The following is a 229,457-nucleotide window of genomic DNA, read 5'->3' as shown; positions in this document are numbered from 1 at the left end:
CTCTTCGATGGCCACGCCGAGCAGATCCAAGTGCTGTGGGGTGTGCAGGTCGGGAAGATTTTCACCGTGGGCCACCAACAGGCTGGGCTCGTGGATCGGGTGCCCCGAGCAATACACCGGGCCGTTGGCACTCAAGGGAATACTGAAGGTAATTGCACCTTTCCAGGCCACGCCACGTTTGACCATGGCCTGATTAGAGCGGTCGCGCACCAGTTGCATCCAGTCCGAACGGAACGCCACCAACTCACCGGTAAAGGGGCCGGGGGATAACTGATCGTAGCGAACCTGCCAGCCGTCCATATTGCGCGCGTGTTCGTCGATGTCACTGGTCAGAAAACGCTGGAGGGGTAGCGTCGGTGCAAGCACCACCGAGGCCACAGGCGTCAGCACATTATTATTGTTCATTGACCCAACCTTTTTCAGTTGCAAGGCTTACAGGTCATATCGCACGCAAGTTCCATTCCGAACCCAGGGCAACTCGTGCAGGTGTGCCGAAAATGGATAGTAAGGATTCGCGACCGCGATGCCATCCACGGACAAAGACGTTCACCTATTAATGAAATTTTTGCCTGTTCAAGGCTTGATGTTTTTCAACTCATTGAGCAAGCCCAGCAACTGCTCCATTTTCTCGGCGCCAAACTGCTCTTCGATTTTCTGGTAGTTGCTTTCCATGCCCTCGCTCATGGAGACGAAGCATTGCTGGCCGCGCTCGGTGAGGCCCACAAATACCCGGCGTTGGTCCTGGCTGGACTTCTGCCGACGCACCAGGCCGTCGCGCTCCAGGCGGGTCAGCACACCGGTCATGCTCGGCTTGAGGATGCAGGCCTGCTGGGCGAGCTGATGGCTTTCGAGTTCGCCCTGCTGGCGCAGGATGCGAATGACCCGCCACTGTTGCTCAGTCAGTTCATGCTTGTTCAGGGCCGGGCGGAAGAAAGCCATTGCGGCTTCACGGGCTTGCAGCAGGGTCAGTGTCAGCGAAGGTCTGGGGTTGGCCATGACGGCACCACTTGAATGGGCGAGTCGGCAGCTTAGTGTCGCCGGCCAGCGGCTGCAAGCGGCGTTGGCGCTGTGAAAAGTACAATCGGTTCCGCGTAAAAGCCATTCTGTCGCGGCGCGCCGATGCGCATGATGATCCCTACAAGATCAACAAGACCAAGGCGCGAAGCCCCTATGCCTGGCTCAACGCAAACCCGATTGGCGCTGGCGGTACTCCCCCGGCGTGAGCTGTGCGTAACGCTGGAAAAAACGACTGAAATAGGCCGGATCCTTGAACCCCAACTGATAGCAGATCTCGTTGGCCGAGCTCCCGGTAAACAGCAGCAGGCGCTTGGCTTCCTGCATCAGGCGCTCCAGGATCAGGCGCTTGGACGGCAAGTCGGCAATACGTCGGCATACATCGTTGAGCCGTGCTTCTGTCACCCCAATGCCCTGGGCATACCGCGACAACGGCCAGTGTTGCTGATAGTGCACTTCGATCAGCTCATTGAAGCGGTGGAAGATTTTCAAGTCTTCGTGCCTGGCGGGCGTGGCTTTCAACGAGTGGGAGCACAGCCGCAACAGGCTGATCATGATCAACCGCGTCAGGCTGTCCAGGGCCGCGCTGCGCCCGGAACGCTGGGCTTTCACTTCCTCGCTCAGTTCCTCGAACAAATAATCCAAGCGGCGGATATCCCCCGCGTATTGCGGCTCCAACTGCGCCAGGGCGACACACGCGGCCGGCAATTGCGCACCGGCCGGTGCCAGGCTGGCGTCGGCTTCGATCAGTTGCCACACCAGCTGCTGACGCACCGTCAGCACGTGCCCGTCACTGTCGGCCTCGGTCACAAACGAGTGCGGGACCGTGGGTGGCGTGAGGAAGAACATCGGCCCGGATTCGACGTATTGCTGGTCGTCCAGGTACACGCGCACGGTGCCGCTTTTTACGTAGTGAACCTGGAAAAACCGGTCATGCCGGTGAACGGGCATGTTGCGCCCGAAGAAATCCGCCAGGTTCGCCAGTTTGTCGTAGTGGACTTCAGCGTCGCTGTAGCGCTGGTCGTACACCTGGCCAATGTTGATGTTCGGGATGGGTTGACGGTCGCTCATCGCACGCTACTCGTTTTTATTGTGATTGCTGCAGTGCAGCAGCGCTCATCCTGCACCGATTTGGGCGGCACAACCACCGCACAAACAGTCTGCCACCCTTGACGATAGTTAACATATTAATTATAACTGTTAACACATTAACTAAATACAGGGCCCCCACGGCTCTGCCAGGAGAAAGCATGAGCCGCGCCTTGCATGACGTCGCGACTGGCACCCTTTTTGGTGTCGCGCTGAACTACCAGGGGCTGCTCAAGCAGCGCCTCGCCGAGTTCGAACAGCCGCCGTATCAGAAACCGCCGGTCAAACCGGTGCTGTTCATCAAGACGCCCAACACCCGCAACCAGCACGGCGCCGAGGTGGTGCATCCAGGCCAGGGCGAACGCTTGCAGCCTGGGCCGGCATTGGGGGTGGTGATGGGCAAGAGCGCCAGCCGCGTCAGCCCGGCCGAAGCCCTCGATTACGTGGCTGGCTACACCCTCGTCAATGAGTTCAGCCTGCCGGAAGACAGCTACTACCGCCCCGCCGTCAAAGCCAAATGCCGCGATGGTTTCTGCGCCATCGGGCCCGAGCTGATACCCACGGCGCAGGTCTCGAACCCGCACAATCTCGCGATCACCCTGTACGTCAACGGCGAGATTCGCCAGCAAAACACCACGGCCAACTTCGTGCGCAACATTCCATTGCTGATCGCCGAGATCAGCGAATTCATGACCCTGCACGCGGGCGATGTGCTGATAACCGGCACTCCCGAAGGCCGGGTGGATGTGCAGCCTGGCGACACCGTGGAGGTCGAGATCAGTGGCCTGGGCCGCCTGGTCAATCACATCAAGGCGGAGGAGCTCTCATGAAACACGCCCGTATTCGCTTTGAAGGTGAAGTCCATTCGGTACAGGTCGAAGCTGAAAACGCCGTACGCCTGGCTGACGGCCGCCTGCTGGCCGAAGACCAGGTGCAATGGCTGCCACCGGCGACCGGCAGCATGTTCGCCCTGGGCCTGAACTATGCCGACCACGCCGCTGAACTGGCTTTCAAGCCGCCGACCGAACCGCTGGCCTTCATCAAGTCCGTGGGCACGTACACCGGCCACAACCAGGTGACCTGGCGCCCGGATAACGTCGCCTACATGCACTACGAGTGCGAACTGGTGGCCGTCATCGGCAAGCCGGCGCGCAACGTCAAGCGCGAAGACGCCCTGGATTACCTGGCGGGCTACACGGTGTGCAACGACTACGCCATTCGCGACTACCTGGAAAATTACTACCGGCCCAACCTGCGCGTGAAAAACCGCGACGCCACCACGCCTGTCGGCCCGTGGATCGTCGATGTAGCCGATGTGCCGGACCCAGGCAACCTGAAACTGCGCACCTGGATCAACGGCGAGCTGCGCCAGGAAGGCAGCACCCAGGACATGATTTTCGACATTCCCTACCTGATCGAATACCTGTCCAGCTTCATGACCTTGCAACCCGGCGACATGATCGCCACCGGCACGCCCGAAGGCCTGGCGGACGTCGTGCCTGGCGATGAAGTGATTGTGGAAGTCGAAGGCGTAGGCCGCCTGGTGAACCGAATTGTCAGCGAAGCGGCGTTCTTCAGCGCCCGTAAAGAGGCTTGAGCAGCATGATCAAACATTGGATCAACGGCCGTGAGGTCGAAAGCAAAGACGTGTTCGTCAACTACAACCCGGCCACCGGCGAAGCCATCGGCGAAGTGGCCAGCGGCGGTGCCGAGGAAGTCGCGCAAGCCGTGGCCGCTGCCAAGGAAGCCTTCCCGAAATGGGCCGGCACCCCGGCCAAGGAACGTGCGCGCTTGATGCGCAAGCTAGGTGAACTGATCGAACAGAACGTGCCGCACCTGGCCGAACTGGAAACCCTCGACACCGGCCTGCCGATCCACCAGACCAAAAACGTATTGATTCCCCGCGCCTCGCACAACTTCGACTTTTTCGCCGAAGTCTGCACGCGCATGGACGGCCACAGCTACCCGGTCGATAACCAGATGCTCAACTACACCCTGTACCAGCCGGTGGGTGTCTGCGCGCTGGTCTCGCCATGGAACGTGCCGTTCATGACGGCCACCTGGAAGACCGCGCCATGCCTGGCCCTGGGCAATACCGCCGTGCTGAAAATGTCCGAGCTGTCGCCGCTGACCGCCAATGAACTGGGGCGCCTGGCGGTGGAGGCCGGCATTCCAAAAGGCGTGCTCAACGTCATCCAGGGTTACGGCGCGACCGCCGGTGACGCCCTGGTGCGCCACCCCGATGTACGCGCGATTTCATTCACCGGCGGCACCGCCACCGGCAAGAAGATCATGCAGACCGCCGGGCTGAAAAAGTACTCCATGGAACTGGGCGGCAAGTCGCCGGTGCTGATCTTCGAAGATGCCGATCTGGAACGTGCCCTCGACGCCGCGCTGTTCACCATCTTCTCGCTCAACGGCGAACGCTGCACCGCCGGCAGCCGGATCTTTATCCAGGAAAGTGTGTACCCGCAGTTCGTCGCCGAGTTCGCCGCGCGCGCCAAACGCCTGATCGTCGGTGACCCGCAAGACCCGAAAACCCAGGTCGGCTCGATGATCACCCAGGCCCATTACGACAAGGTCACCGGCTACATCAAGATCGGTCTCGAAGAAGGCGCCACCCTCCTCGCCGGTGGCCTGGAGCGCCCGGCCAACCTGGCGGCGCACCTGAGCAAAGGCCAGTTCATCCAGCCCACGGTGTTCGCTGACGTGAACAACAATATGCGTATCGCCCAGGAAGAAATCTTCGGCCCGGTGGTGTGCCTGATTCCGTTCAAGGACGAAGCCGAAGCGCTGCAGCTGGCCAACGCCACCGAGTACGGCCTGGCGTCTTACATCTGGACCCAGGACATCGGCAAAGCGCATCGTCTGGCCTATGGCATCGAAGCGGGCATGGTATTCATCAATAGCCAGAACGTGCGCGACCTGCGCCAGCCGTTCGGCGGTGTGAAGGGCTCCGGCACCGGCCGTGAAGGCGGCCAGTACAGCTTTGAGGTGTTCGCTGAGATCAAGAACGTGTGTATCTCGATGGGCAGCCATCACATTCCACGCTGGGGCCTCTGAGCAACACCCGAAGCCCCTAAGAAAACAACAACAATTTCAGGAGAATCATCATGGGCGAAGTCGTCCTGGCGGCGAAAATCTGTCACGTACCCTCGATGTATTTGTCGGAGCTGCCTGGCAAGCACCACGGCTGCCGCGAAGCGGCGATTGCCGGGCACAAGGAAATCGGTCGGCGCGCCCGCGAGCTGGGCGCCGATACCGCCGTGGTGTTCGACGTGCACTGGCTGGTCAACAGCGCCTATCACGTCAACAGCGGCGAGCACTTCAAAGGCATCTACACCAGTAACGAACTGCCGCACTTCATCAAGAACATGGCGTACGAATACCCCGGCTGCCCGGAGCTGGGCGAGCTGATCGCCGCCGAGGCCAACGCCGCCGACGTGCGCACCCTGGCCCACAACATCCCGAGCCTGGAACTGGAATACGGCACCCTGGTACCGATGCGCTACATGCACATGGGCGTACCGGACGAGCAGACATTCAACGTCGTTTCGATTGCCGCCTGGTGTGCCTGGCATCGCCTGCAAGACAGCTTCACCTTCGGCGCCGCCGTGCGCCGGGCCATCGAGAAGAGCGACCGCAAAGTCGTGGTGCTGGCCTCGGGGTCGCTGTCGCACCGTTTCTCCGACGACCGCAATGCCGAAGCCAATATCCATAACTGGACGCGCGAGTTCGACAAACAGGTCGACCTGCATGTGGTGGAACTGTGGCGCCAGGGCCGCTGGAAAGAGTTCTGCGCCATGCTCCCGGACTACGCCGAGCATTGCTTTGGCGAAGGCAAGATGCACGACACCGCCATGCTCCTGGGTTTGCTCGGCGGGCCGGACTACGACAAGCCGGCCGAGATCATCACCGCGCCTTTCGGTAGCTCGGGCACCGGGCAGATCAACGCCATTTTCCCTGTTTGACCGCATGGCCGCGCGGCATCCCCGCGCGGCCTGAAGGAGCCGTTCATGCCCCACTTCATCGCTGAATACACCGACAACATCGAACAGCAGGCAGACCTGCCGGGCCTGTTCGAAAAAGTCCACGCCAGCCTGGGCGACAGCGGCGTGTTTCCCCTGGGCGGCATCCGCAGCCGTGGCGTGCGACTGGACACCTGGCGCATGGCCGACGGCAAGCATGACTACGCCTTCGTGCACATGACGCTGAAGGTCGGCCATGGCCGCGACCTGGCCACCCGGCAGCACGTCGCCGAGCGCCTGTTCGAGGTCATCACCCAGCACTTCGCCGATCTTCAGGCCCAGCGCCTGCTGGCCTTGTCGTTTGAAATGATCGAACTGCACGAGCAGCTCAACTTCAAGCAGAACAACGTGCATGCGTTCCTCAAGGCGCAGGTCGGTTAAGGCGCCCTGCCCGTTCACACCCTCGGCCTCTCAGATAAAAAGTATAAAACCATGAGCACAGCCCATACCGCCGACAACCTCGGCCAGGTCGCACGCGACCGTACTCACAGCACCATCACCTGGCGGCTGATGCCGTTGTTGCTGATCTGCTACCTCTTCGCCCATCTCGATCGCATCAACATCGGCTTCGCCAAGATGCAGATGAGCGCGGACTTGAACTTCAGCGACACCGTCTATGGCTTCGGCGCCGGCCTGTTCTTCGTGGCCTACGCGCTGTTCGGCGTGCCCAGCAACATGGCCCTGGACCGAGTGGGCCCCAGGCGTTGGATTGCCACGCTGATGGTGGTGTGGGGGGTGCTGTCGACCTGCATGTTCCTGATCGACAGCGCCATGGGTTTCTATGTGCTGCGCTTTTTGCTGGGCGTGGCCGAGGCCGGTTTCTTCCCGGGCATCCTGGTGTTTCTAAACCGCTGGTACCCGGCCGGCCGTCGCGCTCAGGTTACCGCCCTGTTTGCCATCGCGGTGCCGATGGCCGGGGTAATCGGTGGTCCGCTTTCCGGCGGCATCCTTGAACACTTTCACGACCTGGGCGGCCTGCGCGGCTGGCAATGGATGTTCGTCATCGAAGGCGCCCCCGTGATTCTTCTCGGGCTGGTGGTGTTCAAGTGCTTGCCGGACAGCTTCGAGACGGTCAAGTGGCTGGCGCCGGAACAGAAGCAACAACTGCGCGAGCAACTGCACCGGGAAGAACACCGCAAATCGATCACCTCGTTTTCGGCGATTCTCAGCAACCCGCAGGTGTGGCTGCTGGTGGCGGTGTACTTCGCGGTGATGCTGGCGGTCAACACCCTGGCGTTCTGGATGCCGACGCTGATCCATGGCGCCGGCATCGGCAGCGACGGCAAGGTCGGCCTGCTCAGTGCGGTGCCGTACCTGGCCGGGTGTTTCTTCATGATTGGCTGTGGGCGCTCGTCCGACCGCCAGCGTGAACGCCGCTGGCACCTGTGCGTGCCCTTGCTGATGTCGGCCGCCGGTATTGCCATCGCCGGGCTCGCCCCCGCCAACCCGGCCGTGGTGCTGGGCGGCTTGATTCTCGCCGGCATGGGCGCCAGCGCGGCGTTGCCGATGTTCTGGCAATTGCCCCCGGCGTTCCTGTCCAACAGCACCCAAGCCGCCGGGATCGCCCTGATCAGTTCGTTCGGCAGCATCGCGTCATTCTTCGCGCCCTACCTGATCGGCTGGATGCGCGACACCACCCAGAGCGCCAGCCTGGCCCTGTACGTCCTGGCGCTGCTCATTGCTCTCGGTGGCTTGCTGGTGCTGCGCACCCGAGCGGCCATCGTCAACCCTCAATAAGAGACTCTTGCCATGCTTGATCAATCACTCATTTTGCAAGCCGCCGCGCGCCTCGACCAGGCCGAACGTTCACGCGAGCAGGTGCGCCAGTTTTCCCTCGATCACCCGGCGATCACCCTCGACGACGCCTATGCCATCCAGCGCGCCTGGGTCGCGCAAAAAATCAAGGACGGGCGCAAGCTGGTCGGCCACAAGATCGGCCTGACCTCCCGGGCCATGCAGGTCTCGTCCAACATCACCGAGCCGGATTACGGCGCGTTGCTCGATGATATGTTCTTCGATGAAGGCACCGACATCCCCTTCGAGCGCTTTATCGTGCCGCGCGTCGAGGTGGAGCTGGCATTTATCCTGGGCAAACCGCTCAAGGGGCCGAACGTGACGGTGTTCGATGTGCTCGACGCCACCGAATGGGTAATCCCGGCGCTGGAGATCATCGATGCACGCATCCAGCAGGTCGACCCGCACACCAAGGCGACCCGCAAGGTGTTCGACACCATCTCCGACAACGCCGCCAACGCCGGCGTGGTCATGGGCGGGCGGGCCGTGCGCCCCACCGAGATCGACTTGCGCAAGGTGCCGGCGGTGCTCTACCGCAATGGCGTGATCGAAGAGTCCGGCGTCTCCGCCGCCGTGCTCAATCACCCGGCCAAGGGCGTGGCCTGGCTCGCAAATAAACTGGCCGCCTATGACGTCACCCTGCAGCCCGGGCAAATCATCCTGGGTGGCTCCTTCACCCGCCCGGTGGCGGCCAACCCTGGCGATACCTTCCATGTCGACTACGACATGCTCGGGTCGATTGCCTGCCGATTCGTTTAACGGGAGAGTGCCCATGGACATGCCTATCAACACCTTCAAACATCGCCTGCACAGCGGTGAAGCCCAGATCGGCCTATGGCTGGGCCTGGCCGATGCCTATTGCGCGGAACTGGCCGCCAACGCCGGATTCGATTGGCTGCTGATCGACGGCGAACATGCGCCCAACGACCTGCGCGGCATGCTCGGCCAGCTCCAGGCCGTGGCGCCCTACCCCAGCCATCCGGTGATTCGCCCGGTGATCGGCGACACCGCGTTGATCAAGCAAGTGCTCGACATTGGCGTACAGACGTTGCTGGTGCCCATGGTGGAGAGCGCAGAACAGGCGCGGGAACTGGTGAGAGCCATCCACTATCCACCCCACGGCGTACGTGGTGTCGGCAGTGCTCTGGCCAGGGCTTCACGCTGGAACAGCATTGCCGGCTACCTCGACAAAGCCGACGAGCAGATGTGCCTACTGGTGCAGATCGAAAACCGCAAAGGCCTGGCCAACCTGGATGCGATTGCGGCGGTGGAAGGCGTCGACGGTGTGTTTATCGGGCCGGCAGACCTGAGCGCCTCGATGGGCCATCGCGGCAACCCCGGCCACCCTGAGGTGCAGGCGGCAATCGAAGACGCCATCGCGCGCATCCGCAGCGCCGGCAAAGCCGCCGGCATTCTCAGCGCCGACCAGGCACTGGCCCGACGCTACATCGACCTGGGCGCGGCGTTCGTGGCGGTGGGCGTGGACACCACCGTGCTGATGCGCGGGCTGCAAAGCCTGGCGGCGGCCTTCAAGGATTCACCGGCGCCTGCCAGCGCGGCCGGCGCTATCTATTAGGGAGTGCGAACGAAAAGTGACCTGTGGCGAGGGAGGCCCGCTCGCCACAGGCTTATCTGACCGACATGCCGGCCTCGGCTCAGCGCTTGAGGGTTTTCAGCTCGTTGAGCAAGGTCAGCAACGTCTGCAACTTCTCCTCGCCAAACCCCGCCTGCAAGCGCTGGTAATTGGCTTCCATGCTCTGGCTCATCGAGTCGAAACAGGCTTGGCCCTTCTCGGCCAGCCGCACCAGCACGCGGCGTTGATCCTGTTGCGCCTTGCGCCGCTCCACCATGCCCGCCGCTTCCATACGCACCAGCACCCCGGTCATGCTCGGCTTGAGGATGCACGCCAGCTCGGCCAACCGGTTGATCTCAAGCTCATCGTGCTGGTTCAAGATCCGAATGACCCGCCATTGCTGCTCGGTCAACCCGTGTTGATTGAGCGAAGGACGAAAAAACCCCATGGCGGCTTCACGCGCATGGAGCAAAGTGAGGGTCAGGGATTGGCGCGGTTTGGACATGGGGGGTGGCGTCGCAATTAGTTAACAGATTAACAACATTCTAGCATTGGCAATTGTTCCCCGTGTGCGGCTTTACCGCGCGACCGGATTCAGGGTTGATTATTGGCAGCCACGGTCAAGAGCGGCGGCACACAGAATCAAGACACCTACCGCTCGGAAGGCACTTAATACACCCCAACAGGTACAGAGCTTCTTGTCGGCTCTGCAGTGAGTTTCCCTTCACTTTTCCAGGCTGCGCCATGATCAATATCGAAACGCCGACCTACTACTCGGCAACCAAGAAATACAACCTCAGCTTCCCCTCCCTCGAACAGGACGTGGAAGCCGATGTGGTGGTGATTGGCGGCGGTTTCTCCGGCATCAACACCGCACTGGAACTCGCCGAAAAAGGCATCACCAATATTGTGGTGCTCGAAGCGCGCTACCTGGGCTTCGGCGGTACGGGCCGCAATGGCGGGCAGATCATGGCAGGGATCGGCCATGACCTGGAGAAGATCAAGCAACAAGTCGGCGACGAAGGCCTGCGCCAGATCTTTGAAATCAGCGAGCTGGGCGCCGGCATCATCAAGGATCGCATCGCCAAGTACGCGATCGACGCCGACTTCTGCCACGGCTACGGCTACATGGGCTTCAACGCCCGCCAGGAAAAAACCCTGCGCGCCTGGGAGAAGGACTTCAAGTCGATCAACACCCAGGACGAAATCCGCTTTATGGCGGGGTCCGAGGTCAAGCAGATCATTGGTTCAGACGCCTATACCAGCGCGCTGCTGCACATGGGCGGCGGGCACGTGCACTCGCTGAACCTGCTGCTGGGCGAAGCCAAGGCCCTGGCCGGCCACGGTGTGCGCATCTTTGAGCACAGCCCGGCGCTGGAAGTCAGTTATGGCGAACGCATCACCGTGCGCACCGGCCGAGGCTCGGTCAAAGCCTCCAAGTTGCTGTGGGCCTGCGACAGTTTTCTCAACAAGCTGGAACCGGAACTGCACAAGACCACCGTCAATACCTATGCCTTCCAGTTGATGACCGAGCCGTTGTCGGACGAGATGATCAACCGCATCAGCCCGATACGCGGCGCCTACAGCGATATTCGCCCGGTGATCGACTACTACCGGGTCACCAACGAAAACCGCTTGCTGTTCGGTGCCGCCACGCCTTTCGTCGAGCACATCCCGCTGGACCTCAAAGCCTGGAACCGCAACCTGATGCTGAAGATTTTCCCCTACCTCAAGGACGTGAAGATCGACCTGGCGTGGGGCGGGCCGATGGCGACCGGGGCCAACCTGTTCCCGCAGATCGGCACGCTCAGCGGGCGCCCGAATGCCTTTTATGTGCAGGGCTACGCCGGCTTCGGGGTCACGCCCAGCCACATCATCTGCAAGGTCCTGGCCGAGGGCATGAGCGAAGGCTCGTCGCGCTACGACCTGATCAGCGCGGTCAAGCATGCGCAGATCCTGGGCAAGGACCATATCCGCCCGCTGCTGCTCACGGCCGGCAAAAGCCTTCATCAACTTTCGGGCTACTTCAACGGTCGCCGTTGAGCCCCGCTGTTTCATTCACAGGAGAACTGCCATGCCCGTTACCACCCTGAAGAAAGACATCCAATTATCGGACCTCGATGCCTGGGGCACCGTTGCCGATCTCGGTTCCGAGATCCTCGAAGGTGAAGTCAAAGCCTTTGGCAAAATGACCTTCGGCGCACCGACCGACGCCGTCAGCAGCGCCTATTTCGGCACTACCCAAGGCAAGTTCCGGATGGTCTACCCGTTCGCCGAACAAGCCACGGTGGTCACCGGTGAAGTGGTACTGACCGACGAAAGCACTGGCCAGAGCGCCCGCTACAAGGCCGGCGACAGCTGGTTCGTAACCAAGGGCACGCCGGTGCTGTGGGAGGTGGTGAGCGAGAGTTTTGTGAAGCACTATTTCGCGGTAGTCTGATCGCTCCCCTCTGCCGGCTTCGGCCGGCAGCGTTTGTTCCGGCGCAGGTGACTGACCATGCATGCCATCCCCGCTCAGGAAGTCGCCGGCCATTGCCTGCAGGCTTTCACTCAACTGGTGCCCGCCAGCCAGGCAGCGTTCTATTGTGTCGACCGCCAGCTGCAAGCCCGCGATTTCAGGCTGCAAGGCATGAGCGGTGAGATGCACCGCGACTACCTGGACAACTACCGCCAATTCGACCCGTTGCAACCGCGCAATTGCCTGTCCAGCGGGCTGGCGGTGGTGCCGCTGGGTTTTGCCATGGCCCGCCAGCCGCTGCGTGACAGTCGCCGCTATCAAGACTTCCTGCAGCGCTACGGTGTGGTCGATGTGGTGGAGATCGTCGCCCATCGCGCCGACCAGCCCCAGGCGGCCATCTCCTTGCTGCGCACGGCGGAGCAAGGGGTGTTCACCATCGACCAGTTGGCTCAGCTCAATGCCTTGCAGGCGTTGCTGCAAATGGCCGTAGCCAATATGCAGACCTGCGACGATGCGCTGGCCGGTCTCACGCCCAAAGAGCGGCAGATTGCCTGGTTATTACGTCAGGGCGCGAGCAACAAGCAACTGGCCCTGGAGCTGGACGTCGGCCTGCCGACCATCAAGACGCACTTGATCCACCTGTTTCGCAAAACCGGTGTGAGCAGCCGTACCGAACTGGTCGCCGCGCTGTTTCTTTAAGCCGCCTCAACCCTTTGGTTGATAGGCGAGCCAGGTTGCCAACCGCATGATCCGGGGTGTCCATTCCCTCAAACGGAGCCATGCAATGACCACTTCATCCGACTGGATCACCGTAGGCGCCCTCGCCGACGGTTTTGCCCCCGACGCATTTATCCTGCCCAACCTTGCCGACCTCAACGGCAAGGCCTTCACCCTGCACTTCGCCAACGGCTGGCAGATCGAGCATCGATTCGACACCGAGCAGTTGCACTGGCACGCCGCCGACGGTCACTCCAGCGGTTCGGCAGCCTACCGCGCCACCTCGGTACGCCCGGGCCTGTACCTGGTCGACTTCATCAAGCATGAAGCCGGCCAGGCCTGGTCGATCAGCCTGGTGCTGGACACCACCACGTCGTCGTTCACCGCCGTGATCGGGCGCATGCCGGACCGCGAACAAACCGAGCAAGGCCTCTATAGCCGCGCCCTGGCCGGCAAGGCCCTGACTTCGGTTGACGTGGACTTCCTGCACGGCAGCCTGGATCAAGCCTGGCAGCCGGGCCAATGCCCGCACGCGCCCACCCAGGAACTGACCGGCCTGCGCAACCTGTATCGCTACAGCCCCAGCGAAGTCTACGAGCACATCTACCTGAACGATCAGTTCTATGCCTGGCAATGCCTCAAGGGCGTGGAGCAAGGCCTGTGCGATACCGATCGCTGCCACTACTACAAGATCGCCGATCAGTTGTACCTGTTCGTCTGGCGCGAAAAGATCATACCGACCCTCGGCTTGGTGCTGATCGACCTGCAACAGCACCGCAGCGATGGCAAGATCTTCGGCTATGCCGGTGCGTCGTTCGATGAGCTGTCGAACTTTCCGGTCAGCTCCTACTGCCAAGTGCTCAACCGCACGGAGTATCCCGATGCCTGATCCACGCACCGTTGTCATCACCGGTGCCGGCACGGGCATCGGTGCCGCCTGCGCGCGCTTGTACGCCGCCGAAGGGGCCAACCTGGTGCTCATCGGCCGTCGCCGCGAGCCGCTGGAGCAGGTTGCGCAGGACACCGGCGGCCTGGTGCTGGTCGGCGATGCAGCCTGCCCGACCACCTGGGAGGGTTTAGTCGCGCAGATTGGTGAGCGCTACGGTCGCCTCGATGTGCTGCTGGCCTGCGCCGGCGGGCATGGCGTGGGCAGCGCCACCCAGACCAGCCCACACACCTGGGAGGCGGCCTTGCGCAGCAACCTGGACAGCGCGTTCTACAGCGCCCGCGCCTGCCTGCCGCTACTGATCGAAAGCGCTGGCAATATCGTGCTGCTCGGCTCCATCGCCTCGCTGGCCGCAGGCCCCGACGTGTGCGGCTACACCACCGCCAAGCATGCGTTGCTCGGGCTCAACCGTTCGCTGGCGCGGGATTACGGCCCACGCGGCGTGCGGGTGAACGCGGTGTGCCCGGGGTGGGTTACCACGCCGATGGCCGACGAGGAAATGCAGCCGCTGATGAGCTTCCATGGTGACACCCTGCAGCAGGCCTATGCCCGCGTGTGCGCCGACGTGCCGTTGCGGCGTCCCGCCAGCGCCGAGGAAATCGCCAAGGTGTGCCGCTTCCTGGCCAGCCCGGATGCCGCGATCATCACCGGCGCCAGCGTGGTCGCCGATGGCGGTTCGAGCATCGTCGATGTGCCCACACTGGCTTACGTCCATATGGAGCGTGCACATGCCTGAAGACTTGGATTTCAGCGGCAAAACCGTGCTGGTCACCGGCGGCGCCCAGGGTATCGGCCAGGCCATCGTCGAGGCGTTCGCCTGGCGTGGCGCCCGCGTAATGATCGCAGACCTGCGCCAGGCAAAAGCCCAGGCATTGGCCGAAGGCCTGCGTGCGCGAGGCTGCCAGGTCGAGGCCATCGCGCTCGACCTGGCCGACGCGACTGCGGTGTTCGAAGGCATCAAGGCCATAGAACAGGACTGGGGCCGCCTGGATATCCTGGTGCACAACGCCGGCTACTTTCCGTTGACAGCGTTCGCGCAGATCACCCCGGCCGTTCTTGAACGCACGCTGGCGGTGAACCTCTCGGCCCTGTTCTGGCTGACCCAGGCCGCCTTGCCGATGTTTCAACGCCAGGGCGGTGGCTGCGTGCTGGTCACCTCATCGGTCACCGGGCCACGGGTCGCCTATGCCGGGCTCAGTCACTACGCGGCGTCCAAGGCCGGGGTCAACGGTTTTATCCGCAATGCTGCGCTGGAGCTGGCGACTTACCAGGTGCGCGTCAACGGCGTCGAGCCAGGGATGATTGCCACGCCGGCCATGGACAACCTGGGCGACAGCCAGGTCAATGCCGACATCGCCAGCCGCGTGCCGCTGGGACGGCTGGGTGCCGCTCAGGATATTGCCGGGGCGATGCTGTTCCTGGCCTCCGACCTGGCAACCTACATCACCGGGCAGACCATCGTGGTGGACGGCGGGTCGACGCTACCTGAGGTGAAATGACCTCCATCAGGTTGTAAACCGGATCAAATGTGGGAGGGTCGGTGTATCCGTTGAATAGCGCTCGGCCCCTTCAAGCAGCGACAGTGAATCACTGAACACCCGCGACAACGCCGCAAGCCGTTTGACGTAACCCTGGGGCGTCCAAGCTGTCGACGATACCCAGGTAAGCGTCACAAAACACCTCAAGCGCCTCGGGTCGTACCATCCTGTACCGCCCTTGCGCGGCACGCTGAAAATCCTCGCGAATGCTGGCCAGGTACCCCTCAAATCCTGCCGTAATGACGCTGCGAATTTCCGCCGGCGGAAAGTACGCCGTGCGCAACAGGAAGCGCAGGTGCGCCGACCCTTCATAGCGCCCGCTCAACCGCTCAAGGTGCAATTGCCCCGGCACGCCGGTGTGGGCGGCTTCTTCCTTGAAGCACTGTGCGATGTACTGGTGTTCATGGGCCAGGGCAATCTCGAATACCGTCTGAAACAGCGCGTTCTTGCTGACAAAATGCGCATACAGAGACGCCTTGCGCATGCCCGCCCCGACCGCGATTTCGTTCAGCGATGAAGCGTCGTAACCGTGGGCGGCAAAGTGTTCGACCGCGACTGCGCAAATGTTATGGGCCGACAGCGTGAGCGGTTTCATTGATCGATGGATACCTTACGCCGCACCGACCGCTAGCTGCAGATGAGTGGAACGAAAATCCTTGGGCGACAGCTCGAATTGCTTCTTGAACGAGCGGCTGAAGTGTGCGGAATCGGTGAAGCCCCACTTGTAGGCAATCGACGTAATCGACTCGCTCTTGAGGAAGGGGTTGGTCAGATCGTCCGCGCTGCGCTTGAGCCGCGCACGCTGGATGTAGCGGCAGACGCTGTCGTCCTGCTCTTCAAACAAGCGGTACAAATGCCGCACCGAGATGTTCAAGCGGCTGGCCAGGCCCACCGGGCTCAGGCCGGGTTGGGTCAGGGACTCGTCGATGACTTTCTGCACATAACTGCGCAGGTTGCTGCCCTGCAAGGACACGGTGCTGTCGCCTGGGGCGTCATGCAGTTCAAAGGCTGAACCGAGCAGGGAGACAAACGCCGCTTGCAGGGCCTCGGCCTCTTCAATCGAATCCTGACCCTCCAGGCCCTCGCGGCACAGCTGGTCCATCAACACGTGGAGCATGCGCCCGCAGGCCTTGCTCGAAGAGATCTTGCCGAAGGTTTTCGAGGCGCTGCCCAGTTGCTTGCACACTTCATTGCGCGAGAGTGACAGCGAGGCATGTTCGATAAGGCCAAACGGGCTGATCTCGATCGAACCCGTGGAGTCCATCAGCAACATATCGCCGGGGGCCAATTGAATGACCTGGCCGTTCTGGGTGATCTGGCAATAGCCGCTGCGCTGGCTGACGAGGAAGCAATGCTGGTCCATATCGTGATCGGCATTGGGCCGCTCGCGTTTGATCAGGCCGGCATTGGTGCGCAGGTTGGCCAGTGACAGGCCGCCCCGGGAGTGCTTGGAAACCTCACCGATGAACAGTGAACGGTTGAAGGCCAGTTCCGTGTCGAAATGGCCGCAGGCCGCTCGCAGATCCCGAGTCCAGGTTTCCAACCCATAGTGCGCAGACTGATAGGTGCTCATGGCATCTCCACAATGGTTTCTTGTTTTTGTTGGCTAATAGTTAACATGTTATCTATATAGGCGCAACAAGTCCGTGATACCGACTGTAGAAGCACTAATGATGCCAATTCCTCAACTCAGATCGCGCCCAATACCCGCTGCAAACCCGCCAGTACCGTGAGCAGCCCGGCCCGCTGCGCGCCGCTCAAGGGGATGTAGCGCCGGAACGCCGGCATACGGTTGACCACCTCGCTGCCGCCCATGTGTTCAAGCCGTACGTGCCATTGCTGCCCATTCAAATCGAGGTGCAGACGCTTGAAGTCCAGCCCCATCAACGCTTGATGCAGGCCGGGGTCGTCGTTCAAGGCTGCCTGGAGCCTGGCCAGCAAAACCGGCGCTCCAGCCCGTTGCCGACAGGCCAGTCCCGTGCGCCGGATCGACCCGCTGTGGTGCAGTTCAAAGCACGCATTGCCCTGCTCTGAGGCGGGCACCGTGAACATGAATTCGGTCATGACCAGGTGCATCAGCAATTGCGCTTCGGTGCGCTCGGCAACGTCGACCTGAAGGCCGATGTCGTCCAGGCAAAACCTTGCCTGGGCTGGCCCCGTCGAGGTGAAACTCGCCAGCCCGAGGTTGCGCCGCACGTACTCAAGCGTGACCCCAGGCCGGTAACCGGACGGGGCCCGTTGGGCGCTGAACAGCTCAGACAGCTTTTGCAGCCTGCTCGATATAACGGTTGTGAGGGTTGCCAGGCTCATGGGAAAACTCCTTGGCCAGCACTTCTTCTACCGAAGCCGGCTTGAATGGATTGACCTTCTGTACCACCAGTGTCCAGAACAGCGCGTATGAAGCCGTGATCCCGAGCATCACCCCGAACGGCACATAAATGTCCGCAGGGTTCATACCCGGCGGGGTAATGAACCACATGCCCAGCAAGATGCCGACGCTGGAAAGAATCTGTGGCAACGGGAAGAACGGCGAGCGATAGGCCCGTGGCAGATCCGGACGACGAATGCGCAGGATCACCACCGACAGCGTCACCAGCAGGTAAGAGAAACTCCATGCACACACCGCCGCCAGCACCAGGTGCATGATGTTGTCGGTGTTGCCACCCAACCACAGGGCATACAGGCACGGAATCAGCATCGCCACCAGGATGCACAGCAGCGGCGTCTTGAAGCGCGGGTGCAAATAAGTGAAGACTTTGGGCAACGCGCCGTCCACCGCCATGCCGTAGAGAATCCTCGGCACGCCCGCCATCAGCGTATTGATGGTGGCGGCACCGGCGAACAGGAAACCGATCCCCAGCCACAGCGGGCCGACATGCCCCATGACCTGCTCGGCAAACCTTGGGATCGCCATGGGCGTGTCGAGCAGGTGCACGCCGGCGGCGGCATCCAGCACCACGTTTTCCACCTGGCGCTTCATCGCAGCGCCGTAGATGAACATGCAGGTCGCCACGCTCAATAAACCGAAAATCATGGCCTTGGGCATGACCTTGGCCGAATTGCGAAGGTCCGGGGCCAACGGGGTGACGAACTCGCAACCGACGAACATGAACATGGCCATGCCCACCAGCGACAGAATGGTGATCAGGTCGGTACCCACCAGCGACACGCCGAACCAGCCCTCCAGTTGCACCGCCGGTGCCGCGATCAGGCCGAGCACGCCGAACACCATCAGCGTGGTCCACATGCCGAAGGTCAGGATGATCTCGGCCCTGCCGAAGGCGCTGACGCCAAAGGCATTGAGAATGCCGAACACCACGACAAACCCCACCCCCAGCAACCAGGAACCGCCGGCAGACTCCGCCAGGGTATTGAGGTGTTCGAAGTTCACCAGGGCCATGACCCCGGACAGAATCGTCTCGGCGGTGCCGGCGAACACATGCACGATCAGGTACGCCGACAACGTGCCGGTGATCGCAAAGAAACGACCCATGCCGCAATTGATGTAGTCGTAGACCGAGCCGGTGGTCGGCAGGATCGAGGCGGCCTCGGCGAATGTGGTCGCCTGGGCCAGCATCATCACCACCGCAATCAGCATGGCCACCGCGAAGGCGCTGCCGCCGATACCGAAGCCCATGGTTGCGGTGAGAATCACCGGGCTGGCCATGATCAGGCCAATGGTGCTGGCCAGCGCGGTCGGAAACCCGACGCTGCCGCGTTTCAAATGCTGTGTGAGCCGGTCATTGATCGACATGGTACGGATCCTCGAAAGCGGATTTCTGAGTGGATGCATCGAGCCGTACAAGGAGCTGGCGATAAAGCCCTCCCCAGCCAGTCCCTGATCGAAACGGCATCGTGCGCAAAATCACTGTGCGCCTCCCGAGCGCTGATCGTCTTGCCCATGTCTGCCGTGGCTTTTGTTGCTGCCTGCCAAGGCATACGACTTGGCGGGCAGGATCAATTCCATGGCACGCAGGTGAAAGACTTCCCACGCCTGCGGTCATCTTAATGCGCCCTCGACCTAACCATGCTGGGGAATATAAAAATGGAGCACACACTGAAACCACGCACGCTGTCCTTGGCCGTCGGCCTGGGTATCGCGCTGTTGATCGGCCATTCATCGGCCCAGGCCTATGAGCTGTACGCCGACGAGGACACCCATTTGAATGCGGACTTCCTGGCGGTCTACGGCCTGTTCAACAGCCGTCACAACTACGACGGCACAGCGGGCGGCTCGACCTGGCGCGAGGGTTTCATGAAGTACGGGGTGAGCGGCGACCAGGGCCTGGCCGGGCACGGCACCGCGTATGGCGCGCTCAATTGGGTCAGCTCCGGCACCTGGGGCGATGGCGACGCGGCGGGCAACACCGATGGCAGCGAACGCACCACCAAAATCGAAGACGCCTACCTGGGATGGCGCTCGGCCGACCTGTTCCCGGCGCTGGGCAAGGACGGTGTGGATTTTTCCGTCGGGCGCCAGGTGGTCAAGATCGGCCGGGGTTTCCTGATCAACGACGACGGCCCCAACCTGGGCAAAGGCCCGGCTGACGGTGCGCTGAACCGTGGCGGCGCCTATTACCTGGCGGCACGCCACGCGTTCGACCGCACTGCGGTGCTGCGCCTGGGCGGGCAAGAGGGCCTGCACGGTTCGGTGCTGTGGCTCAAGTCGGACAACCGCGCCCAGGCTGAAACCGAACTGGCGGCGGGCACCCTCGACTACACGGCCGCCGCCGGCACGCTGGGCTTGACCTGGGCCCACGGCATGAACGTCACCGACCAGTGGGCCAGCGACTTCCAGAAACAGCGTGAGGGCCTGGACACTTACAGCGTGCGCGGCGAAGGCAGCGCCGGTATCGACAATGCCAGCTTCGCCTTCGAATACGCCTGGCAAGACAAAGACGCGGGGCCGGAAAAAGCCTGGTACGCCGAGGCCGGCTACACCTTCGCCGATGTCGGTTGGTCGCCAAAAGTGACCTACCGCTACACGCGCTACTCGCAAAAATGGGACCCGCTGTTCACCGGGCTCAGCACCGGCTACGGCACCTGGTTCCAAGGTGAAGTCGCCTCCAACTATGCCGGCCCGTTCAACAGCAATACCGGCATCCATCACGTCGGTCTCAAGGCGACACCCCTGGAGAACCTGACGGTCGGCGCGCTGTACTTCGACTTCAATACCCTGCGCAAACACGACGCGCTGAACCTCGACGCCCGGGAGCTTGACCTGTACGCCGAATGGGCGGTCAACAGCCACCTGATCATCAGCCCGCTGGTGGGCATCTACCAACCCAAGAAGGCTGCCGACACCGGCGGCAACCAGGTGGGTGGCAACGGCACCAACCTCTACAGCCAGCTGACCGTGGCCGTGCCCTTCTGACCGGCCTCAGGAGCTGCGTAACGCAGCTCCCTCCCAGCGTTCGTGCTGATGCAGCATCGTCTGGATCTGATGGGTTGCCTGACGGATGTTTTCCGCCAGCTTGCGCACCTCATCGGCCACCACCGGCATGGTGTTCATCCTTGATTCAGGCAATCAGCAGTGGCTGATCAGTCGCTTCAACACCGTCTTGAAGGTTTCGATCTGGTCCTGGCTGAACTCGGCGAACACCTTGTCCTGCTGTTCCCGTGCAATGGCCCAGAGGTCTTCGGTCTGTTCGATACCCGCAGCGGTCAGGCGTACGCCGTGTTCATCGTCGTCGACCAGCCCCTTGCGCTTGAGGTTGGCCACCGCGTCGTCGATTTCCCGCACCGGCATCGCCACCTCCCGCAGCAGGTCGCTGGCGCTCAGGCGGGCGTCGTTCTCCAGCACCATCAGCATCCGTGCCTCGTTGGTGCGCAGGCCGGTAGACAGTTGCCGGGGCTGGTAGCTGGACTGGTAGGCGCGTACCGCCTGGGTCATCAGGTAATACAGGTTATGGCTCAGGCGCCCCTGGAAGTGGCTGCTCGGCGGTTGGCTTTCGTCACGCTTGGTCATCCGCGTATGGGGCAGGACCATGGAGTAGGCGCCCTGATGGTACAGCAGCGGCGAGCGACCGAAATCGTCGAAGGCCACCACCTTGCCGATCATGATCCAGTGATCACCGCCGTCCACCTGCTGGTATTTTTCACAGTGAAAACGTGCCGAACAATCGGCGAACACCGGCGCCCCGCCCTCCCCCGGTTCATAGGCGATCTCGGCGAAGCGGTCGTCCCTGGGCCGGGCAAAATTGTTCGAGAGGTCGATCTGGTCCGCCGCCAGCACGTTGACCGCGAAGTGGCTGGCCTCCTCGAATACCCCGTGGCTGCTGGAGCGTTTGTCGATGCTCCACAGCACCAGCGGTGGGTCCAGGGACACCGAGTTGAAGCTGTTGGCGGTAACGCCCACCTTGCGGCCGGAGGCGTCGGCGGCGGTGACCACGGTCACGCCTGTGGCAAAGTTGCCCAGGGCCCGGCGAAAGGCGCGTGGGTCGAAGGTCGATTCAGACATGCAAGACTCCCGGGCTGCGTCAGGCGCAGCCCTGATTGTTGTTTTCAAAAGCGCGTTCAGATCATGCTCGGATCGGGTTCCAGGCCCATCAACTCGCGGCCGAGGATCTGTGCACAGACGTCGTAGTCGGTGTAGGCATGGGCGCCGGTCATGTGCGAGTCGCGGAACAAGCGCTGCATCTCGTTGTGCTCGAACCAGGCGTTGCCGCCGGCGGCCTCGAACAGACGGTCCACCGCCTGGATGCACATCTTGGTCGCGTAGGCCTGGTTGGTGCGCCAGAACGCCAGGGTCTCGCGGCTTGGGTAGCGCTGCTGCTCACTGTGTTCGGCGTGTTCGCTCCAGGTTTTTTCGAGGAAGGCGCGCGCGGCGGCCACCTGGTGAGTCGACTCGGCCAGGCGCATCAACGCCGGGGTCGCGGCACCGACCGCCGCCCCGGTATAGGCGCGCACGCGGGTCTTGGTCTTTTCGCGGAACACCTCGAGCATCCGCTCGGCGACGCCCAGGCTGACGGTGGAAAAGCCACTGGCAAAGTAAGGCCGGTACGGTGAATAGAAAATCTTGCTGTCGGGGTACAGCCCAAAGCCGGCGGACTTGCCTTCCATCATGTCCTTGGCTTTCTGGATGCGGTGCTCCGGCACCCAGGCCTTGTCGATGATCAAGGTCTTGGTGCCGCTGCCTTTCATGCCGGCGGCAAACCAGTCATCGCGGATCTGGTAGTCACTGCGCGGCAGCACCGCGAAGCAGTAATCCTGGGCGCCCTGGGGGTTGTTGCGGCGGAAACCCACGATAGCCCACTCGGCGTGATCACAGCCGCTGCTCCAGCCCATTTCCCCGCTGAACAACACGCCGCCCTCGACTTCCTCGGTGCGCCCGAACGGCGCGATGCTGCTGCTCGCAGTGGCATCAGGGTCAGCGCCCCAGACCTCCTGCTGCAGTTGGGCCGAGAACAGTGCCAATTGATGGCTGTGGGTACACAACAGGCTCATGGCCCAGGCCGTGCTGGCGCAGGCCCCGGCGAGCAAGGCGATGCAGTCGGCAAACTGCGGCAGCGACAACTCCATGCCGCCGAACACTTTCGGCTGAAACACACGGTGCATGCCGATGCTCTTGAGCAGCGCAATATTCTCGGCGGGCACCTGGCGGTCCTGCTCGGCCACGAAGGCATTGGCGGCGATGGTCGGCAGGATGGACTTGAGGTCTTCAAGGAGCGGGTTTGGCTTTTTCATGGATGGCCCTGCTTATTATTGGATGTCCGGGCAGCGCCAGAAATCAAGGCGTGGCGCCGGATGCAGGGCCAGTATGGAGCGTGCCTTCCTGGCAGGACATGCACCTTCCAGAGTCAAGATTGTACTTTTCAAAGGCTCAGGCTGGTCCGTCGCGCACAGGCGCTGGCAGCCACAGACATGCCACTGGGCAGCCACAGTCAAGCCCGTTCCAGCCACTGGGATTAACCTCGGGCTTTTCAATGTCTGCCACCAGGAAAAACCCCATGAGCGATATTCCACTGCTGCCCCAGGTTGAAGCCTTCCTCCGTCGAACCCATGCGTTGTTCATTGACGGTGGCTACGTCGAGAGCCATTCCAGCCAGCGGTTGGAGGTGATCAACCCGGCCACCGGCCAGGTCATTGCCGACGTCGCCGCCGCCGACCCGGTCGACATTGACGCGGCTGTGGCGTCGGCGAGCCGAGGCTTCAAGCAGTGGTCGCAGGTCGCACCGGCGGTGCGCGGCAATGTACTGCTCAAGCTGGCCGATCTGCTGGAGCAACACCGCGAAGAACTGGCACAGCTCGAAACCTGCCAGTCGGGCAAGATCATCCAGATTTCCCGTGCTTTCGAAGTCGACCAGGCCGCACATTTCCTGCGTTACTACGCGGGCTGGGCCACCAAGATCAGCGGCCAGACCATCACTCCGTCGCTGCCCTCCTTCGCCGGCGAGCGCTACACCGCGTTCACCCTGCGCGAGCCGGTCGGGGTGGTGGTCGGCATCGTGCCGTGGAATTTCTCGACCATGATCGCCATCTGGAAACTCGCCTCGGCCCTGGTGACCGGTTGCAGCATCATCATCAAGCCCAGCGAGTTCACCCCGCTGACCATCCTGCGCATCGCCGAGCTGGCGATTGACGCCGGCCTTCCCGCCGGCGCGCTGAACGTCTTGACCGGCGGCGGCAGCGTCGGCAAAGGCCTGATCGAACACCCCGGCACCGACAAGGTGTCGTTCACCGGCTCCGTGCCAACCGGGATTGCGGTGGGCCAGAGTGCCATGGGCGCCGGGCTGACCCGGGCTACCCTTGAACTGGGCGGAAAAAACTCGGCAGGGTTCCTGCGCGATGTGGACCTGGACAAGGCCGTCAACGGCATCCTCGAAGCGGGCTTTTTGCACTCCGGGCAAATCTGCGCCGCCGCCGAACGGTTCTTTGTGCACCGTTCGCAGATCGAAGCGGTCATGGGCAAACTGGCCCAGCGCCTGGGCGCGCTGAACATCGGCTCGCCCCTGGATGAGCGCACCGAATTCGGCCCGGTCACCAACCGCCAGCACCAACTCAAACTCGGCGAGTTCTTCGCCAAGGCCCGCGCCGAAAACAACCGAATCATTCACGGTGGCAACCTGATCGACCGTCCGGGCTGTTACGTCGAGCCGACGATCATCCTCGCCAACAGCGTCGACGACACCCTGCTCAACGAGGAGACCTTCGGCCCCATTGCCACATTCTTACCGTACGACAGCGAAGAGGAACTGCTGGCCTTGATGAACAACACCCCCTACGGCTTGAGCGCCAGCCTGTGGACCAACGACCTCAGCAAAGCCTTGCGCATGGTGCCCGCCATCGAGGCCGGCACGGTGTGGGTGAACATGCACACGATGCTGGACCCGGCGGTGCCGTTTGGCGGCAACAAATCCTCGGGGATAGGCCGGGAGTTCGGCAGCGCCTTCATCGAGGATTACACCGAGTTGAAGTCAGTGATGATTCGCTACTAAATCCAACCAGTGGATCCATTGATATGTAAGTGTCCGATAATCGCCCAATAAAGCAACCACAACAGATTGACTCTCCATCAGGCCAGCCATTTAATGGATCCATTAAATAAAAACAATCCGCCGCCTGGAGAGTCATCATGTACCCAAAGAACACGTGGTATGTCGCCTGCACCCCCGATGAAATCGCGCACAAGCCCCTGGGTCGACAGATCTGCGGCGAGAAGATGGTGTTTTATCGTGGCCAGGAAGGCGCCGTGGTGGCGGTCGAGGACTTCTGCCCCCATCGCGGTGCGCCACTCTCGCTGGGTTATGTCGAGAACGGCAACCTGGTCTGCGGCTACCACGGCCTGGTCATGGGCGGCGATGGCAAGACCGTGGAAATGCCCGGCCAGCGGGTGCGTGGCTTTCCGTGCAACAAGACCTTTGCCGCGGTTGAACGCTACGGCTTCATCTGGGTGTGGCCCGGCGATCAGGCCCAGGCCGACCCGGCGCTGATCCACCATCTGGAATGGGCTGAGAGTGACCAGTGGGCCTATGGCGGCGGGCTGTTTGATATCCAGTGCGACTACCGCCTGATGATCGACAACCTGATGGACCTGACCCACGAAACCTACGTGCACGCCTCCAGTATCGGCCAGAAGGAAATCGACGAAGCGCCGCCCGTGACCACGGTGGACGGCGATGAAGTCGTCACTGCCCGGCACATGGAAAACATCATGGCCCCGCCGTTCTGGCGCATGGCCCTGCGCGGTAATAACCTCGCCGATGACGTGCCGGTGGACCGCTGGCAGATCTGCCGCTTCACCCCGCCCAGCCATGTATTGATCGAAGTCGGCGTGGCCCACGCCGGCAAAGGTGGCTATAACGCCGCCCCCGAACACAAGGCCTCAAGCATCGTGGTCGACTTCATCACCCCGCAAACCGAGACCTCGATCTGGTACTTCTGGGGCATGGCGCGCAACTTCAACCCCCACGATGAGGCGCTCACCGCGAGCATTCGCGAGGGCCAAGGCAAGATTTTCAGCGAAGACCTGGAGATGCTCGAACGCCAGCAACAGAACCTGCTGGCCCACCCGCAGCGCAACCTGCTCAAGTTGAATATCGACGCGGGCGGCGTGCAGTCGCGCAAGATCCTGGAGCGACTGATTGCCAGGGAACGCGCCGCCGAATCGCAACTGATCGCCACCACCACCGCCTGAACAGCGCGACAACTTTGCGAGGACTGAACATGATCGATGTGGTGGTGGTATCCCGTAACAACGAAGCCCAGGATATTTGCAGCTATGAACTGGCCAGTGTCGATGGCCAGCCGCTGCCGGCCTTCAGTGCCGGTGCGCACATTGACGTGCACCTGCCCGATGGGGTGATCCGGCAATATTCCCTGTGCAATCACCCCGAAGAACGTCATCGCTACCTGATCGGCGTGCTCAAGGACCCGGCCTCACGGGGTGGTTCGCGCAGCTTGCACGAGCAGGTTCACGAGGGCACGCGCCTGACGATCAGTGAGCCGCGCAACCTGTTTCCCCTGGCCCACGACGCGCGCCGCAGCCTGCTGTTTGCCGGTGGCATCGGCATCACCCCGATCCTGTGCATGGCCGAACGCCTGGCCCACGCAGGGGCCGACTTCGAACTGCATTACTGCGCCCGTGCCAGCGAGCGTGCGGCATTTGTGCAACGGCTTAAGGCGTCGCCGTTTGCCGAGCGGGTGTTCCTGCATTTCGATGAGCAGCCGCACACAGCCTTGAATGCTGCCGAGGTACTGGCGGCGCCCGCAGACGACGTGCACCTGTATGTCTGCGGCCCTGGAGGGTTCATGCAGCATGTGCTCGACAGCGCACGCGCACAGGGCTGGCAGGAAGACTGCCTGCACCGCGAATACTTCAGCGCGGCACCGGTGGACAGCAGCCTCGACGGCGGCTTTTCGGTGAAGCTCGGCAGCAGCGGCCAGGTCTTCGAAATCCCCGCCGACAAGACCGTGGTCCAGGTCCTGGAAAGCCATGGCATCGAGATTGCCGTGTCCTGCGAACAGGGGATTTGCGGCACCTGCCTGACCCGTGTGCTGGAGGGCATACCGGAGCACCGCGACCTGTTCCTCACCGAGCAGGAACAGGCGCTGAATGATCAGTTCACGCCCTGCTGCTCACGCTCGAAGACCCCGTTGCTGGTGCTCGATATCTGAAGCGTGTCACGACGCGGGCAAAATCACCTTCATGCGCGCGGCGGCGGTGGCCGAGCTGAAGATCTCGGCATAGCGCAAGGTCGCATTGGCGTGCTCACGCATGATGGCTTCGGCCCGCGCGCCCTGGCGATTGACCAGGGCGTCGAAGACCGAGTGATGCTGCATGTGGGCATAGTTGAAGCGTCGGTACTCGCGGGCCATGTCCTCGCGATCCACCGCCAGCGCGGTCACCGAGGCGAACGGCAAATGATCATTGCGGGCCAGGGCGTCGGCGATTGCCGGGTTGTGGCTGCCTTCGACGATGACCTGGTGAAAGCGCATGTTCAGGTCGTGATAGACCTCAAGGTCATCCTCGGTCACGTAGCCCTTTTCGAACAGTTGATCGCCTTCCACCAGGCAGCGCTCCAGCGCCGCACGTGCCGCATCGGATAAACCAAGCTCGGCGGTCTGACGCGCTGCCAGACCCTCAAGCACGCCGCGCACTTCGACGGCGCCGGCAATGTCGCTGGGGCTGACCGAACGCACCTGATAACCGCGCCCGCCAAACGGCACCAGCAGTCCTTCCTGTTCGAGGGTGCGAAAGGCCATGCGCACGGGCATGCGCGACACGCCGAACAGCTGCGCCGTGGGAATCTCCATCAGCCGCTCGCCCGCCGCCAACTCCCCGCTGGCAATCATCTTGCGCAGTGCAACCAGCACCAATTGACCGGGTTTACTCATCCAGGCGACTTCCAGAAAACGTGAGCCGCCATAGTATCGCAAGCACCTGGCCGCGTCAGATGAACGCCAGCGCTGCCCGTGCCCCATCTATGGCGCCCAGGTGCTGCGCCAGCCGCGACGGCAGGTAATCGAAAAAGAACCCGGCGCTTTGCAGCTTGGCGGCACGCAAGGGGTGATCGTCGGGCAGTGCCCTGGAGACGCGCGCGGCCCGCGCCCAGGCAAAGGCCAGCAACGCCACGCCACAGAGTTGGAGAAAGTCCGGCGCTGCCCGATAGGGATATTCACTGTCTTCGTGCGCGCGTTCACGTATGGCGTTCACCACACGGGCCAACGCGTCGCACAGGCTGCCCAACGCACCGGAGAAGCCTGCGCATTCGACATACTGTCTGCCCTGCGCGGCCTCGGCGCGTAACTCGGCCAGCAGCAGGCCAAAGGCTCGGCCCTCATCCCCCAGCACCTTGCGCAGCAACAGGTCATTGGCCTGGATCTCGTTACTGCCCTCGTAGATCATCGCGATGCGGCTGTCGCGCAGGGTTTGCTCGATGGCGAACTCGGTGACGTAGCCGTAACCGCCGAATACCTGCAGCGCATGGCTGGCCTGGCGAAAGCCCTGTTCGGTGAAAAACGCCTTGATGATGGGCGTCAGCAACGGCGCCAACTGGGCGGCCGACGAGTCCTGGTCATGTTCGGCCTGATCAAGCAGGTGCGCCGCCCAATAGCCGATGGCACGCATGCCCTCGCTGGTGGTGCGCAGCTCCAGCAACACGCGGCGCATGGCCGGGTGATAACGGATCGGGTCAGCCGCCTGGGCCACCACCTCTTCAGGCCTTGACGGTGCGCGCATTTGCAAGCGTTCTGCGGCGTATTGGCGGGCGTTCTGCCAAGCCGCCTCGACATGCCCCAGGCCTTGCAGGCCCACATGCAGGCGCGCGGAATTCATCATCACGAACATCGCCGCCAGGCCACGATTGGCATCGCCGATCAGCCAGCCCTGGGCGGCGTCGAACACCAGGGAACAGGTGGCGCTGCCCTTGATGCCCATCTTGTGTTCGATGCCGTCGCAGTGCACGCCATTGGCCTGGCCATCGTCCAATTGCTTGGGCACCAGGAACAGTGAAATGCCACGGCTGCCCGGCGGCGCATCGGGCAGGCGCGCCAGCACCAGGTGCAGGATATTGGCCGTGAGGTCGTGCTCACCGCCGGAGATAAACAGCTTGCTGCCGCTGAGGCGATAACTGCCATCCGCCTGGGGCTGCGCGCGACAGCGCAGTAAGCCGACATCGCTGCCGGCCTGCGACTCGCTGAGGCACATGGTGGGCAAGACCTGGCCACTGACAATGTCGGGCAGGTAGCGCGCCTGCAACCACGGAGCGGCGTGGGTCTTAAGGCACAGGTAGGCGCCGTGGGCGATCCCGGTGTACATGGCCCAGGCGTGGTTGCTGGCGTAGAGCATCTCTTGCAGCGCCGCATCGAGCAGTTGCGGCAAGCCCTGCCCGCCCTGCTCCTCGGCACACGCCAGCGCCGGCCAACCGCCGTCGACATAGGCGCGATAGGCCTCGGCAAAGCCGTCCGGGGTGCTGACCCGGCCCGCCTGCCAGCGGCAGCCCTGGCGATCACCGCTGCTATTCAACGGCGCCAATACGCCCTGACTGAAGCGTGCCGCCTCCTCCAGCACCTGTAGCGCCAGCGGCAGGTCCAGGGCCGCGAACGCCGGGTGGCGCTGCCAGGTGTCGGGCGCCTGCAACCAGTGTTCCAGGACAAATTGCATATCGCCCAGGGGCGCCTCATAGCTCCACATCGGGACACCTCATCGACTAAAAAAACCATCAAGCGCGGTAGACAGGGTTCTCGATCAGCAACGCCATGCCCTGCCCGCCGCCCACACACGCTGCGGCAATCCCGTAGCGCAGGTTGTGCTGGCGCAGTTGTCGGGCCAGGGTCATCACCAGGCGCAGGCCGGTGGCGGCCAGGGGATGCCCCAGGGCAAGCGAGCCGCCCTGGACGTTGAGGCGGGTGCTGTTCAGCTCCAGTTCATGGGCCACCGCCAGTACCTGGGCGGCCTGGGCTTCGTTGATCTCGAAGCGGCCGATGTCATCCAGATTCAACCCGCTGCGTTGCAGCAGCAGGCGGATCGCCGGTGCCGGGCCGATGCCCATGAACTCGGGGGCCACACCGACCACCGCGCTGGCCAGCAGCCGCGCCAGGGCCGGCCGCGTGCAGGCCGAGGCGCGCCCCACCAAAGCCGCCGCCGCACCATCGACCACCGCGCAACTGTTGCCGGCGGTTTGCACGCCACCTGGATGCACGGCGCGCAAGCGCGTCAAGGCTTCAAGGTCGGTGGGACGTGGGTGGCTGTCGGCGCTGACGGCACTCGCCCGACGCGCCAGGCTGATGCCCCTGGGCTGATACCCCTCAAGCTCGAACACCTGGTTATCGACCGTGACGATTTCTTCCGCCCACGCGCCGTCACGTTGCGCCTGCAAGGCACGCTGATGGCTGTCGCAGGCGTAGCGGTCCACGGCCTTGCGGCTCAGGCCATAACGGCGCGCCAGGTTGTCGGCGGTAGCAATCATGTCCAGACCAGGGGCCGGGTCGTACAGGGCCTCCCAGAGAAAATCCTTGAATTGCACCTCGCCGCCGAGGCGAAACCCATCCCGATGGGTGTAGGCCGCAATCGGGTTGCGCGACATGGACTCGCTGGCCACGCACAGGGCCAGTTGCACCTCGTCGCGTAACTGTTCAGCGGCCTGGCGCAGCAGCTCGAAGCCGGTGGCGCAGATGCGCTGCACCCCCAGCGCCGGGACCGCTTGCGCCACCCCGCTGTACAAGCCGATATGCCGTGGCAGCAAGTAGGCATCGAAGCTGGCCTGGGCCATGGAACCGGCCAAGACGCTGTCCACCGCCTGGGGGTCGATGCCGGCACGGGCCAATACTTCCCGGCCGACCTTGATGCCCAGGTCGATGGGCGACACCTGGGACAGTGCGCCCCCGAGGTCGACCCACGGCGTGCGCACCGCCTCGAAAATCGCCGCATCGGCAAACGCCGAGTACTGCCCGGCGCAGCTCAAGGCTTGGGCCCGGCGCGCAGGATCGTGGCCTCTTCACCGCGATACAACGCCTCGACCTTAGCCGCGCGCCATTGCAGCACGGCACGCTGGTTGATCGAGCCTTTGTCGGTGATTTCCCCACGGTCGATGGACGCCGGCTCGTCGAGCAGGGCAATCCATTCCAGGCGACTGGCATTGCCGGTGGCCTCGCGGTTGAGGCGCTGCAACCAGTCGCCGAACCACTGGCGTACCGGCGCGCTGGCCAACACCTCGGCGTCGCTGGCGTCGGCGCTCAAGCCGGCCAGCCGCCGGCACTCGTAGAGCCGGGGGAACACCAGGGCTCCCAGGCATTCGCGGTCCGGCGCGGCAATCACCAGGTCCTGCACATAGGGCGCGCCGTCGAGCACGGCGCGATTGCGTAACGGGCCGACACTGACGAACACCCCGGAAGACAACTTGAAATCCTCGGCAATCCGCCCGTCGAACATCAGCCCCAATTGCGGCTGGTGCGGGTCGGCGAGCTTGATCGCGTCACCGGAACAGTAGAAACCCTGTTCGTCGAACACCTCGGCGGTTTGCTCGGGCGCCCGCCAGTACCCCGGCATGATGTGCGGCCCGCGAAAGCGCCCTTCGAACTTGCCGTCCAACGGCACCAGGCGCACCTCGCAGCCCGGCGCAGGCAATCCGATATAGCCGGCCATGGACAACGGCCCGGTGGTGAAGGTGCAGGACGGCGCGGCTTCGGTCATGCCCAGCCCGGCCATCATGCGGATACGTTCACCGCAGTGCTGTTCGGCCACGCGGTCGAGGCGATCCCAGACACTTTGCGACAGGCCGGCGGCGGCGAAGAAGAACAGTTTCATGCGCGCAAAAAACCGTTCGCGCAACTCGGCGTCCTGTTCCAGGGCGTTGACCAATTCTTCCCAGCCCTTGGGCACCGTCAAATAGGCCGTGGGCGAAACCTCCTTGAGGTTGCGCAGGGTCTCGGCAAAGCCTTGAACCGTGGGCTTGCCGTCGTCGAGGTAAAAGGTGCCGCCGTTGTAGAGCACGATGCCGACGTTATGGCTACCGCCGAAGGTGTGGTTCCACGGCAGCCAGTCCACCAGTACCGGCGGTTCCTCACCGAACACCGGGAATGTCTGCAACAGCATTTGCTGGTTGGCACAGAGCATGCGCTGCGTAGTGATCACCGCCTTGGGCAACTTGGTCGAGCCCGAGGTGAATAGAAACTTGGCGATGCTGTCGGGGCCGGTGGCCTGGAATGCCGCGTCGGCCTCGGCGCCGCCCGGCGTTTGCAGCAGGCTGGCGAAGCTGACCTGAGTGCGCCCAGGCACGTGGCCGCGCACGCTGATCAGCGGAGTCTCGGCCGGCAAGACAGCATCGATGGCGCGCTGGTAAGCGGCCGCATCGCTGACGAACACCAGCCCCGGTTGCAGCAGGTCGCACACATGCCGCAGCTTGGCGAAATCCTGGGACAACAACGAATACGCCGGCGATACCGGGCAATAAGGAATACCGGCGTACATCGCGCCGAGGGCGACCTGCAAATGCTCGATGTCGTTGCCCGACAGCAAGGCCAGCGGCTTGTGCGCCGAGAGCCCATAACTCAACAGGCCCTGGGCAATCGCACGCACGCTGTCGAGCATCTCGCGGTAGCTGACCCGGCGCCAATCACCACCGGCCTGGCGTGCCGCGATAAACGTCTGCTCGGGCCGCACCTGGGCCCAATGCACCAGGCGATCAAGCAAGCGCGTCGGCAACTCGGCCAGGGGCTCCAGGGAGCGCATATGCAGCACGCCGTGTTCTTCAGTGACCGCCACCGGTGCGTGGCCGATGGAGACCTCGCGGTATCGCGGTGCGGGCTGGGGTTGCGGTCTGAATTCGGAACTCACAAGGGTGTCCTCCAGCAAGGCGGTCAACGCCGCCTTGTTATTGTTATGTCGCGACGCCTGCTCAGATCGGGTAATGCCGTGGCCCGTTCTGCAAGGTCACCCAGCGCAATTGCGTGAAGTGCTCGATCGAGGCCTTGCCGCCAAAGCTGCCGTAGCCGCTGGACTTGACCCCGCCGAACGGCATCTGCGCCTCGTCATGCACGGTCGGGCCGTTGATATGACAAATGCCCGACTCGACACGCTGGGCCAGGGCCAGTGCACGCCCGGTGTCACGGCTGAAGATCGCCGCCGAAAGGCCGAACTCGGAGTCGTTGGCCAGGCGCAGTAACGCCTCATCGCCGTCACCGCGCAGCAGTACCGCCACCGGACCGAAGGACTCTTCGCGGTACAAGCGCATGTGTTCGGTGACGCCATCGATCAGGGTCGGCTGCAGGATGCTGCCGTCCAGTTGGCCACCTACCACCAGCCGCGCGCCCTTGGCGAGGGCATCGTCGATCAGGGCCTTGATGCGTGTGCCGGCGCCGGCGTCCACCAGGGAACCCAGGACCGAATCCGCTGCAATGGGATCGCCCGCGCGCAGGGTCGCGACCTTGGCCGCCAGCTTGGCGGTGAAGGCATCGGCGACCTTGGCATCGACAATCAGGCGCTCGGTGGACATGCAAATCTGGCCCTGGTTGAAATAGGCGCCAAAGGCCGCCGCCGCGACCGCAGCGTCGAGGTCGGCGTCATCGAGCACCAGCAACGGCGCCTTGCCGCCCAGTTCCAGCAAGGCCGGCTTGAGGTGACGCGCCGAGAGCTCGCCGACAATCCGCCCCACATGGGTCGAGCCGGTGAAGTTGACCCGGCGCACGGCCGGGTTGGCGATCAGCCGCTCGACAATCGCAGCGGCATCCGCCGGGGCATTGCTGATGACGTTGACCACGCCATCGCCCAGGCCGGCGTCCTGCAACACCTGGCCAATCAGGCGGTGCACCGCCGGGCTCAGCTCCGAGGCCTTGAGCACCACGGTATTACCGCAGGCCAACGGCATGGCGATGGCACGTGTGGCGAGGATCACCGGGGCATTCCACGGCGCGATGCCCAGTACCACGCCGCACGGCTGCCGCAAGGCCATGGCGAAACTGCCGGGAACATCGGAGGGGATCACTTCACCAGTGATCTGGGTGGTCATCGACGCCGCTTCGCGCAGCATATTGGCCGCCAGGCGCACGTTGAAGCCATACCAGTTGGCCATGGCGCCGGTCTCGCCGGCGGCGGCAATGAATTCGGCGCTGCGCGCCTGCAATTGCTCGGCAGCGTTGAGCAAGCGGGTGCGGCGTTCGTTGGGCGCCAGCGCAGCCCACGCGGGGAACGCGGCGTGGGCGGCCGCTACGGCGGCGTCGGCATCTTCCAGGGTCGCGGCGGCCACCCGCGAGACCACTTCACCGGTCACCGGGTTGCGACGTTCGAAGGTTCGACCGTCACGGGCGGGGCACGACTGGCCGCCGATCAACAGGGGCACGTCCAGCATGGTGATTCCTCTTTATTATCTTTATCGGGAATACGTTCAAGCAGGGTACAACGGCGCGGCCAGGCGGCCGCGCCCCTCAGCGTTTATACGCCTGCAGGCCAGGCTTGATGCTCTTGTCGTCGAGGAACTGTTTCATGCCCTGCTCGCGACCGCCTTCGGTGTCGAGCAGGCGCGACTGATCGAGCTTGGCGTAGAGGTAATCCTCGTTCTGCTCCCAGGTCAATTCGCGGCAGCGTTTGAAGCCATGCTTGGCGGCACGCAGCACCACCGGGTTCTTCTCCAGCAGGTTGCGCGCCAGTTCGATGGTCACTTCGCGCAGTTGAGCCAGCGGCACGCTTTCGTTGACCAGGCCCATTTCGGCGGCTTTCTGCCCGCCAAAGGTCTTGCCGGTCATGATGTAGTACAGCGATTGGCGATGGCCCACGGTGTCGGCCATGGCCTTGCTCACCAGGTTGCCCGGCGGGATGCCCCAGTTGATTTCCGAGAGGCCGAAGGTCGCTTCGTCGGCGCAGATCGCCAGGTCACAGGCCACCAGCGGGCTGAAGCCACCGCCGAAGCACCAGCCATTGACCATGGCGATGGTCGGCTTGGCGTACATGCGCAGCAGTTTCCATTGCCATTGCGAGGCTTCGCGGCGGATTTTTTCCTGGAGGATTTCCGGGCCGGCATCCACCTCGCGAAAGTATTCCTTGAGGTCCATGCCGGCGGTCCAGGCTTCGCCTGCGCCGGTCAGCACCAGCACGCCGGCGGCAGGGTCCTGCTCAAGGGTTTCCAGGACATCGATCATTTCCCGGTTCAGGGTCGGGCTCATGGCGTTGCGTTTTTCCGGACGATTGAGAATGACCCAGGCGATGCCTTCTTCGATCTCAACCTTGACGGTGGTCCAACGGCCTTCGTAATTGCTCATGGCGGTACGCTCTTGTTCTGGGGTTTGAAGATGATTCGAAATTAAACCGCAAATATAGTTATGTCAATTAACTATTAACACGGATAACCAATATTTTTACGCGGTGAAACCTGCGTTTTCCAGGCGTTGTGAAAAGCCGGCATAGCCATGGCTCGCCAACCTCGGCAAACTAGATAGCCTTCTTAACCTCCATCTTCTGAGGATTGCACTGCCAATGGCCAAGCCTTCCAACATCGCCGCCGCCAGCCAGGCCCTACCCGATAACGACGAGGTACGGCCGCCGCTGGATTCAGCCCTGGACGATCTGATCGGCTACGCCATGCGTCGCGCCCAGCTCAAGCTGTTCCAGAACCTGATCGGCCGACTGTCGGACCACGACCTGCGCCCTGCGCAGTTCTCGGCCCTGGCGATCATCGAGCAGAACCCCGGGCTGATGCAGGCCGACCTGGCTCGCGCACTGGCGATCGAGCCGCCCCAGGTGGTGCCGTTGCTGAACAAGCTGGAAAGCCGCGCCCTCGCCGTGCGGGTGCGCTGCAAGCCAGACAAGCGCTCCTACGGGATCTTCCTCAGCAAGAGCGGCGAAACCCTGCTCAAGGAGCTCAAGGCGATCGCCGCCCAGAGTGACCTGGACGCCACGGCCGCCCTCGACGGCCAGGAGCGTGAAGAGCTGCTGCGCCTGCTGAAGAAGGTCTACCAGGACTGATCGGCTTACCAGAGCGCCACGGTGTACAGCACCAGGAAACGGGTCTGGTTTTCATCGCGAAACGCCGCGCCGCTGGGGAAGTCATTGCGGTAGATCGACTTGCGCGCCATGAACCCGACGTTCTTCAGCGGGCCGTCCTGGATCACATAGCCCAACTCCATCTGGAACTCGCGCTCCTTGCGATCCTCGGCGTTGAAAGCGGCCAGTTCGATGTTGTCGCCACGCACATAGCGCAGCCGAGTCTTCAACCCCGGCACACCCGCTGCGGCGAAGTCGTAGTCGTAGATGGCCTGCCAGGTGCGCTCCTTGGCGTTGAGAAAGTCCGAGCTCATGGTCAGTTCGCTCATGCCCATCAACTCCGTTCCAGAGATATAGGGCGTGGCCGTCTCCCCGCTTGAGTGCATGTAGCCAAGGCTGACGCGATGTCCGCCGAGGCGGTAGCCGAACAGCGCCGAGAGGTTGCGGTTATCCACGTTGCCCGCCTTGGCACTGCCGTCCTCGCGACTGAAAAAGCTGCGCAGGTCGCTGGTGAGCACGCCATCTCCCAACGGCAGGTTGTGCAGCAGCGCCAGGGTGTCCTGCTGGTAGAGGTCCGCCACCTGCGAGTGATAGACACGCAGGCTGAGGTCTTTGTTGACCTGGTAATCACCGCCCACATACGCCAGATGCGACGTGGTGGCGGTGGCGTTGAAACGCCGGTTGGGCGAGGCGATGGTCATGGCCTGGTAGTCGGTGGAGTCGCGTTTGTTGATGCGGTCGATGTAGCCGGTGTTGAGGGTCAGGCCATCGATGTCCTTGGAGCTCAAGGTGGTGCCGCGAAAAGTTTGCGGCAGCAGGCGCGACGGGCTGGCAAAGGCGAATGGCAGGAAGATCGACACATCACCGGCCTTCACCGTGGTTTGCGCAAACCGCAGCTTGGCGGTTGGCGCCAGGCGCGAGTACTCATCGGCGGCGCGTTTGTCGCTCGCCGACACCGGCAACAACTCGGTGCCGCTGCGGTCTGGCGAGGAGTCGAGCTTGACCCCCATCAGCCCGCGCACATCCAGGCCAAAGCCCACCGGGCCTGGGGTGTACCCCGATTCCAGGTTGAGGATGAACGCCTGGGCCCATTCCCGCGCGGCGGTCTTCGCACCGTCGTCCTTGTAGTCGCGGTCCAGGTAGTAATTGCGCAAGGTCAAGGTGCCGTGGCTGTCGTCGATAAAGCCTGCGGCCCACAGCGGAGCGGGCAGCACGCTCAAGGCCAGGCATGCCATGAGCAGGCGTGGAGTGGTGTTCGACACACAGGCGACGGGCGCCGCTGCAACGGCGTGCTCCATAGGAAGTTCTGGCATGTTCGATGTCCATTTTTTGTTGTTGTTTTTGGGGTGGCACACGCTCGGCCCGGTCGGCTTCGCGAGCCAAGAATGGAAACAGCCGACGGTGCCCGTCAACCGCAACTGAGCGATAATCGAACATTAATAAAACTATCTATTTTTTAGGTTCATATGGATCTATATGCCAAGCTTTTGAATTTTATGGATTTATTCATGATTTATGAGCAGATTAATCCACGATTCATTTTTTAGTTATCTTTGTTATCTTAATCACCAGCAGCCACTCGCGCTCGCCACCACAACAAAAACAACAATGAGGTTTGCCCATGGACAGTCCATCGCGTCGTTCGACGCTGACTATTGCGTTGTGTTTTATCGTTGCGCTGATCGAGGGGTTCGATCTGCAGGCCGCCGGCACTGCCGCCGCCGGGTTACGTCAAACGTTCGCCCTGGATCCGAAGATGCTCGGCTGGGTGTTCAGCGTCGGCATCATTGGCCTGCTGCCGGGGGCATTCTTCGGCGGTTGGGTCGCCGACCGCATCGGGCGCAAGAAAATCCTGGTGAGCGCCGTGCTGCTGTTCGGGCTGTTTTCCCTGAGCACCGCGTTTGTCGAAAGCTACTCAAGCCTGTTGCTGGTGCGCTTCCTCACCGGCCTGGGCCTGGGTGCCGCGCTGCCCAACCTGATCGCGCTGTGCGCCGAAGCGGTAAGCGAACGCAACCGTGGCACGGCCATCAGCGTGATGTACTGCGGGGTGCCGCTGGGTGGTGCATTGGCCGCAGTGGTGGCGATGTTTTCCAGTGAGCACTGGCAGACCACGTTTATCATCGGCGGCCTGGCACCCTTGCTGGCCGTACCGTTGATGATCCTGCTGCTGCCGGAATCCACTGCCTTTCGCCAACAGCGCGACAACACGCCTGGCGCCCGTCTCTCCAGCGGCCAGGCGCTGTTCGGCGAAGGTCGCGCCCGCACCACACTGGCCTTGTGGCTCAGTTACTTCTTCACCCTGACCGTGATGTACATGTTGCTTAATTGGCTGCCGTCGCTGTTGCTGGAACAAGGCTTCAGCAAACCCCAGGCGGGCATGGTGCAGATGCTCTTCAATATCGGCGGCGCCCTCGGTTCGCTGCTCGGTGGCGTGCTGCTGGACCGGTGCAATGCCGTCAAAGTGGTGCTGTCCGTGTATGCCGGGTTGCTGGCGGCATTGGCAGGGGTCGGGTTGTCGGTGGGCATCGTGCCCATGGCCATTGCCGGTTTTGCCGCCGGCCTGTTCGTCATGGCCGCGCAGTTGGTGCTGTATGCGTCGGCACCGCCCTCCTACCCAACCTCGGTGCGCGCCACCGGTGTCGGTGCAGCAGTGGCCGTCGGCCGCTTGGGTTCGGTCGCCGGGCCGCTGGCGGCCGGGCAACTGCTCGCCGCCGGCGCCGGCACCGCGGGGGTACTGCTGGCGACGTCCCCCGGGGTGGTGATTGCCGCACTGACCATCATCAGCGTGATGGTGCGTACGGCGCCCACTAGAACTTATGCAGCCAATTGAGCACCATTTTGTTGCCCTCGGTGCGGTTCTCCGCCTGCTGTTCAAAGTAGGCGTTTACCGATAGCACATCTTCCTTGCTGAACGCATAGACCAGGCCTGGGCCCATGGCCCAGACCTTCTCCCGACGCCCGCTCACGGCGTGCCCATCGACCTTGGTGTCGGTGATCTGCTTCAACCAATAGCCGTTAACCCCCACGCTCAGTTGCTGGCTCAAGGCATATTGCAAGGTCAGGTTGGCATGCAACGCCTGCCCGGCCTGGGTATCGGAAACATCGCCAAAGCCTGCCTGCGGATCATCATTCTTGCCATTCCACAGGTACATGAAACGCCCGCTCGCCGACCACTTCGGGCTGAACCAGTACGTCGCCGCGTAATACGGGTTGAATGACCAGAAGTTGCTGCCTGGGTTGATCGAGCGCTTGCGGTCATAGGCACCCACCGGCACCGAGATATCGGCTTCGACACGTTGGGTCAGCAGTGGGCTGCCATCGGCGCGGCTCAGGGTCGGCAGTTGCAGGAAAGGCCCCACAATCACATCACCAAAGCCAGCGCGAGAACTCAGCGCCGCATTGTTCAACCCATCGTCGACATCCACATGGGCCAGGGAGGTGTTGATCAGGGTGATTCCAGGCATCGCGCCATTGGCCAGGGGTTGGCCGACGTAGATGATCTGCGTGGTAGGCGCCACCACTTCCAGGTCCTGCTTGGGCAACGCCAGCTTGTTGCCGTTGGCATCATTGAAGCGGCTAGCCCGGGAGTACGTCAGGTATTCCTCCAGGTACCAGCCCGGGCCGGCCGGGGCCGGTGAGCCGTCGTAGAAACTGGTGCTGCCCAGGTTGAGTCCGGGCAAATCATAAGCGTAAGCAGTCGATGTCAGTGCGACAAACGTCGTGGCCGCAACCGTCCGCAAGATAGGCTTGAGCATCTTGTATGTCCTGTATTTTTGTTGTTGTTCAAGACGCCCGGCACGGTGGATCCGCGCCGGGGTTTACCGCTGTTGCAACCCTTACACGTAGGTCGCCGCCAACCCACCGTCCACCGGCAGATTGACGCCGTTGACCCAGCGCGCGGCGTCCGAGCAGAGGAAGGCAATCACCGCCGCCACCTCATCGGCCAGGGCTGGACGGGTCATGCGCTGGCTGTCCGCAGCCACCCGCTCCGGCCCGAGCATGCTGACGAAATCGCCGAGAATCGGGGTAAACACCGGCCCCGGCGCGACGCAGTTGATGCGCACCGAATGATCGCGAAACCAGCCTTGGGATTGCTGGAAGCTCCACACGATCAGCGCTTCCTTGAAGTATTGATAACAGCTGGCTTGCTCCACCGGATTGGACGCCAGCCACTGCTGCCCGGCGTCGAAGCTTTGCGTCGCGGCCAGGGCCTTGTGCAGCTCCAGGCGTTGCGGCCATTGCGCGCCGAGCACCGAGGCGACATTGACGATGCTGCCGCCCGCCGGCATGCGTGGCAGCAGCGATTGGGTCAGGTGCCGCAACCCCAGGTAATTGACCGTGGCCACCGCTTGCACGGGCGCCGTACCGGGCACGCCGGCAATGTTGCACAGCCCGTCGACCCGCGCCGGCAGGCGTGCCACCAGGGCATCGATGCTGGCCGGATCGCCCAGGTCAGCCTGGAAGAAGCCATCCAGGGTCAGTTGCGGTTCATGGCGATCAACGCCGATCACCGTGGCGCCCTGGAAACGCGCGAGGCGCGCCAGCTCGGCACCAATGCCGGAAGCGACACCGGTGACGATCAGGGTTTTGTTGTGCAGGTTCATGTTCAAGCCCTCTTATTTTTGTATAGGCATGGGTGGATCAAAACGATGAGCCAGGACTCAGAACGGATAGGCAGGCGGAGTGTTTTTCACCGTGACCCACTGCCACTGGCTGTACTCGTCCCAGTCGGCCGGCCCGCCTACGCTGCCGCCATTGCCGGAAGCGCCGCGCCCACCAAAGGGGTTGATGCATTCGTCGGCCACGGTCTGGTCGTTGATGTGCAGCAGGCCGCAGTCAAGCCGCTCGCCGATGGCCATGGCACGCCCGACCGAAGGCGAGATGATCGCGGCCGAGAGGCCGTACTCGGTACGGTTGGCCAGCTCGATGGCCTCCTCGTCCGTGGCAAAACTGACCACCGTGGCCACCGGGCCGAAGATTTCTTCCTCAAACGCGCGCATGCCCGGACGCACGCCACTGAGCACAGTGGGCTGATAGAACAAGCGGTCATAGTCGCCGCCCGCCTCCAACCGCGCGCCCGCTTGCAGGCTGTCGCTGACGATCTCGTGCACGCGCTGCAATTGCCGCTGGTTGATCAATGGGCCGAGTGCGGCTTCACCGCGGGCGGCATTGCCCACGGTGAGCGCCCGGGCCTTGTCCACCAGCTTGCGCGTGAGGCGTTCGGCGATGGACTCATGGGCGAGGATCAAGCCGGTCGCCATACAGATTTGCCCCTGGTGCAGCCAGGCGCCCCAGGCGGCATTGCTCGCGGCCAGGTCGAGGTCGGCGTCTTCGAGAATGATCAGCGGGTTTTTGCCGCCCAGTTCCAGCGCGACTTTTTTCAGGTGTCGTCCGGCCACTTCGGCGACTTTGCGCCCCGCCGCCGTCGACCCGGTGAACGCAATCATCTGCACATTCGGATCGCGGCACAGCGCCTCCCCCGCCGGCGCGGCACCGGGCAATACCTGCAGCAGGCCCTTGGGCAAGCCCGCCTCTTCGAACAGCCGGGCGATCAGAAAACCACCGCTGACCGGCGTCTGCGGGTCGGGCTTGAGCACCACCGCATTGCCCGCCGCCAGGGCCGGTGCCACCGAGCGCAGCGACAGCACCAGCGGAAAATTGAACGGTGAAATCACCCCGACCACGCCGTGGGGCTGACGCCGGGCATAGGACAGGCGACCGGCCGCACTGGGCAGTACCAGCCCGTGAGGTTGGGACAACAGCCCCGCCGCTTGATGCAGCAGCACAATCGCCTCGCGCACTTCGTGTTCGCCTTTGAACAACGCGCCGCCGGTTTCCCGCGCGACGTACAGCGCCAGTTCGGCAAAGGACTGCTGGGCCAGGTCCGCCGCCTTGCGAAACACCTCGGCACGCTCCCGTGGGCCGAGTGCAGCCCAGGCCGGCTGGGCCAGGGCCGCGCTGCGGCAGGCGATGGCGATGTCGGCCGGGTTGGCCATGGCGCAGCGCATCAGGGGTTCGCCGGTGGCGGGTTCGATCACCGGGATCACGGATCCCGAAGCGGGTATCCAATCGCCGTTGAACAGGCATTCGGACCCAATGGCCCGCTGTAGAAAGTGGGTGGTTTCAGACACTGACATGGCAACTCCCGGTTCTTGTAATTGTCATCGCCTGCACAGGGTGCAAACGCCGCATCAAGCCTTGAGCAAAGGCTGTGCCGCTTGCACGCAACGTCGCTGACATAAAGCGTCGAGGGCTCTGGGACGGGGCCTCACACACACCGCCCATACCTCACCCGCCGATCGACTGCAAAAACCGGCGCGCTGCCACTTGTTCAATTGATAAGGTTATGTTTAATAACTATCTGAGCAGTTACTCATATCGATCACTCGCTTTGCAGGGGCATAACAATGACTAATCCCCCCAGCGCGCTGCCCGACGACCGGGTGGCCATCGCGCCCTACCATCCGCGCGGCGACAGCCGCCAACTCAGTGAGAGCAGTTCGCCCACCCCGGCGGAACTGACCGACTGCCTATTCTTCTCGCCCGAAGACGGACGTATCTGGCTCAACGATCAACGCATGGTGTTGCTGCACAGTTCGTCGTTCGGCGCCCTGCGCAGGGAGGTCATCGAGCGCCTGGGGCTGGAACAGGCGCGTGGCCTGTTTACCCGCACCGGTTATGCCTCCGGCGCGCGGGATGCGCGGTTGATCCGCGAGCGCTGGCCACAGGCCGATGCCGCCGCGGTGTTTCGCGCCGGGACCCATTTGCACACCCTGGAAGGCATGACCAAGGTCGAACCGCTGCACTTCAAGTTCGATGCCGATTCGGGGTTCTATGAAGGCGAGTTCCTCTGGCACCACTCGTGCGAGGCCGATGAACATGTGGGCGCCTACGGCATCGGCCAGGACCCGGTGTGCTGGACTGAAACCGGCTATGCCATTGGTTTCGTCAGTGGCCTGTTCGGGCAAATGGTGATTTTCCGCGAAGTGGAATGCCGTGGCATGGGCCACCGCAGCTGCCGGGTAATCGGCAAGACGGCCGAGCAATGGGGTGACGTCGAGCAGGACCTGCGCTACCTGAATGTGTCCCAGGCCGTCACCAACGCCACGGTCGCGCCCACACCCGATCACCCGGTGAGCCACAGTGCCAGGGCCAACCCGCCACAAACACTGGTGGGGGCGAGTGCGGCCTTCAACGCCGCGACACAAGCCCTGCAACGCGTTGCACTGACCCCGGCAACGGTGTTGATCAGCGGTGAGTCGGGGGTGGGCAAGGAGATGTTTGCGCGCCAGTTGCACCAGCTCAGCCGCCGCCAGGACAGCCCGTTCGTGGCACTCAATTGCGCTGCCATTCCGGACAACCTGATCGAGGCCGAACTGTTCGGTGTCGAACGCGGCGCCTATACCGGCGCGACGCACTCGCGGCCTGGACGTTTCGAACGGGCCCAGGGCGGCACGCTGTTTCTGGATGAAATCACCAGCCTCAGCCTGGCCGGGCAAAGCAAGTTGCTGAGGGCCTTGCAGGAACGGGAAATCGAACGGGTCGGCGGGGTGCGCGGGATCAAGGTGGATGTGCGCGTGGTGGCCGCCACCAATATCGATCTGCGTAAAGCCGTGGCCGACGGCACCTTTCGTGAAGACCTGTTCTACCGCCTGAATGTCTACCCCATCGCCCTGCCAGCGCTGCGCGAACGCCGGGACGACATCCCACTGTTGATCAATGCGTTCCTCACACGCTTCTGCCAGGAATACGCCCGAACCCCGATGGGCCTGACCATGCGCGCCCTGAAAGCGCTGCTGCGCTATGACTTCGCGGGCAATGTGCGCGAACTGCAAAACCTGATCGAACGCGGCCTGATCGCCAGTGACGAAGGCCAACCCATTGACCTCGTGCACCTGTTTCGCAACGAGCCTATGCCCGCCGATCCCTATGGCCTGGACGACCATGGCAGCCTGTCCAACAGCGCACCACCGCCGTGCCTGGCCCTGTTCGACACCCTTGGCCAACTGGAACCGGGGTTTTCCATCGAAGGTCTTGAATCGCGCCTGCTCAATGAAGCCCTGCAACGCAACGCCGGCAACCTGGCCGCCGCCGCCAGGCTTGTGGGGCTCAGCCGTGCACAATTTGCCTATCGGCTGAAGAAGCACCAGCGGCAAAGCCCTTGATGGGCAATTAGTGCCTTAAAAGCTTTGTTCAATTAAGTATTTTGCATGGGCATCCGGGTGACCAATGCCCGCTTATTTAACCGTGACAAGGATCTCCTGTGAGCGGACTGCGTGAACGTCAGAAAGCCGAACGCCGGCAAGCTATTGAAGAAACTCCCACTGGCTGAAGGGTGCGCGCATCCAGTTCTGCCACGTTACCCGGTGTTTCGGCTCGGCCGGGAAGCCCTGCATCAGCGCAGGTGCCACGCGGGTTGCACAGGACGACTCGTTGGCCTCGACGTAAAGAGTCGCCCCGCAGCCCTTCCCGAAAACGGCCTGCAACGGGTGCGCTGGTGGCTGGAGGGTGACACGCTGTACCGCGCCACATCAGCGGCCAGTGATCGATACCCGTTGCCGGCCCCCCAAAAAGCGGTGGCCGTCTTGTCCGGCATCAGTGAACTGCAGGTACGCATCTGGGAAGCGGGCCAGGGCTGGCGTCAGCTGGCCGGCAACTGCAAAGCCGATCCCGTCGGCCTGGAAATCAGCCTGACCCGCCAGACACCACAGGGGGAAGAACGTTATCGGCAAGTGCTGGGGCCGCTGCAACAAGCGAGTCAGCGACGATCAAGGTACCCCCACGCCCTGGAGCGGGCAAAGCACTGAGCTCTCCGATTAAAGCGAGTGAAAGATGTATTCAGTCTGTGCACGAAGATCCAGTTCAACACCTGCCCCCTGCAGACGAGTGTGAAGGTCTGCATCATCGACGCGTACTTTCCAGGACACATTGGCCGGTACGTCGCCTCCCGCGCGAACGAGACTGATGGCCTGCTGCAATTGCGCACGGTCGGTTAAGTAAACAGCCAGCGCGTTGCCTTTCCAGGCGGCAACACTCATCCCCAGCGCCGCGCATACTGAAACTTTTGCCTTGGCATCGTCGCGGTCAGCCTGTCGGGAGCGTTGAATCTGATCCTCCAAGACAGGATCAACTACACGGTCAGACCATAACACCTCTCCCGACTCCCAGACTTCCGGTGGGCAGACCTTTTCTTCGGGGCGCAGGGTCAGAAATGGATTGATTTCCATCGGATAGATTCGACAGACCAGCGGTCGATCTTCATAGATCGTGCAGCGGTTATCCTCCCCGAGACTTGGGCACTGTGTCAGGGCGTTACCCGCAAAAATGGCTATTACCTGAATACGTGCCTCTCCACTGGCCACATCGACCGCGCGTTGCACGCTGTGGTTGTAGTGCTCTGGCAATGGGAAGGCTGACGTGTCGAAAGCTTCGAGTATGACTGCGACGTTACCGCCACGATTTAACCACTGCTCGGCCTCTTGAAGCGTCAGAGGGATAAGACGTCCTTTACAGCAAATTCCGCACCCGTTGCAGGTAAACCGCGTGACGTGGTTTTTTATGGGCGTCACGGATTGGCTTATAGGTGTCATGATCAATCCTGTTTCTCGCCTCCAAACTTCCAGTAGAGGCGATGGCGAAAGAAACCCATGATATCGGCTGTATACCTGGTTTCAAATAGGCACTAAATCCCTACCAGGTATACTTGAATACACCTTCCCATGACCGGTCACCACCGCTTGCCAGATCGCTCGGCATCATCCGTGGCGACGCCGTATCACCCGGATTCCGGGCATCTACGACTCGCACGTAGATGCCCGGGATCCGGTGTAAGGCTTAAACCAATTCGGCTAAAGATGCCGGATTGAAGCCCTTCAGTTCTGCGTAATCACCTTTTTCCACTTTGGCGACCCAATCCTTGTCACTCAGCAGAACACGCCCTACCGCGATCAGATCAAACTCTTCGCGCTCCATACGCTCGACGAGCCGATCCAGGCTCGCAGGGGTTGATCCCTTGCCGGCGAATGCGTGAGTAACATCATTATCCAGTCCGACCGAACCGACGCTGATGGTTGTGGCTCCAGTGACTTTCTTCGCCCAGCCCGCGCAGTTCAGCCCGTTCTCACCATCAATTTCGGGAAACTCAGCGTCCCAGAAGCGTCGCTGCGAGCAATGCAGAACATCCACACCCGCCTCAACCAACGGCAGCAGCCAGTCTTCCATCAGTGCAGGGGTCTCGGCGAGGCGTACCCCAAAATCCTGCTGCTTCCATTGACTGACGCGCATGATGATAGGGAATTCGGGCCCGACCGCGTGACGCACAGCAGACACGATCTCAGCGGCAAAACGGGAGCGCTCTTTGATCGTCGGTCCGCCATAACGATCGGTGCGCTGATTGGTGCCGGCCCAGAAGAACTGATCGATCAAATAACCATGAGCCCCATGGATCTCAACCGTGTCGAAACCCAGGCGTTTGGCATCCGCCGCCGCCTGGGCGAACGCAGCAACTGCGTCTGCAATATCCTCTTCGCTCATCGCCACACCGCGAGGCTCGTTTGGCGAATCGAGGCCAGATGGGCTTTCAACCGGCGCATCAGGGGCCCAGCCGCTGACGTCACGCACCGCGCCGGTGTGCCAGAGTTGCGGCCCCATACGGCCCCCGGCAGTGTGAACAGCATCGATCACGTTCTTCCATCCGGCCAGCGCTGCTTCACCGTGAAAAAAAGGGATGCCGGGACCGTTACGTGAAGCAGGACGATTGATGACGGTCCCTTCTGACAAAACCAATCCGACCCGCCCCTCAGCCCGCCGCCGATAGTATGCAGCGCTGCCTTCACCGGGGATGCCCTCTGGCGAAAATTGCCTGGTCATCGGCGCCATGACAATCCGGTTTTTCAGTTCAAGCGAGCGGATGGAAAGAGGACGAAATAAAACGCTGGTATCAGGGTTTGACATTGGAGGGTCTCCATTTGCTTTTGGAGACCATATAAGTATATTTTGTAAACTAAATGTCAATTAGGCACCTAGAATCGCCTAGGTATACATGAGGAAACTTCGATGCTGGAATTAAAGCCGCAATGTTTTTCGTCGGAGTGCCCAAGCCGGGCGCTGTTCGACCAAATCGCAGACAAGTGGTCGATGATGGTTCTGGCGGTACTTGATGACGGGCCGCATCGTTTTAACGCCATCAGGCGTCGCCTGGAGGGCGTCACTCAGAAGGCCCTGACACAGTGCCTGCGGCGACTGGAACGAAATGGTCTTGTCTCGCGCCAGGTCATCTCGTTCTCGCCCGTAGCAGTCCAGTATGAGATCACCCCACTGGGTCGAACACTGCAGCAGCCATTTCGCGAATTGCATAAATGGACGCTCGACAAATTGCCTGAGGTTGAAACGGCCCGGTTGAAGTTTGACGAGGCCGCGCAGGTAAGCCTGACGGAGTGAATGACTTCGCAGGTTTGCCCGCGGTATCCATGAACCTACCAACGCTACTTTAAGTGCCTAATTGACTCTAGGTTTATCACGCATACCTTGTAAAGGTCGCCAACGATGGCCTCATTTTGATGCCTTCTTGTGACCTTTGACCAGCGCCTCTCTGCGACTCTCGACGATTGGCCAAGCGCCTTCGATATCGACGCGGCAACGCTGATCCCAGCGGCCTGACCTTTTTTGGGAAGCCCAATATGACGAGGACTAAAATGCGCGAAAATCTTCAGTTTTACATCGATGGTTCGTGGGTGGAGCCCGCTGGCAATATCGTAATAGATGTCATTAATCCGGCTGACGAAACGGTTGCCGGCCAGCTAGCGCTCGGCGGCACCCTCGACGTCAATAAAGCGGTCGCAGCCGCGAGAGCCGCCTTCCAGTCTTTCTCGCAAATATCGGTTGAGGAGCGTCTTGCACTCTTCGATCGAATCATCGCTGCCTACCAGTTGCGCGCACAGGATCTTGCGATAGCAGTGTCAGAGGAAATGGGCGCACCGCTATGGCTCGCCGAGAAATTACAAGTCACGGCCGGCCTGGCCCACATTCAAATCGCTCGCGCCGCGTTAGCCAAATACAGTTTCGAACACGAGATGGGCACCACTGAGATCGTACGCGAGCCGATTGGCGTTTGTGCGTTAATCACGCCATGGAATTGGCCGCTCAACCAGTTGACCTGCAAGGTGGCCGCAGCGTTGGCGACAGGCTGCACGATGGTGGTGAAGCCTTCTGAAGTGTCGCCCTTCTCGGCGACGATCTTTACCGAGATCATGCATGATGCCGGTGTACCAGCCGGTGTTTTTAATCTGGTACACGGAGACGGCAAAGGTGTTGGCGACGCACTGACGGGTCATCCTGAAGTCGATCTCGTCTCGTTTACTGGATCCACCCCCGCAGGCATCCAGGTCGCACGCAATGCTGCACTGACGGTGAAACGCGTACACCAGGAACTGGGCGGAAAGTCGCCGAACATCCTTTTGCCGAGTGCCGATTTTCCGTCAGCCGTGGCGGCGGGTGTGGCTCAAATTATGCTCAACAGCGGTCAATCATGTAATGCGCCGTCACGGATGCTTGTTCCATTTACACGAATGGCGGAGGTAGCCGATCTCGCGCGCACTGCGGCAGCGCAGTGGGTTGTCGGACACCCGGCAAGTAACGCAAAAATGGGGCCGGTCGCCTCCGAGGCACAATGGCGCAAGATCCAGAACCTGATCCAGGTCGGCATCGAAGAAGGTGCAACGCTGATAACAGGTGGTCTCGGCCGACCCGAAGGGCTCGACACCGGTTTCTATGTGCAACCGACCGTCTTCTCCAACGTGACGAATGACATGACTATCGCCCGCGAGGAGATCTTCGGTCCGGTGCTTGTCATCATCGGTTATGCCGATGAAGCCGATGCAGTGGCGATCGCCAATGACACCGTATTCGGTCTTGCCGCTTATGTTCAGGGCGAACATACAGCCGCCGAGGCAGTGGCGCGTAAACTTCGGGCCGGACAAGTCACGCTCAATTATGCCGACATGGATTTGGCGGCCCCGTTCGGGGGATACAAACAGTCGGGTAACGGTCGTGAATGGGGAGAAGTTGCGTTCGGCGATTTTCTCGAAACCAAAGCGATCGTTGGCTTTCGGCGGGCCGTGTGAAGGGCTTGCTGCTGGAATGAGTAGCGCCCTTTCCCTATGAAAAGTAGCGGCGTCCCAGAACGCCGGCTACTTATTCAGTAAGTGCGATCGTAAGGGGTTTTATAGCAGCGAAATGGGGTAATTAATGAAAATCCGGTTTTCATCAAACTCATTGGTGCTGAAATCCCTGCGAACACTCGAATTGCGCCATCTAACGCTGAGATTTTTCAGTGCACCGGACTGCACCACGTAGGCCAGTTCCGACTCTCGGCCCCACTCTTTGCCATCGGTGATCGAACCTGTGTGGACGTTATCACCGCTGATATATCGGTTCATTAATGTCAGGCCCGGGACACCGAGCACTGCGAAGTTAAAGTCATGGCGTAGCTGCCATGAGCGCTCCTGAGCGTTATCAAAACTGGCGTTATAGCTGTCGTTGGCCAATGTTCCACCACTGGTGCCGTTGACCCGCATCCAGGCGCTGTCGCCGGTGAGTTTTTGCAGGCCGACGTAGAAGGTGTTGCCGCCGTATCTGGCAGAGAGCAAGGCGAAGGTGGTCTTGTTGTCAAGGTCGCCGGCCAGGGCGCGGCCGTCTTCCTTGCCGTTGAAGAAGCCCAGGTTGGCGCCCAGGGTCCAGTCGCCCGCGGGTTGGCTGTGGCTGAGATTGACGTACTGTTGCTGGTAGATGTCGGTGAGCTCGGCGTACCACACGCCAACCTGAGTGCGCTTGTCGTTAAAGGTGTATTCGCCGCCGCCGAAGTTGAAGCGGTCGGAGGTGAACGCGGCTTTGCCGTTCATGAACATGTCTTCCATGCTCGCGTCGTTGCGCGGGCTGTTGCCGCGAAACTGGCCGCCGTAGAGAGTCAGGCCGGCGATTTCGTTGGACGTCACCTGGCCGCCACGAAAGGTCTGGGGCAGAGAACGACCATCGTCAGAGCGCAGGATCGGCAACACAGGCATCCATTCACCCACTTTCAATTCAGTCTTCGACAGCTTGGCTTTCAGCGCCACGCCCAGACGCCCAAAGTTATCGGCGGGGCGGCCGTCGTCGTGGATCGGCAGCAGTTGGGTACCGCCGGTGCCTTTGCCACCATCAAGCTTTTGGGAATAAAGACCTAATACATCGACACCGAATCCTATCGGCCCAGCGGTATAACCGGAACGAGCATCAAGGATGAAGCTCTGTGTCCACTCTTCGGCTTTATTCTGTGGAGCGGCGCTGTTGGGATAGGCCGGATTGATGAAGTTGCGATTGATGTAAGCGTTGCGCAAGTTGAGGGTGGCGGTAGCGCCATCGACAAAGCCGCTATTTTGATCGGCCTGAACAGCGGCTGACGTACCCGCGCAGAACGCAAGCGTCACAGTAATCAGGGATTGATGTGCAGGCACGCTGCGGAAAATAACAGGGTAGCGCATGATGTTTTCTCACAATGAGTTATTATTTTTGTTGTTGCGATTTTTGGCGTGTCATTCAACTTGTGCACAGGCAGCTCGAATAACTAACTACCAGTGACTGCGCAGCTCCCTTATGTGTCTTGTGATAATCCTTTATTGAGTAACTTGATAATTGGTTAACAGCACCTTAAGCAAAACCCGAGCGTGCGCAGACGCGAGCCTGAATCAATGCCTGTCATGGCACGCTCGTGGGGAATTGCTTGAGAACAACGACTGAGAGTTAAAACAGACTCGAACGCTCGGCGATCAACCCGCACTCCCTGGCGTTTTGCAACGTGTGTATTCCAATTGATAAAGCGTGGTTTCTGGTGCCATCGATTGCCCCTCCAACAGCCGTTGCAGCTCAGCGACAAAAGACTCGCCGGCGACGCGAACGTAGTCAGGCGCACACCCTTCGATCATGACGATCCAGGCCGGTATCTGGGTCCCTTCGGCGCGGGCTTTTTTCTCTGCGGTTTCAACCTTGCTCACGGCCTCATCAGCCACACACAAATGCACACCCGTAATACCTTGGGTATCAACGAGAGGCGGAAGCACGCGTTGGCGCAATGCGTCTGACACCGAGTTATGCCCCCCCTCGACAACGTCGAAACGGACCGTCAGCAAATACGCGCCCTGCCCCACACCGCTGGTATAAGTAACCTCGCATATGGATCGCGCGACGTTGCGATATGACTGCACCGACTGCTTTGTCCAAGCCGTCGGACTGTTGAGACGCGATAAATAATCCTGCCCTCCCAACACCTGCACAGTGTCAGCCTCATAGAGGTTGAAATAGGTCGGTCCGGCATCCAAAGCGATGTATCGACGTCCCCGCAAAAACCCCGGAATGCCAGCCCGCTCAGGCATGTGTTCCCGGTTATGCCACTCATAGAACTCGTCCCGCGCTTCGGGCAAAAGATCATGCCAGATCGCGACTACACCTGTTCCTGCAAAGCTCATAGCGTTTTCCTCCAGCGATAGTCAGTCAACATTGGGATGGCGACCGGCGACCCATGCAGCACCCATTTCAGCAACGTAAGGAACCACGGTCTGAAATTGTTCACCCAGCCCTTGGCCACCAACACGCATGGTGTCACCCGCCTTGAGGAATACCGGTGGCTTCTGCCCAAGCCCCACACCCGGTGGCGTACCGGTAATGATGACGTCACCCGGCAGTAGCGGCATGAAGCGACTGAGGTACGCGACAATGTGTGCAACGCTGAAAATCATTGTGCGGGTATTGCCGGTCTGGAGACGTTTGCCGTTCACGTCGAGCCAGAGATCAATGGCATGCGGGTCGGCAATTTCGTCGCGGGTGACCAGCCAAGGTCCCAGTGGAGCGAAGGAAAAACCGCTTTTCCCCTTGGCCCACTGCCCTTCGTACTCAAGCTGATAAGCCCGCTCGGAGACATCATTGGCCAGGCAATAACCGGCGATGTGATTCAACGCCTGCGACTCATCAATCTGCCAGGCAGGCGTACCGATAACGATGGCCAACTCGACTTCCCAATCAAGCTTCTGAGCCCCCGTTGGTAGAATCACCGGGTCATTGGGGCCGCTGATGGACGCGGTGTGTTTGTTGAAGACCACCGGCTGGCTCGGGATAGGTGTATTTGTTTCAGCCGCGTGATCGGAGTAGTTCAGGCCGATGCAAATCAGGTTCGGTACGCTGCCTACGCATGGACCAAGGCGTGTGCCCGGCGCCACCACCGGAAGCTTTTCAACGTCAACAGCACGTAGTTTTTCGAGCACCGACGGGCTCAGGGCAGACGCATCAATGTCGTCGACAATGCCCGAAAGGTCTCGCACGATCCCTTGCGAATCCAGGATTCCCGGCTGTTCCTGCCCCGGCAAACCAAAACGAACTAAGCGCATTTGTTACTCCTCCAGCGTTGAGAAATGGACAGACAACGAGCCTGCTTCGCCGAACTGAACATGCAGTGGCTGATTGACGGGCACATCGAGAACACCTGCATAGGACCCGGTGATAATCACCTGCCCTGCTTGCAGCCCTATCCCTTGTGTAGACAGAAAATTGGCCAGCCATACGATAGGCAACAACGGATCCCCGTCCGGATGGCGACCCTTGATATTCAAAAGCTCTGCCGTTGCATCGCTCAGGGTGATATCCAGTTCAGAGGGCATGCTGGCAGAGTTCGACAGCGTGATTGGCGCCCCAAGTACCAGGCCCTGATTGAATAGACCGTCCGCAAGCAATTGCTCGAACGGCAGAGTGTGTGGCTCGGTGTAACGGCAATCGATGACTTCCAATGCCACGTGCACGTCGCTGATCGCAGCAACGATCTGTTCAGCGGTATAAGGCTCGATACGTGCCGGCAAATCATGGGCCAGGACGCATGCCAATTCAGGCTCGATGCGCGCCTTATCGGCGTCGGCGGCCAGTCGGTAACGTTCGCCTTTTACAATGCTGTCGCTGTAGATCGGCGCAACGATCCACTTGCCTGCCGGGGGTAAGGCACACTTCCACCCCCCCACGGTTTTTCCAGCCAATGGCCCTACGTGCTGCTGAATGGCAAAACCTTGTGCGAGGCTGCTTGGCAGGTTCGGGCCTGGCAAGGCTGCCAGTCGAACACCCTCCAGCCGTGCACGGACCAGGGCAGCGGCGGCGATTTCCAGCCCTGCCCCCGCCTCGGTCCATGCAGGCGCAGGCGGGCTCATGTGTTCTCCGAATGAACGCTGTTCTGGCGCGGCCAAACCGTACCCAGCTTATTGGCTGCATCTTCGAGCAGCGCGTGCAATTCGTCATAACGTTCAGGCTGCATGCGCAAGACCGGGCCGGCGATACTCATCGTGCCGACCACAGTACCAGTCGGAATCAGCTTGACCGGTACGGCAATCGCCCAAACACCCGCCTCGGCTTCCTCAATGACCAAGCCATACCCGCGCTTGCGTGTCAGCGCCAGCTCGGCCAACAAACCTTCGATGCTGTTGATCGCTTTCGGCCCCTGCCCCATCCCGGCGTCAGCTTTCCCCAATCCACTACGCAGCGCATGCTCAATGGCCAGTTCATCAGGCATTGAGGCCAGCCAGGCTTTGCCATTCGCGGTGGCATAGAGATTGATGGGTTTATCCATGGCCGGCGAATACATGAGCCCCGGCGCGGCACCTTGGGCCGAAGACAGCCAGGACAAGGTGCCCTCGTTGACCACCGTCAGTCGCACCAACTCATGGCACTTAGCAGCCACTTGCTCAAGGATCGGCTGGACCAATTCCGGCAAGCCAATCCCATGTAAATAGCGCTGCCCCAACAGTGCCAGCTTGAGAGTCAGGCGGTATTGCGAGGTGGCTTCATCCTGCTCTGCCCACCCTTGTTCGACCAACTGAGCAAGCACGCGATGAGCAGGCCCCTTTTCCAAGCCCAACTCAGCTGCGATATCGGACATCCGCATCCAGCGAGCTTCGCGTGCCAGCAGCTCAATGGCCTCCAGGCAGCGGTCGACAGCACCTTTGACGACTCTCATATTTTTCTCGACTTATCTTTGACAATGAGGTGAATGTGAGCAACATTGTTCGTAATGGAACGACGTTCCAATAGTATGCAGGCACCTCTTGATAAGTCAAACCCGCTTGTACCCGGTTGACCTTATCGAGACAGAGCTACCACCGCAGACGGGGTCCAGGACGTGGTGAACGCCTGACAGATATTGAAAACCGCCCCTTCTGGTTCGGCTTTTTTATCAATAGACGTACACCTGTGTATGTTCAATCTTCCCGGAAGAACGCCCAATGCATCTCACCACCCCGCCTTACCTACAGAAGTCCGCGGGCAGCAAGATTGCGCATCATCGCTCGCAAGCCGAAAGTCCAGGGCGCAGCCGCATGACTGTAGGTGACGGTGTTACGCAGCGTGCCCAGCAGCGGGCTACCTATGCTGACCTCATCCCCTTGCTTATGCGTAAAGCCGCTTCCGGGCTCTTCACGATCTTGGGTAGGCGCAAACAATGTCCCGAGAAAAAGCATGAAGCCATCAGGGTATTGGTGATCGCCGCCGACAGTCTGGGCCACGAGATCCAACGGGTCACGGCTGATGAATGCCATGGAACTGCTGCCTTCAAGGATAAAGCCGTCTTCGCCCTGAACTTGCAAATCCACGACGCAATTGCGCACGTCATCGAGCGTAAACGCTTCATCGAACAGACGAATAAAGGGGCCGATCGCACAAGACGCATTGTTGTCCTTGGCCTTGCTCAACAGCAGTGCGCTGCGGCCTTCGAAATCACGCAAGTTGACGTCATTGCCCAAGGTGACGCCATGCACTTGGCCTCGACTGTTCACCGCCAGCACAATTTCCGGCTCGGGGTTGTTCCATTCAGACTTGTGATGGATTCCGATTTCGCTGCCGCTGCCCACTGCGGCCAGAACCGGTGCCTTGGTGAAAATTTCCGCGTCCGGGCCGATACCGACCTCCAGATATTGCGACCACATGCCCTGCTTGATCAGTACAGCTTTAAGGCGCATCGCGTCTGGCGAGCCCGGTTTGATTGCCCGCAAGTTATCGCCTATCGCTTCCTGCACCAAGCGGCGAACACTTTCGGCGTTGGCAGCGTCACCTCGGGCCTGCTCCTCGATTACCCGCTCAATCATGCTGGACGCGAACGTTACCCCGGCCGCCTTGATGACCTGCAAATCCGCTGGGGGCAACAGAGATGCCTTGCCGGGATCGGCATGGCTGCCGGTGTTCTCAAGCAACTCCTCGACGGTCCCGATGTACCTCCCAGGCGCCTGGCGAACAGCCAGCAACGGCGAGGTATGTTCCAGCAGTTCGCTTATCGTCGAAAAAGTTTCAGAAAGATCAAACACACCTTCATCGCGCAACACCACTGGCGAGGGTCCTGCAATCGCACCCGGGATCCAGGCGCGGCCGATCAGCGTTCCGGCCAAGCCATCCAGCGGCAGGGTGTTTTCGCGCGTCAGTTTCAAATTCGCCATAGAGCTTCCAGAGCAGTCAGCCATCAGAGCCGTAAAAGTAATGGACCGCTCCGGTAAATCCCAATGAAAGAAACTCACCAATCAATGCTGTTTCGTTATCGACAGACAAGGCCTTATCCGATGGAAAACGATCAAATTACGTTTGCCAGTGTCACCCGATGGCTGAAGATCAAACACCTGGTACTGGTCAATAGCCTGGCCAAGACCCGCAATATGCACACAACCGCAGAACACATGAATGTTACGCAACCGGCCATCAGTAAATTGCTTCGCGATCTGGAAGTACTCCTGGGCTTTCCATTGTTTGAACGTCAAACGCGCAACCTGGTCCTTACTGAACTAGGAGAGTTCGTGGCCCGTTATGCGCGTATTACCTTGGAAGACACGGAATCGTTCGTCGACCAAGTCAACAAGCTGCGAAAAGGCGGGCATGGTCATTTAAAAATCGGCACCATTTTCGCCGCAACATCAGTGGTGCTGCCTGAAGCTATCGCCAGCATAAAACGTGAGCGCCCCCTCCTTTCTATCGAGGTGATCGAACAAACCAGCAATCACTTGCTGGAAATGCTCGAACAAAAAAAACTCGATTTAATCATCGCACGCTTCACGGATGAGGATTGCCAGCCCTTCGAATTTACGTCGCTGGGACCTGAACCCTTCTGCCTTGTCGCGAACAGCACACATCCTCTGTGCCAACTTGAGGAGGTCCCCACTGACGCACTCAGCGAATGGCCATGGGTCATGTATCCCTTTAACACGCCGATCCGACAACGCATGGAGCGTGCGTTCAGGACGTTCCGGATAGTCCCGCCGACCAATACAGTGGAGACCATTTCGATGCAGACCTTCCTGCAGTTGCTGCAGTCTGGGCCAATGCTTGCCATGCTCCCCGAGTCAATGGTCCAGTCGCAACTGCAAAATGGGCAGCTACAAATCCTCAATACCCCCTTCAAGGTTGAATCTCAGGATTACGGGGTTATCACCCGCAAGGATGAGCCCCTGTCAGAGCCCATGCGGATGTTTGTTGCGACCTTATTAGCGTTCGCCAAACTGCGGCAAACGACTACAGAGAAGAGGCCCTGCACCGATCCCGGTAAAAGTCGATGAGGCAAAGTTATCGAGCAATCGAAAGCTCTCATTAGGCAGCCATTTCTATGAATCCTATAGTGCCGCCACAAAACTGCGGCGCTATTGGCGACCGCGCACCACCCAGCAGCCCGTGAGGATGCGATGGAACTGATCATGAAAACCGGCGCAGCAGCTGTGCTGCGTTTGAACCCGCTGGACGATGTGCTTATCGCACGCCGGCCGCTAATCGCGGGCGAAATCCTTGAGCAGGAAGGCGTGACGGTCCTTCAAGCGATTGTGCCGGGCCATAAAGTGGCCTCCCGGCGTATCGAAGCCGGTCAACCGGTAAGACGCTATGGGCAAATCATTGGTTTTGCCGTTGTCGACATAGAAGCAGGCGAGCATATCCATGTGCATAACCTCGCCATGGGGGAATTCACTCGAGATTATGCGTTCAGCGTCGATGCGAAGCCCCACGTCAAGCTGAGTGAAGCCCCATCGTTCATGGGTATCGTACGCCCGGATGGACGCGTCGCGACGCGCAACTACATCGGCATTCTTACCTCAGTGAATTGCTCTGCCACAGTCGCCCGGGCCATCGCAGACCATTTTCGTCGGGACATCAATCCCGCTGCACTGCAAGCGTATCCAAACGTCGACGGTGTTGTTGCGCTCACGCATTCTGCCGGCTGCGCCGTTGACCCTGCGGGCGACGGTCTGAGCCTGTTGCGTCGGACATTGGCGGGGTATGCGACCCACGCCAACTTTGCCGCCGTGCTGGTCATCGGGTTGGGCTGCGAGACGAACCAAATCGACTCATTACTCGCGACGCAAGGACTCACCCGTAGCAATACGCTGCGAACGTTCAATATTCAGGACAGTGGCGGTACGTCCAAAGCCATCGCCAGTGGCATTGACCACGTGAAGGAATTGCTTGGCGAGGCCAATCGGATCCAACGTGAGTCGGTCAGCGCTCGTCATCTGATCGTTGGGCTTCAGTGTGGTGGCTCGGATGGCTACTCCGGTATTACGGCCAACCCTGCGTTGGGCAATGCAGTGGATCGCCTGGTCGCCTGTGGCGGTACCGCGATTCTTTCTGAAACCCCTGAAATATACGGTGCCGAACACTTGCTGACACGACGGGCAGTCAGCCGTGAAGTCGGCGAAAAACTTATCGCTCGAATTCATTGGTGGGAACGCTACTGCGAGCGTATGGGGGCCGAATTAAACAATAACCCCTCCGCCGGCAACAAGGCAGGTGGCTTGACCACCATCCTGGAAAAGTCGCTGGGCGCTGTGGCAAAGGCTGGCTCGAGCAACCTGATGGATGTCTACGAATATGCCCAGTCCGTCACTGCCAACGGGCTGGTTTTCATGGACACCCCTGGCTATGACCCCGTCTCCGCAACCGGCCAGGTCGCTGGCGGTGCCAACCTGATTGCGTTTACCACCGGGCGCGGATCGGCCTATGGCTGTGCCCCTGCGCCATCAATCAAGCTGGCAACCAATAGCGCCTTGTGGGCGCGTCAGCGAGAAGACATGGACATCAACTGCGGCGAAATAGCCGAAGACACATTGACCATCGAAGCGTGCGGTGCAGCGATCTTTGAAACCATGCTACGCATCGCCTCGGGCGAGCGCAGCATGAGCGAACAACACGGATACGGACAAAATGAGTTCGTGCCTTGGCAGATCGGCGCCGTCACCTGATTTTCAGTGCTGGGAACGCCTTGCCCAGCTATCGCTTGCACATTCAACCTGGAGACCACCATGTCCCTCATCACCGGCCAGAATTTTATCGGCGGTCAGCGCAGCGCTGCCGGCAGTATGATCGTCAAGAGTGTGGATGCCAGCACAGGGGAGACCTTGCCCTATGCCTTCCACCAGGCGACGCCGCAAGAAATCGAGGATGCGGCTCGCGCAGCCAACAACGCCTTTTCCAGCTACCGCAGCCTGAGCGCGAGCAAACGGGCTGAATTCCTCGATGCCATCGCTGAAGAACTGGAGGCTTTGGACGATGAGTTTATTGCCCTGGTTTGCCGTGAAACAGCATTGCCTGCAGCTCGTATCCAAGGCGAACGCGCACGTACCAGTGGCCAAATGCGCCTGTTTGCAAATGTACTGCGCCGCGGTGACTTCTACGGAGCTCGCATCGACCAAGCTTTACCCCTCCGCAAGCCATTGCCACGCCCTGACCTTCGCCAGTACCGCACTGCGATCGGTCCGGTTGCTGTGTTCGGTGCCAGTAACTTTCCGTTGGCCTTCTCCACGGCCGGCGGCGATACCGCCTCGGCCCTCGCGGCGGGTTGTCCGGTGGTATTCAAAGCCCACAGCGGCCACATGGCTACTGCAGAACAGGTTGCCAACGCAATTATCCGCGCGGCCGAGCGCAGCGGCATGCCCGCCGGTGTCTTCAACATGATTTATGGCAGCGGCGTAGGCGAAGCCTTGGTCAAACACCCGCTCATCAAGGGCGTTGGTTTTACCGGTTCGCTCAAAGGTGGTAGAGCATTGTGTGACATGGCCGCCGCTCGCCCCGAGCCCATTCCAGTCTTCGCCGAGATGTCGAGCATCAACCCGGTAGTGATCCTGCCTCAGGCACTCTCGCGTCGAGCCGACAGTATCGCTCACGATCTTGCCGCCTCGGTGGTTCAAGGTTGTGGGCAGTTCTGCACCAATCCCGGAGTGGTGGTTGGCATTCGCTCGGATGCATTCAGTGCCTTTCAGAATAGAGTCGCAGCGCTGATAAACGACCAACCGGCGCAGACAATGCTCAACGCAGGCACCCTGCGCAGCTATGCGGCTGGCCTGCAGAACCTGCACGCGCACCCCGGCATCGTGCACCTGGCTGGCAGCAACCAACAGGGACACCAGGCCCAGCCACAATTGTTCAAGGCCGATGTAAAGTTACTGCTGAACGGCGACAAGGTCCTTCAAGAAGAAATCTTTGGCCCCACCTCTATCTTCATCGAGGTCAATGACCAATCGCAGCTCAACGCCGCCATAAATGCCCTTCACGGACAGTTGACCGCAACCTTGATCGGTGAGCCAGAAGACCTGACGCAATTCGCAGAGTTGACTGCTTTGTTGGAGGTGAAGGTCGGCCGCATCCTCATCAATGGCTACCCAACGGGTGTCGAGGTCTGCGATTCAATGGTGCACGGCGGCCCTTATCCTGCGACGTCCGACAGTCGCGGCACCTCGGTCGGCACGTTGGCTATCGACCGTTTCCTGAGACCCGTCTGCTTCCAAAACTACCCTGATGCATTGCTGCCAGACGCTCTCAAGAACGCGAATCCGCTGAACATTTTCAGACTGGTCGACGGGCATCTTTCCCAAGACAGCTTGTAAGCCCACAGGCGTCCCAATAGAGCTGTAGACAACTTCAAAAGCACTTGACGGGCGGACGAGCGTTGTCCTCCCGTCAAGTCGCTGTGCAAGCCCTACAGACACTGCGTTCGCACCGTCGCGAAGCCCACATTGAGCGTTTCGTCGCATAAGTCATGGCCGAATTCTATTACTGGTTTCATCCAGTCAACTGCACCTTGACAACCGCCTTTCCAAAGTAACAACATTACTAATGGAACACGGTTACAATAATAAAAATCTAAAAGACGGAGACACGTCATGAATCAAAGCACATTGGTTGAGCCTCATTCCAAACGACAGTCAAGGAAAGCCGCTGCCAGCGGCTGGATCGGTTCGGCTCTGGAGTATTACGACTTTTTCATCTACGCCACTGCAGCAGCCTTGCTTTTCCCGCAGCTGTTTTTCCCAACAGACAATCCGACCGTAGGCATCATCGTCTCGCTGGCAAGCTTCGGCGTTGGGTACATCGCTCGTCCAATCGGAGCCGTGGTATTAGGGCACCTGGGCGATCGCCATGGACGCAAGACCGTACTGGTCTACTGCATGTTCTTGATGGGCTTTTCGACCGTAAGCATCGGACTGCTTCCTACTTATCAGCAGATCGGTGTCTGGGCTCCTGCCCTGTTGATTTTTTTGCGTTTGATTCAGGGATTTGCAGTCGCTGGCGAGGTGTCGTGTGCCAGCTCCATGACCCTGGAACACGCCCCCGATGGACGCCGAGGTTATTTCGCAAGCTTTACGCTTCAAGGCGTACAAGCCGGACAACTACTCGCGGCTGGGGTTTTCCTGCCTCTGGCCCAGTTCATGCCAGCTGATCAATTTGCTGCATGGGGCTGGCGAATTCCATTCCTGCTCAGTGCCCTGGTGCTGGTCGCCGGATGGATCATTCGCCGTGAAGTTCATGAAGCGCCGGTATTCACCGAGGCGCAGACCAAAGGCGAGACACGCAAATTACCTGTGGTCGAAGTGTTCACCCAGAGCTGGCGAGATGTGTTGCGAGTGATTTGCATGGCCCTGTCTGCAGTCCTTGCAATCGTTGCCTCCGTATTCGGTGCAACTTATGCAGTCCAGCCTGCCTACGGCATTGGCTTTCCTTCCGGCGTATTCATGTGGATACCGGTGTTAGGCAATCTGTGTGCCGTGATACTTATCCCCTTCGTAGGCAAGCTCTCTGACAGGATTGGTCGCCGGCCTCCGGTAATTGTGGGTGTTCTTAGCGGCGGACTGCTGTCATTTGCGTATCTCTATGCGATCAGCATTCACAACCTATGGCTTTCGTTGATACTGTCGCTCCTCATGTGGGGCGTGGCTTACCAGGGCTTCAATGGCGTCTTCCCAAGCCTGTTCCCAGAACTGTTCCGTACACGCGTCCGTGTTACCGGCATGGCCATTGGTCAGAATATCGGCGTAGCGTGCACAGCATTTCTGCCAGCCCTTTTCGTATCGATTGCGCCTCCCGGAACCGAGAATATCCCGCTGAAAATCGGAGCGTTGACCTTCGGTATCTGCGTAATCTCTGCGATTGCTGCATTTACTACCCGCGAAACATACCGGATTCGCCTGAAGGACCTCGGTGACCCTAATGCGGTCCCGATGTCTAAAGAGGAATACGAATGGGTGCAGGAACAGTCCAATTCCAAATCGCAAGCCAATGCAGTCCAATCAGTGCCAGCGACACGCTCCTGACAGTCTGGCCTGATACCACCACCGCGCTGTTCAATTCCTCTGCACAGCGCTTAGAGTAATACGGCAGTAACAATGCACATGTTGTCAGTAGCGGGTTCCGATATCCCCTACTGACAATTGGCGTGCCACTGCCAACGCCCGTAGGTTGACATGCATCCACGTATTACTGGCAGCACTCGTATATATGGATTAGTTGGTGCCCCCCTCAAGAGCGCCAAGTCCCCAATGCTGTTGAACAGGTTATTTGCCGAAGCGCAGTCTGACGCCATCTGCATTCCACTGGAGGTCGGTCCCGAAGGCCTGGCTGACTTTGTGAGAGGCATACGAGCCGTGAGCAACCTTGCCGGGCTACTGGTCACCATGCCGCACAAGCAGAGCATGCTTGACGTTGTGGACGTTCTTCACCCTACTGCGCGTCAGATCGGCGCAATCAATGTCATTCGCTGTGATAGCGACGGACGCTGGGTGGGTGCCGTGTTCGACGGGCTTGGCTGCGTGCTGGGCATGCAGCGCCAAGGCGTCAGCCTGTTGGGGAAATCCGTTCTGCTTATTGGTGCGGGCGGCTCGGGAAGGGCAATCGCGTTTGCCGTTGCCGCTGCTGGCGCCCGATCGTTGATCATTTCTGACCTGGATGCGCACCGCGCCCTGGACCTGGCGCAATGTGTCGCCAAAGAGGGTCCTTGCGCTGTGCATGTAGGCCCAGCAGATGCTGCAGGCCATGACATTGTGATCAATGCTACCCCGCTCGGCATGAACCCTGATGACCCGATGCCGATAGACGCAAAGCAGCTGGCCTCAACTACGGTGGTGGTCGACATCATCACCAGGTCCGAGCCGACCGCCCTGCTGCTGGAAGCGCAATCGCGTGGCTGCCGAACGCTTGATGGCCACCCTATGCACTTGGGCCAAGCCCTGTTGGCATTAAGCTTTCTTGGTTTCGAAGATATAGAACGTCGCTACTCGAGCGGATTGTAAGGATCGCGTATACCCCACCCCGATCGTCACCCTGCCCCGCCTCTTAATACCCTCTATCGAACCAGTCAACGATGTGCACATGCCCCGCATGTGCACATTTTTGCGTGCCCGTTGAAATTGCATCTCAGCTTAGTTGCCCACACCACTCCGCAGCAAAACGAAACTGACTTCCGTTCGTAATCGACTCGTGCTAGCCTGCGGACAACCTCGCAATAGCGGCTCGCACGTTGTTATTTTTGTACTTGACCCGCAATCCCGAGGGCACCGGCAAGCTAGTCAAACTCTCTTGTTTATAAGGAATGAATGTTGAAAGTCGTTCTTCTGGAAGTCAGCCACTGGCACACCCCGCTCTACCTTGACGCCCTTGAGCGTTTGCCTGATGTGACCGTCACGGCGGTATCTGACGCCACGGGATCGCGTGGTCCAGCCCTTGCTCAACGCTTCGGGGCGCAGCCGTACGATCACTGGAAAAACCTGCTGGATAACGAAGAAGCTGATTTTGCGTTCGCCTTTGGTCCGCACGATGAGCTGTATGCCATGGGCAAAGAATTGATCGAACGCAACATTCCGTTCGCGATGGAGAAGCCTTGCGGGCTCAACCGGGACGAAGTGCTGGATCTGTATCGACGTGCTGAAGCCGCAGATCTGTTCGTAGCGGTCCCATTGGTTTGGAGACACAGTGAATTACTGAACCGTCTCAAACAAGCGGCGCTTGAGAGCGGTGCAAAGTGGAGAACCCAGTCGTTTCGATTCAACGCCGGGCCACCCGAACGCTACCTGATGAACAGCTGCTCCTGGATGCTTGACCCGAAACGCTCGGGGGGCGGTTGCACGATCAACCTGGCCGTTCATTTCATCGATCTGGTTCAGGAGATTTCCGGAGAGCGCATCCGCAGCGTGTCCGCAATGATGTATCGCGACCCGCAGCTGACAGCGGTAGAGATCGGCTCAATGATGACGCTGGTGACCGAGAGCGGCTGCATCTGCACCATCGAGACTGGCTACAACTACCCGGGGAATACTCCCGAGCAACGGGAGTACTCCTTTTCATTGTCAACCGATCAGTTCTACGCGCGCTCGACCCCGGATGGCATGCGCCTGACCGACGCTGCTGGCCAGGCAAGTGACCTTCATATGAGCCTGAACTCAGACGTGTATTACGACAACTTCGTAACCGACGTCCTGGCCCCTGGCCGTGAGACTGCATATACAGGCGCAGGACTTGCAACGATGCACAGCGTCATGAGTATCATCGAGGCTGCCTATGAGTCAGATCGCCTCGGTGGCGCTCCCATCACGCTCTAGCACCCACGACGCAAGGTTGCTGGCCATGGCCAGCAACAAAGAGGATTGAAAAATTGTCACATATTGGCCGCTACTTCAACACCCTGGAACTGCTGCTTTCCCATCCAGGCGGTCTCGCCCTGTCCGAAATCAGCGAGCAGACCCAAGTCGCCATGGCCACGGCTCACCGCATATTGAGCGCGCTTCGAGAACGAGGCTACGTCTATCAGGACGAACAGGATCACTACCGCCTGACACTGAAGATCCCCAGCATGGGTGTGAGCTACATTGCTGAAACGGGCTTCGCCAAGATCATGCAACCTTTACTGAACGATCTGGCCAGCGAAACCGGCGAGCACGTTCGGTTGGCGGAGGTTGCTGAGGATCATCTGACCTGGGTACTGCAGGCCACGAAAAATACCAAAGGCCTTCAGTACCGCCGCGCCCTGGATGAAAAAATCATTCCTCACACCACCGCGGCAGGCAAAGTGTGGCTTTCCACCATGCGCGATGAGCGCGCAATGCGAATTCTTGCCGCCTGGGACATCGAGAACACTCGAGACTACGCGGGGCCAAATGCGCGCGTTTCGATTCGCGACATCTTTGATGACATCGCCTTGATCCGTAAAGAAGGGTACGCAGTAGTTCGCGAAGAAGGTGAAGTGGGCGTGTGTGTGGTGGCGGCAGCTGTGTTCGACAGCTCACGACCAGACAGCTCGCTCCCGGTGGGCACCCTGAGCATCGCCGGCCCAATTGCACGTATGCGAGAAGACACCCTGGGCGCTCATATAGAAAGCTTGAAGCGCGCAGCCATCAAGGTGGGCGAGCACTGGGCACTATGGACCTCGGTCAGTGGAAAGGATTCACTGCCTACGCGGTAGCACCGAGCTTACCGTTGCGACCATGAACAGCTCCAGCAGGCCTTGGCCCGCAGAACGCTTATGATTGCGCGCGGGCCTATTGCGGGTGACAACGCTGTCGCTTGGACCTGGGGATAGTGCAAGCCTCAGGGCCACTGGAGCAATCAGGTCGCAAGCCGCAACGACACGCGACCCAAAGGTGATTACGGAATTTTCCAACCCTTGGCACGAAGATCCTGCACCCCCTTGTTCAGCTCATACAAAGCGTTTTCTTCACGGATGATTTCAAGTACGCAGTTTTCAATACCGCAGGTCGCGTGAACGGCCTCGCCCAATCCGACAAAGTCCACGACACCGGTGCCGACCGGATCATGACCCCACACATCCATACCGGTGTCGGACACATGCACAAAGTCGATCGCGGCGTGGTAAGCCAGCAGACTCGCTACAGGGTCTTCACCTATGTAAGCGGCATTGGCGATGTCGTAGACGACCTTGACCACATCATCATTGAGGGTGCCTACAACCTCTGCCAGTTCCGGCATGGTGGGGGTAAAGCAATACGGGGTATTTTCCAGCAGCAAGCGTACGCCAGCCTGCTTCGCCATCGGAATCAGAACCGCCAGACTCTCGTACATCCAGTCGTAGGTCTTTTCGAGCGGCGGGGAAATCATGGGACGCCTGGTACCGGGAGATATCACCACTTCCTGAGTATCCCAGGCCGCAGCCAGGTCAATCACCGACTTGATGTGCTCGATGCTCTTCTGACGCATGTTTGCGGCGGGACTGGCAAGGTTCACGTCATAGCCGCCGGCGTTGAGGGACCTGATCTTTGTGTCGTACTCACGAAGACGCCTGCTTACGGTAGAACGTTCTGCCGTCGAGAGTTCTACCGGCCAGCAATGTGGCGAGCTGACGGGTACCTCAAACACGCGATGCCCGTGCTCGGCCAACTGCGCAATCGCGTCAATTGCCGTGGAGGACCATAGATAGGAGAACGTGCTGATGATCATGTCGAAACATCCTTTCAGGTGAGTATTCGCTGGAGGAAACGGCCATTCGTATTATGGATTTTGTACCTGGACCACTATCGCTAGAGGGAAGACGCAACGATGAATGGATCTGGGCAGCGGTGGCCTGCACTGACAGGGTAACCGACTACGAAAAAACGATATCGGAATCAAATTCCATTGTCAATTTGATTGCAAAGTTGAATCCATTTTCGTATTTTGCAGTTCTCTTTTACCTCAATGTCTAACTATAAGAAGGAGTGTCCAATGAGAGTTTTGGTCAGTGGCGGTAGTAGCGGTATCGGTGCGTCTGCCTGCTTGAGGATCGCGGAGGCGGCCCTTGCCCGGGGCTTGCAGCCGAAAATTGCGGTATGCGGACACACACTCACGACTACGCAGGAAGAAGTCGTTCAATCCATCAAGGTCATGGGCGGTATCGCCATCGCATTGTCCGGAGATCTCGGCAACCCTGAGGTGCCGAGCCAGCTGGTGGCGGCTGCAGTGGCGGAGTTCGGCGGACTCGACGCACTGGTTGCGAATGCCGGCGTCGCCAACCCTGGCGCAATCTGTGATTTGTCCGTCGAGGACTGGGACGATATGTTCTCGGTCAATCTTCGCGGCGCCTGGCTGCTTGCCAAAGCCAGCTACCCGTACCTACGCGAGAGCCGAGGCTCGGCGTGTTTTACCTCGTCGATGTCTGGCCAGACTCCACATGCCGGTTCAGGCGCGTACAGCCCCACCAAGGCTGCATTGACAATGCTGGCCCAGACGCTCGCGCTGGAGTGGGCTCCTGACGGAATCCGCGTCAACGTGGTGTCCCCAGGCATGACCCATACACCGATGTCGGAAAAAATGTATGCCGACCCCCAGATCAAGAAAGCACGGGAAGCAATCATTCCGCTGGCGAGAATCGGCGAGCCCGTGGATATCGCGAACGTGATCGAATTTCTCGTTAGCCCCTTATCGGCCTATGTCACGGGACAGGATATATGTGTCGATGGTGGCTTCTCCAAATCGATACTGAGCCATATCCCGGGGCGACCGAGCTCCAAACCCTAAGCACAATTGCTCAAGAGTGAGTTCACCACTCAGTTCAGACGGTGCGTGAACCCAGCAAAGCGAGTTGAGTGTAAGCGACGCCGTACGGGCTTAAGTGTTACGTGCGGCTTCGACCGGCCGCACCGCTCTGGTTGAACCTTGGAAAATCCATGGTGAGCACCCTTGCTAGCAAAACAAATTTGCTCATACTCTGCGTAGGCAGGCGCATCAGCTCGGCCGCTCGCTTACCGCAGAACGATCCTGCAAATACTCACTCATATCGTCTCAGTACCCGAACTATCTTTGCTTTTAGGCCATGCCGACATCGCGACATCAATGAGGGCGCCAAGTGTCTCATTAGTCGCTCCGACTGAAGGCAGGTTTACCACAGCCTGCAGTATTCCGAAGTAATACCAAGCCAGTAGTTCCAAATCGACATGCTGCCCTATCTCACCCTCCAACTGACCATGAGTCAAAATGTCCACAAAAATCTGTCGCTGCTGACAAGCCGCAAAATTCGCGGTTTTCTTTCCTGTGGCAGTGAGGTCTTCTTGCTCAGCGTTACTGCGAGATATCAGGCAACCAGGCGGACGCTCCACGCCAATTGCCTTCGGAAGAAACTCTCGTAGCAGTGCTTCTACGCTTGCCTTGGAGGTCTGTGCTCGGGTCGATCTCATTCGCGTTAATACACGGCCGGTATATAGCTGAAGAGACTCGTTAAAGAGCCCATCCTTATCATGAAACCGCTGGTACAGACTTGATCGAGACAACCCCGTTGCTTCGGTCAGATCGCTGACCGATGCATTGGCGTACCCATGCCGCCAGAAAACAGCCGTCGCCGCCTTCAGGACAGCACTTTCGTCATATTGCGGTTTGCCGCTCATAAATCCTCCGTTGACAACATGGAACGATCAGACCAGGATACTTGGACTGATCGTTCCACCATATAGGAAGATTTTATCATGCTCAATCAATCGACCAATCGGACGCAACCACTGAGCATCGCCGTTGCCGGCGCGACGGGCCGCGTAGGCAGGCGATTGATCAGTCAGTTAGCGCAAGACCCGGTCACCCTGCTGGCGCTCACACGGCACACATCATCCACGACCTTTCCACAAGGGGTGGTCTCTGCCGAATTGGAGTTTGATCAGCCGTCAACGCTCAGAAAAGCACTTGTCGGAGTCGAGAAACTGTTCATTGCTCACGGCACTTCACCCCAACAAGTCGCCAACGAGATAGCCCTCATTGACGCTGCCGTAGAAATGGGCGTGCAGCACATCGTAAAGCTTTCGGTTATGGGGCCATCGACCCCTCTCAATCCATTTGCTTGGCATTCATTGATAGAAGCACACCTGGGTCAACAACCTATCGCGTCTACCGTATTGAGACCTACAACGTTCATGGACGTGCTCAAGCGTGCTGGCAACGCTGTTGCCACGGGCACTTGGGCAGGCGCCGCAGGCAATGGGCGTGTGAACCTGATAGACACTCGAGATGTAGCGGACTCGGCGCGCATAGCATTACTGGAGGAAGTAGCAGAAGGCTCACAACGTGCGTATCACCTGACAGGGCCGCGAAACTGGACAATGCCGCAAGTTGCCGAGGAATTGTCCAGCCTGTTAGGCCACACAGTCACCTATACCCATCGGTCTCCAGTCGCACAGCATTCAGCGTTAGTTGCCGATGGACTCTCCCCGTTTGTAGCCGAGATTCTCGTGGGGCTTGATCGCATCTTCCATGATTCCGTACTGACAGAACGAACCTTTACTGTTGAAGACCTCACGGGTACCCCACCGCGTTCGCTGTCCGTCTGGCTCCGTGAAAATCTTGAGGCCTTCAAGAAATAGGCATTACCGACCATTAGAACTCGAGCATTGCTCCATCTCGCAAGCCCCCTATTATTTAATAGGGCAACCGTAGTTGAAGTGCTGATGAAGCAGAGGCACACCTTTTAAATCTTAAGCTATAGGTTGCTGTTCATGAGAGCATTCAAACATCCGGAAGCCAAGGAGTTCATTCTTGAGCGTGTTCTCTATGCGTTAAGCGACCCTGTGCGCATGGAAATTATTCGCCACCTTGCTGGCGTGAGTGAAGCGACCTGTGGAGAGTTGGATGGAGGCCGACCTAAATCAAGCGCTTCTCACCACTTCAGAGTTCTACGTGATGCGGGGTTGATGCGCACGCGCAGCGTCGGTGCAACCCACATGAACGCTCTTCGTAAGGATGAGCTTGAAATACGCTTTCCAGGGTTGCTTGACTCCATACTCAGTCATTTCACTTCGCCAGGCTGCACGTGAGCTGCAAAGGTGACGGAACAGATTTTCAACGACGCTTCGCCTTCGTCAGCTCAGCGATCAGAAAATCCCTGAACGCAGAAACCGCCGCCGGTAGATTGCGCCCAGCCATGCTTTGCAGCTCGATGCGCCTTGCCTGCATGCCTTCATCAAGGATCGGCAAGCATTGCAACTGCTTGTCCGCCACCTGTTGGTGCAAGGTCATTTCGCTGGCCAGGCTGATGCCTCCCTCTTCACGGACGAAACTGTAGAGCGCGGCAACGTAATTGGTGGTCAATACCGGATCGAACAACAACCCCTGTACGCCGCAACAGATGTCGAACAGTTGCCGTATCGTAGTGTCAGCCTTGGGTAACGCAATGGGCCAGGGTTGCAACTCAGCGAGATTGACAGATTCACGCCCGGCCAAGGGATGGGCATTGGAGACCACGGCAAAAATCGCCCCGCTCAGGATATGTTCGACCTTGATTTCCTTTTGCGGCGTCAGGCTGAACGTCATCGCCAGATCGGCTTCACCGGAGCGAACCTTCTCGGTCGCTTCAGCGGGCGCACAGACCTCCAGCGTGAAATGAATACCCTGGTACTCACGCCGGAACGCGCTGATGCTCCTGGGCATGTATTCCAGGGCAAATCCTTCCGAGCAGGCAACATGCACATGGCCGCGTTGCAAGCCATGCAACTCGGTAATTTCCAGCACCACCTGCTCGGCCTCAAGTTGCGACTTACGCGCATAAGCCGCCAGTCGTGCCCCTGCCTCGCTGAGCACCATGCCGCGGGCACGACGCTCAAACAGGCTGGCATCCAGGGCCAGCTCAAGCTTGGAAATTTGTCGACTCACCGCTGATGCCGCCACATTCAGCCGCATTGAGGCCTCACTGATCGATCCGCATCGCGCGACTTCAAGAAAATAGCGCAGTGCCGTGGACTGCACGCCATACAGCTGCATCGGAGCCCCCATGGATTGCCTTTTCGGCAAAGGAAGTATCGAAATATTGTGCTTGTGGCATTGATAGCCCTTCCCTACATTCGTGTCCAGACCAAAAAAAACAGTGCCCGACCTTTTCCTCCTCCTTTACGCATTTGCGATTCGCTGCCCTTTGATTCAACCACTCTCGCCAACGGAGACGACGGCATGGGCATCAAAGGTTTCGCCTGCAGTATTGCGCTGATGGGCCTTATCAGCAGCTTTCCGGCGCATGCCGGCAAAGCCAACGACACCCTGGTTTACGCTTCCGACAGCGAGCCTGAAAACATCAGCCCCTATCACAACGATTTACGCGAAGGCGTGATTCTCGGCCGGCTGATCTGGGACAACCTGATCTACCGCGACCCCAAAAGCGGCGAATACAAACCCATGCTGGCCACCAGCTGGAAGCAGGTCGACGACACCACCATCGACTTTGAGCTGCGCAAAGGCGTCAAATTTCACAACGGCGACGCCTTCACCGCCGACGACGTGGTGTTCACCCTCAACTACGTGGTGTCGCCCGAAGCGAAAGTCGTTACCGTGCAAAACGTAGACTGGATCAAGAGCGCCGAAAAAACCGGTGACTACAGCGTCCGCCTGTATTTGAAGAAGCCTTTCCCGCCGGCACTGGAATACCTGTCCAACGCCGTTCCGATGTTCCCCAAGCAGTACTTCGAGAAGGTCGGCCTGGCCGAATTCAGCCGCAAGCCAATTGGCACCGGGCCGTATAAAGCCGTGTCCGTGGTGGCGGGCGAAGGCGTGAGCATGGAGATCAACAAGGACTACTTCCCGGACAGCCCACAAGGCAAGCCCCATATCAGCCACCTCAAGTTCCGCGTGATCCCGGATGCAGAAACCCGCCTGGCCGAGTTGATGACCGAGGGTGTCGACTGGACCTGGCGTGTGACCTCGGATCAGGCGGTCGACCTCAAGGGTATGCCGAACCTGACCGTGACCAGTGGCGAAACCATGCGCATCGGTTTCCTGATTCTTGATGCACGCGGCACCTCCACTGAAAACTCACCGATGAAGAACCTCAAGGTGCGCCAGGCCATCAACCATGCGATCAACCGCAATGCGCTGGCCACGCAATTGGTGGGTGGCGAAGCCAAGCCTTTGCAGGTTGCCTGTTATCCAGGCCAGTTCGGTTGCGATACCACTGCGGCTACGGTCTACAACTATGACCCCGCCAAGGCCAAGGCGCTGCTCGCCGAAGCCGGTTACCCAAATGGCTTCGAGACAGAAATCTTCGCTTATCGCGACCGTGATTACGTCGAAGCCATCATCGGCAACCTGCGCGCAGTGGGCATCAACGCCAAGCTGCGCTACTTGAAGTACGCCGCCCTGCGCGATCAGCAACGTGGCGGCAAGGTGCCCATGTCGTTTCAGGCATGGGGCTCGTTCTCGATCCTCGACACCTCGGCGTCGGCCGGTACCTGGTTCAAGGGCAATCCGGACGACAACATCAAGGACCCACAAGTCCAGGGCTGGTTGCAGACCGCCGACAATGCCCTCGACCCGCAAGTGCGCAAGGACAACTACCGCAAGGCCTTGCAGCGCATCAGCGAACAGGCCTACTGGGCGCCGCTGTTCAACTACTCGATGAACTACGCCTACACCTCCGAACTTGCGTTCACGCCGTACCCGGATGAGCTGCCGCGTTTCGTCGAGTCCACGTGGAAGTAATACGTAACCGGGCGCACGGACTCTCGTGCGCCACGGATACATCCTCACACTTGTCATCCATTGGATATGAGGAAACTTGCCATGCTTGGATTCCTTCTGCGCCGCCTGGGCATCGCTGTTTGCGTTGCCATTACCGTGTCGGTGATCAGCTTTTCTCTTTTGCATCTGTCCGGCGATCTCGCCACTGCCATTGGCGGGCCGGAAGCCACCAGCGAACAGATCGAACAGATTCGCGTGCAGTACGGGTTGAACAAACCGCTGCCGACCCAGTACTTCAACTGGCTGGGCGATCTGCTGCGGCTGGACCTGGGCAACTCGTTTTTCTTTCAGGAATCGGTCTACAACCTCGTCGCCAGCCGCTTGCCGATTACCCTGGGGCTGGGTGCCATGGCGCTGGGGATCGCCTTGCTGGTGGCCATTCCGCTGGGCGTGTTGGCTGCGGTCAAACGCGACACCTGGATTGACCGGCTGGCCTTGAGCATCGCGGTGCTGGGTCAGGCGATGCCTAGTTTCTGGTTTGCGCTGATGCTGATCGTGGTGTTCGCGGTGACGCTCAAGTGGCTGCCGGTGTCCGGCAACTCGACCCTGCTGCACTTCGTCATGCCGGCCATTGCCCTGGGCTACTACGCGACGCCGGCAATCATGCGCCTGACCCGCGCCGGCATGCTTGATGTGCTCAGTTCCGATTACATCCGCACCGCCCGCGCCAAGGGCCTGCGCCCTGCCCGCGTGCTGTTCAAGCATGCACTGCGCAACGCCCTGATTCCGGTCGTCGCACTGGCGGCGGTGGAGTTCGGCTTCATGCTCGGCGGCTCGGTGGTGATCGAAACCGTGTTCTCCCTGCAGGGCATCGGGCAACTTGCCTGGGACGCTATCGCCCGTGACGACTTTCCGGTGGTACAGGCTGTGGTCCTGCTGATTGCAGTGATCTACATCATCCTCACGTTGCTGGCCGATGTGCTCAACGCACTGCTCGACCCGCGCATTCGTGTGCGCTAGGAGGACTACATGAGCATCCCCACTACCCTCGCGATCAATGACTACCTGCCACCACCGAGCAGCCTGAGCCGAGTACTTGGCAAGAGCTTGCGTCATCGTGGTTTCGCCATCGGCGCGGTGTTGTTGCTGATCATCTTCGCGGGTGCACTGTTCGCGCCGTGGCTGGCACCTTACGACCCTTATGCGCAAGACGTGATGCTGCGCATGAAACCACCGGTATGGATGGCCAACGGCACCTGGGAATACGTGCTCGGCACCGACAAGCTGGGCCGTGACTACCTGTCGAGGCTGCTCTACGGCGCACGTATTTCGCTGTTCATCGGCATTGCAGCGGCGCTGATTTCCGGCTTTATCGGCACGGTCATGGGGCTGTTGGCAGGTTACTACGGCGGCAAGGTCGATGGGTTTATCAGCTACCTGATAACTACCCGGCTGGCGATGCCGGTGGTGATGGTCGCGCTGGCCTCGGCCTCGCTGATGGGCGGCTCATTGAAGGTGGTGATCGTGCTGCTCGGCTGCCTGTTATGGGATCGCTTCGCGGTGGTGGTCAGGGCCTCGGTGCAACAGATTCGCGATGCTGAATATGTCGCGTCGGCCCAGGCGCTCGGCTGCTCGACCCTGCGCATCCTGGTGAGTGAAATCCTGCCCAATCTGGTCGGCGCACTGATCGTCGTCGCGACGCTGGAGATGGCCCACGCGATCCTGCTGGAGTCGGCCCTCTCATTCCTCGGGGTGGGCGTACAACCGCCAACGCCGTCCTGGGGTTTGATGATCGCGGAAGGCAAGCCCTACATGTTCTTTTCCCCGTGGGTCATCGCCATTCCCGGCGTCGCCCTGATGATTCTGGTGTTGGGCATCAACCTCGTCGGCGATGGCCTGCGCGACCTGATCCTGCCCGACGGCCGTAACTGATAGACCGCCGTAACTGATAGAGGGCACCGAACATGGCACTACTCCATGTGGAAAACCTGCGCGTGGACATCCCCATGGGCAACAGCCCGACGCCGGATGACATGCTGCATGCCGTACGCGGTCTGAATTTTGAAGTCGAGCGCGGTGAAATGCTGTGCATCGTCGGGGAGTCCGGCTGCGGCAAATCCCTGACTTCGTTGGCGTTGATGGACCTGTTGCCACGCAAGGCCAAACGCACCGCGTCCCGGCTGACGCTGGACGGCATCGACATGCTCGGCCAGAGCGAGCGGCGCATGTGCGACCTGCGCGGCAACCGCCTGGCGATGATCTTCCAGGAGCCGATGACCTCGCTGAACCCGGCCTACAGCATTGGCGATCAACTCAGCGAAGTACTGACTCAGCATCGCAAGGTCTCACGCAAGGAGGCCCTGGCGCGCGCCGCGCAGATGCTGGAGAAGGTCGGGATCAGCAACGCCACCGAGCGCTTGCGTCAGTATCCGCATCAGCTTTCCGGCGGGCTGCGCCAGCGGGTGATCATCGCCATGGCGTTGATGTGCGAACCGGACCTGATCATCGCTGATGAGCCCACCACGGCGCTGGACGTGACCATTCAAGCGCAGATCCTGCGCTTGATCCGCGACATTCAGAAAGAACTCGGCCTGGCGGTGATTTTCATCACCCACGACCTTGGACTGGTGGCACGGATCGCCGACCGGGTCGCCGTGATGTATGCCGGGGAAATCGTCGAAACCGCCCCTGCCCTGCAACTGTTCGAGAACCCGCAGCATCCGTACACCCGGGGTCTGCTGGCGAGTATTCCAATCCCTGGCCGGACCAAACCGGGTGAGGCGCTGGGTTCGATTCCAGGCCTGGTGCCGAGTCTGGTCGGCGAACAGCAAGGGTGTGCATTCCGCAATCGTTGCGGCCAGGCGATGCCGGCCTGCGCGCAAAACATCCCCGAAGTCGAACAGGACGGGCACATGGCGCGCTGCCTGCTCGCCGCCCCGGCCCCGGCACCGATTCGCCTTCAGGAGCGTGCAAGGTCATGAAAAAAGACATCGCTTTGGAGCTGTGTGACATCCGCCGCGAGTTTCGGATCAACACGGGCTTTTTCAAACCCGCCGCCACCCTGAAGGCCGTGGATGGTGTTTCCCTGCGCCTGATGCGTGGCGAGACCCTCGGTCTGGTGGGCGAGTCCGGTTGCGGCAAAAGTACCCTGGCCAAGATGCTGCTCGGTCTATTGCCGCCCACCAGCGGCGATGTGCTGGTCAATGGCAAACACCTCGCGGCGACTGATCGCAAGGAAATGTCCCGGCGTATTCAGCCGATTTTCCAGGACCCGTATTCCTCGCTGAATCCACGCAAGACCCTGCGCGAAATCGTTACCCTGCCGCTGATCGTGCATGGCATCGGCAGCACCGCCGAGCGCCGCAGGAAGACCGAGGCGATGCTTGATGTGGTCGGCCTGCCCAAGCGGGTGATCGACAGCTACCCGAGCCAGCTGTCCGGCGGGCAACGCCAGCGGGTCGCGATTGCTCGAGCGCTGATCATGCGCCCTGACGTGTTGATCTGCGACGAGCCCACCTCAGCGCTGGATGTGTCGGTGCAGGCGCAGATCCTCAATCTGCTGCAGGACCTCAAGCGCGAATTCGGCCTGACCTATCTGCTGATCAGCCATAACCTGGCGGTCATCGAACACCTCGCCGACCGGGTCGCCGTGATGTACCTGGGGCGCATCGTCGAAGAACGCACGCGCGAATCGTTGTTCGCTCAACCCGGCCACCCTTATACCCGCGCCTTGCTGGATTCGGTGCTCACGCCCGATCCGCGCCTGGGCATTCCCGACATCGGTCTGCATGGCACCTTCCCCAACCCTATGTCACCGCCGTCCGGTTGCGCCTTCCATCCGCGCTGCCCGAGCTGCTTCGCTCCCTGCAAAACGGCCTACCCGGCCAACGGTCCGCTTATCGGCGGCAACGTGCGTTGCCACCTTCACGACACTTCTGCCCAAACACTGGAGCTTGTCCACTCATGAGTCGTTCACTGGCTATCAGCAACACCACAGCGCAATTCGACAACGGCGAATTCTTCAATCTGCTCCAACGCAGCGTCGCCTTGCACACCGAAAGCCAGGCAGCGGACAGCCAGCCCGAGCTGTATCGCTACCTCAATGAGTTCATCACCCCGCATGTCGAGGCGATGGGTTTCAGCGTCAAGATCCATGACAACCCGGTGGCAGAACGCGGCCCCTTCATGATCGCCACGCGCATTGAACACCCGGACCTGCCGACCGTGCTCAGCTACGGCCACGGTGATGTGGTGCGCGGCTATGAGGCGCAATGGCGCGAAGGACTGTCGCCGTGGCAAGTCATTGCCGAAGGCGATCGCTGGTACGGCCGCGGCACGGCGGATAACAAAGGCCAGCACCTGATCAACCTGACCGCCCTGGAACAAACGCTCAAGGCGCGCGATGGCAAGCTGGGTTTCAACGTCAAGCTGCTGCTGGAAATGGGCGAAGAAGAAGGCTCGCCGGGCTTGAATGCATTCTGTGCCGCGCACAGCAAAGAGCTTGCAGCGGATATTTTCATCGCTTCGGACGGCCCGCGCCTGGCGGCATCACGCCCGACGATTTTTCTCGGCTCACGCGGGGTGTTCAACTTCGAGCTGGTGGTCAATTTGCGTGAAGGCGCTCATCACTCCGGTAACTGGGGCGGGTTGCTGGCCAATCCCGGCATCATCCTGGCCAATGCCATCGCGAGCATGGTCGATGAACATGGTCGGGTGAAAGTTGCAGGCCTGATGCCTGAGACACTGCCGGAGCCGGTTCGACAGGCACTGGCCGATATTGCCGTTGGTGGCGGACCGGGCGATCCGGACATCGACGCCAACTGGGGTAACCCGACGCTTTCGCTGAGCGAAAAGGTGTTCGGCTGGAACACCCTCGACGTCATCGCCTTCAAGACCGGCAACCCAGACGCCCCGGTGCATGCGATTCCCGGCAAGGCTAACGCCCACTGCCATATCCGCTTCGTGGTCGACAGCGACTACACGACCTTTATCCCGGCGGTACGTACCCACCTGGATGCGCATGGCTTCAACAATGTTGAGGTCAAGCAAAGCCGCATTGATGTGATGCATGCCACTCGGCTGGATCCGCAGAGCCCTTGGGTCGATTGGGCGCTCAGTTCCCTGGCACAGACCACCGGCAAAAAACCTGCGCTGCTGCCAAACCTCGGTGGCTCGCTGCCCAACGACGTGTTCGCGGACGTGCTCGGTTTGCCAACCTTGTGGGTGCCGCACTCGTACCCGGCGTGCTCGCAACATGCGCCGGACGAGCACTTGCTGGCACCGGTGGTCAAGGAAAGCCTGCAAATCATGGCCGGGCTGTTCTGGGACCTGGGCAACGACGCGGCACGCCTGACGCGGGAACATCAGTTACGGGAGCAGGCGCAATGAGCGCCACGCCACAACAGGCCCTGGACTGGCTTGCTGACCAGCGCGAAGCCATGGAGGCGCTGCTGCAGCGTATCGTCGACACCGACTCCAACAGCTATGACAAGGCGGGCGTCGACGCTGTGGGCGCGCTGCTCGCGGCTGAACTGCAAGCCGACGGCATCCTGCTCAAGCACATGCCGGTCGAGGGTTTTGGTGACGTGCTGCTCGCCGAAGTGCCAGGCGATTCTGGAAAACCGGTGCTGTTGCTGGGCCATCGCGACACGGTGTTCCCCAAAGGCACCACCACGACTCGCGGCTACAGCCGCGACGCCAACCTCGCCTATGGCCCTGGTGTCGCCGACATGAAAGGCGGCCTGGTGCTCAATTGCTTCGCCCTCATGGCCCTCAAGCGCGCCGGCCGGTTGCCCTATCCGGTGCAGGTCCTGTACACCGGCGACGAAGAAATCGGCTCCGGCAGCGCCAGGCCCCATATCGAAAAAGCCGCCCGTGCCGCCCGCGCCGTGCTCAATACCGAACCCGGCCGGGCCAGCGGCAACGTGGTCAGCGCACGCAAAGGCGGCGCTACGCTGATCATCGAAGTCAGCGGCCGCGCGGCGCATGCCGGGGTCAACCATGCCGACGGGGCCAGCGCCATCGAGGCCCTGGCCCGCAAGATCGTCAAGCTGCATGCCTTGACCGATTACCCGGCAGGCATCACCACTAACGTTGGGCTGATATCCGGCGGTACGTCGAGCAATACCGTCGCGCCCAGCGCCTGCGCGCGGCTGGACGTGCGCTTCATCGAACTCAAGCACTGGGATCGGATCTTCAGCGAAATCCAGGCCATCGTCGCCGAAGAAGAAGTGATCGGCACCCGCGCCGTCCTCAAGGAAGCGACGACCTTTCTACCGATGGAAGCACGCCACAGCGAACGACTGCTGCACCTCTACCAACAAAAAGCACTGGCGCTGGGCTTCAGCGTCGAAGGCGAATTCACCGGTGGTTGCGCCGACTCCGGCTTCACCGCCAGCTTGGGCGTTCCAACCCTGTGCGGGCTCGGTCCAGTGGGCGGCAAGGTCCACACTGAGCGTGAATACCTGGAACTGGACACCCTGGTGCCTCGCGCCCTGGCCCTGGTGGCGACCATTCTGGCGGTCGGCGACAGCGTTTGAGGTCATGGGTTTCTACGCGTCGCCGAGGTCAGGGGATCCGACAGGCTCACAGGCAGCTCCTGCCGCTGTCGGGTATCGCTTCAAGGTGGCGCGAATGGCTCACTCTGGCAAAGTTTTTGACCTGTTCTACTGCTGCAATGACCGAACATTCGGCCGTCCCGTCTGGCGCTATGGAGTAGATGCATCGTTTGCCCATGGAAAGGCCATGCAATAAATGTTCATCAAGTTCACCGAGCACTACAAAAGAACAGTCATTCTTGACCACTTGCACATCAACGCGCTTGCCAGGCACGGTGTCCACCGTATCGACATGGAGCAGCGCAACATTGTCAAAACAGCTGAACCCTTGATGAATCAAGTCAATATGAACGCTATCAAGTCCGCACACGATGACCACGATGCGTGTGCAACTTGACGGCTCGCGCATCCACTTCATTGCGTTGGGACGACAATCGGCAGTTTGGCTCATAAGCGATGCCTTTATTGTTTCAACAGGCAAATTGACCAGGACATCAGTTAAATGACGCCGCGTGCCTGCAACACGCTTTTCGCCAGGCTTCGGGTCGCCGCTAACACCGCCTCCACCTGTTGATCCATGTGCGCAGTGGAGGAAGCTATTGTTCCAAGTTCGACCACGCGCAAAGGATGACCAAAGACGGATCCCAGCCAGGTCATGCCGGCATCCGTGCCAGTTTCGACATCCAGTAAAAAGCTGCCGTGGGAGACGCCGCGCAGCAGTTGGCTGGCATGGCACGCGTAGCCCCCGGCAGACGGCTCCGGGCTGGACCCTGCCCGCAACCAGTCGAGCCTCAACGCCTCGGATTGTTTGACGGCTAGATAGGCCACCTGGTCCCACTCATCTATCGCTACGTGCAGCTTGTCGATCATGTACGGGGGCAACGCGGCGCTGGTAACGATCACCACTCCGGCATCCGCCGAAGGCTCCTTGATCCAGACTGCGGATTGCGTTATCGCATGCATGGCGGTACTCCCGGCGGTTGGATAGGAGCAACGTGCTCCGGGTGGCGATTCGACGATGGGGTCGTGACATTCAATATTGATGCCGACTCACCCATCGCTTCGTGAGCTCCCTGGTTATTGGCGTTAATCAGCCGTTGCGAAACAGGAAGCTGTAGGCATTCAGCGCAGGCGCCCCACCCAAGTGCGCATACAGCACTTTCGAGCCTTCGGGGAACTCACCACGGCGGACCATTTCAATCATCCCGTGCATGGATTTTCCCTCGTACACCGGATCGGTCAGCACACCTTCCAGGCTCCCGCACAAACGAATGGCTTCCAGCGTGCCTTCGTTGGGCAAGCCGTATTCCGGGTAGGCAAAACGTGTATCGAGCACGACGTCGTCTTCGGTGATTTCACGGCCCAGTTCCACCAACTCTGCGGTGTGCCGGGCGATACGCAGGATCTGTGCCTTGGTTTGCTCCGGCTTGGCCGAGGCATCAATGCCGATAACGTTCTTCGAACGGCCGTCCGCGGCGAAACCGACGACCATGCCGGCCTGGGTACTGCCGGTCACAGAGCAGACCACGATGTAGTCGAACGTGAACCCCAGTTGTTTTTCCTGCTCTCGCACTTCCTCGGCAAAACCGACGAACCCAAGGCCGCCGTAGGGGTGTTCGGAACAACCCGCCGGTATCGGAAACGGCTTGCCGCCCCGCTCCACCACATCGTCCATGGCCTTCTCCCAGCTGGGCCGAATGCCGATATCGAACCCGGCGGCGTCCAGTCGTACCTCGGCGCCCATGATGCGAGACATTTCGATATTGCCAACGCGGTCATACACCGCATCGGAGTAGTTCACCCAGTTTTCCTGCACCAGCACGCACTTCATGCCCAGGTGAGCGGCAACGGCGGCCACCTGGCGGGTCTGGTTCGACTGGATACCGCCGATGGAAACCAAGGTATCGCAGCCCTGCTCGATGGCTTCGGGAATCAAATATTCCAGCTTGCGCGTTTTGTTCCCGCCGAAGGCCAGGCCACTGTTGCAGTCCTCACGTTTGGCATACAACTCGACCTTGCCACCCAGGTGTTCACTGAGGCGCTTCAAGGGCGTGATGGGAGAAGGACCGAAGGTCAACGGATAACGTTTAAAACGATTCAGGTTCATGACGCTGCTCCTTGATTACTGGACATCAAAGCGCCAGACCGAAAGGCAAAGGTTGCCTTCCAGGTTCTTTCAGACGGGCTTCGATGAGTTCAATATTAAGAAGATTTCCAAAAAGATGTGTTGCAAACTTCTAGCACTTAAAGAACTATAATTTCTCGCTATAAATATCGAACATACTTTAATTGCGAATAAACAGTTATGAACGCAATAAATACTCGCAGGAAGCCAAGCGTATCAACCCCGATGCCGCAGCCGCTGGATCGAACCGACCGCGCCATTCTCAAGGCCCTGCAGCGAGATGCCTCCATCTCCAATGTGGCGCTGGCAGAGAAGGTGAAATTGAGTGCACCGGCGTGTCTCAGGCGCGTCGAGCGGCTCAAGCAAGTTGGCCTGATCAAAGGCATCGTTGCACTGCTGGACACTGTGGCGCTGGATGCGGGGATGGTGGTGTTGATCGGCGTGGTGCTGGACCGCTCCACACCGGAATCCTTCGCCGCATTCGAGGCAGCCGCACAAAAAGTGTCCGGCTGCATGGAGTGCCATGTGGTGACGGGGGAGTTCGACTACTTCATGTTGATACGAACCAAGGACAGCAACAGTTTCAACCGGCTCCACGCGGAGCAGTTGCTTTACCTGCCTGGGGTTCGCCAGATTCGATCGTTCATGGGGTTGCGTCAGGTCTTGTCGACCACCCACATTCCCCTTTGAAGCGTCGCTAGTCGAGCATTAATCATCGACCAACCCGGCACCGGCGAAGCATTGCGCCTACACAACCTGACCGCGCGCTTCGACAGCGAACATTGGGCCAGCCGCGTGGTGGATTGGCTGGAAACCCGCGACGATGTCGACGCCAAACGCATTGGCCTGGAAGGTGTGTCGCTCGGCGGATACTACTGCCCGCGCGCGGTAGCCTTCGAGCCGCGCTTCGCTTGCGGCGTGGTGTGGGGCGCCAACCATGACTGGCGTGATGTACAGAAACGTCGCCTGGAAAAGGAAGGCAGCTTCCCGGTGCCGCATTACTGGTCGCATGTGTCTTGGGTCTGGGGGGCCAAGGACACGGACGAGTTCATGACCATCGCCGAGAACGTTCATCTGGACGGCATCCTGGACCGCATCAATGTCCCCTTCCTGGTCACCCACGGTGAAAAGGATTCGCAGATTCCATTGAAGTGGGCCCACCGCACCTACGAACAGTTGGTCAACAGCCCAAAACGCGAGCTGAAAATTTTCACCGAACGTGAGGGGGGCGTGCAGCATTCGAGCTTCGACAACAGTATCAATGCCGGACAATATATCGCCGATTGGGTGGCTGAAGTGCTCGGCGGTCGAACGGAATGACAGATGCTTAACTTGTTAGACTCTCGGCTGGTGTTGGCCCGGCGCGACTCGCGAGGTTGCTTCTCCATTAGTGGGATCTTGTGAGCTCCGATCGCTGGGCTTAAACCTCAACTCGACCGGCAACATGGCAAGTGAACCTTTTCCAGATAATATTTCCCTGGCTGACCCTGCCCCCAAAGATCCAGACCATTCGCCCAGTCCTGCATCATCGTCCGGCGCTGCTCGACATATTCCGCATGGTTGTAAGCCGCACTTACCTTATCCGGATCAGCATGAGAAAGCTGTGCATCCACCCATATCTTTGGATATCCGATCTCGTTCAGCGCCGTCGAGATCGTCGCCCGCGTCCCATGGCCCGTGAATTGATCGGCGTACCCCATCCGGCGTAACGCACCATTCAGCGTGTTCTCACTGATACGCTTGCTCAGGTCGCTTCGATGCGCAAACAAGTAGCGCTGCGCGGGAACAACCTGGTCCAGCAAGTGACGCACAATCTCCAGCGCCTGAACCGACAGCGGGACAATGTAGGGCGGTACATTTTGAATCTGCTTACCTGGCTTCCGCATCGCTAACTGGAGCTGCTTTACCACTTCCGCCGGTATGACCCACAAGCGCTTCTCCAGATCGAACTGGTCGGGTGTCGCCAACCGTAACTCACCCGTGCGGACACTGGTCAGCAACAACAACCGAAGGCCAAGCCGTGTTTGGTTGGCACCGCCGTAATTCGAAGAGCAACCATCAATCCCGGAAGCTTGTCCATACGAAGAAATGGGTTGTGCGTAACAGGCGGTTTGGGGAGTGCGACAACGTCGAGGCCTGAAGCTGGGTTGTGTTCCAGCCCCTCAATATTCACCAGCGCATAGCAGAACAATTGGTTGAACCAGGTCCGGCATTTTTCGGCTGTCGTTAAGGCCTTGCGCTGTTCGATCCTGCTCAGTAAATCCAGCAGATCGTGGCGACTGATATCGTAGATGGACCGTCCACCCAGTACGGGCAAGACGTCTTTGTTGAAGATTCGCAAGATCTGCGAGAGCGTGCTCTGGCGCCCTTCCTTCAGGCTCAGCCTGCGGAACTCTACCCACTGATTGAACACGGCCTCAAAGGTGTGCTCTGCCGCAAAACGAACAGCACGACGCTGCTGTTTACGGTGCTCATAGGGATTGATGCCTTGGGCGACCAAGGCGCGAGCCTCATCACGTCGGGCACGGGCTTCTTTAAGGCTGATTTGCGGATAACTACCGAGAGACATGCGCTTCTGCACGCCCGCCCAGTAATATCGGAAACGCCAGATTTTCCCACCGCGGGCCGTCACGTTGAGCGCAAGCCCATCCGTGTCGCCTATCGTGTAGTCATTGCCGGTGATTCGGGCTTGCCGAACGGTCGTATCCGAGAGTGCCATAGCAGGCTGCTGAACAGAGTCAGGACCGGATGCTCGTCTCGCTATCCAAGCTTCTCCAGCAAAAAACCGATTCAGTGCACATCCAAACCCAAGATCCTCATTTGGGACTTAAATCGGGACTTAAAAGCACTGGATGGAGCTGGATTGCAGTGGTTCCCGCAGGAACGAAAAAAGGACCCGAAGGTCCTTATTTCAATCACTTACAGAATTCAATGGAACTCTGCAGCGCAATATTTGGAGCGGGAAACGAGACTCGAACTCGCGACCCCGACCTTGGCAAGGTCGTGCTCTACCAACTGAGCTATTCCCGCTTGGTGATGCGCATTCTATAGAATCCTCAGCACCCGTCAACCCCTTGATTCAAAAAAGTTTTATTTCTTTTCAACGGTAGTGCGCAGATGCGGCCAGGCGGCGCGCAGATATTGGAGCATCGACCACAGGGTCAGGCCCGCTGCGATCAGCAGCAAGGCATAGCCAGTCAGTACCCAGAACGAGAAATCCGATGGGTTGGCCAGCAGGATGACCAGCGCGAGCATTTGCGCGGCGGTTTTCCATTTGCCCATGTTGGACACGGCCACGTGGGCACGGGCGCCGATTTCGGCCATCCATTCGCGCAGGGCCGACACGACGATCTCGCGGCCGATGATCACGGCGGCCGGCAGGGTCAGCCACAGGTTCCCGTGCTCCTGCACCAGCAGGACCAGGGCGACGGCCACCATCAGCTTGTCAGCCACAGGGTCGAGGAACGCGCCGAAGGGCGTGCTCTGCTCCAGGCGGCGCGCCAAGTAACCGTCGAGCCAGTCGGTGGCGGCCGCAAAGGCAAACACTGAACTGGAGGCCAGATAACTCCATTCGTACGGTAAATAGAACAACAAAATGAAAATCGGGATGAGCAGGACACGTAGAACGGTAATCAGATTAGGGATATTCATCGGCACAACTGGCTACGAGGTGGAAAGGCATTCTATTCGCTATGCAGATTCGCATAAATCAGCTCAGCGAGCTTTTTACTGATACCGGGTGTTTTGGCTATCTCGTCAATGCTGGCACGGGACAGCTCCTGCAAGCCACCAAAATGTTTAAGCAAGTCGCGACGCCGCGTCGGCCCTACCCCTGCCACCCCTTCCAGGGTTGAGGTTCGCCGGGTTTTGCCACGACGGGCGCGGTGGCCGGTAATGGCGAAACGGTGGGCTTCGTCGCGAATCTGTTGAATCAAATGCAACGCGGGTGAGTCGCCCTTCAAAGTGAACTCATGGGCGGCATCATTCAAGTACAACGTCTCGAAACCCGCCTTGCGCGTCGCGCCCTTGGCCACGCCCAGCAGGATCAGGTCCGGCACCGCCAGCTCGTTGAGCACATCACGGGCCATCGACAACTGGCCCTTGCCGCCGTCGACCAGGAGGATATCCGGCAACTTGCCCTCCCCGTCCTTCAACTTACTGAAGCGGCGCGTGAGGGCCTGGTGCATGGCGGCGTAGTCATCGCCAGCGGTGACGCCTTCGATGTTGTAGCGCCGGTAATCGGACTTGATCGGCCCTTCCGGTCCGAACACCACGCAGGACGCCACCGTGGCCTCGCCACTGGAGTGGCTGATGTCGTAGCACTCCAGGCGCTGGGGCGGCTCTTCCAGGTTAAGGACTTCAGCCAGGGCGTCAAAGCGGGCGGCGACGTGCTGCCGGTTAGCCAGGCGCGCGCTCAGGGCTTGCTCGGCGTTGGTCACCGCCAGTTGCTGCCAGCGCGCGCGGGTCCCGCGTACACGGTGGCTGATGTCCAGCTCGCGGCCGCGCAGTTCGTGGATCGCTTCGATCAACGCGGGGAAGTCTTCGTGGACCACATTGACGATCAACTCCGACGGCAGGTCGCGCTCGGGGCTGCTCACGTAATACTGGCCCAGGAAAGCAGCCATGACTTCGGCGACCTCCTCGTCAATACCGGTCTGCGGAAAGAAGTTCTTGCTGCCCAGCACCCGCCCGCCGCGCACGCTGATCAGGTGCACACAGGCACCGCCCGGGTTGACGAAGGCCGCGATCACATCGACGTCGCCGGTGCCGCCTTCCATGCTTTGCTGGTCCTGAACACGGCGCAGCAGCGAAATCTGGTCGCGCAGCTCGGCGGCCCGTTCAAAATCCAGGGTACTGGCCGCCTGCTCCATGGCTGTGGAAAGCTCATCGGTGAGCGCATTGCTGCGTCCCTCGAGAAACATCACCGAATGGCGCACATCCTCGGCGTACTCCGCCGGCTCAACCAACCCCACACAGGGCGCCTTGCAGCGCTTGATCTGGTATTGGAGGCAGGGCCGGGTACGGTTCTTATAGAAACTGTCTTCGCACTGGCGCACAAAAAAGGTTTTTTGCAGCAGGCTCAGGCTTTCACGAATGGCCCCGGCGCTGGGATAAGGCCCAAAGTACTTGCCCTTCGCCTTCTTCGCCCCACGGTGAATGCTCAGGCGTGGGAAGTTACCGTCGGATAAAAACACATAGGGATAGGATTTATCGTCACGCAGCAGAATGTTGTAGGGCGGCCGCCATTCCTTGATCAGCGTCTGCTCAAGCAGCAGCGCTTCGGTTTCGTTGGCGGTGATGGTGGTTTCGACCTGGGCGATACGCGCCACCAGGGCGGCGGTTTTCGGCGCGAGACCGGTCTTGCGAAAGTAACTCGCCAGACGACTCTTGAGGTTTTTGGCTTTACCGACGTAAAGCAGGCGCGCCTCGCTGTCGAACATGCGGTACACGCCAGGGCGGCCACTGCAGGTTGAAAGGAAGGCACTCGGATCAAACGGTGTGGTCATGTCAGGCGCTGGCGTCCACCATGCCGTGGCGCACCGCGAGCAAGGTCAATTCGACATCACTGCTGATGGCGAGCTTCTCGAAAATGCGATAACGGTAGGTGTTGACGGTCTTGGGCGACAGGCACAGCTTGTCGGAGATCGCCTGCACCTTCTGGCAACCGACAATCATCAAGGCAATCTGGATTTCCCGCTCCGACAGCGCATCAAACGGTGAGTCGCTGGTGGGTTGGAAGGACTTGATAGCCAATTGCTGGGCGATCTGCGGGCTGATATAGCGCTGGCCGGCAAACACCAGGCGAATGGCCTGGACCATTTCCGCCAAGCCCGCACCTTTGGTGAGGTATCCCGCAGCGCCGGCCTGCAGCAAGCGTGTCGGAAACGGATCTTCCTCGCACACGGTCACCACCACGACCTTGATGTCCGGATGGCTGCGTAGCAATTTGGTAGTAGCGCCAAGACCGCCGATCCCAGGCATCTTGACGTCCATCAACACCACATCGGGTTTCAACTCCCGGGCCTTGATCAGGGATTCCTCACCTGACTCGGCCTGACCGACTACTTGCAGGCCATCGATGTCAGCCAGCATTCGTGTAATACCTGTACGAACGAGATCATGGTCATCGACTACTAGCACCCTAATCAAGCAGACACCTCGCGAAATGGTCTTATAGGTTGCTGAACACCTTAGCAAAAAACCAAGGCGCAGACCTAATAGCACGCGTCATATAGAGAGAGATTGATTGAGCGATAGCCATCCGCCGAGCGGCGGATGGCTCAATTGCTGGGCAAGGCGTCAGGAATCCTGGGGCTGTGGCTTGGCTTTTCCATTCATCGCAATCGAGTGTTCAGCCAACGTTGAGGTCAGGCGACGGATTGCAGCCTGGTCTTCCTTGAACATTGCGCGATAGTCCCCGAGAACTTTCTCTTCGATCTGACTCAAATTCTCCCATTGAATGGGCGTGGCTGCGCCAGTCAATACGTACAACACATCCACACCTCTTTCGGCGACACGAGACAAGTAATCGGCCTTAGGTGCACGCCCTCCACTTTCGTATTTACCTTGTGCGTTGGCTTCAACACCCCCGATCTCACCAAACACTTTTTGCGACAAGCCAAGCCGCTCTCTTTCTTGCCTTAAACGCGAACCGATTCCACTCATTTGGATGTATGATCCTATTTGGCACACCCCGAGAGGTGACACGCTCATCTCTTTATTAAACAAACTTGAACGGTTTTGAACTATGCCCGGAATCCGTACCGCTGCACAAGCCAAGGCCTGGCTGGAACATCAGGGAAAGTCAGTTCAAGCGTTCGCCCGTGAACATGGCGTTGATCCGGCAACCACCTATCAAGTGCTCGCTGGGCGCAAAAAGGGACGGCGTGGGGAGGCCCATAAGGTAGCGGTCCTTTTGGGCATGAAAGAAGGGATCATCCTTGCTGAGACTGCAGGCCTGAACAACGATCATGAAATCGACTGAGACCAGTATGCGCTTATAAGAAATAGGTGCACGTTTTAGCTTGAGCGACAAACACGCTCCATACGCCAGAAGCAGTCGTCTTCACCAACGATGCTGAACCCCATGCGCTGATAGAGGCTTCTGGCCGGGTTAGTCTTGAATACGGTCAAACGCAACAGTCCCAGCACCTGCGCCTTGAGCGCCATCTGCTCCAACACCCAGCTACCCGCGCCTGATCCGCGATACGCCTCCAGCATATGTAACTCGCGAATATAGAGGGCCCGACTGTCGCGGCTCAGACTGATAAAGCCGAAGACGCTGTCGTCCCGGCAAATCAGCCAGTTTTCCCGGCCGGCCCAGGCCGTATCGAAACCTTCGTTAGACCACCACAACCCATACTCCACATAGTAGCGAGCCATGGCCTCGTGGGTCAGCTTCCGGGCAAATGGAAGGTCCTGGTCCGTTGCCGCGCGCAGGTGAAACGCCATTTACAGAGCCATCACTTGGCTAGCCCAACGCCCGCCATCGCGGCGAGCAATCAGCAACGCATCGCCCACGCCAGGTACCGCGGCAAGCAAACTGCCATCGGCGGCCCAGATCGCACTGCGACCGGCGCAGGCCCAGCCACCCGAAGGACCACCATGGTTGGCCATCAACACCAGCAGGCCATGTTCAGCGGCATAACCTTGGAGCAGCGCACTGTCTGTGGCGTAGCCGCGCTCACTGATCAACACGCCGGCGGCATACACCGTGGCGCCCGCTCGCGCCGCGGCACGAGGATGACTGGCATGGGAAAAGTCTGCGCACACCGCCAGCGCAATCCGCTCATCCCCCCACTCAAGGGCCGCACCGCCCTGCCCTGCAACGAACACAGCCTCTTCGCCGGCATGCAGATGCTGCTTGGTGTAGACCGCCAGGGAACCCTCCGCTCCCAGCACCAACGCACCGATCAGCACACCCGCCTCGGGCGTCAGTCGGATCGGCATCCCCACCACCGCCGTCAGTTGCAGCTCACGCGCCATCTCGCACAGGGGCGCCAGCACCTTGTCCTCTGGCGCAATCGCCAATTCAGCGGCCAGCGACGGCTCATACCCTGTCAACGACAACTCGGGGAACACCAGTAATTGCACACCCTGTTCCGCCGCCGTGCGCATAAATGCGAGGTGCCGTTCAACATTGGCTGGGACATCGCCCGCGATGGAAATGGATTGAGCAGCAGCAAGGGTGAGGGCAGTCATGGTCGCGTCCAAGCAATCAGTATCAAAGTGCAAACAGCATATCGGCACTCACCCCATAGCCGTAAGTCCCCCACCGCAATAGAAATTACTGATTGAATCTCCCTGCGTGGCTCGAGTAAGCTCCCCCCATACATTTGGAGACACACCATGTTGCAACTCACCCACACTCAGGTTTGCCCTGCTGCCAGCGCCCAGCGCTCGGTGTCGGCTACCCGTGTGAACGGTTCGAGCGCACTGGCCAGCTTTTATTTTGGGTATTGGTTTAGCCACTGGCGCGCCTGATACCTGAAATCGGCGCCCACTACTCAAGGGGTCGCCTTCCAGAGAAATCTAACCCCCGGTCGGCTCCCCGACCGGGGGTTTTGTTTTTTCAGGTCTCCATAAACTTTTCAGCTTGATCAAGAACACTTAAAGGAATCACGACATGAACTACACCACCTATTACCGCTACGACACCTGCACTGCATGGCGATTTAGCAAGCTCCGCTCGGGACAGCCTGCCGCCTCCGATCGGTCACCTATCGGTGGCAAACCAACACACGTAGCCGATACGGCGAATTGTCGAACACCCCAGTAGGCCAAGCGTGCGGGAATAGCCCGCCGCTTGCCCAGGAAGCCTTGAATATGATCTCCTCCGTCGCCGCCCTGCCCCTCTCTGCCTTGAACAGCGCCCTGGCCAGCGCCAATGAAGCCCTGACCCAGCGCCTGCCCAGCTCACTTGAGCTCAAGCACCAGTTGCCCCTCAGCCCGTTCCTCAACGAGCAGATCCACGCCCATCGCCAAGCCGTGCGCGCCATCCTCAATGGCGAAGATTCACGCTTGCTGGTCATTGTCGGTCCGTGCTCCATCCATGACCCGGAGTCGGCCATGGAATACGCCCGTAACCTGAAGAAGCTCGCTCTGGAAGTCAGCGACCAGATGCTGCTGGTCATCCGCGCCTACGTCGAAAAACCACGCACGACTGTCGGTTGGAAAGGCCTGGCCTACGACCCACGCCTGGATGGCAGCGATGACATGGCCGCCGGCCTGACCCTGTCCCGCGAGCTGATGCGCGAAATGCTGCGCCTGGGCCTGCCAGTCGCCACCGAGCTGCTGCAACCCATGGCCGCCGGCTACTTCGATGACCTGCTCAGTTGGGTGGCGATTGGCGCGCGCACCACGGAGTCGCAGATCCACCGCGAGATGGCCAGCGGCCTCGGCATGCCCGTGGGCTTCAAGAACGGCACCGATGGAGGTGTCGCGATTGCCTGTGACGCCATGCGCTCGGCGTCCCACCCACACCGCCACTTCGGCGTCGACAGCCAAGGCCACCCGGCAATCATCCAGACCCCAGGCAACCCCGACACCCACCTGGTACTGCGTGGCGGTCACCGTGGACCGAACTACGATGCGCAGAGCGTGGCGCGGGTAAGACACGACCTGGCCAAGTCCAAGGTCACCCCTCGGATCATGGTCGACTGCAGCCATGCCAACAGCGGCAAGGACCCGTTGCGCCAACCGGCGGTGTTCAACGATGTGCTGGAGCAACGCATGCAGGGTGACACCTCGCTGATCGGCATGATGCTCGAAAGCCATTTGTTCGAAGGCTGCCAGCCGTTGAGCCCGTCGATGAAATACGGCGTGTCGGTGACAGATGGCTGCCTGGGCTGGACCGCCACCGAGCAGTTGTTGCGTGCGGCTGCCGAGCGCCTGCGCGCTTAAGGCTGATCGATCAAGGCGCTGCTGCCGCAGGTACGGCGCCTCATGACAGCGTCCGGCACACTGGCCATTCGTGACGTGCAGTCAGGAGTCCTTTTCGGATTCGACGGTGTTTCGGAGCGGGGCCAGCGCTTGACCAGCCCCAAGGGCATTGCGCCGAAGTGGGACTAAGCCCCGGCCACCGGTGCGCGGGATAACTCGCGCAGCCACGGCAACACCCGCAGGCCGGCAGTGGCCGCGGGTGGGTCGATGATGTCCATGAAATGTTCGAGATTGACGTTGTCCGGCACACCGGGCAGCCGCACCAGCACCGCCGGCGTTACGCCGGGGGGTGCGCCGATATCCAGGTGATCGTAGACCAATACATGGCGCACCTGGGGCTGAGGCCCACAGGCATGGGCCGTCAGTCCCGCATTGATGATCAGCACGTCGAAGGGTTCGGCCGGGATGGCGGTGAGAATCTGGATTTCTTCGAAGGTTTGCACCGGCACGATCCGGTGGTACCCCAACTGATTGAGCATTTTTTCGATGTACAACCGTTGCAGGTGTTGTTCATCAGCAATCAGGATGGTCAGTGCTTTGTTCGGCATGGCAAACCCCTGGGCAGGCAGCGCTCGTCAGTGAGCGAGGCCCATTGTCCAGACATATCCCGAAGACAAAATCAGGCATGTTCCCCCTTCGTGTAGGAGTTCTCCCAAATCAACCGAATGGCCAACTCCCGCAGTCAAGCCTGATTGCCGTAGCGGCTCAAGCTGTGATGCAACTGTTCGATGGCCACGTCCATCGCCTCTACCGCAGCGCCCGCTGCATCGCTGTCATGCCGTTCACACACGCTTTCCAATGTCTCGCAGCACGTGATCAACACCTGGGCCTTGACCATGCGCGCGCCCCCTTTGACGCGATGAGCCAGGTCATGGAGCCTGGCGAAATCAGCCGGCGATTTCAGGCGCGGCAACAGCGCACGGTCTTCTTCGAGGCTACTGAGCAACGGCGTCAGCAGCTCGTTGAGGGCATCCTTATCGCCCTGCGTCAGCACGATCAGTGAACTTAAATCAAACGCCACTTCCACTTCATCGGTTAGCGCACCAGCGGTCCGTGATGCCAGGGCCTGGCGCAGGTCCTCAAGCCCGGTCGGCTTGAACAGGCAACCGTCCATGCCTGCTTGCCGGCAGCGTTCGGCTTCCTGCGACAAGGCATTGGCGGTGAACCCGAGGATCAGGCACGGCGCCAGCCCACGCTGGCGTTCCTGTGCGCGAATATCACGCGCCAACGCGTAACCGTCTTTGAAGGGCATATTGCAATCGGTGATCACGCCGTCAAAATGCCCGACCTGCCACAGTGAAAATCCTTGGGCGCCGTCCTCGGCCAAAGTGATGCGATGCCCCAGGAAACTCAGCTGTCGCGCCAGTAACAAGCGGTTGGCCGGGTAGTCATCCACCACCAGAATGTTCAACCCGCGTGCTGGCGGAATGTGCGGGACCGGGACACTGACCGGCGCCGCCGTTGTCAGCGCCAGCGTCAATGTCACATCCACCCGCGTGCCCTTACCCAGCACACTGCTCAAGTGCAATTGACCGCCCATCATCTCGCACAGGTTACGACTGATCACCAACCCCAGGCCCGATCCGCTTCGCGCTGGCTGTTCGTTGTTGCTGCCCTGGATAAACGGGTTGAACAAACGCTGCTGATCTTCGGCACTGATGCCAATACCCGTGTCCTCCACCCACAACCGCAGGTGCAACTGGTCGTCGGTCAACACCGGTGCCCCCTGGGCACCCAGGCGCACCTGGCCGGAGGTGGTGAACTTGATCGCGTTACCCAACACATTGGACACCACCTGCTTGAAGCGCAGCGGGTCAACCAGCACCGGCCGATCGATCAATGGGTCGAGCTCCACCTGCAACACCAGGCCCTTGTCCCGCGCCAGCCCCTCGAACACCCGAGCCAGCGAGGCCAGCAGTTCGTACAGATTGGCCGGTTCCAGGCTCAGGGACAGGTGGCCGGATTCGATTCGCGCAATGTCGAGAATATCGCCGATCAACTCCAGCATGCTCCGGGACGCCACCGACGCAACCTCCAGCGCATCGCGGTCAGCCACGCCCTGCTCGGCATTCTTCAGGGCCAGTTCGATCATGCCGATCACCGCATTCATGGGAGTGCGAATCTCGTGGCTCATGGTCGCCAGGAAGGTGGTCTTGGCACGGTTTGCGGCGTCGGCCTCGTCCTTGGCTTCCTGCAACTGCCCCAGCAAGCGCTGGCGCTCGCTGACATCCACCCAGCCGGCGATCATACCCACAACGTTGCCATTGCTATCACGGTACGGGAGCATCCATTGGTAGATGGTCAACACCTCGCCGCCGGGCGCCTTGAGCACACGGTCATGAACCTGCGGCTCGCCCAACTCCATCAAACGCAAATAATCGGCATGGAACGACTGGGCCTGGGGCGGGTTACCCGTGTCGGTTTCCACCACGGTCTTACCGATAACGTCTTCCAACTTGAAGCCGAACACATCCAGGTAGGCGTTATTGCAGGCCATCAGGCGGCCCAGGCGATCGCGCACATAGATCGGGTGCGGCGTGCCATCGATCAGCACGCTCATAAAACGCATCTGGTCGCTCAAGGCACGCTCGGCCTGGGCGCGCTTGCGAATCAGGCTGCGCAGGTAGAACACCCATCCCAGCGTGACCAGCAGCAGCAGCGCGGCCAAGCCAAACCCCTGGAGGATGATGTTGCGGTGACGCATCCAATAGTTGTCTTCGATGATGATCTCGCTGCGCCAATGGTTGGTCAGCTCGTCCATTTCTTCAGGGGTAATGCTCAACAAGGCCTTGTCGAGGATCGAGTACAGCTCCAGTTGGCTGCGGTTGACCCCGAAGGTAATGCGAGCTGGCTCACTCCCGACGGTGCTGGTGATGCGCAGGCGATTGCGGTAATTGCGGGCGATCATGTAGCGCGCGCTGATCAGTGAAACCGCCGTCGCATCGACGCTGCCCTTGGCCACCAATTCCATGGCCTGCTCTGGGTTCTCCACATCGACAAACCCGATGTTTGGGTAGTCCCGGCTGATTTGCGCGGCCAGGCTGTTGCCGCGAATAATCGCCATGCGCTTGCCGGGCATATCTTCCAGGGTCACCAGATGCTCGTCGTCGGCGCGTACCACCAATACGTAGGGGCTGGACAAATAAGGTCGGGTAAACCGGATTTTTTCGGACCGCTCGTCACTTGGGGTGACGACCGCCAGCATGTCCACGCGACCGACACTGGCCTGGTCAATTTGCTGAGGTAGCGAACTGCCCCGCTCCACATCAAATTTCAAGCCTGTGCGCAAACTGATGCGCGACAGCACCTCGGAGCTCAACCCTTCGAATTGCGCGCGTTCGTTGAAAAAAGACAACGGCACAAACTTGTCGAGCACCGCCACTTTCACTCGTGGGTGCTTCTCCAGCCAGCGCTGCTCACGTTCGCTCAAACGCAGTTGCTCGGCCTCCAGAAATCCGCTGCCGCCGGCACTCCAACGGCGCAGGATTTCCATCTGCTGGTTGGCCGGAACGGCGGCCAGCGCGGTATTGATGATGCCCAACAGGCGGGTATTGTCCTTGGCGAATGCGAACCCGAACGGGTTGACCTCCAACGCGGAAAAATTCGCCATACGCACGTTATTAAGATGGTTCTTGTTGATCAGGTAGCGGGTGCTGATGGCGTCACCCAGGTACACATCCGCCTGGCCGAACGCAACGGCACCAATGGCTTCGAAGGTCGAGGCAAACAAGAGCAATTGCGCATCGGGGTAAAAGGCCTGGACAGCCTCGGGCTGCATGTAGTGATAGAGCATCGCCACGCGCTTGCCCGCAAGGTCAGCCTTCAGCGCATGGTTCTCCCCTGCGCGCGTCACCAGCGCGGGTTGGTCATTGGCGTAGGAACGGGACAGCACCAGCTTCGGGTCGGCTGCCTCAAACCCATTGGCCGACCCCACAAAATCCACTGCGCCGGCCTTGAGGGCATCGATTACCTCATCGCGGGTGTCATAGCGCTTCACGTCGATCGTGATATTCAGCGCCTGGGCGACCAACGCCGCATAATCTGCCGTGATGCCTTCAAGCTCCTCGTTGTTGCTCAGGTCAAAGGGCGCGTAGTCGGGAGCCGACACCCCCATCGACAGCGTGCGGCGCTCGCGCAACCAGCGCCAGTCGGCTTCGTCCAATACCAGGGAAGGGTTCTCAAGGGTGGAGTGGCCCAGAAGTTTCAGATCGTGCGGTTCCTCCAAGGCCATCACCACCCAGGGCAACAGCCCCATCAGCAGGATGGCCGCGCATTTCACCCGCCGGGAGGTGATCATTTCAGATCAGATGATTGCGCTGGGCAAACTTGGACAGATGCACCACCGACGACATACTCAACTTCTCCTTGAGCCGCGTCTTGTAGGTGCTGATGGTCTTGTGGCTCAACAGCATGTCCTCGGCAATTTCCTTGTTGCCCAGGCCCAGGGCCAGCTTTTGCAGGACGGTCAATTCGCGATCGGATAGCGCCCCCACCAACTCCTGCTCGGTCGATTGCAGGTCGTCGCGACGCACCGAACTGGTGGGCAGGCTGGGGAAGCAACTGTAGCCGGACCTGATCGCCCTAATCGCCTTTTGCAGCTCATCCAGTTCACCGGTCTTGGCGACAAACCCCATCGCCCCGGCGCGCATGCAACGAGTGGAAAAGAACACCGCCAGATACGAGGTCAGCACCAGGATCCTGCAGGGCAACTCCAGCGCCTTGATCCGGCTGATCACCTCCAACCCACCGAGCTTGGGCATCGCCAGGTCGAGAACAACCAGGTCCGGACGTTCTTCGCGAGCAATCTGCATGGCGTCAGCGCCATTACCCGCTTCGTAGATGGTATCGAAGCCTTCCTGCTTCAACAGATACTTCACGGTGGCGCGTATAAAAGGGTGATCATCCACGATTAAAGCTTTGTTGCTCATAAGACTCCCCTGGGAAGATCAGTACGCTTACATATCACGCGAGACCTCACTACCTGTGAAAAGTAACAGTTCCGACAAGCGGTACTGAATACTCCGTACAACACCTCAGGCAGTAAGGCCCCTCCTTTTGCAAAACACAGTAAACATGTGCAGCCACGCCTTGATTCCTGAACAGGCGCAAGCGCGCAACCTTAGCAACCGCGTGCTTTTTCCAATGAAGGGATAATCTCGACTAAATGTAGGACCTTTCCTCAGAGTCCTCCAGGAGCTACTCGGTGGTGCTGGGGCTCCAGAAGGCCTGTACCACCAGGGTCGACCTGGAAATTCGCGCCACCAGGGCGTCCAACTCGTCACCATCTACCGAGGTCACTGCCAGGGTGGCTTCGATTTCAACCTCCTCGGCGCCGAACGGTCGTACATCGACATCGCTGGCCGGGTAGTTACAGCGCGCCAGTTCAGCTTCCAGCAACGCCAATACCGCGGTTTGCTGGGTACGCCGGGCAATCACATAGAGGATGTTGGTGACCTCCGCCGACACCACATCCAGCGGTTGGCGGTTGATGTTATTGACGATGGGCCGCAGCAGCGTATTGGCCGCCAGCACAAACAGCGTGCCCAGCAACGCTTCGAGGACCAGGTCGGCCCCCGCGCATGCCCCCACCGCCGCCGACGCCCAGAGCGTGGCGGCGGTGTTGAGACCGCGCACATTGCCTTCCTCGCGCATGATCACACCGGCCCCCAGAAAGCCGATGCCCGACACCACATACGCCACCACCCGCACCGCGCCTTCCGCACCGCCGAGGCGGTTGGCCATGTCGACAAAAATCGCCGCCCCCACCGCCACCAGTACGTTGGTGCGCAGGCCCGCCGTGCGTTGGCGGTACTGGCGTTCGAAGCCGATCAGGCCACCGAGGATAAACGCGGCGGTAAGGCTGACCAGGGTGTCGATCAGGGCGTTGAGGTTGATGTTGTTAATTGCTTGCATGGGAAACCGTCCCTGTTCATTGCCAGCCAAATTTACGGATGTAGTAGCCCTTCACCGCCTGGGTCAGCGCCATGTACGCCAGCAGGATCACCGGCAGGAACACAAAGTACAGCGACGGCAGCGCCTGCAATTTGAAGTAATGCGCCAGCGGCCCCATCGGCAGGAAGATCCCCACGGCCATGATCACGCCGGTCATCACCATCAACGGCATCGCCGCGCGACTTTGCAGGAAGGGGATTTTCGGGGTGCGGATCATGTGTACGATCAACGTCTGGGTCAGCAGGCCCACCACGAACCAGCCGGACTGGAACAGGGTCTGGTGGTCAGGCGTATTGGCATCGAAGACGTACCACATGAGTGCGAACGTGGTGATGTCGAAGATCGAACTGATCGGCCCGAAAAACAGCATGAACCGCCCCACGTCCCCCGGCTGCCAGCGTTGTGGTTTGGCGAGCATGTCCTCGTCGACGTTATCGAACGGGATCGCGATCTGCGAAATGTCATACAGCAGATTTTGCACCAGCAGGTGCATCGGCAGCATTGGCAGGAACGGGATAAACGCACTGGCCACCAACACCGAGAACACGTTGCCGAAGTTGGAGCTGGCCGTCATCTTGATGTACTTGAGCATATTGGCGAAGGTGCGCCGGCCCTCCAGCACGCCCTCCTCCAGGATCATCAGGCTCTTTTCCAACAGGATGATATCGGCGGCTTCCTTGGCGATGTCCACCGCGCTGTCCACCGAGATACCAATGTCGGCCGTACGCAGCGCCGGCGCGTCATTGATGCCGTCGCCCATAAAGCCCACCACATGCCCGTTGGCCTTGAGCAGACGCACGATGCGCTCCTTGTGGCTTGGCGTCAGGCGGGCGAACACATTGGTGGTTTCCACGGCCTTGGCCAGCTCGGCGTCGGTCATGTCCTCGATGTCGTTGCCCATCAACAGGCCCTGTTGCTCCAGGCCCACTTCGCGGCAGATTTTGGCGGTGACCAGCTCGTTGTCGCCGGTCAGCACCTTGACCGCCACACCATGGGCTTTCAGCGCCTTGAGAGCGGGCGCGGTGCTTTCCTTGGGTGGATCGAGGAAGGCGACGTAACCGATCAGCGTGAGGTTGTTTTCATCCGCCAGGCTGTAGGTATCGCGCCCCGGCATCATGGGTTGCGCGGCCACCGCCACCACCCGCAGGCCTTCTTCGTTGAACGCGGCAGTGACCTGGCGAATGCGCGCCAGCAAGTCGTCGGTCAGCGCTTCGTTGACCTCGCCATGGCGCACGCTGTTGCACACCGAGAGGATCTCCTCCACCGCGCCTTTGCAGATCAGCAAATGCGGTTGGCCCTGCTCCGCCACCACCACCGACATGCGACGGCGGTTGAAGTCGAACGGGATCTCATCGATCTTCTGGAACGCGGTGCCGACCTTCAGCTCGCGATGCACCTCCACATGCTCCAGCACCGCCACATCCAGCAGGTTTTTCAGGCCGGTCTGGTAGTAGCTGTTGAGGTAAGCCATCTCCAGCACATCGTCAGACTCTTCGCCCCACACGTCCACGTGACGCGCCAGGAAAATCCGGTCCTGGGTCAGGGTGCCGGTCTTGTCGGTGCACAGCACATCCATCGCGCCAAAGTTCTGGATCGCATCCAGGCGCTTGACGATAACCTTCTTGCGCGACAGGAATACCGCGCCCTTGGCCAGCGTGGATGTGACAATCATCGGCAGCATTTCCGGGGTCAGGCCCACGGCAATCGACAGCGCGAACAGCAGCGCTTCGGTCCAGTCGCCCTTGGTGAAACCGTTGATGAACAACACCAGCGGCGCCATCACGAACATAAAGCGGATCAGCAGCCAGCTGACCTTGTTGACGCCCTGCTGGAACGAGGTGGTTGCACGGTCGGTGGCAGTCACACGTTGGGCCAGCGCACCGAAATAGGTGCTGTTACCGGTGGTCAAAATCACCGCCGTCGCGGCGCCGGACACCACGTTCGTGCCCATGAACAGGATGTTCTCCAGGTCCAGCGGGTTGCGGGTGCTGGCGTCCTGCTGCAGCGCGAACTTCTCCACCGGCATCGACTCACCGGTCATCGCCGCCTGGCTGACGAACAGGTCCTTGGCATTGAGCACGCGGCAGTCGGCGGGGATCATGTCACCGGCCGAGAGCACGATCAGGTCACCTGGCACCAGCTGTTTGATCGGCAATTCGACGCGCTTGGCATCATCCCGGCGCAGTACCGTGGCGGTGTTGCTCACCATGGCTTTCAAGGCATCGGCGGCCTTGTTGGACTTGGCCTCCTGCCAGAAGCGCAGCAGGGTCGAGAGCACCACCATGGAGAAAATCACCGTGGCGGCTTTCATGTCTTCGGTCAGCCAGGAAATCACCGCCAGCAAGGTCAGCAGCAGGTTGAACGGATTTTTATAGCAGTGCCACAGGTGCACCCACCACGGCAGCGGCTGCTCGTGCTCGACTTCATTGAGGCCGTATTGCACGCGCAGGGCGTCGGCTTCCAGGCTGTTCAAACCCTCGGTATGGCTGCCCAACGTGCCGAGCAATTGCACGGCACTGCTATTGGCCGCGACCACCAGGGTTTGCGCCAGAGTGGGCGGCACTTCGCGGCTGACGCTGGCATCGGTCACGGTTTCGAGCATCGCCAGGCGACGGAAATGCCGGGCGATATGCCGGGTCCGCAAGAAGCCGGCGAAGAACTCTTTCAACAGAGTGAGGTTCATGGTGTGTTACTCCTGCGCGAGGAAAAAACCGTCGTGCAGGTACTGCCTGTCCCACCGCGCCCGTTTCATAGGCAAAGTCAGCTCGGCCCGCCCGCCGTAAAAGGCAGGCGCGTCCGTAGCATCCCGAGGTTAACCGGGTGCTGGTCAGCGTCGATGAGAGGGATCGGACAACAGCCAGGACTGGCCGCTGCCGGGATGCCGCTTCTCGCTAGGTGGCGAGACAACGGCATCGAAAAAATGCGCGTTATCTTGCCAAGTATGTGCCGGTTACCGAGACCGGCCGACAACTGTCACTCGAACAAGTACCCACTGAGGGTCTCCGCTATTGATGAAAACGCGCGAAGCTTACGCCCCGATTTAAGGAGAGTAAACCGTAGGAAAGTTTCCATATGGTGAATAAGAAGATTCTTCAGGGAGGGTTCAGGAAGCGGTCATCCTGAACCTGGCGAAGATCAAAGGAGGGTAAGCCATTTCAGTCGAGCGCATTCCTGTGGCGAGCGGGGCCTCCCACACTTACGGTGTACAGGGTCGATCCCGCTCAACCAACGCCAGGTAATCCTTAACCTGTCCACCCGCCAACGCCTTAACCTGAATCGACACCCTGTTCACCTGCCGCCCCATCGTGATCCCGTCCCGCGTGCGCACGGATACATACCCAAGCTTGGGCCAGAAGCGTTCGGCTTTGGTATTGCCGACCACCACCGACAGCCGCAGCCACTGGGCGCCATTTTCCAACGCCCAACGTTCAAGGTCTGAATGCAGCTGCTGGGCAAGCCCGGTGCCATGCCAGCGCGAATCGACCAGCAGCAAACCGATATGCCACACCCCATCAGCCAGCAGATCCGCCGCGATATTCACCACGGCGACCAGCGTCTCGTCCGTACCGCGATAACCCAGCCAGTGCATCCGACTGCACGCCCACCCCGCCGGCAATTGCACCTGCAATTCGTCGCACGCTTCGGTCAGCGTGGCAGGCTCGCCGTTGACCGCGATGAAGTAATCCGGCGCGTGCTCAAAAAACTGCTGTAGCTCAACTTCGTCAGCCAGGGTAAGCGCCACGACTCGAATATCGGGGAAGGTGTTCAGAGGAAGTTGAGTCATGCAATCCACATCCATGAGGGGCTGTCCTTACAAGCGACTAATCCACAATCTTGAGTTTCACTTGCGCGCCGTCGGGCAAATCCTTGATCTCACGTGCCAGATCACCGCAGAACCGAAGCTGCTCGATATGATCAAGTTGACGCACATTGTCGATGGCGTACTCGCCGCCCAACACCGGCGAAATAACGAAATGGTAAACCTTGCCCTGCGCTAACGGCCCCAGCATCTCCTCGGCCTGATCCACCATCGATTGCAGGTACCAGTCGTGCAGAAAGGCCTGATCCCTGGAGACCTCCTCCAAGGCTTCACGGGTCTGGGCGATCACTTCGCAGGAAAGTGCCTCGGGGCACACTCGCCAGTAGCGACCCTGTTCGTCCTCGACCATCAAATTGCCAAACGCCGTAGCGCCTACGACCTCAACAGGGTCAATGCCCGCCCAACCCCAGCTGTCGCGTATTGCGTGAAGTATGTTCATGCAGCCTCCTTGCGTCGAAACGACTCAATCATCCCGCGTCAGCACTTCCAACAACTCAATCTCAAAGCGCAGATTGCTGTTGGGCTTGATATGCGCGCCCATAGACCGTTCGCCATAGGCCAGGTGCGCCGGCACAAACAACCTGCGCACCCCGCCGACCTGCATGCCCATCAAACCCTGGTCACAGCCTTTTCGTATATTGCACTACCAATACTTAGTAGGCTCAGCAGCCAACTCATGCTGCCCAGGTGTGAGATACTGATGGCGTTATGCCCAATGTACACCACCCACGAATCGCAACGAGTCAGAACGGATGCTATGAATACAGAAGACTTTAGGAAAGCAATAGATGCTGATGACGGACTGAAGAGTAAAAGAAGAAATTTGTTCTTACTTTCCTTGCTACTCCTTGCAATTGTAGTTAGCGGTGCAAACATCAAAGAGGCCAGCAGTCTAATCTTTAAAATTGAGTTTACAAATCATGAAAACTTACAATGGCTTTTGATTGCAGGTATTATTTATAGCATTGTACGCTACTATGCATACTCGGAAATTTACCGCAATGAGCTTTTCAATATATGGTCTAAGAAACTTATCAACGACCCCACAGTATATTACTATGACCAGCAAAAAGAGGAGGTTAAGGGCTTAGTGGAAAAGGCCGTGGACGTTTGGGGTGGTGATGAGCCGGGGCTAGTAGAGCCGGAGTACAGGAGAATAGGCTTATTAAAAAGAGTTATTGTCTATCCAACAAAAGAAGAAGATCCGGAGCACGGGATTATTTACTTCAAGAGATATATAAACCTCAACAAGTACGACAGCAATTGGAAACGCAAAGACTTTCTGCTTCTTCTCTGGATTGAACTGAGGTACAGAGCGAGTGCTTGGATGGCACAAAGGGAAACTCTGGATCTCGTGGCACCATACCTATTGGCCTTTGCTGCACTTGCCGCCTTCTTCTACAAGAAATTTTCCTAGAAAGAAAAGCTCGCCAATGTGGCTAATCTCAATACATCAAATTGCCTAAGGTATACCAGTATGGCTAAAGATGATCCTAAGCAGACACTGACCTGTTTCAAATACCGCAGCGGCGTGAGCGCCCTCAGGTGCCTTGTAGATGGGACGCTTTACTTCGCAAAGCCGGTGGAACTGAACGACATACTTGAAACCAAGTTTGATCACGCGCAACCCGAAGCATTCAGTAAAATCTATCTCGACACGATCTCGGAAGTAAGTCAGAACCGTGGTGGCCCTCGCCTATCACCCGGTTATCCGTGCCCTCCTGATTTTATTGCGATAAACACCGAGGAAAACGAACGATTCAGGCAGTCTTGCGACAACATAGGTATCTTTTCAGCCGCACGCCGCCCTAACGATCAGGCTATGTGGGCGTATTACGCTGAAAACTGCCAAGGCGTTTGCTTTGAATTGGAGTGGTCAGCCTCAATTGTGCAAGAGAGCCAATTGTTGCCGGTAGACGTTACGTACAGCAGAGTCGCTCGCCAGCACAATCGTGCAGAAGATTGGCGTACGGTCTTTCTTGACCTAGCGGAAAAGAACCCTAGCTTGAGCCTTCAAGAACTTTACGAACTCTCACTTGAAGAGCAGTTTCGCCGTAGGATGGGTATTCTTTCCACTGCACGAGTAACGTCGATCAAACACACAGATTGGGCACATGAGAGGGAGATAAGGTTACTTTCGGGTAAGGCAGGTGCTCGCCCATTACTCAAGTCGGTTCTTAAGCGCGTCCACTTTATGCGAACCGATGGTGCTCAATGGGGACCGATAATGCAGGAGCTTCATCTGAACTACCCCCATGTAGAGCTAGCTCAATGGACATTCCACCACGGTGAAATCACTGCATCTGCACAAAGCATGATGTTCAAGACGGTTCCAGTGACCGATATAAAATAATACGAGGGAGAGGCATGACGGCAGGGACAAGCCCTACCTCTCACCTCGCGTGACGTCACCTACCGCCAACCAGCGTATAGGACATCATTGCGTGCATATCGTGGAGAGTATCTGCTGACTTTCTAAGGATGGCGATTACGTCCTTATTTGCAGTGTCGTCGTGGGAATACGCCTCGACTACCTCTCCATCATCATTGACCATCAGCATGGCCTTTACCGAAGGACCGTCACCGTGCATTCGCTCTACCATGGATTCGACCTCATCACGTCGAATCGTGGATTTTTGACTATCTCGTTCCGCGTCTTTTGTAACAGGGTATCGAAAGAACGTACTAGACGCGTCTGTGGCCTCAATTGACGCTATCCACGCGTCTAACTCTTTAGGTAGGACCCAATCCTCAGGTGCCGTCCTAGGAACGTGCGAGAGCGGCTCAGCTAATGCGGCAAGAAGAGAGCAAACCTCTTCATAGAGGGGATTAAGACTATGGACTCTGTGCAAAGGTTGTCGTTTTTGTTTTACCAATACACTTGGCTCGCCATCTGGTGGGATATCTCCGTATGGGATCGAGAATTTTCGATGGAGAAGGATAATTCCTGACTTCAAATACAGCTCGATAGCGTGCCTGTAGAGAAAGCTAATAGGGAGATGTGAATTCAGGCCAGAGCCGTGTGGGTGATCAGTGAGTGCGTCGGCAGAATATCTAAAAGAGTCCGCGACAGCTCCAAACCCTGAGTCAAAGTGCTGATCAAATGGCAAAAACATATGGAGCATTCGCAATCCCTCGCATTGGGTGAGTGTGACGTAGTAAGTGCCATACCTATCATTGCTGAGATGATGCGTCACCTACCCCGTATTTCGCAATCGAGATTTCGAGTCGAATCCGTACTTTCAGACGGTCAAATCCGGGGGGCTTGGATACAGGTCGGCAGGGTTTGATGGGGGTGCGCCTGATTAGCGCGGACGGCCTAAAGAATCGTCAAATCCTGATTGGTGTCGATGGTTGGAGAGCGGCTGCGAGCTCTTGTAATGTCGCTTACGGGCGCATTGTATTGATTTCAACACCAGCGCAATCTTTCAGAAGTTATCAGCCTCCTGCGAGGCTTAGACAAGTTCACGCTTGATCCTGTACACCGTTGCAACACCACAATCAGCCAGCTTGGCAATCTGGTCAGCAGACATTGTAGGATGCTTGGCCATCAGCGTCGTAACCTTGCTCCACAACGCTGCATTCCGCCCTTTCCCTGCTGGTTTCCACTCCGGATCAGTAGCGCGTTTGTTCGCAAGTCCTTGGTTGATGCGTTCAACACGTTTGTCTTGATCAAGACGTGCCATGGTGGACATGAGTTCAATCAACATCCCGTTGATGACTTCCATAATTTGACCGGTGATACCCTTATCTTCAACCAACATGTGACTGGTGGGAAGATCCGCAATTACCAGTTTCAATCCCTTCGCTTCGATACTGGCCTTCAGCGACTTCCAGTCAGCTTGTGACAGACGGCTAAGACGGTCTACAGACTCCACCAGTAGCACATCACCACCTTCAGCAGTGTCGAGTAGGCGCATTAACTCAGGACGGTTGAGCTTCGTTCCTGAGATGTTCTCGCTGTACACGTCAACAACGTTCAAACCCTTTTCACCAGCGAATGCTTCCAGTGCGATACGGGCACGGTTTGCATCTTGGTCCTTGGTTGATGCTCTCAGATACAGGTGGGTGTTCATCGCCTTCTATCCTTTGCCTAGTGACTTGATAGATCAATGATAATACGATCAGTTAGCTATTATCAATAGATATTTGATAGCAGCTATCGCAGCTCCATCCAGCTATCAAACAAGTAGAGTCAAATGATAGCAACGCATGCTAGCTATACAGGCTGTGAATCAGAGGGGAGGCATCCTGTGGGCACATTTGCTGAGCTCACAGGATTGTCTGGTGGCTTTACTGCGACGCTGCTAGCTCGCATTTTTGCAGGTGTGCTTGACCTACAGCCTCAGGCACGACCGCAAGACTGGCGCCACCTACAAACACACCCATCCTTATTGACTGCCGGATATAGTAATTTTTGCCACCTACCGCGACCAAGTTAATCACGTTGTCGCTGAACTCCGACTCTGTACCAATCGTATGGTTGCCAGCATTTACTAGTCGGTAGAAGTAAACACGATTAGCTGTCTCACCAATGGCCTTGCCATCCACTGTCACAGTCTTCTTTAAGCCCTGCCCTGCGAAGCTATCCCGGTAGATGTAAAGTCCGGCTTGGTCCTGTGGGGGCGGCGAGAAGGTCTTTAATTTGGCATCTGCATCAGGGGCGCCCATTGGCACGGATGCGCAGCCGGTGAGGAAAGCAAAGCCTATAGCGGCTCCAAACATCTTAATGCGGCAGTTCATCGCAAGTCCTTTATCGGTCATGGCTCTATCAGGGATCAGACGACTCCAAGCCGCCTAGATAGCATTATGCCATACCCGTGATGACTGGCTCCGATAACAAACTGATTAATGAGCAGATTGCCTGCTGAGTGACGTGTACAGGTTGAAGTGGTCCGCTTTCTTCCCGCTTTCAACTGAATCGCCAGCTTGCACGATGTAATCAGGGGGAAACGCAACCGTGCTTAACAGGGGAAAAGCTGGAGGCCAGTAAAAATCAGTGTTGTAGCCGAGTTGGTATGAGTAGTGAGGTGCTGCAACCTTCCTACCGTCCCCTGATTCATCCCTGATACAAGTCCTGCTGACATCATCACGCAGGCACCAGCAATGGCTTGTTCAGGATGCCCCACCGATTTTGACCAGACTTACCAAATAACTTAGACAGGTCGTGGGGTCGCTGGCGCTCAATGCTTCTAGCCATGGTCGCCAACTTTTCACCTGTGAGCCGTCTAGATGGTGCGTTCACAGGTGATGGAAATACCTTGCCAGCAAACCCTTCCAGATCGTCTAGTTTCTCAGTCGTGAGCAAGGTTAAGAATGCCTGAAGCACCTTCTCGTCTTTATGCGTATGGGTCTGAATACGAAATAGGAACGGCTGATCTTTGTATTGACGCCTCAGGCGATGCTTGAATGTCACCATATCGTCTAACAGGCATACGCTCTGTTTCGGATCATCGTAGAAAACCGAGTACTGGTAGTTCCACTGATTCTCTTTTAGTACCTTCAAGTACCTCCTCTTACTCTTGTCATCACTGGTCTCTGACACAATCCATCCTCTCTCTACTAAAAATACCTAAAGACATACCACTCAAGACACAGCAGAAGCTCTAATTCTCTCTTTCCTATACCTCAACCATGCTGACGCGGCTTGTGCACCAGTCAAAACCAACCAGCACAGCGGGCTGATCGCAAAAAAACACATCCTCGCCCCGAATAAATTGTCATAGTAGTGCGGTAGATTTTAGCATCGATAATGCGGTAACTTCCACTGCTTTTCAGGTAGTTTTCCGTCTTCGACTCTCAAGAATGACCACCAGTTGTTTTAAGTTAGCACGCAATACCTTTGTGCTTTTTCAGCACGGCACGCAAAAGCCCCGTACAGTGTTGTTACACTGCCGGAGCCGTAGCGGTATTACTTTCCATTGTGAGGTGCTCAGGAGTGACTGTAGGAGCTTACAGCGGGCGTTGCCGGATTAGTCTGGAACTACCAGTTCACCGAACGTGTCATTCACTTCCTTTTCGATGTCAGTCATTCGTTTCTTGTGGGCATCTTCGATTTTCTTTTTCTCTTTCAACTGTGCAGCTTGAAGCAACTGTGCAGTTAGTAGGTCTTTGTATTTCTGATGTTCACGCTCCAAGTCGGCGATGTACTCTTGCTTCACTTGAGAATCAAGCGCTTGGCATTCGTCAACTTTAATGGAGTCAGGCTTATCCATACGACACCAATAGCTGCCATGACCAAAAGAGACCGGATACCTCAGATTTAGCGTGTAACCCTTATCATGATGATCAATTACACTGGTCAAGAATTGAACTGGTATTTCTCCCCGTACGAACGCAGTGGATTCATCAGTCTGTTCATAAACAATATGTCGTGCTGCTTGCAGCTCCTTCAAAAGTTTCTCGTCAAACTGTGGTGGTACGCCCTCGATGGTAATTTTATCAGTCATTTTGTTTTTCCTTCTTTTGTCGAATGTGATTGACCATCAACTGAATGATGGCGGCTTGGTATTGTTCGTCACTTGATTGTTTAATGGTGGTACTGACAGGGGTGGTTGTTACACTCTGTTTTGGTTGTTGCTCTTTACGTCGTGCAGATGCCCGCATAATTCCACGAGCGAAGTAATCCAGGTCACTCATTTGCTTTCAACTTCCTAGCTCGATGTAACTTGTTACTCACTTGGGTTATCATTGTCTGCACACAATGTACTGGATTCGTATAGCCAGTATGCAACATGATTAGTTGAAGTTGACGCTCGGCTTGTTCATTTAAGAATATTCGCATTAGACGCGCTCGCTTTGCACGGCACGATCATGCACGTATTGATTAATTGACTTGCCAGCAGCAAATGCAGCCTTTGTAACAAGTGCATGATTGGTAATGTTGAACGTAATCGATAGTGGGGTCAATGCGATTCGTGATCGACGCCAAATTTGGGACCGGCATGTAGAATTACAAGTTGTTGTCTGTGGCCTACGGTTGGTTAATTCTTTATTGCAGGCACGACAATGAGTAGTACGCATAATATGCTACCTTTTTTTTAATTAGGAAGTGTTTGATACTGTTTAGTACAGATAAAAATAAACCCATACCGGTTAGGGATATGGGTTTAAGTTGGGAGATTTGTTGGAGGATCAGACCACAATACAACCCTTGAAGGAATGGGCAAGGGTTGTATTAGAGGGAACCGCAGTTGCTGGCTAAAACAACTGGAAAGAGACCGGCTAATCTGCTATCTCCAATATAAACATTCTCTCACAAATAAGAGTAATTGTCAATACCGTGACGGATGTTTTGAACACTATTTCAAACTAAAAAACCTCGTTACCATGTTCATCAACGATCATTATCTTAATGCTCAATCCGGTCTTGAGTGACTTAATTGGTTTAACATGTTTGTATGATCGTTCAGCTAAATGCTTTAACTCCCCAATCGGGTCGCTGTCATAAACATTTGCATCAACCACTTCAGGGATGATGTTGGATATAGTGAATTCATAATCACCATGCTGAATCCGAAAACCTAACGTCGCATTACCTTTGCGAGCAACACCGGTGTAAACCCATGGTGTTTCTGAATCAGCAAGGTACAACTTACGTCCCGGTTGCAATGTAATTGAATACCCAGCTTGTTTTAGCAATGCGGAAAGTTGTACAGGATCATGAATAACAAGTCTGTCGTGTTCCACCTTTGCGTCATAACCAAAAAAGATTGAGTTTGGATTTGATTCAACAACAACACCGCCTGCTTTACGGCTTAGTATTTCTAACTCGTTGTCAATTTCCGTGCGGCGACCAATTGCAAGTTTATACTGAGCTTCCAACTCCACTGAATCCCCCACTGCTGACAACTTTACCAATCTTTCGATTGATTTTGTCAATTCCTCACGTTCACCTGCAAGGTGAAGTTTTCGTTTATCGTTCTCGCTGAGTTGAACAATCTTCATTGCTCGATCAACCCACGAGGGTGCAGTCTGCAAATAAATAAAGTGAACAACCTGATAAGGTATTGTTTCTTTGTTCGTACAACCAGCATCTTTAAGACGATGGTGTGTAAGACACCTCATATTGTTAGGTTTACCATCTTTATTATGAATAATTAGGTTTGCACCACACACACCGCACTTCACAATACCAACAAGAAAATTCTTTGAGGTTCGTTCTCTGGGCTTTGTTGCTACGGCGCTCTTTCTGTGTTGTGCTTGCAGGAACAATTCATTGGAAATTACTGGTGGGTACACACCAAAAATGATCTGAGAGGGCTTGTCTGGATCATCCTTACCATACTCCCAATTACCAATCGCCGCTTGATTCCTTAACCATGCTTCTACAGTTGGTCCAGAACATTTTACCAACTCTGGTACACCGCTAGCTCTCAGACGATTAGCAATCGCCGTCTTGCCAACACCAGACACATACAGTTCGAATGCTTGCTTGATGTAGGGTGTAACATCATCATTCAACCTGCCATCACTGTGAAGCCAGACAGGCGTATTCCGCTTTACCTTATTTCCCTCTTTTGCTTGTTCAAGGCGTATCGCATAACTGGCCTTTGTACGCTCACTCAGCTGTTTTGAGTAGCCATACGCTGCTTGTATCTTGGCTACAAGCAAGAACAAGTGACCGCTTGCTGCTGATTCATGGGTATACGTCACCTTGTCATCAAGGGTGATGATGGATACACCGGCAGCAAGAATTGGTGTTATCACCTTGTTCAACATGTCCAGCGGGTGAAGCCTGCCTGTACGGTCAATGGCTTCTACCAACACAACATCACCAGCTTTGATATCACCAGCTTCGACGGCTGCCAATAGCTTGGCAAAGCCACCACCGTCCTTTACGTGTTCACCGTGGTAGCCAGATTTGCCAAAGTCTTTGTAGGTGAGATCGGACAGGGTGTACTCAGGATGCTTTGTGAGCCACTGAGTGACCATCTGCTGCTGACGTTCGGCACTGCTACCTGTGGTCTGACGGGCACTGCTAAAGCGAATGTAGGGAATAGCTGACCGCATACCGACTGCTTCCTGCTGCTCAAAAGGGCAGCATACATCACAGTGTCACTTAGCACGCAGCTGGTCCCAGCCCTTGATCACCCGCCCGGTGCCGATCACACACTGGAATGGCTTGCCCCGCTCCCAGGACGAATCGAAGACCGTACCGTCTTCCAAGGTGCCGGTGTATTGGGTGGTGATCAGTGCGCCCTTGACCACGGCTTTGCCGGTGCCTGGGCGGGTGTCGGTGATCTGGAGTTCGTCGGGGCTCATGGGGTTCTCGCTGAAGGCGTAAAGGCTGGGGTTTTCCCAGAATCGGTGGTGTTTGGCAAGTGTAGGAACAGTCGCAGCCGTGACATTTCCCTTTAACTTGCAGGACGTTTCCGAGAGAATCCCAAGCGCTTGCGCCGCTCAAATCACGTGGCTAGTCTTCGGCGGTCACTGCCAATTCAGTGACTCGGGGTTTGGTAGACCACGAGTGATTAGGCGCTAAGCGCCCCCTTCTGCAAGGCGCTTTTTTTCGGCCCTGCGTTATGGTGGCCGTGCGCAGGGCACCTTCGGGTGCACCGGGTCCTAATCACCGGTCTACCAATCTGCGTACGGTCACCACCCTAAACATCGTTTGGTAGCGATGGTGGTGACATTCCAATTTAGATTAGGAGTTGAACCCATGGACAAACTCGTCCCCGCCCCACCCGCCCCAGCACTGCAATTCTTCACCACCACCCCAGACCTCAGCTTCGAAGACGCCCTGGCCCACGCCAGCAGTGTGCTACGTTGCGCCGCCGTTGCCGCACAGACGGCGGGGGATCAACTGGACGGCCCTTCACGCACGCTGGTGCTGTCGGTCATGCACCTGGTGGACATGGCCAGTGTGATGGTTGACCGGTCACTGGAGTGTGTGCAGCCACGCTAAAAGCACAGTGGGTCTCTGTGGCGAGGGAGCTTGCTCCCGCTGGGCTGCGCAGCAGCCCATTGCTTAGCAACGACCTCTCTAACCTAAGGGCCCCACTGCTCGGCATGGTGTTTCAGCACAAACAGCTAACGCAGCGTTAGAGAACTTAACTACAACGCAGCAGGAACCGTCCGACTTCTCTTCGAACATCTCGTCACCTCTTATAAACATCCAACCAACCCTGGTTGCATAACAATAAGAGGTCACCCCCATGAACGAACCAACAAGCCCTGCCCGCGTCGCCGTCATTCAGTTCAACCCCCAGGTCGGTATAGCCAACCGAAGCGACAACCTGCGTCAAAGTCTTCTACTGGCGACTGAAGCAGTAAACGGCGGCGCCAATCTGATCGTGCTGCCGGAGCTTTCCAACTGCGGCTATTTCTTCAGCAGCCGCCAGGACGCGTTTGATCATGCAGAGGCGGTGCCGAGCGGACCGAGTGTGCGGGAATGGATCGATTTTGCCTGCAAGCACCAGGTGTATCTGGTGGCTGGCCTTAGCGAAATCGACGGTATGCAGCTGTTCAACACAGCCGTGTTGCTGGGGCCCAACGGGTTCATAGGCAAATACCGCAAAGCCCATTTATGGAACTTGGAAAAGCTTTGGTTCACGCCCGGGGATACTGGCTTTCCAGTGTTTGAAACGCCGATCGGTCGTATCGGCCTGCTGATCTGCTGGGACATCTGGTTCCCGGAGGTGCCGCGCATTTTGAGCCAGCAAGGCGCCGATATCATTTGCAGCTTGAACAATTGGGTGTGGACACCCCCACCGTTGTTCGATGAGGCAGGAAAGTGCATGGCGTCGTACCTGACGATGACAGCTGCACATGTGAACAACGTATTTATCGCGGCCGCGAGCCGCATTGGTGAAGAGCGAGACGCCCGCTATCTAGGCTGCTCCCTAATTGCGGGGACAAATGGCTGGCCAATCGGTGCCGTCGCTTCGGCCAATCGCCAGGAGATCCTGTTCGCCGACATTGACATCACCAGCGCCCGCAGCGCGCCCATCTGGAACAGCCTCAATGATCTGCAGCGGGACCGTCGCAATGATCTTTATGATCAGATGCTCGGGTATTCCCAACACCCTGCCCTGCCTCGCTGAGAGGAGGGCACATTATGGAAAGGTTATTTACCAAGAAACCACCGATCTGCTCACGGGTGGATATCACAGTGGTTGCACTGGGACTGGTCGCAACCTTGCTCGCGGTATGGGTTGTAGCCAGTCATCGGGGTTCGTGGCCAGGATACAGTGAGATGGTGACGGCCCTACCCCACCCCGCCGCCTGGTTGCGGTGGGTAGTGGGAGATATCAGCGAAGTTGCCTTCTACAAGCATGAACTCGCGTCACTGGGCCTATTGAGTGGTGCCTATCTGGCTTGGTGGGCGAGCAAGCGCGGCAAAGCCTGGCAGGGCTTTTCCATTTGCTATGGCACCGGATTATGGCCTTGGGTGGTGACCAGTTCGTTGATCGGGCTGTTGCTGAGCAACCTGCTGTGGGGTTGGAGCGTTACCGCCGAAACCTGGCAGCCTACGTTTGCGGCGTTTGTTTCATTGCCAGCAGCGATAGTGCTCATGTTTGGCAGCGGTTGGAAGGTCGCCCTCAATGGTGCAGTGCTGGGAGCATTGCTGGTTACTCCATTGTGCTTGTTGATCGTCAATCTGGTGTGTGTGCCACTGGGTTTACCAGCCGTGGTCGGTAATGTGCTGGGCATGGCTATCGGAAGCGTCATCGCATTTGCACTGTGTCGTCGGGTGCCCTCGCTGGTGCGTTCGGACGCTATCGCTCCAGACCGACCGATACCTGTTACCCCGCCCAGTTACGGAGTGTTCTGGAGCCTGCGCCGAGTGCTGGCGGACTTTTCCGAAGCCCCCTTTTTTGGAAATGAGTTGGCCAGTCTCGGACTGTTGGCAGGCGTGTTACTTGCCTATGCCCTCAACCCCATGAGCCCGGCTTATGGCTCCGGCCTGCTTTTGCACATGGTAGGAGCGCAGGCACTGACGTCGGCTTTTGGCGTAGTGATCTGGCGCCATCAATGGATAAAGCGGGGTTGGTATCCCACCTATGTACCGTTGGTATCTGTGGTACCGGCAGCGGTGTTGACCCACGGTGGCAGTTGGATGGTGGTGACTTCAAGTGCATTGCTGGGCGCACTGGTCGCACCGCCGTTGGCCTGTGCAATTGCAGCGAGACTGCCTGCCCATTTTCATCCATACATTGGCAATGTAGTTTCAATGGCCTTGAGTACGTTGATGATTGTGCCGATCATAGGTTGGCTGGCAACTTGAAAGGTGTGGTTAGGGCCCCCCCTAACCACCTTTGAACACATCAACCGATCAAGCCAACGTTACCCGACGCATCGTCAGCGCCACTCGACCCACAAAGAAACTCAACGCCGCACGCGACAGCTGCTTGGGCGTCACCTCACGGGATCTCTGCTCGGCCTGTGGCTTCAGCTCCTCGTCCTCGCACAAATGCACTACGCCATCTGATGCATTCGCACCCCATGCCGGCCAATTGCTCCGCACTATCCTGACACCGGGCTGTCGTACTTCCATGCGCCTAAAACCCGGAGAAATCATGACCCAGGATGTCCTTGCCAAAGAAACCAACCGCCGCCAACTGCAGCAGATCATCTCCGGGCTGTCCGACGGGATAATCCTGGCCGAGGTCGACCAGACCATCCTCTGGGCCAATGAAGCCGCGCTGACCATGCACGGGGTGAATGAGGTCGCGGCACTGGGCAGCAATACCCGGGAATACGCCGAACGCTTCGCCCTGCGCTATCGCAATAATCATCCCTTGCCCCTGGAGAATTACCCCCTCGCCCGCGCGGCGGCAGGCGATGAATTCAGCGACGTGGTGGTGGAGGTCATGCCCACCTCCGATGAAGAAAAAACCTGGGTGCATCGCCTGCGCAGCCTGGTCATCAGCGACTCCCATGGCACGCCTGAATTGCTGGTGCTGATCCTCAGCGACGCCACCGAATGGGCCAGCGCCGAACAGCGCTTCGAAAAAACCTTCAACGCCAACCCGGCGCCGGCGGTGATCTGCCGCCTCAGCGACCTGCGCTATATCAAAGTGAACCAGGGCTTCCTGGAGATGACCGGCTACAACCGTGACCAGGTGATCGGCCGCTCAGTGTATGAGCTGGACGTGCTGGAGCATGCCGAGCGCAGGGACCTGGCCGTTCAGCGCCTCGGTGAAGGCGCGACCATCCCACAGATGCAGGCCGAGCTGAAACTGCCCGGAGGCGGCAGCAAACTGGTGATTGTCGCCGGCCAGCCGCTGGACATGAACGAAGAAGACTGCATGCTGTTTTCCTTCACCGACCTGGAGCCACGCCGCAAGGCCGAAATCGCCCTGCGCCAGAGTGAAGAGCGCTTCGCCAAGTCGTTTCGCCTGACGCCGGTGCCCACATTGGTGTGCAGCGCCGACAATCGGCAGGTGGTGGATGTCAACGAAGCATTCATGGCCATGACCGGGTACACCAGTGAAGAGCTGATCGGTAAATCCATCGAAGACATCAACTTCATCGACAGCCAGGAGACAGCCGCCCAGTTGTTCGCCACCCTGGAGAAAGCCGGCAACCTCGATGGCCAGGACCTCAGGGTGCGCAAGAAAGGCAACGAGGTCATCGACTGCGTGGTCTCGGCCGACACGGTCATCATTCAAGATGTGCCCTGCTATCTGCTGGTGATGATGAACATCACCGAACGCAAGCGCTCGGAACTGGAGTTGGTGGCGGCCATCGAGGAAGTGATGCAGGACGCGTCCTGGTTCAGCCAGACCCTGATCGAGAAACTGGCCAATGCCAAGAGCGTCAACAGCCCCAACCTGCCGAACGTGGCCTTCACCGACCTGACCGCCCGTGAGCGTGATGTACTCGGTCTGATCTGCGAGGGCCTGGCCGACAAGGAGATCGCCTCACGCCTGAAATTGGCGCCCAATACCGTGCGTAACCATGTGGCTACGGTGTACTCGAAACTGGGGGTGCATAGCCGTAGCGCAGCGATCGTCTGGGCTCGTGAACGCGGACTGTTTGCCGGTGAATTGCGGGTCAAGAAAAGCCGATAAAAGTGCAAATGCACTAGTACAGTTAGTGCGAATTCGCCTTATCCAGCGCAGTCGCAATCCCTAACCTTCAGGGTGTGAGTACAGGGCTTTTAACCTGTGCCGTCGTAAAAACGACACCTTGAAGGAACCCACATGTTTACACTCTCTCAACTGCGAAATTGCATCGAAGAAGGCCTCGCGCCGCTGACATGCGAGTTCACCCTGTGCCGGGATGCGTCGCTGACCCTCAAGGTCTACGACGCCGACACCGGCCGGGTGGACCTGGTGGTGACGGGGATCAGCACCAACCGGCTGCAGACCCCGCAAGACGTGGAAAAGATGGTGGAAGAACTGCGCTACGAACTGCAAAGCAACAACATGGGCAACGTCACGCTGGAAGACGCGCCTTCAACGACGAACCAATGAAATAGAACACCCCGCCCGCGACGATGAACGCGCCTAACATGTAGAACATGTAGTGGGCCGGCAGGCTGGCCAGCACCAGCCCGCACAGCACCGGCCCCAGCGCAGCCCCCAGGTTGGACAGGTTCTGCGCCCCGTAATACATGCCGCGTAAGTGGTCCGGGGCGATCCGGTCGATAAACATGTATTCGGCCGGGAACACGATGATTTCCCCCACGGTAAATACCGCCATCGCCAGCACCCACCACAGCACGTTGGTGGACAGTGCAAAACCGACCAAGCCCAACATGAACATGCCCAGGCCTGCGATCAGCCATTGGCTGAGGTAGCGGTGGGAAATACGTCGGCCAATCACGTACTGCAAGGCGATCACCAGCACGGCGTTGGTGGTGAGCACGGCGCTGATAACGGTGTAGGTGTATTCAGCACTGGTGGTGGTGACCAGGTACTGCGAGAGGTAGGCGGTGAACTGGCCGAACACCACGGCGCTGAGCACACCCCCGAGGGTGAAGCACACCAGGCGATGGTCACGCAGCAGCACGCGACCAACGGCCAGGAACGGCACCGGCTTTTGCGTGACATCGACGGTCGCCAGGGTGCGATCGCCCCAACGCCAGTACAGCAGGAAAAACCCCGCCCCCAACAGCGCCGACAAGATGAACGGCAGGCTGATGTCCAGCTTGGCCACCATCGCCCCAAAGAACGGCCCGGCGGCATAGCCGATATTGGTCAGTGTGTACTTGATGGAAAACACTTCGCTGCGCGCATCCTCCGGCAGCAAGCTGGCAAAACCGGCCTTTACCGCAATATCGATGACCGCGTAGGCCAGGTTGATCAGGATCAGACAGCTGTAGAACGCCCAGATGTTCTGCGCCAACACCGTACCGATAAACCCCAGCCCAAACAGCACGCTCAACCCCAGCAACAACCGATAACTGTTGATGCGGTCGACCAGAAAACCGCCATACACGCTGAGCAGCGAGCCGACGATCAACGAGCTGCCGATCACCAGCCCAACCTGGGTGATGTCGAGGGCAAAGTGGCGGGTGAGGTAGATCACCAGGTAAGGAAAGGTAATGGCCTTGGCCAGCGTCAGCAGCAACGTGGCGGACAACAACAGGTTCACGGCGCGGGGGTAGTTTCTTATTGTGGCAAGCATCCTGCTCTCTTTCTTTGAAGGTAACACGGTCTTGATGGCCGGTTACCTTAACGCAAGAGCCGAAAAAAAACGCGGGTCATTTCTTGACGGGCGTGATCTCCAGGATGGTGCCGTTGGTGGTTTTGAGCAGCACGAACTTATCGCCCACACGCGCCCATTGGCTGTCGGCTTCAGGCTGCTTGAGACCGCGTTTCTTCCAGTCGCTGACCGCCGACTCCTTGCGCATCAGGATGTCCGGGGCGCGGTCGCCTTCTTTCAAATCACGGGTGTTGATGTTCGAAGGCTGCACGGTTTCCTGCGGCGTATCACCGGCCTGCACGACAAAGCTGGCGGTGGACAGGCTGGCGGCGACCAGGACACAGGCAGCTAGGGTTTTGGACTTCATGGGTGCTCCTTCAATGAATGATGCGTACCCAGGTTCCGACCGCGGGCGCATGAAATCATTCAGCCTGCTGAACCTTGATCCCCTGTGATGAGCATAGGTATCTTCACAACTTTTCAGCCCCTGACAAATCTCCCTGTGGCTTACGCGCCTCGCCCATTGCCACCATGAAATAAATACTGTAATTTTTCATGAAATTATTAGACATAAATTTCATGAACCAGCAAGAAGAACTCGACGCCCTCGCGATCCTGATCCACGACCTGCGCAAGCACAAGAAGCTCACCCTCGCCCAGCTCGCACAGAAGATCGAGCGTTCGGTGGGTTTCCTGTCCCAGGTGGAACGCGGCTTGTCGCGTCCGACCGTGGCGGATCTCACCGCCATCAGCCATGCCCTCGATGTGCCCACCACCTATTTCTACAGCCTGTCCAAACCCAAGGCCGTGAGTTGGGTCACCCGCCCCAACGAACGTCGCACGGTGTATTACGCCAACGGCATCACCGACATCCTGGTTTCCCCCAGCATGAAGGGTGCCTTCTCGATGCTCGACAGCCTGCTGGCACCCGGTGCCAACAGCGGTGAACAGACCATGAGCGACCGCGCCGAGCAGGCCGGATTTGTACTGGAAGGCGAATTGACGCTGTGGGTAGAGGGTGAGGCCGATTCGGTCACCCTCGGCCCCGGTGACAGCTTCCACCTGGCCAGTTTCGCCCACTGCCGCTACGCCAACCTGACCGACCTGCCCGCCCGCGTGCTGTGGGTTTACAACTAGGAGCAACACCCGTGAAAAGCCAAGCCTCCACGTTACTGGCCGAAGTACGGACCTTTCGCCAGAACCATCCCGACGTGCGTTATGTCGACCTGATCGCCCTGGACATCCCCGGGCATTTCTACGGCAAGCGCTACCCCATCGAGATGCTCGAAAAGGTCGCCGCCGGCAGCCCCTTGAAGCTGCCGCAAAACGCCGTGCTGCTGGGGGTTCAGGGCGGGCTGTTCAAGATCGGCGACTACTGCTTCCACGACGGCGACCCGGATGCCAACCGTCGCCTGGTGCCCGGCACGCTCAAGCCGGTGAGCTGGGAGTCGCAGCCGCTGGGGCAGATGTTGATCACCTCGGACGGCACCGAAGCACCGATCGAATTCGAACCTCGCGAAGTCTTGGCCAAAGTGCTGGAGCGTCTTCACCACAAAGGCATTCACCCGGTGGTGGCCTTCGAACTGGAGTTCTACCTGTTCGACAAAAAACTCGACAACGGCCTGCCGCAATTCGCCCGCGACCCGCTGAGCAATGACACCGACGACCAGCCCAACCTGCATATCGAACGGCTGTCGCGCTTCAGCGAGGTGCTGGACGATATGGCGCAGACCGCCAAGGACCAGGGCATCGACATCACGGTGATCACCGCCGAGCTCGGCCCCGGTCAGTTCGAGATCAATTTCGGTCACCTCGACGACGGCCTGCGCGCCGCCGACTGGGCGGCCCTGTTCTGCCGCAGCACCCGCGGCGTGGCGCTGAAACACGGCTACCGCGCCAGTTTCATGGCCAAGCCTTACCTGCAATTTCCCGGCAGCGGCATGCATGTGCATGTCAGCCTGTATGACGGCGCGGGCAACAATGTGCTCGCGGCGCACCAGCAGCAACCGCTGCGCCACGCCGTGGCCGGTTGCCTGGAGTTGCTGCCTCACTGCATGCCGATCTTCTCGCCCAACCACAACGCCTTCCGCCGCCTGGGCGGTACGGTCAACGCCGCGACCCGTGCCAGTTGGGGGTTTGAAGACCGCGATGCGTGCGTGCGCATCCCCGATTCCGACCCGCGCAATCTGAGGATCGAACATCGCCTGGCCAGTGCCGACGCCAACCCGTATCTGGTGCTGGCGGCGATCCTGGTCGGCCTTGAGCATGGCCTTGAAGCCAAGCGCGAACCTATCGCGCCACTGAACGAGGACCGCAGCAGCGGCACCGACTTTCCCGTGGAAATGCTCGATGCCGTGCGCGCCATGCAGCATCAGCCGGTATTGCGCGATAAGCTGGGCGCTGAATTTATCGACGTGTACTGCGAAAACAAACGCCAGGACCACCTGGCCTTTCAACAAGAGATCAACGCGCGGGAATACCGCTGGTTTCTCTAACCCTGGAATAACGATGACCGAACAAAGCGCCCCGGCCCTCAAGGAAATCTTCAACGTCGAACGCCTGCAACACATCGCCAGCGAAATGACGGCGGTGTACCCGGCGTTCGACGCCAAGGGGTTTCTCAAGCATGCCAAGGCCGGGCTGGCCGAGTTGTCGGTGATGCAGCGTATGGCGCGGGTCAGCGAAAGCCTGCACGCGGTGATCCCACTGGACTATGCCCAGAGCCTCAAGCTGCTTTACGCCCTGGCACCGCGCCTGAACAGCGGGTTTGTCAGCCTATGCCTGCCGCACTACGTGGCGAGCTACGGCCTGGATGACTTCAAGCGCTCCATGGCCGCGCTCAAATACTTCACCACCTTTGGCTCGGCTGAATTCGCCATAAGACACTTCTTGCTCCACGACCTCGAACGCACCCTGGCGATCATGCAAACGTGGTCGCTGGATGACAACGAACACGTGCGCCGCCTCGCCAGCGAAGGCTCGCGCCCGCGCCTGCCGTGGTCGTTTCGCCTGGCCGCGGTGCAGGCCAACCCCGAGCTGTGTGCGTCGATCCTCGACAACCTCAAGGCCGACAACAGCCTCTACGTACGCAAATCCGTGGCCAACCACCTCAATGACGTCACCAAGGACCACCCGGATTGGGTACTCAGCCTGATCGAAGGCTGGAACCTGGATAACCCGCACACCGCCTGGATCGCCCGCCATGCGCTGCGCAGCCTGATCAAGCAGGGCAACACCCGCGCGCTGACCATCATGGGCGCCGGCGCCAAGGCCGAGGTGAAGCTCCATGACCTGAGCGTGACCCCGGCGGTGATCACCCTGGGCGAGCGGATCACCCTGTCGTTCAACCTGGAATCCACCGCTGCCACTGCGCAAAAGCTGGTGGTGGACTACGCCATCGACTACGTCAAAAGCGCCGGGCACAGCGCGGCCAAGGTGTTCAAGCTCAAGGCGTTTACGCTCGGCGCAGGTGAACAGCACAGCCTGCGCCGCGAGCAGCATATTCGCGCGTTGACCACGCGCAAGCACTATCCCGGCAGGCATACGGTGCATGTGTTGGTGAACGGGGAGCGATTGGGCAGTGCGCAATTCGAATTGCGCGATTAACCCGATGTCACCCACACCACAGATCACTGTGGGAGGGTTTCATCCGTTGGATTCGCCGAGCAACAGTGGCTGCTCCCGCGCGCACAACTCCACCACGTAATCCCACAACACCCGCAATCGCACCGACTTGTGCAGTTCCCGGCGCGAGCTGATCCAGTAACTGCGCTGGATCCCCTCCCCCGGCAGCAACGGCACCAGCTCCGGGTCGCCCGACGCCATGAAGCACGGCAACACCGCAATCCCCAAACCGGAGCGCGCGGCCTGGTGTTGGGCGATGACGCTGGTGCTGTGGAACACCACCTTGGGGTTACGGCAGAAACTGCTGAGGAACTTCAATTCCTGGCTGAACAGCAGGTCGTCGACGTAATCGATCCATGAATGGGCCGCGAGATCTTCGCGTTTTTCAATCGGTGGGGTGCGCGCCAGGTAGGCGCGGCTGGCATAGAGTGCCAGGCGGTAATCGGTGAGTTTACGCGTGACCAATTGACCGACGCTGGGGCGTTCGAGGTGGATGCTGATTTCCGCTTCGCGGTTGAGGATGCTGACGAAGCGCGGCACCGCCACCAGTTCCACTTCCAATCCGGGGTAGCGGTCGAACAGCCCGCTCATGCGCCCGGCGAGGAACATCACCCCCAACCCTTCGGCCACCCCGAGGCGGATCTTGCCCAGGGGCGCAGCGGAGTGGGTCAGTTCGTCCTCGGCCAGCAGCGCGACGTTTTCCATGGCTTCGGCGTGTTTGAGCAGGGCTTCGCCGGCAGGGGTCAGTTCGTAACCCTGGGCGTGCTGCACGAACAGCGCGGTGCCGAGGCTCTTCTCGATGGCTTCGATATGCCGGGCCACGGTGGCATGCGTGGTTTTCAGGCGCTGCGCGGCGGTGAGCAGGCGACCGCTGCGCTGCAACTCAAGAAAATACCGCAGGTCATTCCAGTCGAACATGTCGCCTCCATTGCATGAGCCCCAGGCAGCGCTGTTTAAAAACGCACAGCAGCTGGGTAAAAACTAACATTTTTAAGACGAAAACTAACAACTAGGATGGAGCCAATAAGAAAAACAAGCGAGACCTCAGATGCCCATTGCAGCTGCTGAATACGATTATGTGGTAGTAGGCGCCGGCCCCGCAGGCTGCCTGCTCGCCAATCGACTGTCCGCCAACCCTTCCCACCGCGTTCTGCTGCTCGAAGCCGGTGGCCGCGACAACTACCCCTGGATCCATATCCCCGTCGGCTACCTGTTCTGCATCGGTAACCCACGCACCGACTGGTGCTTCAAGACCGAAGCCCAGGAAGGCCTGCAAGGCCGTGCGCTGAGTTACCCACGGGGCAAGGTGCTCGGTGGCTGCTCCTCCATCAACGGCATGATCTACATGCGCGGCCAGGCCCAGGACTACGATGGCTGGGCGGCGGCAGGCAACGATGGCTGGGCCTGGAAAGACGTGCTGCCGCTGTTCAAGCAGAGCGAAAACCACTTTGCCGGCAGCTCGGAATTCCACAATGACGGCGGCGAATGGCGAGTCGAGCAGCAACGGCTGCATTGGCCGATCCTGGACGCCTTTCGGGACGCCGCAGCGCAAAGCGGCATTGCCACGATCAGCGACTTCAACCAGGGCGATAACGAAGGCTGCGGCTACTTCCAGGTCAACCAGAAGGCTGGAGTGCGCTGGAATGCGGCCAAGGCATTTCTCAAACCGATCCGCCAGCGACCCAATCTCACCGTGCTGACCGAAGTCGAGGTGGACCGCGTGGTGCTGGAAAACGGCCGCGCCTCGGCCGTGATCGGGCGTCAAAACGGCCAGCAAGTGCGCTGGAAGGCGCGCAAGGAAATCGTGCTGTGCGCCGGCTCCGTGGGCTCGCCGGGCATCCTGCAACGCTCGGGGATCGGCCCGGCCAGCGTGCTCAAGCCGTTGGGCATCGATGTGCTGCATGAACTGCCGGGCGTCGGCGGCAACCTGCAGGATCATCTGCAATTGCGGCTGATCTACAAGCTGGAAAACGCCCGCACCCTGAACCAGATCGCCGGCACCGTATGGGGCAAGATGGGCATGGGCCTGCGCTACCTGTACGACCGCAGTGGCCCGCTGTCGATGGCGCCCAGCCAGCTCGGCGCGTTTGCCCGCTCGGGCCCGGAACAGACCTCGGCCAACCTTGAATATCACGTGCAGCCGCTGTCCCTGGAGCGCTTTGGCGAACCGCTGCACGGGTTCCCGGCGTTTACCGCCTCGGTCTGCGACCTGCGCCCGCAAAGCCGTGGTCGCATCGATATCCGCTCGGCCAACCCGGCGGATGCGCCGCTGATCCGGCCCAATTACCTCAGCCATCCAGAAGACTTGCGGGTGGCCGCCGACGCGATTCGCCTGACCCGACGCATCGTCGCCGCACCGGCCCTGAGCCAGTTCAAACCGGTGGAATACCTGCCCGGCGACGCGCTGCAAACCGAAGAGCAACTGCATGAAGCCGCCGCGCGTATCGGCACGACGATCTTCCATCCGGTCGGCACCTGCCGCATGGGCAGCGATAAAGACGCGGTGGTCGACGCCCAGTTGTGCGTGCATGGCGTGCCCGGCCTGCGTATCGCCGATGCCTCGGTCATGCCGCGCATTACCTCCGGCAATACCTGTTCACCCACGCTGATGATCGCGGAAAAAGCCGCGCAGCTGATCCTTTCGCCGAACACAAGGAGTCTCGCCCCGGAGAAAGAACTGGTTCATGCAATCTGAATAGCGGCGCCAACCCTGGCGCCGACAGTGGAACAACAATAAATAATCACTGTGAGGGCTTCCCGATGTCAGAACATGCTCAACCCCTGGGCTCGGCGACCAACGCGAGCACCGGTAACGAATCAAGAAAAGTCATCTTCGCCTCGTCCCTGGGGACGGTGTTCGAGTGGTATGACTTTTTCCTCTACGGCGCCCTGGCGGCGGTGATCAGCAAACAGTTCTTTGCCGGGGTCAACGACACCACGGCGTTTATCTTTGCCTTGATGGCCTTTGCGGCCGGCTTTGTGGTGCGGCCCTTCGGCGCGCTGGTGTTCGGCCGCCTGGGCGACATGATCGGGCGCAAGTACACCTTTCTGGTGACCATCATTTTGATGGGCGTGGCGACCTTTTGCGTCGGCCTGTTGCCGACCTACGCCAGCATCGGTATCGCGGCACCGATCATCCTGATCGTACTGCGCATGCTGCAAGGCCTGGCCTTGGGTGGTGAATACGGCGGCGCAGCCACTTATGTGGCCGAGCATGCACCGGCCGGCAAACGCGGCCTCAACACCAGCTGGATTCAATCCACCGCGACCCTCGGTTTGCTGCTGTCGTTGCTGGTGGTGCTGGCATGCCGGTACTTCACCGGCGATCAGTTCGAAGTCTGGGGCTGGCGTATTCCGTTCCTGTTTTCCATTGTGCTGCTGGGTATTTCCACCTGGATCCGCATGAGCCTGCACGAGTCGCCGGCATTCCTGAAAATGAAAGAGGAAGGTAAGTCCAGCAAGGCGCCGATCCGTGAGTCCTTCGGTAAATGGGAAAACCTCAAGGTGGTGCTGATCGCGCTGTTCAGCATCAACGGTGGGCAAGCGGTGACGTTCTACGCGTCGCAGTTCTATGTGCTGTTTTTCCTCACGCAGTTCCTGAAGATGGACCCGGCCCTGGCCAATATGCTGCTGATCATCAGCGTGGTGATTGGCGCGCCGTTCTTCGTCTTCTTTGGCTGGCTGTCGGACAAGGTCGGGCGCAAACCGGTGCTGATGCTCGGCCTGCTGCTGGCCACCGCGCTGTACTTCCCGATCTTCAAGGGCCTGGCGCACTACACCAACCCGGCGATGGACCAGGCCAGCCGCCAGGCACCGATCACCGTGCTGGCCGACCCGGCCACCTGTACCTTCCAGTTCGATCCGGTAGGCAAGGCGAAATTTGACAGCCCGTGCGACAAGGTCAAGACCTTCCTGGTCAAGCAAGGCCTGCCGTACAGCAGCGCCGCCGCCCCGGCCGGCAGCCCGGTGCAGGTCAGCGTGGGTGAAGTGCGCATCGACGGCTTCGACGAGGCCGCGCTGCGCGGTGCAGTGACCCTGGCCGGCTACCCGACTTCTGCGGATGTGGCCCAGGTCAACAAGGTCATGGTGGTAGTGCTGATCGTGGTGCTGATCCTGATCGCCGCCATGTGCTACGGCCCGCTGGCGGCACTGATGGTGGAGCTGTTTCCGACGCGTATTCGCTACACCTCGATGTCCCTGCCCTACCACATCGGTAACGGCTGGTTTGGTGGGTTCCTGCCGACCGTGTCGTTTGCGCTGGTGGTGTACACCGGGGATATCTTCTATGGCTTGTGGTACCCGGTGGTGGTGACGGGGGTGAGCCTGATTGTCGGATTGTTCTGCCTTAAAGAAACGCGGCATGTGGATCTCGACAACAATTAAACCGATCTCCTGAACACAGGAGATCCCTTGTGGGAGGGGGCTTGCTCCCGATAGCGGTGGTTCAGTCACAGCTGCGTTGACTGATATGGCGCTATCGGGAGCAATCCCCTTCCCACATTTATTCCGGCAACGCTTACACGAATTGCTGTACATCCATACAGATAACAGTTGCTCAAATCCCTCTGACTGAGCATCCTGCAAAGCATCAACCCGATCTGATGTGATGACCATGCGGCTGTACCTCTGTGAAAAACCCTCCCAGGCCAAGGACATTGCGGCCGTGCTCGGCGCCAGTCGCCGCGGCGACGGTTGCTGGTTGGGCAATGGGGTCACCGTCACCTGGTGCATCGGCCACCTGCTGGAAACCGCCCCGCCCGACGCCTACGACGCCAAATACAAACGCTGGGTACTGGCCGACCTGCCGATCGTCCCGGAAAAATGGAAGATGCTGGTCAAGCCCAAGACCGCCAGCCAGTTCAAGGCCGTCAAGCGCCTGCTGGGGGAAGCCCAGGAACTGGTGATTGCCACCGACGCCGACCGTGAGGGCGAGATGATCGCCCGCGAACTGGTCGAGCATTGTCGCTATCGCGGGCCGATCCAGCGGTTATGGCTGTCGGCACTGGACGATGCCTCCATCCGCAAGGCCCTGGCGGCACTCAAGCCAGGCGCCGAAACCTTCAGCCTGTACCACTCGGCCCTGGGCCGCTCCCGCGCCGACTGGCTGATCGGCATGAACATGAGTCGCCTGTTTACCCTGCTGGGGCGTCAGTCGGGGTATCAGGGCGTGCTGCCGGTAGGCCGGGTGCAAACACCGACCTTGCGCCTGGTGGTGGACCGCGACCGCAGCATCGCCGACTTCGTACCCGTGGCTTACTGGGCCATTGATGTGGACCTGCGCCACCCATCCATGACGTTTACCGCACAATGGCGCGCGACCGAGGATGCCTGTGACGACCAGGGCCGCTGCCTTGACCCGCAGTTGGCCCGGGACGCTGCCGACGCCATGACCAACGCCGCCAGCGCGCGGCTGATCAAGCTGCGCACCGAACGCATGCGCGAGGTGGCGCCCCTGCCCTTCGACCTCGGCACCCTGCAGGAAATCTGCTCGAAGAAGCTCGGCCTCGGTGCCCAGGAAACCCTGGATATCGCCCAGTCCCTGTACGAAACCCACAAGGTCATCACCTACCCGCGCAGTGACTGTGGCTACTTGCCGTTGAGCCAGCACAGTGAGGCGCCGAAGATCCTCGCCGCATTGGGCCGTGCGGATGCGGCAGTCAATGAGTTGATGCCGCATATCGATCCCCTGCGCCGCTCACGGGCCTGGAACGATGCCAAGGTCAGCGCGCACCACGGCATCATTCCCACCGGCGCCGGCAAGGACGTTGGCCAACTCACCGGCAAGCACCGTGCGGTCTACACCCTGATTCGCGCGCGCTACCTGGCGCAGTTCCTGCCCAACCATGAATACGATCGCACCCAGGCGGACTTCGACTGTGCGGGCCAGGCGTTGCGCGCGGTGGGCAAAGTGGTGATCGAGCCGGGCTGGAAACGTGCCTTGCCCGAAGCCCTGGCACCGGCAAAGAGCCGCGAAGCACCGGCACCCCAGGCCTTGCCGACACTGGTGCAAGGCCAGGATTACGCGGTGGCCAAGGTCAACCTCAAGGACCTGTGGACCCAACCGCCCAAGCCCTTTACCGAAGGTGACCTGATCAAGGCGATGAAAAACGTCGCCAAGCTGGTGGAAGACCCGCTGCTCAAGCAAAAGCTCAAGGACACCACCGGCATCGGCACCGAGGCCACCCGCGCCGGGATTATCCAGGGCCTGCTCGACCGCGGTTACCTGGTGAAGAACGGCAAGGCGCTGTCGGCGACCCCGGCAGCCTTCAGCCTGATCGACGCGGTGCCCCGTGCCATCGCCGACCCTGGCACCACCGCGATCTGGGAGCAGGCGCTGGACATGGTGCAAAGCGGCGAGATGAGCCTGGAAGAATTCGTTGCCAAGCAGGCGGCGTGGATGAGCAAGCAAGTGGCGCGTTGCAACGGCATGCGCATGACCATCACCGGGCCGGCCAGCCCGGCGGGTCGAGGTGCTGCGCCGTGGAAAAAGAAACGCAAGGCCGCCCCCCGCAAGGCAGCCGGCACGACCAAACGCGCCAAAAAGCCGGCGAATGCAGGATGAAAAGTGAAAAAAACCCTGTGAATGACGTTTTTCGACGGGTTTAACGCCGCTTTGGTCCTTGCAGCGCCGCAGCCCGTCTAGGATTCTGTAGGGAACTTGCTGACTTCCTAACAACAACACCGGAGTGGCCGCCATGAAGACCGTTGCACAATTGCTCAAAGCCAAGGACCAGAAAAACCAGGACGTTCACACCATCCAATGGGACCACACTGTGTTTGAAGCGCTGGTCCGGATGTCGGAGAAAAACGTCGGGGCCTTGCCGGTGGTCAAGGAAGGCGCGGTCGTGGGGATCATCAGCGAACGCGATTACGCACGCAAAATCATGCTCAAGGGGCTGTCGTCGGTCACCACAAAGGTCCACGAGGTGATGAGTTCCCCTGTTATCACCGTCGATACCCACAAAAGTGTCGAAGAGTGCATGAACATCATGACCGACAGCCACCTGCGCCACCTGCCCGTGGTCGAAGACGGCAAGCTGCTTGGCCTGCTGTCCATCGGTGACCTGGTCAAGGAAGCCATTGCCGAACAGGCTGACCTGATCAGGCAGTTGGAGCAGTACATCCGCGGCGAATAGGAGACACCATGCTCGACACGCTGGAACATCAGGAAGATCACCTCGATACCCTGCACCGCGCCATGGCCGAACGGCGCTTCCTGGTGTTGACCGGTGCAGGCATCAGCACGTCGTCGGGGATCCCCGACTACCGCGACAGCGAAGGCGTGCGCCGGGGCAAGGCGCCGATGATGTATCAGGAATTCCTCGCCACCGCGCAGGCGCGGCGCCGCTATTGGGCACGGGCGATGCTGGGCTGGCCGAGGGTACGTATCGCGCAGCCGAACAATGCTCACCGGGCATTGGCGACCCTGCAACAGCGCCAGCACATCACCGGCCTGATCACGCAGAACGTCGACACCTTGCATGACCAGGCCGGCAGTCACGATGTGATCGAACTACACGGCAGCCTGCACCGGGTACTGTGCCTGGATTGCCAGCTGCACAGCACGCGCGATGTGATCCAGCGGCAGATGGAAGTCGATAACCCGTACCTGGCGCAAGTCCATGCGGTACAGGCACCTGATGGTGACACCTTGCTCGACCCCGCGTTTGAAGAGCGCTTCCAGGTCCCCCACTGCCCCCATTGCGAGGGTGAACGACTGAAGCCGGACGTGGTGTTTTTTGGCGAGAACGTCGCGCCAGCGACGGCTGCCAGGGCGATGGCGGCGGTAGCGCATGCCGATGGGTTGCTGGTGGTGGGTTCGTCGCTGATGGCTTACTCCGCATTTCGCCTGTGCAAGGCGATGGTCGAACAGGGCAAGCCGGTGATCGCCATCAACTTGGGCAAGACCCGGGGTGATGAGTTGTTGCAGGTAAAGATCGAAACCTCGTGCGAGCAGCTTCTGCCCTTGCTGGCAGACCGCCTGCAGTCAACTCCTCCTCAGCCATAGCGACCGTCCAGCGCAAAAAATGACGCTCAAGTCACGCACCTGCCGTATCTCCCCATACCCACGGCGAATTATGTAGTGATCAAAAATAATCACTACATAACCGTTGACGTAACCTTTTTGTCCTTGCATGATCTAGACGTCTCCCGGATCGGGAGCGTTGGTAACAAGCGTTTTGAACAAGCTCGTCTGACCGCCGAGCTGTTTTTTCCGGATGTGCACTGCCCACAAGGCAGATTGATGAAGCTGACCGGCCCGCAAGGATCGGTACAAGGCGCTCAAACGCGACTTGTCTTCGTTATGAAACCATTGCGTAGCAGTTCATCAGCAAGACTACATGCATCAGGTTCAAGACCCTGCCCGTATTCGGCAGACCGTCACTGACGCCCGGTTTTCCAAGCCGGAGACAACTAAGCAGTTTTAACGGAATCAACTGATAGATCGCCAACTGGTCAAGGGGCTTACACATGAATCTGAACAACCAACCAACTATCGATGAATTGGCTGAGATGTTCGCAGCGCAGAAAGACACACTCGACGACCATATCCTGTGGATTGGCAAATCGGGCGAAGTGCAAATTGACTGCCTGGCGCCCCATACCGAAGAAGCCGAGTTCGACCGCAATAACCGTGAACTGGCGGCGCGCCTGAAGATGTACCGCCGTGGCCAGGGTTATGTCGGTAAGAAAGCCGCGGCCGATCGCAACTTTATCGAGCAAGTGTTCCACACACTTAATACCGAATGGCAGAACCTCAAAGGCCAATCGCAAGTTAAAGTGATTGATAGATACTGCTGATAACAGTGCACCTTTAAATTTAAGCCCGTTCGTTTATTCGAGCGGGCTTTTTAATACCTGTTTTATAACACCGCCGGGAACCTGCCCTTCCCCGCCTCATCCCGAAAAATATCAAACAACACCTGCGCCGCCGCCGACAGTTCATGCCCGGGCTTGGTCAACACGCCAATCGGCCGCTCGATCACCGGATCGGTCAAGGTGATGCAGTGCGCCCCCGCCTCCTGCATCTGCTGCGCACACAAGGCCGGTACGGCGCTGACACCCAGGCCGCTGGCGACCATCTTGCCCACGGTTGCCAATTGATGGCTTTCCAACGCCACCGGCAACTTCATCTTCAAGGCCCCCAGATGCTCTTCCAACATCACTCGCACCGTGGAAGGCCGCTGTAACGTGATGAACGGGTGCTCCAGCAAGGTTTTCCAGTCGACCTCGGCACACTGCGCCAGCCGTGAATCACCGGGCACCACCGCAATGAAACGGTCCAGGTACAACGGCGTAAAGGCCAGCGACGAACCCTCCGAGGGTTCAAACGCCACGCCCAGTTCCACATGGCGGTCGCGAACCATCTCCAGCACTTGCTCATTGATCAAGTCATGCACCGTCACGTTCACCTGGGGGTAACGCGCGCGGAATATCTTCAGGATCGGCGGCAGCAGGTTGCCGGCAAACGACGGCATCGCCGCCACGGTGACCCGCCCGCGTTGCAGGGTGAACAGTTGACGCAGTTCGTCCTCGGTATTGTCCCAATCGGCCATCAGCCGACGGGCCAGCGGCAGCAGGGATTCGCCCTCGGGCGTGAGGGCCACATTGCGCGTATTACGGCTGAACAAGCGCCCGCCCAGCCCTTCTTCCAAGCCCTTGATGGTCAGGCTCAGCGCCGATTGAGAAAGGTGCAGACGCTCACAGGCGGCGGCAAAACTCAGGCTTTGGGCCACGGCAAGAAAGGCACGCATCTGTTTAACGGTCATGGCGCTACTCCGGGCGGCGGGTCGACTATGCTGTTTTCTAAATCAATCAACCTTAAAAAACAACTTAACAAATCAATCCGTCGGCGCAACACTCGATTCATTGGCTGGCCCACTAACAATAAAAGAGGTGCATATGGCAGGTTTTGATAAACGCGTGGCGTCCTACGAGGAAGCACTGGCAGGCCTGGAAGACGGCATGACCGTGCTCGCCGGTGGTTTCGGCCTGTGCGGAATTCCGGAAAACCTCATCGCCGAGATCAAGCGCAAAGGCACCCGTGACCTCACCGTGGTTTCCAATAACTGCGGCGTCGATGGTTTTGGCCTCGGCGTGCTGCTGGAAGAAAAGCAGATCAGCAAGGTGATCGCCTCCTACGTCGGTGAAAACGCCCTGTTCGAGAAGCAATTGCTCAGCGGCGAAATCGAAGTGGTGCTGACCCCCCAAGGCACCCTGGCGGAAAAAATGCGCGCAGGCGGCGCCGGTATCCCGGCCTTCTTCACCGCCACCGGCGTCGGCACCCCGGTCGCCGAAGGCAAGGAAACCCGCGAATTCAACGGTCGACCGTACCTGATGGAAGAATCCATTACCGGCGACTTCGCCATCGTCAAAGGCTGGAAAGCCGACCACTTCGGCAACGTCATCTATCGCCACACCGCCCAGAACTTCAACCCGCTGGCGGCCACCGCCGGCAAGATCACCGTGGTCGAAGTCGAGGAAATCGTCGAACCGGGCGAGCTGGACCCGGCGCAGATCCACACCCCTGGCATCTACGTCGACCGGATCATCTGCGGCACGTTCGAGAAGCGCATCGAACAGCGCACCGTGCGCAAATAATCCGCCCCCAGCCCGAACAATAAGGACTCCTAAAATGGCTCTTACCCGCGAACAAATGGCTCAACGCGTCGCCCGCGAAATGCAGGATGGTTTCTACGTCAACCTGGGCATCGGCATTCCGACCCTGGTGGCCAACTACATTCCCGAAGGCATGGAAGTGATGCTGCAATCGGAAAACGGCCTGCTGGGCATGGGCCCGTTTCCTACCGAAGACACCATCGATGCCGACATGATCAACGCCGGCAAGCAAACCGTGACGGCGCGCATCGGCGCCTCGATCTTCTCCTCCGCCGAATCCTTCGCGATGATTCGCGGCGGCCACGTCGACCTCACCGTACTCGGTGCCTTTGAAGTGGACGTACACGGCAACATCGCCTCGTGGATGATCCCCGGCAAACTGGTCAAGGGCATGGGCGGCGCCATGGACCTGGTGGCCGGTGCGGAAAACATCATCGTGATCATGACCCACGCCTCCAAGGACGGTGAGTCCAAGTTGCTCAGCCAATGCAGCCTGCCGCTGACCGGAGCCAACTGCATCAAGCGTGTGCTGACGGACCTGGCGTATCTGGAAATCGAAAATGGCGCTTTTGTCCTCAAGGAACGCGCACCTGGCGTCAGCGTTGAAGAGATTGTGAGCAAGACCGCCGGTAAACTGATCGTCCCGGACCACGTTCCAGAAATGCACTTCCAGTGAGGACAGATTCCATGCAAGACGTCGTGATTGTTGCTGCCACCCGCACCGCCGTGGGCAGCTTTCAAGGTTCGCTGGCAAGCATTCCGGCACCGGAGCTGGGCGCCGCCGTGATCCGTCGCCTGCTGGAGCAAACCGGTCTGGACCCGGCCGAAGTGGATGAAGTCATCCTCGGCCAGGTACTCACCGCGGGTTCCGGCCAGAACCCTGCACGCCAGGCCTCGATCCTCGCCGGCCTGCCCCACGCCGTGCCGAGCCTGACCCTCAACAAGGTCTGCGGCTCAGGCCTGAAAGCCCTGCACTTGGGCGCCCAGGCCATCCGTTGCGGTGACGCCGAGGTCATCATCGCCGGCGGCATGGAGAACATGAGCCTGGCACCCTACGTACTGCCTGCTGCGCGCACGGGCTTGCGCATGGGCCATGCCAAGATGATCGACAGCATGATCACCGACGGCCTCTGGGATGCATTCAACGACTACCACATGGGCATCACCGCCGAGAACCTCGTGGACAAATACGGCATCAGCCGTGAAGCCCAGGATGCTTTCGCCGCCGCCTCCCAGCAAAAAGCCACCGCCGCTATCGAAGCGGGCAGGTTTGTCGACGAGATCACACCCATCCTGATTCCCCAGCGCAAGGGCGACCCGATTGCCTTCGCCGTGGATGAGCAGCCTCGCGCCGGCACCACCGCCGAATCCCTGGCCAAGCTCAAGCCGGCGTTCAAGAAAGACGGCAGCGTCACCGCCGGCAACGCCTCCAGCCTGAATGACGGCGCCGCTGCGGTGCTGCTGATGAGTGCCGACAAGGCCAAGGCCCTGGGCTTGCCGGTATTGGCGCGTATCGCCAGCTACGCCAACGCGGGTGTCGATCCGGCGATCATGGGCATCGGCCCGGTCTCGGCCACCCGCCGCTGCCTGGACAAAGCCGGTTGGAGCCTGGGCGACCTGGACCTGATCGAAGCCAACGAAGCCTTTGCCGCGCAATCCCTGGCGGTAGGTAAAGAGCTGGAGTGGGATGCGGACAAGGTCAACGTCAACGGCGGCGCCATCGCCATCGGCCACCCCATCGGCGCCTCAGGCTGCCGCGTGCTGGTCACCCTGCTGCACGAAATGATCAAGCGCGATGCCAGGAAAGGCCTGGCGACCCTGTGCATCGGTGGCGGCCAAGGCGTAGCCCTGGCACTCGAACGCCACTGATAAAAGAGCAACACGGAAAAGGCCCGGCTCCACGAAAAGCCAGGCCTTTTCTTTATGCGGTTTCCCTGAAGAACCACAGCCCCCTCCCACATCAGATCTTCATTACCTGTCAGCTTGAGGCACGGCAAACACCGCATTCGCCCGCGCCACCACCTTCTCCGCCACCTGCAGGCTCACCGTGGCAAACGCCATTTGCCGCCCTCGCTTGTGATGTTCCAAGCGCACCGTAATCCACTCCCCCACCTGCACCGTCCCCAGGTAATCCACGGTCATGCTCGCCGTAATCAACGGCAACGGCGGCTCACTGGAAAACGCCATGGCATAGCCCATGCCGACATCCGCCAGGGTCGCCAACACCCCGCCGTGCACACTCCCCCGCCCATTGGCATGGCGATTGTCGGCGCGCAGGCCGATCTCCAGTTGCAGGCCGTCACCTCGGCAATACGCCGGGCCAAGCAAATCCAGCAACGGGCTGCTGCGCGGCAGCGGGACAAAACCTTCGGGCACGGCGTGAGCAATCATGGCGAGTATTCCTTGGGGGGCGGATTTGAGATGTACGCCACACGCCCAACGGCAGCCATCACCATCAGCCCTGCAAATCTTGCACGATACTTTGCGTTAATTCGCCGGACCCGCTTTAATCGCCGCCAATATCCCCCGCACACCTCAAGGAACTGCAATGCGCCATCCGGACGGCAACCTTCAATCGCTTCGCGCGCCCCTGTTGATCCTGCTGGCCGGTCTGGCTCTCGTCGGCTGCTCACCCAAGGACCACTCCCGCGCCACGGTGATCAATGGCGAACAAGGCCGGGCCGGCGCGCAACTGGCCTATGAGCACGAACTGACCCTGGCCCTGCCCGGCGCCCTGCTCGCGCCGCGCATGCAGGCGACCCGCGAGGCTTGTGAATCGGCGCGGTTTGGCGCGTGCAATATCCTTGGCATCACCGAGGACAGCAACGGCGGCGAGATCATCCTGCGGATCGCGCCCACCGGCGTCGAACCAATGGTCGCCATGGCCGCTGAAGGCGGCAAACTCGGCCAGCGCATCACCACCGCCGAAGACCTGGCCGACGCGGTCGCCGATGTACGCCGCCGCCAGGATCGCCTGCAAGCCCAGCAACAGCGCCTCGATGAACTGGCCAAGCGCAAGGACATCAGCGTCAGCGACCTGATCGCCTTGAGCAAGGAGCAGGCGGGCATTGAAAACGAACTGCAGGAGCTCGCCCAGGTTGCCGCCGGCCAGCAGCGTCGCCTGGATACCAACCGCGTCACCCTCAACTTCCGCTCTTCCGACGGCGCCAACCAACCGTCACGCTTCAGCCGGATGTTCAGCAACCTGGGCACTAACCTGGTGGACGGCACCGCAGACGCCCTGGAGCGCGCAAGCTATGTGCTGCCGTTCGTGATCCTGGCGTTTCCGGTGGTGTGGTTGTGGGTGTGGCTGTGGCGCAAATTTGTCAGGCGCCGCAGCTGATCAGCGCTTCATGCAGCGCTGGTACCGCTCATCTACGCGCTTGGCAAACCACGCCGTGGTCAGGTTGCGGGTGATCTTCGGGCTTTTGAGCACGATGCCCGGCAGGATCGCACGGGGCAGCGGCTTGCCGGCGGCCTTATCGGCCAGCGCAAACACGCGTTTGTAGAGGGTGGTGTCTTCAAAATCCAGCTGCTCGCCCTGTTCCAGCTGGCTGCGAATGCTGGGGTTGCGCATGTCCAGCTTCGCGCCCAATGAGCGCACCGCCAGTTCGGTGGTACCGGGCAGCAATGAGCCGTAGCGAATCAGATCCCCATCCAGCGCCAACTCAGTGCCCGACGCGCGGCTGACCGCCGCCTGGAACGCCGCATTACGGCTGGCGTACCACCCCGCATTGAAGTCGGCAAAACGGTACAGCGGCTGTTCATAGCTCACCGGGTAACCAAGCAAATGGGCGATACCGAAGTACATGCCGCCGCGCCGGGTGAAGACTTCCCGACGAATCGTGCCATCCACCGTGTAGGGATAACCCCGCGCCTGTTTCTGCGCGAAGTCGATACTGACCTGCATGGGGCCGGCGGTGTGCACCGGGTTGAAGCCGCCAAACAGGGTGTTGCCCAGGGGCACCATGCTGATGAAGTCATCGAAGATGCCGCTCAGGTCCTTCTCCGTGCGCGCGGCATTCAAGCGGTCGGCGTAGGACTTGCCGGTGGGCGAGCGCAGTTGCAGGGCGCTGCGCACCACAAACGCCGGTACATGCACCTTGGCGGCACGGCGCAGGATTTCATCCTGGGCGATCTTGCCCATGTTGGGTACGGGCGGGTCGACCTGAAAGGTGGATTCCTGCTCGGTTACCGCCAATACGGCACAGATATTCTCGGTACTGGGATAGATCTTTTGAGTATCAAAGGCGGTGTAGATGTCCTGGGCCCAGCCGTTGCGGTCTGGAACCTTAGCCGGGAGCAGGCGCACGATCTCGGCCTTCACCTCGGCTTCGCTTCGCTCTGGTTGCTGCGGGCCGCGTGACGTGGAACAGCCGGCCAGCACCAGCAAGGAGGCAAGGCAGAGGATCAGGCAGCGTGGGGACATGGGGCTTCCTTGAGGACGATGGGCCAGGCGTTGCGGATATGGACCGGTAAGTCTAACGCGGGTTCGCCAACTCGCCTTCTCGCCAACCCAGGCCGAACGTGACAGGATCTGTCATCCCTCATTCGTACACGGAGTTTGAATGCCATGCTCAGCCTGAACTTCCTCGTCACCTGCCTGATTGTCGTACTGATCCCCGGTACCGGCGTGATCTTTACCGTGTCCACGGGCCTCACCGCCGGCAAGCGCGCCAGTGTGTTCGCCGCGCTGGGTTGTACGGCCGGTATCCTCCCGCATCTGCTGGCATCCGTGCTCGGCCTTTCCGCACTGCTGCATACCAGCGCGCTGGCCTTCGAAGTCCTGAAATACGCTGGCGTCGCCTATCTGTTGTATCTGGCGTATGCCACCTGGCGTGATCGCTCGGCCTTCGCCATGAATGACGCACCGACAGTCGCCACCGCGCGCAGTTTGATGCTGCGCGGCTTCCTGCTGAATATTCTCAACCCCAAGCTGACCATTTTCTTCCTGGCTTTCCTGCCCCAGTTCGTGGCGCCAGGCAGCACGGCACCTGCCGTGCAAATGCTGGTGCTGAGCGCGGTGTTCATGGCGATGACGTTCGCGGTGTTTGTGATCTACGGCTTGCTGGCCAACGGGTTTCGCCGCGCGGTGATCGAGTCGCCACGGGTGCAGAACTGGCTGCGCCGCAGTTTTGCGGCGGCGTTTGCGGGGCTGGGGTTGAACCTGGCGTTTGCACAGCGCTGAAGGCTTTTGATAGGACGATAGCCGCTGAAAGATCCCACGTAACGGCAAGATAAGCTCTACAGCCCCAGCCTGAAAACCTCTGCAAAGTCCCTCGCCTGAATACACAGTGCGAGGGATTGCAGATGGTTGTTTTCGTTAAAGCCCTGGTTCATGGGGCTGCGTCTTGAACCCGGCCATTGGCAGGCTGGCCCTGACCCCGATGGATGTGAAAACGGTCGACGTTGAAAGCGTCTTCCGTGACTTTCGCGAATGCCTGAATACGTTCGATGACTGGGCGCAAAGCTTCTGGAGCTTCTCGGCACTGGAGGTCGAGCAGGTCTTCAAGGTCGGCGATGAGGTGGCGCTGGTCGCGCCGATCAATCGCTCAATCACCCCCAGCAGCACCGTCGCCACGTGCTCCGCCAATGGCACCCTGACCCTGGTGCATATGTTCCAGAGCACGCGGTCCGTGCCCATCGGCAACACGCCGGTGATGCTGCAACGCGTCGATCCCAATGGCGGCCCGTTGGGCGAGCCGATCCACAAGACCATCGGCCCCAGCGGTATCCTCGAAATCACCGAGTGTGATCGCAACCAGCAGTACCGAATCAGTTTCTACCCCAACGTTTCCAAGGATCACGTCAAGGCGCTGTATGGGTCTTATCAGTCGGTGATCCTGGGGTTGGAGGCTCGCCTGCGTGAAGAGTGGGCCGGCACTTTCCAGGATCAGTGGAAAGACTATGCCGAAGCCAAGCCGCTCGATCGGCGCCGAATGCTGGAAGCAGCGTTTTTCAGCGGCCTTGGAAAAGCCCTCTTCAATGTGTGGGGCAACGTTACGCAGCTGTATGACCTGTTGGCGGATCTCAAGCCCGACAGCGAAAAGCTGTTGGCCTACATCTCCCAGGCCGAACTCGATGAACTGTTGAAGCTCGGCAAAGACACCATTGCCAACGGTTTGCTTGTGCTCAGCGATGAGCCGCTGCTGTTTATCTACGTGTCGGCCATGGTCAGTTGGATGCGCATGCTGCCGCCGCCGCAGATGACTGAACTGTGGGGTGAGATCACTGGCGAGGTCCTGATCAATCTGCTGTTGATTCGTGTATTGGGTGCGATGGGGGTGGCGGCGCGGCTGGGCCCCCAGGTACTGAGCGCGATCAAATCCAAGCGCGCGCGGGAGTTGTTGGAGTTGCTGGCCAAGCAGCTTGTAGAGCCGGGGTTGGAGCCGCATGTCGAAGCGGTGAAGCCTTTGCTGCTCGGTGGCCCGGCGACAGCGATCAAGACCGTACCGGTTGCGCCGTTGAAGGCTGGGGATCAGTTGGTTTCCAACCCGGTGCCGGCGGTTCGTAACAAGACACAGAAGACCGTGTTGGTCAGGCAGGAGCCTGTCGATGATGTGCCTGTTGTATCGACGAATCCGAAGGGCGATGCGGCGGCTTCTTCGGATAAGACCGTCACCAACGGCTGCCCCGTGTCGATGGTTACCGGGGAGGAACTGCTGACCCTGACCGATGGCACGTTGGACGGGATTTTGCCGTTTGAGTGGACGCGGTTGTATCGCACCAGTGCGGTGGAAGTGGATTGCGGGTTGGGGTTTGGCTGGAGTCATTCGCTGGCGCATCGGCTTGTGGTGTCGGGCGATTCGGTGGTGTGGACGGACCATGAGAACCGCAGTACTTCGTTTCCGATGCCGACCGTTGCTCGACCGGCCATCACCAATAGTTTGGCCGAAGCGGCGATCTATTTGGGCGCTTCGCCGGATGAGTTGGTGTTGTCCCAGGTGTCGCGGTTTTATCACTTTCGCGACGGTGTGTTGGTCTCCATCAGCGATGCGTACGACAACCGGCTGCGGATTTCTCGGGATTATTTGGGGCGTATTGAGCGGCTGGATAACGGCGTCGGACGCTCGCTGTTCCTGCGCTATGCGTTCGGCCACATCGTGGCGGTGGACTATCAGGTTCAGCGCGCCAAGGGGTATGAACCCTTCGAGTGGGTGACCGAGCAGAACGTTGTTTCCTACGCATACGACGACGCTGGCCGGTTGGTTTCGGCGACCAATGCGGTAGGTGAAAGCGAGGTTTATCGCTACGACGATCAGCACGTGATTCTTGAACGTGGACTGGCCGGTGGGGCGAGTTTCTTCTGGGAATGGGAACGGGCTGGCAAGGCTGCGCGATGTGTCCGGCATTGGGCCAGTTTTTCCCAGATGGATACGCGGTATGCCTGGGGGGATGACGGCCGTGTCACGGTGCATAACGCCGATGGCAGTCAGGAAGTGTACGTCCATGACGACCGGGCGCGGCTGGTGCAGCGGATTGATCCGGACGGTGCGCAGCACTTCAAATCCTACGACGACAAGGGTCGCCTGACGGTTGAGCAGGACCCGCTGGGGGCGGTGACGGCGTATCAGTACGACGAAGCCGGACGCTTGGTGGCGTTGTTTCCTGGGGATGATGAGCCGACAACCTACGAGCATGACAATGGCTTCGTACGGGTGGTGCGCCGTGGTGAGGCGGTTTGGAAATACGAGCGTAACGATCAGGGCGACGTGACGCGTAGGACCGATCCCGATGGTCATGTTACGGATTACAGCTACGACAAATATGGGCAACTGGTTGGGGTTTGGTATCCGGATCACAGTTGTCAGCGGCTGGTGTGGAATGAGCGCGGACAGTTGCTTGAAGAGCAACTGCCGAATGGCGGCATCCGCCGCTATCGCTACGATGATTTAGGCCGCCAGATTGCCCGTGAGGATGAACAGGGGGCGCTGACCCAGTATCAGTGGGACGGCATCGGTCGGTTAATTCGTGTCGTTTTACCAGGCGGTGCGTGCAGGGAATACAGCTACAACCCCTACGGAAAAATCACCGCCGAACGCGACGAACTGGGCCACGTCACCCGCTACGAATACGCCGACGGCCTGCACCTGATCAGTCGGCGCCTCAACGCCGATGGCACTCAGGTCAACTACCGCTATGACAATGCCCGGTTGTTGCTGACCGAAATCGAAAACGAGGTCGGCGAGACCTACCGACTTGATTACCACCTCAATGGCCTGATCCAACAGGAAGTCGGGTTTGATGGGCAGCGCACCGCCTACGCTTACGACCTCAACGGCAATCTGCAGGAAAAAACCGAACACGGTGACGACGGCAGTCAGCTCGTTACTCGTTACGAACGCGATCACGCCGGCCGCCTCGTACGAAAAACCCTGCCCGACGGCAACAAGGTCGATTACGCCTACGACCGCCAGGGCAACCTCCTCAGCGTCGACGACGGCCACTGGGCGCTGGCCTACGAATACGACAGCCAAAACCGCCTCACCGCCGAACACCAAGGCTGGGGCACCTTGCGCTATGGCTACGACGCCTGCGGCCAGCTTCAACACCTGCGCCTGCCCGATAACAACCGGCTGGTCTTTAATCATGCGAAAGGCGGCCACCTCGCCACCGTCGAATTAAATGGTGCGCTGCTGACCTCTCACCTGTTCAAAGCCGGTCAGGAACACCAACGCCAACAAGGCCAACTCCTCAGCCACTACCACTACGACGACCAACACCGCCTGCACGCCCACGCAATCACCCAGCAACAAGACCACCTCTACCAACGCCAATACGACTATGACAAAACCGGCAACCTCACCCGCCTGCTCGACACCCGCAAAGGCGAACACCACTACCATTACGACCCACTAGGCCGCCTCACCCGCGCCGACCACTCCCAAGACCTGCAGGAACGCTTCGGCCACACCCCGGCCGGCAACCTGCTCATGCAAGACCGCCCCGGTCCCGACATCGTCGCCGGCAACCGCCTGATGATCCAGGGCGACCGCCACTACGACTATGACGCCTTCGGCAACCTCATCCGCGAACGGCGGGGCCGTGGGCACGCGCTGATTACCGAATACCGCTACGACTGCCAGCACCGCCTGATTGGAATCACCCAACCCAATGGCCAAACCGCGAGCTATCGCTACGACCCGTTTGGGCGGCGCATCAGCAAAACCGTGGACGGCATAACCACGGAGTTTTTCTGGCAAGGCGACAAGCTGATTGCCGAACACCATGCGGATCGCCATCGCAGCTATCTCTACGAACCCGATAGTTTTAGGCCACTCGCCCTGCTGGAAGGCTTTGGCCCAAAAGATACCAAGCCCTACCACTACCAACTCGACCACCTCGGCACACCGCAGGAACTCACCTCTCCAGACGGCGACATCGTCTGGTCCGCCCACTACCGCGCCTACGGCCAGATCAGCCGTCTCGACAAAGGCGCAATCGACAACCCGCTGCGTTTTCAGGGCCAGTACTTTGATCAGGAAAGCGGGCTGCACTACAACCGTCATCGCTACTACAATCCGGATGTTGGTCGCTATCTGACGCCTGATCCGGTGAAGTTGGCGGGTGGGATTAACGCGTACCAGTACGTGCCGAACCCTATGGGGTGGGTGGATCCGTTAGGTCTGAGTACTTGTCCAGGCGGGGATAAATGCAAGCCGAACCCCAGTGCTGAAGATCCAGCGGGAAAAGCACACGTTAATGAAGGCAGCCCACTCAGTCCCACAAGCTCCAACTCTCCACCTACACTGGGCTACCATAAGGAGACATTTGCCAATAAACCTGTAAAGCCAGAAGAAACCATTCAGAAATGGGATGAATTTCTAGGACCTGGCCCTCACACAAACACCAACCCACGAACTGGGAAGCCCGACCGCGACAGAATTGTTTCCAGCGACGCAAAAAGAAGTATTCGTTACGGGGCTCATGAAATGAACAGCAAGCCAAGCAAGCATCACTATCATGAGGAGACATGGACGCTCGAGATAAAAACCAACACCATGAACGTTGACAATACTGTTGTACGCGTTCCCCTGACGAAGAAGTGAAATGAAGATACAAGTAACTGATATTTTTTCTGACAAAGGCACTGTGAGAGTAAAATTCAACTCACCTTTTGGAAACGCCACAGCTTTATGGAGCGGGACCAAGTTAAAAATTGGTGAAATCCTGGATGTAGAGTTAGAACTCGATGAAATATTTTCATGGGGACAAAACATCATGTCCTCATCCGTAAAAACACCAGAGATCACTTCTGCAAATGGGGCTCATAAAATTATCGGCGAGCTTATCCAAGATGCCGACCAAAGTTGCTCAATACTAAAAATCGGCGATTCAGTAATTTTGATTGAAATTGACAAGCCAATCACCGGCGAGCTCAGTTTTGTTGAAGTGATAGCAACTGACATTCTTCTTCACCCAACAAATGCCTGAGCATAAATTCACTTACTCTACAGCCGTTCATTACATATACAAAAAACACTCAACCAGCGAAAAGCAATCGGAGAGGGCTATAAAAATACACATTTGAATATGAAACACAAAGAAAAGCACCAGCGATACTAGATACAGACGGAAACCCAATCACCGCCTGCACGGACTACTGAAATTAAACTTCATCCTAAACTTTCAACCCACCGCAGCCTTCCATTCAAAAGCCAGGAAAAATATATAAAACTCAGACCAGCGATTACCCCCCTCATCCAATCACACAATTCAAGCTTCACAGAATGCAGTTAGTCAGGGAGATGAAGTATTTAAGGTAGATCGTGGGCGTGGGGCTGCTACGCAGCCCCACGCGAGCAAGTTCGCTCACCACAGGGTTTGCACTGCCCTTAGATCCCAGCCAACGCCAAGTCCATCGCGAAGTAGGTGAAGATCAAATCCGCCCCCGCACGCTTGATCGACCCCAACGTCTCACGCACGACCCGATCCTCATCAATCGCCCCCGCCTGCGCGCCGAACTTGATCATCGCGTATTCGCCGCTGACCTGGTACGCCGCCACTGGCAGGCGCGAGGCTTCGCGGATGTCGCGGATGATGTCGAGGTAGGCACCGGCCGGCTTGACCATCAGTGCGTCCGCGCCTTCCTGTTCGTCCAGCAGCGATTCGCGCACGGCTTCGCGGCGGTTCATCGGGTTCATCTGGTAGCTTTTACGGTCGCCCTTGAGCGCGCTGCCGCCGGCTTCGCGGAATGGGCCGTAGAGGGCCGAGGCGAATTTGGTCGAGTAGGCCATGATCGGGATATGGGTGAAGCCGGCTTCATCCAACGCGCGGCGAATGGCTTGGACCTGGCCGTCCATGGCGGCCGAGGGGGCGATCACGTCGGCACCAGCGCGGGCAGCGGCAACGGCTTGCTTGCCGAGGTTGACCAGGGTCGCGTCGTTGTCGACGTGGGCACCGTGCATCACGCCGCAGTGGCCGTGGTCGGTGTATTCGCAGAAGCAGGTGTCGGACATCACGACCATTTCCGGCACCGCGTTCTTGATGATCGAGGACATCCGCGAGACCAGGCCGTGTTCTTTCCAGGTGTCGCTGCCGCTGGCGTCCAGGTGGTGGGACACACCGAAGGTCATCACCGACTTGATACCGGCACGGGCATAGCGCTCGATCTCAGCAGCCAGCTTCTTTTCCGGGATGCGTTGCACGCCGGGCATGCTGGTGATCGGCACGAAGTCATCGATTTCTTCTTCGACGAAAATCGGCAGCACCAAGTCATTGAGGGTGAACTCGGTTTCCTGGAACAAGCCACGCAGCTCCGGGGAGCGGCGCAGGCGACGGGGGCGGGCTTGGGGGAACTGGCTGGTCATGGCTGTCCTGAAAAAGTGGCTGAAAATCTTTGGGGCGAAAGCTTATGCCCCAAGGCCCCGGCAGTACAAACGCCAAGGGGCCAACAGTGTATTGCGGGGGCCGTAATAATGTATTGATCTAAAGCTGTAGACGCCCTTCGATGCACACCGCGACGGCGCCGCCGACCCAGATTTCATCGCCCTGGCGCTCGACGCGAATACGCCCCGCACGCCCCATGGCCGTGCCCTGGCTGACCACGTAGCACTCCGGCGCGAGTCCTTCGCTGAGCAGCCATTGCGCGACGCCGGCATTCAGGCTGCCGGTGGCCGGGTCTTCCTGGGCCCCGTCGCCCGCGACAAAAGCACGCACCTCAAACTGCGCGTCCACATCGTCGCGAGCAGGGTTGCAAGGTGCAATCACGCCGACGGCCAGTCCCAGCAGTTGCGAATAGTCCGGCTGCAAAGCCAGGACTTGATCACGCTCAGCCAGCATCAACGCGAGCCACCCCGCGCCATTGTCGACCCACTGGCTGCGCACGATAGCCCCCGGCGCCAGGCCCAGTCCGAGGCGAACACGCTCCAACAGCGCGGAGTCCACAGCGCCGGAGCGCATCAACGGCGGCGCAATAAACGCCAGCTCATGGCCTTGACGACGAATACGCACCAGGCCGATTTCACATTCCTGGATAATCTCCTCGCCTTTCGGCAGGCCTCCAGCCTTGAGCCACGCATGGCAACTGCCCAGCGTCGGGTGCCCGGCAAACGGCAACTCGTGCAAGGTCGTAAAGATCCTCACCCGGTAGTCTGCCCGAGGATCGCGCGGTGTCAGCAAAAACGTGGTTTCACTGAGGTTTGTCCACTTGGCAAAGTCGGCCATCTGCTGGTCGCTGAGGCTGTCAGCACCCAGGACGACGGCCAGCGGGTTGCCCTTGAGCGACACGCTGCTGAAGACATCCAGTTGTTTGAAATCGAAAGTCGGCATACGTCAGTTCGGAATACTCAGGCCACGGATAACCGCCGGCCGGGCGACGAAGCCGTCCAGCGCGCGCAGCACGTTAGGGAAGTCGGCAATGCCGACCAGATCGCCCGATTCATAGAACCCGATCAGGTTGCGAATCCAGGGGAAGGTGGCGATGTCGGCGATGCTGTAGTCATCACCCATGATCCAGGTGCGGCCGAGCAGGCGCTTTTCCAGCACCTCCAGCAAGCGCCGGGATTCGGCGGCATAACGGTCGCGGGGGCGTTTGTCTTCGTAGGCCTTGCCGGCAAATTTATTGAAGAACCCCAGCTGGCCGAACATGGGGCCGATGCCGCCCATCTGGAACATCAGCCATTGAATCGTTTCATAACGTGTCGCCGGATCTTCGGAGAGCAACTGGCTGGTTTTTTCTGCCAGGTAGATCAGGATCGCGCCGGACTCGAACAGTGCCAGCGGCTGGCCGGCCGGGCCGTCGGGGTCGATGATCGCGGGGATTTTGTTGTTGGGATTCAGGGACAGGAACTCGGGGGAAAACTGGTCCTGGGTCTCGAAACTGACCTTGTGCGCCTCATAAGGCAGGCCCAGTTCTTCGAGCATGATCGAGACTTTTACCCCGTTGGGCGTGGGCAGCGAGTACAGTTGCAGGCGCTCCGGATGCAGGGCGGGCCATTTACTGTTGATCGGGAAGGCGGCGATTGAGTTCATCGAGATGATCCCTGAGGCAGAAAGTGCCCATGATAGTCATCTGAGCGGTGTCCTGCATGGGTCATCAATACGCAACATCAGCCGGCTATTATCCCGCGTGGGCGAACCAATACGCCCGAGCGCACTCTTAAGTGCGCCCAAACGGTGAATGGAGGCGCCTCGCTATATCGACACGGAACACCGCAGGACGCCCTCAGGCGTCACTGGGGCCAGGCTTGTCCGCCTTAACGTGACGCACGAAGACTCGAACCTATAATGAAAATCAAGCCTCCGCGCCTTGTGCAACGACTCAAACAGTATTCTTACATCATGTTGCCACTTTTGCTGGTGAGCGGCGCCATGGTCGCCGCCCTCGACGCCCGCGAAAGCCGCGCCCAACCGGTGGACGGCGTACAAACCCTGGTGTTCCTGCGCCACGCCGAAAAACCTGCCGGCGGCCTGGGCCAACTCAATTGCCAGGGTTTGAACCGAGCAATGAACCTGGCCACCTTGCTGCCGGAAAAATTCGGCAAGGCCAACTTCGTGTTTGCCGCCAACCCGACCCGCAATGTCGAGGAAGGTGAGCTGGACAATTCCTACAGCTATATTCGCCCGTTGATGACCATCAGCCCCAGCGCCATCAAGTTGGGCCTGCCGGTGAACATCAAATTCTCGGCCAACGACACCGGCGACCTGGCCGACGAGCTGGTGGAAGACAAATACCACAATGCCACCATCTACACCGCGTGGTCCCACGGCTACCTGCCGGAACTGATCAACAAGGTGGCAAGTGAGGCCTCCGGCGAAAAACACACGATTACCGACGACTGGTCCGGCAGCGACTACGACACGCTGTATGTACTGACGCTGACCTGGCACAACGGCAAAGCCTCGCTGCTCAGCCGCAACTACAAGCAGGGCTTGAACGACGGTGACGAAACCTGCCCGCAGCCAACACAGGTGAGTGCCGATAGCTGAGAGCGTATGATGCACCGCTATTGACTCATCTGCGGACCCTCCCCCATGCCCAACCTCGCCTCCACCCAGCCCGTCCGGGGCTGGTCGTTCTGGTGGAAACCTGCCCTCTTCCTATTGGTGGCCTGCGTCGGCCTCTACTACGTGAAGTGGTCGCCCTACTACTTCAAGGCGTTTGTTGCCGCTGACAACCACAGCATCGGCGCCTCGATCCTCAACGATCAGCAAAGCTCGCCCGTGGCAGCGGCGCTGGCCTATGCCCAGGTGTATTTCCTGGCGATCTGGAAAGCCGCCGTACTGGCGGTGATTCTCGGCTCGTTGCTGCAAGTGCTGATCCCCCGAGACTGGTTGCTGCGCCTGTTTGGCCGTGCCGGGCTGGGCTCGACCCTGCGCGGCGGGCTGTTCGCCTTGCCGGGGATGATGTGCAGTTGCTGCGCGGCCCCCGTCGCGGCGGGCATGCGCCGCCAGCAAGTGTCAGTGGGTGCGGCACTGGCCTTCTGGATTGCCAACCCGGTGCTGAACCCGGCGACGCTGGTGTTCATGGGCTTTGTACTGGGCTGGGGCTTTACCGCCTTGCGGCTGGTGGCGGGCATTGTGCTGGTGGTGGGTGTGTCGCTGGTGGCGCAGCGCATCGCGCGGCCGGATCAGGTGCCGGAAGTCGCACTGGACGCCGTGGCCGAGGCCAGCCAGGTCGAAGCGCAACCGTTCTTCAGTCGGTGGCTGCGTACCCTGTGGCAGCTGTTCTGGAGCACAATACCGATCTATATCCTGGCGGTGCTGGTACTCGGCGCCGCGCGGGTCTGGCTGTTCCCCCATGTGGACGGCGCCATGACCAATAGCCTGGTATGGCTGGTGCCCCTGGCGATTGTCGGCACGCTGTTCGTAATTCCTACAGCGGCAGAGATCCCCATCGTACAAACCATGATGACCCTGGGCATGGGCACAGGTCCCGCCGTGGCCCTGCTGATGACCCTGCCCAGCGTGAGCCTGCCGTCGCTGTTGATGCTGCGCAAGGATTTCGATGCGCGGGTCCTGGTGACGGTGGCCGGGCTGACCATGCTGGTAGGCGTGGTGTGCGGGTTGATCGGCGCGTTTATCCTCTAAAGGCGCGCTCGCGCAGATAGGCCGTGACGGCGCCCTGCTCTCCCGCAAACTCGATCCGTGCGCCTTTGCTTTCACGCTGGAAGGCGTACATCGGGTCGTAATACTCGCGCAACAGCCCTTCAATCCAAGCGCGATGCAGGTCCACGGCGCCGCTGCGCAACTGTTCCGCCAGGGCATCCTGCATGATCGCCTGCAACCGCTGGAAGCGCTCGCCGCCCAGGCGCTTGTGGATATTGGCCAGGCTCTGGGTCAGGCGTTCGGCAAACAACGCCTGGCCCTGCTCACCAAATACCGCGATGAACTCCGCGCACAGGTCAACGACGTAGTCGCGCAGGATGCGCTCGACGCGGCCTTCGACGCTGTCTTCCAGCCACACCATCGGAAAGGTCTGCATGCCCTTGTGCAACGGCAACGGCAGCGCGCAGCTGCCGATCATGCGGCTTTCATCCTCGACCACAAACTGCTCGATACCGCCCGCGCGTTTTTTCAGCAGGTCCACCGCCAGGCGGTTTTCGAAGTCGATGTTGGAAGGTTGCACGGTGGCGCGCTTGCCGAAGCTGGAACCGCGATGGTTGGCATGGCCTTCCAGGTCCAGGGCGTTGCGCAACTGGCCCAGCACTTCGGTCTTGCCGGTGCCGGTCATGCCACCCAGCAGCACGAAATCACATTGGGCTGCCGCCTGGTCAAGGGTCTCCAGCAGGAAGGTCCGCATGGCCTTGTAGCCACCGCCGACCCGTGGGTACTCGATACCGGCTTCGGTCTTCAACCATTGCTGCACGATCTGCGAACGCAGCCCGCCACGGAAGCAGTACAAGAAACCATCGGGATTGGCCTGGGCAAACCGCGCCCATTGTTCGATACGTTCAGCCTTGATCGCCCCCGACACCAGCTCATGCCCCAGCACAATGGCGGCTTGCTGGCCCTGCTGCTTGTAGCAGGTGCCGACGCGTTGACGCTCGTCATCGGTCATCAACGGCAGGTTGATCACGCCTGGGAACGCGCCCTTGGCGAATTCGACCGGTGCACGGGTGTCCATCATCGGCCGGTCGTTGAGGAAAATGTCGCGGTAATCGGTGATGTCAGTTGCCATCAAAACACCTCTACCGCGTGGGTCTGTCGCTCAACCAGTTCGCCGATGGGCTCAAGGTCCAGGCCCAGCTCGGCGGCGACCGCGTGGAATTCTGCGTCGCCTTCCGGGGTCACGGCGATCAGCAGGCCACCGCTGGTCTGCGGGTCGCACAGCACGCGTTTGTGCAATTCCTGCAGGCGCCCGAGTTTGCTCGAGTAGCTGTCGAAGTTGCGCAACGTACCGCCCGGCATGCAGCCCTGGTCCAGGTAGTCCTCGATTCCGGGCAGACGTGGCACTTTGTCATATTCGATGCGTGCGGTCACAGCGCTGCCGTCCGCCATCTCCACCAGGTGGCCCAACAGGCCGAAACCGGTGACATCCGTCATTGCCGTCACACCGGCCAACTTGCCGAAACGGCTGCCGGGTTTGTTGAGGGTGCACATCCAGTCACGGGCCAGGCCGATATCCGCCTCACGCAACTTGCCCTTCTTTTCGGCGGTGGTGAGGATGCCGATTCCCAACGGTTTGGTCAGGTACAGGCGGCAACCCACGGTGGCGGTGTCGTTGCGCTTCATATGGCGTTTTTGCACGATGCCGGTGACGGCCAGGCCGAAAATCGGCTCGGGAGCGTCAATGGAGTGCCCGCCCGCCAGGGGAATACCAGCTTCGTCGCACACCGAGCGGCCGCCACGGATCACTTCACGGGCGATCTCCGGCGCCAGCACGTTCACCGGCCAGCCAAGAATGGCGATGGCCATCAACGGGTCGCCGCCCATGGCGTAGATGTCACTGATGGCGTTGGTGGCGGCGATGCGGCCGAAGTCGAAGGGGTCATCGACAATCGGCATGAAAAAGTCAGTGGTGGAGACTACGCCGCGCTCGTCGTCGATGGCATACACCGCCGCGTCATCGCGAGAGGCGTTGCCCACCCACAGGTTGGGGTCGAGGTTCTGCGCGCCGCTGCCAGCCAGGATCACTTCCAGCACCTGGGGCGAAATCTTGCAGCCACAACCCGCGCCATGGCTGTACTGGGTAAGGCGAATCGGCTCGTTCATGGTGGACCTCAAGCTATCAAGTGGGCGGATTCTAACAGACAGCAAAAGGCCGGCTGGGCTCTTGTGAGCACAGCCGGCCTTTTGGGTTGCAGCGTTACTGCCGGGCAGCGAGCAGACGCTTGTGGCGATTGCGCCGGGCGATGTTCAGGCACTCAATGGCCGCCGAGAACGCCATGGCCGCGTACACGTAGCCTTTAGGCACATGGGCACCGAAACCTTCGGCGATCAGCGTCATGCCGATCATGATCAGGAAGCCCAGGGCCAGCATCACCACGGTCGGGTTGTCGTTGATGAACTTGGCCAACGGCTCAGCCGCCACCAGCATCACGATCACCGAGGTCACCACGGCGATGATCATGATCGGCAAGTGCTCGGTCATGCCCACGGCGGTAATGATGCTGTCGATGGAGAACACCAGGTCAAGCAACAGGATCTGCCCGATGGCAGCAGCAAAGCCAATGGCCACAACATTGCCGGTGCTGGTCTTCTCTTCAGGCTCCGGGTCCATGCTGTGATGGATTTCGGTGGTGGCCTTCCAGACCAGGAACAGGCCACCGGCGATCAGGATCATGTCCTTCCACGAGAACGCCTGGCCGAGCACTTCGAACACCGGCGTAGTCAATTGCACGATAAACGCAATGGTGCTCAACAGGCCCAGGCGCAACACCAACGCCATGCTGATACCGATGCGTCGCGCCTTGGCCCGATGCTTCTCGGGCAATTTGTTGGTGAGGATCGAGATAAAGATCAGGTTATCGATGCCCAGCACGATTTCCATCACGATCAAGGTGGCCAGGGCGATCCAGGCGGTGGGGCTGGCGGCCAGTTGTAAAAGATAATCCATAGGTCAGTCCTGACGTTGTGCGGGGAGATTAGGTTTCTTTGGTGTTCGATTCAGACTCGTTTTGTTCCTGATCATCCTTTTTTTGTGGATTGATCAGGCCGTTTGTCGCTTCGCTCAATGCCTGCTCGGCAGCTTTCTGGGTGTCATCGATGGCTTGCTTGGCCGACTCGGTGGCCTTGCCCATGACTTGTTGCGCGCTTTTTTCGACCTGATCGCAACCACTGATCATCACCAATGAAAGCGCAAGTAACGATGCCGCGCCCAGGGAATTGAGTTTCATCATGTATTCCTCGTTAGAACCATTGGGTCCAAATAGTGGCCCCGCGATAGCGAGGCATTCTATGCAGGCGAACAGTTCAGGAAAATTCGTATTTTTCTCGCGTATACTTCGATTTTTACGAAGTGACGATCATCATGCTCAATTACCGACAGTTGCATTACTTCTGGGTAGTGGCCAAGACCGGCAGCATCGTGCGCGCCTGCGAGCAACTGAACCTCACGCCCCAGACCATCAGCGGGCAGATCAGCCTGCTGGAGCAAACCTACGGGATTGCGTTGTTTCAACGGGTAGGCCGCCAGCTTGAACTCACCGAAGCCGGGCGCCAGGCCCTGCCCTATGCCGAACAGATGTTCCAGACCGGCAATGAACTGGAGGCGATGCTGCGCGCGCAGCCCAATGAGCAACAGATCCTGTTTCGGGTCGGAGTGGCGGATGTGGTGCCCAAGTCCATCGTGTACCGGCTGATCGCGCCAACCATGGAACTGAGCGAGCCCCTGCGCATTACCTGTCGTGAAGACAAATTGGAGCGTTTATTGGCCGACCTCGCGATCCAGCGCCTGGACCTGGTGATCTCCGACAGCCCCATGCCCTCGCACCTGGATATCAAGGGCTACAGCCAGAAACTGGGGGAATGTGGCATCAGTTTTTTTGCCACCCAGGCATTGGCTGACAGGTACGCCGGAGATTTCCCAAAGTGCCTGCACGGCGCGCCCTTGTTGATCCCCGGCGCGGAAACCGTGGTGCGCAGCCGCCTGCAGCGTTGGTTTGCCGAGCAGCAGATCCAGCCCAGGATCATCGGCGAGTTCGATGACAGCGCCTTGATGCAGGCCTTCGGCCAATCCGGCAGCGGGATCTTCATCGCGCCCAGCGTGATCGCCGATGAGGTGGTGCGCCAGTACGGCGTGGCGTTGATTGGCCAGACCGATGCCGTCACCGAGTCGTTCTACGCGATCTCGGTGGAGCGCAAGGTCAAGCACCCCGGCATCGTGGCAATTACCGAAGGTGCACGGCGAGAGTTGTTTACCGCCCTGCCCTGAGCGTTCAGGCGTTGGACGCGACCGCTTGCCTGGCGGTCATCAGCCACAGCGCCAGCAGGATCGACACCAGGATAAACCCGGAAGCGGCAAAACCCAGGCTGCCCAGGCCGAGGGTGTCGATCACATGACCGCCGACCATCGCCCCCAGGCCGATCCCCAGGTTGGCCCCGGCGATATTCAACGACGCCGCGAATGCCGGCGCATGGGGTGCGGCCTTCATCAACCGCACATGGCTGACCAGGAACATCGCCGCCTGGGTCACGCCCCACACCGCCATCGCCGCCGCCAGGCCGACCGTGGAGTGAATCGCCGGCACCAGCGCGACCATGCCGGCGATCATGAAACCGCAGAACACCATGGAAGCGATCAGCGGGTGACGGTCCACCGCACGCCCGCCCAGGGAGTTGCCGATCAGCCCGACCGCGCCGAAGCCCATCAGGCACCAACCCACCAGCGTGCCGTCGAAACCGGCCAGGCGCTCAAGGATGTCCGCCAGGTAGGTATAAGCCGTAAACATGCCGCTGAACACCAGGATCGACAGCAGGATATGGCCCTGCATCAGCGGGTTGCGCAGGATCTTGAACTGCGAGCGCAACGACACCTGGTCGTTCTTCGGCTGGGTCACGGGCAAGTAGATAAACAGCAGCAAGGCCTTGGCCAACGCGACCACGGCGAGGATGGCAAACGCGGAGCGCCAGCCGGACATATCGGAAATCAGCGTTCCCACCGGAATCCCGAACACCGTGGCGCAGACGATGCCGAAGCCGATCTTCTCGATGGCGCGCCCGGCGTATTCGGGGCCGACGATATCCACCGCCGTTTCACTGGCCAGAGCCCAAAACACCGGCAGGCCCAGGGCCGGGATCAAGCGCGCCAACGCCATCACCCAAATGTTCGGCGCCAATGCGGCCACGGTATTGGCCACGCCGAACAGGATCAGGATGCTGATAAACAGACGCTTGCGTGGGAAACGGGCGCAGTACGCGGTCAGAAACGGGCCAAAGGCCGCGACGGTAAACGCGAACAAGGTGACCAGCAGGCCAGCCTGGGACACGCTGACGTTGAGGTCCCGGGCAATGGAAGGCAACAGGCCGACGATAACGAACTCTGTGGTCAGCACGGTAAAGCCGGCGGCCGACAGCAGCAGGATGGGAAACAGCATGAAAACTCCAGAAACGACGACATCAACGGCAGCCCGAAGGGCCCGCTGACAGAAAGGAAAGGTGAGAGAGGCGAATCTTAACAGAGTATGTCCGGCTTTTGCGAAGCCCCGGCGACCCAATGCCGCAGCGGCCGGGACAGGTCCAGCAGCATGCTAGACTTCGCGACCTGCTTCCTACAGCCCTTTCCGCCTGCATTGCTGCGCCCTTTAAAAAAACTAGAGACAACCTTCATATGACTGCTGCCCCTTCTCTTTTCCAACGCCTGGCCCGCCTCAGCCTGGTCACGCAAATCGTCATCGGCTTGATCGCCGGCATCCTGCTGGCCCTGCTATTGCCCGAGGCGGCCAAGGCCTCCGGGTTTATCGGCAAGGTATTTGTTACCGCGCTCAAGGCCGTGGCGCCGATCCTGGTATTTGTGCTGGTGATGGCGTCGATCGCCAACCATAAACACGGCCAGGAAACCCATATCAAGCCGATTCTGTTCCTGTACCTGCTGGGCACTTTTGCCGCCGCCGTGGTGGCGGTGATTGCCAGCATGTGGTTTCCCTCATCGCTGGTGCTCGCCTCCCATGACGCCACCGTGAGCGCCCCCGGCGGCATCGGCGAGGTCTTGCAAAGCCTGCTGTTGAGCGTGGTGGACAACCCCGTCAGCGCGCTGATGAACGCCAACTTCATCGGCATCCTGGCCTGGGCCATCGGCATGGGCATTGCCATACGTCATGCCGGAGCAACCACCCGCACGGTGCTCGACGACCTGTCCAACGGTGTAACCCTGATCGTGCGCGTGGTGATCCGCTTCGCCCCGCTGGGTATCTTCGGCCTGGTGGCTTCGACACTCGCCACCTCGGGCTTCGGCGCCCTGCTCGGCTACGCCCACCTGCTGGTGGTGCTGATCGGCTGCATGCTGTTCGTAGCACTGGTGGTCAACCCGGCCATCGTGTTCTGGAAACTGCGTCGCAACCCCTACCCGCTGGTGTTGATGTGCCTGCGCGAAAGCGGCATCACCGCGTTTTTCACCCGCAGTTCGGCGGCGAATATCCCGGTGAACCTGGCCTTGAGCAAACGCCTGGGCCTGCATGAAGACACCTACTCGGTGTCGATTCCGCTGGGGGCCACGATCAATATGGCCGGTGCCGCGATCACCATCACCGTGTTGACCCTGGCGGCCGTGCACACCCTCGGCATTGCCGTGGACCTGCCAACCGCCGTGCTGCTCAGCGTGGTCGCGGCCATCTGCGCCTGTGGCGCGTCGGGTGTGGCCGGCGGCTCACTGCTGCTGATTCCGCTGGCGTGCAGCCTGTTCGGCATTCCCAGCGAGATCGCCATGCAGGTGGTGGCCGTAGGCTTCATCATCGGCGTGCTGCAGGATTCGGCGGAAACCGCGCTCAATTCGTCCACCGATGTGCTATTTACGGCGGCCGCGTGCCTGGGCAAGGAAGAACAGACGGCTTAAACGCCAGGCGTAAAAAAGCCCGGGGCGGTTCATTCCTGAACCACCCCGGGCTTTTTTTGGCTGCTTAGAAAGCGCCCATGTAGTCACGCTTGCCCACTTCCACGCCGTTGTGACGCAGCAAGGCGTACGCGGTGGTGACGTGGAAGAAGAACTGCGGCAGGCCGTAGGTCAGCAGGTAGGACTGGCCGCTGAAGCGCTTCTCTTTCGGCGTGCCTGGGCGGGTGATGATCTCGATGCCTTCCTTGCCGTCGACTTGCTCGGGCTTGATGGTGTCGACAAACGCCAGCACCTTGGCGATCAGCGCTTGCAGGTCGGCGAAGGTGACTTCGGTATCTTCGTATTTCGGTACTTCGATCTCAGCCAGGCGTGCGGAAACGCCCTTGGCGAAGTCGACGGCGATCTGCACCTGGCGCACCAGTTGGAACATGTCCGGGAACAGCCGCGCTTGCAGCAAGGCGTTGGGTTCGATGTTTTTGGCGGTGGCGTGGGCTTCGGCTTTGTTCAGCACATCGCTCAGGGCGGTGAGCATTTGCTTGAAGACGGGGATGGAGGCGGCGTACAGGGAAATAGTCATGGCAGTCTCATGGGTAATGGCAGGGTTGGAACCAGCGGCGATTATAGACACGCCAGGCGCTTGTCTTTTATTTTTTCCGGCTTACGCTAGTGCGTTCACAGCATAGGGAAAGCGCGATGACCGCCGAGCACGACACCGACACCCCTGAGCCGCGCCTGAACAGCACGGAAATTCGCGTCCTGGGTTGCCTGATCGAAAAACAGGCGACCAACCCGGAAACCTACCCCCTGACCCTCAACGCCCTGGTGCTGGCCTGCAACCAGAAGACCAGCCGTGAACCGGTGATGAACCTGAGCCAGGGCCAGGTTGGCCAGAGTCTGCGTGCACTGGAAGGCCAAGGCTTCACGCGCCTGGTAATGGGCAGCCGCGCCGACCGCTGGGAGCATCGCGTGGACAAGGCACTGGAACTGGTGCCGGCCCAGGTGATCCTGACCGGGCTGCTGTTCTTGCGTGGGCCACAGACGGTCAACGAGCTGCTGACCCGCAGCGGGCGCATGCATGACTTCGAAGATGCCGAACAGGTGGTGCACCAGTTGGAGCGCCTGATTGCCCGCGGGCTGGCGCTGCTGGTGCCGCGCCAGGCGGGGCAGCGGGAAGATCGCTATACCCATGCGCTGGGCGATCCGGCGGACATCGAGGTGATTATCGCCGCGCGGGGAAGCCCGGTGGAACGCTCTGCCGGCGCAGTCTCGCTGGATCGTATCGAAGAGCTTGAAGCGCGAATTGCAGCTCTGGAAGAACGATTGGCGCAGCTGGAACAGGCCTGACGCGGTCAAACATGTGGGAGGGGGCTTGCTCCCGATAGCGCTGGGACAGTCAACACTTTCATTGCCTGATACACCGCTATCGGGAGCAAGCCCCCTCCCACATTTAGAGCTGCAGTGGCCTTCAGTTGCGGGCGAAGGCTACTGCCTTCTGGAACTGTTCATCCGTAGGCCGCACACCGGTATAAAGCACAAATTGCTCCAACGCCTGGATCGCAATCACCTCCAGCCCGGTGATCACCCGCTTACCTTTGGCCCGACCGCGCACGATCAATGGCGTTTCGGCGGGGATCGCTACCACATCGAAGACAGTGTCCGCTGCATCCACGGCATCCGCCTCAAACGCCAGGGCATCCGCCTCGGCCCCGCCGGTCATGCCGATGGGCGTCACGTTGATCAGCATCTGTGGGCGCAAATCGCCCAGTTCCGCCTGCCATGCGTACCCAAGATTCTGCGCCAACGCCCGGCCGGCCAGTTCGTTGCGCGCCACGATCACGCCATTTCCATAACCACCGTCGCGCAAGGCGCTGGCCACGGCCTTGGCCATGCCGCCGCTGCCACGCAGGGCAAAGGTCGAGTCCTGCGGAACGGCGTGCTTTTTCAGCAGTTGTTCAATGGCGATGTAGTCGGTGTTGTAGGCCTTGAGGTGCCCGTCAGTGTTCACGATGGTGTTCAGGGAGTCGATGGCTTGAACCGAATCGTCGAGCTCGTCCACTAAGGCAATGGCAGCCTCCTTGAAGGGCATGGACACCCCGCAACCACGCACGCCCAATGCGCGGATACCACCTATCGCGCCGGGTAAATCCTGGCTGCTGAAGGCTTTATAGTAGAAGTTCAGCCCTAACTGTTCGTACAGATGGTTATGAAAACGCAGGCCAAAATTCCCGGGACGCGCCGACAGTGACATGCACAGTTGGGTGTCCTTGTTGGGGTGCATCTGCATGGATAACTCCTTTGAGTAAGCAAATCGGTACAGACCTTACACAACCTTTACCTTGCGGCCGTGCTGTTTTTCAGAAATACGTTGTCTTAAAAGTATCCCCGCGACATTACTTGAGTCTATTGATTGCAGACCACAAGCGCAGGGGCTAACCGAGGAATGACCATGATTCGTACAATCCCCAAGATCGCCTTGCTGGTAGGTGCACTCGCTATGGCAGGCCAAGCCTCCGCCCATGGTGGTGGATGGGGTGGCCCAGCCGTCTTGGGTGCCCTGGTCGGCGCCGCCGTAGTGGGCTCCGTGGTTGCCAGCCAACCCCGTGAGGTCTATGTGCAGCAGCCGGTCTACGTGCAACCGCAGCCGGTGTATGCCGCGCCGCCGCCGGTCTACTACGCACCACCGCCACCGGTGTACGTGCAACAGGAGGTTTATTACCGCCCGGCGCCGGTCTATTACGGTCCACCGCGCGGCTACTATGGCCCTCCCCACGGTTACTACCGCCGCGGCTGGTAAGTCTCAACCGTCACACATGAAACAGGCCTCGCCCACTCGCGAGGCCTTTTTTTGTGGGTAACGTCCGGATTTATCCTGCCAAGGTCGCTCTGAGGACAATGACCAGGCTGCAATCCCACACTATTAAGGTCGAAAGTCTACTTGCCCGAAACAGGCTCACGCTGTCATGTTTGTGTCACGACACACTCCCACTATCAATCCTGTCCACTCAATAACAACAAGGACGACTGACCATGCCCACACAAAACCCGCATCGCACCGCCGGCCTCTGTACGTCCAGCAAGGTCTACAGCGCCCTCACGGAGCTCAAGCACCTGGAAGGCCACCGCAGCGCCAAGTTCCTCGCGCTGCTGGCGGAAAACCTGGTGCGCAAAGGCCTGCTTAATGAGCAGGAAGTGGTGAGCATGCTCGATCAAGTGGTCGACTGACGCCTTTTGTTAATGTCGACTATCGAGCCAGATGATTTTTCCTGAACGCCAGCGCCCCGTAAGGTGACCTCCATAGCGATTGGAGGTTCTTATGCCCACTGTTCAAATCATGTCCGTCATTGGCAGCGCCGTCCCCGCCCCGCTTCGGGAGCTGGGCCTGCTCGCCTGCTGGTACCTGGTACGCGACGGCGAAGCCATCAGCGGCCCGCTCACGTCGTTGTCCGCCGCCGAAAAACAACTGCAAAAGGCCTCGAATTTCAGGCTGCACGCCTGAGACTCAAGGCAACGGCAGCTTGACCCGCGGCTTGCTTTCGACAAACAACGCCCAACTGGACATGAACAACGCCGCCACCAGCGGCCCGATCACAAACCCGTTGAGGCCGAATACCGACAGGCCGCCCAGGGTCGAGATCAGGATCAGGTAGTCGGGCATCTTGGTGTCCTTGCCCACCAGGATCGGGCGCAGCACGTTGTCCACCAGGCCGATCACAAACACGCCGAACAGGGCCAACACCACGCCCTGCCAGATCGAACCGCTCAACAGGAAGTAGGCGGCCACCGGCCCCCACACAATGCCCGCTCCCACGGCCGGCAGCAGTGACAGAAACGCCATCAACACCGCCCAGAGCAACGCACTGGGAATGTCCAGGAACCAGAAAATCAAACCACCCAACGCCCCCTGGGTCACGGCCACCAGCACGTTGCCCTTGACCGTCGCCCGTACCACCCGATTGAACTTGAGCTGCAACCGGCGCTTCTGCGGCTCGGCCAACGGCACCGCCGTGCGTACCTTGCGCACCAGTTCCGGGCCGTCGCGCAGCAGGAAGAACAGCAGGTACAACATGATGAAAAAACTCACCAGGAAATCAAACGTACCCTGGCCGAAGCTGAACGCCTGGGTCGCAAAGAACTGACTGCCCTGCATCGCGCTCTTGACGATCTTCTCGCGCAGCCCTTCCAGGTTGCCCATGCCGAAACGGTCCAGCAGGTGCTGGAAATAGGGCGGCAGGAAGTTCTTGAACTGCTCGATATAGCCGGCCACATCCAGCTTGCCGCTCTCGACGTTTTTGTAGAGCGTGGCGCCCTCTTGCACCAGCAACGCGCTGGTAATGATCACCGGCAGAATCGCGATCACCAGGCACACCATCAAGGTGGTCAGGGACGTCAGGTTGCGGTTCCAGCCGAAGCGCTGCTGCAGGCGGCGCTGCATCGGCGCAAAGATGATGCCGAGGATCACCGCCCAGAACACCGCACCGTAGAACGGCAGCAATATCCAGATAAAGGCGACGGTCACCAGGGCCAGCAGTAACAGCAGGGTCTTGAATTGCAGGTTGGTTTGATTCATGTCCGATCCATGTCAAAAAAGCAGGCCGCGCGTTTGCGTCCAGCTGCTTAGTCCACCACAAATCCCGGGAGTGCCATCTTTGTTGCGGTAAGCGTAGACCCAGATCAATAAAGCCCGGCACACGTTGGGCTACGCTCGCGGCCTTTTGCGACCCGATCCCCATGCCTCTCGTCCTTGCCCCCGAACTGCTCGCCCCCGCCGGCACCTTGAAAAACATGCGCTACGCCTTCGCCTACGGCGCCGACGCGGTCTACGCCGGCCAGCCGCGCTACAGCCTGCGGGTGCGCAACAACGAGTTCGACCACGCCAACCTGGCGCTCGGCATCCAGGAAGCCCACGCGTTGGGCAAGCGGTTCTACGTGGTGGTGAACATCGCGCCACACAATGCCAAGCTCAAGACGTTCCTCAAGGACCTCGCCCCGGTGATCGCCATGGGCCCGGATGCGCTGATCATGTCCGACCCGGGGCTGATCATGCTGGTGCGCCGGCACTTCCCGATGATGCCGATTCATCTCTCAGTGCAGGCCAATACGGTGAACTGGGCCAGCGTGGAGTTCTGGCAGCAGCAAGGGATTTGCCGGGTGATCCTGTCGCGGGAACTGTCCCTGGAAGAAATCGGCGAGATTCGCCAGCAGGTGCCGGCCATGGAGCTGGAAGTGTTTGTGCACGGTGCCTTGTGCATGGCCTATTCCGGGCGCTGCCTGCTCTCGGGCTACATGAACAAGCGTGACGCCAACCAGGGCACCTGTACCAATGCCTGTCGCTGGAAATACCAGGCCACCCCGGCGGTGGAAAACGCCACGGGCGATATAGTCCAGGTGTATCAACCGGAACCCACACTGGGGATCGGCGCGCCCACAGACCAGGTGTTCCTGCTGCAGGAAGCCAATCGCCCCGATGAGCACATGCCTGCCTTCGAGGACGAGCACGGTACCTACATCATGAATGCCAAGGACCTGCGTGCCGTGCAGCATGTGGAGCGCCTGACCCACATGGGCGTGCATTCGCTGAAGATCGAAGGCCGCACCAAATCGCATTTCTACTGCGCGCGCACGACCCAGGTGTATCGCCAGGCAATCGATGATGCCGTGGCCGGCCGTGCGTTTGACCGCAACTTGATGACCAACCTGGAATCCTTGGCCCAGCGCGGCTACACCGAAGGTTTCCTGCGCCGCCATGTGCACGACGAATACCAGAACTACCAGAACGGCAGCTCAGTGTCCGAGCGCCAGCAGTTTGTCGGCGAGTTGACCGGCGAGCGCCGTGGCGAGCTGGCCGAGGTCAAGGTGAAGAACCGCTTTGCGGTGGGTAATCACCTGGAACTGATGACCCCCGCCGGCAACTTCCACTTTGACCTGGCCAGCCTGCACAACACCAAGGGCGAAGCCATTGACGTGGCGCCGGGGGATGGGCACACGGTGTATGTGCCCCTGCCGGCCGAGATGGACCTGCGCTTTGGCCTGTTGATGCGCGACATCGTGTAGCGGTTCAGATCCTGAACTGACCGACCAATTGCCCCAACCGTTGGCCCAGGTCCGCCAAACTGCGCGAGGTCTGGGCGCCCAACTGGGTTTCATCGGCCACGCTGTCCACCGCCACGGCAATCTGATGCACGCTGCGGTTGATCTCTTCGGCCACGGCAGTCTGTTCTTCGGCGGCGCTGGCAATCTGCGCGTTCATCGAGTTGATGGTGCCGATCAACTGGGCCATGGTGTCCAGGGACGCCCCGGCTTCGTTGGCCTTGGCCGAGGTGCCATCGCCGGCATCGCTGGAGCGGCGCATGGCATCCATGGCCGCTTCGGTGCCTTTTTGCAGGCGGTCGATCATGCCCTGGATTTCCTGGGTGCTGGTTTGCGTGCGGCTGGCCAGGGCGCGCACCTCGTCGGCGACCACGGCAAAACCACGCCCGGCCTCCCCTGCCCGCGCGGCTTCGATCGCCGCGTTGAGCGCCAGCAGGTTGGTTTGTTCGGCAATCGAGCGGATCACGCCGAGCACGCTGACAATCGACGACACGTCCTGCTTCAGGCTGTCGAGGGAGACACCGCTGCTGCGGATGTCATTCACCAGCGCATGGATCTGCGCAATGCTGCCGTCCACCACGCGCTTGGCAGCCTGGCCTTCTGCGTCGGTCTGTTGCGCGGCCACCGAGGCGCCTTGGGCACTGCGCGCCACCTCTTGCGCTGCGGAGGACATCTGGTTGATGGCGGTGGCCACTTGGTCGGTCTCGTGACGCTGGCGTTCCATGGCCTGCTCCGAGCGCTGGGCCTGGTCGGACACCTGGCTCACCAGGCCGGTGAGTTGGGTGGTCATTTCGGTGATCTGGCGCACCAGGCCATGGATCTTGTCGACAAAACGGTTGAATGCGCCAGCCAGGTCGCCGAGTTCATCCTGGCTGGTGATGGCCAGGCGGCGAGTCAAATCGCCTTCGCCGGCAGCAATGTCGTCGAGGTTGGCTTTCATAAGATGCAGCGGGCGCAGGATGGTGTTGGCCAGCAGCATGCCGGCAGCGGCGATCACCAGCAACACCACCACGGCCACGCCGAGGATGCTCAGCAGCACGCCTTCCATGCGCTTTTCCACCTTGGCCTCGACCACCGCTACCTGGGCCTCGATGCCATCCAGGTTCACCGATGTACCGATAACCATGTCCCACTTGGGCAGGTATTCGGTGTAGCCCATCTTGGGCACCAACTCGGTCTGGCCAGGCTGGGTCGAGCTGTATTGCAGGTAGTGGCTACCGTCCTTGCCGACCTTGACCAAGTCCCGGTTGACGTAGACTCCGTTGGGGTCACGGTTGTCCTTGAAGCTCTTGCCCACGCCGTCGGGGCTGTTGCCCTTAAACAGACGGATGGTCTCGGAGTCGTAGCCGAAGAAGTAACCGTCCTTGCCGTAGCTGGTGTTGGACAGCAGCTTGACCACCTCCGCCCGCGCCGCCGTATCCCCGGGCGCGGCCGCGTCGTAGAGCGGCTTGATGGTGGTCATGGCCACTTCCACATAACTTTGCAGGGTGGTCTTGGCGTTGTTGAGCAGGCGCTGGCGGGTTTCATCCACCTCGTTGCGCGCTTGCCCCTGGAGGATCCACACGGTGGTCAGGCTGATGACCACGGCGAACAGCAACACCGGTACAACGGCGAGGGACAGGACTTTGGCCTTCAGACTCAGACGCATGGCTTTTCTCTCTTATTAAGCGACTTGAGAGGTTATCGGCCAGCGCCGGTGAATCTGTAGATCAGAGTGTCATCGCCGCCAACCAGCCAAACGCCAGCAATGGGAGGTTGTAGTGCAGGAATGTTGGCACCACGGTGTCCCAGATATGGTGATGCTGGCCGTCGATATTCAGGCCGGAGGTCGGGCCGAGGGTGGAGTCCGAGGCGGGCGAGCCGGCATCACCCAGCGCCCCGGCGGTGCCGACGATGCACACGATGGCCAGCGGGCTGAAGCCCAGTTGCACACACAACGGCACGAAAATCGCCGCCAGGATCGGCACCGTGGAAAACGACGAGCCGATGCCCATGGTCACCAGCAGCCCCACCAGCAACATCAACAACGCCCCCACACCACGGCTATGGCCGATGAACGCCGCCGAGGCCTCCACCAGCGAGCGCACGTCGCCGGTAGCCTTGAGCACTTCGGCAAAGCCTGACGAGGCGATCATGATGAAGCCGATCATCGCCATCATCTTCATGCCTTCGGTAAACAGGTCGTCGGTGTCGCGCCAGCGCACGATGCCCGAGACCGAGAAAATCAGGAACCCGGCCAGGGCACCGATGATCATCGAGTCCAGCCACAACTGGATGATGAACGCCGAGGCAATCGCCAGGCCGGCCACCAGCAGGGTCAGCGGGTTGTACTGCACCGCCACTTGCTCGACCCGCTCGATGTTCTCCAGGTCATACACACGCTTCTTGCGGTAGCTGATAAACACCGCCACCAGCAGCCCGACCACCATGCCCAGCGCCGGTAGGCCCATGGCGTGCGTGACGTTGACCTGGCTGATGTCCACGCCGCTCTTGGCCACGTTGGCCAGCAGAATCTGGTTGAGGAAGATATTGCCGAAGCCCACCGGCAGGAACATGTACGGCGTGATCAAGCCAAAGGTCATCACGCAGGCGATCAAGCGCCGGTCCAACTGCAACTTGGTCAGCACATACAGCAGGGGCGGCACCAGCAACGGGATAAACGCGATATGGATCGGCAGGATGTTCTGCGACGCGATCGCGACCACCCACAACAAGCCGATCAGCAGCCATTTGACGTGGTTGCCGCCCGTGGCCTCCTGACGGTCGACCAGCAGCAAGGCCTTGTCCGCCAGGGCGTGGGCCAGGCCGGACTTGGCAATCGCCACGGCGAAAGCGCCAAGCAAAGCGTAGGACAAGGCCACGGTCGCACCACCCCCCAAGCCACCATTGAAGGCCTTGAGGGTGGCCTCGATACCCAGGCCACCGGTCAGGCCGCCCACCAGGGCGCCGACGATAATGGCGATGACCACATGCACGCGGGACAGGCTGAGCACCAGCATGGTGCCGACCGCGGCGATGACTGCGTTAATCATGGTTACCTCAAGCAGAAACATAAAAAACAGGCATGCCCACGCCCAGGCGACCATCGGGTGGCAGCCAGCGTGCAGGCTTGAAGGAGGTCTTATTAGAGGGCGCGCACTTTGCAGCAGGCGGGGCGCCATGTCAAAAAACGGCGCCGTCTTGAGGTTTAAATTGATCGTTTGAATAAAGAAAATTCCAGATCGGCCGATAACCGTGCTCTATGTGTTTTTCAGGTAAGGATGTACCGATGTCCCTCAGACAGCTCTCCATTCAATGGAAAATCACCCTGCTCGCCGGCCTGTGCCTGCTGGGGATCGTGACCCTGCTGGTGGGTTTGTCGCTGTACCGCATGGCGCAGAGTTCCGAGCAGGTCAAAGCCTCCAGCATGCAGATGCTCAATGAAGCGGCCCAGGCACGCATCGAGGCCCAAGGTGAGGTGCAGGCACTGGGCATCCGCCGGCAGTTCATGGACGCCTATCAATACGGGCATGGGTTTTCCCGCCAGGTCCTGTTCCTGCGCGAGCAAGCGGAAAAACGCTTCCTCGACGCCTTCGACACCCGCGAAGACCTGACCCGCCAGGTCAAGGCCGCGCTGCAGGCCAACCCGGAACTGCTGGGCCTGTCCCTGGTCTTCGAAGCCAATGCGCTGGATGGCAAGGATGAGTTGTTCGCTGGCCAGGCGGAGCTGGGCAGTAATGACAAGGGCCGCTTCGCCCTGTACTGGTCGCAGCCGACACCAGGCAAGTTGACCTCGATGGCACTGCCGGAAAGCGACATGTCCGACACCAGCATCGGCCCCAGCGGTGAACCGGCCAACGCCTGGTTCACCTGCCCGCGCAGCACGCTCAAACCGTGCGTGATCGAGCCGTACTTTTATGTGATCGACGGGCAAAACGTGCTGATGACCAGCATCGTGTTTCCGTTGACGGTCAATGGCAAGGTGATCGCCTCGCTGTCGGTGGACATCAACCTCAACAGCCTGCAGGCCGTGAGCCAGCAGGCCAGCCACAAGCTGTATGACGGCCAGACCCAGGTCAGCATCCTCAGCCCAACCGGTTTGCTCGCCGGCTATAGCGCGGACGCCAGCCAGTTGAGCAAACGCCTGGACCAGGTCGATACGCAAAGCGGCGCGCAATTGATCAGCGCATTGGCCAGCGGGACACAAATCCGCAGCCTGCGCACCGACCATCAGCTCAAGGTGCTGGCGCCGTTCGCGCCGATTCCCGACGGCAAGCCATGGGGCGTGTTGCTGGATGTGCCGGAAAAAGTCCTGGTCGGGCCGGCTGAAGCACTCAAGACCCAGATGGACGCCGATAATACGCGCGGCACCCTGCTGGAGTTGAGCTTGGGCCTGCTGGCCGCAGTGATCGGCCTGATCCTGGTATGGCTGATGGCCCGCAGCGTGACCCGACCGATCCTCGGCGTGGCCCATATGCTTGAAGACATTGCCAGCGGCGAAGGCGACCTGACCCGCCGCCTGGCCTACGACAAACAGGACGAACTGGGCCAACTCGCAGGCTGGTTCAACCGTTTCCTCGACAAGCTGCAACCGATCATTGCCGAAGTAAAACGCTCAGTACAGGACGCCCGGGGCACCGCCGACCAGTCCGCCGCGATTGCCACACAAACCAGCGCCGGCATGGAGCAGCAGTACCGCCAGGTCGACCAGGTGGCCACCGCCTCCCACGAAATGAGCGCCACCGCCCAGGACGTGGCCCGCAGCGCCGCCCAGGCAGCCCAGGCCGCGCGTGATGCCGACCAGGCCACCCGCGACGGCCTGACGGTGATCGACCGCACCACCAGCAACATCGGCGAGTTGGCGGCGGACATGAGCACCGCCATGGCCCAGGTCGAAGGCCTGGCCGCCAACAGCGAGAAGATCGGTTCAGTGCTGGAAGTGATTCGCGGCATCGCCGAGCAAACCAACCTGCTGGCGCTCAACGCGGCGATCGAAGCCGCCCGCGCCGGTGAGGCCGGCCGTGGGTTTGCCGTGGTCGCCGACGAGGTACGCAACCTGGCACGGCGTACTCAGGAGTCGGTGGAGGAAACCCGCCTGGTGATCGAGCAATTGCAGAGCGGCACCGAAGAGGTCGTGGGTTCCATGGGCAACAGCTACCGCCAGGCCCAGGGCAGTGTCGAACAGGTCGGCGAGGCCGTCACCGCCCTGCGCCAGATCGGCGATGCGGTCACGGTGATCAGCGACATGAACCTGCAAATCGCCAGCGCCGCCGAAGAGCAAAGCGCGGTGGCCGAAGAGATCAACCACAATGTGGCGACCATTCGCGATGTGACCGAATCGCTGTCGGAACAGGCCAATGAGTCGGCGCGGGTGAGCCAGGCGTTGAACAGCCTGGCGAATCAGCAGCAGGGGTTAATGGACCAGTTCCGCGTCTGAGGGTCGAAGGCAGTCCAATGTGGGGGGGCCCACTACCTCTGTGGCGAACCCCCTCCCACATTTTGATCTACGGTGTGTCAGCCATGGCGTTTGGGTAATTCGATCAATGCCTTCAAACCGCCCAGCTCGCTCTCCTGCAACTGCAACACCCCGCCCCACACCTCGGCAATGTCCCGCACGATCCCCAGCCCCAGGCCATGGCCGTCGATCTGTTCGTCCAGGCGTGCGCCCCGACTGAAGACCTGGTCCCGTTGGGCCTCGGGAATGCCGGGGCCGTCATCTTCCACCGCCAGCAGATAACTGTGCGGCGTCTCGCTGATGCTTAAGCGCACCTCGGCATCCGCCCATTTGCAGGCGTTGTCCAACAGGTTGCCGAGCAGCTCCAGCAAATCCTCGCGGTCCCAGGGTAATTGCAGGCCCGACGCGACGTGGTAGCTGAGGTCCAGGTGTTCGCCATGGATCATGTTCAAGGTGGCGAGCAGGCCGGGCAGTTCTTTTTCACAGTCGAACAAAGCACCCGGCAGGGTTTCGCCGGCCAGCCGTGCGCGATTGAGTTCACGGTTGAGGCGTTGTTGTACCTGCTCCAATTGCTCGCGCAACAGTTTGCTCAGTTCGGGGTGATCCTTGAGCGCCTCGCTCGACGCAGCGCTCAACAGCACCGCAAGCGGGGTTTTCAGCGCATGCCCAAGGTTGCCGAGGGCGTTGCGCGAGCGCTTGAGGCTGTCTTCGGTGTGGGCCAGCAGGTGGTTGATCTGGGCGACCAGTGGTTCCAGTTCCAGCGGCACCTGGGTGTCGAGTTGCGAGCGCTGGCCCTGTTGCAACTGGGCGATCTGATTGCGCGCGGTTTCCAGCGGGCGCAAGGCACGACGTACGGTGACTCGCTGCAAAAACAACACCAGCAGCAGTGCCGCCAGCCCCAGCACCAGGCCAATCCGACGCATCAGGCGAAAGCTTTCCCGCACAGGGGTGTAGTCCTGCGCCACGCTGATGGAAATCGATTGGCCAAAGCGCTTGTAGTCCGAACGCAGCACCAGCAATTGCTGGCCTTCCGGCCCCAGTTGCAGGTTGCCCTTGAGCCCGGCCTCCGGCAGTCGGGGTAATTCCTGGTCCCACAGCGAACGGGAACGCCAGTGAGTGTCGGCAAAATCGATACGGAAATAATGCCCGGAAAACGGCCGCTGGTAGGCCGGCGACAGGCGCTGTTCATCCAGCTGTACACCGTTGGGCCCGCGTACCAGGGCGACCAGCAGGTTCTCGGCATCGTTGCGCAGCCCGGCTTCCAGGTAGCGTTGCAAACCGGCCTCGAACAACCACAGGCTGGTTTGCGCCAACACCACGCCGACGATCACCATCACGCTGATCAGGCCCAGGCTCAGGCGGCGCTGAATCGACTTCATGCAGGGCTGGCGCCAAACCGGTAGCCCTGGCCGCGCCGGGTTTCGATCACGCTGCGGCCGAGCTTGCGACGCAGGTGGTTGACGTGCACTTCCAGCACGTTGGAGTCGCGCTCGGTCTCGCCGTCGTACAGGTGCTCGGCCAAATGACTTTTCGAGAGAATTTGTTCAGGGTGCAACATGAAGTAGCGCAACAGGCGGAATTCGGCGGCGGTCAATTGGATCTCGTCGCCGTCGCGCAGTACGCATTGGCGCCCTTCGTCCAGGTGCAGGCCAGCAGCTTGCAAGGTGGGTTGGTTGGCCTGCCCGTGGGAGCGGCGCAACAGCGCCTGGATGCGCAGGTGCAGCTCTTCGGGGTGAAAAGGTTTGCTCAGGTAATCGTCGGCACCGGCCTTGAGCCCTTCGATGCGCTCGGCCCAGGAATCGCGGGCGGTGAGGATCAGCACCGGGGTGGCCAGCGCGGCGGCGCGCCATTGCGCCAACACCTCAAGGCCGGGCAAACCGGGCAGGCCGAGGTCGAGGATGATCAGGTCGTAGGGTTCGCTGCGGCCCTGGTACGCGGCGTCGCGGCCGTCGGCCAGCCAGTCGACGGCATAACCCTGGCGCTGCAGGCCGGCCAGCAGTTCATCGGCCAGGGGTACGTTGTCTTCCACCAGGAGCAGGCGCATCAGTCTTCCTCGTCTTTGATCAGTACACCGTTGGTGGCGTCGAGTTTGATCTCTCGAACCACGCCGTCGGTGGTCACCAGTTCCACTTCGTAGGCATATTGGCCGTGCTTCTTCTCAAGCTCGGCTTCCAGCAAGCGCGAGCCGGGATACCGCGCCATGGCCTGCTGCAACAACTGCTCCAGGGGCAGGATCACCCCCTGCTGGCGCAGCGCCAAGGCTTCATCCTGGTTGAGGTCGCGGGCCTGCAAGCCTGAGCAGAACACCACCAGCACCAACGCCATTCGACTGCCAGCGCGTAAATTTACCTTCATTACGTATCCTGATGATTCTTGAGAACCTGCCCGGTGAGCGCGTCCAATTCGACCTCCCATTCAATGCCGTCGGCATCTTGCAGTTCGACTTCATAGACATACTTGCCGTAAGCCTCGTCCAGGTCGGTGTCCAACAGCGTTGAGCCGGGATGCAAGGCCTGGGCTGTGGCTTCGAGCTGGTCGAACGCGACAATTGTAACAGTGGCAGGCACGGTCAGTGGTTTGTCGGGGTACACGGCTCCGGCCTGAGTCGCCGTGGAGGCGATGATAGCGGCGGCGACCAGAGCAGTGAGGCGTTTCATGATGAGTCTCCGTTACACGATGTTTTTCCTACACCGGCCACGGTAGCTACTGCAACTTAACTGAAACTGAATTGCCACCATGGCAATTTCCAGCAGGCGCGACGGGCTACGATGTTTATTCAGGATTCACGCGGTATCGTTAACGTTTTCGCGAGCACGCCTGCTCCTACACCCCGCTTCAACAGAGACCGGTATGACAGCCATCCACATCAAGTTCCCCGCCCTGACCCTCAAGGCCGGCAAACGCGCCTTTGCGCGCATTCGCGAACAGGGCCTCAAGCCTGCGGATGTCGGCATACTCCCCGGAGCGGCCGGCGGCCCCAAGGCGCTGGGGATCCAGGGCCTGGACCTGGCGCTGTTCGGCGACTGGCTGCCGCGTGCGCCAAGGGAGCGTGCGCTGATCGGTGCATCGATCGGTTCCTGGCGGTTTGCCAGCGCCTGCCTGCCCAACCCGGTGCAAGGCCTGCTGGACCTCGGCCGCCTGTACAACGAACAACGCTTTGCCAAAGGCGTGACCATGGCCGAAGTCAGCCGCAGCTGCCAGCGCATGCTCGACGACCTGCTGGCCGGCCGCGACGCACGGGTGCTGGACAACCCCGACTACCGACTGAACATCATGGTGGTCAAGAGCCACGGCCTGCTCGCCGATGACCACCGCGGGCGCCTGGGGTTGGGCCTGTCATCGGTGATTGCCGACAACCTGCGCGGCCGAGCGCGGCTGGCGCGGCATTTCGAGCGGCTGATCATCCACGACCCGCGCCAGGCACCGCCGGTGCACCCGCTGAAGGATTTCCCCTCACGCTTCCTTGAATTGGACATGGGCAACCTGCGCCAGGCGCTGCTGGCATCCGGTTCGATCCCCATGGTGATGCAAGGCGTGCGCGACCTGCCCGGAGCCGGCACCGGCACCTACCGCGACGGCGGCCTGCTGGACTACCACCTCGACCTGCCCTACCACGGCGACGACATCGTGCTGTACCCGCACTTCACCGACCGGGTCATCCCCGGCTGGTTCGACAAGGGCCTGCCATGGCGGCGCAGCAACCAGCAAGGCTTGCAGGATGTGTTACTGCTGGCGCCGTCCAAGGACTACCTGGCCCGCCTGCCCCACGGCAAACTGCCAGACCGCAGCGACTTCAAGCGCTTCATGGGCGACGACCCGAGTCGCAACAAGTACTGGCAAACCGCGATGAGCGAGAGCCGGCGGCTGGGGGATGAGTTTCTGCAACTGGCCGATAACGGTGGCCTGGGCGAGCGCTTGCAGGCGCTTTGACCCAGCGGTATGCGCGGCATGGGATCAAGCTGTTAAACTCGCCGCCTGCCAGATACCTGACCGAGCTGAAAAATACTGTGGAAATCTTCAAAGAGTTTACCTTCGAGTCCGCCCACCGCCTGCCCCACGTACCGGAAGGCCACAAGTGCGGGCGCCTGCATGGGCATTCGTTCAAGGTGGCGATCCACCTGAGCGGCGACCTGGATCCCCATACCGGCTGGATTCGCGACTTCTCGGAGATCAAGGCGATTTTCAAGCCGCTCTACGAACGCCTCGACCACAACTACCTCAATGACATCCCAGGCCTGGAAAACCCCACCAGCGAAGTGCTGGCCAAGTGGATCTGGACTGAACTCAAACCGCTGTTGCCGGAACTCAGTGCGATCCGCATCCACGAAACCTGCACCAGTGGCTGCATCTATCGCGGCGAGTAGGCCTGCGATGTTAAAAAACCACCCTTGCGGTGGTTTTTTTGTGCCTCCCGTAGCACCCTTCCACCCTTCCCTTTCTTCGCCACCGAGGAGATGTCCATGGAAACTACCTGGCTGGCCCAAGCCAAACGCTTGCAAGCATTGGCTTCCACGGGGCTGCACTTTTGCACCGATGATTTCGAGCGCGAACGCCTGGAAGAAATCGCCGAGATTGCCCACAGCATGCTGGCGCAGCTGGGCAACGTGCCGCTGGAGCGCATCACCGGGCTGGTTTCGGATTTCGCCCAGCGCTATTCGACGCCGATGATCGACGTGCGTGGCGCGGTGATCGAGGGTGAGCGCATTCTGCTGGTGCGCGAGGCCACCGACGGCTGCTGGGCGCTGCCCGGTGGTTATGCCGATATCGGTTTGTCGGCGGCGGAAAACATCATCAAGGAAATTCGCGAGGAAGCCGGGCTGAGCGTTACTGCGCGCGCACTGTATAGCGTCACCCACAAGGCCAAGGGGTTGTATCGGCCGGATGTGCGGGATTTCTACAAGTTGTATTTCCTGTGTGACCGGGTGGATCAACTGGCGCCGGTGGCCGGGTTCGAGACCACCGAGGTGGGCTTTTTTACCCTCGACGACCTGCCGCCGCTGTCCCGTGGGCGCACCATCGAAAGTGATCTGGAGGCGGCGTTTGCCTTTCATCGCGGCGAGACCACGCAGACGCTGTTCGACTGATCCAATTTGTACCACTGCTGCACCGCTTTCGTGCCCGATTGGGCACAGCGAACACGCCTACCTGCGGTTCCCCCCTATTTGGCTATAAATACTGTGCACAGTGCACAGCGCCGACCGTGCGCCTGTCACTGCCGCTGATTTGGCACGCCCGGTGCAATAGGCCTGCGTCACTCATTCAGGGAGCACGGACATGACGCAGCAAGAACCGGGCAACGATTACCCCTTAAGCGAAGTCCCCATGCATGCGCGCAAGGGCCTGGCGTCGACCGCCATGGTGCTGTTGGGCTTTACCTTTTTTACCGCAACCATGTTTGCCGGCGGCAAGCTCGGGGTGGCGTTCAGTTTCACCGAGATGCTCGGCGTGGTGGCCTTGGGTAACCTGCTGCTGGGTATCTACGCCGCAGGCCTGGGTTACATCGCGTTCAAGAGCGGGCTGAACTCGGTGTTGATGGGCCGCTTCTGCTTTGGCGAGGTGGGCAGCAAGCTCAGTGACTTGATCCTCGGTTTCACCCAGATCGGCTGGTACGCCTGGGGCACCGCCACGGCCGCCGTGGTGCTCGGCAAGTATTTCGAGCTGAGCCAGGGCAGCGTGCTGGCGTTGATGGTGCTGTTCGGCCTGGTGTTTTGCGCCACGGCCTACGTGGGCTATCGCGGGCTGGAGATTCTTTCCTACATCGCGGTGCCGGCCATGGGCCTGTTGCTGTTGCTGTCGATGTGGGTCGCCACGGTGAAAGTCGGCGGGCTGGATGGGCTGCTGGCGGTGGTGCCGACCGGCGAGCTGGATGTGTCTACGGCGATCACCCTGGTGTTCGGCACGTTTGTCAGCGGCGCCACCCAGGCCACCAACTGGACGCGGTTTTCCCGCTCGGCCAAGGTCGCGGTGCTGGCCAGCCTGATCGGGTTCTTTATCGGCAATGGTTTGATGGTGCTGATCGGCGCCTATGGCGCCATCGTCTACCAACAGCCCGATGTGGTCGAAGTGTTGCTGCTGCAAGGCTTCGCCATGGCGGCAATGGCCATGTTGCTGCTCAATATCTGGAGCACCCAGGACAACACCATCTACAACTTCGCCGTGGCCGGTTGCAACCTGCTGCGCACCAAACGCCGCAAAACCGTGACGTTGGCGGGTGCGGTGATCGGCACCTTGCTGGCGTTGCTGGGCATGTACGACATGCTGGTGCCGTACCTGATACTGCTGGGCACGGTGATTCCGCCGATTGGCGGGGTGATCATGGCAGACTTCTTCTACCGCTGGCGCGGCCACTACCCGCGCCTGGCGGATGCACGCCTGCCGGCCTTCAACTGGGCCGGGCTGGTGGCGTATGCGGTGGGTACCGTGCTGGCGTTCAACTCGCCGTGGGTCGCGCCGTTGGTGGGCATCGCTGCCGCGTCGCTGACTTACGTCGTACTCACCGCCGTGCTGCGTGTACCTTTGGCTGATGCCCGGGCATGAGCCTGACGATTGCGGATGTACTGGCGTTGCAGGGCCTGGAATCCATGCGCCTGCGCGCCGGCGCTGCCGCCCTGGATAACGTCGTGCGTTGGCCTTATGTGGCGGAAAACAGTGGGATCGCCGAGTGGGTGCTGGGTGGTGAATTGGTGTTCGTCACCGGCATCAATCACCCTCGGGATGAGGCCAACCTCCTGCAACTGCTGGACGAAGCCTGCCAGCGCCAAGTGGCCGGGCTGGTGATCCTGACGGGAGCGGCGTATATCCAGGCGATTCCCCAGCGCTTGCTCGACGCCGCCGAAGCCGCCGGCATGCCGCTGATCGAGCAGCCCTACTCGCTGAAAATGGTGCTGGTGACCCAGGCGATTGGTTCGGCGCTGATCCAGTCCGAACAACTGGGGCGCTCGCGGCACGACGTGCTGGAGCGCTTGCTGACCGGGGATTATCAATCCCTGGATTTGCTGCTGCATCGGGCCGTGCAATTGAACATGTCACTGGCCGGGCATTGGCAGGTCGCCCAACTGCAGGTGGAAGGCAGTGAGCTGCTGTTTGCCCAAGGCGACGCGGCACAGGTGGAGGCGCAGCTGGCGCGGCAACACGACGCTATCAGTCGACGCTTGCGTCAGTTATCGGCGGTGCTGCCGGTACTGGGTCGCGCCGGGCAATGGACCCTGCTGCTGCCGGCACAGGATGCCGTCACGGCGTTGGCCAATCGCCAACAATTGGCCAGTTGGCTGAACCCGCTCAACCTGCGCCTGGCACCGCTGAAATTGTTTATCGGCCTGAGTGCCGCCGCACACCCACCCGCGCACCTGGCCCAGGCGCAGGACGAAGCACGCCAGGCATTGGCGGCGGCACGACGGTTCAGCGAACGTGCCGGGCTGTGCGTGTATGACGAACTGGGCGTGCTCAAGCTGCTCAGCGGCGTGCGTGATCGCGCCCTGCTCGACCAATTCCTCAATGAACGCCTGGGCCCGCTGCTGCGTCACGACCTGCACCACGGGCCCAGCCTGATGCCGACCCTGGAAGCCTGGTTTCACGAGAATGGTAACCTTGTGGCTGCCGCCCAGCGCCTGGCCGTACACCGCAATACCCTGACACACCGTGTCCAGCGCATCGAAGCCCTGTGTGGGCTGACGCTGGATAACGCTTATGACCGCCTGGACATCGGCATCGCCCTGATGATCTGGCGGCTGTCTGCCTGATTGTTTTTAGCCAAGAGGAACTTGCCCATGCACATCATCAACGCCCGCCTGCGCAACCGTGAAGGCCTGCATGATCTGCACCTGGAACACGGCCGGATCGCCAGCATCACCCCACAAACAACAGCACCGTTAATGGCGGCCGATGACCTGGATGCGGCCGGCAACCTGGTGATACCGCCCTTCGTCGAACCGCATATTCACCTCGATGCCACCCTCACCGCCGGCGAACCGCGCTGGAACATGAGCGGCACCCTGTTCGAAGGCATCGAGTGCTGGGGCGAACGCAAGGCCACCATCACCGAGGAAGACACCAGGACCCGCGCCAAAAAAACCATCCAGGCCCTCGCCGCTCACGGCATCCAGCATGTACGCACCCATGTCGATGTCACCGACCCCGACCTCACGGCGCTCAAGGCCATGCTGCAAGTGCGCGAAGAAAGCACGCACCTGATCGACCTGCAAATCGTCGCCTTTCCCCAGGAAGGCATCGAGTCGTACCGCAACGGCCGCGAGCTGATGGAAGAAGCCATTCGCCTCGGCGCTGATGTGATCGGCGGCATCCCTCACTTTGAATACACCCGCGACCAAGGCGTGAGTTCAGTCAAGTTCCTGATGGACCTGGCCGAACGCACCGGCTGCCTGGTGGATGTGCACTGCGACGAAACCGACGACCCGCATTCACGCTTCCTCGAAGTACTCGCCGAAGAAGCCCGCAGCCGCGACATGGGCGCCCGCGTCACCGCCAGCCACACCACGGCCATGGGCTCCTACGACAATGCCTACTGCGCCAAACTCTTCCGCCTGCTGGGGCACTCCGGGATCAGCTTCGTCTCTTGCCCCACCGAAAGCATCCACCTGCAGGGCCGCTTCGACAGCTTCCCGAAACGCCGCGGCGTCACCCGGGTCAACGAGCTGCTGGAGGCCGGCATGAACGTATGCTTTGGCCAGGACTCCATCGTCGATCCCTGGTACCCGCTGGGCAACGGCAACATCCTGCGCGTGCTGGAAGCCGGTTTGCACATCTGCCATATGCTCGGCTACCGCAACCTGCAAAGCGCCCTCGACCTGGTGACCGACAACAGCGCCAAGGCCATGGCCCTGGGTGACCGTTACGGTCTTGAGGCCGGGCGCCCGGCCAACCTGTTGATCCTCTCAGCCGACAGCGACTACGAGGTGATTCGCAGCCAAGGGCTACCGCTGTACTCGATTCGCCACGGCAAGGTGCTGATGAAACGCCAGCCGGCGCAGGTGGAGTTTGTATAAGCACGCCGATCACACGATTGAGTCGAGATCCAGCGGTTGTGCCCTCCCCAGCTCACTCTGCGCAGCGGGAGGGATGCTGGCGACCTGAGGCAACTCCTGGTTTTCACGATGGCGAAGCCAGCGCTTGAGACTGGGTTGCAGGTTGGAGGAGTGGCTATGGCTGCCATACACATCACGCGCTTCAAGACGACGCCAGCGCAGGGTTTGCAGGCGCTCGCGACTGGTGTGCAGGCGGTCGATCTCGGCGTTCAGCGGCTCATGGTATTCATAGGCACGGTCGTTGGCCGGGCGCTGTCGAGTCAGTTCACGCCGCTTGTCTTGCAGTTGTTTGCGCATGGCCGCAAGGGCATGGTCGAGCAGTTCAAACTCCCTTTGGGTCACCAGAGGACCGTTGCTATCCACAGCTTGTTGCCAGCGACGCAACGTCGCCCAGGCGGCCGGGATGTAGCTGGCAGTCATGAAATGCTGTTTGTATTGCACCAACTGCTTGATCAGGCCATCGCGATCGGGCATGTCACCGCGCGTTTGCCATGCTCGGTTGCGGCCGGCTTCTTCAATGGACTCGCAGCCCGGCTTCCACAGCACGGACGAATGCGTACCGTCCGGGAGCACGATCGGCATGAAGTGCTGTTGATCGCCGTGGTGTTGGTAGGGGTTACCGCCAATACGCACCAGGCCGGCGGCGAACAACAGGCCCCCGGCCGTGGGGGCGCTGAATAGCGTGACGGCACCGGGGATCCAGAGTTTGGCGGTGGTGTTCATCCAAGGGGCCGGGACGCTGGGGACCGGGTCGTTGTGGTTGACGATGCGGTGGTGAACCAACGTGGAGGCGCCGGTGTTGAACTCAGAGTCGGCGGCGCGGGGGGCGCCGTAGGTGTAGAGGAGGATGTTGTAGTTACGCCCTGGAATCCGACGTAACGCTTCGGCCAGTAACAACGCAATTGCGCCGCCCAAGCTATGACCACAAATGACTATTCGTTGGCCTATGTGAAATTGACTGAGGTAACGCAGCACGAAGTCACGCATAGCTCGATAAGCCTGATAGAAACCTTCGTGCACCTTGCCGATACCATCGGCGAATACAACTTGATGGGCGTTTGCATCCCGTAGTGCGTCGGCCGTGCTGAACGTGCCGCGCACTGAAATCAGGATCACCTCATCGTGATGGGTGATGAACGCCTGGGTGTCAGTGCCGTCCTTTTCATCATCAAAGAAGTGCAAGCTTGCGGGGTGTTCCTGTTTCGCCCCCAACTCCGGGCGATTTTGCAGGTACAACTCAGGGTCGAAGGGCAGGACTTCGAAGCGCCTGGAATAAGGGACATCTTCATAAAGAGGGTAAAAGCGCTGAGTTTGCTCGGGATCAACTCGCCAGGCTTCGCGGTATCCAGACAGTTGTTTGGCAAACAGATTTCCAACGCTGGGGTCCAGCGGAAAATGGACTTTATCAACGGGTTTCTCAGACGGCTCCTGCCCAAAATCGCAGTAACTCAACGCTGCAAACAAGGCCAACTGATACAGGTTCAACGCACAGAACTTATCTTCAGTGCAGAGCATCGGGCGCAGGGCCCGCAGCGGTCGAACTTCGAGAACGGTATGGTTACTGGGGAACAGCACGATACCCGACAAGGTTGGCTGGGGCGGGCCAAATCCCAAATCAGCCATCATTTTCAATGCATGCCGTGGGGGGCGCAGGGGCGTTTCTTCCACAGAGGGAAGATGCGCGATATGGCGAACCAAGTCGCTCACTTCAACCTGGTAAAACCGATCTGCGTTCTGTCGTCCAGGATTGCTTTCGGTTCGTCGACCATTGGTATTTGAAAAGCGGGTTTGTTCAGCTCGGACTTGAAGATCGGTGATGGGTAATGGATAGCTGTCTCGCTGCCGCAATGTTGAATAATAGTCCCTCTCCACCTCATATGGAGCATCTAAAACCAGCACGACAGGACCTCGACACTGCCCCTCCAGCCGGGCAAACCCTTCCCCATTCAAATGCCCTTTGTACCGCTGCCCTGAGCTGTCAAAAATCTCATATCTAAGCCCTCCATAGGCTTTTCCATCACCTGATTCGTCCACTAGACAAAAACTCAGCCAACCTCCATGCAATGTGCAAGCGGGCATACTTTCCTTAAAAAAAGGGTGCTTCCATTGTTCCATCGTCATGCCTGGATATCCTTATTCAGTACAAGTTGGATATATGTCGCATATACGCCCATCGGGCATTTTAATGGGCTTGAAGTCGGTAGTATTCCCGTTACAGAACGCATACAGATCATCAAAATCCTTCCCTAGACAGCGCTTCCACCCACTAGGAACCCGAATCCAGTTATCGCCCATGTAAGGTCGCTCTTCGGGATTAAGCCCTACTTTTATCAGTACCTTTTGCCCTCCCAGTTCATCTCGCAGCAAACCACCTCTCGCACTAGCTTTAGGTGGCGCCCCACCGTCGCGCAAATATCTGCATTTAAGGACCTTTATGATTACGTGCTCCGGCCCCGCAGTCCGAAACAACCACTGACATTGCCAAGACAGTTCCTGAAATCCCGACTCAGGCATTCCTGGCCTATCACCTTCCAGACGATCCCGAATGGAAATCCCCCCAATATCCCCCCCAACATCCGAATCCCGCTCGCCCCACTTCGCATAAAGATCAAAGTCCACACTGCGCAATGCCAGCGGACACCCCTGTACCATTTCACTCAGCGGCAATTCATAACTCGCCCGACTTGCCACCGGCTTGTACTCGGTAAAAAAGACCTTCCGCTCCGGCCTCTTGCCTCTGCGCCTTGGCAAGGTGCAGGTCTCGCCCGTTGCGGGCCCGTAGTTAGCGGCAGTTTTAAGCTTAAATTCCGCAGGTAAATCCACCTCCAACGTAAAGCGATCAACCGGCTTCATCGCACACCCCGAAAGTCCCGCCATTGCCAGCGCAAGCAACACGCCCCATACACGCTTACTCATCCTTGTTCTCCAACATGTGCCACTGCTGCTTAACTCGTTCAAAGTGATCCTGCGGTGTTTCTCCAACCATCGGCTGCCACCGAATCACGCTGCTGAGAGTGGCCTCTTCCAACCGTCGCACGACCAGGAACTCCAGCTGTTCCGGGTTACTCCATTGCCAGGCGCGAGCCTGCTCAAGGACCTGGGTCAGCCAGACTCTTGGATCATGAAATTCAACCAATGCCGCCAGGTCTTCACTGTGCTCAGCCAGCAGGTAACGCAGGATATTGGCGTGCAGGATGGCGCAGGCATTCGGGTTGGGCGTGTTCAACCAAGGGGCTGGCTCGGGCACCGGATAGTCACCGGGAGCAGGGTTGTCGCCACAGTGCCAACTGCCTTCATGCCAGTAGCACACACTGATCAGTGGGCCGAGGAATGCTGGCCATTGCTCAAGACCCAGATGGCTGAGTGCACGCGCCAACGTACGATTGTCGTGAAGGCGGTACAGCGTCCGGTTATTCTCCGGTCCGACCAGCAGCCGGTCGCGCCAATGCCGGGACATGTGCGTCAGGTCCGCGTTTGGCAAACTGCCCAACCACCCCCAATTCATCTCAGGTTCCTGCAGAAGATCGAGCAATGCGGGCTCCCCTACCTGATCCAGCAACAGGATCACGGGGCCGGCCGTGGCCATTTCCGCCAGTGGGGTTTGTGCGTAGAGGCGGCAGTACGCTGGAAAACCACGTGCCGCCAACAGTGGCTGGCAAGCTGCGTTACTACCCTCAAGCATCAGGCACAGCCTGTACCCCGCCTGCTGCTGTTGGTTCATCCATCGGTGTGGAAGGTTTTCCATCAGGCTGCCCTCCCGCCGACAGTGCAGAGGCCTTCGCTGCAGCACTCACATACAGGGCAGAAGTCCGCATCCAGTTGTCTGGCCAAGTGCATGATGGCGCCCTGTGTGGCAGAGATTTTCGGGTTCTCGGCAACCAACAGGGAGTTCGCCGACCCGGTCGCGGACGGGGTGCCACCGAGGGTGATTGGCCGACTGCTGAAAATGCCGCCTGCCTGGATCACCAGGTGCTCCCCGCCGGCCTTGAAGCTCAGTTGTACGCCCGCGTCGATCACCAGGCCGGCACCCGCTTTGAGATGCACCTGTTGCCCGGCTTCAATCACCAGGGTCTGCCCGACATAGGTCTGGCTATCGCCTTGCACGTCCAGATGGTCGCTGGCTTTGAGCACAACCTTGCGGTCACCGGTGACGTGACGATGCTCCTCGCTTTCCAGGTGAACCGCGCTTAATCCTCGGATGATTTCATGCCGCTCACCGGCCACTTCCAGGCGACTGTCATGCCCCACCTGTTGCTCCAGGTCCCGCTGAGCCCGAAGGTAGATGAGTTCCTTGCCACGGTGGTCTTCCAGGTGCAATTCGTTGCCGCCGCCTCCGCCCGGGGTGCTGCGACTGCGCAAGATGCTGCGGGTCTTGTGTTGCGGCAAGGAATAGGTCGGCATGTGCAATGCATTGGGCAGGCAACCGTTGATCAACGGCTGATCCGGGTCGCCCTCAAGGAACGTCACCAGCACTTCCATGCCCACCCGCGGGATCATCGTTGCGCCAAACCCGTCTCCGGCCCAACCAGATGCCACCCGCACCCAACAACTGCTTTTGTCATCGCTCTTGTCCAGTCGGTCCCAGTGAAACCGTACCTTCACCCGGCCGTATGCATCGCAATGCACCTCCTCACCGGCAGGCCCGGTCACCGTTGCGGTCTGGGTGCCGTGGATGGTCGCCTTGGGGTGCTTGAGAGGGGGTCGATACGGTGCACTCCAGGGTGTCGCAGTGAAACGGTTGCGATACCCCTGGAATCCATCCACCTCACCTGCCGCGTCCTCCAGCACCTGCGGTTGATAACCCTCGTGACGGACCGAAGTGATCAACCATAAATCATTGCAGGCCGGATCCGGATGGTCGTGCAGCTCAAGAAAATACCCACTGCGCAGCACCGCCTGGTCGCTCTTGCCCAACGCTCGATATCGGCCGATCTGAAGGCGCTCCAACCCCCTGCGAGCCAGGCGCGCACCCCGTGCATGGCCGGTAAACCCAGCCGGGTAGTGGTAGTCCTCAAGAGGTTGCGCTGAGGCAGAACCCGCGGTGTCTTGCAGGCATAAGGACGGATGCTCGAAGTCATGATCACGACGCACCGTTTGCTGGCTGCGGGTAGCCAGGCGTACGTCGAAACGCTGGATAACTCGCGTTTCGGCCAGCGGCCCGCCGGCAGGCGAATAACGCTGCGCAGGCAGGCGGCGAAATACGGTCTGGTCGTCGCCAAACACCAGCACATGCTGGTTCTCGCTGTGACGGAAGTGGTAATGAATGCCCTCCTCTTCACACAGCCGCTGGATGAAATGCAGGTCGGTTTCCGCGTATTGCACGCAGAACGTACGCGGTGGGTAGACCACCGGCCCCAGTTCAAAGGCATAGCGGTCGGCCAGGATGCCGTGGTGTTCGAGGACTGCCGCGATGATCTGCGGAACGCTGCGCTGCTGGAAAATCCGCTGGTCGCGTCGATGGGCAAGGTAGGCGAGATGCGGCGCCAACGTCAGGTGATAACGGGTGAGCCGCCGCCCGGGGTCATCGCGGCCAATTGCGTAAATCTGCCCGTTCAGGCCTTCATTGGCGTCGCCAAAAGCCAGGTAGGCGGGCTGGTGGAGCAGTGACTCCAGATCCAGTGAAGGGTTTTCGCTGACCACCTGCACCTGGATGAAAAACGGCTGATCAAGCACCTCCTGGCCTTTGAACGCCAGTACTTGAAAGTCAGTCTTTATGCCTGGAAGGATTAATTTGAAACGTGACGAAACAAACGCGTTAACCATCCGTTGTTACCCGCCAATATCGATATTTATTACCGGACTGAAATACTTCCCCCGCCAAACATTGAATAAGTTGCCGAGAAAAAGCGCCTGAACACCTTGAAGCGTAGCGATCTCAGAAAAAAACCGGTCCCCAGAAAAATAAAAAAGAAGTTTCGTACAACTGAGATTGAAGTGTCTTTTACGAAATAACAACCCAAGCCAATGTGCCACTTCTTAAAGTATAAGAAATGCCCTACACCAACTTTTATCTAATCAATTAATTAATATCGAAACAGCTGACACCCACTCAGGGCGTCAACTGTTCAAAAGACTTCATGTCTGAGGCCGTGCAGTCCCGAACAGACTGACGCTCAGCAGCGTATCAACCTGGGTATGCAAGCGTACTGGCGCAGTGCCGCCCGGCATCACCACCGCGACATCATCGCCCTCAACCCAACCCGCTCGCCACGCCGCACATGCCACGGCACTGGCGCTGGTGCCGGAGGACGCCGTGGGGCCCTCTCCCCGCTCGAACACCCGGGCAACAACACGGTTGCCGGATTGCCTGGCGACCCATTGCAAATTGACTCCGGCCAAACATGGCTCGCCGCTTCCTGCCGGGGGGGCGAAGGCAATCGCCTGCAACGGTTCGAACAGCGCCGGCTGTTGCATCAGCAGATTGTTCGGCAAGGCTGACACGTGTTCGACCAAGGTCACACAATGAGGATTGCCCACACGCACAAACTGACTGTATGCCCACTGTGGGTTGATCACCGCCAACGCCTTCACATGGCTCAATTCAATGCCGCCCAGGAACACCTGCTCCACCCCTTGCGCACCCACGGCAGATGGCCCGAATCCGGGCAAACCCAATGCCAGCCAGAATCCAGAGCGGTGTTCATAGACAGCAGGCTCGACCCAAGTCACCACCGGCGACACCACGTCAGGCTTGTCATGGTGCACGCGCAAATCACAGGCCTCGGTCATCAAGCCCTGGTCAGTAAGCGCCTGGGCGAAAATCGTCAACCCATTGCCACTGCGCTCGGCCAGGGAGCCGTCGGTGTTCACGATCAACAGGTCAAACGGCGGCTCGGCCTGGAACGGCCCAACCAGCAAGCCATCACAGCGGTGGGCCTTGGCATTGGCTGGGCGCGGCGTCGAGCCCCACTCGCATTCGGAGCTTACGGCCGACGCAGTCCAAGCCTCGCGAGTCCTCGCGGCATGCGCCGCGCTGTTGGGCACCTCGATGCCCTGCTGTCGTAAAAACGCCGGGCTGGCGACCCCGTAAATGTTGCCCCGTGCGTCATAGAACCGGGTCATGGCGCCACTTGCCTTGCAATCTTCATCGATGCGTCCGCTCGGTTGTCTACAGGATTGGGCGAGCAGCGTATTACACAACGCAGGGTGTGTGGGAGGCGGTCCGGAAGGTGGTAATCCACCGTGAGAAACCCGGGGTTCACCAGTTCCCACAGGAATTACACACCTTCCGGAACGCCAACCCATGCGTGGTTGCCAACGCCTATAACGTTCCCGAATTGTAAAAAAAATCATCGGCGCTTATCTCGAGGGGAACCCGGCTCGCCCCCCAAGGCCTGATGTGCAAGGATGTCGCGCCGGACATCGTTCGTTGAACGCTAAACCAAGGATTTTTCATGACTGCCATCCCCACCTCTGCGCCCGTGGTTCCCGGGCGTCTGGAGCAAATGTCGACCCGCATCGCTTTCTTCATCGCCGGCTTCGGTATCGCCGCCTGGGCTCCCTTGGTGCCCTATGCCAAGGCGCGCGCAGACCTGAGTGAAGGCACGCTGGGTCTGTTGCTGTTGTGCCTGGGGGTGGGCTCGATCATCGCCATGCCGGCGGCGGGCGCATTGGCGTCGCGCTTTGGCTGCCGACGGGTGCTGACGGCCGGTACGATCATGATCTGCCTGGCCTTGCCGATGCTGGCCACGGTCAGTTCGATTCCGTTGCTGATGGCCGGTTTGTTCCTGTTCGGTGCCGGCCTGGGCACAGTAGATTCCACGGTCAACTTGCAGGCGGTGATTGTCGAACGAGCCAGCGGAAAAACCATGATGTCGGGGTTTCACGGATTGTTCAGCCTGGGGGGGATTGTCGGCGCGGCGGGTGTCGCCGGGCTCCTGGGGCTGGGCCTGTCGCCACTGCAGGCGACCTTGGTGGTGATCGCTGTCATGGTGGTGGCGCTGCTCAAGGCCGGCCCACACCTGTTGCCTTATGGCAGTGAAAGCTCAGGGCCTGCCTTTGCGGTTCCCCATGGCGTGGTGCTGTTTATCGGCTGCCTGTGTTTTATTGTGTTTTTGGCCGAAGGCGCGGTGCTCGATTGGAGCGCGGTGTTCCTCAGCGCCGAGCGCGACCTGGATGAAGCCTACGCCGGGCTGGGCTACGCGGCGTTCGCCTTGACCATGACGGCGGGGCGATTGACCGGTGATGCCATCGTACGGCGCCTGGGCGCTACCTGGGTAATCGTGGCCGGTGGCTCGCTCGCTGCGGCCGGTATCTTCCTCGCCACGCTATCACCCGCCTGGGAAATGGCGCTGTTGGGCTATGCCCTCGTAGGGGCCGGCTGCTCAAATATTGTTCCGGTGCTTTACACCGCCGTCGGCAAGCAAAACGTCATGCCGGAACACATTGCCGTCCCGGCCATTACTACCCTCGGGTATGCCGGCATTCTGACCGGGCCTGCCGTAATCGGGTTCATTGCCCATGGCAGCAGCCTGGCAACCGCCTTCCTGTTGATCGGGGTACTGCTGGTAGCGGTGGCGGTCAGCGGAAAAATACTGCGGGTATGAACGAAGAAAAACATGAGCCTCTTGAGTCTTTCAAGAAGCTCATGCACGCCTGAGTGATTTATCGCCCCTTCTCTTCCTTATCGTTTTTCAACCAGCGATCAATGCTGTAGTTCTTCAACCAGCCATCATCGTTGTGGCTGCCGAAAATGTTGGTTCCGTTAGCCTTGGTGCTGTCCAGCGAAGCCAACAGCCCGGGTCGTTCGACCAGATTCTTGGCCATGTATACCTGCTGCTCGCTGTATTTCTTCTTGGGGAACCCAGTGGCCATATCCCGCACAACCTGACCATTTTTGTCTGTTTCGTCAGGATCCTTGCTCATCTCGATAATCGTCTCTTTCTTCACATACCGGTGCTTCTCGAAAAAAAAGGTGCGGTCTTCCGACGTGTCCCGCAAGTCATCAAACATGCCCCTGAACGCCTGGACGACCTGTGCGTCGGTTTTCGCATGGTAGGGGTCGGCGCTCTGAGTGTTGGGATTGGTATTGCCAATCATCAAACTGGCGGCTTTTTCGAGGCTGTCCGGGGTGATTTCATTGCCCTTGCCAACAATCGACTCGCCCAGTCGTGGGCGATTGAGTATCTCCCGGGCAAGCATGATCGTACGTTCGGGGACCTTGCTCTCGCCAGGTTTCGCGTTGGCTATGTTCGTCAATGATTTCAGGGTCAGGCGGCCACCTTCCTTGAAATCACCCAGCATAGGAAAGACGTTGTTCAGTTGAGTCGCCAGCAGGTGGTCGTCCGAACTGACATAGGGGTTCCCCACATTCGACATGCCCCCGTAGAGGTTTTGACCGTCGAAATGCCGCTGGGCACCGTTCGCGAACTTACTATCGAATGAAGGCTGCTGCGTGGGGAGCGATTTGCCAAGCGCGCGTGCATCTACCCCGTATCGGGCATGGCCGTTCCCCGTTGCTGTATTCAACCCAGGCGGGACACCCCCTGGATTATTGATCATGAAAGACATAGTTCATCTCCAGCATAGTTAGATTCCGTGGACCGGCCCCTGGTTGTTCGATCGTCAAAAACGCCTCGAAATCAACAACCAGCGATTAAGTGGTTCTCGGAAAACAGTGGTTCCGGAGAGAGGCCAAATGGACTCCAGTAAAATTTGAGTGTTTGTAACCGCAGGGCAGCATCAACCTAGTTTCTGCTTGCGCCACCAAGCGGTCAGGCCATTGAGCAGGCCGGCGTTTTTCGGCGCAGTAGTATCGTCATGGGCGCTTTTTTCCTCCACCCGCATGCCCCGGAAAAAGTCACCCGCAACAGGTGCCTGGAATTTGTGCTGGCCGACAAAAGCCTTCATCCGCTGGGCTTCGGCCGCATGTACATTCGAAGGGGCAAAGGTATCGCGCGATGCGGCATCCCTCTCCAACAGCGTGGTGTCCTCTGCATGGGGGTTGCGAAAAAGCTCTTGGCAGCTGGGCTGGGATGAACGAAACGAGGTTGAAGTCATTGGTTAGCCCTCACTCAGAATCTGAAAACCGCCGGAGTTGATTGGTGCCGGTGGATAAAGTCTGTGTGGCGAATTGGCGTAAACAGTTCCTGAAAGGATGGATGCAGGCGCCGCATCCGATTCGCGGCGCCTGGGTGTCGCTCAGCGAGCCAGAAAGTAAAGCCCAGCCCAACTGATCTTATGGTCACCCGGCCTGCTGAGCAGGTCATCCATCTGCCTCAGCACATCACTGCGCTTTAGAATTTCCTGGGACAACTGGATCAGGTGATCCCTGGGAGAGTCACCCGTCAGGTTTTCGGCAGCCAGCTTTCTCAGATCGTTGACGTTCAGTTCTCGGTTCCAGGGGCTGCCTTTCAACTCGTTGAAATGCTCGAGCATCTCACCCGCCAGTTCCTTGTCAGTCTTGTATTTGAAGTAGTTTTGTCCGTAGATAACTGCGTTCACATTATTCCGGTCGATCAGACCATCGAGCGCACCGGTAGAGGTGTGCCGGTCAAGCGCACTCATCAGTTCCGGACGTCGCAGCAGTTCTTTGGCCAGGCGAATGTTCTCGTTGACGCTGGGAAACGGAGACCAACCTTTATTCGCCATCGCTCGAATGCTGTCGGCACTGATATACCCAGGGTTCCTGGGGTCCCTGAAGGCATTGAAGTTGTCACGCAGCTGCATTGCCAAGTCTTCATTGTTCTTGAGGGAGTACTGCGGGTCAGGCCTGCCTGGCAAGGTAGGGAATGGGCGTGGCGGTGGGTTGCTGATGACAGGCATGGGGCGGGGTGGAGGATTGCTCCAACCTGGATGGTGCGGTGGTCGCCCCCAACCCAACCATGGGTTCACCCAATGCCTGATCTGATCCAGTAAACCCGACTGCGCAGAAGCGCTTTTTTGATGGGCCGCGGGATCTGCAACACTATTACGCGCTGTCGCCTGCGATTGACCGCCGAACACTGGCCCGGCCGCGCTTTCCCGGGACTGGAAGCTGACGTTTGCAGCGTTTTGACCGCTGAAGGATGGTGCGACCGGTGCCGCACGGCCGTTGTTTGCCGCAGGGCTGGATTTGACCTGCGAAGAATCAGGGTTTGATGAGGTGGGTACGGGTGTATCGAGCATCGATACCGACATAAGTTTCTCCAATACGGTGAGCGCAATCTTCAGCCGGGCGCTCCAACCATGAAGTCGAAGCTTGTCAGCTAGCCCATGTGTGGCTTTTTGTCGGAATCGGTTCCTGATCAAGCAGCAAGATGCATCGAAACAGTGTAGGAAATGAGCAGAAGAATCGCAGCCCGGCCAAGGACCGCGATATTTCCAAACCGGGACGGATCAGAACCCGACGCTGGCCTGAACGAAGAACGTACGCGGTTCGCCCAGGTACAAGCCGGCATTGTTATCACTGGAACGGGTGTAGTGCTGCTGGTCGAAGATATTTTTCACGCCGACGCCCAACTTCAGGTTCGACAACTGTTCGCCGAAGTCATAACCGCTGCGCACATTGACTGAAACATAACCTGGGATATCGCCGAACCGCCCGTCCGCCGTGCCTTGGGTGATGTAAGTGCTGGTGGTACCCGGTGCGCGTTGGCCGGACTGGGCGTACACATCCAGGTTGTGGGTCCAGTGATTGATGTCGTAACGCAGGCCCAGGGTGGCCACCTCACGGGAGTAAAGCGGCAGGTCACGGCCCTTGAACGGTACGTCGCCTTCGGAGGTGGCTTTGGTGTAGGTGAAGCCGGCATTCGCCGTGAGGCCGTCGAGGCGCGAGTCCAGGTTCGACAGGTCGTAGTGGGCCGAGGCTTCGATACCCGTGTGTTGGGTAGCGCCGAGGTTGGTCCAGCCCACATCGTTGCTGACGTATTGCAGCTCATCCGAGAAGTCGATGTAGAAGAATGTCAGCTCGCCCCCCCACACGCTGTCGTTGTAGCGTGTCCCCACCTCGTAGGTCTTGGCTTTTTCCGGGTTCAGGCCGTTGGCGGTCTGGTCGCCGGTGCCGCCCTGCCCGAGTTGGAAGTATTGCAGGCTGCCAAACGAAGTCTCGTAGTTGGCGAACAGTTTCCAGGCATCGGACACGTGGTACATCACGCTCAGTGCCGGCAGCGGTTCGGTGTTGTGGATTTCGCGGCGTTTTTCCTGAGTGCGAGTGCCGTTCAGCGCAACCACCGGGCGGTCGTGCCATTCGGTACGGATGTCTTCGAAGCGAATACCCGGGGTGATGGTCCACTTGCCGATATCGACTTTGTTATCGATATAAAAGGCGCTGGCCTCGGTGCCACCGGTGCGGTCCTGGTAGACATGACCATCACTCTGCCCGCCCGGTGTCGGTACGTTATTGACCAGGTTGAGGCTGGTGGCCTGCTCGTGCATGCCTTCTTTGAGGTAGCGATAGCCGACGCTGACTTCCTGGGTGCTGGGGCCCACGTCGAACACATGGGACACCCGTGGTTCGATGCCGAAGGTGTAGTAGGTGCGCGGGTAGGAGCCAAGGGTTTTCAGGTCGCGGTTGGCGATGTTGCTGCCACGGAAGCTGTCGGAATAGTAGGTCAGCACTTCAGCCTGGGTGCGGTCGTCGATCTGCCGGATGTACTTGAAGGACACGTCCTTGCGGCGGCCGCTGAAGTTGTCCCAGTCACGCACCGATTGGTAGGGGTTGGCGTCGAACTGCTTCTGGGTCAGGCCACCGGGCATGTCGGCGCTGGCGTCGTAATAATGGAAATTCAGCGAGAAGTCGTCTTGGTCGGTCGGCGCCCAATGGGTCTTGAAGATCACGTCGTCGATATCGTTGCCGTTGTTGCTGTTGCGATAGCCGTTGCCATTGACCCCGGAGTACAGCAAAGCCGCGCCGATGCCGTTATCGGCCGTGCCGCCGATAAAGGCGTTGTCGATATGCTTCCAGCCGCCGTGGGCCGAGGTTTGCAGGGTGCTGCCGACTTCGCCGGAGAACTTCTCGGGAATCGCACGGGTCACAAAGTTGATCACGCCACCGACGTTCTGTGGCCCATAACGCACGGAACCGGCGCCGCGCACCACGTCGATGCTGTCCAGGTTACCGGCGGAAATCGGTGCCATCGACAATTGTGGCTGGCCATACGGGGCGAACGCCGCCGGTACGCCGTCGATCAGCACGGTGGAGCGTGGCGACAGCCTCGACGTCAGGCCGCGTACGCCAACGTTGAGGGAAATATCACTGCCGCCAGTGCCGTTGGATTCCTGCACCTGCACGCCGGGCACGCGGCGCAGTACGTCGCCGACGTTCATTGCGCCCTGCTCGACCATCGCTTCGCGACGGATCACCGTGCGCGCGCCGGGGTGGTTCTGCACCACGTCGGCGTCGGCATCGCCGAGCCAGTCACCGACCACCTTGATATCGGTGGTGCCCAGTTCCAGAGGCGAGCCGGCTTCTCCGGTGCCGTTGCTCAGCGGGCGCAGGGTCACGGAGCCCGCGTCGATCTGGTAATCCAGGCCGCTACCTTGCAAGAGCTGGCGCAGGGCCTGCTCAGGGGAAAGGTTGCCGTCTACCGCCGGCGCCTGCTTGCCGGCGACCAAATCGGGGCTGAAGAACACTTGCAGGGAAGTCTGCTGGCCCAACTGGCTCAGCGCCGCGCCCAAGGGTTGGGCCTGGATATGAATACCCTCGGCAGCGTAGGCCATAGGCATGGAGGCACTGACAGCGAGCACCAGCGCCAGAGGTACCCAGCGGGAGATTTTATTGTGATAGGCGGCAAGTTTTTTCACGTCGAACCTAGTCCTGTGATCGCAAAAGTACACGGCTGTTAATGCAAACCAGTTGCAGTTGCAGGAGAAGACGAAGAACTCGAAAAAAACCTGAATGTCAGCGTGAAATAATTTCCTGGCTGCCGTCCGGCAAGGTGCGCAGTGCGACCGGAAGGATGTGTGGCAGGGCCTTGAGCAAGGCATCGGTGTCGTCGGATTTGAACACGCTGGTCAGGCGCAGGCGACCCACAGCCGGCGTGCCGACCCGCAGCGGTTGCTCGCGGTAGCGGGACACTTCCCGGACGACTTCACTCAGCGAGGCGTTATTGAAGACCAGCTTGCCGTTACGCCAGGCAGTCAGTTCCTCGGTGTTCACGTCATAGGCCGCTGCTACCCGCCCTTTGCTGTCGACCTGGGTACCCAGGCCTGCCGTCAGCGTCACCACGTTGTCCACAGAGTGCCCCTGCACCTTTACGGTACCTGCCTCGACCATCACGCGGGTCTGGTCATCATCGCGGCGGACATCGAAACGGGTGCCGGTGACCGTCACCTGCCCGGCCCCGGCATCGACCACGAAGGGCCGGCGGGTATCGTGCTCGACGCTGAACATCGCCTCGCCCTGCTTGAGTTCCACGCCGCGCCGGTCCTTTTCATAGTGCACCGCGACCACGCTGCGGCTGTTGAGGTCCAGCACTGAACCGTCGGGCAACGCGACCTGGCGATGCTCACCCACACGCGTACTGAACTCGGCGCTGTAGGGTTCTGGATGATCAAGCCCGCTGAATAATCCCAGGCCCAAGGCAGCAGCGACGACACTTGCGGCCACCGCATAACGCAACACGGCTTGGCGCTTGGGGCGTTCGGCCGGCCCATCACAGAGCGCCTGCAAGCGGGCCTTGGGCAGCAGGTCAGTGGCGCTCCACATTCCCTGCAAGACATCGAATTCGTATGGGTGATCGGGATGCTCATTGCGCCAGGCCTCGAACCGTTGACGCTCAGAGGCACTCAGTTCGCCGTCTTGCAGGCGTACAAACCATTGCGCGGCTTCGTCGCGGGCACGGTTATCCATCATGGAAGGTCCTGTTTCAGAGCGAGCGTGTGTCATGGGGCCATCGCGTCCAGGCGGTCACGCAAATGCCGCAGGGTGCGGATCATATACTTTTCCACCATATTTTTAGACAAGCCCAGGCGCTCGGCGATTTCCTGCTGGGTCAGGCCCTCGATCTTCTGCCAGATGAAAATCCTGCGGCAGTTGAGCGGCAACTCGGCCAAGGCCCGTTCGATAGAGTCCGCCAACTGGATCGCATGCATGAAATGCTCCGGGTCGCCGCCGTGGGGCTGGCGCTGATCAAAGGCTTCCAACGCCATGGCTTCCCGCCGATCTTCGCGTCGGTAGGCGTCCACGGCGATATTTCGCGCAGTTTGATGCAGGTAAGCGCGCGGTTGCTCTACCTGGGAGGCGGTTGTCTCCAGCACTCTCACAAAGGTGTCATGGGCCAGGTCCTCGGCCTGCTGACGATTTCTCAGGCGGCGCGTCCAGGTTCCGATCAACTCTTCGTAGTGCTCGAAAAAGCCTGTTCTGCGGGGCGGCTGAGGGATCATCGCGGGAGCACTGGGGAGGCGGGGCGTGAATAGTAATGCTTCCTATTAAGCGGAGCAATTGCTACCCGTCGACCGCGACACTGCCTGGAGACTAAAGCGCCTGTTTAAGGCGACTCAATTTCTCCCGGCTGCCGCACACGCTCATCTGGCACCATTTGCGCAGTTTGTTCTTGGAGATATCCAGGAATAGCCAATCACAGTCGGTGGCCGTGCAGCACTTCAAGGCGCGAAGATCACCGGACACCAGCAATTGCGTGGCCTCGATTGCCAGCCGCCCGATCAACATTGCACTCAGTTCCTGGGCAGAGGTGCAGGTTTTCCACGCCCAGGCCGGCGTCCCGTCAACCGTGCGCAGTACACGCCAGGCGGTGCCTTGCTGGAAATTCAGGTTGATCTGCTGCAAGGCGTCATCAGGCGCAGCCTGACGCAAGGACAACGGATAAAACACGGCATACAGGCATTCGCGGAACGCAATGATGGCGTCCAGATCCGGTTGGTAGGAAATAGGCGACTCAAACACCATGGCCTTGTATTCAGCGAACTCCTGGGCGGAGATCAACGAGGCGTGCAGCGCCCATTCAATGAAGAACTGAAAACTGGTGAGCCGCTCTTCCATTACCTTGAGCGGCGACCCAGGGCGGCGGCCGTTGGTTGTATTGATGAAGTCCAAGACCTGGACCCCGCCAATCAGACGGATGGATTTTGCAGTGCCGGTGAAATGCGTCATGCCTGCTCCTGAAAAAACGCGGTATGGCTGCGATGGCGCAGATTACCTTGTTTTCTGAACGTGCAGGCACCGCCACCTCGGCGCGAAGACCAGCGGCTATGTGCGCTCGTTGTTGCGGGCCATCCAATCGAGAATAGTCGCGACAGACTGTTCGACAGACAGCGCCTGGGTGTCCACGTGCACTTCTGGAAAGATCGGCACGTCGTAGTTCGAATCAATACCGGTGAAGTGTTGGATCAGCCCCAGGCGGGCTTTTTTATACAAGCCTTTAGGGTCACGTTGTTCCGCTGTTTCCAGCGGCGCGTCCACATACACCTCGACAAAATGCTCATTGCCGACAATGGCGCGCGCGTAATGCCGGCTGGCCGCCGACGGAGAGATCAGCGCCACGATCACCACCAGCCCAGCGTCCAGCATCAAGCGCGCCACTTCGGCGACCCGCCGGATATTCTCAGTGCGGTCGCTGTCGGTAAAACCCAGGTCCCGGCACAAGCCGCCGCGCACCGAGTCGCCGTCAATGATGCAGGTCAAGCGCCCCTGTGCCTGCAAGGCCCTGTCCAACGCATCGGCAATCGTCGACTTGCCGGCAGCCGAGATGCCCGTCATCCAGATGACCAAAGGCTTTTGCGGTATACGCGAGCGTTCGGCGCCGAGATGGCTGAACGCAAACGCATGCAGATTCCGGTCTGGACGTTCCGCAAAATGACTCATGGCCGCTCACCCTCCGTCACCGCCACAGGCGGTTTACCCAACAGGAATACCATCACGCATTGCACGAACAGCAACAGCGCAACCACCCAGTAGACGGTGGAGAACGAGCCGGTCAGGTCCTTGGAAAAACCGCCCAGGAAGTTGCCGCACACACCACCCAGGCCGATCAGCACATTGGCAATACCAAATGCCTGGGTCAGTCGGCTGACCGGCACGATTTGCCCGATGTAGCTGGGGACAAGCCCGAAGATGGGGTAGAACGCCAGCGCAAACAAAAATGCCGCCAGGTAAAACAGCGGGAGGCTGTTGAAGCTGAACACCAGGGTGGCGGCCAGCCCCGCACTCAGAAAGCACATGGCCAGCGACGCCCTGACGCCCACCTTGTCGGCAATCCATCCCACCAGAAAGCCCGAGGCCATGCCCACCGCGCCGATGGTGGTCCAGACAAACCCGGCGTCCTGCACCGACACCCCCAACTCATCCCGCAGGAACGGAGCCAGGTAAGTCTGGAACGGCAATAGCGCCATCCCATTCAAAAAGGCAATGGCCCAGGTCAGGTACAGCGAGCGACTCAACCAAGGTGCGTGGCTGTCGAAGGCCGTCGAACGCTGCCCGGAAAAGCCGGCGTCCTTGTCCGCCTCCATGTTGCGCAGCAGAAACCAGGCCACCACGCACAGGGCCACCGAGATCAGGCCCGCAGTGAGCCAGATCGAGCGCCAACCACCCTGCAGGGTGAGGAACGACACCAGCAAGCCATTGATGAACACGCCGTAGCTGGTGCCACTGGAAATCAGCCCCATGACCCGCGAGCGATTACCCGGGCTGAAGCCCTTAGTGACAATCTCCGCCAGCGGGATGTACACCGAGGCCGAGCAGCCGCCGAGCAAAATCAACAGCGCCCCGGATAACCAGACACTGTTGCTGACACTCAGCCCCAACAACGCCAGGGATGTCATCACCGTCGACACCAGGCTGATTTTCCAGCCTTCGAAAAAACGGCTGATATAACTGGTGACCGATGAAAACAGCAGGAAGCCGATCTGCGCGCCGCCGGTGATCAGGCCCACCGTGGTGTAGTCGAAACCGATGTCGCGGCGCATGTCCACCACCAGGTTGGCGAACAGGTAAACGCCAAACCCGTAGGTACTGGCCACGAACCCGGTCAACACCACTGCCAGCACGACGCTGTCCAACGGGCGCGCGCTACTTTGTACCCATGTGCTCATCAGGCTCTCCTTAAACGGCGCGCGCCGTGTGGATGACAAAATCACAATTCATCATGTCGTAGTCACGCTGGAAATCCCCGTAACTCTCATGGGCGGAAAATCCGGACTTGAGCACCTCCCCCTTCAACTCGCCCGGCAACAGCGGATAGACCTGCAACCGGTACTGCTCGGCGTTATCGAACGAGTAGATGAACTCACACACGTGTTCATCGACCTGCCCCAAGCCAACGGATGCGTGTGTACCGCAGTAATAGTAATTACCACTGGATTTGAACTTGCCTGCGCGAATGGCAAAGAAATTACGTTGATCCACAATCAGCAAGCCGCCCGGATTGAGCAATGCCCTGAACTTCTCCAGCACCTCCAACCGTTCATGGGCTGCAAACACATGGCACAGCGAACTGCCCAGGCACACCACGGCATCGAAGCGCCCGAGCTCAGCAGGATCGAGGGACTGCCAGTCCCGGTAGTGCGATTCGATCGCCAACCCGCGTTGCCGAAAATTCTCCCGGGCCTTGGTCAACATCGTGCTGCTGCCATCCGTAGCGACGACATCAAACCCCGCCTGTTTAAGCTGTACCGCATGAAAACCACTGCCCGTGGACACGTCGATCACCGACTTCACACCGTGCTGCCTCAGCAGGTTTTCAAAGAACCCGTTCTCCCCCGCCTTTCTTTTCTCCCAATCGATCAAATCATCCCAGCGTTCGACGAATTTTTTCGAGTATTGCGTTGCGTAACTGGCGACTTCGCTGCGCTTGTGCACCGACATCTGATTCATCACACACCTACCAGGTTGAATGTTTGAAAGACAGGTATTTGCTCGACAATTCGTGGGCAAACTCGGCGGACTGTTCGATGGACATGGTTTTCTTCGAGTACCCCAGCATCGCCTGCATCACCGCCATGCATTGCGGGTTATAGGTGACAGAGCCATCGCAATGAATTTCATCGATGCCATCCTGGCTCTGGCAGATGGTATTGATGCGCACCGCTTCGTCCTGGGGGCATTCGGCGCTGAACTGCACGTTGATCTGCCCCTCCTGCAACCACACCGGATAGCCGCCCGGCAACCCCAGCGGGCCGGGCGCGTGCACACGCACCGGCGTGGGCGAAAACAGCCCTTCGATCACGGTGACGGCCGAGCACGCCGTGAGGAACTGCCCATCGATACCGCCCAGGCGGCGGAACTCGGATTTAACCGTGGAAAAAATCGCTTCGGCCGGCAGGTGGGTCACGGCCGGGCGGTCGCGAACCTCATACAGCAAGCGGTAACTGGCACGCGGGGGCAAGCCGCCGCGCGGCACGTAGTGGCTGAAATAGTGCTGGGCATACAGGCACACCTGCACATCGGCAGGCTCACACTCGAGCAGCCGCGCGATGGAAAATCGCACTGCCGGGATCAGGTTGGCCACGTTGCCCACCCCGATATCCGGCGCCAGACCGACCCTGGCCAGGATCGGGTTGACCGCATCGGGAAAGGCCGCGTTGACTGTCCTGGTCACGATGCCGGAGGCTTTTACCGCCTGCATCAAGTGATGCATCAGCGTCAGGTGCATGGGAAGCCAGGGGCCGAACTGCGCCTGGTCGAGTTGCTCGAACGAGAGCTTGGGCAACCCGGTGATTACCCGCCACGATTGCAACGACGCGCAGTTCACCACCAGGTCCGGCGCCTCTTCACGCAGCACCCGCGTCACCCGGTCGATATCGGTGAGGTCGGCGATCACTGGCTTGATTGCGATGCAGTGCCCCAACTGCGCACACGACAATGCGACCAGGTTGCACAGCCGCAAGGTCGTGTCTTCATTACGCCCCAGCACCACGAATTCAAAGGCATTTTTCGGCCCGAGAATCTTCAGGATCTGCAGGCACAGGTTGCCTGCGCCCACCAGCAGCAGTTTCTTCTTGGGGGTTGACGGGCTCATCGTGGGTAGGCTCCGTTGTCCACCGCAATGACCTTGCCGGTGACATGACGCATGGCATCGCTGATCACCAGCAAAATGACCTCGGCAACGCCGCCGGGCAAGATCGGCTCCTTGAGGATTTCCTGGCGCGCGTACTCGGCGCGGCGGTATTCGGGGATGGTGTCGTAGATGGCGGTGTCGTGGATCAGCGCCGGCGACACCGCGTTAACCCGCACGAACGGCGCGAAATTCCAGGCGTTGGCTTTGGTCAGGCCGATCACTGCCGCCTTGGTGGCGCCGTACAAGGCATCGCAACTGCCCACTTCGCCGGCCACAGAGGCGATATTGACGATGCTGCGCGGCGCTTCGTGTTTCATTTCCCGTTCGGCGAAGTCTTTGGAGAGATAAACCAGTGCCTTGAGGTTCACCGTCAGGATTTCGTCCACTTCAGCATCGGAATAGGCGTAGACGCTTTTGCCGTGGTAAATACCAGCGTTATTAACTAAGGCATGAATCGTTGCGTGGCGCTCGTACAGTGCAGGTATAAAACCCTTGATCAGCGCATTATCAGAAAAGTCCGCGACATGGGTTTCCAATACATCCGCCGTGTAAGTGCGCTGTAACGCACACAGGCCTTCGGCGTCCTTGTCGGCACCGATGACGAAATAACCTGCCTGGATAGCCTTTTCCACAGTTGCCCGGCCAATCCCATTGGCCGCACCGGTGACAATCAACTTTTTCATACAACAATCCTTATTGGCAAAATTCATTCATGCGTGCGTAGAAGGGTCGGTGGTATTCGTAAAGGGCTTTTAATTTTGGCGACTGATCGAAAGCGTCCATATCGATAGGTGGTGTGTGCGGCAACGCAATGCGCTCACTGTTCTCCGCCGCCACATGCCAACTTCTCCAGGTTTTCCACTGTCGCGGGCATTCGCGTTTCCATGTCATGGCGTGGGGCAGAAATTCAATCTGCAAGTAGTCACACAGTTTACGAATGACACGCTCCGGCTCCGCGGCAAGGTCATCGGCATTAATCACATAAGGCACTTTTCCGATGAGTTTGGTCACCACGCAGAAAATCTCGTACAAGGCTTTATGCCCGATGGCCTGCACGGGCATATCGGGGTGTACCCGGTAATGGGAAATAATGCTGCTGGCGGGCTCGCGAATAATAAAAATATTGTGTTGTTGCGCCAGAAAATCCCGGTCAACTTTCAAGTCATCCAGGCAGTGGTAACACATGTCTTTGTGAAACACATTGGCACTTTCCCGGGCCTTGAGCAGTTGCTCTTTTATGCCTTGATACGTGGTGGGCAAACTGTGATCCCACTCATCCGAAGGAATCACTGAATCTGCGGAAAATGCCATATGCGCAAACGGCTCGTGGAAGACCTCAAAATCCCCCCGCTCGATAAACACACGCTCCAGCACCGTGGAACGGGAACGCGGGTGCGCCCACAACCCGACCATCTTGTTCATGCCAGCACCCCATATTCAGCAGCCAGGATGGCGTTGAGCGAGCGTGCGAAAGGCTTCGCTACCGGACACAGGCGCACGCAGTAATCGGTCAGGCGCCGATGCGCACTGTTGGCCTCGTTGCAGGCGTTGATAAACGCCTCATGATTGCCAAAGTCGTAGGGTTCGATGCTGTCGATGAAATAGGCTTCGCAGAAGTACGGAATGCGGATGAGCCTGGCGAACGTCTCCGCCGGCACCTGTTGAGGTTCGCGGGCGGGCGCCACCGGCTTGCCGTGGCTTTCACGCTCGATCAGAAACTCCACCACATCCGGCGTCAGCGTGTAGCACGTGGTCGTCAGCCCGGTCTTTTCCAGGTGCCAGCAGTGCTTGTGGCCACGCTCGTCAACGTCGACCTTGATACTGGAAAGCAGGGTTTTGACCGGCACTTTCGAGCCCGCGACCAACGCCTGTATCTGCTGGTAAATCATTAGCTCGGCCCAGCGCATGTCCTCCGGCCCCAGCGCCAGGCCACGCTCGGCGGCCTGCAAGGCGAACTCGGGCTGGCAGGAAAAACGCCCGATCATAAAGGTGATCACATACTTGCAACGGCCGGTGTCGACACCATTGCGGCGGGCACTGGCGATGCCCCGCTCTATTGCCTGGATTCCGGCCTGGAACTGCGAAACAGTGAAGCAGAACGTGATGTTGACCGAAACGCCTTGGGCCACCAGGTGTTCGATCGTCGCGAAACCCTCCTGGCTGCCCGGCACTTTCACCATCACATTCGCGGCCAGGCGATGCAGCTCCAGGCCTCGTGCGGTCATGCGTTCGGTGCACCGCACATCCGAAGGATCGACCTGGGCGCATATCCAGCCGTCGGCCTGAGCCGATTGAACCCACAGTGGCTTGAGCGTCGAGGCACCTTCAGCAATCACTTCGTTGTACAGCTGCTTGCGCAATTCCCCGGGAGACAGGCTGGCCAGGTTAAAACGCGACGACCAATACTCTTTCTTGTCGAGGATCGCCGCCGTCACCAGCCGGGGGTTGGTGGTCACACTGCTGAAGCCCCAAGGCTGGGAGAGATCCTGCGGCATCAACTGTTCGATATGGGCCGCCGCCGCCGGGTACTTGTCCAACAAATGTTTTTTATATGGTGCGTACACCACGGGCGACGAATCCCACCACACTTCCGAACAGGGATCATTACGTTTAAGTCGCTCTATATAACCCAGTGTGCCCACAACACTTGCTCCTTGAGTAACTTGATCAATGAGGGTCGGTAACTCACGCATATCGGCAAAAGGTAACGCGCCGGCTTCGGCCAATATTCGATGTCGAGACACCGGACCAAAACCCAGGACTTGTATAGTGGCTGCAACGGCGGCTTGAATCCCTGTGACACTGTCTTCAATCACCAGCGCGTCACAGGGCTCAACGTTGTAAGTTTCACACGCCGTTAAAAACACCAGCGGATCAGGCTTCCAACGCCCCAATTCATAACAACTGAATATTCGCCCCTCGAAATAAGGCAACAACCCCACAAGGCGTAAACACTGTTCAATCTTATTGCGCGGCGCACTCGAGGCCACGCAATAGGGAATCTCCAGCACGTTCAATACGTCAAGTATCCCATCGGTCGCTTTTACATTAAGCGTCAATGCTTCCAGCGCTCGAACTCGGAAGTCCTCTTCAAACTGAGGGGTCAAATAAATACCCAATAACTGTTCTGCCTCGCGCAGACAATTGGCAATCTTTCTTCCACGAAAGTGCTCAATGAAATACGCACTATCAAGTGTTTTTCCGTTCTGTACCTGAGCATTAAGCATGGCGATCAATACAGACAGGGTGATCTCTTCGCTTTGGACGAGTACACCGTCGCAATCGAAAATAACTAACTTGGGCAACGTCGTAGCTCCCTGCTCTGGTAGTTCCCCTATAGCTGCCGATAAACACATAGGCATCTCTTATAGGTGACTCCGCATGACTTCCGAACTACCAGCGGAACGGGTTGATGTGTGCTTATAAGACACGGGGCAAAAAATCCTGTCAAACGCTTTTTAGCGGTTTTTTAGTATCTTATGGTTATTTTTTATTCTTCTGTTATTCCATTTTTCACCATGGTTGTAGTCGCTAATTTCACACGGCTGAACTTCCGTTACGCGCCGTCAGTCAGCTACTTGAACTCACGAATTTAAGGCCGGGTGGGCAATGCGTATCTCGTTGGAACAACAAGTAGCACTGGTCACGGGCGCCAGTTCCGGTATCGGCGCCGGTGCGGCCAAGGCTCTAGCGCAAGCCGGCGCTGCGGTGGTGCTGAATTACAACAGCCAGGCCGCGCCCGCCGAAGCCTTGGCAGAGCAGATCAATGCCGAGGGTGGCCGGGCGATTGCCATCGGCGCCGACGTGTCTAAAGAGGCCGATGTAGAACGCCTGTTCGCAAAGACCCTCGAAGCGTTCGGCCATCTGGACATCCTGGTGGCCAACTCCGGTATGCAGAAGGACGCAGCCGTGGTCGACATGACCCTCGACGACTGGAACGCCGTGATCGGCGTCAACCTCACCGGCCAGTTCCTCTGTGCCCGTGCGGCGGTGCGCCTCTTCAAGCGCCAGGGCATCCGTGAAGGCGTATCCCGTGCCGCCGGCAAAATCATCCACATGAGCTCGGTGCACCAGTTGATCCCCTGGGCCGGCCATGTGAATTACGCGGCGTCCAAGGGCGGCGTGGACATGCTGATGCGCACCCTCGCCCAGGAAGTCAGTGAACAGCGCATTCGCATCAACGGCATTGCGCCGGGGGCGATTCGTACGGCGATCAACCGTGCTGCCACCGAAGGTGCGGCGGAAAAAGAGCTGCTCAAGTTGATCCCGTATGGCCGGGTCGGCGACGTAGAGGACGTGGCCAACGCCGTGGTATGGCTGGCCAGTGACGCCTCCGATTACGTGGTCGGCAGCACCCTGTTCATTGATGGCGGCATGAGCCTTTACCCGGAGTTTCGTGACAATGGTTGATTTGAAAAACGAACCACAAAGCGCCATCGATGCCCACGGCATCATCGGCGATATGCGCAGCGCGGCGCTGGTGAACGATAAGGGCAGCATCGATTTCTTCTGCTGGCCGGAATTCGACAGCCCATCGATCTTCTGCTCACTGCTGGACACCCCCGATGCCGGCATTTTCCAACTCACCCCGGACCTGCCCAACGCCCGCCGCGAACAGATCTACCTGCCCGACACCAATGTGCTGCAAACCCGTTGGCTCAGCGATGAAGCCGTGGTGGAAATCACCGACCTGCTGGTCATCAGCGAAGAGATCGACGACTTGCCCCTGCTGATTCGCCGTGTACGCGTGGTCAGCGGCACGGCCACCCTCCACCTGCGCTGCGCCGTGCGCCATGACTATGCGCGCGCCCCCACCGAGGCGAGCCTGGATAACGCCAGCATCTGTTTCAACGCCGATGGCCAGCCGGGCATGCGCCTGTGCGGCAGCCATCCGTTGCAGATCGAGGATAACGCCGCCGTGGCCCGCTTCACCCTGGATCAGGAAGAAGGCGCCGAATTCGTACTCGGCGGCCAGGACGATGAACGTGTGGACAGTGGCTGTACCGACTTGGCGCTGGACCACACCTTGAAGTTCTGGCGCGGCTGGATCGCGCAGTCGAACTACCGCGGGCGCTGGCGCGAAATGGTCAACCGCTCGGCCCTGGCCCTCAAGCTGCTGACCTCGCGCAAACACGGCGCAATCATCGCCGCCGCCACCTTCGGCTTGCCGGAAACCCCCGCTGGCGAACGCAACTGGGACTACCGCTACACCTGGATCCGCGACGCCTCGTTCACCGTCTACGCCTTTATGCGCCTGGGCTTTGTCGACGAGGCCAACGCCTATATGCGCTGGCTCAAGGGCCGGGTCAGCGACTGCTGTGGGCAGCCGACCAAGATCAATATCCTATACGGCATCGACGGCCGCCAGGAGCTGCCCGAAACCGAGCTGAAGCACCTCAGCGGCCACGGCGGCGCCAAGCCGGTGCGCGTCGGCAACGGCGCGGTCGACCAGGTCCAGCTGGATATCTATGGCGAGTTGATGGACGCGGTGTACCTGGTCAACAAGTACGGCGAAGCCATCTCCCACGAGGGCTGGAAACACACGGTGGAAGTCGCTGACCAGGTCTGCGAAATCTGGAACCAGAAAGACGTGGGCATCTGGGAGATGCGCGGCGAGCAGCATCACTTCCTGCATTCGCGGCTGATGTGCTGGGTGGCCCTGGACCGTGCGATCCGCCTGGCCTCCAAGCGCTCGTTGCCGGCGCCGTTTGCACGTTGGGACCAGACGCGCCAGGCCATCTACGCCGATATCTGGAGCAACTTCTGGAACGAAGAGCGCGGGCATTTTGTGCAGCACATCGGCAGCACCGCACTGGACGGTTCGATGCTGCTGATGCCGCTGGTACGCTTTGTCGCCGCCACCGATCCGCGCTGGCTGAGCACGCTGGAGGCGATCCAGAAAAGCCTGGTGCGCGACGGCATGGTCTACCGCTACCGCAACGACGACAACGCGATCGACGGCCTGCAAGGCACCGAAGGCGCGTTTGCCGCCTGCTCGTTCTGGTACGTCGAGTGCCTGGCCCGCGCCGGGCAAGTGGAGAAGGCCCACCTGGAATTCGAACAACTGCTGCGCTACGCCAATCCGCTGGGTCTGTATGCCGAAGAGTTCGACAGCCAGGCCCGCCACCTGGGCAATACGCCCCAGGCGCTGAGCCATCTGGCCTTGATCAGCGCGGCGACGTTCCTGGATCGCAAGCTCAGTGGCGAGAAGACTACCTGGCAGCCCTGAGATCCAGTCAGCGCCCTGTCTTCACAGGCAGGGCATCCCGTCATGTCTTTCGACTAGAGTTTCAACACCTGACAGGAGCCCATCATGACCACCGTCCCCCCAATGCTCTACGTGCGCACCTCCATGCTCGATGTGGCGTATGAAGCCCACGGCCCTACCGACGGCGAGCCTGTAATCCTGCTGCATGGCTTCCCCTACGACCCTCGCGCTTATGACGAGATCGCGCCGGTGCTGGCCGAACGCGGCTACCGGGTGCTGGTGCCGTACCTGCGCGGTTACGGCCCTACGCGATTTATCAACGCGCAGGTGATGCGCTCCGGCCAACAGGCGGCGCTCGGCAAGGACTTGCTGGATTTCATGGATGCGCTGGCGATCCCGCGCGCCACCCTGGCGGGGTACGACTGGGGTGGGCGTGCCGCGTGTATCGTCGCGGCGCTGTGGCCCGAACGAGTGCGCGGGCTGGTGACCGGCGATGGCTATAACATCCAGGACATTGCCAGGTCGCTCACGCCACGGGCGCCGGCGACGGAGCATCGGTTGTGGTACCAGTTCTACTTTCACACCCAGCGCGGTGTGGACGGGCTGACGGCCAATCGCCGCGAACTCTGTGAGTTGCTGTGGTCGTTGTGGTCGCCGTCCTGGGCCAAGGGGCCGGGGCTGTATGGGCAGACGGCGCCGTCATTCGATAACCCGGATTTTGTCGAGGTGGTGATTCACTCCTATCGCCACCGCTTCATGTATGCGCCTGGCGATCCGGCGCTGGAAGCCATCGAGCAGGCCCTGGCGCGGCAACCGGCGATTGCGGTGCCGAGCATTTCGCTGTGCGGCGCCGATGATGGCGTGGGCCCACCGCCGGAAGAGGACGACGATGTGGAACACTTCAGCGCTTTTTACCGACGCCAGGTGTTGCTCGGTGTGGGCCACAATATTCCCCAGGAAGCGCCGCAGGCGACACTCGACGCCCTGCTTGAATTGCTCGCCTAGGCCACCGGCGAGAACCGCTCGCGGTAGGCCTGGGGCGTCACCGACAAGGCCCGCATAAAGCTGCGGCGCAAGGTTTCTTCGCAGCCGAAACCACACTGCACGGCGATGCGTTTGATCGACGCCGTGCTATCGGCCAGTTGCCGGCGCGCGCTTTCGACACGGATCAGTTCCACCGCGCGCGCGGGCGTCTGGCCGGTTTCGGCGCGGTAGTGGCGCACGAAGCTGCGCTCGCTCATCCCAGCCTGGGCGGCCAGGGTCGGGATACTCAGGTCGAGGGTCAGATGTTCGGCTATCCAGGCATGCAGTTCGGTGAAACGGCTACCGCCCTTTTGCAGGGACAGGGTCACGCTGAATTGCGACTGGCCGCCGGGGCGCTTCAGGAACACCACCAGGTGCCGCGCCACTTCCAGGGCCACGGCGCGGCCCAGGTCTTCTTCGACCAGGGCCAGGCACAGGTCGATGCCGGCGGTCACACCGGCGGAGGTCCACACCGCACCCTGCTGGATAAAGATCGGATTGGACTCCACGTTCAACGCCGGAAACTTGCGCGCCAGTTCTTCGCAACGGGTCCAGTGGGTGGCGACGCGACAACCATCGAGCAAGCCACTGGCCGCGAGCAAAAACGCGCCTGTGCACACCGAGGCCATGCGCCGGGTGTGCCGGGCTTTTTCGCGCACCCAGTCCACCAGCGAAAGGTCTTCTGCGGCGCCGTACACCCCCCAGCCACCCGCGATTACCAGGGTGTCGCAGGGTTGGTCGACCGCGGGCAACGACTCGGCCAACAGCGCGAGGCCGGCGGAGGTCATGACCGGTCCGGCCTGGTCGGCGATCACCGTGACCGCGTAAGGCAACGGCACGCCACGCTGGCGCGCCAGGTCATTGGCTGAGGCAAATACCTGCAACGGCCCGGTGACGTCGAGCACCTGGGCATTATCGAAAGCGAGTACGTGAACTATTCTGGGCATGATTGGCGTGATTCGTGGGCTCAATGGCGTATTCGCCAAAGCCTAGGCCGCTAGAGTAAAGCCGTCTACCCCTTTCTCGGAGCTTCATTCATGACCTTGCAGATCGGCTTTCTGTTGTTCCCCGGCATTCAGCAACTGGACCTGACCGGCCCTTACGACGTATTGGGTTCGCTGCCGGACGTGAAGCTGCACCTGGTGTGGAAGGACCTGGCGCCGGTCACGTCCAGCACGGGCCTGGTGTTCACCCCGACCATGACCTATGCCGACTGCCCGAAGCTGGATGTGATCTGCGTGCCCGGCGGTTCCGGCGTGGGCGCATTGATGGAAGACCCGCAGACCCTGGACTTCCTCAAGGCTCAGGCGCAGACCGCGCGCTACGTGACCTCGGTGTGCACCGGCTCGCTGGTGCTCGGCGCGGCGGGGTTGCTGCGCGGGCGCAAGGCGACGACGCACTGGGCCTACCACGACATGCTCGCCCCGCTCGGCGCCATCCCGATACAGGAACGTGTGGTGCGTGACGGCAACCTGTTCACCGGGGGTGGCATTACCGCAGGTATCGACTTTGCGCTGGTGCTGGCGGCGGAGTTGTACAGCGAAGCAGCGGCGCAACTGGTGCAGTTGCAGATTGAATACGCGCCGGCGCCGCCGTTCGATTCAGGCAGCCCCGACACAGCGCCCACGCATGTGCGGGAAGAAGCCAACAAACGCACTGCCGAATCGCGCAGGGTGCGCGGTGAAATCGTCGCGCGGGCGGCGGCACGGTTGGGCTGAACCTGTATAAGTCAGGCGGGACGAGACATCACCGCCAGGCGCACCGCCAGCACGGTCAGCACCGTCGCCAAGCCCCATTTCTGTAGCCAGGCGCCTTTTGGGCGCCTGGCGAAGAAGCGGCTCAGCGCCCCGCCGAAAATACCCAGCAGCACGTGAAACACCCCAGCGATCAAGGTCAGCACGCCGCCCAACAGCATCAATTGCACGGCGATGGAGCCGGCCTGCTGCCGTACGAACTGCGGCAAAAACACCACAAAAAACAGCAACGCCTTGGGGTTGAGCAGGCTGTTCAGCATCGCCTGCAGAAACACCCGGCCAAGGGGCACGCGGTGCAGGGAGGCAGGGTCCAGCCCAGGTTTTTTCTGCAGTGTTTTGAACACCAGCCACAGCAGGTAGACCACCCCCGCATAGCGGATCACGTCAAAGGATGGCGGCCAACTGGCGACCAACGCCGTTACCCCGGTGGCGGTCAATGCGGTCAGCAGCATGTCGGCCACACCGATGCCCAGGGCCGAGGCCACTCCCCCGCGCCAGCCGTGGGTGACGCCATGGCTGATCACAAAGGCCATATTCGGCCCCGGGGATAACAGCAACAGCAGAACAGCACCTGAAAAAACCGCCAGGGTCGCAAGGTCGATCATGCTCAAGCCTTCCACCGGAAAAAGCCTGCAGATTAGTGCGTGCGCCCAGGGCGAACAAAAAATTGTGCTGGATACATTGTTCATCGGTAATTGCGAATGGCCACGGCCAGCGTCTAGAATGCGAAACATTATCAATTAAGACTGCTGCGCCAGGATGCCCATGTCGAGCGATCACCCACTGGACCATGCCGCCATCGGCCAGCTTTACCACAGCCATCACTCCTGGCTGCGCGGCTGGTTGAGCCGACGCACCGGTTGCCGTGAACGTGCCGCCGACCTGGCACAGGAAACCTTTGTGCGCCTGCTCAACGCACGCAAGCAGCAGGCCGTGCTGCAGCCGCGCGCGTACCTGAGCAGCATCGCCCGCAGCTTGATGATCGACCAATACAGGCGCCGTGAACTGGAGCGCGCCTACCTCGAAAGCCTTGCGCATTTCCCCCAGGCCGACGTGCCGTCGGAAGAAACCCGCCTGCTGATTCTCGACAGCCTGGAACGTATCGACCGCCTGCTCGACCAGCTCAAGCCGCGGGTGCGTGAAGCGTTCCTGCTGGCGCAACTGGACGGCCTGACCTGTGCCCAGATCGCCCTGCGCCTCGGGGTGTCCAAGGCCACGGTGGAGCGTGACCTGTCCAAGGCGCTGCACGCCTGCTATCGGTTGCGCTATGCCGACCTCTGACCCGCGCCTGGTCGACCAGGCCATCCAGTGGATGATCAAGCTGCGCTTCAACGTCGCCGACGACGCCAGCACCGCTGCGTTCGAGCGCTGGCTGCACACCAGCGCCGAACACCAGCAGGTCTGGCAGCGGGTGGCGACGATGAATGATGAGTTCAGTCAACTGCCCGCGCAGGTCGGCCGCCACGCCCTGCGCGGTGCGCGGCAACGTATCAGCCGTCGCGAAGGGTTGAAATTGCTCGGCCTGGTGGCCGGTGCTGCCGGCCTGACCTGGCTCGGCCGCGACTACACCCCGCTCCCCGCCTTGATGGCCGACTACCGCACGGCTACCGGCGAACGGCGTTGGGTGGCGTTGAACGACGGCAGCCGCATCCAACTTAACAGCGCCAGCGCATTCGACACGGCGTTCAATCAGGAGCGGCGCCTGGTGCAGTTGCGCCAGGGTGAAATACTGGTCAATACCGGTGCCGACAAGCGGCCCTTCTGGGTACAGACCCGTGACGGTTACCTGCGCGCCCTCGGCACGCGCTTCCTGGTGCGCGAAGACGCCCAAGGCACAATGCTCGCCGTGCAACAGGGCACGGTGGCGGTGTTTGCCGACAACCACGCCGCCAGCGTGCGCCAAGTGATTGACCCCGGCGAACAGGTGCTGTTCGACCGCAGAGGCATTCGTTCTCTTGTCGCCAATGGCCTGGACCCTTGGGCCTGGAGCGATGGCGTGATCAGCGCCCGGAACATGCGCCTGGATGCTTTCCTCGCCGAGCTGGGCCGCTACCGCAACGGCCTGCTGCGCTGCAGCGAAGCGGTGGCCGGGCTGCGGGTGTCGGGCACTTATCAGTTGGACGACACCGATCAAGTGCTGGGCCTGGTAGCGCAATCACTCAAGCTCGATGTCACTTACCGCAGCCGCTACTGGGTGACCGTCACACCGCGCGTCTAACTTTCTCGAAAATAAATGAGGTGAATTCTCATTGCCGCTCGACCTGTAAGGAAAGGCCGATCAACAGGCCGGTTCTGTTCACTTCCTTCAGGAGCATCCCGCGGTCATGCAAGCGTTCCCCTCCCCACGTTCACCCCTCAAGCACGCGGTGCACGCCGCTTTGCTCGGCGCGTGCCTGAGCTGCGCAACCGCGCCGCCGTTCGCATGGGCCGAAACGCCGGCCAGCGACACCCAGGCCCGCGACTGGAACATCGCCGCCGGCTCCCTGGCCACGGCACTGGACCAGTTCGCGCGCCAGGCCGCCATTAGCCTGTCGTACGACGCCACCAGCGTCGCCGGCAAGACCAGCCCGGGCCTGAGTGGTCGCCTGGACCGCGAACAGGCGCTCGGCCAGTTGCTGCGTGGCCAGGGCCTGCAGGCCCAGCGCCAGGGCAGCAGTACCTGGCTGCTGTTGCCGCAAGTGGCCGACAGCGGCACGCTGAACCTGGGCGCCACTACGGTCACCGGTGAGCGGTTGGGCGCCACCACCGATGGCACCGGAGCCTACACCACGGGCGCGGTGACGATCGGCAAGGGCGAACACAGCCTGCGGGAAACGCCGCAATCGGTGAGTGTGATGACCCGCCAATTGATGGATGACCAGAACCTCACCACCATCGATGACGTGATGGAACGCACGCCCGGGATCACCACCTACGAATCGCCCATGGGCGGCAAGTATTTTTATTCCCGTGGTTTCAAGATGCTCGGCCAGTACCAGTACGATGGCGTGCCCCTGGACATGGGCAAGGACTACGTGCAGGCCGACAGCTTCAGCGCGAACATGGCGATCTATGACCGCGTGGAAGTGCTCAAGGGTGCCGCCGGCATGCTCAAGGGCGCCGGCACCGCCAGCGGCGCGGTGAACTTCGTGCGCAAGCGGCCCCAGGCCAAGCCCACCACCAGCCTGTCGCTGTCCGCCGGCACCTGGGACAACTACCGCGCCGACGTCGACACCGGCGGCCCGCTGAATGAAAGCGGTACAGTGCGCGGCCGCGCGGCGATCAGCCAACAGAATCGCGGTTCCTACATGGACATTTCCAAGCGCCAGGACCAGGCGTTCTACGGCGCCCTGGATGTCGATCTCAGCGCCGACACCACCCTGGGCTTCGGCGCCAGCTATGAAGACGTCGACGCCACACCGTGCTGGGGCGGCCTGCCGCGCTATGCCGACGGCAAAAGCGCCAACCTCAGTCGCTCCACCTGCCTGGGCCAATCCTGGAACGACTGGCAAAGCCGGCGCACCACCTTCTTCGCCGACCTCACCCACCACTTCAACGACGACTGGAAACTCAAGGTTGCGGCCGTGCACAGCCGCAACCTGCAAGACACCAAATACGCCGCCAGCGAAGGCACCATTGCCTATGACAACCCAACGCCTACGGCCAACTCCTATGCGGCGCTGATGGACTACGACCACAAGGACTTCGGCCTCGACGCCTATGTGGACGGCAAGTTCGAAGCCTTCGGCCTGGAACACGAACTGATCCTCGGTGCCAATGGCAGCCGTGGTACCCAGGACGATGTGTACGCGATCCAGAACCTGCCCCGGCGCCAGAGCATCTACCAACCCGACCACCACTTCCCGGAACCGGCCAACAGCACCTTCTGGCCGAACATGTATCGCGGCGGCACAGTGAAGGAAACCGCCACCCAGTACGGCGCCTACACCACCTTGCGCCTGCGCCTGGCCGAGCCGTTGATGTTTATCGTAGGCAGCCGCGTGAGCTGGTACGAAAACCGTCGCCAGTCCAACAACCTGGCCTGGGGCGAATGGGCCTTGCAGGATGCACGCACCCGGGAAACCGGTGAAGTGACGCCGTTTGCCGCACTGATCTACGACCTCAACGAAGATCTGTCGGTGTACGCCAGCTACGCGGATATCTTCCAGCCGCAAAGTTCCTATGCCACGCTCGATGGCGCCGCGCTCAAGCCGAAGATCGGTGACAACTACGAGCTGGGTATCAAGGGCGAATGGTTCAACGGGCGCCTCAACAGCTCCCTGGCGCTATTCCGCGCCGTCGAGAAAAACGCGGCCGAATCCGACTATATCGCCCAGTGCCCGACCTCTGCCGACGGTTATTGCTACACCGACAGCGGTAAGGTGCGCGCTCAGGGCGTGGAGGCGGAAATCAGCGGTGAAGTCCTCGAGCGCCTGCAGGTATCCGGCGGCTACACCTACACCCAGACCAAGTCCCTGAAGAATATCGATACCGCCCTGGAGGGCGGCACGTCCAACACCTACGTACCTCGACACATGCTGCGCATGTGGGGCGACTACCAGCTCGACGGTGCACTGTCGAAATGGAGCGTGGGCACCGGCGTCAACGCCCAGAGCAGCAATTACCGCGTGCAGACCATCAAGCTCGAGCAGGCGGGTTACGCGATATGGAGTGCACGCCTGGCCTACCGCGTAGATGACACTTGGACGGTGGCACTCAATGGCAACAATCTGTTTGATAAAACCTACTACAACACCGTCGGAACAGCCTCCTGGGGTAACTTTTATGGCGAGCCGCGTAATTTAACGGTGAGCTTGAAAGGCAACTTCTAATCCGGCGAAAGTCCCGCTGGCAGGGCACTTAGTGCGCCCTGCCAGCCTCTCCTTGTGCCCTTTTCCTACTGCCTTCCAAAAAGGTTTTTCCATTAAACAGGAAAAATCCCACATTTGTTTCTACACTCAAAAACACACCCCCATCACCGAATGCCCGACAAGGAATGTCAATAAAATGCCGACAAGATGACTTACAAACCCGTCTGCCATGCCACTTCCGCAGCACAGTCAATTAATTGACTGACACATAAAGGGAACACGCCTTTAGTCGCCACCCCCGCAAAACAATTCAAATGGATAGCTCGTTTTGGATTATGCATTTGGATTGATAGTTGCGTATTACCCAGAGTTGCCGTAGTTCGAAGCGCCCTTTAAAGCGGCCGGTGCTTTATTGAATCACTCAACGGACAACTGCCTCTGGTGTGCAATGAGGGATGTTTTATGCAAGAAAAGTCGTCCGTCGACAGCCTGTTTTTAACGCGCGCCGGTTTTGTTGAATTCTTTGTTGTTTTCGTCAAGTTCATACATGGCCTGAGTGCCATTTTGCCCCCGCTGATCCTGGTGATGTTCATCGACCCGATGGCCCCTGAAATGCGCGGGCACTTTCTCGGCCTGCTGGTATTTTTTGCGGTCCTGACGATCATTCTGTTCCAGGCCCTGGGTATCTATTCCGAAGAACTGTTCAGCAACCGCCTGCGCCTGAAAACCAAGGTCAAGGCCTGGTCGGCGGCGTTTTGCATCCTGTTGTTCATGTACCAGATCCTGCAGTTTTTCCCGCAGTTGACCCCGCGTAACCTGGTGGCGTGGTACGTCGCCAGCCTGGGGTTGTTCTGCCTTGAGCGCCTGCTGATGCTGCGCTTGTACCGCAGCCTGATGCGCAAGGGCAAATACCTGCAACGTACGGTGATCCTGGGCTTTACCGACACCGCCGTGCACGTCGCCGAGCACCTGCAACGCAACGGTGATATCCGCTCCGGCCTGGTCGGTTTTATCGACGATCGCACCGAGCGGATCCCCAAGGAATTGAGCAACCTGCCCCTGCTCGGCAACACCCGCGAGCTGGAGAAACTCATCCGCGCCGAGCAGGTCAACCAAGTGATGATCTGCCTGCCCTGGGCCGCCGAGCAGCGCATCCACGGGCTGGTCAATCGCCTGCGGCAAATGTCGGTGAATGTGATGCTGGTGCCTGACATGGCCGCCCTGCGCTACGGCCATAGCCGCATCACCGACGTGGGCGGCATCCTGATGTTCAACACCTCGCAATTGCCGTTGCGTGGCTGGTCGCCGGTGATCAAGCGCCTGGAGGATGTGCTGCTGGCCAGCCTGGCGCTGCTGGCGCTGTCCCCCCTGATGGTGGCGACGGCGCTTGCGATCAAGCTCGACTCCAAAGGGCCGATACTGTTTCGCCAGAACCGCTTTGGCTACAACGACAACGAGATCCGCGTGTTCAAGTTCCGCTCGATGTACACCGACCAGAGCGACTTCACCGCCGAGCGCCAGACAACCCGCGCCGATCCGCGCATCACCCGGGTGGGGCGCATCATCCGCAAGACCAGCATCGACGAGCTGCCGCAGTTGTTCAACGTGCTGCTGGGCAACATGTCCATGGTCGGCCCGCGCCCCCATGCCACGGCGACCAAAGCCGCCGGCATTCCCTTCGAAGTGGCGGTGAGCGAGTACAGCTCGCGCCACCGCGTGAAACCGGGGATTACCGGCTGGGCGCAGATCAACGGTTACCGGGGTGAGACCGACACTCTGTTCAAGATCCAGAAACGTGTCGAGTACGACCTGGAGTACATCTCCAAGTGGTCGGTGTGGTTTGACTTGTACATCGTTTTCATGACGGTCCCGGCCGTGCTTTCCACCAAGGAAGTCTATTGATGAATACCCTCAACGGATTAATTCCCTGCATCGTTTCCGGTGGTTCGGGCACCCGACTGTGGCCGGTGTCGCGGCAGAACATGCCCAAGCCCTTCATGCGCATGCGCGATGGCCAGAGCCTGCTGCAAAAAACCTTCCTGCGCGCGGCCAGACTGCCCGGCGTGGAAAGCGTGCTGACGGTAACCAATCGCGACCTGTTGTTTCGTACCCTCGACGACTACCGTGGGGTGAACAACGCCCGCCTGCCCCTGGACCTGCTGCTGGAACCCTTCGGTCGCAATACGGCGGCCGCTATCGCCGTGGCGGCCCTGCATGTGCAGGAGCATTTCGGCGGCGATGCTCAGTTGCTGGTGATGCCCGCCGACCATCTGATCCTCAATGAAGTCGCGTTCGCCGAGGCCGTGACCCAGGCCCGCGACCTGGCCGAAGCCGGCTACCTGGTGACGTTCGGCATCCAGCCCGACCACCCGGAAACCGGCTTTGGCTATATCGAACAAGGCGAGCCACTGAGCCACGGCTACCGGGTCAAACGCTTCGTCGAGAAACCCGACCTGGCCACCGCCCAGGCTTACCTGGACGGCGGCAAACACCTATGGAACGCCGGCATGTTCTGCTTCAAGGCGAGCACCCTGGTGGACGAACTCGCCGCCCACGCACCCGACGTGCTGGAGGCCGCCCGCGCCGCGCTGGAACACAGCCAGAGCCTGCAAAACAAAACTTCGCGCCAACGTGAGCTGGAGGCGGATGCGTTCGGCAGCGCGCCGGATATTTCCATCGACGTGGCGCTGATGGAAAAGTCCAGGCAAGTCGCCGTGGTGCCTTGCGACATTGGTTGGAGCGACATCGGTTCCTGGGAGGCGTTGCGCCAGCTCACCCCCAGCGACGCCCATGGCAACCAGGTCAATGGCGAGGCAATTTTGCATGACGTGCACAACTGCTACATCGACTCGCCCAAGCGCGTGTTGGGCGCCGTGGGGGTGCGCGACCTGATCATCGTCGACACCCCCGACGCGCTGCTCATCGCCGACGCCCACCGTAGCCAGGATGTGCGATACATCGTCGCCGAACTCAAGCGCCAGAACCATCCGGCGTACAGCCTGCACCGCACCGTCACCCGGCCGTGGGGCACCTACACCGTGCTGGAGGAAAGCAGCCGCTTCAAGATCAAGCGCATCGTGGTCAAGCCCCTGGCCTCGCTGTCGTTGCAGATGCACCACCACCGCAGCGAACACTGGGTGGTGGTGAGCGGCGCGGCACAGATCACCAATGGCGACCGCGAGTTCCTGATCAACGCCAACGAGTCCACCTACATTCCGGCCGGGCACAAACACCGGCTGACCAACCCCGGCATCATCGACCTGGTGATGATCGAGGTGCAAAGCGGCGAGTACCTGGGCGAAGACGACATCGTGCGCTTCGACGACATCTACGGCCGCGCGCCTGGCGAGGTGAAAAAATGACATGCGCACTTCACTGATCATCCCCACCCGTAACGCCTCCAGCCACCTGGCACGCCTGCTGCCGGCGCTGAAGATGCAAACCCTGCAACCTGACGAAATGCTGGTGGTGGACAGCGCCTCCAGCGATGACACCGTGGCACGCTTTCGCGCGTTCGGTGCACGGGTCGAGGTGATCGACGCCCGTGACTTCAACCACGGCGGCACCCGGCGCTGGGCCAGCGAACAGGTGGGTGGCGACGCATTGATCGTGATGACCCAGGACGCCATCCCGGCGACGCCCGAGACCTTTGCCAACCTGCTCGATGAATTGCAGCAGGACCCGCTCAACGGCGTCGCCTACGGACGGCAATTGCCCCACCCCGACGCGGGCGTGCTGGGCGCGCAATCGCGGCACTTCAACTACCCGGAACACAGCCGCAGCAAAAGCCTGGCCGATGCACCGGAGCTTGGGATCAAGACCTGCTTCAGCTCCGACTCGTTTTCCGTGTACCGACGCAGCGTGCTGCAAGCAGTGGGTGGTTTCCCTGCCGACGTGATCGGCAGCGAAGACGCCTTTGTGGCCGCGCGCATGCTGCTCGAGGGCTACAAGGTGCGTTACGCCGCCACCGCGCTGGTGCATCACTCCCACGATTACAAACTCATGGACGAGTTTCACCGCTACTTCGACATTGGCGTGTTCTACGGCCGCGAGCCGTGGATCAAGCAAGCCTTTGGCGACGCGGGTGGCGAAGGCAAGCGCTATGTGCTGGCCGAACTCGCGGCCCTGCGCAAAGCCGGCGCCTTGCACCGCGTGCCCGAAGTGCTGGTGCGCAGTGCGTTCAAATGGCTCGGTTACCGCCTGGGCCATCTTGAGCGCCGCCTGCCCCTGGCCATCAAGCGGCGCATCAGCATGTTTCCCGGTTATTGGAGGTGAGCAGCATGACCCACAGGAAGTCCCCCTTGATGAAGCGAAGCGTGCTCGTCCTGGCCATACTGGCCCTGGCCGCCTGCAATACCCCGGCGCGCATCGAGCCACCGGACAGCAAGACCGTCGAGGACGGCAAGCGCGCCCTCGACCAATTGGCCCAACTGCCCCCGGCAGTGGAGCGCATCCGTATCGGCGACCAGTTGCGCATCGTCCGCGATGCCGGCGAGATGCCGACACTGTCGGCGTTCAATGTCAGCACTATCTATGAGCTGACGCTGTACACGGTGCAGACCGACGGCAAGATCAACTACCCGTTCCTGGGGCCGATCCAGGTTGCCGGACGCCAGCCATCGGAGCTGGCCACCCAACTGACCCATGAACTCGCGGCCACCTACCGCGAACCCCGGGTGACGGTGAACATCAACCAGGCGCCGGGCAACTCGGTGATCGTCGGCGGCGCGGTGAATAACCCGACGGCGGTGCAGATTGCCACGGCCAACACCCTGGAACAGGCGATTGTCGGCGCCGGCGGCGTCAGCCCGGCAGGCAACGCGAGCATGGTCGCGCTGCTGCGCGAAGATGCCCAGGGCGCCTATCGCGCCTACTTCCTGGACTTCAGCCAGCTCCTCAAGACCGGCGCCAACGGGCGCAAACCGGTGCACCTGCAACGCGGCGATGTGGTGTTCGTGCCCAAATCCAACGTGGGCGAGCGCATCCAGGGCGTGGATACCTACATGAACCAACTGATCCCGTTCACCAAGTCCATCGGGGTCGGCTACAACTACACGCGCACCAGCGGCGGCGGCAACTAAAGGAGCGACATCCCATGATCGAGATCCGTTCTTTTCGTGATCTGCTGCGCCTGTTCTTTATCTTCCGACACGAGTTCAAGCTGGCCGCCATGGCGGCGCTGGTGATCATCCTGCTGGGGGCCTTCCTGCTGCCGGCCAAGTACGAATCCACGGCACGCCTGCTGGTCAAGCCGGGGCGCGATTCGACGCTGCCCATCGAAATCAGCAACCGCCAGGCGCTGGTCATGCCCAGCACCCAGCGCGACCCAATTGTCGATGAGGAGCGCCTGCTGACCGGGCGCCCGATTGTGCGCGCAGTGGCCGAGCACTACCTGGAAGTGATCAACAACGCGCCACCGCCGGAAGGCTTCTGGAAGCGCACCAAGTTCGCCATCAAGCGTGGCGTGGGCGCGGTGTTCGATGGTATTCGCGTGGTGCTGGAAACCGTCGGCGTGATTGAAAAAACCACCCCGGTGGAACGCCTGGCCGCCGGCCTGGAAAAAAGCTTCGAGGTGAGTCATGCCCCCGGCTCCACGGTGATGGACATCACCTTCACCTGGGGCAACCCGCAGATTGCCCAAGCGGTGGTCAAGGATTGGGTCGAGACCTATATCAACGAACGTACCCAGGCCCTGGGGCGCAAAAGCCTGTATGCCTTCTATGAAGGGCAGGTATCGAACAGCGCCACTGAGATCAAGCGCTACAAGGAACAGATCCTCACGCACCTGAACCAGATCGGCGCGGCGAGCATCACTGATCGCCTGGAAGACTTGTCAGAGCGCATCAACGTACTGCGTGGCGAAACGTTCAATACCACGCGCCTGATCGCCTCCTCCGACAGCGCCATCCAGAGCACCCGCACCCAGCTCAAGAGCCAGCCCAAGGAAGTCACCACGGTGCGCCAGATCGCACTGAACCCTCAGCAGCAGGACTTGCGTCGCCTGCTGAACCAGAAGCTGCTGGAAAAGGCCGACATGATGCGCACCTACACGGACAACGCGCCGCCGGTCAAAGCCCTGGATGCGTCGATCCGTGCGATGCAGGCCCAGGTCGCCAATGAAAGCAACACCGTGCAAAGCTCGGAAAACCGTGCCCCCAACACCCTGGAAATCCACTTGCAGCGAGTGCTGCTGGATGAATCGAGCAACAACCTGGCGCTGCGTACCCAGCTGACTCAACAGCAAAAACAACTGGCCAACCTTGAAGCACAGCGCAAGCAGGCCCTGGAGATTGAACCGGAGCTGACCCGCCTTGCCCGCGAGCTGAGCGCCACCGAACGCAACTACGCGCTGTACGTGGACAACCTGGAAAAATCGCGCATCGACCGTGAACTGGATAACAGCCAGATCAGCAACATCGCGGTGATCGAAGAAGCCACCCTGAACCCCGGCCGCATCTTCCCGAAAACCCTGGTGATGCTGGTGCTGGCGCTCCCGTTTGCGCTCGTCGTCGGCCTGCTGGTGATCTACCTGTGCTACCTGCTCGACCAGCGCATCCACGATGGCGGCCTGGCAGAACGCAAGTTCGGCTTGCCGCTGTGGACCACCCTGCCGGAGCTGGACACCAGCACCGCCCAAGGCACCAACGCGTTCAATGCGAGCATCTACCGCCTGTACGGTTTGCTGCAGTTGGACCGCATCGCCGAACAGGGCCTGACCCTTGGCCTGACCTCGGCGCGCCATGGTGAGGGCGTGACCTTCGTGGTGGAACAACTGCGCCAGTTGCTGCAGGAAAACGGCATCACGGTGCGCGTCGGCGGGGTTGCACCTGCGGCGCCGGGTGAAGTGGTGCTGCTGGACGCATCGGCGCTGCTGGATAACCGCGATGCGTTTATCAACCTGCGTCGCGCCGACCTGATCGGGCTGGTGGTGGAAGCGCAGAAGAGCACGGTGCCGGTGGTGGAGCACGCGCTGTCGATCCTCAACACGGCGTTCGGCAAGGTGGACGGCATCATCATCAACCGGCGCAAATTCGAAGTGCCGGCCAAGGTGCTTAAAACCATCGCCAAGTACCGGGGGGCGTTCTGATGCGTGTCGCCCTGCTCGCCCCGCTGCCACCGGAGAAAAATGGCATCGCCGACTACGCGAATTATTTCCGCACGGCCCTGGAACAACTGGGGGTGACGGTGCTGACGCCGTTGGCCGGTGTGGCGGGCAATAGCGAGGCGATCAAGCAGGCCGTCGGTGGGTTCGACTGGCACAGCGTGGACCTGGTCCACGCCGAGTTGGGCGGCGGACGGCTGGGGGAGTTCCTGGCACTGCGCGAGTTGCGCAAGGCCTACCCGGCACTGCCCTTGACCGCCACGGTGCATGATCCCGAACGCATCGTCTGGCGGCGTGAGCGCTTGCCGTTCCCGTTGAACCTGATGGAGCGCTTGCCCAGCCCGTTGCCACAGGCGGCGGTGGTGCTGGCCGATCCGCTGACCTTGCGTGAAGAGCGCCAGGTCGCCGCCGGTTTGACGCGCTTGATCACCCTCACCCGCCTGGGCGCCGAGTGCCTGAGCCAACGCATGCAACTGCCGGCGGGTAAAGTGGCGGTGATCCACCATGCCAACCTGGCGATTCCATCGGCGCCGTTACCGCGCCTGGATACGCTGCACCTGCTGTACTTCGGTTTTATCTACCGGGGCAAAGGCATCGAAGACCTGTTGCAGGCCCTGGCCGGCGTGTTCAAGCAAGCCCCCGAATTGCGTGGCCGTGTGCGCCTGACCCTGGCCGGTGGCACCGCTGCCGAAATGGCGTTTGGCGCGGGCGGCAATTATCTGGAACAGTTGAACACGCAGATCGCCGAACTCGGCCTGGCCGATGCCATCGACTGGCGGTTGAACCTGCCGGCTGAAGAGATTGCCCAGACCATCCAGGCCCACCATGTGATGGTGCTGCCCTATCGCGAATCGAAAAAGCTCGGCCTGCTCGGGCGCCAACGCGGGACCAGTGGCGCGCTGTCCTGGGCTACCGCCTGCGGGCGCGGGGCGATCACGTCTGACGCTCGCGCGTTTGCCGAGGAAGTCGCCAGCGGCAATGGCGCCATCTACCCCGAAGGCGATGTAGCCGCGCTCAGCGCGCAACTGCTGCGCCTGGCACGCACGCCGCTGCTGGCCCGGGACTGGGCCGAACGCGCCGGCGAAATCGGCCGCGAGCGTTTGTGGCCGTTGACCGCGCAGACGTTCAAGACGCTGTTTGAACACGCCATCGAGGGCAGCCGCCATGGCGCGTAAACGCACTTACGTCGCCACCCTGGTCGTGGTCGCCGCCCTGGGCCTCACCGCGTTTTTGTGGGGGCGCCAGGCCGATGCCGAAAGCCATGTGCTCAAGGGCAACAAAACGCTGGTGTGGAAGGATTTCCTCGGGGTGAACGCGCAGTTCCTGTGGTTCGCCCCTGAGCGCTATCAAAAGCAGATCGACCGTCTCAAGGCGCTGGGCCTGGAGTGGGTACGCCTGGATTTGCATTGGGACCGACTGGAGCCGGTCGAAGGGCAGTACCAGGTTGCGACGCTGGATCAGTTGGTGGGCAAACTGCAGGACAACCAGCTCAAGTCCGTGTTCTACCTGGTCGGGTCGGCGCCGTTCGCCACCACTGCGCCGGTGGGCGCGCCCTATCAGGACCAGTACCCGCCGAAAGACCCGAACGTGTTCGCCAACCGCATGGCGCTGTTGGCCCAGCGCTACCCCAGTGTCGACGCCTGGCAGGTGTGGAACGAACCGAACCTGCTGGGCTTCTGGCGCCCGGTGGCCGACCCGGCCGGCTACGCCACGCTGCTGACCACCAGCGCCGCCGCGTTGCGCGCAATACACCCAAGCAAACCGGTGGTGGCCGCCGGCATGGCGTTCTTCAGCGAAATGCCCAACGGCCAGAACATGTTCGATGCCCTCGGCGCCTTGGGCGTGGCCAGCCTGAATACCGTCGTCTCGTACCACCCCTATACCCAATTGCCCGAAGGCAACGACCCGGCCAACCTGGACTTTATCGCCAGGACCACCGCCCTCAACCACGCCCTGCGCAGCGGCGGTGTGCAGGCCCTGTGGAGCACCGAATGGGGCTGGTCGACCTACACCGGTCCCAAAGACGCCCAGGACATCATCACCCCACAGGCCCAGGCCGATTACGTGGTGCGCCGCCTGGCGCTGATGAGTGCGCTGGATTACGACCGGATTTTCCTGTTTACCCTCAGCGACCTGGACCAGCGCGCCAGTGTGCGGGACCAGTCTTACGGTTTGCTCGACATCGACGCCAACCCCAAGCCGGTCTACACCGCGCTGAAAAACTTCCTCGATGTCAGCGGTCCGACGCTCACCCCCGGCGACCCGCCCGGCGCCGACCAGTTGCCCGACGGCCTGTTCAGCATCGGCTGGACCCGCGCCGACGGGCGCAAGCTATGGTTCTTCTGGTCGGCCGAGGGCGGCAAGGCACACTTGCCCGCCCTGGCCGGCGCCACGCTGTACGACCCGTTGCGCGGCACACAAACCCCGGTAACCGGTACCGACGGCCTGACCGTGCCGGTCAAAACGAACTTGCAAATCCTGTTATGGGACTGAGGCCTGCCATGCGCATTTTATGGATCCTGCCCTACTCGCCCTGGCCCGCCACCAGCGGCGGCAAGACGCGCCAGTTTCACCTGCTGCGCAGCCTGGCCGCGCGTGGGCATCGGATCACCTTGCTGCTGCATGACAAGCACCCGGTATCCCTCGCCGACCGCCAGGTACTGGAAGCAATTGTCGAACAGTTGATCATCCTGCCGCGCCGCCCGTTGCGCAGCCTCAAGACCCTGGTGGCGGGGCTGTTTGCCCCCTACCCGCTGCTGGCCAGTGTGAACGGCCTGTCGGGCGAGTTGCGGGACACCTTCAATGGCTTGCTGGGTGAACAGTGGGACGTGGTGCAGATCGAACACAGCTACAGTTTCCAGCCTTACGAAGAGGCACTGGCGCGTAAGTCCCAGCCCTTTGTGCTGACCGAACACAATGTGGAGTCGGCCCTGGGCGCGGCCACCTACGACCGTTTGCCGCGTTGGTCGCTGCCGTTCATTCGCTACGATCAATGGCGCTATACCCGCTGGGAACGCCGGGTGATGCACCAGGCCACGCAGGTGGTGGCGGTCACTCAAAGCGATGCGCACATCCTGGAAAAGATCGCCGGCAAACCCGTGCCAGTGGTGGTCAATGGCGTGGACTGCGATCACTTCGCTGCGGCCCATCCCGACCCCTCGACATACCGTGTGCTGTTCCTCGGTAACTATGAATACGCGCCGAACGTGGACGCCATCGAATGGGCACTGGATGAAATCCTGCCCAAGGTCTGGGCGCGCTGTGCGGAGGCGCGCATGAGCGTATGCGGCTTCGGCATGCCCGACAGTTGGCGCGAGCGTTGGAAAGACCCGCGTATCGAATGGCAAGGCTTCGTGCCCAACCTGCTGGACCTGCAATCGAGCTGTTCGGTGTTCCTGGCGCCGTTGCGCCATGGCGGCGGCTCCAAGCTCAAGGTGCTCGAAGCCTTGGCCGCCGGCCTGCCACTGGCCAGCACCGAACAAGGCGTGTCGGGGCTGGACCTGGTGGAAGGCCTGGACTACCTCGGCGGGCAAAGCGCCGACGACTTGGCCGATGCCGTGGTGCGCCTGCTGCAATGTCCTGAGGCCGCTGCGGCCATGGGTGAGGCCGGCCGCGCCTATGTGCGCCGCGCCCATGACTGGAGCGTCGCCGCCAGCCAATTGGAACAGGTGTACGCCACCCTCGTGCCGCTGAGTCAGAGGGCGCCCGTATGCGTATAGGCCTGGATTACCGCACCGTCGGCACCTCGCCGCAATCGGGCATCAGTCGCCAGGTGTATGCGCTGGAGAGTGCGCTGTACACCTTGCCGGGCATCGAACTTGAGCGGTTTACCGTGGCGCCCCTGGGCGATGAGACCCGCTTGCAGGCCCATTGCCCGGCGTGGGGCTGTGCCAAGACCGCCATGCACCAGCCGCACCATCGCCTGCGTTTCGAGGCCGGTTTCCTGCCACGCGCCTTGCGTGAGCAGCACATCGACCTGTACATCAGCACCTTCAATATGGGCCTGCCGCTGCCCCCCAAACCGACGGGGTTGCGCACGGTGGTGCTGCTGCATGACCTGTTCCAGATCACCCTGAACAACTACCACGCCAACCGCTTGAAGGCGCTGATCTACAAGACCAGCGATCGCCTGTCGATTGCCTACGCGGTGCACAGCGCCGACCGTGTGTGGACGCCGTCGCAGTACAGCGCAGATGAAACCGCGCGGCTGTTTCCCAAAGCGGCGGGCAAGATTCGCGTGCTGCCCAACCAGGTCGACGGATTTGCCGAGCTGGCGGCCGACCTGAGCAAGCGTCAGTTGCCCGAGCGCTATTGGCTGCTGGTCGGCACCCGAGAGCTGCGCAAGAACGTGCCGTTTCTGGTGGACGCCTGGCAGCAGGCGCGGCGCCAATCCCCCAGCGTGCCGGAGTTGGTGCTGGTCGGTAGCCTTGATCATTTGCCTGAAGCCCAGCGCACGCTGCCGGGGATTCGTGCCTTGAGCGGTGTGTCGGATGCCGAGTTGCACGCCCTCTATCGTCAGGCTTCACGCCTGTGGCAGCCGTCCTATGCCGAAGGCTTTGGCCTGCCGGTGATCGAGGCCCTGAGCGTCGGCACGCCGGTGGCGGTGGCCAGTGGTACTTCGCTGGATGAAATCACCCCGCCGTCGGCCCCGCGTTTTTCGCCCACCGATGGCCCGGCGCTGGTGCAATTGATGGTCAGCCTGAGCGTGGGGCCGGATGAAGAGTCCGCCGAGCAACGGCGCCTGTGGGCGCAACGTTTCAACCATCATGCTTATCGCCAGCGCCTGGCCGAACTGATCGAGGAACTCCAGTGAGAGTGAACCTGGCAAGCCTCGTCGCGATCCTCTTCGGCCTGCTGTTTGGCGCGCTCGCCCTGCTGCTGTCGCCGGCCAAGGCGTTCCTCGCCGTGATCGGCCTGGCGGGGGCGGTGACCATCCTGCGCTTCCCGTTGTGGGGCCTGTTGCTGTTCGCCATGATCGCCACATTCATGCCCTACTCGACCATCAACCTGGGGATCCGCAGTACGGTAAGCGAGGCGATCCTGGCCCTGACCTGGGGCGCGGTGCTGTGGCACCACTTCCTGGCCCGCCTGCCCGATACGCCAAGCCTGACCCGCCGTCCCACCGACCAGATGCTGCTGTGGCTGATGCTGTTCAGCGTGTTCCCGTTCATCGTCGGCCAAGTCACCATCCACGCCGACAGCAGCGGCGTGGCCAACTGGCTGCGCTGGTTGCTGAGCCTGTCGGCGGTGTTCCTCTGCGCCAGATTACTGGTGGACCGCAAGCAGCGCGAATCCTTGGTGATCGCCCTGTTGCTGGGCAGCCTGGCGATGCTGGTGATCTCGATTGCGGTGTTCGTGCGCACGCGCTCCGGGGCCGGCATTGCGCCGATTCTGGCGTTGTTCAACTACGGCAACTTCGACATGTTGAAATTCGGCCTGGAGGCCATGTCTTCGCGCATGGGTTCGCCGTGGATGCACCCGAATGCCATCGGCGGGATCATGGCATTGCTGCTGCCCCTGGCCTTCTGCTTCGGCATAACCGAGCAAGGCTGGAAGCGCGCACTGGGCCTGGGCGTCGCCTGCCTGGGCGCGGCCGCGTTGCTGTTGGCCAGCAGCCGCGGCGCGATGGTCAGCCTGGCGTTGGTGCTGCTGTGGATGGCCACGCGCCGCGTGCCCTACACCGGGCGCCTGCTGATGATCGGCGCGGCGTTGACGGTGGCGCTGGTGATGGCCTACCCACCGTTGCAGGAACGCCTGGCGACGATTTTCTCGTCGGACAACGCCAGTACCGAAGTACGGTTCGACGAGTACCGCATGTTCCCGCAGGCGGTGGTGTCTTATCCATTTGGCATCGGCTTCAAGGTTGACCCGCCGGTGCCCGGCACCGACCTGCTGGGTATCTCCAACCTGTGGCTGAACTTCATCTACAAGACCGGCATCGTCGGCATGCTGTTCTTTGTGGCGGTGACTGTGCGCTGGTGGCGTGAAGCGCGTCCGGAAAAAGGCCCGATCCGCCTGACCAAGGATAATGCCCTGTGGCTGGGCACCACCGGCGGGATTCTGTCGGCGCTGGTCAGCGGCCTGTTCGACCACTACTTCAGCTTTGCGGTGGTGATGGTGGCGTTGTTCTGGCTGATGGTGGGCATCAATGTGCTGGAGGCGCGGCGGTTGTTTCCGACGCGGCTGCCGCAGGTGAAGTCCATGGCCTACCGCAAACCCCTGCTTGATGGGGCACGTCCCTGATGCTCGGCTCTGCCGCCTGGCTGACCCTGGCGACCCTGTTGGGCCTGTGCCTGGGGTTTGCCCGCGAGTGGTTGCTGGTGGCGGCCTGGGGCGCCGGAGAGCGCAGTGACGCCTTCCTGATCGCGCTGTTTTTGCCGGAAGCACTGCGCATGTCATTGGCTGGCGGTGTGCTGAGCGCCGCCGCGCTGCCGCTGTACCTGCAGCGCAAGGACGGCGAGCGCCTGAACTGGCTGGCGGTGTTGTTCCCGGCGTTGCTGCTGATCGCGCTGGTCACCAGCCTGCTGCTGACGCTGTTGGCACCGTGGCTGGTGCAAGTGCTCGGCCCGGGGTTGGCCGACACCGCCACGGCATTGGCCAGCCGTAACCTGCAGATCGTCGCCTGGTGTGTGCCGGGCTTGATGCTGCATGCACTGTTCAGCATTCCCTTGCAGGCCAGCGAACGTTTTGTCCTCGCGGGGCTGGGCTCGTTGCTGTTCAACCTGCCGCCGGTGGCTTACCTCGCCCTCGCGGGCACCTCCAGCCAACCGCACTCGCTGGCCCTGGCCTGCCTGGCCGGGAGCCTGTTGATGCCGCTGGCGCTGTTGCCCTCGGTGTGGCGCCAAGGCTGGCGGCCATGGCGCTGGCAACTGACCTTCGCGCCCTTGCGTGAGCTGGGCCAACGCATCGGCCCGCTGTTGTTGAGCAATGGCGCCAGCCAAGGGTTGGCGCTGATCGAGCGGCTGGTGGCGTCGCTGCTGGGCGAAGGCGCGGTGACCTGGGTCAACCTGGCGCGCAAGCTGATGAACCTGCCGCTGATTGCGCTGATGAGCCTCAACCAGGTGCTGCTGGGCATGATGAGCCGCCGCCAGGGCGATGAGCGCCTGGCCCTGCTCAAGCGCGGCGTGGAAACCGCCAGCGTGCTGACCTTGCCCGCCGGCGTCGGCCTGGTGGCTGCAGCCCCGAGCCTGGTGGCATTGCTGCTGCCCAAGCAATCGATGGATTCGCCGTTGCCGCTGCTGCTGGCCTGGTTTGCCGTGCCGTTGGTATTCGGCGCCTGGAACGCCTTGCTCGCACGCTATGCCTACGCCGCCGGCGATACGCGCCAGCCGCTGCGCTGCGAGTTGCTCGGCAGCCTGATCAACGTGTTGCTGTTGGCCGCCCTGCCCTTTGTGTTCGGCCTGGCCGGTATCCCCTTGGCCGCACTGGCCGGCGTGATCTGCACCGCACTGCTGCTGATGCAGCGCCAGGCCTTGCTCGGCGCATTGCCCTGGGCCCGGCACTGGCTGCTCAGTGCGCTGCTGATGGGGCTGGCGGCTCTGGTGCTGTTTGGTATTGAGGGCGTGTGGCGGCAACTGGGGCTGAGCACCCTGGCGGGCACCATGGTGTTGCTCGGGATGGGGCTGTGGCTCAAGCCGTGGCGCAAGGCATGACGCTTATTGTAGGCGCTGGCTCGCCAGCGCCTACAGGGGCGGTGGAGTTTATGGATCGGGAGCACTCAGGTGAAAAATCGCTGGATTCAAATGGATATCGCCAAAGGCATCGGCATCCTGGTGATCGTGTATGCCCACAGTTGGTTTGTCGCCACGTCCCTGGACCTGATGTACCCGATCCTGGCGTCGTTCGTGCTGCCGTTGTTCTTCTTTTTGTCGGGGGTGTTTTTCAAGCCTGAACAGCCGTTTGTCGAGATGGCGGTGCGCAAGGCGGATGGCCTGCTCAAGCCGTTTTTCTTCACCCTGCTGGTGTATGTGATCGTGCGCGATGTGCTGCGCGGCCAACCGCTGCTGCCGGACATTGGCGGCGTGCTGTACGCCTCGGTGGACACCATCCCGTGGCAGGCGCTGTGGTTTTTGCCGCACTTCTGGGTGGCGATCCTGTTCAGTTGGGCGGTACTGCGGCTGATCCAACGCCTGCCGCTGGCGGTGAGTTGCGCGGTGATGCTGGTGCCGCTGCTGATCGGCATCTGGATGCTGCCATTCTTCTGGCAATTGCCGGTGACCCTCGGCGGGCAAACCTGGGTGCTGCCCGGCTTGCCGTTCAGCCTGGACATCACCCTGATCAGCAGCGCGTGTTTCGTCTACGGCTACCTGCTGCGGGACTGGTTGCGTACCCATGCGGGGTCACTGCTGACGCTGTTGGTTTCGGTGGTGCTGTTCGCGGCAGTGTTCATTTACAGCCACGACACCATGGACCTGGCACAACGTCGCTACGACCACTGGCTGTGGACCAGCCTGCTGGCGGTGATTGGGGTGTACCTGTGCTGGGCGTTGGCGCGGGTGCTGATGGCCTCGACGTTGATCACCCGGGCCATGACCTACATCGGCCAGTCGACGCTGATCCTGCTGATCTTCCATGGTGAGATCCAGCACAAGACGTTTGATTTGATGGAGCGTCTTGGGCTGCATGCGTTTGTCGCGGCATGTATTGGGTTTGTGGTGGCGGTGGTGGTGCCGTTGTTTATCGGGGAAGTGATCAAGCGAGTGGCGTTCCTGCGTTTTTTCTACTTTCCGTTTCCGGTGCGCAAGGCTGCCAAATAACGGTAGGAGCGAGGTTGCTCCTACCGTTATTTGGGTTCAGTCATCCAGTTGTTGTGCAGCGGGCTTGCCGGCATGTTTCGCAGGCTTGGCGCCCTTGGCCGGAGCCGGTGCAACGGGTTCTGGTTCCGGGGCGGCGACGGTTTCTTTCTCGGCCATCGGCATCTGGTCGATGGCACTGAAAAACTCCTTCAAATCGAGGGTATCCGGCGGTACGGTTTTCTCGACTTTCTTCTCGCCATCCTTGCCCACCAGGATCACTTTGGTGCCGCTGCCGGCACCCAGTTTGAGGGCGCGAATCAGCGCGTTGGTTTCAGGCGGCGTGAGCTTCTTGTTGTCTTTGGGGTCTTTGGCGAACTTCTCACCTTCGGCACCGATGCTGCCGAACTTCACGGTGTAGAACACCATGCTGCGCTCTTCAAAGGACTGCTTGGTGGCAGGCTCGTCCAGTTGTTTCTTGAGGGTCGCCAGTGTGTCGTTGCCGGAATCAAGCTCCACCACCACCAGTGGCCGGGCTTTGCCCAGGTCCTGCTTAAGCGGGTTGATATCATCAGCAGCCAACAGCGGCCCCGTAAAAGCCATCAAGGTAGCCAGGGTCAGCGACCGGATGAGCATGCGCACCTCCTTTGAATTCCATGCAGGGTTCTTGAGTTTCATGTCTGCGACAGTCAAATTCAAGGATGATTCCTACACCGCGTTCAGAAAGCGTAGGTCAGGACGCCCGCTGCGCAAGGGGTTGGAGTAGACATCCGGCATTGTTTCCTTTGATTGCGGAAACATTACGAGACCTTCCAGTCCGGCCAATGCCGGGCAAACACAGGCGCCACGATAGGGTCGACATCCACTTGCGCGAGAGTCTGGGCAAAGCCAGGCGCCAGGGCGCTCAACGCTTCCCGTGCCTGATCCCAGCGCGACACCGCCGCCGCCATGATGCCCAGCGCATTCGGCTCGCCGTTGGGCGCAAACAACTGGCCGGCAAACTGTTCGGCAAACACCACCCAGGCCTGATGCAGATAGCGGCGCGTGCCCGCGACCAATTGCGCCTGCACCGCTTCATCGGCGTTGCCCAGCCAGCGTTGCGGGTAGTCGATGATGCCGATGGCCGAATAACAATTGGCCGCGATGTACACCAGGCCCCGGATGATCTGGGCACGGTCGCCGCCCAGCAGATGCGCGCCGGGAAACGCCAGGCCGAGGTGGATCAGGATGGCCGCGCTTTCGGTCAGCACCTGGCCATCAGGGGTGACCAGGGTGGGCACCTGTTTGAGCGGGTTGATACGGGCGAGCTCGTCGCTGCCCTCGCCGTCGGCCCAGGAGGCAGCGTCCACCCGTCGCCACGGCACCGCGCACCGCTGCAGGGCGATTTCGATCATGCAGGAGCCGGATTCGTCGATGCCAAAGAGCGTGTACATTGCCTTTCCTCCATTGGATGAATCAAGGATTTTAGAACAGACCCATTTGCCCGCCGACCAGGGTGCTGAAATCGTCATTCACGAACGGCAGGATGGCATCCGCGACCGGTTGCAATTGCCGGGTGACGTAGTGGTCGTAATCAATCGGCGCCTGGCGTACTTCCAGCGGTTCGGGGCCGTTGACGCTGATCACGTAGCGGATCCAGCCGCCGCGCTGGTATTGGCGCGGGCGCCCCAGGCGGTCGTTGTATTCATCGGCCAAGCGCGCCGCGCGTACATGGGGCGGCACGTTGCGCTCGTAGTCGTCCAATTGGCGGCGCAGGCGCTTGCGGTAGATCAGCAGTTCATCGAACTCGCCGCTCAAGGTGCGGCGCACGTAGTCGCGTATGTAGTCCTGATGGGGCTGGCGGTGGAAGATGCGCTGATAGAGTTCCTGCTGGAATCGGCGGGCCAGGGGCGACCAGTCGCTGCGTACGGTCTCCAGGCCTTTGTAGATCATCTCTTCGCTGCCGTCGGCACGGGTGACCAGGCCGGCGTAGCGTTTTTTGCTGCCCTCCTCCGCGCCGCGAATGGTCGGCATCAGGAAGCGGCTGAAGTGGGTTTCGTATTGCAGCTCCAGGGCGCTTTGCAGGCCGAACGTGCTGTGCAGGTGCTCACGCCACCACGCGTTGACGTGTTTGACCAGCGCCTGGCCGATACGGCTGGCGTCTTCCTGGGAATGTGCGCTGCCGAGCCAGACGAAGGTGGAGTCGGTGTCGCCGTAGATCACCTCATAACCCTGGGCTTCAACCAGTTCGCGGGTCTGGCGCATGATCTGGTGGCCGCGCATCGTGATCGAGGAAGCCAGCCGTGTATCGAAGAAGCGGCAACCGCTGGAACCGAGCACGCCGTAGAAGGCGTTCATGATGATTTTCAGCGCCTGGGACAGTGGCGCGTTGTGCTCCCGCTTGGCCTCTTCACGGCCTTCGGAGACGCGCGCGACGATGGAGGGCAGGCAGTGCCGGGTGCGAGAAAAACGTGCGCCGCGAAAGCCTTCTACTGAGTCGCTGTCGTCGGGGTGCTTGAGGCCTTCGATCAGGCCCACCGGGTCGATCAGGAAGCTGCGGATGATCGACGGGTAGAGGCTTTTGTAATCGAGTACCAGCACCGACTCGTAGAGGCCGGGGCGCGAGTCCATGACAAACCCGCCGGGGCTGGCCTGGGGCGGTTTGTCGCCCAGGTTTGGCGCAACGAAGCCCTGGCGGTGCATAAGCGGCATGTACAGGTGGGTAAACGCCGCCACCGAGCCGCCGTTGCGGTCGGCCGGCAACCCGGTGACGCTGGCGCGTTCGAGCAGGAACTTGAGCAGTTCGGTCTTCTCGAAAATCCGCGTGACCAGCTCGCAATCCTTGAGGTTGTAGCGCGCCAGGGCAGGCTTGTCCTCGGCGAACATGCGGTTGATTTCGTCCATGCGTTGATACGGGGTGGAGATGTCCTTGCCCTCACCGAGCAGGGTTTGCGCGACGTTTTCCAGGCTGAAGGATTCGAAGCTCCAAGTGGCCGAACGCAAGGCCTCGATACCGTCGATAATCAGGCGCCCCGCGGCCGCGGCGAAGTAATGGTTGCGGCTGCCGTGTTCGCGCCAGGCCATGGGCTCATCGCCGCGGCCGAGCATCAGCGGCACATTGAGGCGCTGGGCATGTTCATGCAGGACGCGCAGGTCGAACTGCACCACATTCCAGCCGATGATTGCATCGGGGTCATGGGTGGCGAGCCATTGGTTAAGGCATTCGAGGAGTTGGGCGCGGGTGTCGCAGTAGTCGAGCTTGAAATCCACCGCGCCAGTCTTGTTCGGCGGGCCGAGCATGTACACCTGGCGTTCGCCGCAGCCTTCGAGGGCGATGGAATAGAGGTCGCCTTGGGCGGTGGTCTCGATATCCAGGGACACCAGCTTGAGCGGCGGGCGGTAGTCGGGCGCGGGCTTCATCTGCGCATCGCACAGGGCACCACTGGCATCGGGTGTACCGCCGAACCAGACCGGAGCGGTGATGAAACGCTCCATCATGTAGCGTTCGGGCGGGCGCACATCGGCTTCGTAGACGTCGACACCGGCGGCGCGCAGGCGTTTTTCTACGTCCATCAACTGGCGATGCTGGCGAGTGTAGAGGCCCAGAACCGGACGGTGATGGAAATCGCAGAGTTGCAGCGGGCGCAATTCGATATCGCGCTCGCCCTTGAGCAACCAATCCAGCGGCTTGCGATGGGCCTCGGGAATGAACATCACCGAGGTCTGCACGGGTAGGCGGATAAACCGTGGGCCGTGGTCTGTGGCCAACCAGAAACTGACCTCCGTGCCCGCCAGGGTATCGCGCCAATGCCGGGTCAGGACAAAACCCTGCTGTAAATCCACCGTACCGCACCTCAGGAATAGCTTTCAGGCGTTGATTCTACTCGGCATCCGCGCCATCGGTGTACGTTCCTTCCGGCTCAACGCCAGCGTGGACTGGGATGTACCCGTCCTGCAAGGCGTGACCCTCAACGGGCGCATGCTGCGCACCGGTGGCCAGTACGCGGTGCGGCCAACAACCTGAGCCTGCCGGCCTGGAGCCGCTTCGATAGAGGCGCGCGCGATACGTTCACGCTGGACCAGCGTGATGTGACACTCGGGGCCACTGTGGAAAACGTCGCCAACGAAAAATACTGGGAATCGGCTCAGGGCGGGGTCCTGAGCCAAGGCGATCCTCGCGCAGCCAAGTTGTCGGCGACGGTGGACTTCTAACGGCGGCGAAAGCGGGCAACAGTGGATGATGCCCGCTAACCGGCTCACGCCCTACGTGCTTTGCTCAAATAGTTTTCGATATTGCCCATCTGCTCGTCCCAGCCACGGGAATTCATCTTGAAGGCCTTTTGCCGACGAGCCTCCGGTACCGCGTCGAAACCGGATTCCACCACCCGTAGCAAAATGCCCGGCGCCCGATCCTCAATGGTGAATTCCACCAGTGTCGGTGTTTCCTTGTCGTAGTCGACGCCCTCCTCCACTGCGAAGGGGTGCCACCAGAAAGAGAACAGCGTCTGCGGCAGGATGCGTTCGATTCTGGCTTTCCAGATCACATGTTCGTAACCTGGGTAGGTAATCGGCGCCTCTATGGTTTCCCCTGCCACAAAGGCTTTGCCCTTAAGGGCGATGCCAAACCAATTACCAAATTGCTCGGCATTGGTGAGCGCTTCCCAGACCTGTTTACGTGAAGCGTTCAGCAGAACTTTTCGCTCGATGCGATCTAATACGTGCATAAGTCACCTCCTCCGTTGACAGTAGGCGACATCAAACAATGCGCAACCTCAGGTTGTAAGCAATCATGATGACCCCGTCCTTGAACCGGCAATACGTTTATGACTGACCCATTGAATGGAAGTTGCTTCTGCACAGGTGTTCGCTATCAAGTGGACCAGCTGGACATGCCGATCAGCCACTGCCACTGCTCGAGCTGCCGCAAAATACATGCGGCGCCGTTTGTCGCCACCGCTGGAGTAATGCGCGAACATTTTCGCTGGACGCGGGGGGAGGAACTATTGGCGTCCTTTGAATCTTCGCCGGGCAAGCTCAGGCATTTCTGCTCGCGCTGTGGCTCACATCTGATAGCGGAACGTGGGCATCAACCCCATGTGATCGTGCGGGTGGCGACGCTGGACGATGATCCGGGCGTCAGGCCCACCTCGCACATCTGGACGGCCCATGATGTGCCCTGGCTTGCTCATGAAGGCATAGAGCAATGGGACGAGTGGAAGACATGACTTAGACGTGCGGTTCACCTGGCGCTTTTGCCGGCGTCGCATATTGCGGCTTCAGGTGACCTTCCTTGTCAAGTAACCAGGCATCCATGATTTGCCGCACCACCGGACCCGCGACGCGGCCACCGGCCTCACCGTTTTCGATCATCACCGAAATAACGATTTTCGGGTGTTCGGCCGGGGCGAAGCCAACGAACAACGCGTTGTCACGGTGGCGCTCCAGGGTCTTCTCGCGGTTATAACGCTCGCCTTGCTTGATCGCAACCACTTGCGCGGTACCGCTCTTGCCGGCAATGCGATATTGCGCCCCTTGTGCGGCGGCCCGGGCGATACCTCGTGGGTCGTGCATCACCAGTTGCATGCCGTGGTTGACCTGCTCCCAATCACGCGGATCCTTGAGGACGACGTTGGGCATCGGGTTCTCGTCCACCGGCGGCTCGCCATTGATAGTCTTGGCCAGGTGCGGTCGATTCCACACGCCCTTGTTGGCGATCAACGCCGTGGCCTGGGCCAATTGCAGCGGTGTGACTTGCATGTAACCCTGGCCAATGCCGAGGATCACGGTTTCTCCTGGGAACCAGGGTTGGCGCCGTGTGGCGCGCTTCCAAGCCTGGGATGGCATCAAGCCAGCTGACTCTTCGAACATGTCCAGGGAGACTTTCTGGCCCAGGCCGAACTCGGCCAAGTAGTCGTGCAGGCGGTCAATGCCGAGCTTGTGAGCAAGGTCGTAAAAGTAAGTGTCATTGGAACGCATAATGGCAGCGTCCATGTCTACCCAGCCGTCGCCGCTGTGGTTCCAATTGCGGTATTTGTGGTCAAAGTCAGGGAGCTGGTAGTAACCAGGGTCGAACACACGTGTCTGTGCGGTGACGACTCCGCTGTCGAGGCCGGCGATAGCCACTTCCGGCTTGATGGTCGAACCCGGCGCGTAGAGCCCCCGCAATACGCGGTTGAACAGCGGCCGGTCGATGGAGTCGTGCAACGCGGCATATTCCTTAAAACTGATGCCGGTGACGAACAGGTTCGGGTCAAAACTCGGCTTGCTGACCATGGCCAGCACTTCGCCGGTTTGCGGATCAAGGGCAACCACCGAACCACGGCGATCGCCCAAGGCCTCTTCCGCAGCTTCCTGGAGCTTCACGTCGAGGCTCAGGACGATATTTTTGCCGGGGATAGGGTCGGTGTGCTTGAGCACACGCAGTACGCGGCCCTGGGCATTGGTCTCGACCTCTTCGTAGCCGACATGACCATGCAGTTCGGATTCGTAGAAACGCTCGATACCGGTTTTGCCGATGGACTGTGTGCCACGGTATTCCACCGAATCAAGGGCTTTGGATTCTTTCTCATTGATCCGTCCCACATAGCCGATGGAGTGGGCAAAGTGCGCACCCAGCGGGTAGTGACGGACGAATTGCGGTTCTACGTCTACCCCTGGCAGGCGGAACTCATTCACCGCCAGCAATGCAATTTGCTCTTCGGTCAACTCGTAAAACAACGTCACAGGAACGAACGGGTGGCGTGCCTGCTTCAGGGCCTTGTCGAACAGCGCACGGTCTTCGACAGGCAGGTGCAGCAAGTTGACGATAGCGTCGAGTTCACCCTTGAGGTCGGTGGTGCGCTCGCGAGTGATGGTCAGATTGTAGCTGGGTCGGTTATCAGCCAGCACCACGCCATTACGGTCATAGATAAGGCCGCGCGTCGGAGTGATGGGCAGCACGTGGACGCGGTTGTTCTCAGAAATCGTGGAATGGTAGTCGAACTGTACGACTTGAAGGAAATACATACGCCCCACCAGGGCACACGTAATGCCTATCACCAACAACGCACAAGCGAGCAGGCGCTTGTTGACTAGGCGGTTCTCTTTTTCGTGATCTTTAATCGGTATCGGTGCGGGCATTTCTACAGCATCTCGTTGAAGAAGGTCGACGCCGCGTCCTGCGATGAAAGATCAGTCCTTGAGAAATGTGCTGCACCATACCAAAAATGCAGAAACACTTTGCATTGAATTCCCCAACGGCACTCTGAAGTGAGTTCCATCTCGACGGGTACGGTGACACGGCAGCCGCCCTTGAGGATATTCAACAGCTCACTCGGCTAGGCGTGCGCACTTTTCGACCGCCCAAAACAAAACCCCATCTGCTTTCGCAAATGGGGTTTCGGAATTTAATCTTGACGATGACCTACTCTCACATGGGGAAACCCCACACTACCATCG

207 protein-coding genes, 1 tRNA gene and 8 pseudogenes (1 of these 216 running past the window's edge) are annotated in these 229,457 nt (G+C 60.1%); 107 read left to right on the top strand and 109 right to left on the bottom strand.

Annotated elements, in window-relative coordinates:
• The 3 genes from FBY10_RS17515 to hpaA all read right to left on the bottom strand — a co-directional run.
• Positions 1–405: the start of a helix-turn-helix domain-containing protein gene (locus FBY10_RS17515; RefSeq protein WP_145337169.1), read on the bottom strand. The gene continues 588 nt to the left of window position 1, outside the view; only the first 405 of its 993 coding nucleotides appear in the window; it begins with the start codon at positions 403–405; the stop codon falls past the left edge of the window.
• Positions 406–573: 168 nt separating this feature from the next.
• Complete coding sequence (gene hpaR, locus FBY10_RS17510; RefSeq protein ID WP_074845908.1) at positions 574–996, bottom strand: homoprotocatechuate degradation operon regulator HpaR; 423 nt, start codon at positions 994–996, stop codon at positions 574–576.
• A 183-nt stretch (positions 997–1,179) separates the two neighbouring features.
• Positions 1,180–2,085: a 4-hydroxyphenylacetate catabolism regulatory protein HpaA gene (gene hpaA, locus FBY10_RS17505; RefSeq protein WP_131698843.1), complete on the bottom strand. Its 906-nt coding sequence runs from the start codon at positions 2,083–2,085 to the stop codon at positions 1,180–1,182.
• 179 nt (positions 2,086–2,264) lie between these two features.
• Between hpaA and FBY10_RS17500 the strand changes: the two genes are divergently transcribed.
• Genes FBY10_RS17500 through hpaI form a run of 8 tightly spaced genes read left to right on the top strand, consistent with a single transcriptional unit; the run spans position 2,265 to position 9,501 of the window.
• The gene (locus tag FBY10_RS17500; RefSeq protein WP_053139649.1) at positions 2,265–2,933 is read left to right on the top strand and encodes a fumarylacetoacetate hydrolase family protein; all 669 of its coding nucleotides are present in this window, start codon (positions 2,265–2,267) and stop codon (positions 2,931–2,933) included.
• The gene (locus FBY10_RS17495; RefSeq protein ID WP_092488325.1) at positions 2,930–3,700 is read left to right on the top strand and encodes a fumarylacetoacetate hydrolase family protein; all 771 of its coding nucleotides are present in this window, start codon (positions 2,930–2,932) and stop codon (positions 3,698–3,700) included. Before FBY10_RS17500 ends, FBY10_RS17495 begins: the two co-directional genes overlap by 4 nt.
• A gap of 5 nt (positions 3,701–3,705) precedes the next feature.
• Complete coding sequence (hpaE, locus tag FBY10_RS17490) at positions 3,706–5,166, top strand: 5-carboxymethyl-2-hydroxymuconate semialdehyde dehydrogenase (RefSeq protein WP_145337168.1); 1,461 nt, start codon at positions 3,706–3,708, stop codon at positions 5,164–5,166.
• Between the two features lie 50 nt (positions 5,167–5,216).
• The gene (gene hpaD / locus FBY10_RS17485; RefSeq protein WP_053139655.1) at positions 5,217–6,074 is read left to right on the top strand and encodes a 3,4-dihydroxyphenylacetate 2,3-dioxygenase; all 858 of its coding nucleotides are present in this window, start codon (positions 5,217–5,219) and stop codon (positions 6,072–6,074) included.
• A 45-nt stretch (positions 6,075–6,119) separates the two neighbouring features.
• Positions 6,120–6,512, top strand: coding sequence for a 5-carboxymethyl-2-hydroxymuconate Delta-isomerase (locus FBY10_RS17480; RefSeq protein WP_131698845.1), 393 nt, complete (start codon positions 6,120–6,122; stop codon positions 6,510–6,512).
• A 51-nt stretch (positions 6,513–6,563) separates the two neighbouring features.
• A complete protein-coding gene (locus tag FBY10_RS17475) occupies positions 6,564–7,868 on the top strand; it encodes an MFS transporter (RefSeq protein ID WP_145337167.1) in 1,305 nt (434 codons plus the stop codon).
• Positions 7,869–7,880: 12 nt separating this feature from the next.
• Complete coding sequence (hpaH, locus tag FBY10_RS17470; protein WP_053139661.1) at positions 7,881–8,684, top strand: 2-oxo-hept-4-ene-1,7-dioate hydratase; 804 nt, start codon at positions 7,881–7,883, stop codon at positions 8,682–8,684.
• A gap of 13 nt (positions 8,685–8,697) precedes the next feature.
• Complete coding sequence (hpaI, locus tag FBY10_RS17465) at positions 8,698–9,501, top strand: 4-hydroxy-2-oxoheptanedioate aldolase (protein ID WP_145337166.1); 804 nt, start codon at positions 8,698–8,700, stop codon at positions 9,499–9,501.
• 79 nt (positions 9,502–9,580) lie between these two features.
• Here hpaI and hpaR (FBY10_RS17460) read toward each other — a convergent pair whose 3' ends face one another.
• The gene (gene hpaR / locus FBY10_RS17460; RefSeq protein WP_053139663.1) at positions 9,581–10,003 is read right to left on the bottom strand and encodes a homoprotocatechuate degradation operon regulator HpaR; all 423 of its coding nucleotides are present in this window, start codon (positions 10,001–10,003) and stop codon (positions 9,581–9,583) included.
• Positions 10,004–10,242: 239 nt separating this feature from the next.
• On the opposite strand from hpaR (FBY10_RS17460), the gene FBY10_RS17455 reads away from it, so the two are divergent.
• The 6 genes from FBY10_RS17455 (at position 10,243) to FBY10_RS17430 (ending at position 15,118) form a co-directional block, all read left to right on the top strand.
• Positions 10,243–11,541, top strand: a complete 1,299-nt coding sequence (locus FBY10_RS17455) for an FAD-binding oxidoreductase (protein WP_145337165.1) — start codon at positions 10,243–10,245, stop codon at positions 11,539–11,541.
• Positions 11,542–11,572: 31 nt separating this feature from the next.
• Positions 11,573–11,938 carry a cupin domain-containing protein gene (locus FBY10_RS17450; RefSeq protein ID WP_131698849.1) on the top strand — a complete coding sequence of 122 codons (366 nt, stop codon included), beginning with the start codon at positions 11,573–11,575 and terminating at the stop codon, positions 11,936–11,938.
• Between the two features lie 57 nt (positions 11,939–11,995).
• Positions 11,996–12,655: a LuxR C-terminal-related transcriptional regulator gene (locus FBY10_RS17445; protein WP_145337164.1), complete on the top strand. Its 660-nt coding sequence runs from the start codon at positions 11,996–11,998 to the stop codon at positions 12,653–12,655.
• A gap of 85 nt (positions 12,656–12,740) precedes the next feature.
• Positions 12,741–13,562: a molybdenum cofactor biosynthesis F family protein gene (locus tag FBY10_RS17440; RefSeq protein WP_131698850.1), complete on the top strand. Its 822-nt coding sequence runs from the start codon at positions 12,741–12,743 to the stop codon at positions 13,560–13,562.
• A complete protein-coding gene (locus FBY10_RS17435; protein WP_145337163.1) occupies positions 13,555–14,355 on the top strand; it encodes an SDR family NAD(P)-dependent oxidoreductase in 801 nt (266 codons plus the stop codon). The genes FBY10_RS17440 and FBY10_RS17435 overlap by 8 nt, the downstream gene beginning before the upstream one ends.
• A complete protein-coding gene (locus FBY10_RS17430; protein WP_145337162.1) occupies positions 14,348–15,118 on the top strand; it encodes an SDR family oxidoreductase in 771 nt (256 codons plus the stop codon). Before FBY10_RS17435 ends, FBY10_RS17430 begins: the two co-directional genes overlap by 8 nt.
• Positions 15,119–15,206: 88 nt before the next feature.
• On the opposite strand, the gene FBY10_RS17425 is transcribed toward FBY10_RS17430, so the two are convergent.
• The 4 genes from FBY10_RS17425 to FBY10_RS17410 all read right to left on the bottom strand — a co-directional run bounded on the left by FBY10_RS17425 (position 15,207) and on the right by FBY10_RS17410 (position 18,911).
• Positions 15,207–15,752 carry a TetR/AcrR family transcriptional regulator gene (locus FBY10_RS17425; protein ID WP_371920977.1) on the bottom strand — a complete coding sequence of 182 codons (546 nt, stop codon included), beginning with the start codon at positions 15,750–15,752 and terminating at the stop codon, positions 15,207–15,209.
• Between the two features lie 15 nt (positions 15,753–15,767).
• Positions 15,768–16,730, bottom strand: a complete 963-nt coding sequence (gene feaR, locus FBY10_RS17420; protein ID WP_131698854.1) for a transcriptional regulator FeaR — start codon at positions 16,728–16,730, stop codon at positions 15,768–15,770.
• 116 nt (positions 16,731–16,846) lie between these two features.
• Positions 16,847–17,467: a DUF3156 family protein gene (locus FBY10_RS17415; RefSeq protein WP_145337161.1), complete on the bottom strand. Its 621-nt coding sequence runs from the start codon at positions 17,465–17,467 to the stop codon at positions 16,847–16,849.
• Positions 17,412–18,911 (bottom strand): APC family permease, encoded by a 1,500-nt coding sequence (locus FBY10_RS17410; protein ID WP_145337160.1) that lies wholly within the window; start codon positions 18,909–18,911, stop codon positions 17,412–17,414. The genes FBY10_RS17415 and FBY10_RS17410 overlap by 56 nt, the downstream gene beginning before the upstream one ends.
• A gap of 291 nt (positions 18,912–19,202) precedes the next feature.
• Here FBY10_RS17410 and FBY10_RS17405 point away from each other — a divergent pair, with 291 nt between their 5' ends.
• On the top strand, positions 19,203–20,531 hold the full coding sequence (locus tag FBY10_RS17405; RefSeq protein ID WP_145337159.1) for a hypothetical protein: 1,329 nt from the start codon (positions 19,203–19,205) through the stop codon (positions 20,529–20,531).
• A 6-nt stretch (positions 20,532–20,537) separates the two neighbouring features.
• On the opposite strand, the gene FBY10_RS17400 is transcribed toward FBY10_RS17405, so the two are convergent.
• The 3 genes from FBY10_RS17400 to FBY10_RS17390 are packed head-to-tail and all read right to left on the bottom strand — an operon-like array spanning position 20,538 to position 22,843.
• The gene (locus tag FBY10_RS17400) at positions 20,538–20,660 is read right to left on the bottom strand and encodes a methyl-accepting chemotaxis protein (RefSeq protein ID WP_131698858.1); all 123 of its coding nucleotides are present in this window, start codon (positions 20,658–20,660) and stop codon (positions 20,538–20,540) included.
• A gap of 24 nt (positions 20,661–20,684) precedes the next feature.
• Positions 20,685–21,617 carry a p-hydroxyphenylacetate 3-hydroxylase reductase component gene (locus FBY10_RS17395; protein ID WP_145337158.1) on the bottom strand — a complete coding sequence of 311 codons (933 nt, stop codon included), beginning with the start codon at positions 21,615–21,617 and terminating at the stop codon, positions 20,685–20,687.
• Positions 21,618–21,673: 56 nt separating this feature from the next.
• Entirely contained in the window at positions 21,674–22,843 is a 1,170-nt protein-coding gene (locus FBY10_RS17390; protein ID WP_145337157.1) for a p-hydroxyphenylacetate 3-hydroxylase oxygenase component, read from the bottom strand.
• Between the two features lie 263 nt (positions 22,844–23,106).
• Between FBY10_RS17390 and FBY10_RS17385 the strand changes: the two genes are divergently transcribed.
• The 3 genes from FBY10_RS17385 (at position 23,107) to FBY10_RS17375 (ending at position 26,773) form a co-directional block, all read left to right on the top strand.
• Entirely contained in the window at positions 23,107–24,594 is a 1,488-nt protein-coding gene (locus FBY10_RS17385; protein WP_145337156.1) for an aldehyde dehydrogenase family protein, read from the top strand.
• A 137-nt stretch (positions 24,595–24,731) separates the two neighbouring features.
• On the top strand, positions 24,732–25,793 hold the full coding sequence (locus FBY10_RS17380; protein ID WP_131698862.1) for an aromatic ring-hydroxylating dioxygenase subunit alpha: 1,062 nt from the start codon (positions 24,732–24,734) through the stop codon (positions 25,791–25,793).
• A gap of 29 nt (positions 25,794–25,822) precedes the next feature.
• Entirely contained in the window at positions 25,823–26,773 is a 951-nt protein-coding gene (locus tag FBY10_RS17375; RefSeq protein ID WP_131698863.1) for a PDR/VanB family oxidoreductase, read from the top strand.
• Positions 26,774–26,779: 6 nt separating this feature from the next.
• Here FBY10_RS17375 and FBY10_RS17370 read toward each other — a convergent pair whose 3' ends face one another.
• From FBY10_RS17370 to FBY10_RS17345, 6 genes are all read right to left on the bottom strand, one after another.
• On the bottom strand, positions 26,780–27,493 hold the full coding sequence (locus tag FBY10_RS17370) for a GntR family transcriptional regulator (protein ID WP_065939635.1): 714 nt from the start codon (positions 27,491–27,493) through the stop codon (positions 26,780–26,782).
• A gap of 55 nt (positions 27,494–27,548) precedes the next feature.
• Positions 27,549–29,291, bottom strand: a complete 1,743-nt coding sequence (locus FBY10_RS17365; protein ID WP_145337155.1) for an acyl-CoA dehydrogenase — start codon at positions 29,289–29,291, stop codon at positions 27,549–27,551.
• 28 nt (positions 29,292–29,319) lie between these two features.
• Positions 29,320–30,561 (bottom strand): thiolase family protein, encoded by a 1,242-nt coding sequence (locus FBY10_RS17360; protein WP_145337154.1) that lies wholly within the window; start codon positions 30,559–30,561, stop codon positions 29,320–29,322.
• Positions 30,558–32,432, bottom strand: coding sequence for a feruloyl-CoA synthase (locus FBY10_RS17355; RefSeq protein ID WP_145337153.1), 1,875 nt, complete (start codon positions 32,430–32,432; stop codon positions 30,558–30,560). Before FBY10_RS17355 ends, FBY10_RS17360 begins: the two co-directional genes overlap by 4 nt.
• A 61-nt stretch (positions 32,433–32,493) precedes the next feature.
• Positions 32,494–33,942 carry an aldehyde dehydrogenase gene (locus tag FBY10_RS17350; RefSeq protein ID WP_027603462.1) on the bottom strand — a complete coding sequence of 483 codons (1,449 nt, stop codon included), beginning with the start codon at positions 33,940–33,942 and terminating at the stop codon, positions 32,494–32,496.
• 76 nt (positions 33,943–34,018) lie between these two features.
• On the bottom strand, positions 34,019–34,849 hold the full coding sequence (locus FBY10_RS17345; RefSeq protein ID WP_010567568.1) for a p-hydroxycinnamoyl CoA hydratase/lyase: 831 nt from the start codon (positions 34,847–34,849) through the stop codon (positions 34,019–34,021).
• Positions 34,850–35,063: 214 nt separating this feature from the next.
• On the opposite strand from FBY10_RS17345, the gene FBY10_RS17340 reads away from it, so the two are divergent.
• Positions 35,064–35,552, top strand: a complete 489-nt coding sequence (locus FBY10_RS17340; RefSeq protein ID WP_122560566.1) for a MarR family winged helix-turn-helix transcriptional regulator — start codon at positions 35,064–35,066, stop codon at positions 35,550–35,552.
• Between the two features lie 5 nt (positions 35,553–35,557).
• Here FBY10_RS17340 and FBY10_RS17335 read toward each other — a convergent pair whose 3' ends face one another.
• The gene (locus FBY10_RS17335) at positions 35,558–36,883 is read right to left on the bottom strand and encodes an OprD family porin (RefSeq protein ID WP_178116763.1); all 1,326 of its coding nucleotides are present in this window, start codon (positions 36,881–36,883) and stop codon (positions 35,558–35,560) included.
• Positions 36,884–37,191: 308 nt separating this feature from the next.
• Here FBY10_RS17335 and mhpT point away from each other — a divergent pair, with 308 nt between their 5' ends.
• On the top strand, positions 37,192–38,400 hold the full coding sequence (gene mhpT / locus FBY10_RS17330; protein ID WP_131698868.1) for a 3-(3-hydroxy-phenyl)propionate transporter MhpT: 1,209 nt from the start codon (positions 37,192–37,194) through the stop codon (positions 38,398–38,400).
• Here the strand turns inward: mhpT and FBY10_RS17325 are convergent.
• From FBY10_RS17325 to FBY10_RS17315, 3 genes are all read right to left on the bottom strand, one after another.
• Positions 38,378–39,325: a transporter gene (locus FBY10_RS17325; RefSeq protein ID WP_145337152.1), complete on the bottom strand. Its 948-nt coding sequence runs from the start codon at positions 39,323–39,325 to the stop codon at positions 38,378–38,380. The genes mhpT and FBY10_RS17325 overlap by 23 nt on opposite strands.
• Positions 39,326–39,406: 81 nt before the next feature.
• Complete coding sequence (locus tag FBY10_RS17320; protein ID WP_145337151.1) at positions 39,407–40,174, bottom strand: coniferyl-alcohol dehydrogenase; 768 nt, start codon at positions 40,172–40,174, stop codon at positions 39,407–39,409.
• 57 nt (positions 40,175–40,231) lie between these two features.
• Positions 40,232–41,707, bottom strand: coding sequence for a benzaldehyde dehydrogenase (locus FBY10_RS17315; RefSeq protein WP_131698871.1), 1,476 nt, complete (start codon positions 41,705–41,707; stop codon positions 40,232–40,234).
• 270 nt (positions 41,708–41,977) lie between these two features.
• Between FBY10_RS17315 and FBY10_RS17310 the strand changes: the two genes are divergently transcribed.
• Both FBY10_RS17310 and FBY10_RS17305 read left to right on the top strand, forming a co-directional pair.
• Complete coding sequence (locus FBY10_RS17310) at positions 41,978–43,735, top strand: sigma-54-dependent Fis family transcriptional regulator (RefSeq protein ID WP_145337150.1); 1,758 nt, start codon at positions 41,978–41,980, stop codon at positions 43,733–43,735.
• A gap of 111 nt (positions 43,736–43,846) precedes the next feature.
• Positions 43,847–44,377, top strand: a complete 531-nt coding sequence (locus tag FBY10_RS17305; RefSeq protein WP_145337149.1) for a type II secretion system protein GspJ — start codon at positions 43,847–43,849, stop codon at positions 44,375–44,377.
• A gap of 9 nt (positions 44,378–44,386) precedes the next feature.
• Here the strand turns inward: FBY10_RS17305 and FBY10_RS17300 are convergent, their stop codons facing one another.
• Entirely contained in the window at positions 44,387–45,160 is a 774-nt protein-coding gene (locus FBY10_RS17300; protein ID WP_256663506.1) for a YkgJ family cysteine cluster protein, read from the bottom strand.
• A gap of 244 nt (positions 45,161–45,404) precedes the next feature.
• The gene (locus FBY10_RS17295; protein WP_145337148.1) at positions 45,405–46,523 is read right to left on the bottom strand and encodes an NADH:flavin oxidoreductase; all 1,119 of its coding nucleotides are present in this window, start codon (positions 46,521–46,523) and stop codon (positions 45,405–45,407) included.
• A gap of 102 nt (positions 46,524–46,625) precedes the next feature.
• Between FBY10_RS17295 and FBY10_RS17290 the strand changes: the two genes are divergently transcribed.
• Both FBY10_RS17290 and FBY10_RS17285 read left to right on the top strand, forming a co-directional pair.
• Positions 46,626–47,009, top strand: a complete 384-nt coding sequence (locus FBY10_RS17290) for a helix-turn-helix domain-containing protein (protein WP_145337147.1) — start codon at positions 46,626–46,628, stop codon at positions 47,007–47,009.
• A gap of 254 nt (positions 47,010–47,263) precedes the next feature.
• On the top strand, positions 47,264–48,691 hold the full coding sequence (locus tag FBY10_RS17285) for an aldehyde dehydrogenase family protein (protein WP_145337146.1): 1,428 nt from the start codon (positions 47,264–47,266) through the stop codon (positions 48,689–48,691).
• Positions 48,692–48,790: 99 nt separating this feature from the next.
• Here FBY10_RS17285 and FBY10_RS17280 read toward each other — a convergent pair whose 3' ends face one another.
• From FBY10_RS17280 to FBY10_RS17255, 6 genes are all read right to left on the bottom strand, one after another.
• Positions 48,791–50,086, bottom strand: a complete 1,296-nt coding sequence (locus FBY10_RS17280) for an OprD family porin (protein WP_145337145.1) — start codon at positions 50,084–50,086, stop codon at positions 48,791–48,793.
• Positions 50,087–50,371: 285 nt separating this feature from the next.
• Positions 50,372–51,067 carry a DUF4286 family protein gene (locus tag FBY10_RS17275; RefSeq protein WP_145337144.1) on the bottom strand — a complete coding sequence of 232 codons (696 nt, stop codon included), beginning with the start codon at positions 51,065–51,067 and terminating at the stop codon, positions 50,372–50,374.
• A gap of 21 nt (positions 51,068–51,088) precedes the next feature.
• Complete coding sequence (locus tag FBY10_RS17270) at positions 51,089–51,982, bottom strand: fumarylacetoacetate hydrolase family protein (RefSeq protein WP_145337143.1); 894 nt, start codon at positions 51,980–51,982, stop codon at positions 51,089–51,091.
• A 3-nt stretch (positions 51,983–51,985) separates the two neighbouring features.
• Positions 51,986–52,786, bottom strand: a complete 801-nt coding sequence (locus FBY10_RS17265; protein ID WP_145337142.1) for a fumarylacetoacetate hydrolase family protein — start codon at positions 52,784–52,786, stop codon at positions 51,986–51,988.
• Entirely contained in the window at positions 52,783–53,589 is an 807-nt protein-coding gene (locus FBY10_RS17260) for an IclR family transcriptional regulator (RefSeq protein ID WP_145337141.1), read from the bottom strand. Before FBY10_RS17260 ends, FBY10_RS17265 begins: the two co-directional genes overlap by 4 nt.
• Positions 53,590–53,878: 289 nt before the next feature.
• Positions 53,879–55,057: a fumarylacetoacetate hydrolase family protein gene (locus tag FBY10_RS17255; RefSeq protein ID WP_145337140.1), complete on the bottom strand. Its 1,179-nt coding sequence runs from the start codon at positions 55,055–55,057 to the stop codon at positions 53,879–53,881.
• 120 nt (positions 55,058–55,177) lie between these two features.
• On the opposite strand from FBY10_RS17255, the gene FBY10_RS17250 reads away from it, so the two are divergent.
• From FBY10_RS17250 to FBY10_RS17220, 7 genes are all read left to right on the top strand, one after another.
• A complete protein-coding gene (locus FBY10_RS17250; RefSeq protein ID WP_145337139.1) occupies positions 55,178–56,164 on the top strand; it encodes a LysR family transcriptional regulator in 987 nt (328 codons plus the stop codon).
• A 123-nt stretch (positions 56,165–56,287) separates the two neighbouring features.
• Entirely contained in the window at positions 56,288–57,835 is a 1,548-nt protein-coding gene (locus FBY10_RS17245) for a UxaA family hydrolase (RefSeq protein ID WP_145337138.1), read from the top strand.
• A gap of 60 nt (positions 57,836–57,895) precedes the next feature.
• On the top strand, positions 57,896–59,476 hold the full coding sequence (locus tag FBY10_RS17240; RefSeq protein WP_145337137.1) for an aldehyde dehydrogenase (NADP(+)): 1,581 nt from the start codon (positions 57,896–57,898) through the stop codon (positions 59,474–59,476).
• A 276-nt stretch (positions 59,477–59,752) separates the two neighbouring features.
• Entirely contained in the window at positions 59,753–61,180 is a 1,428-nt protein-coding gene (locus FBY10_RS17235; RefSeq protein WP_145337136.1) for an MFS transporter, read from the top strand.
• 150 nt (positions 61,181–61,330) lie between these two features.
• A complete protein-coding gene (locus FBY10_RS17230; protein WP_145337135.1) occupies positions 61,331–62,155 on the top strand; it encodes a shikimate dehydrogenase in 825 nt (274 codons plus the stop codon).
• 306 nt (positions 62,156–62,461) lie between these two features.
• Positions 62,462–63,460, top strand: a complete 999-nt coding sequence (locus FBY10_RS17225) for a Gfo/Idh/MocA family oxidoreductase (protein WP_145337134.1) — start codon at positions 62,462–62,464, stop codon at positions 63,458–63,460.
• A 53-nt stretch (positions 63,461–63,513) separates the two neighbouring features.
• A complete protein-coding gene (locus FBY10_RS17220; protein ID WP_145337133.1) occupies positions 63,514–64,320 on the top strand; it encodes an IclR family transcriptional regulator in 807 nt (268 codons plus the stop codon).
• A 182-nt stretch (positions 64,321–64,502) separates the two neighbouring features.
• On the opposite strand, the gene FBY10_RS17215 is transcribed toward FBY10_RS17220, so the two are convergent.
• Complete coding sequence (locus FBY10_RS17215; RefSeq protein ID WP_145337132.1) at positions 64,503–65,312, bottom strand: sugar phosphate isomerase/epimerase; 810 nt, start codon at positions 65,310–65,312, stop codon at positions 64,503–64,505.
• A 264-nt stretch (positions 65,313–65,576) separates the two neighbouring features.
• On the opposite strand from FBY10_RS17215, the gene FBY10_RS17210 reads away from it, so the two are divergent.
• Positions 65,577–66,368 (top strand): SDR family NAD(P)-dependent oxidoreductase, encoded by a 792-nt coding sequence (locus tag FBY10_RS17210; protein ID WP_145337131.1) that lies wholly within the window; start codon positions 65,577–65,579, stop codon positions 66,366–66,368.
• Between the two features lie 254 nt (positions 66,369–66,622).
• On the opposite strand, the gene FBY10_RS17205 is transcribed toward FBY10_RS17210, so the two are convergent.
• Complete coding sequence (locus tag FBY10_RS17205; RefSeq protein ID WP_145337130.1) at positions 66,623–67,231, bottom strand: TetR/AcrR family transcriptional regulator; 609 nt, start codon at positions 67,229–67,231, stop codon at positions 66,623–66,625.
• A gap of 78 nt (positions 67,232–67,309) precedes the next feature.
• On the opposite strand from FBY10_RS17205, the gene FBY10_RS17200 reads away from it, so the two are divergent.
• Positions 67,310–68,194, top strand: coding sequence for an NmrA family NAD(P)-binding protein (locus FBY10_RS17200; RefSeq protein WP_145337129.1), 885 nt, complete (start codon positions 67,310–67,312; stop codon positions 68,192–68,194).
• A gap of 132 nt (positions 68,195–68,326) precedes the next feature.
• Positions 68,327–68,644: a transcriptional regulator gene (locus FBY10_RS17195; protein ID WP_145337128.1), complete on the top strand. Its 318-nt coding sequence runs from the start codon at positions 68,327–68,329 to the stop codon at positions 68,642–68,644.
• Positions 68,645–68,669: 25 nt separating this feature from the next.
• On the opposite strand, the gene FBY10_RS17190 is transcribed toward FBY10_RS17195, so the two are convergent.
• Positions 68,670–69,587, bottom strand: a complete 918-nt coding sequence (locus FBY10_RS17190; RefSeq protein ID WP_145337127.1) for a LysR substrate-binding domain-containing protein — start codon at positions 69,585–69,587, stop codon at positions 68,670–68,672.
• A gap of 186 nt (positions 69,588–69,773) precedes the next feature.
• On the opposite strand from FBY10_RS17190, the gene FBY10_RS17185 reads away from it, so the two are divergent.
• The 7 genes from FBY10_RS17185 (at position 69,774) to FBY10_RS17155 (ending at position 77,812) form a co-directional block, all read left to right on the top strand.
• Positions 69,774–71,294, top strand: a complete 1,521-nt coding sequence (locus FBY10_RS17185) for an ABC transporter substrate-binding protein (RefSeq protein ID WP_145337126.1) — start codon at positions 69,774–69,776, stop codon at positions 71,292–71,294.
• A gap of 81 nt (positions 71,295–71,375) precedes the next feature.
• Complete coding sequence (locus FBY10_RS17180; protein WP_131698875.1) at positions 71,376–72,293, top strand: ABC transporter permease; 918 nt, start codon at positions 71,376–71,378, stop codon at positions 72,291–72,293.
• 9 nt (positions 72,294–72,302) lie between these two features.
• The gene (locus FBY10_RS17175) at positions 72,303–73,205 is read left to right on the top strand and encodes an ABC transporter permease (RefSeq protein ID WP_131698876.1); all 903 of its coding nucleotides are present in this window, start codon (positions 72,303–72,305) and stop codon (positions 73,203–73,205) included.
• Between the two features lie 32 nt (positions 73,206–73,237).
• Positions 73,238–74,254, top strand: a complete 1,017-nt coding sequence (locus tag FBY10_RS17170) for an ABC transporter ATP-binding protein (protein WP_145337125.1) — start codon at positions 73,238–73,240, stop codon at positions 74,252–74,254.
• Positions 74,251–75,240 carry an ABC transporter ATP-binding protein gene (locus FBY10_RS17165; RefSeq protein ID WP_131698878.1) on the top strand — a complete coding sequence of 330 codons (990 nt, stop codon included), beginning with the start codon at positions 74,251–74,253 and terminating at the stop codon, positions 75,238–75,240. Before FBY10_RS17170 ends, FBY10_RS17165 begins: the two co-directional genes overlap by 4 nt.
• Entirely contained in the window at positions 75,237–76,661 is a 1,425-nt protein-coding gene (locus FBY10_RS17160) for a M20 family metallopeptidase (protein WP_145337124.1), read from the top strand. The genes FBY10_RS17165 and FBY10_RS17160 overlap by 4 nt, the downstream gene beginning before the upstream one ends.
• Entirely contained in the window at positions 76,658–77,812 is a 1,155-nt protein-coding gene (locus FBY10_RS17155) for a M20 family metallopeptidase (RefSeq protein WP_145337123.1), read from the top strand. The genes FBY10_RS17160 and FBY10_RS17155 overlap by 4 nt, the downstream gene beginning before the upstream one ends.
• 46 nt (positions 77,813–77,858) lie before the next feature.
• Here FBY10_RS17155 and FBY10_RS17150 read toward each other — a convergent pair whose 3' ends face one another.
• From FBY10_RS17150 to FBY10_RS17140, 3 genes are all read right to left on the bottom strand, one after another.
• The gene (locus FBY10_RS17150; RefSeq protein ID WP_145337122.1) at positions 77,859–78,281 is read right to left on the bottom strand and encodes a hypothetical protein; all 423 of its coding nucleotides are present in this window, start codon (positions 78,279–78,281) and stop codon (positions 77,859–77,861) included.
• 47 nt (positions 78,282–78,328) lie between these two features.
• Positions 78,329–78,793, bottom strand: a complete 465-nt coding sequence (locus tag FBY10_RS17145; RefSeq protein ID WP_131698882.1) for a transketolase — start codon at positions 78,791–78,793, stop codon at positions 78,329–78,331.
• Positions 78,794–78,920: 127 nt separating this feature from the next.
• Positions 78,921–79,937 carry a 1-aminocyclopropane-1-carboxylate deaminase gene (locus FBY10_RS17140; RefSeq protein ID WP_145337121.1) on the bottom strand — a complete coding sequence of 339 codons (1,017 nt, stop codon included), beginning with the start codon at positions 79,935–79,937 and terminating at the stop codon, positions 78,921–78,923.
• Between the two features lie 198 nt (positions 79,938–80,135).
• Here FBY10_RS17140 and FBY10_RS17135 point away from each other — a divergent pair, with 198 nt between their 5' ends.
• Together FBY10_RS17135 and FBY10_RS17130 are read left to right on the top strand one after the other, a co-directional pair.
• On the top strand, positions 80,136–80,645 hold the full coding sequence (locus tag FBY10_RS17135; RefSeq protein ID WP_131698884.1) for an Lrp/AsnC family transcriptional regulator: 510 nt from the start codon (positions 80,136–80,138) through the stop codon (positions 80,643–80,645).
• A 15-nt stretch (positions 80,646–80,660) separates the two neighbouring features.
• Positions 80,661–81,275, top strand: a pseudogene (locus FBY10_RS17130) (alpha/beta hydrolase family protein); the annotation flags it as partial.
• A gap of 161 nt (positions 81,276–81,436) precedes the next feature.
• On the opposite strand, the pseudogene FBY10_RS17125 reads toward FBY10_RS17130, so the two are convergent.
• From FBY10_RS17125 to FBY10_RS17100, 6 genes and pseudogenes are all read right to left on the bottom strand, one after another.
• Positions 81,437–82,674: pseudogene (locus FBY10_RS17125) on the bottom strand (tyrosine-type recombinase/integrase); the annotation flags it as partial.
• Positions 82,675–82,909: 235 nt separating this feature from the next.
• Positions 82,910–82,985 (bottom strand) — tRNA-Gly (locus tag FBY10_RS17120).
• Positions 82,986–83,045: 60 nt separating this feature from the next.
• A complete protein-coding gene (pgsA, locus tag FBY10_RS17115) occupies positions 83,046–83,606 on the bottom strand; it encodes a CDP-diacylglycerol--glycerol-3-phosphate 3-phosphatidyltransferase (RefSeq protein WP_027603207.1) in 561 nt (186 codons plus the stop codon).
• Positions 83,607–83,638: 32 nt separating this feature from the next.
• Positions 83,639–85,462 carry an excinuclease ABC subunit UvrC gene (gene uvrC, locus FBY10_RS17110; protein ID WP_145337120.1) on the bottom strand — a complete coding sequence of 608 codons (1,824 nt, stop codon included), beginning with the start codon at positions 85,460–85,462 and terminating at the stop codon, positions 83,639–83,641.
• A 1-nt stretch (position 85,463) separates the two neighbouring features.
• Entirely contained in the window at positions 85,464–86,105 is a 642-nt protein-coding gene (gene uvrY, locus FBY10_RS17105) for a UvrY/SirA/GacA family response regulator transcription factor (protein ID WP_010566015.1), read from the bottom strand.
• Positions 86,106–86,255: 150 nt separating this feature from the next.
• Positions 86,256–86,621: a helix-turn-helix domain-containing protein gene (locus tag FBY10_RS17100; protein WP_131698886.1), complete on the bottom strand. Its 366-nt coding sequence runs from the start codon at positions 86,619–86,621 to the stop codon at positions 86,256–86,258.
• An 82-nt stretch (positions 86,622–86,703) separates the two neighbouring features.
• Here FBY10_RS17100 and FBY10_RS17095 point away from each other — a divergent pair, with 82 nt between their 5' ends.
• Positions 86,704–86,940, top strand: a complete 237-nt coding sequence (locus FBY10_RS17095) for a DNA-binding protein (protein WP_131698887.1) — start codon at positions 86,704–86,706, stop codon at positions 86,938–86,940.
• Positions 86,941–86,975: 35 nt separating this feature from the next.
• Here the strand turns inward: FBY10_RS17095 and FBY10_RS17090 are convergent, their stop codons facing one another.
• Entirely contained in the window at positions 86,976–87,407 is a 432-nt protein-coding gene (locus tag FBY10_RS17090) for a GNAT family N-acetyltransferase (RefSeq protein ID WP_131698888.1), read from the bottom strand.
• Complete coding sequence (locus FBY10_RS17085; protein ID WP_145337119.1) at positions 87,408–88,157, bottom strand: carbon-nitrogen hydrolase family protein; 750 nt, start codon at positions 88,155–88,157, stop codon at positions 87,408–87,410.
• 624 nt (positions 88,158–88,781) lie between these two features.
• Between FBY10_RS17085 and FBY10_RS17080 the strand changes: the two genes are divergently transcribed.
• The gene (locus FBY10_RS17080; protein ID WP_145337118.1) at positions 88,782–89,858 is read left to right on the top strand and encodes a 3-deoxy-7-phosphoheptulonate synthase; all 1,077 of its coding nucleotides are present in this window, start codon (positions 88,782–88,784) and stop codon (positions 89,856–89,858) included.
• Positions 89,859–90,022: 164 nt separating this feature from the next.
• Here FBY10_RS17080 and FBY10_RS17075 read toward each other — a convergent pair whose 3' ends face one another.
• From FBY10_RS17075 to FBY10_RS17040, 8 genes and pseudogenes are all read right to left on the bottom strand, one after another.
• Entirely contained in the window at positions 90,023–90,445 is a 423-nt protein-coding gene (locus tag FBY10_RS17075) for a chemotaxis protein CheY (protein WP_131698891.1), read from the bottom strand.
• Between the two features lie 134 nt (positions 90,446–90,579).
• Positions 90,580–94,194, bottom strand: a complete 3,615-nt coding sequence (locus FBY10_RS17070) for a transporter substrate-binding domain-containing protein (protein ID WP_145337117.1) — start codon at positions 94,192–94,194, stop codon at positions 90,580–90,582.
• A gap of 1 nt (position 94,195) precedes the next feature.
• A complete protein-coding gene (locus FBY10_RS17065) occupies positions 94,196–94,825 on the bottom strand; it encodes a response regulator transcription factor (protein ID WP_131698893.1) in 630 nt (209 codons plus the stop codon).
• Positions 94,826–95,093: 268 nt separating this feature from the next.
• Positions 95,094–95,810 (bottom strand): MgtC/SapB family protein, encoded by a 717-nt coding sequence (locus FBY10_RS17060; protein ID WP_131699973.1) that lies wholly within the window; start codon positions 95,808–95,810, stop codon positions 95,094–95,096.
• A gap of 16 nt (positions 95,811–95,826) precedes the next feature.
• Positions 95,827–98,532, bottom strand: a complete 2,706-nt coding sequence (gene mgtA / locus FBY10_RS17055) for a magnesium-translocating P-type ATPase (protein ID WP_145337116.1) — start codon at positions 98,530–98,532, stop codon at positions 95,827–95,829.
• 513 nt (positions 98,533–99,045) lie between these two features.
• Complete coding sequence (locus FBY10_RS17050) at positions 99,046–99,648, bottom strand: GNAT family N-acetyltransferase (protein WP_145337115.1); 603 nt, start codon at positions 99,646–99,648, stop codon at positions 99,046–99,048.
• Positions 99,649–99,670: 22 nt separating this feature from the next.
• The gene (locus tag FBY10_RS17045; RefSeq protein WP_145337114.1) at positions 99,671–100,108 is read right to left on the bottom strand and encodes a T6SS immunity protein Tdi1 domain-containing protein; all 438 of its coding nucleotides are present in this window, start codon (positions 100,106–100,108) and stop codon (positions 99,671–99,673) included.
• A gap of 24 nt (positions 100,109–100,132) precedes the next feature.
• Positions 100,133–100,300, bottom strand: a pseudogene (locus FBY10_RS17040) (FKBP-type peptidyl-prolyl cis-trans isomerase); the annotation flags it as partial.
• 126 nt (positions 100,301–100,426) lie between these two features.
• Here FBY10_RS17040 and FBY10_RS17035 point away from each other — a divergent pair.
• Positions 100,427–101,086 carry a hypothetical protein gene (locus FBY10_RS17035; RefSeq protein ID WP_145337113.1) on the top strand — a complete coding sequence of 220 codons (660 nt, stop codon included), beginning with the start codon at positions 100,427–100,429 and terminating at the stop codon, positions 101,084–101,086.
• 60 nt (positions 101,087–101,146) lie between these two features.
• Positions 101,147–102,022, top strand: coding sequence for a DUF2971 domain-containing protein (locus FBY10_RS17030; protein ID WP_145337112.1), 876 nt, complete (start codon positions 101,147–101,149; stop codon positions 102,020–102,022).
• A gap of 1,102 nt (positions 102,023–103,124) precedes the next feature.
• Here FBY10_RS17030 and FBY10_RS17020 read toward each other — a convergent pair.
• The 7 genes and pseudogenes from FBY10_RS17020 to FBY10_RS16990 form a co-directional block, all read right to left on the bottom strand.
• A complete protein-coding gene (locus FBY10_RS17020; RefSeq protein ID WP_145337110.1) occupies positions 103,125–103,745 on the bottom strand; it encodes a recombinase family protein in 621 nt (206 codons plus the stop codon).
• 217 nt (positions 103,746–103,962) lie between these two features.
• Positions 103,963–104,433 carry a DUF2846 domain-containing protein gene (locus FBY10_RS17015; protein ID WP_256663504.1) on the bottom strand — a complete coding sequence of 157 codons (471 nt, stop codon included), beginning with the start codon at positions 104,431–104,433 and terminating at the stop codon, positions 103,963–103,965.
• 325 nt (positions 104,434–104,758) lie between these two features.
• A complete protein-coding gene (locus tag FBY10_RS17010; RefSeq protein WP_145337109.1) occupies positions 104,759–105,175 on the bottom strand; it encodes a hypothetical protein in 417 nt (138 codons plus the stop codon).
• A 466-nt stretch (positions 105,176–105,641) separates the two neighbouring features.
• On the bottom strand, positions 105,642–106,118 hold the full coding sequence (locus tag FBY10_RS17005) for a hypothetical protein (protein WP_145337108.1): 477 nt from the start codon (positions 106,116–106,118) through the stop codon (positions 105,642–105,644).
• Complete coding sequence (locus FBY10_RS17000; RefSeq protein ID WP_145337107.1) at positions 106,111–106,308, bottom strand: hypothetical protein; 198 nt, start codon at positions 106,306–106,308, stop codon at positions 106,111–106,113. Before FBY10_RS17000 ends, FBY10_RS17005 begins: the two co-directional genes overlap by 8 nt.
• A gap of 672 nt (positions 106,309–106,980) precedes the next feature.
• Positions 106,981–108,681, bottom strand: coding sequence for a recombinase family protein (locus FBY10_RS16995; protein WP_145337106.1), 1,701 nt, complete (start codon positions 108,679–108,681; stop codon positions 106,981–106,983).
• A gap of 60 nt (positions 108,682–108,741) precedes the next feature.
• Positions 108,742–108,933: pseudogene (locus FBY10_RS16990) on the bottom strand (FKBP-type peptidyl-prolyl cis-trans isomerase); the annotation flags it as partial.
• Positions 108,934–109,330: 397 nt separating this feature from the next.
• Here FBY10_RS16990 and FBY10_RS16985 point away from each other — a divergent pair.
• From FBY10_RS16985 to FBY10_RS16960, 5 genes are all read left to right on the top strand, one after another.
• Entirely contained in the window at positions 109,331–109,576 is a 246-nt protein-coding gene (locus FBY10_RS16985; protein ID WP_131699975.1) for a DUF6124 family protein, read from the top strand.
• Between the two features lie 250 nt (positions 109,577–109,826).
• Positions 109,827–110,714: a nitrilase family protein gene (locus tag FBY10_RS16980; RefSeq protein ID WP_145337105.1), complete on the top strand. Its 888-nt coding sequence runs from the start codon at positions 109,827–109,829 to the stop codon at positions 110,712–110,714.
• A gap of 14 nt (positions 110,715–110,728) precedes the next feature.
• On the top strand, positions 110,729–111,898 hold the full coding sequence (locus FBY10_RS16975) for a hypothetical protein (RefSeq protein WP_178116762.1): 1,170 nt from the start codon (positions 110,729–110,731) through the stop codon (positions 111,896–111,898).
• Positions 111,899–112,190: 292 nt separating this feature from the next.
• On the top strand, positions 112,191–113,687 hold the full coding sequence (locus FBY10_RS16965; protein WP_131699978.1) for a PAS domain S-box protein: 1,497 nt from the start codon (positions 112,191–112,193) through the stop codon (positions 113,685–113,687).
• Between the two features lie 132 nt (positions 113,688–113,819).
• Complete coding sequence (locus FBY10_RS16960; RefSeq protein WP_131699979.1) at positions 113,820–114,092, top strand: DUF1652 domain-containing protein; 273 nt, start codon at positions 113,820–113,822, stop codon at positions 114,090–114,092.
• Here the strand turns inward: FBY10_RS16960 and FBY10_RS16955 are convergent.
• Both FBY10_RS16955 and FBY10_RS16950 read right to left on the bottom strand, forming a co-directional pair.
• Positions 114,055–115,248, bottom strand: a complete 1,194-nt coding sequence (locus FBY10_RS16955) for an MFS transporter (protein WP_145337103.1) — start codon at positions 115,246–115,248, stop codon at positions 114,055–114,057. The two genes, FBY10_RS16960 and FBY10_RS16955, sit on opposite strands and share 38 nt — an antisense overlap.
• Before the next feature lie 76 nt (positions 115,249–115,324).
• Complete coding sequence (locus FBY10_RS16950) at positions 115,325–115,633, bottom strand: RcnB family protein (RefSeq protein ID WP_145337102.1); 309 nt, start codon at positions 115,631–115,633, stop codon at positions 115,325–115,327.
• Between the two features lie 212 nt (positions 115,634–115,845).
• On the opposite strand from FBY10_RS16950, the gene FBY10_RS16945 reads away from it, so the two are divergent.
• Genes FBY10_RS16945 through FBY10_RS16935 form a run of 3 tightly spaced genes read left to right on the top strand, consistent with a single transcriptional unit; the run spans position 115,846 to position 118,872 of the window.
• Positions 115,846–116,403 carry a helix-turn-helix domain-containing protein gene (locus FBY10_RS16945; RefSeq protein ID WP_131699982.1) on the top strand — a complete coding sequence of 186 codons (558 nt, stop codon included), beginning with the start codon at positions 115,846–115,848 and terminating at the stop codon, positions 116,401–116,403.
• Between the two features lie 11 nt (positions 116,404–116,414).
• On the top strand, positions 116,415–117,761 hold the full coding sequence (locus tag FBY10_RS16940; protein WP_145337101.1) for a glutamine synthetase family protein: 1,347 nt from the start codon (positions 116,415–116,417) through the stop codon (positions 117,759–117,761).
• A gap of 13 nt (positions 117,762–117,774) precedes the next feature.
• Positions 117,775–118,872 (top strand): DNA alkylation repair protein, encoded by a 1,098-nt coding sequence (locus FBY10_RS16935; RefSeq protein WP_145337100.1) that lies wholly within the window; start codon positions 117,775–117,777, stop codon positions 118,870–118,872.
• Between the two features lie 39 nt (positions 118,873–118,911).
• On the opposite strand, the gene FBY10_RS16930 is transcribed toward FBY10_RS16935, so the two are convergent.
• Entirely contained in the window at positions 118,912–119,808 is an 897-nt protein-coding gene (locus FBY10_RS16930) for a LysR family transcriptional regulator (protein WP_145337099.1), read from the bottom strand.
• 130 nt (positions 119,809–119,938) lie between these two features.
• Between FBY10_RS16930 and FBY10_RS16925 the strand changes: the two genes are divergently transcribed.
• From FBY10_RS16925 to FBY10_RS16900, 6 genes are all read left to right on the top strand, one after another.
• Positions 119,939–121,585, top strand: coding sequence for a GMC family oxidoreductase (locus FBY10_RS16925; RefSeq protein WP_145337098.1), 1,647 nt, complete (start codon positions 119,939–119,941; stop codon positions 121,583–121,585).
• 65 nt (positions 121,586–121,650) lie between these two features.
• Entirely contained in the window at positions 121,651–123,273 is a 1,623-nt protein-coding gene (locus tag FBY10_RS16920) for an MFS transporter (protein WP_131699987.1), read from the top strand.
• A gap of 229 nt (positions 123,274–123,502) precedes the next feature.
• The gene (locus FBY10_RS16915; RefSeq protein WP_145337097.1) at positions 123,503–125,452 is read left to right on the top strand and encodes a DNA topoisomerase III; all 1,950 of its coding nucleotides are present in this window, start codon (positions 123,503–123,505) and stop codon (positions 125,450–125,452) included.
• A 133-nt stretch (positions 125,453–125,585) separates the two neighbouring features.
• Entirely contained in the window at positions 125,586–126,026 is a 441-nt protein-coding gene (locus tag FBY10_RS16910) for a CBS domain-containing protein (protein WP_131699988.1), read from the top strand.
• Between the two features lie 8 nt (positions 126,027–126,034).
• The gene (locus FBY10_RS16905; RefSeq protein WP_145337096.1) at positions 126,035–126,898 is read left to right on the top strand and encodes an NAD-dependent protein deacetylase; all 864 of its coding nucleotides are present in this window, start codon (positions 126,035–126,037) and stop codon (positions 126,896–126,898) included.
• A gap of 464 nt (positions 126,899–127,362) precedes the next feature.
• Positions 127,363–127,692: a hypothetical protein gene (locus tag FBY10_RS16900; protein ID WP_025854475.1), complete on the top strand. Its 330-nt coding sequence runs from the start codon at positions 127,363–127,365 to the stop codon at positions 127,690–127,692.
• A 62-nt stretch (positions 127,693–127,754) separates the two neighbouring features.
• On the opposite strand, the gene FBY10_RS16895 is transcribed toward FBY10_RS16900, so the two are convergent.
• On the bottom strand, positions 127,755–128,660 hold the full coding sequence (locus FBY10_RS16895; RefSeq protein ID WP_145337095.1) for a LysR family transcriptional regulator: 906 nt from the start codon (positions 128,658–128,660) through the stop codon (positions 127,755–127,757).
• A 133-nt stretch (positions 128,661–128,793) separates the two neighbouring features.
• Here FBY10_RS16895 and FBY10_RS16890 point away from each other — a divergent pair, with 133 nt between their 5' ends.
• The 3 genes from FBY10_RS16890 to FBY10_RS16880 are packed head-to-tail and all read left to right on the top strand — an operon-like array spanning position 128,794 to position 131,379.
• Positions 128,794–129,492, top strand: coding sequence for a CoA transferase subunit A (locus tag FBY10_RS16890; RefSeq protein ID WP_131699992.1), 699 nt, complete (start codon positions 128,794–128,796; stop codon positions 129,490–129,492).
• Between the two features lie 34 nt (positions 129,493–129,526).
• Entirely contained in the window at positions 129,527–130,186 is a 660-nt protein-coding gene (locus tag FBY10_RS16885) for a CoA transferase subunit B (protein WP_027603173.1), read from the top strand.
• A gap of 11 nt (positions 130,187–130,197) precedes the next feature.
• Positions 130,198–131,379, top strand: a complete 1,182-nt coding sequence (locus FBY10_RS16880; RefSeq protein ID WP_145337094.1) for an acetyl-CoA C-acetyltransferase — start codon at positions 130,198–130,200, stop codon at positions 131,377–131,379.
• Positions 131,380–131,481: 102 nt separating this feature from the next.
• Here the strand turns inward: FBY10_RS16880 and FBY10_RS16875 are convergent, their stop codons facing one another.
• Positions 131,482–131,901 carry a PaaI family thioesterase gene (locus FBY10_RS16875; RefSeq protein WP_145337093.1) on the bottom strand — a complete coding sequence of 140 codons (420 nt, stop codon included), beginning with the start codon at positions 131,899–131,901 and terminating at the stop codon, positions 131,482–131,484.
• Between the two features lie 157 nt (positions 131,902–132,058).
• On the opposite strand from FBY10_RS16875, the gene FBY10_RS16870 reads away from it, so the two are divergent.
• Complete coding sequence (locus FBY10_RS16870; RefSeq protein WP_145337092.1) at positions 132,059–132,853, top strand: DUF4349 domain-containing protein; 795 nt, start codon at positions 132,059–132,061, stop codon at positions 132,851–132,853.
• Here the strand turns inward: FBY10_RS16870 and FBY10_RS16865 are convergent, their stop codons facing one another.
• Positions 132,854–133,939, bottom strand: a complete 1,086-nt coding sequence (locus FBY10_RS16865; protein WP_131699996.1) for a DUF1615 domain-containing protein — start codon at positions 133,937–133,939, stop codon at positions 132,854–132,856.
• Positions 133,940–134,083: 144 nt separating this feature from the next.
• Between FBY10_RS16865 and FBY10_RS16860 the strand changes: the two genes are divergently transcribed.
• The 3 genes from FBY10_RS16860 to FBY10_RS16850 all read left to right on the top strand — a co-directional run bounded on the left by FBY10_RS16860 (position 134,084) and on the right by FBY10_RS16850 (position 139,944).
• Positions 134,084–134,698 (top strand): LysE family translocator, encoded by a 615-nt coding sequence (locus FBY10_RS16860; protein WP_131699997.1) that lies wholly within the window; start codon positions 134,084–134,086, stop codon positions 134,696–134,698.
• 199 nt (positions 134,699–134,897) lie between these two features.
• Positions 134,898–139,559, top strand: coding sequence for an RHS repeat-associated core domain-containing protein (locus FBY10_RS16855; protein WP_256663508.1), 4,662 nt, complete (start codon positions 134,898–134,900; stop codon positions 139,557–139,559).
• A 1-nt stretch (position 139,560) separates the two neighbouring features.
• Entirely contained in the window at positions 139,561–139,944 is a 384-nt protein-coding gene (locus tag FBY10_RS16850; RefSeq protein ID WP_145337091.1) for a hypothetical protein, read from the top strand.
• Positions 139,945–140,345: 401 nt separating this feature from the next.
• On the opposite strand, the gene hemB is transcribed toward FBY10_RS16850, so the two are convergent.
• The 3 genes from hemB to FBY10_RS16835 all read right to left on the bottom strand — a co-directional run bounded on the left by hemB (position 140,346) and on the right by FBY10_RS16835 (position 142,983).
• Complete coding sequence (gene hemB / locus FBY10_RS16845) at positions 140,346–141,320, bottom strand: porphobilinogen synthase (RefSeq protein WP_131699999.1); 975 nt, start codon at positions 141,318–141,320, stop codon at positions 140,346–140,348.
• A 118-nt stretch (positions 141,321–141,438) separates the two neighbouring features.
• Entirely contained in the window at positions 141,439–142,281 is an 843-nt protein-coding gene (locus FBY10_RS16840) for a PhzF family phenazine biosynthesis protein (protein ID WP_145337090.1), read from the bottom strand.
• Positions 142,282–142,284: 3 nt separating this feature from the next.
• On the bottom strand, positions 142,285–142,983 hold the full coding sequence (locus tag FBY10_RS16835; protein WP_145337089.1) for a glutathione S-transferase N-terminal domain-containing protein: 699 nt from the start codon (positions 142,981–142,983) through the stop codon (positions 142,285–142,287).
• Positions 142,984–143,238: 255 nt separating this feature from the next.
• Between FBY10_RS16835 and FBY10_RS16830 the strand changes: the two genes are divergently transcribed.
• Positions 143,239–143,940 (top strand): histidine phosphatase family protein, encoded by a 702-nt coding sequence (locus tag FBY10_RS16830; protein WP_131700002.1) that lies wholly within the window; start codon positions 143,239–143,241, stop codon positions 143,938–143,940.
• Positions 143,941–143,985: 45 nt separating this feature from the next.
• A complete protein-coding gene (locus FBY10_RS16825) occupies positions 143,986–145,041 on the top strand; it encodes a permease (protein WP_131700003.1) in 1,056 nt (351 codons plus the stop codon).
• On the opposite strand, the gene mnmH is transcribed toward FBY10_RS16825, so the two are convergent.
• The 4 genes from mnmH to FBY10_RS16805 form a co-directional block, all read right to left on the bottom strand.
• Positions 145,031–146,131, bottom strand: a complete 1,101-nt coding sequence (gene mnmH, locus FBY10_RS16820; RefSeq protein ID WP_145337088.1) for a tRNA 2-selenouridine(34) synthase MnmH — start codon at positions 146,129–146,131, stop codon at positions 145,031–145,033. The genes FBY10_RS16825 and mnmH overlap by 11 nt on opposite strands.
• Complete coding sequence (gene selD, locus FBY10_RS16815; protein ID WP_131700005.1) at positions 146,131–147,165, bottom strand: selenide, water dikinase SelD; 1,035 nt, start codon at positions 147,163–147,165, stop codon at positions 146,131–146,133. The genes mnmH and selD overlap by 1 nt, the downstream gene beginning before the upstream one ends.
• 94 nt (positions 147,166–147,259) lie before the next feature.
• Positions 147,260–148,009: a TerC family protein gene (locus FBY10_RS16810; protein ID WP_065926954.1), complete on the bottom strand. Its 750-nt coding sequence runs from the start codon at positions 148,007–148,009 to the stop codon at positions 147,260–147,262.
• 28 nt (positions 148,010–148,037) lie between these two features.
• Positions 148,038–148,289: a hypothetical protein gene (locus tag FBY10_RS16805; protein WP_145337087.1), complete on the bottom strand. Its 252-nt coding sequence runs from the start codon at positions 148,287–148,289 to the stop codon at positions 148,038–148,040.
• A gap of 134 nt (positions 148,290–148,423) precedes the next feature.
• On the opposite strand from FBY10_RS16805, the gene nhaR reads away from it, so the two are divergent.
• A complete protein-coding gene (gene nhaR / locus FBY10_RS16800; RefSeq protein ID WP_131700007.1) occupies positions 148,424–149,326 on the top strand; it encodes a transcriptional activator NhaR in 903 nt (300 codons plus the stop codon).
• A gap of 4 nt (positions 149,327–149,330) precedes the next feature.
• On the opposite strand, the gene FBY10_RS16795 is transcribed toward nhaR, so the two are convergent.
• Positions 149,331–150,488, bottom strand: a complete 1,158-nt coding sequence (locus FBY10_RS16795; RefSeq protein ID WP_145337086.1) for an MFS transporter — start codon at positions 150,486–150,488, stop codon at positions 149,331–149,333.
• A 233-nt stretch (positions 150,489–150,721) separates the two neighbouring features.
• Here FBY10_RS16795 and sstT point away from each other — a divergent pair, with 233 nt between their 5' ends.
• Entirely contained in the window at positions 150,722–151,942 is a 1,221-nt protein-coding gene (gene sstT / locus FBY10_RS16790) for a serine/threonine transporter SstT (protein ID WP_145337085.1), read from the top strand.
• A gap of 64 nt (positions 151,943–152,006) precedes the next feature.
• On the opposite strand, the gene FBY10_RS16785 is transcribed toward sstT, so the two are convergent.
• On the bottom strand, positions 152,007–152,516 hold the full coding sequence (locus FBY10_RS16785; protein ID WP_071483466.1) for a DUF1993 family protein: 510 nt from the start codon (positions 152,514–152,516) through the stop codon (positions 152,007–152,009).
• Positions 152,517–152,632: 116 nt separating this feature from the next.
• On the opposite strand from FBY10_RS16785, the gene FBY10_RS16780 reads away from it, so the two are divergent.
• Complete coding sequence (locus FBY10_RS16780; protein ID WP_065926946.1) at positions 152,633–153,283, top strand: YceH family protein; 651 nt, start codon at positions 152,633–152,635, stop codon at positions 153,281–153,283.
• A 121-nt stretch (positions 153,284–153,404) separates the two neighbouring features.
• Here FBY10_RS16780 and FBY10_RS16775 read toward each other — a convergent pair whose 3' ends face one another.
• Positions 153,405–154,223, bottom strand: a complete 819-nt coding sequence (locus tag FBY10_RS16775) for a shikimate 5-dehydrogenase (RefSeq protein ID WP_145337084.1) — start codon at positions 154,221–154,223, stop codon at positions 153,405–153,407.
• A gap of 156 nt (positions 154,224–154,379) precedes the next feature.
• Between FBY10_RS16775 and FBY10_RS16770 the strand changes: the two genes are divergently transcribed.
• The 3 genes from FBY10_RS16770 to FBY10_RS16760 all read left to right on the top strand — a co-directional run bounded on the left by FBY10_RS16770 (position 154,380) and on the right by FBY10_RS16760 (position 155,435).
• Entirely contained in the window at positions 154,380–154,733 is a 354-nt protein-coding gene (locus tag FBY10_RS16770) for a hypothetical protein (RefSeq protein WP_027603153.1), read from the top strand.
• A 233-nt stretch (positions 154,734–154,966) separates the two neighbouring features.
• Positions 154,967–155,161 carry a hypothetical protein gene (locus FBY10_RS16765; RefSeq protein ID WP_003173044.1) on the top strand — a complete coding sequence of 65 codons (195 nt, stop codon included), beginning with the start codon at positions 154,967–154,969 and terminating at the stop codon, positions 155,159–155,161.
• 91 nt (positions 155,162–155,252) lie between these two features.
• Positions 155,253–155,435, top strand: a complete 183-nt coding sequence (locus tag FBY10_RS16760) for a hypothetical protein (protein ID WP_145337083.1) — start codon at positions 155,253–155,255, stop codon at positions 155,433–155,435.
• Positions 155,436–155,438: 3 nt separating this feature from the next.
• On the opposite strand, the gene FBY10_RS16755 is transcribed toward FBY10_RS16760, so the two are convergent.
• Complete coding sequence (locus FBY10_RS16755) at positions 155,439–156,506, bottom strand: AI-2E family transporter (RefSeq protein ID WP_131700011.1); 1,068 nt, start codon at positions 156,504–156,506, stop codon at positions 155,439–155,441.
• 161 nt (positions 156,507–156,667) lie between these two features.
• Here FBY10_RS16755 and yegQ point away from each other — a divergent pair, with 161 nt between their 5' ends.
• Positions 156,668–157,990, top strand: a complete 1,323-nt coding sequence (gene yegQ / locus FBY10_RS16750; protein WP_131700012.1) for a tRNA 5-hydroxyuridine modification protein YegQ — start codon at positions 156,668–156,670, stop codon at positions 157,988–157,990.
• Between the two features lie 4 nt (positions 157,991–157,994).
• Here the strand turns inward: yegQ and FBY10_RS32190 are convergent, their stop codons facing one another.
• The 3 genes and pseudogenes from FBY10_RS32190 to FBY10_RS16740 all read right to left on the bottom strand — a co-directional run bounded on the left by FBY10_RS32190 (position 157,995) and on the right by FBY10_RS16740 (position 161,055).
• A complete protein-coding gene (locus tag FBY10_RS32190) occupies positions 157,995–158,750 on the bottom strand; it encodes a methyl-accepting chemotaxis protein (protein ID WP_371920979.1) in 756 nt (251 codons plus the stop codon).
• Between the two features lie 102 nt (positions 158,751–158,852).
• Positions 158,853–159,674 (bottom strand): annotated as a pseudogene (locus FBY10_RS32185) (cache domain-containing protein); the annotation flags it as partial.
• Positions 159,675–159,735: 61 nt separating this feature from the next.
• Positions 159,736–161,055 carry a Na+/H+ antiporter family protein gene (locus FBY10_RS16740; protein ID WP_167656660.1) on the bottom strand — a complete coding sequence of 440 codons (1,320 nt, stop codon included), beginning with the start codon at positions 161,053–161,055 and terminating at the stop codon, positions 159,736–159,738.
• Positions 161,056–161,267: 212 nt separating this feature from the next.
• On the opposite strand from FBY10_RS16740, the pseudogene FBY10_RS32180 reads away from it, so the two are divergent.
• Both FBY10_RS32180 and FBY10_RS32175 read left to right on the top strand, forming a co-directional pair.
• Positions 161,268–162,584: pseudogene (locus FBY10_RS32180) on the top strand (HAMP domain-containing protein); the annotation flags it as partial.
• Between the two features lie 102 nt (positions 162,585–162,686).
• Positions 162,687–163,442 carry a methyl-accepting chemotaxis protein gene (locus FBY10_RS32175; protein ID WP_371920978.1) on the top strand — a complete coding sequence of 252 codons (756 nt, stop codon included), beginning with the start codon at positions 162,687–162,689 and terminating at the stop codon, positions 163,440–163,442.
• A 77-nt stretch (positions 163,443–163,519) separates the two neighbouring features.
• On the opposite strand, the gene FBY10_RS16730 is transcribed toward FBY10_RS32175, so the two are convergent.
• From FBY10_RS16730 to FBY10_RS16715, 4 genes are read right to left on the bottom strand one after another with little or no spacing between them, the layout of a single operon-like run.
• Entirely contained in the window at positions 163,520–164,839 is a 1,320-nt protein-coding gene (locus FBY10_RS16730; RefSeq protein WP_131700016.1) for a sensor histidine kinase, read from the bottom strand.
• Positions 164,836–165,504 (bottom strand): response regulator transcription factor, encoded by a 669-nt coding sequence (locus FBY10_RS16725; RefSeq protein ID WP_027603141.1) that lies wholly within the window; start codon positions 165,502–165,504, stop codon positions 164,836–164,838. Before FBY10_RS16725 ends, FBY10_RS16730 begins: the two co-directional genes overlap by 4 nt.
• Entirely contained in the window at positions 165,504–165,815 is a 312-nt protein-coding gene (locus tag FBY10_RS16720; protein WP_131700017.1) for a PepSY domain-containing protein, read from the bottom strand. Before FBY10_RS16720 ends, FBY10_RS16725 begins: the two co-directional genes overlap by 1 nt.
• Positions 165,815–166,117 (bottom strand): PepSY domain-containing protein, encoded by a 303-nt coding sequence (locus FBY10_RS16715; protein WP_131700018.1) that lies wholly within the window; start codon positions 166,115–166,117, stop codon positions 165,815–165,817. The genes FBY10_RS16720 and FBY10_RS16715 overlap by 1 nt, the downstream gene beginning before the upstream one ends.
• Positions 166,118–166,310: 193 nt before the next feature.
• Between FBY10_RS16715 and FBY10_RS16710 the strand changes: the two genes are divergently transcribed.
• From FBY10_RS16710 to codA, 6 genes are all read left to right on the top strand, one after another.
• The gene (locus FBY10_RS16710) at positions 166,311–167,390 is read left to right on the top strand and encodes a patatin-like phospholipase family protein (protein WP_131700019.1); all 1,080 of its coding nucleotides are present in this window, start codon (positions 166,311–166,313) and stop codon (positions 167,388–167,390) included.
• A gap of 77 nt (positions 167,391–167,467) precedes the next feature.
• Positions 167,468–167,824, top strand: coding sequence for a 6-carboxytetrahydropterin synthase QueD (queD, locus tag FBY10_RS16705; RefSeq protein WP_003237990.1), 357 nt, complete (start codon positions 167,468–167,470; stop codon positions 167,822–167,824).
• 96 nt (positions 167,825–167,920) lie between these two features.
• Positions 167,921–168,544, top strand: a complete 624-nt coding sequence (locus FBY10_RS16700; RefSeq protein ID WP_145337080.1) for an NUDIX hydrolase — start codon at positions 167,921–167,923, stop codon at positions 168,542–168,544.
• 190 nt (positions 168,545–168,734) lie between these two features.
• Positions 168,735–169,997: a cytosine permease gene (codB, locus tag FBY10_RS16695; RefSeq protein WP_131700021.1), complete on the top strand. Its 1,263-nt coding sequence runs from the start codon at positions 168,735–168,737 to the stop codon at positions 169,995–169,997.
• Positions 169,994–171,199 carry a PucR family transcriptional regulator gene (locus FBY10_RS16690; protein ID WP_145337079.1) on the top strand — a complete coding sequence of 402 codons (1,206 nt, stop codon included), beginning with the start codon at positions 169,994–169,996 and terminating at the stop codon, positions 171,197–171,199. Before codB ends, FBY10_RS16690 begins: the two co-directional genes overlap by 4 nt.
• Positions 171,200–171,226: 27 nt before the next feature.
• Positions 171,227–172,462 carry a cytosine deaminase gene (gene codA / locus FBY10_RS16685; RefSeq protein WP_131700023.1) on the top strand — a complete coding sequence of 412 codons (1,236 nt, stop codon included), beginning with the start codon at positions 171,227–171,229 and terminating at the stop codon, positions 172,460–172,462.
• 9 nt (positions 172,463–172,471) lie between these two features.
• Here codA and FBY10_RS16680 read toward each other — a convergent pair whose 3' ends face one another.
• The 5 genes from FBY10_RS16680 to FBY10_RS16660 all read right to left on the bottom strand — a co-directional run bounded on the left by FBY10_RS16680 (position 172,472) and on the right by FBY10_RS16660 (position 179,563).
• Positions 172,472–174,622, bottom strand: a complete 2,151-nt coding sequence (locus tag FBY10_RS16680; protein WP_145337078.1) for a lipase family protein — start codon at positions 174,620–174,622, stop codon at positions 172,472–172,474.
• A 12-nt stretch (positions 174,623–174,634) separates the two neighbouring features.
• Complete coding sequence (locus FBY10_RS16675; RefSeq protein ID WP_145337077.1) at positions 174,635–175,417, bottom strand: hypothetical protein; 783 nt, start codon at positions 175,415–175,417, stop codon at positions 174,635–174,637.
• Entirely contained in the window at positions 175,410–176,246 is an 837-nt protein-coding gene (locus FBY10_RS16670; protein WP_145337076.1) for a DUF4123 domain-containing protein, read from the bottom strand. Before FBY10_RS16670 ends, FBY10_RS16675 begins: the two co-directional genes overlap by 8 nt.
• Positions 176,246–178,264: a type VI secretion system tip protein VgrG gene (locus tag FBY10_RS16665; RefSeq protein ID WP_145337075.1), complete on the bottom strand. Its 2,019-nt coding sequence runs from the start codon at positions 178,262–178,264 to the stop codon at positions 176,246–176,248. The genes FBY10_RS16670 and FBY10_RS16665 overlap by 1 nt, the downstream gene beginning before the upstream one ends.
• 312 nt (positions 178,265–178,576) lie before the next feature.
• Positions 178,577–179,563, bottom strand: a complete 987-nt coding sequence (locus FBY10_RS16660) for a diaminopimelate epimerase (RefSeq protein WP_145337074.1) — start codon at positions 179,561–179,563, stop codon at positions 178,577–178,579.
• Between the two features lie 332 nt (positions 179,564–179,895).
• Between FBY10_RS16660 and FBY10_RS16655 the strand changes: the two genes are divergently transcribed.
• Positions 179,896–181,047, top strand: coding sequence for an MFS transporter (locus tag FBY10_RS16655; RefSeq protein WP_131700028.1), 1,152 nt, complete (start codon positions 179,896–179,898; stop codon positions 181,045–181,047).
• 58 nt (positions 181,048–181,105) lie between these two features.
• Here the strand turns inward: FBY10_RS16655 and FBY10_RS16650 are convergent, their stop codons facing one another.
• The 15 genes and pseudogenes from FBY10_RS16650 to FBY10_RS32020 all read right to left on the bottom strand — a co-directional run.
• The gene (locus FBY10_RS16650) at positions 181,106–182,011 is read right to left on the bottom strand and encodes a hypothetical protein (RefSeq protein WP_237683179.1); all 906 of its coding nucleotides are present in this window, start codon (positions 182,009–182,011) and stop codon (positions 181,106–181,108) included.
• A gap of 171 nt (positions 182,012–182,182) precedes the next feature.
• Entirely contained in the window at positions 182,183–182,350 is a 168-nt protein-coding gene (locus FBY10_RS16645) for a type III secretion effector protein (protein WP_131700069.1), read from the bottom strand.
• 291 nt (positions 182,351–182,641) lie between these two features.
• Positions 182,642–183,619 (bottom strand): type III secretion effector protein, encoded by a 978-nt coding sequence (locus FBY10_RS31510; protein ID WP_178116761.1) that lies wholly within the window; start codon positions 183,617–183,619, stop codon positions 182,642–182,644.
• Between the two features lie 198 nt (positions 183,620–183,817).
• The gene (locus tag FBY10_RS16635) at positions 183,818–186,223 is read right to left on the bottom strand and encodes a TonB-dependent receptor (protein WP_131700029.1); all 2,406 of its coding nucleotides are present in this window, start codon (positions 186,221–186,223) and stop codon (positions 183,818–183,820) included.
• A gap of 97 nt (positions 186,224–186,320) precedes the next feature.
• The gene (locus FBY10_RS16630) at positions 186,321–187,274 is read right to left on the bottom strand and encodes a FecR family protein (RefSeq protein ID WP_178116760.1); all 954 of its coding nucleotides are present in this window, start codon (positions 187,272–187,274) and stop codon (positions 186,321–186,323) included.
• A 29-nt stretch (positions 187,275–187,303) separates the two neighbouring features.
• Complete coding sequence (locus FBY10_RS16625) at positions 187,304–187,804, bottom strand: sigma-70 family RNA polymerase sigma factor (RefSeq protein ID WP_131700030.1); 501 nt, start codon at positions 187,802–187,804, stop codon at positions 187,304–187,306.
• Between the two features lie 91 nt (positions 187,805–187,895).
• Positions 187,896–188,531 carry a CGNR zinc finger domain-containing protein gene (locus FBY10_RS16620; protein ID WP_145337073.1) on the bottom strand — a complete coding sequence of 212 codons (636 nt, stop codon included), beginning with the start codon at positions 188,529–188,531 and terminating at the stop codon, positions 187,896–187,898.
• 96 nt (positions 188,532–188,627) lie between these two features.
• Entirely contained in the window at positions 188,628–189,242 is a 615-nt protein-coding gene (gene cysC, locus FBY10_RS16615; RefSeq protein WP_145337072.1) for an adenylyl-sulfate kinase, read from the bottom strand.
• A complete protein-coding gene (locus FBY10_RS16610; RefSeq protein WP_145337071.1) occupies positions 189,239–190,468 on the bottom strand; it encodes a nitrate/nitrite transporter in 1,230 nt (409 codons plus the stop codon). The genes cysC and FBY10_RS16610 overlap by 4 nt, the downstream gene beginning before the upstream one ends.
• Before the next feature lie 10 nt (positions 190,469–190,478).
• Positions 190,479–191,249: a bifunctional 2-polyprenyl-6-hydroxyphenol methylase/3-demethylubiquinol 3-O-methyltransferase UbiG gene (locus FBY10_RS16605; RefSeq protein WP_131700034.1), complete on the bottom strand. Its 771-nt coding sequence runs from the start codon at positions 191,247–191,249 to the stop codon at positions 190,479–190,481.
• Between the two features lie 7 nt (positions 191,250–191,256).
• Positions 191,257–192,393, bottom strand: coding sequence for a hypothetical protein (locus tag FBY10_RS16600; RefSeq protein ID WP_131700035.1), 1,137 nt, complete (start codon positions 192,391–192,393; stop codon positions 191,257–191,259).
• Positions 192,390–193,115 (bottom strand): SDR family oxidoreductase, encoded by a 726-nt coding sequence (locus FBY10_RS16595; protein ID WP_131700036.1) that lies wholly within the window; start codon positions 193,113–193,115, stop codon positions 192,390–192,392. Before FBY10_RS16595 ends, FBY10_RS16600 begins: the two co-directional genes overlap by 4 nt.
• A gap of 10 nt (positions 193,116–193,125) precedes the next feature.
• Complete coding sequence (locus FBY10_RS16590; protein ID WP_131700037.1) at positions 193,126–193,854, bottom strand: sulfotransferase family protein; 729 nt, start codon at positions 193,852–193,854, stop codon at positions 193,126–193,128.
• Positions 193,851–195,074 carry a transaldolase family protein gene (locus tag FBY10_RS32025; protein WP_131700072.1) on the bottom strand — a complete coding sequence of 408 codons (1,224 nt, stop codon included), beginning with the start codon at positions 195,072–195,074 and terminating at the stop codon, positions 193,851–193,853. Before FBY10_RS32025 ends, FBY10_RS16590 begins: the two co-directional genes overlap by 4 nt.
• A 123-nt stretch (positions 195,075–195,197) precedes the next feature.
• A pseudogene (locus FBY10_RS32020) lies at positions 195,198–195,788 on the bottom strand (HAD family hydrolase); the annotation flags it as partial.
• A gap of 253 nt (positions 195,789–196,041) precedes the next feature.
• On the opposite strand from FBY10_RS32020, the gene FBY10_RS16575 reads away from it, so the two are divergent.
• From FBY10_RS16575 to FBY10_RS16565, 3 genes are all read left to right on the top strand, one after another.
• Entirely contained in the window at positions 196,042–196,842 is an 801-nt protein-coding gene (locus FBY10_RS16575; RefSeq protein ID WP_131700038.1) for a glucose 1-dehydrogenase, read from the top strand.
• Positions 196,835–198,661 carry a glycoside hydrolase family 15 protein gene (locus tag FBY10_RS16570; protein ID WP_145337070.1) on the top strand — a complete coding sequence of 609 codons (1,827 nt, stop codon included), beginning with the start codon at positions 196,835–196,837 and terminating at the stop codon, positions 198,659–198,661. Before FBY10_RS16575 ends, FBY10_RS16570 begins: the two co-directional genes overlap by 8 nt.
• 84 nt (positions 198,662–198,745) lie before the next feature.
• Positions 198,746–199,645, top strand: a complete 900-nt coding sequence (locus FBY10_RS16565) for an alpha/beta fold hydrolase (RefSeq protein ID WP_145337069.1) — start codon at positions 198,746–198,748, stop codon at positions 199,643–199,645.
• Here FBY10_RS16565 and FBY10_RS16560 read toward each other — a convergent pair.
• The gene (locus tag FBY10_RS16560; protein ID WP_145337068.1) at positions 199,642–200,610 is read right to left on the bottom strand and encodes a GlxA family transcriptional regulator; all 969 of its coding nucleotides are present in this window, start codon (positions 200,608–200,610) and stop codon (positions 199,642–199,644) included. The two genes, FBY10_RS16565 and FBY10_RS16560, sit on opposite strands and share 4 nt — an antisense overlap.
• Before the next feature lie 90 nt (positions 200,611–200,700).
• Between FBY10_RS16560 and inhA the strand changes: the two genes are divergently transcribed.
• Entirely contained in the window at positions 200,701–201,381 is a 681-nt protein-coding gene (inhA, locus tag FBY10_RS16555) for an isonitrile hydratase (RefSeq protein WP_145337067.1), read from the top strand.
• An 11-nt stretch (positions 201,382–201,392) separates the two neighbouring features.
• Here inhA and FBY10_RS16550 read toward each other — a convergent pair whose 3' ends face one another.
• Positions 201,393–202,022 carry a LysE family translocator gene (locus tag FBY10_RS16550; RefSeq protein ID WP_145337066.1) on the bottom strand — a complete coding sequence of 210 codons (630 nt, stop codon included), beginning with the start codon at positions 202,020–202,022 and terminating at the stop codon, positions 201,393–201,395.
• 160 nt (positions 202,023–202,182) lie between these two features.
• Here FBY10_RS16550 and FBY10_RS16545 point away from each other — a divergent pair, with 160 nt between their 5' ends.
• From FBY10_RS16545 to FBY10_RS16475, 15 genes are all read left to right on the top strand, one after another.
• Entirely contained in the window at positions 202,183–202,698 is a 516-nt protein-coding gene (locus FBY10_RS16545; protein ID WP_131700044.1) for a sigma-70 family RNA polymerase sigma factor, read from the top strand.
• Entirely contained in the window at positions 202,685–203,635 is a 951-nt protein-coding gene (locus tag FBY10_RS16540; protein WP_145337065.1) for a FecR domain-containing protein, read from the top strand. Before FBY10_RS16545 ends, FBY10_RS16540 begins: the two co-directional genes overlap by 14 nt.
• A 106-nt stretch (positions 203,636–203,741) precedes the next feature.
• Positions 203,742–206,228: a TonB-dependent receptor gene (locus tag FBY10_RS16535; RefSeq protein ID WP_145337064.1), complete on the top strand. Its 2,487-nt coding sequence runs from the start codon at positions 203,742–203,744 to the stop codon at positions 206,226–206,228.
• A 441-nt stretch (positions 206,229–206,669) separates the two neighbouring features.
• On the top strand, positions 206,670–208,109 hold the full coding sequence (locus FBY10_RS16530; RefSeq protein ID WP_131700047.1) for an undecaprenyl-phosphate glucose phosphotransferase: 1,440 nt from the start codon (positions 206,670–206,672) through the stop codon (positions 208,107–208,109).
• On the top strand, positions 208,109–209,569 hold the full coding sequence (locus FBY10_RS16525; protein ID WP_145337063.1) for a mannose-1-phosphate guanylyltransferase/mannose-6-phosphate isomerase: 1,461 nt from the start codon (positions 208,109–208,111) through the stop codon (positions 209,567–209,569). The genes FBY10_RS16530 and FBY10_RS16525 overlap by 1 nt, the downstream gene beginning before the upstream one ends.
• Before the next feature lies 1 nt (position 209,570).
• On the top strand, positions 209,571–210,482 hold the full coding sequence (locus tag FBY10_RS16520; RefSeq protein WP_145337062.1) for a glycosyltransferase family 2 protein: 912 nt from the start codon (positions 209,571–209,573) through the stop codon (positions 210,480–210,482).
• A gap of 29 nt (positions 210,483–210,511) precedes the next feature.
• A complete protein-coding gene (locus tag FBY10_RS16515) occupies positions 210,512–211,288 on the top strand; it encodes a polysaccharide biosynthesis/export family protein (protein ID WP_131700050.1) in 777 nt (258 codons plus the stop codon).
• A gap of 14 nt (positions 211,289–211,302) precedes the next feature.
• On the top strand, positions 211,303–213,294 hold the full coding sequence (locus tag FBY10_RS16510) for an exopolysaccharide transport family protein (protein WP_131700051.1): 1,992 nt from the start codon (positions 211,303–211,305) through the stop codon (positions 213,292–213,294).
• Positions 213,294–214,484, top strand: a complete 1,191-nt coding sequence (locus FBY10_RS16505; RefSeq protein WP_145337061.1) for a glycosyltransferase — start codon at positions 213,294–213,296, stop codon at positions 214,482–214,484. Before FBY10_RS16510 ends, FBY10_RS16505 begins: the two co-directional genes overlap by 1 nt.
• The gene (locus tag FBY10_RS16500; protein WP_145337060.1) at positions 214,474–215,802 is read left to right on the top strand and encodes a beta-galactosidase; all 1,329 of its coding nucleotides are present in this window, start codon (positions 214,474–214,476) and stop codon (positions 215,800–215,802) included. Before FBY10_RS16505 ends, FBY10_RS16500 begins: the two co-directional genes overlap by 11 nt.
• 8 nt (positions 215,803–215,810) lie before the next feature.
• A complete protein-coding gene (locus tag FBY10_RS16495) occupies positions 215,811–217,028 on the top strand; it encodes a glycosyltransferase family 4 protein (protein WP_145337059.1) in 1,218 nt (405 codons plus the stop codon).
• Complete coding sequence (locus tag FBY10_RS16490; RefSeq protein ID WP_145337058.1) at positions 217,019–218,122, top strand: glycosyltransferase family 1 protein; 1,104 nt, start codon at positions 217,019–217,021, stop codon at positions 218,120–218,122. Before FBY10_RS16495 ends, FBY10_RS16490 begins: the two co-directional genes overlap by 10 nt.
• Positions 218,123–218,124: 2 nt before the next feature.
• Complete coding sequence (locus FBY10_RS16485; RefSeq protein WP_145337057.1) at positions 218,125–219,552, top strand: O-antigen ligase; 1,428 nt, start codon at positions 218,125–218,127, stop codon at positions 219,550–219,552.
• Complete coding sequence (locus FBY10_RS16480; RefSeq protein ID WP_145337056.1) at positions 219,552–220,961, top strand: lipid II flippase MurJ; 1,410 nt, start codon at positions 219,552–219,554, stop codon at positions 220,959–220,961. The genes FBY10_RS16485 and FBY10_RS16480 overlap by 1 nt, the downstream gene beginning before the upstream one ends.
• A gap of 69 nt (positions 220,962–221,030) precedes the next feature.
• Entirely contained in the window at positions 221,031–222,065 is a 1,035-nt protein-coding gene (locus FBY10_RS16475; RefSeq protein ID WP_145337055.1) for an acyltransferase family protein, read from the top strand.
• Positions 222,066–222,101: 36 nt separating this feature from the next.
• Here the strand turns inward: FBY10_RS16475 and FBY10_RS16470 are convergent, their stop codons facing one another.
• The 3 genes from FBY10_RS16470 to FBY10_RS16460 form a co-directional block, all read right to left on the bottom strand.
• A complete protein-coding gene (locus FBY10_RS16470) occupies positions 222,102–222,677 on the bottom strand; it encodes a DUF4174 domain-containing protein (RefSeq protein WP_131700059.1) in 576 nt (191 codons plus the stop codon).
• 164 nt (positions 222,678–222,841) lie between these two features.
• Positions 222,842–223,474 carry a glutathione S-transferase family protein gene (locus tag FBY10_RS16465; RefSeq protein ID WP_145337054.1) on the bottom strand — a complete coding sequence of 211 codons (633 nt, stop codon included), beginning with the start codon at positions 223,472–223,474 and terminating at the stop codon, positions 222,842–222,844.
• A gap of 31 nt (positions 223,475–223,505) precedes the next feature.
• On the bottom strand, positions 223,506–225,863 hold the full coding sequence (locus tag FBY10_RS16460; protein ID WP_145337053.1) for a DNA polymerase II: 2,358 nt from the start codon (positions 225,861–225,863) through the stop codon (positions 223,506–223,508).
• Positions 225,864–225,906: 43 nt separating this feature from the next.
• Here FBY10_RS16460 and FBY10_RS16455 point away from each other — a divergent pair.
• Positions 225,907–226,232, top strand: a pseudogene (locus FBY10_RS16455) (TonB-dependent siderophore receptor); the annotation flags it as partial.
• A gap of 44 nt (positions 226,233–226,276) precedes the next feature.
• Here FBY10_RS16455 and FBY10_RS16450 read toward each other — a convergent pair.
• Positions 226,277–226,744, bottom strand: a complete 468-nt coding sequence (locus FBY10_RS16450; protein ID WP_131700062.1) for an SRPBCC family protein — start codon at positions 226,742–226,744, stop codon at positions 226,277–226,279.
• 99 nt (positions 226,745–226,843) lie between these two features.
• On the opposite strand from FBY10_RS16450, the gene FBY10_RS16445 reads away from it, so the two are divergent.
• Positions 226,844–227,245: a GFA family protein gene (locus FBY10_RS16445; RefSeq protein WP_131700063.1), complete on the top strand. Its 402-nt coding sequence runs from the start codon at positions 226,844–226,846 to the stop codon at positions 227,243–227,245.
• Between the two features lies 1 nt (position 227,246).
• Here the strand turns inward: FBY10_RS16445 and mrdA are convergent, their stop codons facing one another.
• On the bottom strand, positions 227,247–229,139 hold the full coding sequence (gene mrdA, locus FBY10_RS16440; RefSeq protein ID WP_131700064.1) for a penicillin-binding protein 2: 1,893 nt from the start codon (positions 229,137–229,139) through the stop codon (positions 227,247–227,249).
• Positions 229,140–229,457 lie beyond the last annotated feature (318 nt).

Source organism: Pseudomonas sp. SJZ103 (genome assembly GCF_007828335.1).
GTDB lineage: Bacteria > Pseudomonadota > Gammaproteobacteria > Pseudomonadales > Pseudomonadaceae > Aquipseudomonas.
The sequence above is the reverse complement of the archived record's forward strand: the minus strand, read 5'-3'. Positions and strand labels throughout refer to the sequence as shown.

Coding starts and splice junctions, on each gene's coding strand:
- hpaR (WP_074845908.1), bottom strand. CDS start 996: ATGGCCAACCCCAGACCTTCGCTGACACTGACCCTGCTGCAAGCCCGT.
- hpaA (WP_131698843.1), bottom strand. CDS start 2,085: ATGAGCGACCGTCAACCCATCCCGAACATCAACATTGGCCAGGTGTAC.
- FBY10_RS17500 (WP_053139649.1), top strand. CDS start 2,265: ATGAGCCGCGCCTTGCATGACGTCGCGACTGGCACCCTTTTTGGTGTC.
- FBY10_RS17495 (WP_092488325.1), top strand. CDS start 2,930: ATGAAACACGCCCGTATTCGCTTTGAAGGTGAAGTCCATTCGGTACAG.
- hpaE (WP_145337168.1), top strand. CDS start 3,706: ATGATCAAACATTGGATCAACGGCCGTGAGGTCGAAAGCAAAGACGTG.
- hpaD (WP_053139655.1), top strand. CDS start 5,217: ATGGGCGAAGTCGTCCTGGCGGCGAAAATCTGTCACGTACCCTCGATG.
- FBY10_RS17480 (WP_131698845.1), top strand. CDS start 6,120: ATGCCCCACTTCATCGCTGAATACACCGACAACATCGAACAGCAGGCA.
- FBY10_RS17475 (WP_145337167.1), top strand. CDS start 6,564: ATGAGCACAGCCCATACCGCCGACAACCTCGGCCAGGTCGCACGCGAC.
- hpaH (WP_053139661.1), top strand. CDS start 7,881: ATGCTTGATCAATCACTCATTTTGCAAGCCGCCGCGCGCCTCGACCAG.
- hpaI (WP_145337166.1), top strand. CDS start 8,698: ATGGACATGCCTATCAACACCTTCAAACATCGCCTGCACAGCGGTGAA.
- hpaR (WP_053139663.1), bottom strand. CDS start 10,003: ATGTCCAAACCGCGCCAATCCCTGACCCTCACTTTGCTCCATGCGCGT.
- FBY10_RS17455 (WP_145337165.1), top strand. CDS start 10,243: ATGATCAATATCGAAACGCCGACCTACTACTCGGCAACCAAGAAATAC.
- FBY10_RS17450 (WP_131698849.1), top strand. CDS start 11,573: ATGCCCGTTACCACCCTGAAGAAAGACATCCAATTATCGGACCTCGAT.
- FBY10_RS17445 (WP_145337164.1), top strand. CDS start 11,996: ATGCATGCCATCCCCGCTCAGGAAGTCGCCGGCCATTGCCTGCAGGCT.
- FBY10_RS17440 (WP_131698850.1), top strand. CDS start 12,741: ATGACCACTTCATCCGACTGGATCACCGTAGGCGCCCTCGCCGACGGT.
- FBY10_RS17435 (WP_145337163.1), top strand. CDS start 13,555: ATGCCTGATCCACGCACCGTTGTCATCACCGGTGCCGGCACGGGCATC.
- FBY10_RS17430 (WP_145337162.1), top strand. CDS start 14,348: ATGCCTGAAGACTTGGATTTCAGCGGCAAAACCGTGCTGGTCACCGGC.
- FBY10_RS17425 (WP_371920977.1), bottom strand. CDS start 15,752: ATGAAACCGCTCACGCTGTCGGCCCATAACATTTGCGCAGTCGCGGTC.
- feaR (WP_131698854.1), bottom strand. CDS start 16,730: ATGAGCACCTATCAGTCTGCGCACTATGGGTTGGAAACCTGGACTCGG.
- FBY10_RS17415 (WP_145337161.1), bottom strand. CDS start 17,467: ATGAGCCTGGCAACCCTCACAACCGTTATATCGAGCAGGCTGCAAAAG.
- FBY10_RS17410 (WP_145337160.1), bottom strand. CDS start 18,911: ATGTCGATCAATGACCGGCTCACACAGCATTTGAAACGCGGCAGCGTC.
- FBY10_RS17405 (WP_145337159.1), top strand. CDS start 19,203: ATGGAGCACACACTGAAACCACGCACGCTGTCCTTGGCCGTCGGCCTG.
- FBY10_RS17400 (WP_131698858.1), bottom strand. CDS start 20,660: ATGCCGGTGGTGGCCGATGAGGTGCGCAAGCTGGCGGAAAACATCCGT.
- FBY10_RS17395 (WP_145337158.1), bottom strand. CDS start 21,617: ATGTCTGAATCGACCTTCGACCCACGCGCCTTTCGCCGGGCCCTGGGC.
- FBY10_RS17390 (WP_145337157.1), bottom strand. CDS start 22,843: ATGAAAAAGCCAAACCCGCTCCTTGAAGACCTCAAGTCCATCCTGCCG.
- FBY10_RS17385 (WP_145337156.1), top strand. CDS start 23,107: ATGAGCGATATTCCACTGCTGCCCCAGGTTGAAGCCTTCCTCCGTCGA.
- FBY10_RS17380 (WP_131698862.1), top strand. CDS start 24,732: ATGTACCCAAAGAACACGTGGTATGTCGCCTGCACCCCCGATGAAATC.
- FBY10_RS17375 (WP_131698863.1), top strand. CDS start 25,823: ATGATCGATGTGGTGGTGGTATCCCGTAACAACGAAGCCCAGGATATT.
- FBY10_RS17370 (WP_065939635.1), bottom strand. CDS start 27,493: ATGAGTAAACCCGGTCAATTGGTGCTGGTTGCACTGCGCAAGATGATT.
- FBY10_RS17365 (WP_145337155.1), bottom strand. CDS start 29,291: ATGTGGAGCTATGAGGCGCCCCTGGGCGATATGCAATTTGTCCTGGAA.
- FBY10_RS17350 (WP_027603462.1), bottom strand. CDS start 33,942: ATGCTGGACGTGCCCCTGTTGATCGGCGGCCAGTCGTGCCCCGCCCGT.
- FBY10_RS17345 (WP_010567568.1), bottom strand. CDS start 34,849: ATGAGCAATTACGAAGGCCGTTGGACCACCGTCAAGGTTGAGATCGAA.
- FBY10_RS17340 (WP_122560566.1), top strand. CDS start 35,064: ATGGCCAAGCCTTCCAACATCGCCGCCGCCAGCCAGGCCCTACCCGAT.
- FBY10_RS17335 (WP_178116763.1), bottom strand. CDS start 36,883: ATGCCAGAACTTCCTATGGAGCACGCCGTTGCAGCGGCGCCCGTCGCC.
- mhpT (WP_131698868.1), top strand. CDS start 37,192: ATGGACAGTCCATCGCGTCGTTCGACGCTGACTATTGCGTTGTGTTTT.
- FBY10_RS17325 (WP_145337152.1), bottom strand. CDS start 39,325: ATGCTCAAGCCTATCTTGCGGACGGTTGCGGCCACGACGTTTGTCGCA.
- FBY10_RS17320 (WP_145337151.1), bottom strand. CDS start 40,174: ATGAACCTGCACAACAAAACCCTGATCGTCACCGGTGTCGCTTCCGGC.
- FBY10_RS17315 (WP_131698871.1), bottom strand. CDS start 41,707: ATGTCAGTGTCTGAAACCACCCACTTTCTACAGCGGGCCATTGGGTCC.
- FBY10_RS17310 (WP_145337150.1), top strand. CDS start 41,978: ATGACTAATCCCCCCAGCGCGCTGCCCGACGACCGGGTGGCCATCGCG.
- FBY10_RS17300 (WP_256663506.1), bottom strand. CDS start 45,160: ATGACACCTATAAGCCAATCCGTGACGCCCATAAAAAACCACGTCACG.
- FBY10_RS17295 (WP_145337148.1), bottom strand. CDS start 46,523: ATGTCAAACCCTGATACCAGCGTTTTATTTCGTCCTCTTTCCATCCGC.
- FBY10_RS17290 (WP_145337147.1), top strand. CDS start 46,626: ATGCTGGAATTAAAGCCGCAATGTTTTTCGTCGGAGTGCCCAAGCCGG.
- FBY10_RS17285 (WP_145337146.1), top strand. CDS start 47,264: ATGCGCGAAAATCTTCAGTTTTACATCGATGGTTCGTGGGTGGAGCCC.
- FBY10_RS17280 (WP_145337145.1), bottom strand. CDS start 50,086: ATGCGCTACCCTGTTATTTTCCGCAGCGTGCCTGCACATCAATCCCTG.
- FBY10_RS17275 (WP_145337144.1), bottom strand. CDS start 51,067: ATGAGCTTTGCAGGAACAGGTGTAGTCGCGATCTGGCATGATCTTTTG.
- FBY10_RS17270 (WP_145337143.1), bottom strand. CDS start 51,982: ATGCGCTTAGTTCGTTTTGGTTTGCCGGGGCAGGAACAGCCGGGAATC.
- FBY10_RS17265 (WP_145337142.1), bottom strand. CDS start 52,786: ATGAGCCCGCCTGCGCCTGCATGGACCGAGGCGGGGGCAGGGCTGGAA.
- FBY10_RS17260 (WP_145337141.1), bottom strand. CDS start 53,589: ATGAGAGTCGTCAAAGGTGCTGTCGACCGCTGCCTGGAGGCCATTGAG.
- FBY10_RS17255 (WP_145337140.1), bottom strand. CDS start 55,057: ATGGCGAATTTGAAACTGACGCGCGAAAACACCCTGCCGCTGGATGGC.
- FBY10_RS17250 (WP_145337139.1), top strand. CDS start 55,178: ATGGAAAACGATCAAATTACGTTTGCCAGTGTCACCCGATGGCTGAAG.
- FBY10_RS17245 (WP_145337138.1), top strand. CDS start 56,288: ATGGAACTGATCATGAAAACCGGCGCAGCAGCTGTGCTGCGTTTGAAC.
- FBY10_RS17240 (WP_145337137.1), top strand. CDS start 57,896: ATGTCCCTCATCACCGGCCAGAATTTTATCGGCGGTCAGCGCAGCGCT.
- FBY10_RS17235 (WP_145337136.1), top strand. CDS start 59,753: ATGAATCAAAGCACATTGGTTGAGCCTCATTCCAAACGACAGTCAAGG.
- FBY10_RS17230 (WP_145337135.1), top strand. CDS start 61,331: ATGCATCCACGTATTACTGGCAGCACTCGTATATATGGATTAGTTGGT.
- FBY10_RS17215 (WP_145337132.1), bottom strand. CDS start 65,312: ATGATCATCAGCACGTTCTCCTATCTATGGTCCTCCACGGCAATTGAC.
- FBY10_RS17210 (WP_145337131.1), top strand. CDS start 65,577: ATGAGAGTTTTGGTCAGTGGCGGTAGTAGCGGTATCGGTGCGTCTGCC.
- FBY10_RS17205 (WP_145337130.1), bottom strand. CDS start 67,231: ATGAGCGGCAAACCGCAATATGACGAAAGTGCTGTCCTGAAGGCGGCG.
- FBY10_RS17200 (WP_145337129.1), top strand. CDS start 67,310: ATGCTCAATCAATCGACCAATCGGACGCAACCACTGAGCATCGCCGTT.
- FBY10_RS17195 (WP_145337128.1), top strand. CDS start 68,327: ATGAGAGCATTCAAACATCCGGAAGCCAAGGAGTTCATTCTTGAGCGT.
- FBY10_RS17190 (WP_145337127.1), bottom strand. CDS start 69,587: ATGCAGCTGTATGGCGTGCAGTCCACGGCACTGCGCTATTTTCTTGAA.
- FBY10_RS17185 (WP_145337126.1), top strand. CDS start 69,774: ATGGGCATCAAAGGTTTCGCCTGCAGTATTGCGCTGATGGGCCTTATC.
- FBY10_RS17180 (WP_131698875.1), top strand. CDS start 71,376: ATGCTTGGATTCCTTCTGCGCCGCCTGGGCATCGCTGTTTGCGTTGCC.
- FBY10_RS17175 (WP_131698876.1), top strand. CDS start 72,303: ATGAGCATCCCCACTACCCTCGCGATCAATGACTACCTGCCACCACCG.
- FBY10_RS17170 (WP_145337125.1), top strand. CDS start 73,238: ATGGCACTACTCCATGTGGAAAACCTGCGCGTGGACATCCCCATGGGC.
- FBY10_RS17165 (WP_131698878.1), top strand. CDS start 74,251: ATGAAAAAAGACATCGCTTTGGAGCTGTGTGACATCCGCCGCGAGTTT.
- FBY10_RS17160 (WP_145337124.1), top strand. CDS start 75,237: ATGAGTCGTTCACTGGCTATCAGCAACACCACAGCGCAATTCGACAAC.
- FBY10_RS17155 (WP_145337123.1), top strand. CDS start 76,658: ATGAGCGCCACGCCACAACAGGCCCTGGACTGGCTTGCTGACCAGCGC.
- FBY10_RS17150 (WP_145337122.1), bottom strand. CDS start 78,281: ATGAGCCAAACTGCCGATTGTCGTCCCAACGCAATGAAGTGGATGCGC.
- FBY10_RS17145 (WP_131698882.1), bottom strand. CDS start 78,793: ATGCATGCGATAACGCAATCCGCAGTCTGGATCAAGGAGCCTTCGGCG.
- FBY10_RS17140 (WP_145337121.1), bottom strand. CDS start 79,937: ATGAACCTGAATCGTTTTAAACGTTATCCGTTGACCTTCGGTCCTTCT.
- FBY10_RS17135 (WP_131698884.1), top strand. CDS start 80,136: ATGAACGCAATAAATACTCGCAGGAAGCCAAGCGTATCAACCCCGATG.
- pgsA (WP_027603207.1), bottom strand. CDS start 83,606: ATGAATATCCCTAATCTGATTACCGTTCTACGTGTCCTGCTCATCCCG.
- uvrC (WP_145337120.1), bottom strand. CDS start 85,462: ATGACCACACCGTTTGATCCGAGTGCCTTCCTTTCAACCTGCAGTGGC.
- FBY10_RS17100 (WP_131698886.1), bottom strand. CDS start 86,621: ATGAGTGGAATCGGTTCGCGTTTAAGGCAAGAAAGAGAGCGGCTTGGC.
- FBY10_RS17095 (WP_131698887.1), top strand. CDS start 86,704: ATGCCCGGAATCCGTACCGCTGCACAAGCCAAGGCCTGGCTGGAACAT.
- FBY10_RS17090 (WP_131698888.1), bottom strand. CDS start 87,407: ATGGCGTTTCACCTGCGCGCGGCAACGGACCAGGACCTTCCATTTGCC.
- FBY10_RS17085 (WP_145337119.1), bottom strand. CDS start 88,157: ATGACTGCCCTCACCCTTGCTGCTGCTCAATCCATTTCCATCGCGGGC.
- FBY10_RS17080 (WP_145337118.1), top strand. CDS start 88,782: ATGATCTCCTCCGTCGCCGCCCTGCCCCTCTCTGCCTTGAACAGCGCC.
- FBY10_RS17075 (WP_131698891.1), bottom strand. CDS start 90,445: ATGCCGAACAAAGCACTGACCATCCTGATTGCTGATGAACAACACCTG.
- FBY10_RS17070 (WP_145337117.1), bottom strand. CDS start 94,194: ATGATCACCTCCCGGCGGGTGAAATGCGCGGCCATCCTGCTGATGGGG.
- FBY10_RS17065 (WP_131698893.1), bottom strand. CDS start 94,825: ATGAGCAACAAAGCTTTAATCGTGGATGATCACCCTTTTATACGCGCC.
- FBY10_RS17060 (WP_131699973.1), bottom strand. CDS start 95,810: ATGCAAGCAATTAACAACATCAACCTCAACGCCCTGATCGACACCCTG.
- mgtA (WP_145337116.1), bottom strand. CDS start 98,532: ATGAACCTCACTCTGTTGAAAGAGTTCTTCGCCGGCTTCTTGCGGACC.
- FBY10_RS17050 (WP_145337115.1), bottom strand. CDS start 99,648: ATGGATGTGGATTGCATGACTCAACTTCCTCTGAACACCTTCCCCGAT.
- FBY10_RS17045 (WP_145337114.1), bottom strand. CDS start 100,108: ATGAACATACTTCACGCAATACGCGACAGCTGGGGTTGGGCGGGCATT.
- FBY10_RS17035 (WP_145337113.1), top strand. CDS start 100,427: ATGAATACAGAAGACTTTAGGAAAGCAATAGATGCTGATGACGGACTG.
- FBY10_RS17030 (WP_145337112.1), top strand. CDS start 101,147: ATGGCTAAAGATGATCCTAAGCAGACACTGACCTGTTTCAAATACCGC.
- FBY10_RS17020 (WP_145337110.1), bottom strand. CDS start 103,745: ATGAACACCCACCTGTATCTGAGAGCATCAACCAAGGACCAAGATGCA.
- FBY10_RS17015 (WP_256663504.1), bottom strand. CDS start 104,433: ATGACCGATAAAGGACTTGCGATGAACTGCCGCATTAAGATGTTTGGA.
- FBY10_RS17005 (WP_145337108.1), bottom strand. CDS start 106,118: ATGACTGATAAAATTACCATCGAGGGCGTACCACCACAGTTTGACGAG.
- FBY10_RS17000 (WP_145337107.1), bottom strand. CDS start 106,308: ATGAGTGACCTGGATTACTTCGCTCGTGGAATTATGCGGGCATCTGCA.
- FBY10_RS16995 (WP_145337106.1), bottom strand. CDS start 108,681: ATGCGGTCAGCTATTCCCTACATTCGCTTTAGCAGTGCCCGTCAGACC.
- FBY10_RS16985 (WP_131699975.1), top strand. CDS start 109,331: ATGGACAAACTCGTCCCCGCCCCACCCGCCCCAGCACTGCAATTCTTC.
- FBY10_RS16980 (WP_145337105.1), top strand. CDS start 109,827: ATGAACGAACCAACAAGCCCTGCCCGCGTCGCCGTCATTCAGTTCAAC.
- FBY10_RS16975 (WP_178116762.1), top strand. CDS start 110,729: ATGGAAAGGTTATTTACCAAGAAACCACCGATCTGCTCACGGGTGGAT.
- FBY10_RS16965 (WP_131699978.1), top strand. CDS start 112,191: ATGACCCAGGATGTCCTTGCCAAAGAAACCAACCGCCGCCAACTGCAG.
- FBY10_RS16960 (WP_131699979.1), top strand. CDS start 113,820: ATGTTTACACTCTCTCAACTGCGAAATTGCATCGAAGAAGGCCTCGCG.
- FBY10_RS16955 (WP_145337103.1), bottom strand. CDS start 115,248: ATGCTTGCCACAATAAGAAACTACCCCCGCGCCGTGAACCTGTTGTTG.
- FBY10_RS16950 (WP_145337102.1), bottom strand. CDS start 115,633: ATGAAGTCCAAAACCCTAGCTGCCTGTGTCCTGGTCGCCGCCAGCCTG.
- FBY10_RS16945 (WP_131699982.1), top strand. CDS start 115,846: ATGAACCAGCAAGAAGAACTCGACGCCCTCGCGATCCTGATCCACGAC.
- FBY10_RS16935 (WP_145337100.1), top strand. CDS start 117,775: ATGACCGAACAAAGCGCCCCGGCCCTCAAGGAAATCTTCAACGTCGAA.
- FBY10_RS16930 (WP_145337099.1), bottom strand. CDS start 119,808: ATGTTCGACTGGAATGACCTGCGGTATTTTCTTGAGTTGCAGCGCAGC.
- FBY10_RS16925 (WP_145337098.1), top strand. CDS start 119,939: ATGCCCATTGCAGCTGCTGAATACGATTATGTGGTAGTAGGCGCCGGC.
- FBY10_RS16920 (WP_131699987.1), top strand. CDS start 121,651: ATGTCAGAACATGCTCAACCCCTGGGCTCGGCGACCAACGCGAGCACC.
- FBY10_RS16915 (WP_145337097.1), top strand. CDS start 123,503: ATGCGGCTGTACCTCTGTGAAAAACCCTCCCAGGCCAAGGACATTGCG.
- FBY10_RS16910 (WP_131699988.1), top strand. CDS start 125,586: ATGAAGACCGTTGCACAATTGCTCAAAGCCAAGGACCAGAAAAACCAG.
- FBY10_RS16905 (WP_145337096.1), top strand. CDS start 126,035: ATGCTCGACACGCTGGAACATCAGGAAGATCACCTCGATACCCTGCAC.
- FBY10_RS16900 (WP_025854475.1), top strand. CDS start 127,363: ATGAATCTGAACAACCAACCAACTATCGATGAATTGGCTGAGATGTTC.
- FBY10_RS16895 (WP_145337095.1), bottom strand. CDS start 128,660: ATGACCGTTAAACAGATGCGTGCCTTTCTTGCCGTGGCCCAAAGCCTG.
- FBY10_RS16890 (WP_131699992.1), top strand. CDS start 128,794: ATGGCAGGTTTTGATAAACGCGTGGCGTCCTACGAGGAAGCACTGGCA.
- FBY10_RS16885 (WP_027603173.1), top strand. CDS start 129,527: ATGGCTCTTACCCGCGAACAAATGGCTCAACGCGTCGCCCGCGAAATG.
- FBY10_RS16880 (WP_145337094.1), top strand. CDS start 130,198: ATGCAAGACGTCGTGATTGTTGCTGCCACCCGCACCGCCGTGGGCAGC.
- FBY10_RS16875 (WP_145337093.1), bottom strand. CDS start 131,901: ATGATTGCTCACGCCGTGCCCGAAGGTTTTGTCCCGCTGCCGCGCAGC.
- FBY10_RS16870 (WP_145337092.1), top strand. CDS start 132,059: ATGCGCCATCCGGACGGCAACCTTCAATCGCTTCGCGCGCCCCTGTTG.
- FBY10_RS16865 (WP_131699996.1), bottom strand. CDS start 133,939: ATGTCCCCACGCTGCCTGATCCTCTGCCTTGCCTCCTTGCTGGTGCTG.
- FBY10_RS16860 (WP_131699997.1), top strand. CDS start 134,084: ATGCTCAGCCTGAACTTCCTCGTCACCTGCCTGATTGTCGTACTGATC.
- FBY10_RS16855 (WP_256663508.1), top strand. CDS start 134,898: ATGGATGTGAAAACGGTCGACGTTGAAAGCGTCTTCCGTGACTTTCGC.
- FBY10_RS16850 (WP_145337091.1), top strand. CDS start 139,561: ATGAAGATACAAGTAACTGATATTTTTTCTGACAAAGGCACTGTGAGA.
- hemB (WP_131699999.1), bottom strand. CDS start 141,320: ATGACCAGCCAGTTCCCCCAAGCCCGCCCCCGTCGCCTGCGCCGCTCC.
- FBY10_RS16840 (WP_145337090.1), bottom strand. CDS start 142,281: ATGCCGACTTTCGATTTCAAACAACTGGATGTCTTCAGCAGCGTGTCG.
- FBY10_RS16835 (WP_145337089.1), bottom strand. CDS start 142,983: ATGAACTCAATCGCCGCCTTCCCGATCAACAGTAAATGGCCCGCCCTG.
- FBY10_RS16830 (WP_131700002.1), top strand. CDS start 143,239: ATGAAAATCAAGCCTCCGCGCCTTGTGCAACGACTCAAACAGTATTCT.
- FBY10_RS16825 (WP_131700003.1), top strand. CDS start 143,986: ATGCCCAACCTCGCCTCCACCCAGCCCGTCCGGGGCTGGTCGTTCTGG.
- mnmH (WP_145337088.1), bottom strand. CDS start 146,131: ATGGCAACTGACATCACCGATTACCGCGACATTTTCCTCAACGACCGG.
- selD (WP_131700005.1), bottom strand. CDS start 147,165: ATGAACGAGCCGATTCGCCTTACCCAGTACAGCCATGGCGCGGGTTGT.
- FBY10_RS16810 (WP_065926954.1), bottom strand. CDS start 148,009: ATGGATTATCTTTTACAACTGGCCGCCAGCCCCACCGCCTGGATCGCC.
- FBY10_RS16805 (WP_145337087.1), bottom strand. CDS start 148,289: ATGAAACTCAATTCCCTGGGCGCGGCATCGTTACTTGCGCTTTCATTG.
- nhaR (WP_131700007.1), top strand. CDS start 148,424: ATGCTCAATTACCGACAGTTGCATTACTTCTGGGTAGTGGCCAAGACC.
- FBY10_RS16795 (WP_145337086.1), bottom strand. CDS start 150,488: ATGCTGTTTCCCATCCTGCTGCTGTCGGCCGCCGGCTTTACCGTGCTG.
- sstT (WP_145337085.1), top strand. CDS start 150,722: ATGACTGCTGCCCCTTCTCTTTTCCAACGCCTGGCCCGCCTCAGCCTG.
- FBY10_RS16785 (WP_071483466.1), bottom strand. CDS start 152,516: ATGACTATTTCCCTGTACGCCGCCTCCATCCCCGTCTTCAAGCAAATG.
- FBY10_RS16780 (WP_065926946.1), top strand. CDS start 152,633: ATGACCGCCGAGCACGACACCGACACCCCTGAGCCGCGCCTGAACAGC.
- FBY10_RS16775 (WP_145337084.1), bottom strand. CDS start 154,223: ATGCAGATGCACCCCAACAAGGACACCCAACTGTGCATGTCACTGTCG.
- FBY10_RS16770 (WP_027603153.1), top strand. CDS start 154,380: ATGACCATGATTCGTACAATCCCCAAGATCGCCTTGCTGGTAGGTGCA.
- FBY10_RS16765 (WP_003173044.1), top strand. CDS start 154,967: ATGCCCACACAAAACCCGCATCGCACCGCCGGCCTCTGTACGTCCAGC.
- FBY10_RS16760 (WP_145337083.1), top strand. CDS start 155,253: ATGCCCACTGTTCAAATCATGTCCGTCATTGGCAGCGCCGTCCCCGCC.
- FBY10_RS16755 (WP_131700011.1), bottom strand. CDS start 156,506: ATGAATCAAACCAACCTGCAATTCAAGACCCTGCTGTTACTGCTGGCC.
- yegQ (WP_131700012.1), top strand. CDS start 156,668: ATGCCTCTCGTCCTTGCCCCCGAACTGCTCGCCCCCGCCGGCACCTTG.
- FBY10_RS32190 (WP_371920979.1), bottom strand. CDS start 158,750: ATGGAACGCCAGCGTCACGAGACCGACCAAGTGGCCACCGCCATCAAC.
- FBY10_RS32175 (WP_371920978.1), top strand. CDS start 162,687: ATGGAGCAGCAGTACCGCCAGGTCGACCAGGTGGCCACCGCCTCCCAC.
- FBY10_RS16730 (WP_131700016.1), bottom strand. CDS start 164,839: ATGAAGTCGATTCAGCGCCGCCTGAGCCTGGGCCTGATCAGCGTGATG.
- FBY10_RS16725 (WP_027603141.1), bottom strand. CDS start 165,504: ATGCGCCTGCTCCTGGTGGAAGACAACGTACCCCTGGCCGATGAACTG.
- FBY10_RS16720 (WP_131700017.1), bottom strand. CDS start 165,815: ATGAAGGTAAATTTACGCGCTGGCAGTCGAATGGCGTTGGTGCTGGTG.
- FBY10_RS16715 (WP_131700018.1), bottom strand. CDS start 166,117: ATGAAACGCCTCACTGCTCTGGTCGCCGCCGCTATCATCGCCTCCACG.
- FBY10_RS16710 (WP_131700019.1), top strand. CDS start 166,311: ATGACAGCCATCCACATCAAGTTCCCCGCCCTGACCCTCAAGGCCGGC.
- FBY10_RS16700 (WP_145337080.1), top strand. CDS start 167,921: ATGGAAACTACCTGGCTGGCCCAAGCCAAACGCTTGCAAGCATTGGCT.
- codB (WP_131700021.1), top strand. CDS start 168,735: ATGACGCAGCAAGAACCGGGCAACGATTACCCCTTAAGCGAAGTCCCC.
- FBY10_RS16690 (WP_145337079.1), top strand. CDS start 169,994: ATGAGCCTGACGATTGCGGATGTACTGGCGTTGCAGGGCCTGGAATCC.
- codA (WP_131700023.1), top strand. CDS start 171,227: ATGCACATCATCAACGCCCGCCTGCGCAACCGTGAAGGCCTGCATGAT.
- FBY10_RS16680 (WP_145337078.1), bottom strand. CDS start 174,622: ATGACGATGGAACAATGGAAGCACCCTTTTTTTAAGGAAAGTATGCCC.
- FBY10_RS16675 (WP_145337077.1), bottom strand. CDS start 175,417: ATGAGTAAGCGTGTATGGGGCGTGTTGCTTGCGCTGGCAATGGCGGGA.
- FBY10_RS16670 (WP_145337076.1), bottom strand. CDS start 176,246: ATGGAAAACCTTCCACACCGATGGATGAACCAACAGCAGCAGGCGGGG.
- FBY10_RS16665 (WP_145337075.1), bottom strand. CDS start 178,264: ATGGTTAACGCGTTTGTTTCGTCACGTTTCAAATTAATCCTTCCAGGC.
- FBY10_RS16660 (WP_145337074.1), bottom strand. CDS start 179,563: ATGACCCGGTTCTATGACGCACGGGGCAACATTTACGGGGTCGCCAGC.
- FBY10_RS16655 (WP_131700028.1), top strand. CDS start 179,896: ATGACTGCCATCCCCACCTCTGCGCCCGTGGTTCCCGGGCGTCTGGAG.
- FBY10_RS16650 (WP_237683179.1), bottom strand. CDS start 182,011: ATGTCTTTCATGATCAATAATCCAGGGGGTGTCCCGCCTGGGTTGAAT.
- FBY10_RS16645 (WP_131700069.1), bottom strand. CDS start 182,350: ATGAAGGCTTTTGTCGGCCAGCACAAATTCCAGGCACCTGTTGCGGGT.
- FBY10_RS31510 (WP_178116761.1), bottom strand. CDS start 183,619: ATGTCGGTATCGATGCTCGATACACCCGTACCCACCTCATCAAACCCT.
- FBY10_RS16630 (WP_178116760.1), bottom strand. CDS start 187,274: ATGATGGATAACCGTGCCCGCGACGAAGCCGCGCAATGGTTTGTACGC.
- FBY10_RS16625 (WP_131700030.1), bottom strand. CDS start 187,804: ATGATCCCTCAGCCGCCCCGCAGAACAGGCTTTTTCGAGCACTACGAA.
- FBY10_RS16620 (WP_145337073.1), bottom strand. CDS start 188,531: ATGACGCATTTCACCGGCACTGCAAAATCCATCCGTCTGATTGGCGGG.
- cysC (WP_145337072.1), bottom strand. CDS start 189,242: ATGAGTCATTTTGCGGAACGTCCAGACCGGAATCTGCATGCGTTTGCG.
- FBY10_RS16610 (WP_145337071.1), bottom strand. CDS start 190,468: ATGAGCACATGGGTACAAAGTAGCGCGCGCCCGTTGGACAGCGTCGTG.
- FBY10_RS16605 (WP_131700034.1), bottom strand. CDS start 191,249: ATGAATCAGATGTCGGTGCACAAGCGCAGCGAAGTCGCCAGTTACGCA.
- FBY10_RS16600 (WP_131700035.1), bottom strand. CDS start 192,393: ATGAGCCCGTCAACCCCCAAGAAGAAACTGCTGCTGGTGGGCGCAGGC.
- FBY10_RS16595 (WP_131700036.1), bottom strand. CDS start 193,115: ATGAAAAAGTTGATTGTCACCGGTGCGGCCAATGGGATTGGCCGGGCA.
- FBY10_RS16590 (WP_131700037.1), bottom strand. CDS start 193,854: ATGAACAAGATGGTCGGGTTGTGGGCGCACCCGCGTTCCCGTTCCACG.
- FBY10_RS16575 (WP_131700038.1), top strand. CDS start 196,042: ATGCGTATCTCGTTGGAACAACAAGTAGCACTGGTCACGGGCGCCAGT.
- FBY10_RS16570 (WP_145337070.1), top strand. CDS start 196,835: ATGGTTGATTTGAAAAACGAACCACAAAGCGCCATCGATGCCCACGGC.
- FBY10_RS16565 (WP_145337069.1), top strand. CDS start 198,746: ATGACCACCGTCCCCCCAATGCTCTACGTGCGCACCTCCATGCTCGAT.
- FBY10_RS16560 (WP_145337068.1), bottom strand. CDS start 200,610: ATGCCCAGAATAGTTCACGTACTCGCTTTCGATAATGCCCAGGTGCTC.
- inhA (WP_145337067.1), top strand. CDS start 200,701: ATGACCTTGCAGATCGGCTTTCTGTTGTTCCCCGGCATTCAGCAACTG.
- FBY10_RS16550 (WP_145337066.1), bottom strand. CDS start 202,022: ATGATCGACCTTGCGACCCTGGCGGTTTTTTCAGGTGCTGTTCTGCTG.
- FBY10_RS16545 (WP_131700044.1), top strand. CDS start 202,183: ATGTCGAGCGATCACCCACTGGACCATGCCGCCATCGGCCAGCTTTAC.
- FBY10_RS16540 (WP_145337065.1), top strand. CDS start 202,685: ATGCCGACCTCTGACCCGCGCCTGGTCGACCAGGCCATCCAGTGGATG.
- FBY10_RS16535 (WP_145337064.1), top strand. CDS start 203,742: ATGCAAGCGTTCCCCTCCCCACGTTCACCCCTCAAGCACGCGGTGCAC.
- FBY10_RS16530 (WP_131700047.1), top strand. CDS start 206,670: ATGCAAGAAAAGTCGTCCGTCGACAGCCTGTTTTTAACGCGCGCCGGT.
- FBY10_RS16525 (WP_145337063.1), top strand. CDS start 208,109: ATGAATACCCTCAACGGATTAATTCCCTGCATCGTTTCCGGTGGTTCG.
- FBY10_RS16520 (WP_145337062.1), top strand. CDS start 209,571: ATGCGCACTTCACTGATCATCCCCACCCGTAACGCCTCCAGCCACCTG.
- FBY10_RS16515 (WP_131700050.1), top strand. CDS start 210,512: ATGAAGCGAAGCGTGCTCGTCCTGGCCATACTGGCCCTGGCCGCCTGC.
- FBY10_RS16510 (WP_131700051.1), top strand. CDS start 211,303: ATGATCGAGATCCGTTCTTTTCGTGATCTGCTGCGCCTGTTCTTTATC.
- FBY10_RS16505 (WP_145337061.1), top strand. CDS start 213,294: ATGCGTGTCGCCCTGCTCGCCCCGCTGCCACCGGAGAAAAATGGCATC.
- FBY10_RS16500 (WP_145337060.1), top strand. CDS start 214,474: ATGGCGCGTAAACGCACTTACGTCGCCACCCTGGTCGTGGTCGCCGCC.
- FBY10_RS16495 (WP_145337059.1), top strand. CDS start 215,811: ATGCGCATTTTATGGATCCTGCCCTACTCGCCCTGGCCCGCCACCAGC.
- FBY10_RS16490 (WP_145337058.1), top strand. CDS start 217,019: ATGCGTATAGGCCTGGATTACCGCACCGTCGGCACCTCGCCGCAATCG.
- FBY10_RS16480 (WP_145337056.1), top strand. CDS start 219,552: ATGCTCGGCTCTGCCGCCTGGCTGACCCTGGCGACCCTGTTGGGCCTG.
- FBY10_RS16470 (WP_131700059.1), bottom strand. CDS start 222,677: ATGCTCATCCGGTCGCTGACCCTGGCTACCTTGATGGCTTTTACGGGG.
- FBY10_RS16465 (WP_145337054.1), bottom strand. CDS start 223,474: ATGTACACGCTCTTTGGCATCGACGAATCCGGCTCCTGCATGATCGAA.
- FBY10_RS16450 (WP_131700062.1), bottom strand. CDS start 226,744: ATGCACGTATTAGATCGCATCGAGCGAAAAGTTCTGCTGAACGCTTCA.
- FBY10_RS16445 (WP_131700063.1), top strand. CDS start 226,844: ATGACTGACCCATTGAATGGAAGTTGCTTCTGCACAGGTGTTCGCTAT.
- mrdA (WP_131700064.1), bottom strand. CDS start 229,139: ATGCCCGCACCGATACCGATTAAAGATCACGAAAAAGAGAACCGCCTA.